Below are 230,686 nucleotides of genomic sequence, written 5' to 3'. Positions count from 1 at the left end.
CCTGGCCGCCCTGGCCCTACGCTGACCCGGCCCCTGCTCAGCGGGTCGGGGTCGGGGTGGGCGTGGCGGACGGCCCGGCGGCCGGGGCTTCGACAATGTGGCGTTCCAGGTTGACCTGGGCCTGCCCGGTGCCGCCGACGGTGATGTCGTCGTACGCCTGGAGCATCTTCTGCTGGTCGAAGTAGAGCACGCTCATCGACAGCGGGGTCGGCTTCTCGCCCTCCAGGCCGCGTAGCCCGGCCCCGCCGGTGGAGCCTTCCACCATCAGCGTGGTGGGCTGCTGGCCGGGCGCCTCGGGCAGCTTGGAGACCTGCCGGGCGTGGGTGTGCCCGGCAAGCACCAGCGGGCAGGTGCCGGCGAGTGGCCCGGCCGACGCCGGGTCGTGCACGAGCGCGATGTTGACCGGGCGGGGCGAGCTGCGCACTGTGGCGGCGAGCTGCTCGCCGGCGCCGATCACCTGGTCGGCCACCTGCTGGGTCAGTCCGCTGCCGGCCGGGGAGGTGTTCTTGTCGGGTGTGAAACGCGGGTCACCGATGCCGGCGATGGTCAGCCCGCCGACAGTCGTGGTCGAGTTGTTGAGCACTATCGCGTTCGGTTGGCGGGCCACCGCAGCCGCCGTACGGCCCGAGTCGTGGTTGCCCCGGATGAACACGTACGGCTTCTTGAGCAGGCCGATCGAGCCGACGAAGGACTCCTCGGGCTCGCTGCCCCAGTCGGTGATGTCTCCGGTGTCGACGACCACGTCGATGCCGAACTGCTCCACCACCGTCCGGATCAGCTGCCAGCCGGTCGGGTTGAGGTGCATGTCGGAGACGTGCAGGACCCGCGTGGTGCCGGGCGCCGGCTCGTACACCGGCAGCGCCGACACTGTGGTGTAGAGCTGGCTGACGTTGCCGACGATGCGCTGCAACTGCTCGGCGTACTTCGTGTAGTCGTTGGCGATGCGGCGGGCGTCGCCGACGATCGCCGGCGCGTTGACGAGCAGGCCCTCGTAGCGCGGCTCCTCGATGGCCTGCGGGCGCAGGGTCGCCGCGGCCGTTCCGAGGCTGCCGGCGGTGATCACCAGAGCCAACCCGCCCGCCCACGCGGTACGCCGCACGTTCCGGAAGATCAACGCGGCGAGGATCAGGGTGACGAGCACCGACGCGGCGAGGGTACGCAGGCCGAGCCGCATCACACCGGTGCGGACGTCCTCCACAGCGCTCTGGCTGGCGCGGCTGATGCTCGCCGGGTCGTCCAGTAGCGCCTCGGTACGCCCCTGGTCCAGTGCGCCGAGCCGCACTGTGAGGTGCGTCGGCCCGTCATGGCTGTCCAGCAGCAGCGCGCCGAGCGGCGGTACGTCGATCGTCGTCCCGCCGTCGCTGGCGGGGGAGAGGGTGAGGGTGGCCCGGAACGGCCCGATGTCGGTGTCCACCTGCCCACCGGCCAGTACGCCGAGCACCGCCCCCGCAAGTGCCACGGCGAGCACGGCGAGGATCACGCCAGCGCGGCGTACCGGCCCGCCGGGTCGACCGATCCGCCGGGTACGTGGCGGCTCGCTGCCGGCCACCGGCTCGTCCCGGTCGCCGGTGTCGTCGTGCTGCTCGTCGCGCTGCCCGTCCATGCTGAGATTCTGACCTGCCCGTCGGAGGATCTTGGCAAACCCGCGCGGATGGTGACGCAGGTCAGCTGCGACCGCCGTCGCCGCCGGCGAAGACCACCCGCAGCAGCCGGTCGTCGTCGCCCGCCGGGGTGCCCCGCCCGTCGTGGTTGGAGGTGCTCACCCAGAGCGACCCGTCCGGCGCGGCGGCCACCGCGCGCAGTCGACCGTACCGGTTGGTGAGCAGCTCACTGGGCTGACCGAGCATGGTGCCCGTGTCGGTCAGCTCCATCACCCAGAGTCGCTTACCGCGCAGGCAGCCGGTGACAAGCAGTCGATCCGTGGCGGCCAGGCCGGAGCAGGACGCATCGGAGGTAGCCCACTGCGTGAGCGGATCGGTGTACCGCTTGTCGCCGGCCCGCCCCTCGACCTGCGGCCAGCCGTAGTTGCCGCCCTTGGTGATCTGGTTGATCTCGTCCCAGGTGTTCTGGCCGAACTCGACGGCGTACATCCGCTTGGCCTCGTCCCACGCGAAACCCTGCACGTTGCGGTGCCCCAGCGACCAGACCGGGGAGCCGGGGTACGGGTTACCTGCCGACGGCTTGCCGTCGGCGGTGATCCGCAGGATCTTGCCGCCGAGGCTCTTGACGTCCTGCGCGGCGGGGCGTTCCCCGGCGTCACCCGTGCTGACGTAGAGCTGGCCGTCCGGGCCGAACCCCAACCCGCCGCCGTTGTGCACGTTGGCCTTGGGGATGCCGGTGAGGACGGGGGTCGGCTGGCCGCCGATCTGGAGCTTGGCGACCCGGTTGTCCTGCTCGGCGGTGTAGTAGACGAAGACCGTCCGGTCCCGGTCGTAGCTGGGTGACGCGGCGATGCCCAGCAGGCCGCCCTCGCCCGCCGCCGCCACGTCGGAGATGGTCTGCACCACCCGGACCTGTAGACCCTCGGGCCCGGACTCCGGGCCGACCTGGAGGATCCTGCCGCTGTCCCGTTCGGTGACGAGTGCGCCGCCGTTGGGCAGGAAGGCGATGCCCCACGGCACCCGCAGGCCCTTGGCCAGCACTGTCGCCACCGCCTGCTGGCCGGCCCCGCCAGGGCTCGCCGCTGCCGACGGCGTCGGCAGGTTGGGGGGCTCGCCGGCCGGGTCGGGCTCCGGCTCACCGAAGCTGCAACCGGTGGCGAACAGCAGCGCCGCGCACGACGCCGCGAGGACCGGGCGGAGACGGCGGGTGCGAGGGTACGGGGGACGATCTCTCACCCGGCCCAGGGTAGCCCGCCGGACGACCCAACCGGGCCCGCCGGGGCGGACGGTACCTCGTCGGCTCCTTGAAGGGCCTGTCAGTGGGCCCGTACGGCAAGCAGTGCCGTGTCGTCCTCGCGATGCAGGATCGAGGCGAGCAGCAGGTCGCACAGGTCGTCGAGCGGGACGGTGTCGGTGCCTGTCAACCGGCCCACCAGCTCGGCGAGCCCGTCGTCGATGGACCGGTCCCGGCGCTCGACCAGCCCGTCGGTGTAGAGCAGCAGCGTGTCGCCGGTGGTCAGGCTTGTGGACTGGCTGGTCCGCGGCGACGGTCGGGCCAGCCCGAGCAGCGGCTCCGGCGTCGCTTCGAGGACCTCGACCGCACCACCGACACGGACCACAAGGGCCGGCGGGTGCCCGGCGTTGCACCAGGTCACCTCGCGTACACCGGAGTGCTGGCGGCAGATCCGGACGAGTGTCGCGGTGGCCGCGATCGGCAGCCGCAGGCCACGGATCGCGCCGTCCAGGTGGCTCATCAACGCCCCGACCGCGTCCGGCCGGCCGAAGGCGTTGCCCCGCACCAGGTTGCGCAGCTGGCCCATCGTGGCCGCCGCCTCGATGTCGTGCCCGGCCACGTCCCCGATCGCCACGATCAGGTCACCGTCGGGCTGGACGAATGCGTCGTACCAGTCGCCGCCGACCTCCACCCGGTCGGCCGCCGGCTGGTAGCGGGCCGCCAGCTCCAGCTCCGGTACGACGGGCAGGTGCGGCAGCATGCTGTGCTGGAGGACTTCGGCGACGTGCCGCTGCTCGCCGTACATCGAGCTGTTGCCGATCGCCTGCCCGGCCCGGCGGCCGATGTCCAACGCGGTGAGCAGGTCCCGGTCGTCGAACTGCTGACGCCCGGGCGCGTTGACAAGTGTGATCGCGCCCAGCACGGTGCCACCGGCGGCCCGTACCGGCACGCTGAGGTAGGAGGCGATGCCGAGACGTTCGGCGATCGCCACCATCTCCGGATCGGTGGTGCCCCGTGCGACGTCGGCAAGCGACGCCACCGCACCGAGCCGGGGCTGGCCGGTCCGCAGGACCGCGCGGATCGTCGACTCCTGGCTCAGCCCGGTGCGCAGCAGGGCCGCGAAACCGTCGACGTCCGCCGCCCGGGCCGGGTCGCGGTGCACCGCCACCACCTCGCGGGGCAGGCCCGCTGGCCCGACCAGGGTGAGCAGGCACCAGTCGGCGAGCAGCGGCACCATCGTGGCGGCGAGCCGCCGCAGCGACGTGCCCACGTCCAGCGTGCCGGCGAGCGTCTCACTGACCCCGGCCAGCAGTTCCAGCCGCTCGTGCGCCCTCACGACACGGCGGCGTGCCTCCTGCGCCCCGTCCAGCGCGATCCGCAGCCGCAGCTCGGACGAACAGGCAGCGGCCAGGTCCGCAAGTGTCCGCAGCTGCCCGGCGGTCCAGGCCCGCGGCTTGCTGTCGATGGCGCAGAGCGCGCCGAGCACCCGGCCGGAGAGATCGGTCAACGGCATCCCGGCGTACGCGACCACGCCGAGGTCCTCGATGGCCTGGTTGTCCCGTACGCGGGGGTAGAGCCGGGCGTCCGGCAGCACCATCGGCACCTCGATGTCCACCACGTGCTGGCAGAACGAGTGGCTCAGGGGAGTCTGCCGCCGCTCGGACCAGGGCTCGGGCAGCCCCACCGCACCGGGAAAGAACTGCCTGTCGGCGGAGACCAGGGAGACCAGCGCGACCGGAACGTCCAGCAGGTCGCTTACCAGCCGGGCGAACCTGTCGAACGCTTCGTCCGGTGCGGCGTCCAGACCGGTGTCGGCGAGGGCGCGCAGTCGCGTTGCGTCGGCGAGCCCCGGGGGCGGGGTGCTCGCGCGTCGCGGGCTGGCGGAGGAGCCGTCGGTCATCGAGCACCTGTCTGCGGGGGCGGAGGCCGACCGGCCATCCGGCCTTGGTTATACCTCGTTCGGGCCCGGACCGAACATCGGTGTGCCGAGTCTCGCGCGCCCCGTCTCCTCGCGCCATCCCCCGGGACGCCGGTTCGTCGCCGTGCCCGCTCCGGTCGCCGCGCCGGGGACTATCGTCGGCGGACGTGAAGGTATGGATTCCACACCAGGCCGGCCTGCACCTCGTCGGCGGGCTGCCCGAGGGCGTGACGGTGGAGGTCGCCGAGCGTCCCGACCGGCTGCCCTCCGACGTGGCCGACGTCCGCTTCTGGGTACCGCCGTTTCTGAGCGGGTCGGACGCGACAGCGCTGCTGCGCGAGCTGCCTGACCTGGCCGTTGTGCAGTTGCTCTCGGCGGGGGCGGACGCCTGGGTCGACCGGATGCCGGAGGGCGTCACCCTCTGCGATGCCCGGGGCGTGCACGACCCGTCCACCGCCGAGTGGGTGGTCACGGCGATCCTCACCCAGCTGCGGGCGTTCCCCGCCTTCGTCCGGGCGCAGGCGCAGCGGCGGTGGGCGTTCGAGGGGAACGTCCCGACCGACGAGCTGTCCGGCAAGCGGGTGCTCATCGTCGGTGCCGGCTCCATCGGTACGGCGGTCCGCGACCGGCTCGCCCCGTTCGAGGTGAGCTTCACCCTTGTCGCCCGGACCGCCCGACCCGAGCAGGGGGTGCATGCCGTGGCCGAACTGCCGCGTCTGCTGCCCGAGGCCGATGTGGTGGTCGTGCTGGTGCCGTTGACCGACCAGACCCGTGGTCTGATCGACAAGGAGTTCCTGGCCGCCATGCCGGACGGGGCGCTGCTTGTCAACGCCGCCCGGGGGCCGGTGGCCCGCACCGAGGCGCTGGTGGCCGAGTTGGCCTCCGGTCGGATCTCGGCCGCTCTGGACGTCACCGACCCCGAGCCGCTGCCCGCCGACTCCCCGCTCTGGACGATGCCGAACGTGCTCCTCACGCCCCACGTCGCCGGGTCGGTGCGCGGGTTGCTGCCGCGGGCGTACCGGCTGGTCGGCGAGCAGGTGCGGCGCTTCGCGGCCGGCGAGCCGCTGATCAACACGGTGGTCGACGGCTACTGACGGTCGCCGCAGGCCCGGCGTCCCGGTCGCCGCTGGTCCCGGCCGGCGTCGCGGGCCGTTGCTGCTGGTCGGGCCTCGACGGCCCTGGAGGTTGCTACTGGTCGGGGGTCTCGGTCGTTTCACTCGGCAGCGTCTGGCCGGTTGCCGAGACCAGCCGGGGCAGGTCCGTGCCGCGCACCGCGGGCAGGACGACCTGCTGACCGTCGTCGAGCCGGGCGACTGCCCGCCCGCGCGGATCGGTGGCCAGCTCGACGATGTGGTCCCAGTCGATCCTGCGCTGCCCCAGTAGCGCGCGCAGGCGCAGTTCCCGGGGGTTGGCGTCGGTGCCGGCCCGCCAGGCCCACACCCCGACGGCGAGCGGAACGAGCAACACCGGCAGCAGGTACGTCCGGGCGTTGGCCAACGGAAGGGCGCCGACGAAGGCGACGAGCGCGGCGGCCAGGATGGCTTGGTTGTACCGGAAGCGGACCGTATCGGGCGTACTCACCCTGCGATGATCCCACCTTGGCCTGGTCGGGCTCGCGGCGGGCGGTGTCGTGCCGACCCGACGCGCCGCACAGTGACACAGGTCACTGCCTGCGCCGGTAGCTGATGCGTAACCGATCTGGCCGTCGATCGTTCTGGACTGATGGGCAGTGGATCCGCAACGTCCACCGTCCCGCATCGCCGCACCGCCCCGTGCCCCCTCACGAAGGCGACCGCCGTGCCTCTCGCGTACCCGTTCCGTGTCCTCGTCCCCCGCCGGGCGGCACCGGAGGCCGCCGTGCTCGCGGCCGTCGCGCTGCTGATCCTCGCCGGCGCCGCCGGCCTGGTCCCGGCCTCGGTGGTGATCGCGCTCGCCGGCGGCGCGGGTGCCACGCTCGCCGGGGTACGCCTCACCCGCCTGGCCAGCCGCCGCCACACCGCCGTGACCCACAGTGACCTGTCGTCAGCCGAGCCGTCCCCGCTGGCGCTGGGCGTGCTGCTCGACGCGGCGGTGGTGGCGGCCGGTCTCACCGCCGCCACGTTGCCGCTGGTCGACACCGGGCAGCGTGCCGCTGCCCTGGCGGGTGCGCTGATCGTCGCGGCAGTGTCCGCGGCCGGGCTGCTCCGGCTGCCGGACCGGCCGTCGCCGTGGGCAGTGGTCCGGCTGCGGGGACCGTTGTCGGCGACCGCTCCGGCGGTGGGGCTGGCGCTCGCCGGCTGGCTGTTGCTTCCCGGCGACGTCGTCTCGGCGCCGGTCCGGCTTGTCGGTGCTCTGGCGCTCGGCGGGCTGGGCATGGCCGCGCTGAACGCGTTCACCGGACGGGGCCGACGCTCGGGTGCCGGCGTCTGTCGTGGCGGGGTCCTGCTCATCCTCCTCGCGCTGGCGTTGCTGACCGTCCTGCCGCCAGTGGACGCGGGTCGGGGGGCGCTTGTGGCAGTGCCGCCGCTGGTGCTCGGGATGCTGCTGACCGCGTTCGGGGCGGATGCCGCGGTGGCCGCGGGCGACGTGCAGTCGACTCTCGGTCCCGCCACACTGACCTGGCCCCGGGTGGTGCTTCCGGCGGCGGTGTTGCTGCTGGTGGTGGGCCTGCACGCGGCTGCCGGCCGCACACCGGACCGGACGAGCGTGCTGCTCGCCCTGGCCGCGGTGCCACCGCTGGTGCTGCGTGAGCTGCTGGGCGGTGCCGACGCGACCACCGGCGAACGGCGTGCCGCGCACCGCCGCCGTACCGGCCGCGCCCTCCGGCAACTCCGCTGGCCGGGAGCGCCGGACGACCGGGCCGAGCCGCCTGCGGACGCCAGCGAGTCCGGCCCCGACGCGCCCTGGCCGTCCGGTGGCGGCACCTCGACGGGCGGCGGCGCGACCTGGGCGTCCGGCGGTGACGTGGGCACATCGACCAGCACTCCTGCCTGGCCGTCCGGTGACGCCGGCACCTCGGCCGGCTGCTTCGCCTGGCCCGACGATGGTGACGCCGGCACCTCGACCGGCGGCGTGGCCTGGCCCGACTGTGGTGTCGCCTGGCCGCCGTCCGGCCGTGGGTCGGTGTCGGGCGGCGACGGTCCCGCCGACCGCGCGGCTCTCCTGGACGCGCTTGCCTCGATCGGCGACGTGCCGGCGCCGGCCGGCGCGCTGCTGCTTGTGGACCTGCACGGCGCCGACGGGCTCGGTCCGGTGGCTCGGGAGGACATCCTGGCCGAGGCGGTCCTGCGGGTCCGTGCGGTCGTCGCGCCCGGCGACCTTGTCACCGGCTGCACGGGCACCGGCTTCGCCGTGGTCACCGCTGCCGGCCCGGTGCTGGCGTACGCGCTGGGCACCCGGCTGCTGGCCGCGCTCACCCCGCCGTACCGGTGGGGCGGCTCGGTGCTGCGGGTGCAGACGAGCATCGGGCTGGCCGAGGCGGGCGGTGCCGGGCCGGCGGACGTGCTCCGGCAGGCTGAGTTGGCGCGGCGACGCGCGGTCCAGCTGGGTCGGGACCGGGTCGAGTGGTACGACGCGTTCCTGGAGGAGCAGTTGGTGCGTCGGCTCGACCTGGAGCGCGAGTTGCCGGGTGCGGTCGCGCGGGGCGAGCTGGATCTGGTCTACCAGCCGGTGGTGGACCTGGCCGACCGGCAGCCGGTGGGCGCTGAGGCGTTGCTGCGCTGGCGGAGTCCGGTGCTCGGCACTGTGCTTCCGGCCGAGCTGCTGCCTGTCGCCGAGGATCTGGACCTGGTCGGGGAGTTGGAGTGGTGGGTGGTGGACCGGGCCTGCCGGCAGTTGGCCGACTGGTCGGCGGGCAACCGGGAGCTGTGGATGGCAGTCAACGTCACCACCCGGGAGCTGACCACACCCGACTTCGTGCAGCGCGTCGCCGCTGTGCTGGCCGCGTACGGGGTGTCGCCGGAGCGGCTGGTGGTGGAGGTGGCGGAGCCGAGGATCGGTGGCGACCTGTCGACTGTGGTGGCCCGGCTTGCCGGGTTGCGCTCGCTGGGTGTCCGCACGGCGTTGGACGACTTCCGGGCCGAGCACGCCTCGCTGGCCCACCTGCGCCGGCTGCCCATCGACCTGTTGAAGGTCGGCCCCGGCCTCGTGGGCGCACAGTCGGCGGGACAGCCACCGCTGATCGACGTGGTGGTCAACGTGGGTGAGCGGCTGGGTGTGGAGATCGTCGCCGAGGAGTTGGAGTCACCGATCCAGGTGGAGGGGGCGCACCGGGCCGGCTGCAACTACGGGCAGGGTTTCGCGCTGGCCCGTCCGGCCACCGCCGAGCGGGTCGAGGCGTACTTCGAGGAGTTCCCGTCGGCGTCCCGCTGACCCCGGCTACTGAACCCGGTTCACCGCTGGCGGGGCGGTGCGGTGCTGCCGCGTGGCGTGAGGTGCGGTGTCTCATCCTGGAGGCGGGTCGCGGGCTGCCCGGCGATGACGGCGAGCAGTTGGCGGGCGGCGTGCGCGCCGTACGCCGGAATGTCGCGGCCGAGGGCCGTGAGGGGCGGGTGCACGAGCCGGCAGAGTGGTGAGTCGTCCCAGGCCACTATGGACAGGTTGTCCGGCACGGTGAGCCCCATCTCCTGGGCGACGGAGAGCCCGGCGATCGCCATCACGTCGTTGTCGTAGATGACTGCGGTGGGTCGCTGGGCGGAGCTGAGCAGGCGGCGGGTGGCCCGGCCGCCCTCCTCTCCGGTGTAGTCGGACCAGACGGTGACCGCGTCGACCAGGCCGAGCCGTTGGCACACCGCAGTGAAGGCTTCGGTGCGGATCTCGGTGTGCCGCAGGTCGGGCAGGCCGCCGACCCGGGCGATCCGTCGGTGCCCGAGCGCGACCAGGTATTCCACGGTCTCGGTGAGCGCCGCGGCGTCGTCGGACCAGAGGCTGGACAGCTCGCCGGTGCCGCCCGGCCCGCCGATGACCACTGCCGGCAGTTGGAGCTGTTCCAGGGCGGGGATGCGTCTGTCGTCGGTGCGCAGGTCGCAGACCAGCACCCCGTCCACCCGACGCTCGGCCCACCAGCGCCGGTAGACCGCTATCTCGGCGTCGTGGTCGGCCACGACCTGCAGGGTCAGCGCGTACGAGCGGGCGGAGAGTTCCGCCTCGACGCCGCTGATCAGCTCCATGAAGAACGGCTCGATGCCCAGTATCCGGGCCGGTCGGCAGAGTGCCAGGCCGACGGCCTCGGCGGTGGCGGCGGAGAGCGCACGGGCTGCGCTGCTCCGGCTGAACCCGATCTCGGTGGCGATGGCGAGGATGCGTTGCCGGGTGGCCTCGGAGACGCCGGGTTGCCCGTTCAGCGCGTACGACACGGCGCCCTTGGAGACGCCGGCACGCCGGGCGACGTCGGCGATGGTCGGCCGCTTCACCGGCGTGCTCCTCCGCTCCTGCCCCGGGGGGTCGGGGTTCTGACCTTGCCATGGCCGTGGGCCTCGTGTCGGCGGCCCCAACGTAGCGCAACCGGGAGCGACCGGCCGTCCGCGACGTGTGCCCGCCCGGGCGCCACAGGACACGCCGGCCGGGCTCTGGACCTACCTGCTGCTCGCGGTCAGCATGCTGTTCGCCGCGTTTCCGCTGTACTGGATGTTCGTCATCGCCACGAGCGACGACGAGGCGTCGGCGAAGCTGCCGCCCGCAGTGGTGCCCGGCGGGGAGTTCATCGCTACCGTTCCCCTGCTGGTCATGCTGTTCATCGGTGGACGTCAGGTCGTCCGCGGAATCATGGAAGGCGCGGTGAGATCGTGACTCCGTTGCACGAGGGCTGGACCCTGCGGGCGGTACCCGGACCGCAGGTCCCGGCCGGAATCGCCGACCGGACGGTGCCGGCCACAGTGCCCGGCTGCGTGCACACCGACCTGCTCGCCGCCGGCCTGATCCCCGACCCATACCTCGACGACAACGAACTGGCGCTTGCCTGGATCGGCCGCACCGACTGGGTCTACCAGACCACGTTCGTTCACGAGCCGGGCGACGACGAGCGTGTCGACCTGGTCTGCGCTGGCCTGGACACGGTCGCCACCGTCACCCTCAACGGCGTCGAGGTCGGCCGTACCGCGAACATGCACCGTGGCTACCGGTTCGACGTCCGCTCGCTGCTGCGCGACGGCGACAACGACCTCGTCGTCGCGTTCGACTCCGCGTACCGGTACGCCGAGGCGCAGCGGGACCGGCTCGGCGACCGGCCCAACGCCTACCCGGAGCCCTTCAACTTCATCCGCAAGATGGCCTGCAACTTCGGCTGGGACTGGGGGCCGACGCTTGTCACAGCGGGCATCTGGCAGGACATCGGCCTGCACGCCTGGTCCACGGCCCGGCTGGCCACCGTCCGCCCGCTTGTCACACTGGACGGCCGGGACGGGCGGGTGGAACTGCACGTCGAGGTCGAGCGGGTCGCGGCCGTCCCGCTGACAGTCCGCGCCACAGTCGCCGGCGTCCACGCCGAGGTCGTCGTCCCGGCCGGGGAGCGCACTGCCGTGCTCACAGTCACCGTCCGCGAGCCCGCACTGTGGTGGCCCCGGGGGTACGGCGAGCAGACGCGCCACCCGCTTGAGGTGACCCTGTACGCGCCGGACGGCGACGCCCTGGACACCTGGTCCCGTCGGATCGGCTTCCGTTCGGTGCGACTGGACACCACCGAGGACCAGCACGGCACCCCGTTCGCGTTGTCGGTGAACGACGTCCCGGTCTTCGTACGCGGGGTCAACTGGATCCCCGATGACGTGTTTCCCACCCGGATCACGCGGGACCGGCTGGCGCAGCGGTTCGAACAGGCAGCCGGCGCCAACATCAACCTGCTACGCGTCTGGGGCGGTGGCCGGTACGAGTCGGACGACTTCTACGACCTCGCCGACGAGCGTGGGCTGCTGGTGCAGCAGGACTTCCTCTTCGCCTGCGCGGCGTACCCGGAGGAGGAGCCGTTGCGCACCGAGGTCGAGGCGGAGGCGCGGGAGCAGGTGACACGCCTCGCCGGTCACCCCTCGCTGGTGCTCTGGACCGGCAACAACGAGAACATCTGGGGCTGGCACGACTGGGACTGGCAGGAGCCCCTTGCCGGGCGTACCTGGGGTCGTGGCTACTACCTCGACGTGTTGCCCCGGATCGTCGGCGCGCTCGACCCGACCCGCCCGTACTGGCCGGGCAGCCCCTGGTCGGGCAGCGAGGCGATCCACCCCAACGACCCGGCGCACGGCACCACGCACATCTGGGACGTGTGGAACACCGACGACTACACCAGATACCGGGAGTACGTGCCGCGCTTCGTCGCCGAGTTCGGCTACCAGGCCCCACCCGCGTACGCGACGGTGCGCCGGTCCATCTCCGACGACCCTCTCGCGCACGACTCGCCGGGCATGGCTCACCACCAGAAGGCAGCCGACGGTGACGTGAAGCTGCAACGCGGTCTGGACGCGCACCTGCCGCCGCCCGCCGACTTCGACGACTGGCACTACCTCACCCAGCTCAACCAGGCCCGCGCCATCCAGCTCGGCGTGGAGCACTTCCGCTCACACCGGGACGTCTGCGCCGGCACCATCGTGTGGCAGCTCAACGACTGCTGGCCGGTCACCTCCTGGTCGGCCGTCGACGGCGACGGTCGGCGCAAACCCCTGTGGTACGCGCTGCGCAACGCGTACGCCGACCGACTGCTCACCGTGCAGCCGCGCGACGGCGGGCTGGCCCTGGTGGCGGTGAACGAGACCGCGCAGGCGTGGACAGGGCCGGCCACCATCACCCGACTCGCCCTCACCGGGGAGCCGAGGGCGAAGACCTCGGTCGACCTCGACGTTCCGGCGTACTCCTCGGTGGTGCTGGCGCTGCCGACGGAGCTGGCGGGGCCGGACGAGGTCCGCGCCGAACTGCTGGTCGCGGAGGCCGGGGACACCGCGGAGCGCGCGCTGTGGTTCTTCGCCGAGGACCGCGACGTCGACTGGCCGGCGGCGGCGTGGGACGCGACGGTCGAGCCGGTCGACGGTGGCCAGCGGGTGCGGGTGACCGCCCGGACGGTGCTGCGCGACCTGACGCTGTTTCCGGACCGGCTCGATCCGGCCGCGCAGGTCGACAGGGCGCTGGTGACGCTGCTGCCGGGGGAGAGCGCCGTGTTCACGGTGCGCGCGCCCGGCCCGCTCGACCCCGGGGCGCTCACCAGCCGTCCGGTGCTGCGCTGCGTCAACGACCTCACCTGAGAGCGGCCGTCATCTTCGTCGATTTGAAGACTTTTGCAAGTGGTAAAGTCTTCAGAGTCGGCGGAGGGGATGTGTCATGTCGGTGCCGCTGTACCAGGCGAAGGCGGAGCTGTTCCGGACCCTCGGGCATCCGGTCCGCATTCGGGTGCTCGAACTGCTCCAGGACGGGCCGAAGCCGGTCCGGGACCTGCTGGCAGCCATCGACGTGGAGGCATCGAACCTCTCCCAGCAGCTCGCCGTGCTGCGGCGGGCCGGCATGGTCACCTCGTACCGGGACGGCCCCCTGGTCATGTACGCGCTCAGCACCCCCGACGTGGCCGACCTGCTCGCCGCCGGGCGGCGCATCCTCGGCGCGGTCCTCACCGACCGGGACGCCCTGCTTGACGAACTACGGGCCTCGGGGACGGACCGGTGAGTGCAGCGGCACCTGCGGCGGCCGGTCGTCGTCGCGCCGGCCAGGTCGTACGGCAGGCGGGCCGGCTGTTCGGCGGGCTGCTGCCCCGCCGGGCCGACTGGGAGAACGCGCGTCGCTCACCTCGACGCGACCTGGTCGCCGGGCTCACAGTGGCAGTGGTGGCGCTTCCCCTCGCGCTCGCCTTCGGCGTCACCTCCGGGCTCGGCGCGCAGGCTGGCCTCGTCACCGCAGTGGTCGCCGGAGCCGTCGCGGCGATCTTCGGCGGCTCCAACCTCCAGGTCTCCGGTCCCACCGGTGCCATGACAGTGGTGCTGGTGCCCGTGGTGCAGCAGTTCGGCGCCCGCGGCGTGCTGATGGTCGGCGCGCTGGCCGGGCTGATCCTGATCGCGCTCGCACTGGCCCGCCTCGGCCGCTACGTCCGCTATCTGCCCACCCCGGTGATCGAGGGCTTCACCGCCGGTATCGCCGTGGTCATCGCGCTGCAACAGGTGCCGGCCGCGCTCGGCGTCACCGGCGCGCACGGCGAGAAGGTGTGGGCGGTGGCCGCCGACGCGGTCGCCCGGTTCGCCGCGCAGCCCCGGCCCGCCGCGATCGCCGTGACGCTCGGCGTGGCGGCGTTGATGCTGCTCGGCGCCCGGTGGCGGCCCGCCGTGCCGTTCTCCCTGGTCGGAGTGGCCGCCGCCACGCTCCTCGCCGAGTTGGCGCCGATCGACCTGGCCCGGATCGGCGAGCTGCCGCAGGGACTGCCCGTACCGTCGCTGGACTTCATCGACGTCGGCGCGCTCGGCACGCTGCTGCCGAGCGCCGTGGCCGTGGCCGCGCTCGCCGCCCTGGAGAGCCTGCTCTCCGCGACAGTTGCGGACGGAATGACGGTCGGCGAACGGCACGACCCCGACCGGGAACTGTTCGGTCAGGGCCTGGCCAACCTCGCCTCCCCGGTCTTCGGCGGCATCCCGGCGACCGCTGCCATCGCCCGTACCGCGGTGAACGTGCGCGCCGGAGCGTCCTCGAAGCTCGCCGCGCTCACGCACGCCGTCGCCCTCGCCGCGATCGTGCTCGCCGCCGCCCCGCTCGTCGGCCGTATCCCGCTCGCCGCACTGGCCGGGGTGCTGCTCGCCACCACCGTCCGGATGGTGGAGGCGGCCTCCCTGCTGGCGCTGATGCGGGCCACCCGCGCCGACGCCGTGGTGCTGGTGCTGACGTTCGCCGTCACGGTGATCTGGGACCTGGTGACCGCTGTGGTCGTCGGGCTCGCCGTCGCTGTCGTCCTGGCGCTGCGCGCGGTCGCCCGCAGCGCCCGGCTGGAACAGGTCCCCCTGGACACCGGCGAGCACAGCGCCGAGGAACACGCGCTGCTCACCGAGCACATCGTCGCGTACCGGCTCGACGGGCCGCTCTTCTTCGCCGCCGCGCACACCTTCCTGCTGGAGCTGGCGGAGGTGGCCGACGTACGGGTGGTGATCCTGCGGATGTCCCGCGTCTCCACGGTCGACGCCACAGGCGCCCAGGTGCTCGGCGACGCCATCGCCCGGCTGCGCGCCCGGGGGATCACTGTATTGCTCTCCGGCATCACCCCGGGCCACGACCAGGTGCTCAGCACCCTCGGTGTCGCCGACGAACTGCGCCGCGAGGGTCTGGTCTTCCCGGACACCCCGTCCGCCATCCGCTACGCCCGAGGCGTGGCCCTCGCCCCGAGCCCGTCCTAGACGCCCGTCTCCGCGCACCTGACCCCCGGTCGGTGTGGGCGGGCTCCGCTCGCACCGAAATGGACGCTGGACGGGCGGCTGGTCGTTCGAGGTGGCGCCGGGCGGGTACCAGGGCGGCATGACTGATCCGGTTGAGCTTTCCGAACTGCACGCCGGGGGCGCCGACCCCGACGACGTCACCCCGGAGGAGCCGCACGAGAACCTGGACGGAACCGACGAGGACGTGCCCGCGGAGGCCGGCCTGCCCGTCGACGGCACCACGCCGGCCGGGGAGGACCCGACCCAACCCTGACGCGACGGCAGCCGTACGAGCGGAACGGTTCGCCGCACGGACCTGAGGTGTTAGGAAGGGCCCCCTCCTATACCTGAGGCGTTAAGAGGGGGCCCTTCCTTACTCACTCGGGGACGCGGCGGTACGCGCCGTCGCTGGCCGAGGTGGCCATCGAGGCGTACGCGCGCAGTGCCGCCGACACCGGACGCTGCCTGTCGACAGGGGTGTACGGCTTGTCGCGCTTCTCCTCGGCCACCCGGCGCGCCTCCAGCTCGTCGGCGGGCACGTTCAGCTCGATGGAGCGCCCCGGGATGTCGATGACGATCTCGTCACCGTTGCGGACCAGGGCGATCAGCCCGCCGGAGGCGGCCTCGGGGGAGGCGTGCCCGATGGAGAGTCCGGAGGTGCCACCGGAGAAACGACCGTCGGTGAGCAGCGCGCAGGAACGCCCCAACCCTCGGCCCTTGAGGAACGAGGTCGGGTAGAGCATCTCCTGCATGCCGGGGCCGCCCTTCGGGCCCTCGTACCGGATCACCACGACGTCTCCGGCGACGATCTCCTTGGCGAGGATCGCGGTCACGGCGTCGTCCTGCGACTCGTAGACCTTCGCCGGCCCACGGAAGGTCAGGCACTCCTCCGGCACGCCGGCGGTCTTGACCACGCAGCCCTCTGGGGCGAGGTTGCCGAACAGGATCGCCAGGCCACCGTCGGCGGAGTAGGCGTGCTCGCGGTCGCGGATGCAGCCCTCTGCGGCGTCGGTGTCAAGGGTCGACCAGCGGTTGGTGGTGGAGAACGGTTGGGTGGTGCGCACCCCGCCGGGTGCGGCGTGGAACAGCTCGAACGCCGTCGGCGTGGGTGAGCCGCTGCGGACATCCCAGTCGGTCAGCCACTGTGCCAGCGAGGGGGAGTGCACGGCGTGCACGTCGCGGTTGAGCTGCCCGGCGCGGTCCAGCTCACCGAGGATGGCGGGGATGCCGCCAGCCCGGTGGACGTCCTCCATGTGGTACTTCGGGGAGTTCGGCGCGACCTTGGCCAGGCAGGGCACCCGCCGGGAGATGGCGTCGATGTCGGCGACGCCGAAGTCCATTTCCGCCTCGCGGGCGGCGGCGAGCAGGTGCAGCACCGTGTTCGTGGAGCCGCCCATCGCGACGTCCAGGGCCACCGCGTTCTCGAAGGCGGCCTTGGAGGCGACGTTGCGGGGCAGCACGGAGTCGTCGTCACCGTCGTACCACCGCTTGGCGATATCCACGACGGTGCGGCCGGCCTCGACGAAGAGCGACCGGCGCGCGGCGTGGGTGGCGAGCGTCGAACCGTTGCCGGGCAGCGCCAGCCCGATCGCCTCGGTGAGGCAGTTCATCGAGTTGGCGGTGAACATGCCGGAGCAGGAGCCGCAGGTGGGGCATGCGGAGCGCTCGATCTCACCGAGCTGCTCGTCGGTGACAGCCTCGTTGGAGGAGGCGATCATCGCGTCGATCAGGTCGATCTTGGAGTGCACGATGCCCTCGATCGCCGTCGTCTTGCCGGCCTCCATCGGGCCGCCGGAGACGAAGACGGTAGGGATGTTGAGTCGCAGCGCGGCCAGCAACATGCCGGGGGTGATCTTGTCGCAGTTGGAGATGCAGACAAGGGCGTCGGCGCAGTGCGCGTTGACCATGTATTCGACCGCGTCGGCGATCAGCTCGCGGCTGGGCAGCGAGTAGAGCATGCCGCCGTGGCCCATGGCGATGCCGTCGTCGACAGCGATGGTGTTGAACTCCCGTCCCACCCCGCCGGCCTCGGCCACCGCGTCGGCGACCAGGCCACCCATGTCCTTGAGGTGTACGTGGCCCGGGACGAACTGGGTGAAACTGTTGGCGATGGCAACGATCGGCTTGCCGAAATCGTCGTCGGTCATCCCGGTGGCCCGCCAGAGGGCCCGGGCGCCGGCCATCGTCCGACCGTGTGTGGAAGTCCTCGACCGCAGCTCAGGCATGTGTACCAGCATGCCACCGTCCGCGCACGGGCCGTCCGGTGTGTGTGCCGTGTCCCAACAGATGCACATCAGGTCCCCACGGCGCGTGCCCATCCGGCACTCTTGAGACGTGCATCTCCCCCCGGGCATGGTCGCCGTCGCGGCGCTGAGCGGGCTGGTCGCCGTCGCCGCCGCCGTGCTGCTGACCATGGTCGCCCGGCGGCGCACCGGCCTGCACCGGCCGGCGCACGTGCTGCTCGCGGTTGCCGCCGGGGTGTCCCTTCTCAGCCTGCTGGCCGGCATGGTGGCGGTGCTCTCCGCGAGCGACCACTGGGCACACGAGCAGGGTCTGCGCACCGGCTGGGCCACCGCAGCGGCGGTCGGCACCGCGCTGAGCGGCTTGGCCTTCGCGGCCGGTCTGCTCCGGCTGCCGGGGGTTGCCGCCACCACGGCGGGAACGGCCCGGCTCGCCCTGGACAGCGTGACGATGGCGGCGGCGCTGTGGTTCGTCGGTTGGGTGCTCTTCTCCGAACCGACCCGGCTGCTGGGTGACGCCACTCCGATGGCCTGCCCGGCGATCGTGGTGGCCACGGTGAGCGCCGCGCTCGGCGCGGGGCTCGCCGTGATCGTGGTCTTCCGGGCCGCGGCCCCGCGTCGTGGCCTGACGGTGCTGGCCGCCGGGATCAGCGCGGTGAGCTGTGGTGGTCTGGGTCTCAGCGCCGGGCTCTGTCAGGCCGGGCCGACGATGGCGTTGGCCGGCGCTGCGGTGCTGGCCGCCGGCCTGCTGGCCGTCGCGTTCGCGGTGTACCGGGACGACCGGCCGGGGCAGATCGAGCTGGACCTGATCGGGCGCGACGGCGAATACGCAGTGGTTCCGATGGTGGCGATGGCCGCGTCGGCGACCTACCACCTCCTGCAGGGCGGCCAGTTCACCGCGCCGGGCATCGTGGCCGGCATCGTGGAGGGCTTCGCGCTCGTCGCCCGGCAGTACGTCACCCTCAAGGACGTCCGGGACTACGCCGGCCGGCTGGCCGAGCGGGAGGCACACTTTCGCGAGCTGGCCCACACCGACCCGTTGACATCGCTCGCCAACAGGCGGGGTCTGCTGCGCACGTTGCACGACAGCGCGGCGGCCGGCACCCCGTGCGTCCTGCTCAGTCTCGACCTGGACGGCTTCAAGCACGTCAACGACATGCGCGGTCACGGCGTGGGCGACGCCGTCCTGGCCGAGGTGGGCAGCCGGCTGCGCGGCAACCTGCGCCCCGGCGACATGGCGGCACGCCTCGGCGGCGACGAGTTCGCCGTCCTCATGTCGGCTCGGCCGGCCGAGGCGGACCGGGTCGCCGAGCGGCTGCTGGGGGTGCTCAACCGTCCGTACGACCAGGAGGAGGGGCCGGTCTTCCTGTCGGTGAGCATCGGTGTGGCCGGGTGGGCGGGCGCACCGGACGTGGACCTGCTGCTGCGGCACGCGGACCTGGCCCTGCGCTACGCCAAGCAGCGCGGCAAGAACCGGATCGAGCGTTACGACGCCGCGTACGACCAGTTGCTGCGCCGGCGCACGACGCTGGAGCACGAGATGCGCGGTGCCATCGAGCGCGACGAGCTGCGGCTGGCCTTCCAGCCGGTGGCGTCGCTGCCGTCGGTCCGGCCGGTCGGTGCCGAGGCGCTGCTCCGGTGGCACCATCCCGAGCTGGGCAACGTACGCCCGGACGAGTTCATCCCCCTCGCCGAGGAGTGCGGGATGATCGCCACGCTCGGCGCCTGGGTGCTGCACCAGGCCTGCTACCAGCTCTCGCGGTGGCTCGCCGACGGGCACGACGTCTGGGTCTCGGTGAACGTCTCACCCCGCGAGCTGCACGCCCCCGAGTACGTGGTGCAGGTCGCCGAGGCGCTGCGCGCCCACCACGTGCCGCCGCAGCGGCTCGTGCTGGAGGTCACCGAGCACGCGGTCGCCACCGACCTGGACGAGCTGATCCGACGGTTGACAGCGCTGCGGCTGACCGGTGTGCGGATCGCCCTGGACGACTTCGGCGCCGGCTACTCCTCGTTGGGGCAGCTGCGTCGTCTGCCGATCGACATTCTCAAGATCGACCACAGTCTGGTGGCCGAGCACGAGCCGGTCCGCCCGGTGGGCAAGGACGGCCCGGCGTTCGCCCCAATGGTCGACATCGTGATGCGGCTGGGTCACCAGTTGGGATTGGAGGTCATCGCCGAGGGTGTGACCACGCCCACCGAGTTGGCAGCGGTGGTCGCTGCCGGCTGCCGGTTCGGTCAGGGCGCCCTCTTCGGCTGGGGAGTGCCTGCCGAGCACCTGGAGGCGATGCTGGAGGCGGCCACCTCGCCGGGTGCGCGGCAAAGCCGGGTGCCCGCTCCGCGCCGGGTTCCGGGGGTTTCCGAGCAGGTCATCCCCTCTGCAGAGGGCGTGTCGGCGGCCGACGCGCCGCAGTCCGTTGACCAACATGTGAGATCAGTTGACTCATCGCGTGAGATGCGTCAGGCTTAGCCACATGTCGTCGTACCGGTCGCTGCGAGTACTTACCTGAGCGCACTCTCCCTCATCGAGAGTGCGCTGGCCCCGTGCATCTGCACGAGGGCCGTTTTTATTGCCGTCGGAACCTGTCGCGACGGGCCCTGCCCGCCTCGCATCGCTGAACGAGCCCCAGCCATTCCAGCCGAAGGCCAGAACCACAATGACGAGACCCACGCCCGAGACCCTCGCCCACACCGCCCGGCGGGCCCGCGCGGCCGAGCCGGCCGGTACCGCCGACCCCGCCGCCTCGCGCGCCGCAGCAGTCCCGGCCGCCCCGGCGGTACGGCCACCCGCCCCGACCGAGGTTTCCGGCGCCGGTTCGCTGGTGCGGTCCCTTGAGGCGCTCGGCGTCGACGTCGTCTTCGGCATCCCCGGCGGCGCGATCCTTCCGGCGTACGACCCGCTCTACGACTCCACCGTCCGGCACATCCTGGTCCGCCACGAGCAGGGCGCCGGTCACGCGGCGACGGGGTACGCGCAGGCCACCGGCAAGGTCGGCGTCTGCATGGCGACCTCCGGCCCGGGTGCGACCAACCTGGTCACCCCGATCGCCGACGCCTACATGGACTCGGTGCCGATGGTGGCGATCACCGGCCAGGTGGCCCGCCCGTCGATCGGCACCGACGCCTTCCAGGAGGCGGACATCCAGGGCATCACCCTGCCGATCACCAAGCACAACTTCCTGGTGCAGAACGCCGACGAGATCCCGCAGGTGCTGGCCCAGGCGTTCCACCTGGCCAGCACGGGCCGGCCCGGCCCGGTGCTCGTCGACATCCCCAAGGACGTCCTCCAGGCGTCGACGACCTTCGCCTGGCCGCCCACGCTGGAACTGCCCGGCTACCGGCCCACCCTGAACCCGCACGGCAAGCAGATCCGCGAGGCGGCCCGGCTGATGGCCGCGGCCCGCCGTCCGGTGCTCTACGTGGGCGGCGGTGTGCTCAAGGCCGGCGCCACCGACGGGCTGCGCCGGCTCGCCGAGCTGACCGGCATCCCGGTCGTCACCACCCTCATGGCGCTCGGTGCCTTCCCCGACTCGCATCCGCAGCACCTGGGGATGCCCGGCATGCACGGCACCGTCTCCGCCGTGTACGGCCTGCAGAAGGCCGACCTGATCGTGGCGCTGGGCGCCCGCTTCGACGACCGCGTCACCGGCAAGCTGGACTCGTTCGCACCGGACGCGGCCATCGTGCACGCCGACATCGACCCGGCCGAGATCGGCAAGAACCGGCACGCGGACGTCCCGATCGTCGGCGACGCCCGGCACGTCATCGACGAGCTGATCGCCGCTGTGACTGTCGAGCGGTCGGCGGGGAAAACCACCGACCTGGCCGACTGGTGGACCCAGCTGGACGACCTGCGCAACCGCTACCCGCTGGGCTACGACGAACCGGCGGACGGCACGCTCTCCCCGCAGTACGTCATCAAGCGGCTGGGTGAGATCGTCGGCCCGGACGCGATCTTCGTGGCCGGTGTGGGGCAGCACCAGATGTGGGCGTCCCAGTTCATCTCGTACGAGAAGCCGTACACCTGGTTGAACTCCGGTGGGCTCGGCACGATGGGCTACGCGGTGCCGGCCGCGATGGGTGCGAAGGTCGGCAAGCCCGACACCGTGGTGTGGGCGGTCGACGGCGACGGCTGTTTCCAGATGACCAACCAGGAGTTGGCCACCTGCGCGCTGGAGGGCATCCCGGTCAAGATCGCCGTCATCAACAACGGCAATCTCGGCATGGTCCGGCAGTGGCAGACGCTGTTCTACAACGAGCGGTACTCCAACACCGAACTCGGCACCCACAAGCACCGCATTCCCGACTTCGTCAAGCTCGCCGAGGCGCTGGGCTGCGTCGGGCTGCGCTGCGAGAGCCCCGACGACGTGGACAAGACCATCGCCGCCGCCATGGAGATCAACGACGCTCCCGTCGTGATCGACTTCGTGGTCGGCAAGGACGCCATGGTCTGGCCGATGGTCGCCGCCGGCACCAGCAACGACGAGATCATGTTCGCCCGTGGCGTTCGCCCGGCCTTCGACGAGGATGACATCTGATCATGACGATGCACACTCTGTCCGTGCTCGTGGAGAACAAGCCGGGCGTTCTCGCCCGCGTCTCCGGCCTGTTCTCCCGGCGCGGGTTCAACATCGACAGCCTCGCCGTCGGCGAGACCGAGAACCCGGACGTTTCCCGGATCACGATCGTGGTCAACGCCGACTCGTCCCCGCTGGAGCAGGTCACCAAGCAGCTCAACAAGCTCGTCAACGTGCTCAAGATCGTCGAGCTGGACGCGCAGGTCTCGGTCGCCCGGGAGTTGCTGCTGGTGAAGGTCCGCGCCGACCGGTCCGCACGCACCCAGGTGTTGGAGACGGTCAACCTGTTCCGCGCCCGGGTTGTCGACGTGGCACCGGACACGCTGACCATCGAGGCCACCGGTACGCCCGACAAGCTCGACGCTCTGCTGCGCGACCTGGAGCCCTTCGGCATCAAGGAAATGGTGCAGTCCGGCCTTGTGGCGATCGGGCGCGGCTCGCGTTCGATCACCGCCGGTCCCGCCTTGCGGGCCGCCTGACCCGCTGCCGGTCGGCCCCTGCGGGCCGTCCTCCGAATCCATCCGCACCGACCACGACGGGCCGCCCGGGCCGTCGTACGAAAGGGAAGTTCTCATGAGCGTTGAGGTTTACTACGACGACGATGCCGACCTCGGCCTGATCCAGGGCAAGAAGGTCGCGGTGATCGGCTACGGCAGCCAGGGCCACGCCCACGCGCTGTCGCTGCGTGACTCCGGCGTCGACGTGGTGATCGGTCTGCCGGAGGGCTCCAAGAGCCGTCCCAAGGCCGAGGAGCAGGGCCTGCGGGTGCTCACGCCGGCACAGGCCGCCGCCGAGGCTGACGTGATCATGGTGCTCGCGCCGGACACCGCCCAGCGCTCCCTCTACACCGAGTCGATCGCCCCGCACCTCGCCCCGGGCAAGGCCCTCTTCTTCGGCCACGGCTTCAACATCCGGTACGGGCTCATCAAGCCCCCGGCCGAGGTGGACGTCGCCATGGTCGCTCCGAAGGGCCCCGGCCACCTGGTCCGCCGCCAGTACACCGACGGCAAGGGCGTGCCCTGCCTGGTCGCCGTCGAGCAGGACGCAAGCGGCAACGCGCTCGCGCTCGCCCTCGCGTACGCCAAGGGGATCGGTGGCACCCGCGCCGGTGCGATCAAGACCACGTTCACCGAGGAGACCGAGACCGACCTCTTCGGTGAGCAGGCGGTGCTCTGCGGCGGTGCCGCGGCGCTGGTGCAGACCGGTTTCGAGGTGCTCACCGAGGCCGGCTACGCCCCCGAGGTGGCCTACTTCGAGTGCCTGCACGAGCTGAAGCTGATCGTCGACCTCATGTACGAGGGTGGCATCGCGAAGATGCGGTACAGCATCTCCGACACCGCCGAGTACGGCGACCTCTCCCGGGGCCCGCGCGTCATCGACTCCCGTGTCAAGGACGAGATGCGCAAGATCCTGGGCGAGATCCAGTCCGGCGAGTTCGCCCGCGAGTGGGTCGCCGAGGACGAGGCGGGCCGGCCCAACTTCACCAAGTGGCAGAACGAGGGCGCGGCGCACCCGATCGAGGAGACCGGCGCGAAGCTGCGCGGCATGATGAGCTGGGTCGACCGCCCGATCACCGAGACCGCCTGACGGTTTCGTAGCACCGGTCCAGCCGTCACCAACGGCGGATGATCCACCGATGGCCGGTGACCCGCGCTCTCCCCAGCGCGGGTCACCGGCCATCGGCCGTACGCGGGACCACCACCTGACCCTGGGCGCTCACCTTCTGGGATCAGGTGACGAACGCCTCGGCGGTGCCGTGACGAGCCGCAACAACGATGTCGGCCAGGTGAACGGGCCATGTCCAACGCCGGACCGCGCGTGTGAGGGCACTCACCTCGCAGACCGGAACATGCCGGCCAACGGGGCCCTACGATCGCGGTAGGTGCGCGCAGCCGGCACCTGACGGCCACGGCACGGGATCAGCGCAGGACGCAGTGCGGCGCCCTGTCGGCCCGGGCCGATCGCATACACGACCTCTACGAGGACCGATGAATCCTGTCGTACTGATCGCCGAAGAACTCGCCCCCGCCGCCATCGAGGTGCTCGCCCACGACTTCGACGTCCGGCACGTCGACGGCACCGACCGTCCGGCCCTGCTCTCGGCGCTCTCCGAGGCCGACGCCGTCATCGTGCGCAGCGCGACCCAGATCGACGCCGAGGCGATCGCCGCCGCGCCGCGACTCAAGGTGGTCGCGCGGGCGGGTATCGGCCTGGACAACGTCGAGGTGCCGGCGGCCACCGCCCGGGGCGTGATGGTCGTCAACGCTCCCACCTCGAACATCGTCTCCGCCGCCGAGCAGGCCGTCGCGCTGCTGCTGGCAGTGGCCCGCAACACCGCGAGCGCCAGCGCGGCGCTCAAGGCGGGGGAGTGGAAGCGGTCCAAGTACACGGGCGTCGAGGTGCAGGGCAAGACCGTCGGCGTGGTCGGGCTCGGCCGGATCGGGGTTCTCTTCGCCTCCCGCATCGCCGCCTTCGGCACCCGGCTGATCGCGTACGACCCCTACATCCAGCCGGCCCGCGCGGCCCAGCTCGGCGTACGCCTGGTCGGGCTCGAGGAGCTGCTGCGCGAGAGCGACTTCATCTCCATCCACCTGCCGAAGACCCCGGAGACGATGGGGCTCATCGGTGAGAAGGAACTGGCGATCGTCAAGCCGGGCGTGCGCATCGTGAACGCCGCCCGTGGTGGTCTTGTCGACGAGCAGGCGCTCGCGGACGCCATCGCCGAGGGCCGGGTCGCCGGCGCCGGTGTGGACGTGTACGCCAAGGAGCCGTGCACCTCGTCGCCGCTGTTCGCGTTCGACAACGTGGTGGCCACCCCGCACCTGGGTGCCTCCACCCACGAGGCTCAGGACAAGGCCGGCCTGGCCGTGGCCAAGAGCGTCAAGCTGGCGTTGCAGGGCGAGTTCGTGCCGGACGCCGTGAACGTGCAGGCCGGTGGCGTGGTCGCCCAGGACGTACGGCCGCTGCTGCCGCTGGCCGAGAAGCTGGGCCGGGCGTTCACCGCTGTCGCCGGTGGGGTCGCCGCGAGCGTCACCGTCGAGGTCCGTGGCGAGATCGTCGGCCACGACGTGTCGGTGCTCAAGCTGGCCGCGACGAAGGGCCTGTTCAGCTCCGTGGTCGAGGAGCAGGTCACCTACGTCAACGCACCGCACCTGGCCGCCGAGCGCGGCGTCGAGGTCACCCTCGCGAGCCTCGCCGAGACCGCCGAGCAGCCCACCCTGGTCACCGTACGCGGCGCGCTGCCGGACGGCCGGACGGTGAGCGTCTCCGGGACGGTGACCCACTCGGGCGCCCGGGACATCATCAAGCTGACCGAGGTGGACGGCTTCGACGTGGAGATCGGCGCCGAGGGCATCCTGCTCTTCCTGCGCTACGCCGACCGGCCGGGTGTCGTCGGCACCGTCGGCACCCTGCTCGGCGAGTCGGGCATCAACATCGCCGCGATGCAGGTCGCCCGGCGCGAGGCGGGCGGCGAGACGCTGATGACGCTTACCGTCGACCAGGCGCTCGGCGCCGACCTGCTCACCTCCGCGGCGGACTCGATCGGCGCGACATCTGCCAGCGCGGCGGACCTGCGCGACGAGTAGTCGACGGCAACACCACGGGGGGCCCGGCGGCATGCCGGGCCCCTTCGTCGTACGCGCGGGGGAGGGTTGAGGGCCGTCCCCGGTCGGTCAGTTGGTGACCCGCGTCGGCGGCGGGTAGACCGAGCCGTCCTGCGGGTCGAAGAGCATCAGCCCGTGCGCGCCGGCCAGCCGCTCGATGTCCAGCAGCACCTGGTCCGCGCAGGTCGGGTGCAGGTTCAGCTCGACATGGTCGTGGGCGGCGTGCAGGGGCGCGACGGCCCACGGACTGTCCGGGCCGGGGTGACGGTCCGGATAGGAGGCGGTGATCGCCCGGTAGAAGGCGACAACCCGCGGGTCCGGGTAACGGTCCACGTGCCGCCCCTGCCGGCAACCGTCGACCGCTGCCCGCACGTCCTCGGGCGTCGCCCCGTCCTCCAGGGCCCACACACTCAGATCGAAACTCACGGCGGACAGCGTGCCATCCGTCGTTCACCATGTCGAAACTGCCTCGCCGCAGCCGGATCGTCCGACCCGGGACTCATTGCCCACGACGGTCCGCTGTGGAGACTCTTGCCTCGAGTTGCGTCGATTCGCTAGCGTACGACTGCGGTCACTGGCCGAGTTCGCGGCGCCGGCCCGTCTTCGGGTGGCGCGGTCGACGTCCGGCCCGTCCGGTCCGCACCCCTCGATTGCGCGAGCCACGCGCACTCGTCGCTGACCGGCCCCCACAGCCGTTGCCGAGGCGGTGGGGGCCGATCGCAGCCCGACCGGCCGCCGCGCTCAGGCGGCCGAGGAGCGAATCGGGCGGGGAGCACCGCGGGGAGGCGGGGCTCGTGCGGCGTGTTTCAAAGCCGGTGAGCGAGCCTTCAGTGCCGGTGGGCGAAGAGCGCGCGATAGTCGGAGTTACCGCGGAACCACGCCAGGCCGGTGGGGCCTGCGGCGTAGAGCGCTGTGGCGTAGGCGTCGGCGACCGCCAGGTCCGGGCCGACGACAGTGGCGGCAGCGAGCTGGGTGGCCGGTTCGCCGGTGTGCGGGTCCACCACGTGCCCCTGCCGGCCGGTCACCCCGGAGGTGCCGACGGCGCCGTCTGTCATCTCCAGCACCAGCGGCGCGTGGTCGGGTGCCGTCGGGTGGTGCACCGCCACCCGCCACGGGCCGCCGTGCGGCGCGCGGCCCCGCACCACGAGGTCGGCGCCGGTGAGCACCGCGTAGTCGTGCACGCCGGCAGCCCGCAGCCGGGCGGCTGCGCGTTCCACGGCCCAGCCCCCGAGCAGTCCGCCCGGGTCGAAGCCGCCGGGCACCGCCCAGGCGTCGAACCATCCGTCGGTGGCGGCGCGCATCGCCGCGCAGCGGTCCACCAGGTCGGCCAGAGGGGGGTACGACTCGGGGCTGATCTCTCCGCGGCGAAGCTTGGAGACCAGGCTCTCCGGACGGTTCGGGCCGTAGGTCAGGTCGATGGCGCGTAGCTCCGCGACGCTGTCCCGCAGCGCTTCCCCGACGCCTCGACGGCCGAGCCACTCGGGCGCGTTGAGCAGCAGCGTGTACTCAGCGGTCGCGGTGCGCACCGTGTGTTGCAGGGCGATCCGGCCCTGCGTGGCGCTGGCCGGGTCGACCTGGTGCCGGCGGTTGCCCAGGCGCAGGTCGGGCCGGCGGTTGCGGAACGCGGACGTGTCCGGCCAGCGGGTCCGCGGCTGCTCGTCGATGAGCATGGCATCAGCCCCCTCGCAGTTGGCGTCGCGTCGTGGCGAATCGCCGTTCCCGGGCCCTTTGACCCGTCGACATCGACCCTAGACAGCGGAGATGACCACCACATGGATCCCGGCTGAGAGGATGCTGTGGATCGGAAATCCCATATCGTGGAAGCTTCGTACCGGGAATCGGGACGAGGTCGTACCGTTGCCCGGACAGGGCAGTCGACGTAGGGAGTGCGGTCGTGGCGCGGATCGCGGTGGTGGCTGGGGACGGCATCGGGCCCGAGGTGGTCACGCAGGCCCGCAAGGTCCTCGACGCGGTGCTGCCCGGCGGTGTCGAGGCCACCGAGTACGACCTCGGTGCCGCCCGCTGGCACCGTACCGGAGAGGTGCTGCCCGACTCGGTGCTGGCCGAGCTGGCCGGGCACGACGCGATCCTGCTCGGCGCGGTGGGCGACCCCACGGTCCCGCCCGGTGTCCTGGAGCGGGGGCTGCTGCTCAAGCTCCGGTTCGCCTTCGACCAGTACGTCAACCTGCGTCCGTCCCGGCTCTGGCCCGGTGTCGCAGGCCCCCTCGGCAACGTGAAGCCCGGCGAGGTCGACCTGGTGGTCGTGCGCGAGGGCACCGAGGGTCTCTACGCCGGCGCCGGCGGGTCGCTGCACCGCGACACCCCCGCCGAGGTCGCCACGGAGGAGAGCCTCAACACCCGGCACGGCGTGGAGCGGGTCATCCGTGACGCGTTCGTGCGGGCCGGCCGTCGGGAACGCCGCAAGGTCACGCTCGTGCACAAGACCAACGTGCTGACCCACGCCGGGTCGCTGTGGGCGCGCACCTTCGAGGCCGTCGCCGCCGAGCACCCGGACATCGAGACCGAATACCAGCACGTCGACGCGGCCGCGATGTTCCTGGTCACCCAGCCGCAGCGCTACGACGTGGTGGTCACCGACAACCTGTTCGGCGACATCCTCACCGACATCGCCGCAGCGGTCACCGGTGGCATCGGTCTGGCCGCCAGCGGCTGCATCAACCCCGAGGGCACGTACCCCTCGATGTTCGAGCCGGTGCACGGCTCCGCCCCGGACATCGCCGGGCAGGGCGTCGCGGACCCGGTCGCCGCGGTGCTCTCCGCCGCGTTGCTGCTGGAGCAGCTCGGGCACGCCGACGCGGCGGCCCGGGTCAACGCGGCGGTCGCCGCCGAGCTCTCCGGCCGCACCCCAGGCGTCACGCTGCGTACCGCCGAGGTCGGCGACCGTCTCGCCGCCCACGCCGTAGCCTGACCGCCCCGGCCTCTCAAAGCGCCGGGGCGGTATCCGCCTGTCCGGGCACTCAGCCCGCCCCGAGCGGCGCTTTCCGCTGAACGACCGTTCGGGGTAAGTTTTCGGCACAGCCATGTCGGCGTGCGATCCCGCATGCCGTTGTCCCGCAGGGAGGTCAGCGCGATGAGCGGTGGTGACATGCTCGACTTCGAGATCCGTCCGAATCCCGCGCCGGTATCCGCCGCCGACCGGGCCGCCCTGCTGGCCAACCCCGGCTTCGGCCGGGTGTTCACCGACCACATGGTCACCATCCGCTACGCCGAGGGCAAGGGTTGGTACGACGCCCGGGTGGAGGCGCGCGCACCGATCCCGATGGACCCGGCCAGCGCCGTGCTGCACTACGCGCAGGAGATCTTCGAAGGTCTCAAGGCGTACCGGACGGCCGACGGTGGCGTGACCATGTTCCGGCCGGACGCCAACGCCGCCCGCTTCGCCAGCTCGGCGCAGCGGATGGCGATGCCGGTGCTGCCACCCGAGGTCTTCGTCGACTCGCTGCACAAGCTCATCGAGATCGACAGGGAGTGGATCCCGACCGGCGAGGACGGCAGCCTCTACCTGCGGCCGTTCATGTTCGCCAGCGAGGTCTTCCTCGGCGTCCGCCCGTCGAACGAATACCTCTACATGGTGATCGCCTCACCGGTCGGGGCGTACTTCAGCGGCGGGGTCAAGCCGGTCACCGTCTGGGTCTCGCCGGACTACACCCGCGCCGCGCCCGGCGGCACCGGCGCGGCCAAGTGCGGCGGCAACTACGCCGCATCACTGGCCGCCCAGGCCGAGGCCATCGAGGCCGGCTGCGACCAGGTGGTCTTCCTCGACGCTGTGGAGCAACGCTTCGTCGACGAGCTGGGCGGCATGAACGTCTTCTTCGTCTACGACGACGACACGGTGGTCACCCCGCCGCTGACCGGCACGATCCTGCCGGGCATCACCCGCGACGCGGTCCTCACGCTGGCCGAGGGCGCTGGTCACCGGGTCGAGGAGCGGCCTGTCACGTTCGCCGACTGGCAGGCCGACGCGGCGAGCGGCCGGCTCCGCGAGGTCTTCGCCTGCGGCACCGCTGCGGTCATCACCCCGATCGGCGGGGTGCGCTTCCCCGACGGCGAGTTCCTGATCGGTGGCGGCGAGCCCGGCCGGGTGACGATGGCGCTGCGTCAGCAGCTCGTCGACATCCAGCGGGGCAGCGCACCCGACCCGCACGGCTGGGTGCGCCAGGTCCTCTGACACACCTCGCGTACCCGCAGCTCAGCGAAAACGGTCGGCGGCGCGACACCGCAAGGTGCCGCGCCGCCGACCGTCCGTCTCTCAGTCGAGCAGATGCTCGCGCAGGGCGTCGAGCTGCGCGTCGGTCACTCCGGCGTGGCGCAGGTACGCCTCGACCGAGCCGTACCCCGCACGCAGTTCGTCGAGGAAGGTCTGCATCGCCTCGGCGGGTGAGGCCAGGAACGGCGCCGGCACGTCCGTGACGTGCGGCATGGTGGCCGTCAGCCAGGCGCTGAACCGGGCCGACGCCTCGGTGCTGAGCGCGTAGTCGGCGACGATGTCGGCGTCGTCGACGCCCAGCACGGCGAGGGTCAACGCGCAGACGATGCCGGTGCGGTCCTTGCCGGCGACGCAGTGCACCACCACCGGAGCGTTCGCGGAGTCGGCGATGAGCCCGATGGCCTCGGCCAGGCCGGCGGTGCCGGTCTGGGCCAGATCGGCGTACCGGTCCGCGAGGTAGCGGGCCAGGTCGGTGCCCTCCTGGTGGGGCGTGGCGGCCCAGTCGTCGTGCTCCGGGTGGATGTGACGGTAGGTCAGGCCCGGATAGCTCGGCACCCGCCCGTCGCGCTCCACCTCTGTGGGGCGGCGCAGGTCGATGACGGTGCGGATGCCGATGGCGGCGAACGCGTCCCGGTCCTGCTCGTCGAGGCGGTGCAGGGAGTCGGAGCGGTAGAGGCGGCCCCGGCTCACGGTCCGAGCGTCGTGGCCGTGATAGCCGCCGACGTCGCGGAAGTTGAAGGTGGCGGGCAGCTGAATGTTTCGGTTGTCGTCGATGGCGTCCACGCTCACACGGTAACGGTCGGTGGGGTCGGACCCCACCGACCGTTGTGCTCGATCGGTCAGCGTGCGGTGCCGGGCGGCAGCGCGCCGTACGTCTCGTCGTAGTAGCCACCCAGCTGATCCCGGTACGCCGGGTCGCTGTGGCTGGTCTCGTCGTACTCGGGGGCTGCCTTGATCTGGTCGCGGGTCCGGTCGATCGAGATGGTGCGCTGGTCGTGGTCGACCTGGTTGACCGTTCCGGCCGGCAGCATCACCTTCTTGCCGAAAATCCACGGGCCGGTGTCCACCACCAGGTAGCTGCCGTCCACCTCGTGGCTGGCACTGTCGATCTTGCCGATTCCGCCGTCGGTGGCTTCGACCTTGTAGCCGACCAGGTCGGCGTCGGCCACCCCGGCCTGGTCCCGGTAGCGCCAGGGGTCGAAGACGCCGGCCGGTGCGCCGCCGGCAACGGTGCCCTGGTCGCCGCCGCGCAGCGGGTCCGGCCCGGCGTGGGTGGCGTGCGGATCGATCCTGTCCATGCCGTTCACTCCTGACTGTCGCCGATCGTCTCGGCGTCGGTGGTGTGTCCCCCTCCGAGCTACCCGCCGGCCGGGGGCCGGAAACGGCGACGGCGACGGCGTGGGGCGCACATCACGTCCCGGGATGTGGATTGTTGCTCCCAGAAACGGGGAAGCGGTGGCAGAGTAGCGGACGTGACCAGCACCGCCCTGATTATTGCGACCTAGCGCGCCGGCATCCCCCTCCGCCGAGCGCGCAGACCTCCCGCATCCGCGGGAGGTCTTTTTGTTGCTCTGAGAAAGGACCCTGATGACGTTCCAGGTCTACGACACGACGTTGCGCGACGGCGCCCAGCGCGAAGGGCTCACCTACTCGGTGGTCGACAAGCTGGCGGTGGCCCGGCTGCTCGACGAGTTCGGCGTCGGGTTCATCGAGGGCGGCTGGCCGGGCGCGGTACCCAAGGACACCGAATTCTTCCGCCGCGCACGCACCGAGCTGCAGCTGCGGCACGCCGTGCTTGTCGCGTTCGGCGCCACCCGCAAGGCCGGGGTCGCAGTCGCCGACGATCCCCAGGTACGCGGCCTCCTGGACGCGCAGACGCCAGCGATCGCGCTCGTCGCCAAGGCCGACATCCGGCACGTCGAACGGGCGCTGCGCACCACAGGCGCGGAGAACCTGGCGATGATCCGTGACACCGTCACCCACCTCGTCCGCGAGGGCCGCCGGGTCTTCGTCGACGGCGAACACTTCTTCGACGGCTTCCGGCACGACCCGGCGTACGGCACGGCAGTGGTGCAGACCGCGCTCGACGCCGGCGCCGAGCGCATGGTGCTCTGCGACACCAACGGCGGCATGCTGCCCTCCCAGGTGACAGCCGCGATCCTCGACCTGACCGACCGCCTCGGCGTCGACGCCGGGCTGTTCGGCATGCACGCCCAGAACGACACCGCCTGCGCTGTCGCCAACACGATCGCCGCCGTCGAGGCCGGTGTCCGGCACGTCCAGGGCACCGCCAACGGGTACGGCGAGCGCCCCGGCAACGCCGACATCTTCGCGGTCGTCGCCAACCTCCAGCTCAAGCTGGGCATGCCCGTCCTACCGGACGGCTGCCTGGAACAGATGGTGCGGGTCTCGCACGCCATCGCCGAAATCGCAAACATCGCCCCCGACACCCACCAGGCGTACGCCGGGGCCGCCGCCTTCGCCCACAAGGCAGGGCTGCACGCGAGCGCGATCAAGGTCGACCCGTTGCTCTACAACCACGTGGACCCGTCGGTGGTAGGCAACGACATGCGGATCCTGGTAACCGAGATGGCCGGCCGGGCCAGCGTCGAGCTCAAGAGTCGTGAGCTCGGACTGGACCTGGCCGGCCGTCCGGAAGCGCTGACCCGGGTCACGAAGCGGGTCAAGGAACTGGAGGCCGAGGGCTGGTCCTTCGAGGCCGCGGACGCCTCCTTCGAGCTGCTCGTCCGCTCCGAGCTGCCCGAGGGCGGCCCGGCCCGCCCGTTCACCCTGGAGTCGTACCGGGTGCTTGTCGAGCACCGCGAGGACGGCGCTGTCGTGTCCGAGGCGACAGTGAAGATCCGGGTACGCGGCGAGCGGGTGATCGCCACCGCCGAGGGCAACGGCCCGGTCAACGCGCTCGACGAGGCGCTGCGGGTGGGGCTTACCCGGCACTATCCGCAGCTGCGCAACTTCGAACTGGCCGACTACAAGGTGCGCATCCTGGAGGGCAGCCACGGCACCGGTGCGGTCACCCGGGTGCTGCTGGAGACCTCCGAGGAAGGTGGCCGGGACTGGACCACAGTGGGCGTACACAACAACGTGGTCGAGGCGAGCTGGCACGCCCTGGTAGACGCCCTGACCTACGGCCTGGCCCCCGCAACGGTCTAACCACCCCCGCCCTCACCCCTCACCCCCGCGATCTTGCACTTTGTGTCGCCGTTATGCGGCTTTCGCTCCCTATGCCGCGGCATCAAGTGCAAGATCGCGGGCGCGGTTGGTGGCACGGTGGGAGGGCGCGGGGTGGTTACGGGGTGGGGAGGCGGAGGGTTGCCAGGACGGGGCGGTGGTCGCTGTCGGGTAGGTGCAGCACTTTCACTGCGCGGACCGCGATGCGCCTGTCGACGAGCACATGGTCGATGGTGACCGGGGGGATCAGGTCGCCGTCGTAGGGGCCCCACGTGCCGGTGAGCCCTGAGCCGGTGGCGTCGGCCGCGTCGACGTAGCCGGTGCGCAGCAGCGCCCGCAGCGGACCATGGTCGAGGGTGGCGTTGAAGTCCCCGGCGAGGATCCGCAGCTCACCATCTGGCGTGGCCGGTGGTTGGGTGGTCAGGTCGGCACGCCACGCGCCGACCTGGTCCAGCGCGGACGGCGCCGAGGGGTGGGCCGACTCGACACGGACCGGTGGCGCCCCGGGGACGGTCACGGTGCCGTACGCCTGGCTGAACCCCCAGCCGCCCTGGCCCCGGTTGTGCCTGATGCCAACGTCGCTGAGCGGCCAGCGTGAGTAGAGCCCGGAGCCGGGCGTGCCGATGTGCGGGTTGAGTTGCCGGTGGGGGAGCAGCCGGTCGAGGCCGAGCCGGTCCAGGGCTGCCTGCGCGTCGGGGGTGAACTCCTGCACGGCGAGCACGTCGACCCGGTGCCGCCGGACCAGCTCCACGAGCGTGGCCGCGTCGGCGGAGCCGGCGAGCAGGTTGGCGGTGAGCACCCGGATGGTGGGGCCTGTCGTCGCGGGCTGCGAACTGGCAAGCGCGCGGGGTGCGACAGCGCCGAGCAGTGCCACCACGGCCAGGGCCGCGACCGCCGCCGGGCCCCAGCGCCGCAGGGCGGCGGCGAGGGCGAGGGCGATGATGCTCCATCCCGCGACGTACGGGGTGAAGGCGAACGCCTGCACGAGCGGCCCACGGTCCAGGCCGGCGAGCCGTAGAGCAGCCCAGGTGGCCGTCGGCCCAACCGCCACCCAGCAGAGCACCGCAACGAAGGTCGTTCGGCGGCGACGCGGGGACGTGGCCGCAGGCGCAGCGTCGACGATCATGGCGAACAGCATAACGGCACCGGATGTGCATTTCGTGAATGGTTGCACGTTCACCTTTCACAATTATTCGACGGTCCGTCGGCAACCCGATAATGCGAGATCAACTATTGACGCTCAGCTTTTTCCGGTGCTACGTTCCAACTGGTCAAAACGACGCAACTCAGAGTAGTAACAGCAGCTCAAGGAGGCTGGAAGCGAAGACTTTCAGCCCAAGCTGATGCGTCGGCGCCGCATATTTCCGGCAGTTATCCGTCCCGCCCCGCGGGTCGGCCGAATACGCACGGTCACACAAAGGGGACCTGTCATGAGCACATCTTTCCGACGTAAGGCAGCGGCGATCACATTTGCCGTCCTGGGGCTCACCCTCGCCGGAGGTGGGATCGCCGTCGCCCAACCGACGGCGAAGGCTCCGGTCGAGGCCGCCCAGCCGGCCGCCCGCGGCACGAGCGCCCAGCCGCCGGTGACGGCGGAGTCCGCCCGCAAGGCCAAGGCCGCGCTGAGCGCCAAGGCGACCACGCTCGCCGCCTCCGCCACCACCGTCGTCGTCAACGCCAACGGCACCAAGGCGCGCGGCACCGGCACCGTCATCAAGTACGGCACCGGGCAGTACGAGGTGCAGTTCGGCACGGTCGTCACAGCCGGCACCTTCGTGGCCAGCATCGGTCGGGCCGACGCCTGCTGCGTCCCGCCGTCCGGCGAGGTCGCGGTCGCACCCCGCCTCGGCACGCCGAACGCTGTCTTCGTGCAGACCCGCAACTCGGCGGGCACCCCGACCGACCTGGGCTTCCACCTGGTCGTCCACCTCTCCTGACCCACCGACGTCCGGCCCCCGCACCTGGCGTGCGGGGGCCGCGCCGTGCCCGGGCGGGCCGGCTCGTCACGGTCGGGCCAGCTCCTGCCCGCCCGGGGCCGACGTACTCGTGCGGTCGTCTTCTTCCGGTTGTCACCCGTCCGGGCGGCTCGTCCTCATCCGGTGCACAACGGACCGGTCCGGTGCGCACAATCCGACGTTTGCCGGCCCCTCCGCCCGGGAAGCAAGCACCGTGACGGACATCTCGGACACCCTGGCCAGCATGCCCAGCCCGGTCGAACCCGAGCCGACCGGCGTCGAGCTGGAACAGACCCTCTTCGAGGTCAAACGCGTGATCGTCGGGCAGGATCGGCTCGTCGAACGACTGCTCACCGCTTTGATCGCCAACGGGCACTGCCTCCTGGAGGGGGTCCCCGGCGTGGCAAAGACACTTGCCGCGCAGACCCTCGCCACAGTGGTCGGCGGCACCTTCTCCCGGATCCAGTTCACGCCGGACCTGGTCCCCTCCGACATCGTCGGCACCCGGATCTATCGGGCCTCCAAGGAGACGTTCGACATCGAACTGGGCCCGATCATGGCCAACCTGGTGCTGGCCGACGAGATCAACCGCGCCCCCGCCAAGGTCCAGTCGGCGCTGTTGGAGGCCATGGCGGAGCGGCAGGTCTCCATCGGCGGACGCAGTTGGCCGGTGCCGTCGCCGTTCCTGGTGCTGGCCACCCAGAACCCCATCGAGTCGGAGGGGGTCTACCAACTCCCCGAGGCGCAGCGCGACCGGTTCCTGATGAAGGTGGTCGTCGACTATCCCAGCGACGCCGACGAGCTGGCAATCCTCTACCGGATGAGCACTGAGCGGCCCAGCCCACGGCAGGTGCTCGACGCGCAACGGTTGCAGGATCTCCAGGCCCGCGCCGAACGGGTCTTCGTGCACCACGCGCTGGCCGAGTACGTGGTCCGACTCATCCTCGCCACCCGCGACCCGGGCCGGTTCGGGCTGCCGGAGATCGCGCCCCTGCTGGCGTACGGCGCCAGCCCGCGCGCCACCCTCGGCCTGGTCGCGGCAGCCCGGGCGCAGGCGTTCCTGCGCGGACGGGAGTACGTGCTGCCCGAGGACGTCCGGGAGTTGGCGGTGGACGTCCTCGCCCACCGGCTCGTGCTCTCCTTCGACGCGGTCGCCGACGGGGTGTCGGCCGAGAGCCTGGTGCGACGGCTGGTGGAGGCGGTGCCGCCACCCCGGGTGGCGAACTCCCGTCCACACCAGACGCCGGACCTGGCGGCGGCATGAGACGCGCCAGCCGTACGACGGTCGCGGTGCCGCCGGAACCCGGGCTGGCCGAGCTGAGCCCAGATCAACGACTGCGTCGTCTGGAGTTGACAGTCACCCGGCGGCTCAACGGCCTGCTGCACGGCCAGTACCGTGGCCTGCTCCCCGGGCCGGGCAGCGAACCCGCCGGCAGCCGTGAGTACCGGCCGGGGGAGGACGAGGTCCGCCGGATGGACTGGGCGGTGACAGCCCGTACCGCCGTTCCGCACGTCCGGCAGGTCGACGCCGACCGGGAGCTGACCACCTGGATGCTCGTCGACGGCACTGCGAGCATGGAGTTCGGCACGGCCGAACTGGACAAGCGGGAGCTGGCCGTCGCCGCGGTCGCCGCCGTCGGTTTCCTGACCGCGGGCGTCGGCAACCGACTCGGTGCCCAGGTGCTGCGCGCCGACGGGGTACGCCGCTTTCCCGCCCGCAGCGGCCGTACCCACCTGCTCGGTCTGCTCCGCGCCCTGCTGGCCGCCCCGCGTACGCCGGGCCACGGCGACCCGCCCCGGCCGTCGGTCGGATCGCCGGGTACGACTCTCGGATCGCCGGAGCTGGCGGACGGGCTCGACGCGCTGCACCGGGTCGCCAACCAGCGCGGTCTGGTGGTGGTGGTCTCGGACTTCCTCGACGGACTGCCCGACGACCCCGGCCACCCGCCGCCCTGGGAGGCGACACTGCGCCGGCTGTCCGTACGCCATCAGGTGCTGGCGATCGAGGTGACCGACCCGCGTGAGTTGGAGTTGCCCGACGTCGGCCTCATCACGCTCGTCGACCCGGAGACCGGCCGCCGCCGTGAGGTGTGCACATCGGACCGCCGGCTGCGTGAGCGCTATGCCGAAGCCGCCGCCGCCCAGCGTGAGCAGGTCCGTCAGGCCCTGCGCCGGGGCGCGGCAACGCATCTGGCGTTGCGTACCGACCGGGACTGGGGTGCGGACATCGTCCGGCACGTGCACGCCCAGCGGCGGATGGCCGCCGCGCCGGCCGGGGTGGCCCGGGGAGGTGCCGCGTGAACTGGGAGTCGCCGCTGCGCCTCTGGCTGCTGCTCGGCGTGCTCGCCCTTGTCGTCGCGTACCTGGTGATGCAGCGTGGTCGCAGCCGGTACGCGGTCCGCTTCACCAACCTGCGGTTGCTCGACAGGGTCGCGCCGGAGCGTCCGGCCTGGCGCCGGCACGTTCCGGCCGGACTGTTCCTGGCCATGCTGGCGCTGCTCGTGGTCGGGTTCGCCCGGCCCAGCGCCGAGGTCCGGGTGCCTCGGGAGCGCGCCACAGTGATGGTGGCGGTGGACGTGTCCACCTCGATGCTCGCCACCGACGTGGAGCCGGACCGGCTGGCGGCGGCAAAGCAGGCGGCCCGGCGGTTCGTCGACGGCTTGCCCGACGAGTTCAACGTGGGGCTGGTCGCCTTCGCCGGCAGCGCCGCCGTGCTGGTGCCGCCGGGCACCGACCGGGAGGCCCTGGAGGAGGGGATCGGCCGGCTCGCCGAGGGGGTGACCGGGGTGCAGGGCACCGCTATCGGCGAGGCCATAAACACCTCGCTGGGTGCGGTCAAGGGCCTGGACAGCGAGGCCGCGAAGGAGCCACCGCCGGCCCGGATCATCCTGCTCTCCGACGGGGCGAACACCTCGGGCATGGACCCGATGGAGGCGGCGGCGGAGGCGGTGACGGCGAAGGTGCCGGTGCACGCGATCTCCTTCGGCACCCCGTCCGGGTTCGTGGACCGGGGCGGGCGGCCCGTCCAGGTGCCGGTCGACGGGCAGACGCTGCGAGCGGTCGCCGACGAGACCGGCGGGATGTTCCACGAGGCCAGCACCAGCGACGAGTTGCGGGCCGTCTACGACGACATCGGCAGCTCGGTCGGCTACCGCACCGAACGTCAGGACGTCTCGGCCCGGTTCATCGGCCTCGGACTCATCTTCGCGATGGGCGCGGCTGCCGGCTCGATGCGCTGGTTCTCCCGACTGCCCTGATCCGCCGGGCCGACGCCCGACCGTGAGGAGTACGCATGGCTGTGCAGACCGGACTGGGCGAACCGCGCGGTCCCTGGTTCATCTCGCCCGAACTCGACCCGGACGGGCGTGGGTGGTGGGACGCGCCCGGCTCGGGCCGGGATCCAGGCGGGTGGCGTCCCGGCCGGCTGGTCGCCGCGTTGGCTGTCGTGGCGGTCTCCGCAGTCTCGGGCGCTCTGGCCGGCGGTGTGGTGGCCAGCCAGAGCGGTACGCCCGGTCCCGCCGCCGCGTCCGCCGCCCCGGTGCCTGCGGAACTGGTCACCGCCGCCGAGCGGACGGTGCCCGGGGTGGTGTCGGTGCTCGCCGGTGGTGCAAACGGCGCGTCCGCGACCGGTTCCGGGTTCGCCATCGACGACCAGCAGCACCTCGTCACCAACGACCACATCCTGGCCAAGGGCGGCGGCGGCCCGGTGACAGTCGAGTTGCCCGACGGCCGCCGCTACGAAGCCGAGGTGGTCGGCCGGGAGCCGCGCAGCGACCTGGCGGTGCTGAAGGTGCCGCCGTCGGCCGGGCTCTCCCCGTTGCCGCTTGCCAAGCCGGGCGCCACCCGGGTCGGTGAGCCCGTGCTGGCGGTGGGCTCACCGTTGGGCCTGTCCGGGACGGTCACCGCAGGCATCGTCAGTGCGCTTGACCGCCAGGTACGGCTGGGCAACAACCGGCACAGCGCGGTGCAGACCGACGCGTCGATCAATCCCGGCAACTCGGGCGGGCCGCTCGTCAACGCCCGTGGCGAGGTGGTCGGGGTGAACACCGCGATCGCCACCATCGACGGCAACGGGTCGATCGGCATCGGCTTCGCCATCCCGATCGAGCAGGTGCAGCAGAGCGCCGACACGATCATCGGGAAGGGCGGCTGAGCTGCCCGGACGGCTCCCCGGCGGTCGATCCGGCCGCCGGTGGTGTCGGATATCCGGCCGGACGACATCAAACCGTGGAAATATGACGCTCGATATGGATACTGGCGGAGGTGGAGCGTCCTCTTCTCACGGTCCTCCTGCTGGTGGGCCTGATCATCGGATGTGCGGTGGGGTCGGCGTACGCCCGGGCGCGGCGCGGGTGGACCGACTACCAGACCGCGAAGAAGTCGGTACCGACGGCACGTCGTGGCGCTTGGCTGCTGATCCGTGGGGTCGCAGTGAAGGCCGCGGTGATCGGGTTGCTGCTGTTCGGCGCGGTGGCGTACGCCGCAGTCGGCTCGGACGACGAGACCGCGGGCCCGACGCCCAGTCCATCCTCGACGCAGAGTGAGCCTCCGCACCGGTGACCCCCGGTACGCCGGTGCGGGTTAGCCTCGGAGCGTGGACGACGGACTGCGGGTGACCGACCGGTGGGTCGTCCCCGCCGGAGAGCTGCGGGAGCGCTTCTCCCGTTCGTCCGGGCCGGGTGGGCAGGGTGTGAACACCGCCGACTCCCGGGTCGAGCTGAGCTACGACCTGGCCAACTCTCCATCGGTGCCCGACTGGATCCGGTCGCGGGCGCTGGCACGCCTGGCCAACCGCCTGGTGGACGGGGTGCTGACGATCGCGGCAAGCGAACACCGGGCGCAGCTCGCCAACCGGGAGGCGGCCCGCGCGCGGATGGTGGCGCTGCTGCGTGAGGCCGCGGCACCCCCGCCGCCACCTCGACGCGCGACACGGCCGTCGCGGGGCGCGAAGGAGCGCCGGCTGGCTGAGAAGAAGCGCCAGTCGCAGCGCAAGCGCGACCGTCGCGTCGACGGCGAGTAGTCCGACCAATCACGAATGTCAGCTCGACACTGACCCTCTCCGACTATCGGATGACAGAATCTGGAATCTGTCAGTCAAAGTATGTATGCTGACGGAGTCAACGAGGAGAGGAACACCCCATGGACACCCGCACGCTCGGCACCACCGGCCCGACCGTCTCCGCTCTCGGCCTCGGCCTGATGGGCATGTCCGACCTCTACGGCGACGCCGACGAGGTCGAGAGCATCGCCACCATCCACGCCGCCCTGGACGCCGGCGTCACCCTGCTGGACACCGGCGACTTCTACGGGATGGGCCACAACGAGATGCTGCTGCGCGAGGCGTTGCGCGGCCGAAACCGCGACGACGCGGTGATCAGCGTCAAGTTCGGCGCCCTGCGCGACGTCGACGGCGGCTGGAACGGCGCCGACGTTCGACCCGTCGCGATCAAGAACTTCCTGGCGTACTCGCTGCGGCGCCTCGGCACCGACCACATCGACATCTACCGTCCGGCCCGGCTGCCGGGAGACGTGCCGGTGGAGGACGTGGTCGGCACCCTCGCCGAGCTCGTCAAGGCCGGTCACATCCGGCACATCGGCCTGTCCGAGGTGAGCGCGGAGACGCTGCGACGGGCGCACGCCATCCACCCGATCGCCGACCTCCAGATCGAATACTCGCTGATCTCCCGTAACCCGGAGGCCGACATCCTGCCGACGGCCCGCGAGCTGGGCGTGGGGATCACCGCGTACGGGGTGCTGTCCCGTGGCCTCATCAGCGGCCACTGGACGGCTCGCAGGGACACCGTCTCCACCGACTTCCGCAGCCACCTGCCCCGGTTCTCCGGCGCGAACCTGGACCGCAACCTGGCACTGGTCGACGCCCTGCGGGCCATCGCCGAGGCCCGGGGCGTCACCGTGGCGCAGATCGCCATCGCCTGGGTGCTCGCCCGGGGCGAGGACATCGTGCCCCTGGTCGGCGCCCGCCGCCGGGACCGGCTCACCGAGGCACTGGGCGCGACGGCGGTCACCCTCACCGGCGAGGACCTGGCCGCCATCGAGGCCGCCGTCCCGGCCGACGCCGCAGCCGGCAGCCGCTACGGCGAGGCGCAGATGGCGTTGCTGGACAGCGAGCGGGCATGACGATCCGGCCGTGGCGTGCCCGCCACCCGGGGGTCGCGCCACGGCCGCGCACGCGGTCAGGGAGGCTGGAGCGATGAGCGACGCCACCGCCCTGACGGCCGACCGCATCCTCGACACCGCCGAGGAGGCGTTGCGCCGGTACGGGCCCGCCAAGGCCACAGTGCTTGACGTCGCCCGCGCGCTGGGCGTCAGCCACGGCAGCGTCTACCGGCACTTCGCCAGCAAGGCCGCGCTCCGCGAGGCGGTCGCCGAACGCTGGCTGGCCCGGGTCTCGACCCCGCTCGTCGAGGTCGCCACCGGCACCGACCCCGCCCCGCAGCGGCTGCGTCGGTGGCTTGCCGAGCTGAGCGGCACCAAGCGTCGGATGGCCCGGGAGGATCCGGAGCTGTTCGACAACTTCCACCAGCTCGCCACCCTCTCCGAGGGCGCCGTCGCCAATCACCTGGAGATCCTCGCCGGTCAGCTCAGCCTCATCGTGGCCGACGGGATCGCTGCCGGCGACTTCGATGTGCCGGACCCGGCGGTGGCCGGCCGGGCGCTGTTGCAGGCCACGGCCCGGTTCCACCACCCGTCCCACCGGACCGAGTGGACCGAGCCCGGCCTCGACGCGGACATGGCAGCGGTGATCGGGCTGCTTCTCGACGGACTGCGAACCCGTCCGGCGAACTGACCCCGCCGTCCCCGGACCGCGCCGCAGGAAGGCAGTCAGCCAGGCTGCGAACTGCCGGTCAGGCGGCGAGCCGTCGCCTCACGCGGGAACGGCCGCGAGCAGCCGGTGGCGCAGCACGCCGGCCCGGTCGGCGAACCCGCGCTGCGCGGCGGCGTACTCCGCCCGACCCTCCGGCGTCTCCACCCGCACCGGCGGGTAGCCGAGCGCCGCCAGGTCGTACGGGCTGGCCCGCATGTCGAGCGTACGGATCTCTCGGGCCAGCTCGAAACAGTCCGCCACCAGCTCCGAGGGCACCAGCGGCGACAGTTTGTACGCCCACTTGTAGACGTCCATGTTGGCGTGCAGGCAGCCCGGCTGCTCGTGCTCGTGCTGGGTTTCCCGGGTCGGGGTGAGCAGGTTCAACGGGCGGGCCGGCGGGGTGAAGAACCGGAACGCGTCGAAGTGGCTGCACCGCACCCCGCGCTCCTCGACGATCGCGGCGGTCTGATCCGGGTCCAGTCGCAACGGCCACGCGTTGTGCCGCAACTCCTCCTGGGTCTGCCGGTAGACCATCGCCCACTCGTGCATCCCGAAGCAGCCGAAGTGTGGCGCCCGCCCCGCGGTGGCCGTGAGTAGGGAGCGGATCCACTCGATCGACTCGCCACGCCGCTGGCGTACACCATCGGTGTCGAGGGTGACCCCGGCGGCGGTCGCGCGGTAGTCCCTGCCGAACTCGGCAGGGTCCGCGCCGCGCAGCTCGACCCCCGCGCCCGGATGCCAGCGGCGCAGCTGCGCCGGCCGGTGCGAGTAGTACGTGAACAGGAAGTCGGCCACCGGGTGCCGTTCGCCCCGGCGCCGCCGGGCAAGGTGCGGGGTCAACCAGACGTCCACCCGCTCCTCGTGGGCCCGACGCCGTGCCTGCCAGGTCGCCACGTCGAGCACGGCGGGGGCGAGGGCGGCGGTCACGGACCCCAGGGTACGACCGCCGCCCGTTCGCCGGTCAGGGCATCTGCACCCGCACGCCGGCGGAGAAGACGCCGCTGCGCAGCTCCAACTGCCGGGGCGGGTCCCGCCCGTCGACGGTGAAGACCAGCGGAAGCACCACCCGGCTGCCCGCCGCGACCGGGTTGGCGAAGACGTCGCGGCCCAGGTTGGCCGCGCGGGTGGCCGGCTCGTCGGTGCTCACCCAGCGACCGCCGGGCAGGTACGCCCGCTGCAACTGCCCGTGCCAGGGCTGCTGGGTGCCGGTGATGTTGCGCATGCCAACCGTGGCCTGGCAGCGCCGGGCAGAGGCCGGAGCCCCACCGCTCGCACTGCCGGGCTCCGCACAGGTCATCCGGTAGACGGTGAACTCGAACGCGGACTCGCGCAGCGGCACACCCACCGGCCCGGACACCCCCGTGCCCACCCACGCGCCGCTGGTCGGCTGTTTCTGCGTGTCGATCTGGGAGACCTGCCGGGTCGCCGTCCAGCCGGCGGTGCCGACCACGGCGGCCAACACCACCACCGCACCGACGACAAGCAGAGCGACAGGCGGGGTACGCCGACGACGTACCGGTTTCGGTGTGGCTGGACGCGGATAGACGGTTCCGCGCTCGTTGCCGGGTCCGTCGCTGCTGGACAGGGCGGCGGCGGTCACCCGCCGGCCCCGCCGACGACGCCACAACCAGAACAGGGCGGCGCCGAGCAGCAACAGGACCGCCACGCCGGCAAGCAGCAACGGGACCTGCCGCCAGAGCGGCTGCGCATCGGTGGCCTGGGCCGCCGGTGTCCCCGCCGCCTGCCAGGTGGCCGACGCGCAGTCGTACGGCCGGTTGCCGTCGCTCGTGAAGGCGCAGGCCGGCGCGGTAAGTGCCTGGCCCGGCGCGGTGGTGGTCAGCGCGGTGCCCAGCGTGGTGGTGCTGTGCGCGGGCAGCCGTAGCCGCCACGTCACCTCACCTGTCGACCCGCCGGAACGGGTGGACCGGCCGCCGTCACTGATCGCGGTGACCGACGCCCCGGAGGGCAACTCCTGGCGCACGGTGGTGTCGACCGGCGAGTCCCCCACGTTGCGCACGTGGATCCGGTACCGCGGTGCCGGGCTGCTCTCCGGCGCGACCGCCACGGTGACCGGAGGCGGCGGCGCCGACGCCGGTGTCCGCGTCGGTGGTGCCATCGCCGGTGGCGCCGACGGTGGGGTGGGCTCGGCACTGGCCGCGCGCGGTGCTGCCATCGCGGGTGGGGCCGGCGCGGTGCTTGCCGCCTCCGGTAGCGGTGCGGCCATCGCCACCGCCGACGGCGCCGCTGGTTGCGGCGTGCGCGTCGGTGGTCGTGACGCGGCCGTCGGTGGTCGTGACGCGGCTGACGCCTCCGGGTCCACCGCGGGCAGGGCCGGCACGGCGGCGAGGGTGATGCCGAGGCAGTGGACGAACACTGCGAGGGCCTTGTGGTGTCGTGTCGATGCAGGCATACGAACGAACCTCCGGAGCCGACGCTAAGGGCGCGGTCTCTCCGTGCGGGTACGAAGTCAGGAATCTCGCCCCGGTCACCCCGGCGGCCGCTAGAGTGTCGCCGCGCTGACGGGTTGCGCACACCCGGCAGCCGGTCGTGGCCGGTGAACCCGTCGGCAGGGCTAGATTGGCCAGGTGCGTATCGCTCGTTTCGCTCATGCCAAGGGAATGTCGTTCGGGGCCGTCGAGGGCGAACCGGAGGCCGGGCCGCAGGGCCTGACCATCGCCGAGATCGAAGGTCACCCGTTCGGCCAACTCTCCTTCAGCGGGGCCCGGTGGGCCCTCTCCGATGTCCGGCTGCTCTCGCCGATCCTGCCCAGCAAGGTGGTCTGCGTGGGCCGCAACTACGCCGACCACGCCGCCGAGCTGGGCAACGACGTACCCAAGGAGCCGTTGCTCTTCCTCAAGCCGTCCACCTCGGTGATCGGTCCCCGGGACGCCATCCGGCTGCCGATCTTCTCCAAGCAGGTCGAGCACGAGGCGGAGCTGGCGGTCGTGATCGGCGCGCCGGGTGCCCGTCGCGCCGACCGGGCCGCCGCCGAACGCGCCATCTTCGGCTACACCTGCGCCAACGACGTCACGGCCCGGGACCTCCAGCGCTCCGACGGGCAGTGGACGCGGGCCAAGGGCTTCGACTCCTTCTGCCCCATCGGGCCGTGGATCACCACCGGCCTGGACGTCTCCGACCTGGAGATCCGGTGTGAGGTGGGCCGCAATCCCGACGAGATGGAGGTACGCCAGCTCGGCCGGACGAAGGACATGGTCTTCGATGTGGCCGGCCTGGTGTCGTACATCTCGCACGTGATGACGCTGCTGCCCGGCGACGTGGTGCTCACCGGCACACCGGCGGGGGTTAGCCCTCTCGTCGAGGGGGATACGGTCACCGTGCGGATCGAGGGCATCGGTGAGCTCAGCAACCCGGTGGTCCCCGTCGCCTGATCGGTCCGATGCCCCTGTTTCCGCAGCTCAAGGGCGTTTCGGGGGGATCGGATTTGGCCTGCCGGCGCTGGGAGGGTAATGTTCACTCCCGGCGCCGCAAGGGGCCAATGGGGTATGGGGTAATTGGCAGCCCGACTGATTCTGGTTCAGTTAGTCTAGGTTCGAGTCCTGGTACCCCAGCGCAGCTGGGATTCGCGAGAATCCCGGACGCTGGATTCTGACGGAGTTCTCCTCCGCCTCGCGAGGGGCGGAGGATGATCTCTGGTAGAGTGCAGCTCCTCTGCCCGCGAGGGTGGGGGAGCGAAAGTTTGTTCTGGCCCCGTCGTCTAGTGGCCCAGGACGCCGCCCTCTCAAGGCGGTAGCGCCGGTTCGAATCCGGTCGGGGCTACATCTGTGCACAGCCCGTCTCACCTCGTGAGGCGGGCTGTTTCGTCGTCCAGGGCCCGTCGTTCCGGGCCGGGTCCGGGTCACCTGGGGGTCGTTTTCTGGTCGCCACCTGCCGGTCGGCGGCCCCGCACCCCGCGCTCGCCCCGGCCGATGGTGCCGCTAGACTACAAGCCGCACCGCCCGCGAGGGTGGTGAACAGCAAAGTTCTGGCCCCGTCGTCTAGTGGCCCAGGACGCCGCCCTCTCAAGGCGGTAGCGCCGGTTCGAATCCGGTCGGGGCTACAACAAAAGGGCTCGTCTCGCTTCGCGAGACGAGCCCTTTTCCGTTCCACCGACCCACCTCGCGGTGATCATGAGGTTGGCGGTCTGACTACGCCGGTGCCGGTCCACGCCAACCCCATGATCACCAGCGCCGGTCGGAGGCCGGACCGACGCCGGTCGGAGGCCGCTGAGCCGTCGGTCAGAGGCCGGAGAGGCGCTGGCCGGCCCGTACGACCGCCATGGCGTGGCGTTCGCCGGGGCGGCGACCGAGGCGTTCGATGGGGCCCGAGATGCTGATTGAGGCGATCACACGGCCGGTGCGGTCCCGGATCGGGGCGGAGACACTCGCCACACCCGCCTCGCGTTCGGCGACGCTCTGCGCCCAGCCGCGGCGGCGTACCTCGGCAAGGGTGCGGCCCGTGAACTTGCTGCGCGGCAGCAGCGGCATGACCGCCTCCGGCGGCTCCCAGGCGAGCAGGATCTGGGCGGACGAACCGGCGGTCATGGGCAGCACCGAGCCGACCGGAACCGTGTCCCGCAGGCCGCTGGCACGCTCTGCGGCCGCTACGCAGATCCGCTCGTCCGCGCGGCGCAGGTAGAGCTGAGCGCTCTCCCCTGTGGCGTCGCGCAGCGCGGCCAGCAGCGGCTCGGCGGCGGTCAGCAGGACGTCCGGTGCCGCATTGGCAAGCTCGCCCAACCGGGGGCCGGGCCGCCAGCGGCCCTGGGTGTCCCGGACGAGCATCCGATGGATCTCCAGTGCCTGTGCCAGCCGGTGCGCGGTGGCACGGGGCAGCTTCGTGCGTTCAACGAGTTCGGCCAGGCTGGCGCCGTCGACACAGGCGGCCAGGATGACCACCGCCTTGTCGAGAACGCCAACACCGCTCATACTGTGTCCCACAAGCCGAAACATACCTCCCAGAATTTAGGATGTCCAGATGGTGGGAGTCACTCCTGAGCCGAGGACCCTGGCCGAGAAGGTTTGGGACGCGCACGTCGTTCGGTCCGCCGTTGGTGAGCCGGACCTGCTCTTCATCGACCTGCACCTGCTGCATGAGGTGACAAGCCCGCAGGCGTTCGACGGGCTGCGGCTCGCCGGCCGCCGGGTGCGCCGAACCGACCTGACGCTCGCGACAGAGGACCACAACACCCCGACCGGGTACGCCGATCCGGCGTTCCGGTCCCGCCGCGGTGACCTGCTCACCATCGCGGATCCGACGTCACGGACGCAGATCGAGACGCTGCGCCGCAACTGCGCCGAGTTCGGCGTGAAGCTGCACCCGCTCGGTGACGAGAACCAGGGCATCGTGCACGTCATCGGCCCGCAGCTCGGGCTCACCCAGCCGGGCATGACGATCGTCTGTGGCGACTCCCACACCGCCACCCACGGCGCGTTCGGCGCGCTCGCCTTCGGCATCGGCACCAGTGAGGTGGAGCACGTCCTCGCCACCCAGACGCTGCCGCAGAGCCGCCCGAAGACCATGGCCGTGAACGTCACCGGCCAGCTCGCCCCCGGCGTCACCGCCAAGGACCTGGTGCTGGCACTGATCACCCAGGTCGGCACCGGCGGTGGGCGTGGTCACATCGTGGAGTACCGCGGTGAGGCGATCCGGTCCCTCTCCATGGAGGGGCGGATGACCATCGCCAACATGTCCATCGAGTGGGGCGCCAAGGCCGGCATGATCGCGCCGGACGAGACGACCTTCGCGTACCTCAAGGGTCGCCCGAACGCGCCGCAGGGCGCGGACTGGGACGCGGCGCTCGCCTGGTGGCGGACACTGCCCACCGACGAGGGCGCGCGCTTCGACGCCGAGGTGACCCTCGACGCCAGCCAGATCACGCCGTTCGTCACCTGGGGCACCAACCCCGGGCAGGGTGCGCCGCTGAGCGCGCCCGTGCCGGACCCGGAGGAGTTCACCACCGATTCGGAGCGGGTCGCCGCCCGTCGCGCGCTTGAGTACATGGACCTGCGCCCCGGCACCCCGCTGCGGGAACTCCCCATCGACGTGGTCTTCGTGGGCTCCTGCACCAACGGCCGCCTGGAGGACCTGCGGGCCGCCGCCGACGTGCTGCGGGGCCACAAGGTCGCCGACGGTGTCCGGATGCTCGTGGTGCCCGGCTCCGCCGCCGTGCGGGAGGCCGCCGAGGCCGAAGGCCTGGACAAGGTCTTCTCCGACGCCGGTGCCGAATGGCGGTTCGCCGGCTGCTCCATGTGCCTGGGCATGAACCCCGACACGCTGAAGCCGGGTGAGCGCTCCGCGTCCACCTCCAACCGCAACTTCGAGGGTCGTCAGGGCCGGGGCGGACGCACCCACCTGGTCTCCCCGCCGGTCGCCGCCGCCACCGCCGTGGTCGGCAGGCTCGCCGCCCCCGCCGATCTGTAGAAGGGACCGAGGAGATGGACAAGTTCACCACCCACACCGGCACGGCCGTGCCCCTGCGGCGATCCAACGTGGACACCGACCAGATCATCCCGGCCGTGTACCTCAAGAGGGTGACCCGTACCGGCTTCGCCGACGGGCTCTTCAACGCCTGGCGGGAAGATCCCGCATTCGTTCTCAACGATGAATCCTATTCTGGTGCGTCGATCCTCATCGCCGGCCCGGAGTTCGGCACCGGCTCCTCCCGGGAGCACGCCGTCTGGGCGCTGCGGGACTGGGGCTTCCGCGCTGTGGTGTCGCCGCGCTTCGGCGACATCTTCCGCGGCAACGCACTCAAGGAGGGTCTGCTGCCGGTCGAGTTGGAATTGAAAGCCGTCGAGGAGTTGTGGGATCTCGTCGAGGCCGATCCAACCACTCCGGTGACTGTCGACCTGACCGCCCGAGAGCTCCGGGCGGGCGACGCCACATGGTCGTTCCCGCTTGACGACTTCAGCCGGTGGCGGCTGCTGGAGGGTCTGGACGACATTGGACTCACCCTCCGACACGTCGCCGACATCGACTCGTACGAGGCGGGTCGACTGCCGTTCCTGCCCTCGGTGGCATAGCCGTACGCCCACCCGCACATCGGATTTCGCCCTCACCGGTCCAACCGGTGGGGGCGAATCCGTTACGACACAAGGGCTTTTTTCTACCGAATGTTTGTGTCCAGGCAGCACAGGGCATACCGTGCGCGCAGAATGGCTCGCGTCGAGTCAGTTGCATAATCGGGAGGAAGTCGTGAACAAAGCCGAGCTCATCGAGGCGCTCGCCGTTCGCCTGGGGGACCGGAAGACGGCGACGGCCGCGCTCGACGCGGTCCTCACTGAGGTCCAGGCGGCGGTCACCAAGGGCGAGAAGGTGGCGATCACCGGATTCGGAGCGTTCGAAAAGCGTGTGCGTGGCGCACGAACAGCGCGTAACCCGCGCACCGGCGAGGCGGTGAAGGTCAAGAAGACGTCCGTCCCGACCTTCCGCCCCGGGGCCGGGTTCAAGGAGATGGTGGCCAGCGGCAAGGTGCCGAAGGCCACGGTGGCGGCGAAGAAGACCGCCAGCACGACGGCCAAGACCACCGGGACCAAGGCCACCGGCACGAAGGCGACGAGCGCCAAGGCCACCAGCGCCAAGGCCACCAGCGCCAAGGCGACGGGCACCAAGGCCACCGCCGCCAAGGCGGCCAGCAAGAAGACCGCCCCGGCCAAGGCGGCCAAGACCACCACGGCGACCAAGACGGTCGCCAGCAAGAAGACCGCCCCGGCCAAGGCGAGCAAGACCACCACGGCGACCAAGACGGCCGCCAGCAAGAAGGCCGCACCGACGAAGAAGAGCGCCGCGGCGGCCAAGTCCACCACGGCGAAGAAGACCACGGCGGCGGCGAGCAAGAGCACGGCGGCCAAGAAGGCGCCCGCGAAGAAAGCTCCCGCCAAGAAGGCGGCCAGCAAGCGCTGACCGACCCGTACAGCCCACAGGGCGTCCACCCGCGCGGTGGGCGCCCTGCGGTGTACCCGGGGAGCATTGACCCGCCCGGCGTGGACGCGCAGAATCGCCGTGCCGGCCCCCCTTCTGCCGGCCCGCCGACGGAAATGGGGCGCCGGTGCGCTACCGCCAGCTCACCACCGGATCGCTCGCGCTGGGCGTCATTCTGCTCATCGACGTCCTGCGCGTATGGCTGCCCGGCATCATCACCATCTTCGGTCAGGCCGCGTCCACCCCGGCCGAGCTGATGGGCGCGTTCGCCCTCGGCTGGTTCGTCCTCGCTGCGGCGGCCCCGGCGCTTGTCCGCCGGGTGGGCGCCCGTCCCGTCACCGTCACGGCGGCCGTCCTGCTGGCCGCCGCGCGGCTCGCGCTCACCGCTACCCCTGGTGGACGCGCACAGCTCTGGCTGGCCACCGCGGGACTGCTCGCCGGACTGGTCTGGTTGGTGGGCGTCGCCGGTGGCATCGACCGGCCGGTGCCAGGGCTGGCGCTGGGGTTGGCGGTGAACGCGGCGCTCCACGCGCTGCTCGACACCTACGACCTGGCCTGGCGCAGCGACTGGACGGCGTGGCTGCTCAGTGCCGTGGCGGTGGGGGCGTTCCTGCTCGCCACGGCGGTGCGGGGCACGCCACCCGGCCCTGGCGGCGCCCGGTCGTGGCTGCTGGCCGGGCCGGTGCTGCTGCTGGCCGGCATGGTCGCCCTCGCCCCGGCGCTCGCCCAGACCGCGATGTCGTACCTGGTGGCCGACGACGGCGTGGCCAGCTCACCGTTGTTCGGCCTCGCGCCGGTACCGGTGGCCGTCGCCGGGTTCCTGCTGGCCGCGCTGGCCGGCCCGCCCAGACGGCCGTGGGGCCGGGCACTGGGACCGGTGGCCGTGCTTGCCGGCGCGGTGCTCTTCGCCCTCGACAACGGCGACCTGCTCCTCGCGGCCATCCCGCTCACCGCCATCGGTCTCGGCGCCTGCCTCGCCCTCACCGACGCGGCGAGCGCTGTCGGGCTGGCCCGCGCCGACGCGGCGAGCGCCGTCGACCCCTCCCGCGCCGACGCGGTGGGCGGGTCCGCGACGGCCGCCGGGGTCGGTGTGGGCGAGGCGGGCAGGGTGGATGCCCTGCGAGCGGCAGCCCGCCGGGGGTACGCGCTCGCAGCCGGCATGCTCGTCTTCGTCCTGGCGGCCGTGGCCTACTACTCCGCCTACGACCTCGGCTACCCCAACGGTGCGGTTCCCGTGGTGGTCGCCGGGCTGGTCGCGGCCGTGGCGTTCACCTCCCGCCCCGTCGTGGGGCCGCCTGCCGGCCGGCGCTCTGCCGGGTCGTTGGCGCCACTGCCGACCACTGCGGTGGTCACCGCGCTTGCCATGCTGGCACCCGTGTTCGCCGACAAGGTGGGGGTGTCGACGAACCGAAACGGGCCGCCGAAGGAGATCACTGTGGTGGCCTACAACATCCGGATGGGCTTCGGGTTGGACGGCCGGTTCGACCTGCCCGCGCTGACCAACACGATCGAGCGCCAGCGGCCCGACGTGGTGCTGCTCAGCGAGGTGGACCGCGGCTGGCTGCTCAACGGCGGCCACGACACCCTGGACCTGCTGGCCGATCGTCTCGACATGCCGTACGTGTTCGGGGCGGCCGCCGACGCCGTCTGGGGCGATGCGGTGCTCAGCCGTTGGCCGATCGAGGACGAGCGGACGCTGCGGCTGCCGGCCGTCGGGGCGCCCACCGGCGCGCAGGCCCTCGCCGTCACAGTGAACTTCAGCGGTGGCGTCCGGTGCGCGGTGGTGAGCACGCATCTGCAACCGCCGCCCGGCGGCGGCCCGGTGGTCCAGGCGCGCGCGGTCGTCGACTTCGCCATCGAGTACGCGGCCGGCCGGCCGCTGGTGGTGGGCGGTGACCTGAACACCGAGCCGGGCGACGAGGCGTTCGGCAAATTCACCGAGGCCGGTCTCGTCGACGCGCTGGCGGCGGGGCGACCGCTGGCGACAAGCCCGGCCGACGACCCGCGCCAGGAGATCGACCACGTCTTCGTCTCGCCCGGTCTGACACCGCGCGGCCCGGTCGCGCCGCCCGGCACGGCCAGTGATCACCTGCCGGTCGCGGTGACCCTCACCCTGCCGCCCCGCTGACCCCCGTTGATCCGTTGATCCGTTGATCCGTTGACCCGCGAGTTCGACCGTTGATCCACTCCGGATCGCCGGCCTCCGGTGGCTCGACGTCGACGGAGCCGGGTGGGCTCAGAGGCGGTCGGTGGCGAGCAGCCGGTCGCCGCTGAAGGCGAGCAGCCAGCCGCCGCCCTTCGGCGTGGTGAAATCGTCGTCGGCGTGCCCGGTGAGCCGTTCCAACGCACCCGGCAGCACCTTGCCCTGGCTGCACACCGCCACCTGGCCGCCAGCGCAGGCCAACTCCAGCAGGCGGGCGGCGGTGGCGAGCACCTGCTCGTCCTGCTGCTGGCCCGGCTGAGGCTCGTCCAGATCGCCGCAGATCTCGATCGGTAGGTCGAGTAGTGCGGCCGCCGGATCCAGGGTCTGTACGCAGCGACGAGGCGACGCCGACACCAGCCGGGCCGGCCGGACCAGTGCGATCAGCGCGGCGAGGGCGTCCGCCTGCGCCCACCCCTGCGCGTCGAGCGGGCGGGCGGTGTCCGGGCCGGTCCAGGTGGCCCGCTTGCCGGCGTGCGCGTGCCGTACCAGCGCGACGGTGGCCGTCACCGGCGGCAGCGCGGCGAACGCGGCAAGCACCTCGGCGTCGTGCGGGTAGCTGACCAGCCGGATAGCGTCGTCGACGGCGAGCCACCGCATGTCGTCCACCTCGGTGTCGGGCTGGAATCCGCCGTTGGCTACCGTCCGCATCGACCAGTAGTCGACAAGCTTGTCCTGACCTTCGCTGCGGTAACGCACCGACGGCAGCCGTACCTGCGGTACGCCGCGTACGTCGGCCTCCTCGGCGACCTCGCGGACGGCCGCGACCATCGGATGCTCGCCCGGCTCCAGCTTGCCCTTGGGCAGCGTCCAGTCCCCGTGGCGGGGACGGTGCACGACGCACACGTGTACGCCGTCGGCGCTGGGACGCCAGCAGACCCCGCCGGCCGCCCGGATGCCGATCACGGGAGCCATCTGGTGCGCCGTCGCCGGGTGGCCCGGTGCCACGCGGCGGGAAACTGGGCACGCATCTGGCGGACCGTCTCGCGTTCCCGCTCGGCGAGCCGCCCGGCGACGACCGCCAGCTTGTGGTCGCCCGGTCGGTCGGCTGCGAGGGCGAGCCAGGTGTCAGCGGCGACCGCGGCGTCCTGGTGTTCGCCGAGCACGTCCTGCACCTGGGCCAGCGCGCGGGACAGCCGGCGCGCGTCCTTGCCGACGGCGGGGAGGACCGCGTTGACCGCGTAACGGGCCTGTTTGGCCTCCTTGCGGACGGTGTGCCAGCGATCGTCGGGGCCCAGCGGGTCGAGCCCTTCGACGCCGTCGGGGCCGGTGAGCCGTTTCCACGGGCGGGCCACAAGGGCGGGCAGCGTCCGAGCGGCCGGCGCGGCGGCCCGGCGGGTGAACCGGGGAGCGCGGGCGGCAAGCACCAGCGCGTCCACAAGCGCCAGGTAACGCGCGGAGCGCAGCGCCTTGTCGATGGCGGCGAGCGCCTGCCGCTGCCGCTTGGCCAGCGCCTTGTCCAGCCGGTCCACAGCGTCCTGGTCGGGAGGGCTGAGCGGATCCGCGTTCGCGGTACGTCGCAGCCGGGCACGCAGCACCTCGGCGTCGCGAGCGGCGCCGAGGTGCTCGGCCAGCCAGCGCAGTTCCGCGCGCAGCGGACTCGACCACGACCTGCGGAGCAGCGGTTTGAACGTCCGCAGGTCGCTGCGCAGCCGCCGGATGGCCACCCGCATCTGGTGCACGGCGCTGTCACCGCCGCCACCCGGGACGCGCAGCCGCACCAGCGGGTCGTGCGCCAGCAGGCGGCGTACCTCCTTGCGGACCGCCTCGGTGACCACGTCGCCGGCGGTCGCGTCGGCGGGCAGTTCGCCCGGCGCGACCAGGTCGGGCTCGGCCTGCGCAGCCGCGCCCAGCGCGCGTACGTGCTTCGGGGTGAACGAGCCGTCCCGAGCGCCTGCCTCGCGCAGCACACCGCCGATCTGGTCCAGCAGCGTGCGGTCGCCGGCCTTGAGCTCCACCTCCAGCTCGCGGAACGTGCCGGTGGTGGCGTCGTTGTCGTCGAGCACGCTCACCTGGTCGTCCACCACCTCGGCCAGCACCGCGCCTGCCTCGTCGCACACCTCGTGGGCGTGCCGGACGGTCCGCACGACAGTCACCGGCGCCAGGGGAGCGCCCCGGTGCAGGGCGGTGACCAGCTCCACGAGCTCCGGTGGCGGCTGCCCGGCAGCCCCCGGGCGGGAGATCTCATGCCGGACGCCAGGTGTGCCGGTGGGCAGCTTCACCGTCCACGGCAGCTCGTCGCCCCGGCGGTGGCGCAGCGAGGCGCCGGCCCGGGCCAGCCGCAGGTCGACGGTGTCGAGGTAGCGGGCGACAAGCGTCACCGGTGGCAACGCCCGGACCTGGCCGCCGGCCGGGGCCGTGGCGGACAGGTCCGGTAGCACGTAGGTGTCGTCCACCTCGTACTTCTGCTCCTCCTCGACCATCCACTCAGCCTATGCCGCGAACGGTCAGCCGGCCGTGCCACCGACACGGCGCAGCAGCAGTTCCTGTAGATGCACCCGGGCACCCTGGCTGTCGCTGGTACGCCGGGTCCACGAGCCGTCGCCGGCCAACTCGAACGCGTCGACGTCCGGGCCCATCGCCGCGGTCAGCACGTGGTCCAGTTCGGCCCGGGCCACCGGATCGGTCACCCGCACCAGCGCCTCCACCCGCCGGTCCAGGTTGCGGTGCATCAGGTCCGCCGAGCCCATCCAGAACTCGGCCTCGCCGTTGTTTCCGAACCGGAAGACCCGGGAGTGCTCAAGGAACCGGCCCAGGATCGAGCGGACCCGGATGTTCTCCGAGAGCCCCGGAACGCCCGGACGCAGCGTGCACATCCCGCGGATGAGCAGGTCGACGTGGACGCCGGCCTGCGAGGCCCGGTACAGCGCGTCGGTCACGCCCTCGTCGACCAGCGAGTTGACTTTGAACTGGACCAGGCCGGGCATGCCGAGCCGGACGTGCGCGATCTCCCGCTCGATCCGCTCGATGAGGCCGCTGCGGATGCCCTGCGGGGCGACGAGCAACCGCCGGTACGCGGTCTGCCGGCTGTAGCCGGTCAGCACGTTGAACAGGTCGGTGAGGTCCGCGCCGATCTCCGGGTCGGCCGTGAGCATGCCGAAGTCCTCGTACAGCCGGGCGGTCTTCGGGTGGTAGTTGCCGGTGCCGATGTGGCAGTACCTGCGGATCTGGTTGCCCTCCTGCCGGACCACCAGGGCTGTCTTGCAGTGCGTCTTGAGGCCCACGAGGCCGTACACGACGTGGCAGCCGGCGCGTTCCAGCGTGCGTGCCCAACCGATGTTCGCCACCTCGTCGAAGCGGGCCTTGACCTCGACCAGCACCACCACCTGCTTGCCGGCGGCCGCCGCGTCGACGAGCGCGTCGACGATCGGCGAGTCACCGCTGGTCCGGTAGAGGGTCTGCTTGATGGCCAGTACGTTCGGGTCGGCGGCGGCCTGCTCGACGAAGCGCTGAACGCTGGTGGCGAACGAGTGGTACGGGTGGTGCACGAGGATGTCCCCGTCCCGCAGGGTCGCGAAGACGCTGCGCGGCACCTCGCCCTCGGCCAGCCGGGGGTGGGTGGCCGGCACGAACGGTGGGTCCTTCAGGTCAGGGCGGTCGGCCTCGCCGTACACCTGCCAGAGGGCCGACAGGTCCAGCAGACCGGGCACCCGCAGCACGTCCTGGTCGTCCATGTCCAGCTCACGGACGAGCAGCTCCAGCATGTGGTCGGAGATCGACGCGTCGGCCTCCAACCGCACCGGCGGGCCGAACCGGCGGCGGGCGAGCTCCCGTTCGAGGGCTTGGAGCAGGTCCTCGTCGCGGTCCTCGTCGACCTCCACCTCGGCGTTGCGGGTGACCCGGAACAGGTGGCACTCGACCACGTGCATGCCGCTGAACAGCTGACCCAGGTGCACCGAGATCAGGTCCTCGACCGGCAGCATCCGCACACCGGGCTGATCCCGGTCCACCCGCACGAAGCGGGGCACGTTGTTGGGCACCTTCACCCGGGCGAACAGCTCCGAGCCGCCGTCCGGGTCGCGGACCGCGACGGCGAGGTTGAGCGACCGCCCGGAGATGTACGGGAACGGGTGCGCCGGGTCGACAGCGAGCGGGGTCAGCACCGGGAAGATGTGCTCCCGGAAGTAGGTGCGCAGCCGCTCCCGCTCCGGCTCGCCCAACTCGGCCCAGCGCAGGATGCGGATGCCCTCCCCGGCGAGCTTGGGCAGCACGTCGTCGACGAAGCAGGCGGCGTGCCGGGCGACAAGTGCGGCGGTCCGCTCGGCGATCAGGTCCAGCTGCGTACGCAGGGGCAGCCGGTCCCCGCCACGGACCGGCAGGCCGGCGGAGAGCCGCCGCTTCAGCCCGGCGATCCGCACCATGTAGAACTCGTCGAGGTTGCTGGCGAAGATGGCGAGGAACTTGGCCCGCTCCAGCAGCGGGGTGCGCTGGTCCTCGGCGAGCGTGAGCACCCGTGCGTTGAAGTCGAGCCAGGACAGCTCCCGGTTGAGGAAGCGGTCCTCCGGCAGCGGGGGAGCGGCCGGTCCGTCGTCCTCGTCGCCGGCAGCGGGGGAGCCGGCGGTCAGGGCGCCTGCGGCCGGCCCGTCCGTCTCGGTGGGCGGGGTGGCGGATTCGAGGACCTCGTCGAGCCCCGAGGAGGCAGCCCCCGGGTCGTCGGCGAGGGTGTCGGCGCGGGCGGCGCCTGCCCGTTCGGCTCGGGACGGCCGAAACCGGCCATCGGTGCCACGGGCGCGGACGCCGTTGAGGGGATCGGTGGTGGACGGGCTGACCGGGTGCTCGCGAGGGGTGCTCACCCGCTCATAATCACCCGATTACGGTTAACGCAAAATGAACTTCGCCCCGACGGTTCAGATCATCGTCGGCAATGTCACCCGGACGACCTCGCCGTCGGGATCGGTGTCGATGCGCACCCGCTGGCCGAGCCGGAGCAGCCGCAGCCCGGAGGCGTCGAACGCCCGAGCGGGAAAATTCATCTCGGTGCCGTCGTCGAGCAGCAGCGTCCCGCTGCGTGTCGCCGCGTCGTAACTGGCCACCGTGCCCTGCATGCTGGCACCGTACACCGGCGGGGTCAGCTCGTGGAGCGTGCCGGGCAGGCGGCGGCGGCCACCAGCGCGGCGGTACGCGGCCCGAGGCCGAGCCGGGCGGCGGCGGCCAGGTCGTCGGCGGTGTCCACGTCGCGGCGCAGGCTGGGCCAGTCGCCGGGCAGCGGCAGGGCGCCGCTCGCCGTGTGCGCCGCCGCCGAACCCACCCCGAACCGGGGTTCGAGGTCGACTCCGGGCGGCGCGGCGAGCAGCACCGTGCCGAGGCCTGGCGCATCCGCCACGAACCGGCGTACCCCATCGTCTCCGGCTTGGGCCGCGAGCAGCGCGCCGGCCAGCTCGGTGGGGCGCAGCGCGGGCAGGTCGGCGGTGAGCCCGGCCACCCACCCGGCGGGGGCGTGTGCCGCGCCGTGCCGGAAGGCGGCGTTCAGGCCGGCGTCCGGCTGGTCGGGAAGCACCTGCGCTCCGGCTGCGCGGGCCGCCGCCGCCACGCGGGCGTCGTCGGTGACCACCAGGGCCTCGGCGACCGCCGGGCAGGCCAGCACCGCGCGGAGCGTGTCGGCGGCCAGGGCCAGCGCCAGCTCCTCATGGGGTACGCCGGGCAGCGCGCCCCGCAGCCGGCTCTTGGCTGCCGACAGACGCTTCACCGGCACCACCACTGCCCACCTCGGCTGACTCACGCCCGCAATCCTGCCAGCAGAGCGGCGGGACCCTCCCTGGCCGTACCGGGGGCGAGCAGGCATGATTTCCGCTGCGGGTGTCGTGGGCCGGACCCGTGGCGGTGCGGGGGCGACGAGGAGGCACAGGTGGCACGGCGGAGGCTGGGGTTCTGGCGACGGTTCGCCGTGGTGCTTGTCAAACCGGTGATGCTCGTGTGGACCCGACGGACGTGGCGGGGCGGCGAGCACCTCGGCCGGGACGGCGGCGTGATCATCGTGGCGAACCACATCTCGCACGCCGACCCGCTGGTCTCCGCGCACTTCATCTACGACTCGGGCCGCTGGCCGCAGTACCTGGGCAAGGCCAGCGTGTTCCGGGTGCCCCTGGTCGGCTGGATCCTGCGCCAGTGCCGGCAGATCCCGGTGGAGCGGGGCAGCGTGGACGCGGTCCGCTCACTGGACGCCCTGGTGGAAGCGCTGGATCAGGGCGGCGCCGTCGTGATCTACCCGGAGGGCACCACCACCAAGCAGCCGGACCTGTGGCCCATGAAGGCCAAGACCGGCGCGGCCCGACTGGCGCTGGCCACCGGCGCGCCCGTGGTGCCGCTGGTGATGTGGGGGCCGGAGCGGATCTTCGACCCGCGTACCAACCGGTTGAACGTGCGCCCCCGGATCCCGGTTACCGTGGTCGCCGGCGACCCGGTCGACCTGACCCGGTGGGCGGACGCCCCGCCGACCCGGGCCACCCTCGAGGAAATGACGGACGCCATCATGCTGCGCCTGCGGGACATGCTCGCCGAGATCCGGGGCGGAACGCCGCCACCGCTGTGGGCGCGGCCGGTCCGACCCTCCGCCGAACCCCAGCAACACGGAGGTGTCGCGTGACCGGTCACGTCGCGGTTCTCGGCGCAGGCTCCTGGGGCACCGCGTTCGCCAAGATCCTCGCCGACGCCGGGCGGGACGTCACTGTGTGGGCGCGACGCCCCGCGGTGGCCGAGAGCATCCGCACCGAGCGGCGCAACACCGAGTACCTGCCTGATCTGCTGCTGCCGGAGCGGGTCACCGCCACCGCCGACGCCATCGAGGCGATCACCGACGCCGAGTTGGTGGTGCTTGCCGTACCGTCGCAGACCCTGCGGGGCAACCTCGCCGAGTGGGCCGGGCACCTGCACCCGGACGCCACGCTGGTGTCGCTGATGAAGGGCATCGAGCTCGGCACCACCAAGCGGATGAGCGAGGTCATCGTGGAGACCGCCCGGGTCGCCGCGGACCGGGTTGTTGTCGTCTCCGGGCCGAACCTCGCCCCGGAGATCGCCGCCGAGCAGCCGGCCGCAACTGTGGTCGCCGGGACGAACCCGCATCGCACCGCCCTCGTCCAGTCGTCGATCCGGACGCCCTACCTGCGCCCGTACACGAACGACGACGTGATCGGCTGCGAGCTGGGCGGGGCGGTCAAGAACGTCATCGCGCTGTCGTACGGCATCGCCACAGCGATGGGCTTCGGCGACAACACCCGGGCCATGCTGATGACCCGCGGGCTGGCCGAGACGGCCCGCCTGGGCGTGGCGCTCGGCGCGGACCCGATCACCTTCGCCGGCCTGGCGGGCATGGGCGACCTGGTGGCGTCCTGCTCGTCCCCGCTGGCCCGCAACCGCACCTTCGGCGAGCACCTGGGTCGGGGCGAGACCCTGGAGCAGGCGCAGGCCGCGACCCGGCAGACCGCCGAGGGCGTGAAGAGCTGCCTGGCGATCCGCGACCTGGCCCGCGCGCACGGTGTGGAGATGCCGATCACCGAGCACGTCGAGCGGATCTGCCACGAGGGCATGGACCCACGCCTGGCCGTGGAGGCTCTGATGAGCCGCACCGCCAAGCCCGAGTCGTACGAGTGAGGATCCGATGAGCGATCTGGGAGACGGCACCCGCTGCGTACACGCCGGGTTGCCCGAGCCGGCACCGGGGGACCCGTTCCTGCCGGGGCCGGTGTTCGCCGCGCCGTACCACCTTGACCCGTGGCAGGGCCAGGGTTCGTCGCCGAACGGCTACGGCCGCCCCGACAATCCGACCCGGCGGCTGCTGGAGGCCGCCATCGGCGAGCTGGAGGGCGGTGACTGCCGCGTCTTCGCCACCGGTCAGGCGGCCATCACCGGCCTGCTGCTCGCGGTGCTCCGGCCGGGGGACACCGTGCTGCTGCCCGCCGACGGCTACTTTCCCGTCCGGGCGTTCGCCACCGACGTGCTGGAAACCATCGGTGTACGGGTGGTCTTCGTGCCGACCGCAGGGCCGTACCCGTCGCTTGAGGGCGTACGCCTGGTGCTTGTGGAGACCCCCGCCAACCCCGGCCTTGACGTGGTCGACGTGGCGGCCCTGGCCGAGCGCGCGCACGCCGCAGGCGCCCTGCTCGCCGTGGACAACACCACCGCGACCCCGCTCGGGCAGCGCCCGCTGGACCTCGGCGCCGACCTTGTGGTCGCGTCCGGCACCAAGGCGCTCACCGGCCACTCCGACCTGCTGCTGGGCTACCTGGCGAGCCGGTCCGCCGATCTGGTCGGGGCGGTGACGTCCTGGCGCACGGCCACCGGCTCGGTACCGGGCGCGTTCGATTCCTGGCTGGCCCACAGGTCGATGGCCACGCTCGACCTGCGGCTGGCCCGGCAGAGCGCGAACGCCGCAGCGATCGCCGACCTGTTGGCCGGCCGGACGGACGTGACAGGTCTGCGCTGGCCGGGGCTGCCGGACGACCCCGCGTACCCGGTGGCGTCGACGCAGATGCGCCGGATGCCCGGCGTGCTCTCGTTCGACCTGGGCGACGCCGACCGGGTTGCCCGCTTCATCACCGCCGCCCGGCTGGTGGCCGCCGCCACCTCCTTCGGTGGTACGCACACCACTGCCGACCGGCGGGCACAGTGGGGCGACGACACCTCGCCCGGCTTCGTCCGGCTCTCCTGCGGCGTGGAGGACACTGCCGACCTGGTGGCCGACATCGCCGCCGCGCTTGACGCCGCCGGGCCGGCCTGAGGTCGTGACAGCCGCGCCTCTCGCCGACCGGTCCGTTCTCGTGGGCAGGTTGCGCGCCGCCGGTTGCGTCTACGCCGAGGACGAGGCCGATCTGCTGCTCGCCGCCGCCGAGTCTCCCGCCGCGTTGGCGGAGCTGACCGACCGCCGGGTGGCCGGCGAACCGCTGGAATACCTGCTCGGCTGGGCGGAGTTCTGCGGCCTGCGGATCGCGGTCGACGCTGGCGTCTTCGTGCCCCGTGGCCGGACCGCCCTGCTGGTCGAGGCGGCGGCCTCCGTGACCGGCGCGGCGGCGGCGGTTGTCGACCTGTGCTGCGGCTCCGGGGCCACCACTGTGGCACTCGCGCACCGGCTCGCGCCGCGCTGGCTGGCAGCCGCCGACATCGACCCGGCGGCGGTGGCGTGCGCCAGGCGCAACCTCGCGGGGCTGGCCGCCGAGGTGTACGAAGGTGACCTGTTCGCCCCACTGCCGCCGCGCTGGCGGGGCCAACTGGACCTGGTGGTCGCCAACGCTCCGTACGTGCCGACCGACGCGGTGGCGCTGATGCCCCCCGAGGCGCGGCTGCACGAGGCGCCGGTGGCGCTCGACGGTGGGCCGGACGGGCTCGCGGTGCTGCGCCGGGTGGCCGCAGGCGCTGCCCACTGGCTGGCACCCGGCGGCCACCTGGTCGTCGAGGTCAGTGTCGTCCAGGCGGATGCGCTCTGCGCTGCCCTTGACGCGGTCGGGCTGGAGCCGGACGTGCGGCACGACGAGGACCTGGACGCCACAGCGGTGACGGCCCGCCGCCTCCGCTGAGCCCTCTCGCCCGCCCGCCACCGCCGCTGCCACCACCGACGTCGCTGTCGCTGCCGCCACTCCCGCCGCCCCCACCGGGGTCGGCTCAACACGCGGGCCAACATCGTCAGCTCCAAGGTCCGCCGTCGGCAGTCCGCCGTGCCGGTCGGCCGTCGGCAGTCCGCCGTGCCGGTCGGCCGGCGTGGACAGGAATCCGCGTCGCCCAGGCCCGGCAAGGCCACCGCCCGCCCGTACCCCTTGTCCGTCCTTTGCTCTGCTTCAACCGGCGCAACACTTCGGGGTCGTTTGCGTTGCGTGGGTTGAAGCAGAGCAAAGGACACGCGACGACCCTCCTCGGGACCGGGGACCGGGGACCGGGGACCGAGGGCTGAGGGCTGAGGGTCGGGCAGCCGAGGGCCATGAACGAACGCCCTCTCGCCGGGATGTCGGGCTTTCGCAGGTCCTGAGGCGGTCGGCATGGCGGGGGAGAGGGCTTGGCACTAGCCTCGGCTCACATCCATGTCGTCGGGAGGCGGTTTCGGTGGGCAGCGCAGGGGTGCCGGTGGTCGTCGGCCTCGACAACGGCGGCACCAGCAACAACGCCACGGTGCTGACTGTGGACGGCCGGTTCCTGGTCGACGGGCTCCTGGAGATCCCCAGCGAGGTACGCGCCGGGCCGGAGGCCGCGATCGAGGCGTTGGCCCGCGCGCTGGACGGTGCGCTGGCCCGGACGGGCGTGCCGCGCGAGATGGTCCGCGCGGTCGGCCTGGACACCCCCGGCCCGGCGAGCGCCACAGGTGTCATCTCGTCGCGGGGCTCGACAAACTTCTCCCAGCCCGCGTGGCGCGGCTTCGACGTACGGGGCGCGCTGGAGCGGCGCCTCGGCCTGCCCGTGATCTACCACAACGACGGCAACGCCGCCGCGCTCTACGCCCACCACGTGTACTTCGGCGACGAGGCGATGAGCAGGTCGTCGGTCGCCGCGATCGTCGGCACCGGGCTCGGCGGTGGCGTTGTCGAAGGTGGTCGGGTGATCGCCGGCGCCGCCGGGATGGCCGGGGAACTGGGCCACGTGCACATCCCGCTGAACGGGCTGCTCGGCCCGGGACAGCCGGAGCCGACCTGCGCCTGTGGTTTCACAGGGGACGTCGAGAGCGTCGCGTCGCTTACCGGCATCGAGCGCAACCTGCTGCCGTACTGGCTGGCCCGCTACCCCGACCACCCGCTCACCGCCGAGCCGTTGGCCCGGGCGGCGAAACTCGTCCGGGGTTACGGGGAGCGGGGCGACGCGCTGGCCCGGGACCTGTTCACCCAGCAGGCGATGGCGCTGGGCCGGCTGTTCACTGTGGCGTCCAACTTCACCGACCCGCACGCGTACTTCGTGGGTGGTGGCGTGGTGGAGGCGGCGCCGGAGTTCCGGGACTGGTTCCTGGCGACGGTCCGCGAGCACACGGTGCTCCGACAGGAGCAGGCGGCGCTTGCCACGTTCGCACTGGTGCCGGACCGGGACATGGCAGGTGCCCGTGGCGTGGCGATCGCCGCGCTTGAGGCGCTGCGCGCCGCGCCGGAACCCGGCCCGCTGGTCGCCTGAGCCCGCTGGTCATCGTCCGCCGGCAGGTCGTTGCTCCGGCCGCGCAGATCGTCGCTTCGGCCGGGCACACCATGGATTTGGCCGGGCAGGTCGTTGCTCTGGCCGCTCGAAGCGGGCACCAGGGCGACCCTGAGGCCGCTTGACGGCCAGCCGCGGCCCGCGGTTGGGTGGACCGCCCACGGGCCCGGCGCGCTCGGTGGCACGCCAGGCCCGCTGTCGACGGTGCGGTCAGTGGCGGGGCGGGGCCTGGGCGAAGGTGGCCCAGGCCGCCGGGGGGAACAGGAGGGCCGGGCCGGCCGGGTCCTTGGAGTCGCGGACGGCCACCAGGCGTGGGATCGAGGCGACCTCCACGCAGGCGCCCTGGTCACCACTTCGGCTGCTCTTGCGCCATCTCGCCGCGGCCAGTGCCGCGGTGATCGTCGGTGTCATCGTTCCTACCGTCCCTTCAGGAGTGTAAGGAGCTGCTTGCGGGTGTCGGCGGGGCTGAGCGCCACGCTCCGCAGATGCTCCATGATCTTGGTACAGGTGCGTGTTTCACCTGCCCGGTCGAGGATCATCTGACCGGCGACGGTCTCCACCGAGGCGATGATCGGGTCCTCCGGGTCGGCGAACTCCAGGATGTGCAGCGAGCCCCGTGTGCCGCGGTGGTAACCGGCGGAGAGCGGGATCACCTGGACGGTGATGTTGGGCAGCTCGGCCATCTTGACCAGGTGTCGTAGCTGCCCGTCCATCACCGACTGGTCGCCGACGGGGCGCAGCAGTGCGCCCTCGTCGATGATCGCGTCGAAGATGGCTGGATTGTCGCCGGTGATTCGCTGCTGGCGGTCGAGCCGGGCCTTGACCCGCTGCTCCACCAGGTCGTCGACAAGGGTGTGCGGCCCCCCGCGCATCACCCCGCGTACGTAGTCGGCCGTCTGCAAGAGGCCGGGCACCACCGAGGGTTCGAAGTTGGCGATGGCTGTGGCCTCCGCCTCCAGGGCGATGAAGTCGATGGTGCGGGGGTCCAGCACGTACGAGTACGACACCCACCAGCCCGGTTTGCGGGCGTCCTTGGCGAGCTGCACCGCTGCGGCCACCTCCTCGGCGCCCACTCCGTACGAGGTGAGCAGAGCGCGCACGGTGGCCGGGTTGATCAGCGTCTGGGCGTTCTCGTAGCGGGAGAGGGTGCTCCGCGTGCTGTTGATCTCGTCCGCGGCGGTTTCCAGTGTCAGCCCGGCGGCCTCCCGATGATGGCGGAGGGCGATGCCGAGCCGGCGGGCGCGAGCGGTCTTGGGGGGCATGCATCGATGGTCGCACACATTTGCGGGAATGTGTGTATGGGACCGCGCCGATGAGAGTTGCATTCACAGCCATGTACGTGTCACGCTGTCACCACGTCCTCACCGCCGGTTGTCGTGGCGACGGTGGTGGTGAGTGACCGGAGGGGATAGGGCGCGCGGCGATCGGGTTTCTCCCCCGTACCCGATCGTCGCGTGCCGCCGTCATTTCGGCCTCCCGGAAGGAGACGACGTGCGTACCGGCTCGGAGTGCCTCGCCGTTCCCCCGGGCGGCAGGAGATGACCCGATTCCTGGTCGTGCTCACCGACGTACGTCCAGTCGAGGGCATCGACCGCAACGAGCGCACCGCCCCCGAGCGGCGACGACAGGTGGTCGGCGCCAGCAGCAGGGAGGCCGCCGACCGGATCGCCGGAGCGTTCATGGCCCTGGGCATGGTGCGGGCCGGCCGCCAGCGGGTCAAGGTGATCGCGGTCGGCCGTCGACGCGCCCGGAACTGACCGTCCGTAACGCACCGTATAACCTCTGTTGACCGATTGCCGCGTCGCTTCGTGGCTCGCCGGGTATCGCCTCGCCCTACCGCCACGCACAGTAAGGTCAACCGGGTGAGCGCCACCGGCGAGCACGACCAGCCGCAGTCGCGTACGAAGAGGTGACCGGAGTGACCACCCCAGGCAAGACCCGCGTGGCGATCGTCTTCGGCGGCCGTAGCCCGGAGCACGGCATCTCCTGCGTCAGCGCCGGCAGCGTTTTCGGCGCGCTCGACCCGGACGAGTACGAGGTGGTACCGGTGGGCATCACCCGAGCCGGACAGTGGGTGCTGACAAGCGGCGACCCCGCCCAGCTCGCCATCAATGCCCGCCAGCTACCGGAGATCACCGCCGAGTCCGGCGACGACATCGTGCTGCGTGCCGACCCGACAGGCAACGGCCTCATGGTGCTCGACCCCACCGAGGGTCCCCGAGTGCTCGCCGACGTCGATGTGGTCTTCCCCGTCCTGCACGGCGCGTACGGCGAGGACGGCACCATCCAGGGAATGCTGGAGATGGCAGGCATCCCGTACGTCGGGGCGAACGTGTTCGCCTCTGCCGCCGCCATGGACAAGGAGTTCACGAAGAAGCTCTGCGCGGCCGAGGGCATCCCAGTCGGCCCGTACACGGTGCTGCGCAACGGGATGACGCTCAGCGAGCAGGACAAGGAGCGCCTCGGCCTGCCGGTCTTCGTCAAGCCATCCCGGGCCGGGTCGTCGTTCGGCATCACCCGGGTCACCGACTGGGCGCGACTGGACGAGGCGGTCGCCACCGCCCGGCAGTTCGACCCGAAGGTCATCATCGAGGCCGGGATCGTCGGCCGCGAGATCGAGTGCGGCGTGCTGGAGGGCGAAGCCGGCGGCGTGCCCGAGGCGTCAGTACTGGCCGAGGTACGGGTCGTCGCCGACCACGACTTCTACGACTTCGAGGCGAAGTACCTCGACGACGCCTGCGAGTACGACATTCCGGCAGGTCTGCCGGAGAAGGTGACCCGCCAGGTGCAGGAGTACGCCGTCCGCGCGTTCACCGCCCTGGACTGCGCCGGTCTGGCCCGGGCCGACTTCTTCGTCACCCCCGAGCTGGACGTCTACCTCAACGAGATCAACACGATGCCCGGGTTCACGCCGACGTCGATGTTCCCGCGGATGTGGGCGGCCTCCGGGCTGGAGTATCCGAAGCTGGTCAACCGCCTGATCCGCACCGCCCAGCGGCGCGGCGTCGGCCTGCACTGAGGCCCACCGGACTGTCGGCCGATCAGCAGTGTCGGCTCCGGCCGTCGGGCCGCGCCGATCGGCGCGCCCGGCCCGATCAGCGCTGGCAGCCGGAGGGGATGGCCCCGCCGGAGGGCACCGAGGCCACGATCACGTCGGAGATCGGCGCCGCCCACTGCAACGGCTGCTCGTAGGAGCGCGGGACGCGTACCGTCACCGGCGTCTCCCGGTCGACGGTGGTGAGCACCGTCGCGTCGGCCTGCTCGGCGGCATGCCAGCAGACCCGGTTGACGGTCCAGACCTCGTCGGTGGCGGGGAAGTCCGGCTCGGCACCCCCGCAGGCAACGGTGAGTGCGGGATCGCCGTACGCGGCGTTCTGCTCCGGGCCGGCGGTGACCGGGCGCTGGTTCAGGTCGCGGATGGTCTGCGGCAGCTGGGAGAGCAGCGCACGGCAGACCGTGGCCGGGCGGGCGGCCAGCGCCGGGGCGGCCATCTCGACGGGGGCGGTGGACTGCGCCCGGGGGGTCGTGGCGGACGGGCTCGGCGCGGCGGCCGGCGTGTCCGGGGCGAGCTTCGTGAAGGCCAGTACGGCCACCAGCAGCGTGACCGGAATCGCGATCAAGGTGGCAAGCAGTGCGGCGCTCCGGGTGGTCCGGTCCCGGCCGGTCGGCGCGTCGGCAGCCGGGTCGCCGGTCGCGCGGTTACCGTCAGCCCGCTCGGGTGTCCCGTCGGCCGCGTCGCGCGTGCCGTCGTCGTCGAGAGCAGCCGAGGAGGTCGTCATCTCGTCCACTTACAGCCGCACCACCGAACACGTGAGGGTGCGGGTGATGCCGGGCACCATCTGCACCTTGCTGACGATGAGTTTGCCGAGTTCGTCGACGGTGTTCGCCTCGGTGAGGACGACCACGTCGTACGGCCCGGTGACGGCGTCGACGCGTACGACGCCGGCGATGTCCGCGATGAGACCCGCCACGTCACGTGCGCGGCCGACCTCGGTCTGGATGAGGATGTACGCCTGTACCACGACTCGACCTCCGTCCGTCGCCGCCCAGGGGCGGCCCGAAGGGTGAAACTACCTTACGGACCAGGTCTGATCCCTATCGGTGGTCAAGGAGCAGCGGTGAGCGAGCACGGCGGAGCCGGGCAGGACGGGCGGAACGCCGGCGGTGGTGCCAGCGTGGCCGGGATCGGCGAGTTCGGGTTGATCGGGCGGGTCACCGCGCGGTTGGCGATGGGGCCGACGACACTGCTCGGCCCGGGGGACGACGCGGCGGTGGTGGCCGCGCCGGACGGCCGGGTGGCCGCCTCCACCGACGTGCTCGTCGACGGCCGGCACTTCCGGCGGGACTGGTGCTCGGCGGCCGACGTCGGTCACCGGGCTGCGGCTGCCAACCTGGCCGACATCGCGGCGATGGGCGCCACACCGACGGCGCTGCTGGTGGCCCTCTGCATGCCGGCGGAGCTGGAGACGAGCTGGGCGGAAGGGCTCGCCGACGGGTTGGCCGCCGAGGCGGCGACGGTCGGCGCGAGCGTGGTCGGTGGGGACATGTCGGCAAGCCCCACCTTGACCATCGCGGTGACGGCGCTGGGTGACCTCGGTGGCCGGGCGCCGGTGGTGCGCTCCGGCGCGCGTCCCGGGGACGTACTGGCCCTGGCCGGGCGCATCGGGTACGCGGCGGCCGGGCTGACAGTGCTCACCCGTGGTTTCCGCACGCCCCGACTGCTTGCCGAGGCGTACCGGCGACCGCAGGTGCCGTACGCGGCCGGGCCGCAGGCAGCAGTGCTCGGCGCCACCGCCATGATCGACGTGTCGGACGGGCTGCTCGCCGACCTCGGGCACGTGGCGAAGGCCAGTGGGGTGGCCATCGACGTACGCCGGGATGTGTTCGAGGTGCCCCGGCAGATGGCCGACGCGGCGCGGGCGCTCGGCGTCGACCCGTACACCTGGATCCTTGCCGGTGGCGAGGACCACGCGCTTGCCGCGACCTTCCCCCCGGAGGTGGCGTTGCCGCCGGAATGGCGGCCGATCGGCCTGGTCACGGCCGGTGCCGGGGTGACAGTCGACGGGGGCGCCTACGATGGGCCGAGGGGCTGGGACCACTTCCGGTGAGGCCCCGCGCCGGCCGTACCCTGGACGCCGTGAGTGAGATCGAGATCCGGCTGGCGCGGTTCGGCGCGCCGGTGGCGCAGCAGTTGATCAAGGAGGCGCTTGCCGACCTCGGGGCCCGCTACGGCGGCACCGGCGACGACACCCCGGTGGACGCCTCCGAGTTCGAGCCGCCGGACGGCGCGTTCGTCATCGCCTACCTGGGCGGCGAGCCGGTCGGCTGCGGCGGCTGGCGCGCCCACGGCCCGGACACCGCGGAGTTGAAGCGGATGTACACAGCGCCGGCGGCCCGTGGGCGCGGCGTGGCGCGGATGGTGCTCGCGGCGGTCGAGCGGTCGGCCCGTGACCAGGGCCGCAAGCGGATGATCCTGGAGTGCGGGGATCGCCAGCCCGAGGCGATCGCCATGTACACGTCCGCCGGCTACGACCGGATCCCGAACTTCGGCTTCTACAAGGACTCGGAGGGCTGCGTGTCCTTCGGCCGGGCGCTCTGACCGGCCGGGCCGCCCGGCGACAGCGCAGGCCCCGACCTGCCGGGCAGCCCGGGGCGCGGACACGATTCAGCCGGCGGACCGCTGGGTCCGCCGGCTGAGCCGAACGAGAAGAGGTGGTGCCGCCGCGTCAGGCGCGGGTGACCTTGCCGGCCTTGATGCACGAGGTGCAGACCTTCAACTTCTTGGTGTTGCCACCACCGGCCGGGGTACGCACCGACTGGATGTTCGGGTTCCAGCGGCGGTTGGTCCGCCGGTGCGAGTGGGACACGTTGTGGCCGAAGCCCGGCCCCTTGCCACAGACGTCGCACACGCTAGCCACGGGATACTCCTGGGATTGAAACGTTCATGAGGTCGCCGGCAGGCGCTGCGCGGGCAACCTGGTCAGGTTACCCGATGACCCACCGGCCCGGCGAACCGGCCCGGTCGAGCGGGCGCTCGCGGCCGGCCTGCCGGTGGGGCCGCCCGCCTGGTGGCAGCCGGTCCGGCGGCAACGGTACCGGAGTGATCCGCCCCGGCCGGAAGGCGGTGGGCGGCGGACACACGCGGCGAGTCCGACGCGTGTCGGTGCGCGCCAGTAGGCTTCTGGCCGTGCTGGACTCCCTCGACGCCGCAGCGGTCCGCCGCTGGTGCGCGAGCGGGCTGGCCGCGCTGAAGCGCCACCAGGGCGAGATCGACCAGCTCAACGTCTATCCGGTGCCCGACGGCGACACCGGCACCAACCTGGTGCTCACCCTCACGTCGGCCCAGCAGGCACTCTCGATGGACCTGGACACCCTCCCCGACAGCGGTCCGACCGCGCACGGGCACGCGCTGCGGCTGATGGCCCAGGGCGCACTGCTCGGCGCGCGGGGCAACTCCGGCGTGATCCTCTCGCAGATCCTGCGCGGTTTCGCCGACGCCGTGGCCGTCATGCCGGTGGTGCGCGGTCGGGGCCTGACCGTCGCGCTGCGGTCCGCGACCACCGCCGCTTACGCCGCGGTCGGCCAACCCGTGGAGGGGACCCTGCTCACAGTTGTCGCCGCGGCCGCCGCCGCGGCCGAGGGGGCCGACAGCGACGACCTTCCGGCGGTGGCCCGGCTCGCCGCGCGGTCGGCGGCCGAGGCGCTGTCGCGTACCCCGGAGCAGTTGCCGGCCCTGGCCCGCGCCGGCGTGGTCGACGCCGGTGGCAAGGGCCTCTGCGTCCTGCTCGACGCCCTGGTCGAGGTCCTCACCGGGGAGACCGCCTCAGGGCTCGCACCGGCGCCGCGGACCGCCCGGCCGGCCGCCGCCGTCGCGCGGGAGACCGGCTCCGATGAGTACGCCTACGAGGTGCAGTTCCTGCTCGACGCCCCGGCCGACGCGGTGGCCGTGCTGCGTCGGACGCTTGCAACGCTCGGGGATTCGCTCGTCGTGGTCGGCGACGGGCGCGAGCCGGACGCCACCTGGAACGTGCACGTGCACGTCAACGACGTGGGCGCGGCGATCGAGGCGGGTGTCGCTGCCGGCCGCCCGTACCGGATCTCGGTGACCCGCTTCGCCGACCAGCCGGAGCCGCCCCCCGTTCCGGTCGAGGCGGGCCGCGCCGCCGTGGTGGTCGCCACCGGCGAGGGGATCGCCGAGTTGTTCGCCTCCGAGGGTGCCACTGTCGTGCCGGGCAACCCGTCCATCGGTGAGCTGCTGGAGGCGGTACGCGGCACCGGCGCGGCGCGTGTGGTGGTGCTGCCCAACAACCCGAACACCGGGGCGGTGGCGAGCGCGGCGGCCCGTGAGGCACACCGCCACGGCATCAAGGTCAGCGTGGTGCCGACCCGCTCGCCGGTGCAGGCCCTCGCCGCCCTCGCGGTCCGTGACGGCACCCGCCGCTTCGAGGACGACGTGATCGCGATGGCCGAGGCGGCCGGCGCCTGCCGCTACGCCGAGGTCTGCCACGCGAGCCGCGACGCGTTGACAGTCGCCGGCCCGTGCCACCCCGGGGACGTGCTGGCACTTGTGGAGGGGGAGGTGCACCTCATCGGCGCCGACCTCATCGACACGTGCGCCGCAGTGGTCGACCAGATGCTCGGCGGTGGCGGCGAGATGGTCACCCTGCTGGCCGGTGTGGACGCGCCCCCCGGGCTGACCGACGCCGTCCGGGCGCACGTCGAGCGGCGCTGGCCGTTCGTCGAGGTGCACGCGTACCCGGGCGGCCAGCCGTTCTATCCGCTCCTGGTGGGGGTCGAATGAGTGAGCCGGCCACGGTGGACACTCCGCTGAAGAAGCTCGTGGGCGACAAGACGGCCAAGGCCCTGGCCTCCCAGCTCGACCTGCACACCGCGGGTGACCTGATCTACCACTTTCCGCGCCGCTACGACGAGCGTGGCGAGCACACCGACATCCGCTCGCTGGACGTCGGCGAGCAGGTAACCGTGCTGGCCCAGGTGCAGCGCACCGCCGTTCGCCCGATGCGCCAACGTCGGGGCAACCTGCTGGAGGTGACCGTCGGCGACGGTTCCGGCGGGTTGCTGACGCTCACGTTCTTCGGCAACCAGGCGTGGCGCGAGCGGGAGCTGCGTCCGGGCCGGTGGGGTCTGTTCGCCGGCAAGGTCACCGAGTTCCGGGGCAAACGACAGCTCAACGGCCCGGAGTACGTCCTGCTCGGCGAGGGCGGTGAGGGCGAGGCGGCGGTCAGCGACGAGATCGAGGAGTTCGCCGGCGCGCTGATCCCCGTGTACCCGGCTGCCGCTGCCGTCCCGACCTGGGTGATCGCCCGCTGCGTGCGTGTCGTACTGGACACGTTCACCCCACCGGAGGACCCGCTGCCGGCCACAGTGCGGGCCAGCCGCAACCTGGTCGGCCTGGGCACCGCCCTGCGGGAGATCCACCGTCCGTCCAGCAAGGAGGAGCTCTATCGGGCGCGGCGGCGGCTCAAGTGGGACGAGGCGTTCGCCGTCCAGTTGACACTGGTGCAGCGCAAACACCGGGCCGCCGACTGGCCGGCCCGCCCCCGTCCGGCGCGCGCCGGCGGCCTGCTGGACGCGTTCGACGCCCGACTGCCGTACGAGCTGACGGCCGGGCAGCGTGACGTCGGTGTGGAGATCGCTGAGGACCTGGCGGCCCCGCATCCGATGCACCGCCTCTTGCAGGGCGAGGTGGGCTCGGGCAAGACGGTGGTGGCGCTGCGGGCGATGCTCCAGGTGGTCGACGCGGGTGGGCAGGCCGCGCTGCTGGCGCCCACCGAGGTGCTGGCCGCGCAGCACCACCGCGGCATGCTGGACCTGCTCGGGCCGTTGGGCCGGGCCGGCGAGCTGGATTCCGCCGAGCACGCCACCCGTGTCGAGTTGGTGACCGGCTCGCTTGGTGCGGCGGCCCGCCGTCGGGCGCTCGGCGAGGTGGCCAGCGGCAACGCCGGCATCGTGCTGGGCACCCACGCCCTGCTGTACGAGGGGGTGGACTTCGCCGACCTGGGTCTGGTGGTGGTCGACGAGCAGCACCGCTTCGGCGTGGAGCAGCGCGACGCGTTGCGGGCCAAGGCCGCCCAGCCGCCGCACGTGCTGGTGATGACGGCCACCCCGATCCCGCGCACGGTGGCGATGACCGTCTACGGCGACCTTGAGGTGTCCACCCTCTCCCAGTTGCCCCGAGGGCGGTCGCCGATCGCCTCGCACGTGGTGCCGGCCGCCGAGAAGCCAGCCTTCCTGGACCGGGCGTGGCGCCGGCTGCGTGAGGAGGTGGCCGCCGGCCATCAGGCGTACGTGGTGTGCCCGCGGATCGGGGAGGGCCCGACGTCGGAGGATGAGGAACCGCCGCTCGACGACAACGGCCGTCGCCCGCCCCTCGCCGTGACCGAGGTGGCCCCGCTGCTTGCCGACGGGCCGTTGCACGGGCTGCGGATCGGGGTGCTGCATGGCCGCCTGCCGGCCGACGAGAAGGACGCGGTGATGCGCTCCTTCGCCGCCGGTGACCTGGACGTGCTTGTGGCGACCACTGTCATCGAGGTCGGTGTGGACGTGCCGAACGCGACAGTGATGATCGTGCTGGACGCCGACCGGTTCGGTGTCTCACAACTGCACCAGTTGCGGGGCCGGGTCGGCCGGGGCTCCGCCGCCGGGCTCTGCCTGCTGGTGAGCGAGGCGGCCGAGGGGTCGTCGGCACGGGAACGGCTGGACGCCGTCGCGTCCACAAGCGACGGGTTCAAGCTCGCCGAGCTTGACCTGGAGCAACGACGCGAAGGTGACGTGCTGGGCGCCACCCAGTCGGGGCACCGCTCGCACCTGCGGCTGCTGTCCCTGCGACGCGACGCCGACCTGATCCGCGACGCCCGCGCCGAGGCGATCACCCTGATCGAGGACGACCCGGAGTTGACCCGCAACCCGGCGCTTGCCGCGTCGGTCGCGGCCCTTGTCGACGAGGACCGCGCGGAGTATCTGGAAAAGGGCTGACCGCGTTCTGAGGCTCTGCCGCTGACCGCCCCGCCCTCGTCGCGGTCGAAATGGGCTGGGTTGGATCGTCACGTCTGCCCGGGCGTCGTGCCTGCCTGACGTCGTGCCTGCCTCACGTCGTGCCTGCCGTGCGGTGGTACCTCCGCGCGTCCTTTGCTCTGCTTCAACGGACGCAACAGGCCGCGTCCGGTATGCGGACGGCGGCCGTTGCCTGGAGGTAAGCAGAGCAAAGGACGCGCATGAGACCTGTCCTCGGCGCCGCCGCCGGTCACTGCGCTGACCGCGAGATGGAGGCGCCGAACCGCGGCTTAAGCCCGCACTGCGGGCCAAGGCCGACTGCGGGCCGAGGCGGACCGTGACCGAGCCGGAAACGCCCGAGGGCGCGTCGACCGGGTGGTCGACGCGCCCTCGGGTTTCAGCGCGGTTCGGGTCAGACGGTGAAGCGGAGCCGGCGACGGCGAGCCATCACGAACAGGCCCGCACCGGCGGCCAGCAGCACGACGGCACCGCCGGCGATCATGGTGGTGTTCGCGCCGGTGAGCGGCAGGCCGCCGCCCTGACCGTCGCACTCGGCCGGCTTCTCCCACGCGATCGGCTCGGTGTCGTCGAGACCATCGGCGGCCGGAGTGACGGTGAGGCCCTCGGTCGCGGGGAACGAGACGGAGCCGGTCTCGCCCGGCTTGACGGTAAGCGTCTTCACCTCGCCCTTGTTCGGGGTCAGGGTGAGGGTGACGGTCTCACCGTCGGCGGGGTTCTCCACCGTGAAGGTGAGCTTGTCGCAGGTCGACTCGACGGTGCCCACCGGCTCGACCGGTACCGAGGGAGCCGTCGGGGTCTCCGACGGGCTCTGGGTCGGCGTCGGGGAGGCAGTGGTCGCGCTGGGGCTGGGCGACGCCGGCACGCTCGGGGTGGGCGACGCGCTCACGGTCGGCGTGGCGGTCGGCGTCGGGCTGGCCGGCGGCGTGGTGGGCTGGGCCGCGCAGGTGCCGGCCGGCTTTGCCGCCACCGTCCGGTGCTCGGTCACGATCCGGTTCGGACGCACCCACCGGGCCTCGACGGTCAGCTCGATCTTCGGCTTCCGCTCGGTGAAGCGGTGGGTCTGGGTGGCGGTGAGGAAACCGTCGCCCTTCTTCGGGAGCGTCGCGCCTACGGCCAGGTTGCCGTCACGGAACTCGTTGGGCACGGTGGACGTGAGAGCCGTGACCTCGGCAGTGATGTTCTCGCTGTTGCCGACCTTCCACGTCACAGTGGTCAGGCCGTCTGCGGCCAGGCAGTAGGTGCCGGAAGGCTCGGGGTGGTGCGCACTGGCGGGCGCGGCGAGGGCGCCGACACCGACGAGACCGATCAGCGCGCCGGCGGCGATGGCCGCGATGCGCCGCAACGGAGACTTGGGAGGGTTCACGCAGGCTCCTGGTGAGGGGGAGTACGGATCGCGTGCGGGGAGCCGGGAGGCGGGACGCCTGTGCGGGTCGTCTGCTCACCGGGGCGTCGCGACGCGGGATGCTCCCGCGCGAGGCGGGAACAGAGGGTGACTGTACTGATCAATGGTGAATCTGGGGAGTTCAGATCATTGCCGGAAGGCAACTTTACTAATTCGTGATCATTGATCGCCGGTACGTGTTCGCCCGGTCACTGCCGATCCCTGCGGCGTTGCTCCGGAGTGGAGCCGAACACGCCACGGGCGCGTCGACCGGTTGGTCGACGCGCCCGTGGGCCGAACAGGTCAGGCGGTGAAGGTCACCCGACGCCGTCGGGCGATGACGAACAACACGGCGCCCGCGATCAGCAGGGCGATCGCCCCGGCGGCGATGCCGCCCGCCGCCGCACCGGTGACCGGGAGACCCGGCTCCTCGCCTCCGCCGCCACCGCCGCCGCAGTCACCCTCCGGCGTGTAGATGGCTTCCAGTTCCAGGTCCAGATCCGGCAGGGTGACGAGCGCCGACTCGGCCTTGCTGGCCTTGAAGGTCACCTTCTCCGAGCCGCCGGCGGCCACCGTACGGGTCTCGGTCTTGTCGCCGTACGCGAAGGTGGCCTTCACCGGGAGACCACCCTCGGGGTTGGTCACGGTGAGCGCGAAGGTCTTGCAGTCGGCCTCGGTGGTGACGGCCGGCAGGGGGCAGTCCTCGGGGCGCTGCCACGAGTACGTGCCGTTCTCGACCACCTTGCCGTCGACAAGCACCTCGATCTTGCCGGCGTTGGCGGCCGGAACCACGATGCTGTTGTCGGCCTTGCCTGCCGCGACGGAGACCTTCTTGGACCAGCCGTCCGCACCCTTGATCTCGAACTCGACCGGGTACTTGCTGATCTTGCCGTCGTTGCTCAGCGAGACGGCCACCGAACCGTCGCAGTTGGACGCGAAGGTCGAGGCCGGGGTGGTGCAGCTCTTGTCGCCGCCGTTGTACCAGCCCTGCACGCCCTTGGACCGGTTGCCCGGCGCGCCCGGGGATCCGAGCTTCTTGTTGTCGTACCGCTTGCCGCCCTCGACCAGCGGGTCGATGACCTGCTCGCCGTCACCCCAGATCAGGTCGACCTGGGTGTGGCAGTCCGGGATCTCGACGTTCAGCTCGATCTCGGTCTGGGTGCCGCCGATCCAGTCGCTGTCCGGCGTGCCGTAGACGTACTGCGGGGTGGCGAACTGCGGGCGCGGCGCGAAGTACGACACCAGCGTGAACCACTGCTTGCCCTCGCCGCACAGCGGCAGGTCACCGTCGAGCTTGACGGTGGCGGTGCCCTTCGGGCCGTCGAAGGTGTGGCTGTACTTGGCCTTGCTGGCGTCGATGCACTTCGGCGCCGGCGTGCAGGACCTGTCGGCGGCAAGGTTGATGCTGCCGTTGTTGGTGGCTTCCTTGCCGTTCTTCTGCCACTTGCCGAACACCGTCAGCTTGGCGGTGGCGGTGTCGCCGGGCACCCGCTGGACGGCCTGCACGGAGCCGCGCTTCTCGATGACGTACCCCTGAAGGGGCACGGAGGTTGCGCCCCGGACGGGCACTGTCACGTCGGTCGCGGGCTCGGAGGTCACCCTCTTGAGCGTCACGGCCTTGTCGCGCTCGCTGTTCTCCACCTTCCACGTGATCACGCGCTCGCCGGTGCGCTTGTCGCAGTCGGCGGTGGCGGTGATGGTCGTGTGGTGCGCGCTGGCTGGGGCGGCCACCGCGACGACCCCGGCGAGGCCGATGAGGGCGGCTCCCAGGACGGCCAGCGGTCGCCGTAGCGACAGCTTGGGACGGATCACGGGTACTCCTGGAGTGCTGAAGCGTCAGGGGTGTGGCACGGGAGAGACAGTGGACGGTCGCTGCACGTCCAGACGGTGCGGCGCCCTCCCGATACCGTGGGCCGGTGGGTTGCCGCCGGCACCCGGCAGACCCTAGCGAGATCGCCACGAGTGATACAGGCCTCAGGATTCACTAAGGCGAATGATATGAACTTGAGATCATTGATATACGAGAAGTGATCACGTGATCGTCGCGGCGATACCTACCGTGTTGCCGACTTCGGCGGGTCGCGTAGCGTCGAGGTCATGAGCAGGAGGAGGCGATGACCCGGATCGTGGCCGGGACACTCGGCGGCCGTCGGATCGCCGCACCCCCCGGTGCGGGCACCCGACCCACCTCGGATCGGGTCCGCGAGGCGCTCTTCAGTGCCGTGCAGGCCGAGGTCGACCTCGACGGCGTGCGCTTCGCCGACCTGTACGCCGGTTCCGGCGCGGTGGGGCTGGAGGCGCTGTCCCGGGGTGCCCGGCACGTCCTGCTCGTGGAGTCCGACCCCCGGGCTGCCCGGGTGATTCGCGAGAACGTGGCGACCCTGCGGGCCGGCTCGGCCGTCCGGCTGGTCGCCGGCAAGGTGGCGACCGCACTGGCCGCCGGCCCGGACGGCGGACCGTACGACGTGGTCTTCGCCGACCCGCCGTACGCCGTGCCGGACGAGGAGATCACCGCGCTGCTGACCGCGCTTGTCGACGGCGACTGGCTGGCGCCCGACGCGCTCGTGGTGGTGGAACGGTCCAGCAGGACCAGGCAGTTCGACTGGGTGGAGGGCATCACCCCCGGGCGTAGCCGCCGTTACGGCGAGACCACGCTTTGGTACGGTCGCCGATCATGAGACGCGCGGTGTGTCCCGGCTCGTTCGACCCGGTGACCAACGGTCACCTCGACATCATCGGTCGGGCCAGTCGGCTCTTCGACGAGGTGATCGTCGGCGTGCTGGTGAACCAGTCGAAGAGTGGCCTGTTCACCGTCGAGGAGCGGATCGACATGCTCCGCGAGGTGACCTCCTCGTACGGCAACGTGCGGGTCGAGTCGTTCCGGGGGTTGCTTGTCGACTTCTGCCGGGCCCAGCAGGCGAGTGTCCTGATCAAGGGTCTGCGGGCGGTCAGCGACTTCGACTACGAGTTGCAGATGGCCCAGATGAACATCGGGCTGGCCGGGGTCGAGACGTTGTTCATGCCGACCAACCCCCTCTACTCGTTCCTCTCCTCCAGCCTCGTCAAGGACGTGGCCAAGTGGGGCGGCGACATCTCCGCCCACGTCCCCGACGCAGTGCGAGAAGCGCTACAAACTCGCCTGACCCCCCGCCCCTGACCCCGCCCCCCTAACCCCACCCTCACCCTCACCCTCACCCCCCACCCCCATCTCCCGCGATCTTGCAGTTGTGGTCGCGGGAATGTGTGTAGGTGCGGCAATTGTCGAGGCGGAAAGTGCAAGATCGACGGGGTTTGGGCGGTGCCAGGGTCGCGGAGCGCGATGGGGGCGCGACGCGCCGGGTTGGGGTGGATGGGGCGTGGGTGGGGCGGGCACGACATGATTGGTGGAGCGGGGAACCGGCCGTAGCCCGCATCATGGAGGTCGGCCGACGAACGACAGGAGTGAGGTACCGGTGGACCCGCTCGATCGCATCGACGAACTGATCGCCATGGTGGAGCAGGCCCGCTCCGTCCCGATGTCGCGCAACAACTGCATGGTCGACCGGGGCGAGATGATCGCCGCTCTCGATGAGATGCGTGCCGAACTGCCCGCCGACCTGCGCCGCGCCGCCGCGCTCCTCGACGAGCGCGACAAGATCATGGAAGCGGGCAAGCGCGAGGCGGACCGGATCATCAGCGAGGGTGAGGCAGAACACGCCCGCCTGGTCTCGGTGAACGAGATCACCGTGTCGGCCGAGCACGAGGGGGCGCGGATCATCTCCGAAGCCCGGGCCGAGGCGCAGCGCCTGCGCGAGGAGGTCGACGACTACGTCGACACGGCGCTTGCCAACTTCGAGCAGTTCCTCACCCGGGCGCTCGCCTCGATAGAGCGTGGTCGCGACAAGATGCACGCGCTGCGGGAGATCGGCACCTTCGGTGGGGATGAGGCGGAACGCCCGCTACCCTTCTGAGCGGCACCTCACCAGCCGACACTCAAGGCGGGCGTCGCCCCCGGTTCGACGGTCCGGCGGTCGCCCAGGTAACCTTTTTTGTCGGCCTCTCACCGGCCGGAGTCTGACTATGCCCAAGCGCTCGCCATCGACACTCGACCCCAGGTCGCCGCTGGTCCTCGACACGAGGGACCTGCCGCGCCGCCCTGGCGCGTTGCGTGAGGTCCAGCGGGACGTGCCGGCACCGGCGGACCTCGGTGTGGAGTTGATCGGCGTGCCGGAGGGCGCAGACCTCACCCTCGATCTGAGGTTGCAGTCGGTGTCCGAAGGTGTGCTCGTCTCCGGGACCATCACCGGTCCCGTCCGGGGCGAGTGCGGGCGTTGCCTGCGCGAAATCAACAACTCGATGGCCGTGACGATCCAGGAGCTGTACGCGTACGAGAACAGCACCACGGACGCCACGACCGACGAGGACGAGGTGGGCCGGATGCAGGGCGATCTGATCGACCTGGAGCCGGCGCTGCGGGACGCGTTGGTGCTCACGCTGCCGACCAACCCGCGCTGCCGGGAGGACTGCCCAGGACTGTGCCCCGAATGTGGGGCGCACTGGGACGATCTGCCGGCCGACCACAGTCACCAGCAGATCGACCCGCGTTGGGCGGGCCTGTCGCAACTGACCCGTACAGAGGAGTAAGAACCGTGGCCGTCCCCAAGCGCAAGATGTCGCGCAGCAACACCCGGTCCCGCCGGGCGAACTGGAAGGCGACCGTGGTCGCGACCGTCGCGTGCCCGCAGTGCAAGTCCCCGAAGCTGCCGCACGCCGCCTGCTCCGTCTGCGGCACCTACAACGGCCGCCAGGTTCTCGAGGTCTGACCTGGACGCCGAGTGACGCCCCCGACCCCAGGTCGGGCGGCGCGCGCACCCTGGCATTCGCCCGGTGCCCCGGCTCCCTCCGACACCGGCCGGCCCAACCCGGCCGGTGTTCCGGCGGAGCGGGGCACCGCGCGGATCGCCGTTGACCTCCTCGGCGGGGACGACGCTCCCGCCGTCGTGGTTGACGGCGCTCTGCGTGCCATGCGCGCCGACCCGGACCTGCACCTGCTGCTCGTCGGCCCGACCGAGGTCGCCGACGAGCTGATCGCTGCCCTCGGCCCGGCCCAGCGGGCCCGGATCACCGTGCGGCCGGTCCGCGATTCCGTCGGCATGGCCGACCATCCCAGCGCCGCCCGCGCGGAGAGCACCGTCCGGGCCGTCGTCACCGCCGTCCGCGACGGCACCGCCGACGCGCTGGTCTCCGCCGGAGCCACCGGCGCCACTGTCACCGCCGCCGTGCTCGGCCTGGGTCGCTGGCCCGAGATCCGCCAACCCGCCCTGGTCGCCACCCTGCCCGCGGTAGCCGGGCCGGTAGTGCTGCTCGACGTCGGCGGCACGCTGGAGCCCCGCCCGGCCACCCTCGCCCGGCACGCCGTTCTCGGCGCCGCGTACGCCGCGGTCGCCCACTCGGTCGCCGCGCCCCGGGTCGGCCTGCTCTCGGTCGGCACCGAGGCCGGCAAGGGCGACCGGGTACGCCGCGCCACCGACCCCCTGCTCTCCGTCGAGCCGCTGCCCGGCGGCGCGCACTACGTCGGCCTGGTCGAGGGGTACGACGTGACGCTCGGCGCGCGCGCCGATGTGGTGGTCACCGACGGCTTCACCGGTAACGTGCTGCTCAAGGCGATCGAGGGCGCGTACGCGATGGCCGGCGGCCCGCCCGTCGGCGGCGGCGCACCCCGTGCCGCCGCTCTGCTGGGCGTCGCCGGAACGGTGGTCGTCTGCCACGGCTCCGCCGGCGCCGACGACGTCGCCTCCGGCATCGCCCTCGCCGCTCACCTGTGGCGGAGACACGCCATCGACCTGGTTTCCGCGTTGCTCGACGGCGACGCCGTGGCCGACCGCTCAGACCGCTCCACCGACACCGAGGTACGTACATCATGAGCAACGACAAGCGGCGGCGGGCGTCCGTCGGTCACCTGGAAGCCGCGTTCGGCGTCAGCATCGAGCCGGACCTGCTGGAACGGGCGCTGACCCACCGCTCGTACGCGTACGAGAACGGTGGCCTGCCGACAAACGAACGGCTGGAGTTCCTCGGCGACTCGGTGCTCGGCGTCGTGATCACCACGGCGCTGTTCCACAACCATCCCGATCTGCCCGAGGGCCAGTTGGCCAAGCTGCGGGCCAGCGTGGTCAACATGCGGGCGCTCGCCGACGTGGCGCGTGGTCTGGGGCCGGACGGCCTCGGCGCGTACCTGCTGCTCGGCAAGGGTGAGGAGACCACCGGTGGGCGGGACAAGGCGAGCATCCTCGCCGACACGCTTGAGGCGCTGCTCGGCGCGATCTACCTCCAGTACGGGCTGGACACCGCCGGGATCGTGATCCACAGGCTCTTCGACCCGCTGATGGCCGAGTCGGCTGGCCGGGGTGCCGCCCTGGACTGGAAGACCAGCCTCCAGGAGTTGACCGCGGCGTTGGGGCTCGGCGTTCCGGAGTACCGGATCGAGGGCACCGGCCCGGACCACCTGAAGACGTTCACCGCCTGGGTCGTGGTGGCCGGCAACCGCTACGGCGGCGCCGAGGGACGCAGCAAGAAGGAGGCCGAGCAGCGGGCCGCCGAGGCGGCCTGGCGGACGCTCGCCGAGCAGAACGGCCCCGACGACGAAGGCCAGACCAGCCAGAGCGGCCAGAACGGGCGGGCCAGCACCGACCACCGGGACCAGCCGGGCGACGGCAGTGACCTGACCGACGGGGACGAGTCGTTCGGGCCGTTGGAGCGCGCCGAGCGGGCAGCCCAGAGCGAGCAGGCCGACCACCTGGCGCAGTCCATGCCGGCCGGGGGTGCCGACGGCCACGAGACTGGTGTACGCCGTGCCTGAGCTGCCCGAGGTCGAGACCGTACGGCAGGGGCTCGCCCAGTGGGTGATCGGTCGGCGGATCGCCTCGGTCGAGGTCCGACACCCGCGCGCCGTCCGGCGGCACGTCCCGGGTGGGGCGCACTTCGCCGACGTGCTCGCCGACCGGACCGTGCTGGACGTCCGCCGCCGCGGCAAGTACCTGTGGCTTCCGCTGGACAGCGGCGACGCGGTGATCGGGCACCTCGGCATGTCCGGGCAGTTGCTGCTCCAGCAGCCCGGCACTCCGGACGAGACCCACCTGCGGGTCCGGTTCCGGTTCGCCGACGACGGGCCGGAGCTGCGCTTCGTCGACCAGCGCACGTTCGGTGGGCTCTCGGTGAGTGAAGGTGGCGCCGAGCTGCCCGCGGAGATCGCGCACATCGCCCGCGACCCGATGGACCCGGAGTTCTCCGACACGGAGTTCGTCGCCTCGCTGCGCCGCCGACGGACCGAGGTGAAGCGCGCCCTGCTCGACCAGACGCTGATCTCCGGGGTGGGCAACATCTACGCCGACGAGGCGCTCTGGCGTGCCCGACTGCACGGCGTCCGCCCCACCGACGCGCTGACCGGGCCGGCCGCGCAGCGCCTGCTCGGGCACGTCCGTGACGTGCTGGGTGAGGCGATCAAGGAGGGCGGCACCAGCTTCGACGCCCTCTACGTCAACGTCAACGGCGAGAGCGGTTACTTCGACAGGGAGCTGAACGTGTACGGCCGTGAGGGCGAGCCGTGCCGGCGGTGTGGCACGCCCATCCGCCGTGAGGCGTTCATGAACCGCTCCTCGTACAGCTGCCCGCGTTGTCAGCCCCGGCCCAGGGGCTCCCTTCGGGGATGACCCGGAGCGGCATCCGGGTCGGCGTCGGCGGGTCGCGCCCGGCACCCCGGATCGTCCCCGGAATCGGTGACCGGGTCGGGGGTTGACACCGGCCCGGTGGCCCGCCACCCATGGTGGACGGACTCCGGGGCAGGCCCGGCCGATCCCCGATGTGATGGTCTCGTCCCGTCTCTAGCGTCAGCACCGTTGACAGGGGGCTGACGTGACAGGGGGACCTGAGATGGGCGCAAGACCGGTGACGGTGCGGATGGCGCGGTGGAGCGCCGAGCATCCGTGGCGGGCGATCGCGCTGTGGGCCGTGTTCGTGGCGGTGTGTTTCGTGGGTGGCAACGCCGTCGGCCTCAACGAGGCGACAAACAACGACCAGGCGATCGGCGAGGCGGGGCGGGCCGGCGTGATCGTCGACTCCGGAGCCTTCGACGACCCGGCCGTGGAGAACGTACTGATCACCGCCCGGGACGGGTCCCTGGACCTGGTGGCGGCGAAGACGGCGGCCGACGACGCGGCGGCCCGGCTGCGTACCGTCCCCGGGGTCGCAGGCGTCGGCCAACCGGTCACCGCGCGGGACGCGTCGGCGGTGTTGCTGCCGATCACCATGTCCGGTGATCCGGGTACCGCGTCGGACCGGGTGCAGCCGCTGCGCGACGCGACAGCGACAGTGCAGGGCGCGCATCCGGGGCTCCGCGTCGAGCAGGTCGGCGGCCCGTCGATCAACCAGGCCCTCGACGACACCCTGGGCAAGGACTTCAAGCGCGCCGAGCTGCTCAGCCTGCCGGTCACACTGGCCATCCTGATCATCGCGTTCGGCGCGTTGATCGCCGCCAGCGTGCCGGTGCTGTTGGCGCTCTCCTCGGTCGCCGCCGCGATGGGTCTCTCCACCCTCGCCTCGCACCTGGTGCCCGCCACCGACACCACCGCGCCGGTGATCCTGCTGATCGGCATGGCTGTCGGTGTCGACTACTCGCTGTTCTACATCCGCCGGGAACGCGAGGAACGGGCCAAGGGCCGCTCCGGCCTGGACGCTGTCGAGATCGCCGCGGAGACCTCCGGGCACGCCGTTGTGGTCTCCGGCTTCGCGGTGATCATCTCGATGGCCGGGCTGCTGCTCGCCGGCGACGTGGTCTTCTCGTCCCTGGCCGTCGGCTCGATCCTTGTGGTCGCCGTCGCGGTGACCGGCTCGCTGACCGTACTGCCGGCCCTGCTGGCCAGGCTCGGCCGCTGGGTCGACCGGCCCCGGGTGCCGCTGCTCTGGCGCCTGACCGCGCCGCGCGCCGACCGCAACGGCGCACCCCGCGCACCTCGACTCTGGCCGGCGGTGCTCCGGCCCGCCCTGCGTGCTCCGGTCGCGACCCTTGTCATCTCGGTCGGTCTGCTGCTCGCGCTTGCCGCACCCGCGCTCGGCATGAAGCTGAAGTTCCCCGGCATGGAGGACCTGCCGCGCACCACGCCGGCGATGCAGGCGTACGACAGACTCACCGCGGCCTTCCCGAGCACAGGCACCAACCATGTGGTGGCGGTGCGCGCGCCTGCCGAGCAGGCCGACCGGGTCCACGCCGCGCTCGCCGGCCTCGCCGGCCGTGCCGCCGGTGACCCGCTGTTCGCTCCCGCCGAGGCGGACGGCCCGAAGATCGAGGTGTCGGCCGACCGGCGGGTGTCGGTGCTGGACGTCGCCACCCCGTACGCCAGCAGGGACGACCGGTCGGTGCAGTCGTTGGAGAAGCTGCGCGACGACCTTGTCCCGGCCGAGCTGCGGGGCATCCCCGGGATTGAGTACGCGGTGGGCGGGAGCGTTGCCGACAGCGAGGACTACGCGCAGCACATCAAGAGCAAGCTGCCGCTGGTGATCGGGTTCGTGCTGGTGCTCACCTTCCTCGTCATGGTGTTCACCTTCCGGTCGGTGGTGGTGGCGGCAAGCTCGATCCTGCTGAACCTGCTCTCCGCCGGCGCCGCGTACGGGCTCGTCGTGCTGGTGTTCCAGGGTGAGTGGGCCGAAGGGCTGCTCGGTTTCACCTCGATGGGCGCGATCGTGTCCTGGCTGCCGCTGTTCCTCTTCGTGGTGCTCTTCGGACTCTCGATGGACTACCACGTGTTCGTGGTCAGCCGGATCCGTGAAGGAGTCCTGGCGGGGATGTCCACCAGGGACGCCGTCTCGTACGGCATCACCTCGTCGGCGGGGGTGGTGACAAGCGCGGCGATCGTGATGGTCGGCGTGTTCTCGATCTTCGCCACGTTGAGCACCATCGACATGAAGCAGCTCGGTATCGGCCTGGCGGCGGCGATCCTTCTGGACGCCACGATCATCCGGGCCGTGGTGCTGCCGGCGCTGATGACCATGCTCGGCGACGCCAACTGGTGGGCGCCGCGCTTCCTGCGCCCGCGTCCGAAGCCGGCCCCCGCCGACGCCAATCCGCCGGCAGCCGCGCCGGAGCTGGTGGCGGTGCCCTGACCCAGGCGCGAGTTCGGCCGGGCCACGACTGTGGCCCGGCCGACCGTGTCAGGGCAGCGCGCACGCCTCCCGCCAGGCGTCCAACGCCCGTTCCTTGCGTATCGACGCGAAGCCGTAGCCGACAGTGGTGACGCAGAAGTCGTCGGTCGAGCCCGTGTATTCGACGTGGAAGACAGGCTTGCCCGCATCGGCGAACGGCAGCAGCTTGGCGCACTGGTCCAGCCGTACGCACTCCTCGTTCACCGCAAAATCGAAGTCGGGGGCCAGCGCCGCGAGCTGCGGCACGGCGTTGACCAGCCCGGGTGAGAGGTCAAGCGACCGGGCCAGCTGCGCCAGCCGACGGTTGAACAGCAGCTGGTCGTCGAAGCCGAGGGGAAAGCCGGCGCGGTGCTCGTACCCGTCGGCGTCGGCGAACGCCACGGCGCCGAAGCCCTTGCCCCGGCAGAGCCGGAACCGGTCGGCCAGCACCGGCTCCAGAGCGTCCCATCCCCGTACGTCCAGCCACCGGCTGCCGGGTCGGCGTGCGGCCGAGCCCTGCACGGTGGCGGGAAACCGGCTGGCGTCCGGGTCGGTCGAGCGCACCGAGCCGACGTACACCTGGCAGATCAGCCGGCGGTCGCGCGAGCGCAGCTCGGCGGTCTGCGCGGCGGTGGTGGCCACCGGGTCGAGCAGGAAGACGTCCGCGTCCACTGTCGGGTCGAGCGGGCCGCTGAGCTGCCACTGCCACTGCCAGTGGCGGGCCTGCCCGGCCGGCCACGGGGTGGGCGCGCCGGGCGGGGTCAGCTCGGCCCGGCACCCGTACACCGGTAGCACCAGGACGAGCGCGACGCCCGCCGACACGATCCGACGCAGCGGGCGTACGGCGGTTCGTCGCCGCGGCCGGATCCGCATCGGCAGCTCCCGGGTCCTGGGCGGCCCGTCGCCGCCGGCCGGTACGCCGCCCCGCGCTCCGGCCCGACGTACCTCACCGGGTCAAACGAGCGCGGGGGCGCGGACGACGCGCGGTCAGCGCGGCGCCGCGAAGACCTGCGTCCAGTACGGGCCGTTGCTACTGGCGATGCCGACGCCGATCTCGGTGAACGCGCAGTTCAGGATGTTCTTCCGGTGGCCGGTGCTGTTCATCCAGGCGCTCATCACGCTGGCCGGCGTCTGCTGGTTCCAGGCCACGTTCTCGCCGTAGGTGCGCCAGGCGTAGCCGACCCGGTCGAGCCGGACGCCGGGGTTGCTGCCGTCGCTGCCGGTGTGCGACATGTTCTTGTGGTCGGCCTGGTCCTGGCTGTGCCGCTGCGCGGCGGTCATCAGCTTGTCGTCGATGCTCAGCGCCTTGCAGCCGGCCTTGGCCCGCTCGGCGTTCACCAGGTCCACCACCTCGCGAGCCTGGGCGCTCACCGTGCCAGCGGTGCCGCCGGAGCCGCCGGAGCTGCTCGGCGCGGTGCTGCGGGGTGCGGTACGCCGTGACGCGGCGGTGGAGCGCGACGGCGCCGGGGTGGGCTTGACGACCTTGCTCGGCGTCGGGGTCGGCTGTGCCGTGCTGGGCGTGGCGGTGGGGGAGGGTGCGATCAAGGTGTCGCCGGCCGGTTGCTCGGCTTGCTCGGCGGGCGCGGCGGCGACGGTGTCGTCGACAGCGGTCGGCTCAACTGTCGACCGGTCCCCGCCGGGCAGGGCGAGTGCGCCCACACCGAAGCTCACCACGAGCGTGGCGGCCGCGGCGGCGCCGCCGATCAGCAGGGGGCGACGCCAGCGCCGCGGCGAGCGGTGTCGGCCCTCGCCGGGCCGGCCCTCGTCGCCGGTGCCGGCCCGCCAAGCGCCGCTGGTCTCCGCGTCAATCGGCATGGCGCTGGTCGGTGCCGCCCAGCCGCCAATGGCCTCCGCGTCGGTGGGCTCATCCATGGGTGCCGGCTGCCACCGGGAGGTGGGCTCCGTGTGGTGCCACCCGTCGCCGGGTTGGTCGGGGTCGTCGCCGAACAGGTAGGCCGAACGGGGCTCCGGTCGATCTCTCAGCCAGTCCGGCTCGTCGGTCGGCCGCTCGGCGCGCCGGGGTGCGCCGTTCGGGTCCATCGGGTCGGTCCAGCCGTGCACGCCATGCCTCCACGGGGTCGGTTGTTGGCCGGGGTGACGCTACGACTCGCCCACGAGCTGCGGCAACGTGGCTAAGGAAGAGTTAAGGGGAAGTGGGACGCCGAGGGGCGGACTTCCGGGAATCCGGGCGTACAGTAAAGGTGTCCGGACAGAGCGTGTCCGTGCCTTGTGGCAGCCCCCCGACAAGTGGACAGGTCGACGTGGAGATGATCTACGGCCTGCGAGAACTTGACGAACGAGGGGTTAGCGGCTCAATATATAGGTGTCGCCAGTCGCGCCCGGTCATGCCCAGATACACCTGGAATGGCAGCCGCGTACAAATGGGCGCGCGTTGGCCGGCCTTTCCGGCAGCGCATATCAAGGAGTCAGCATGGCGAAGGCCCTCTACGGCCACGTAGGTGCAGCGCCCGACCGGCGTCTGCTCGACGAGGTCACCCGACTGCGTGCCAGGGTTCAGGCACTGGAGTTCGAGATCACGCGTCTGCGTGCCGACAATGATCGGCTCGCGGCGGCAGCGGCGGAAGCGGATGATCTGCTTCGTCTCGCCGAGCCGGCGCTGACCTGATCTCCGGGTCGGAAAACTGAATCGCACCACCGCAAAAATGCGCGCCGACACCTCCGTGCCGGCGCGCAACGCTGTCCGGCTCCTTTTCCTCGGCCGATGATTCGTGATCTTGTATTCGGTGCCGCGCCACCCACCCGGACGGTTTCCGGAAATACGCGTACCAGCAGGCTGATCATGAATGCGCTTTGTCTTTCCGGTCACAGCCGCAGAGGCGGTCCGGCCGACTGCCGGCACGACCCGGGGCGGGTCGCGTGCCCGACGGCTCCCGCCACCGGGTTAGTCTGCGGGTTCACCCAGGTCCCCGCAGCCGGCGACGGTACGGCGGCCACCGGACGAGGATCGAGAAGGTGTATCTCAAGAGTCTGACGGTGCGGGGCTTCAAGTCCTTCGCCTCCGCCACGACGTTGAAGCTGGAGCCCGGGATCACCTGCGTGGTGGGCCCGAACGGCTCCGGCAAGTCCAACGTCGTCGACGCCATCGCCTGGGTGCTCGGCGAGCAGGGCGCCAAGGCGCTGCGCGGCGGCAAGATGGAGGACGTGATCTTCGCCGGCACCGCCGGTCGCGCGCCGCTGGGCCGCGCCGAGGTCACCCTCACCATCGACAACACCGACGGCGCGTTGCCCATCGAGTACACCGAGGTCTCGATCACCCGCCGGATGTTCCGCTCCGGCGAGAGCGAGTACGAGATCAACGGCAACTCCTGCCGGCTGCTCGACATCCAGGAGCTGCTGTCGGACTCCGGCATCGGCCGGGAGATGCACATCATCGTCGGTCAGGGCCGGCTCGACGGCATGCTGCACGCCAAGCCGGAGGACCGCCGCGCGTTCATCGAGGAGGCGGCAGGCGTCCTCAAGCACCGCAAGCGCAAGGAAAAGGCGCTGCGCAAGCTCGACGCCATGCAGGTGAACCTCAACCGCCTGACCGACCTCACCGCCGAGCTGCGCCGCCAGCTCAAGCCGCTGGGCCGCCAGGCGGAGGTGGCCCGCCGAGCCGCCGCCATCCAGGCCAACCTGCGCGACGCCCGGCTCCGGCTGCTCGCCGACGACCTCGCCACCCTGCGGACCACCCTCGACCGGGAGATCGCCGACGAGACCGCGCTACGGGAGCGGCGCGAGCAGATCGAGGGCGAGCACACCGAGGTGCAGGGCCGGCTCGGCGAGTTGGAGGCCGCGCTGGCCGAGGACGCTCCGCTGCTCGCCGCCGCCCAGGACACCTGGTACAAGCTGTCCGCCCTCCAGGAACGCTTCCGCTCGATCGAACAGCTGGCCCGGGAGCGGCTGCGGCACCTCAGCGCCACCGGCGACGACGAGCGCCCGGGCCGCGACCCGGACCAGCTGGAGGCCGAGTCGGAGCGGGTCCGCGAGCAGGAGGAGGAGCTGCGCGCGGCACTGACCGACGACCAGGTCCGGCTGGCCGAGGCCGTCGAGCACCGTCAGGAGCTGGAACGGCAGCTCGCCGCCGCCGAGCGGGAGCTTGTCGTCGCCGCCAAGGCCATCGCCGACCGGCGCGAGGGCATGGCCCGGCTCACCGGCCAGGTCAACTCGGCCCGCGCCCGCACCACGAGCGCCGGTGAGGAGATCGAACGGCTCGCCGTGGCGCACGCCGACGCGCTGGGCCGCGCCGAGCAGGCACAGGCCGACCTGGACGCGGTGGCCGCGCAGTCCACCGAGGCGGACCGGGACAACGCCGACCTGGACGCCCGGCACGCCGAGGCCGTCGCCGTGCAGGAGCGGGCGCAGGCCACCGTACGGTCGCTCGCCGACGCCGAGCGGGCCGCCGAGAAGGACGCCGCCACCTGGAAGGCCCGGGAGGAGGCGCTGGCACTCGGTCTGCGGCGCAAGGACGGCGCCGGCGCGCTGCTGGCCCGTGCCGGGGACGTGCCGGGCCTACTCGGCAGCCTCGCCGGGCTGCTCACCGTCGCGCCGGGGCACGAGGCCGCGCTTGCCGCCGCGCTCGGCGGGCTCGCCGACGCGGTGGCCATCAGCGGCGTGGACGAGGCCGTCGAGGCGATGCGCCTGCTGAAGATCTCCGACGCCGGCCGGGCGGGCCTGCTCGTCGGCAGTCCGGCGGGGCCCGGCATGACCGGCTCCGCCGACGCGCTGCGCCCGAAGCTGCCCGACGGTGCCCGCTGGGCACCCGACCTCGTCGAGTGCGGCGCCGAGCTGCGCCCCGCCGTGCACCGGGCGCTGCGCGACGTGGCGCTCGTCGACGACCTCGCCGCCGCTGCCGAGCTGGTCGCCGGCAACCCCGAGCTGCGTGCGGTCACCCCCGACGGCGATGTGGTCGGGGCGTACGCGGCGGCCGGTGGGTCGGCCAAGGCGCCCAGCTACATCGAGGTGCAGGCGGCCGTCGAGGAGGCGCGTACCAACCGGCTCGCCGCCGAACGCTCCGGCGCCGAGCTGCGCGAGCAGCTCGTCGAGGCGCGCGCCGAGGTGACCGCCGCCAAGGAGGCAGTGCAGCACGCCGCCGCCGAGAAGCGCGAGGCGGAGAGCCACCGCAACGCCGCCGCCCGCCGGCTGGCCGAGCTGGGTGCGGCGGCGCGCTCGGCGAAGGCGGAGACCGACCGGCTCGGTGAATCCCGGGCGCGCGCCGAGGCGGCCCGACAGCGGGACCTTGCCGCGCTCGCCGAGCTGGAGGAGCGGCTGCGCCTGGCCGAGGAGACCCCTGTCGACGCCGAACCCTCCACCGAGGAACGGGACCAACTCGCCGCCATGGTGCCGCAGGCCCGGCAGAACGAGATGGAGGTCCGGCTCGCGGTGCGTACCGCCGAGGAGCGGGTCTCCTCGATCGCCGGCCGGGCCGACTCGCTGGCCCGGCAGGCCACCGCGGAGCGCGCCGCCCGGGAGCGCGCCGCAGCCCGGCGGGCCGCGCGCACCCGGGGCGCGGGCATCGCCCGGGCCGTCGCGGCTGGCGCCCGGGAGGCGCTCACCCGGCTCACCACCTCGATCGCGACGGCCGAGGAGCACCGCGACGAGGTGGCCCGGGAACGGGCCGCCCGCGAAGCGGAACTCCAGGAGGTACGCGGGGCAGCCAAGCGACTGGCCGCGGAACTGGAGCGGCTGACCAGCCAGGTGCACCGCGACGAGGTGGCCCGTGCCGAGCAGCGACTGCGCATCGAGCAGTTGGAGGCGAAGGCGGCCGAGGACTTCGGGCTGGACGTGGAGACCCTCGTCGCCGAGTACGGGCCGAACCAGCCCGTCCCACCGACCCCTGTCGACGTCGCGACAGCCGAACGCGACGGCCTGCCGGTGCCCGAGCCGGTCCGCTACGAGCGGCCCGTGCAGGAGAAGCGGGCCGCCAAGGCGGAACGGGAGCTGGCCCTGCTGGGCAAGGTCAACCCGCTGGCCCTGGAGGAGTTCGCCGCGCTGGAGGAGCGCTTCAAGTTCCTCTCCGAGCAGTTGGAGGACCTCAAGGCCACCCGGCGGGACCTGCTCACGGTGGTCAAGGACGTGGACGAGCGGATCCTTGAGGTCTTCGCCAGCGCGTTCGCCGACACGGCGCGGGAGTTCGAGCAGGTGTTCACGGTGCTTTTCCCCGGCGGCGAGGGCCGGTTGATCCTCACCGACCCGGACGATCTGCTCACTACGGGTGTCGAGGTGGAGGCCCGCCCGCCGGGCAAGAAGATCAAGCGGTTGTCGCTGCTCTCCGGTGGCGAGCGGTCGCTGACCGCGGTGGCCATGCTGGTGGCGATCTTCCGCGCCCGGCCCAGCCCGTTCTACATCATGGACGAGGTCGAGGCGGCCCTGGACGACGTCAACCTGGGCCGGTTGATCACCTTGCTGGCACAGTTGCGGGAGAAGAGCCAGCTCATCGTCATCACCCACCAGAAGCGGACGATGGAGATCGCCGACGCGCTCTATGGCGTGACGATGCGCAGCGGGGTCACCCAGGTGATCAGTCAACGGCTCAACAGGGCCGATGAGGACGACCAGCGGCACAGCCGCGGCGAGGAGAACGGGTAGTGGCTCGGGAACGCGCGACGGCGCTCCTGCTGGATCTGGATGGCGTCCTGCGGCGGTGGGATCCGGCGGTCGCCGCCGAGGTGGAGCGAGAGTACGGCCTGGCCGACGGTGTGCTCAGCGAGATCGCGATGCAGTGGGGTCGGCTCCGGCCGGTGCTCACCGGGCAGGTCAGCCACGCCGACTGGATGAGCAGCGTGGCCGACGCGCTCGTCGAGCCGGCCGGTGGCCCGGACCGGGCTCGGGCGGCGGTGGAGCAGTGGCAGCGCTACCGGGGCGAGGTGGACACCGAGGTGCTCGACTTCGTCCGGGAGGTGCGCGCCGCGGGGATCCGGGTCGGTCTGGCCACCAACGCCACAGACCTGCTCGACGCCGACCTCGCCGCGCTCGACCTCGCCGACGAGGTGGACGTGGTGGTCAACTCCTCGACCCTCGGTGTGCACAAACCCGCGCCGGAGTATTTCCAGGCGGCGTGCGTGGCGGTCCGGACCCCGCCGGCCCGGGTCCTGTTCGTCGACGACGAGGACTGGGCGATCCGGGGCGCCCGCGCGGCCGGGCTGTCGGCGCACCGCTGGGGCGGGCACGCGGATCTGCGCTACCTGCGGGCGGCCCTGGACTACTGAGCCTGCCGTCAGTCGCCGGTGACGCCGTCGATCCGCTCGCGGATCAGGTCGGCGTGCCCGTTGTGCCGGGCGTACTCCTCGATCATGTGCACGTAGACCCAGCGCAGGCTGAAGGTGCGGTCTCCGTCGCTGCGGGTCAGCGTGAACGTCTCGTCCAGGGATCGTCCTGCGGTCGCGGCCCGGGCGGCCTCGACCTCGGCCCGGAAGGTGGCGAAGGCCGCCTCCGGGTCGGCGTCGGCGGCGGCGTGGAAGTCGGCGTCGTTGTCGGTGTCGTAGTCGAACAGGTCGGGTAGGACCTCGCCCGCGAAGCGCTGGCGGAACCAGGACCGCTCCACGTCGGTCATGTGCAGGACCAGCCCTAGCAGGCTCAGGCCGGACGGCTCGACGCTCGCCGTGCGCAACTGCTCGGCGGTCAGGCCGGCGCACTTCTGCAGCAGGGTCTCGCGGTGATAGTCGAGCCAACCTTCGAGCATGGTGCGTTCGTCAGCGACGAGCGGCTCATGTGTGCGGTCGATCTCGGGTGCTCTCCATGTCATCCGGACATCCTGTGGTCCGGGTACGACAAAAGCGACGGCTTTTCAGGGCACCACGACGACCGGCCAGCGCCCGGTGCGGACGAGGCGGGTCGCGACCGAGCCGACAAGCCGGTGACCGGCCTGCTCGGACGCGCCCACCACGACCATGTCGGCCTGGCACTCGTCGGCTGCCGCGCACAGCTCGGCGTAGGCGTCGCCGCGCCGGCACAGGAAGGTCACCGGCAGCTTCCACTCCTCGGCTCCGCGCCGGCACTCGCGACGCAGCTCGTCGGCCAACTCGTCGTGGGTGCGCTGGACCGCTGCGGCGTCCATCCCGGGCACGAGGGCGCTCAGCCCGCTCGACGAGCTGACGAAGACCACCACGAGGGCGGCGCCCTGCCGGCGGGCGAGACCGGCGGCGTAGGCGCCGGCCCGCTCGGAGGTGCGGGTGCCGTCCACGCCGACCAGGACGACCCGGGGGCCGTCGGTGCCCCGCTCGAACGGCAGCGGACGTGTCCGGGGGCCGAATTCCTCGCGGTCCGGTGCTCCGACGCTCATGCTGCTGCCTCCACGGCCGGCTCCCGCTCGACGTCGCCTGTCGTCGGTGCGCTGTTGTGCTGCCGCAGCGGCACCTCCTTGATGAAGATCACCGCGATAAGCGCGATAAGCGCGAAGGGGGCGGCGGCCAGGAAGATGTCGCCGGCTCCGTGGCCGTACGCGCTCTCCACCACGAGCCGGATCGGGCCGGGCAGGGTGTGCACGTCGGGCAGGCTCCCGCCGCTGCCGGAACTGGACGCGGGGATGCCGAGCTGCGACAGGCCGGCTGCCGTGTAGTCCTTGACCTTGTGGGCGAGCACCGCGCCGAGCGCGGAGACGCCGATCGCGCCGCCGAGGCTGCGGAAGAACGCCACCACCGAGCTGGCCGCGCCGAGTTCGCGCGGGTCGACTGTGTTCTGCACGGCGAGGACCAGGTTCTGCATGGTCATGCCCAGGCCGATGCCGATCAACGCCATGTAGACGGAGAGCAGGGTGAAGCTGGTGTCGGCCCGCAGCGTGCCCATCAGCGCGAACCCGGCGGTGAGCAGTGCCGTGCCGAGCACCAGGAACCGCTTCCAGCGTCCGGTGCGGGTGATGATCCGGCCGCTCAGCGTCGAGGAGACAAGCAGGCCGAGGATCATGGGCAGCGTCATGAGGCCGGACATGGTCGGGCTCTGGCCGCGGCTGATCTGGAAGTACTGGCCGAGGAAGACCGAGGCGCCGAACATGCCCACGCCGACGGCGATGCTGGCGACGACGGCCAGGACGATGGTGCGGTTGCGGAACAGCCGTGGCGGGATCATCGGCTCGGCGGCCCGGGTCTCCACCCGGATCGCCAGCGCGGCGAGCACCAGGGCGCCGAGCACCATGACGACGCTCTGCCCGGAGGCCCAGGCGAACTGGTTGCCGGCGAGCGAGACCCAGACCAGCAGCACCGAGACGGCCGCCGTGATGAGCGTGGCGCCCCACCAGTCGATCTGGGCCTTGCGCTTGACCACAGGCAGGCGCAGCGTCTTCTGGAGGACGACGAGCGCGGCGATGGCGAAGGGCACACCGACGTAGAAGCACCAGCGCCAGCCGAGCCACGAGGTGTCGACGATCACGCCACCGATGAGCGGGCCGCCGATGGTGCCGACCGCCATCACCGCACCGAGGTAGCCGCTGTAGCGGCCACGCTCACGCGGCGCGATCATGGTGGCCATGATCACCTGGGCCAGGGCCGTGAGGCCGCCGGCGCCGATGCCCTGCAACACCCGGCACGCGATCAGTTCGCCGGTGCCCTGCGCCGCTCCGGCGAGCACCGAGCCGAGGACGTAGATCACCAGCGACAACTGGACGAGTGTCTTCTTGCTGACCAGATCGGCCAGTTTGCCCCAGATGGGGGTTGTTGCGGTGGTTGCTAGCAGGGCGGAGGTGACCACCCAGGTGTACGCGGACTGGCCGCCGCGCAGTTCGGTGATGATCCGCGGCAGCGCGTTCGACACCACCGTCGAGGAGAGAATCGCGACGAACATGCCCAGCAGCAGGCCGGAGAGAGCCTCCAGGATCTGCCGGTGGGTCATGTCGACGACGCCGGGCGCCCGGGTTGGCGCTGTCGCCTGGCTCATCGTTGTTGCCTCCATGCGGTGTGGGGGTCACCGGGGCTCGCCCGCCTCGGAGGGTTGCCTGAAGCAACCGGGTGCTTTGGTTGCCTCAAGCAACAACTTGGCGGACGTGAGCGTCATTCCCCGCCGCGCGGGTCATTTCCAGGAGTCGTTGAACCTGCCGAGCAGGCGGGCGAACTCCTCGACGTCCCGGGCCGGCCAGTCGTCAAGGGTGCGCAGGAACTCGCCCACGCGGGCCGCCCGGGCGGCGTCGAACCGGCGCCGACCCTCCTCGGTGAACCTGATCTGCGCGGCCCGTCGATCACTCGGGTCGGGGTCGCGGTGGACCAGACCCAGCGCCTCCAGCCCGTTGATCTGCCGACTCAGCGTGCCCTTTCCCACACCGAGTCGCGCCGCCAGCTCGGTCAACCGGATCGACCCACTGCGCCGCAGCCAGAGCAGCAGCCCGTACGTGTTCGGTTCGAGGTTCGGGTGCACCTCCCGGGCGATCTCCCAGGAGACTGCCCGACCTCGACGCAGCAGGGCTGTCAACTCGTGCTCGACTGCCCGGATCGGCTCCGGAAGGTGCTCGTCCACGGGCTAGAGACTACGGCGGGGCCGGATCAGCGGTCGCCGGAGAGCCGCCGGTTCATCACCCGACGTAGGTGCCCCTCGCCCGTGGTGCCCTCGATGACGACGTCGGCCCGGCGACCCTGATGGGTCAGGGTGCCGACGGCGTTACCGAAGTACGGACCGGCCAGCTTGCGCCAGCGCACCCCCGGGCGACGGACGCCAGCCGAGCGGGCCAGCGCCCGTGTCGCCCCCGCCGGGCCGGACGACCAGCCCAGACGCATCAACGGGCGGATCCCGGCGGGCACCTGGTTGTGGATGGGCGAGCAGGTGAGCTGGTGCACCGGAGTGATCACCGATGGGTCGGCGAACCGCGCCCGAGCCACGTACGAGTGGTGCACGTCCCCGGAGAGCACGCTTATCGACGCCGGTGGGGCGTACGCCGGGCCGGCCCCGACCCGTGCCCCGGACTGCCTCGGCGTGCCGGTGCCGATCCGGGCGAACGTCTCCGCGAGCGCCTCGAAGGAGCGGCGGAAAGCAGCCCAGTGCTCCAGGTCGAGCGCCCGGCGCAGCTTCTCCGCCCCGCGTGCCACCCAGGGGCGGCGCGAGTCGGCGAGCTTCTCGTTCCACGACTCGATGTGGTGGATGCCCTGCGGCAGCAGCCACGGCAGCGAACTGCCGACCACCAGGTGGTCGTAGACGCCGTGCGCCTGGTCGAGGAACCACGCCCATTCACCGGGCGGCAGCATCGCCCGCTTTTCCGGCTCGAGCACCCGGCTGCACCTGTTGTCCAGCATGACCAGCCGGGTCCGGCCCAGGTCGAGCGCGTAGCTCCACTGGTACTGCACCGCGCGCCAGCGCTCGGTGTCGTGCGCCACGTCGGATTCCTTGTCGACCCGGGCACCGAACTCACGGAGCACACCAGTGGCGTCCTCGGCGGCCGATACCTTGGCGAAGACCGGGTCGGCGGTGATCTCGTCGGGGGAGAGGTTGCCCAGGTGCTGGTAGACCCAGTAGGAGGCGAGCCCACTGCCGATCCGCTCGGCCCACCACGGTTGCTCGCGCACCTCCGCCCGCCACGACGCGGACGTGTTCCAGTCGTCGATGATCTCGTGATCGTCGAAGATCATCACGCTCGGCACGGTGGACAGCAGCCAGCGGATCTCCGGATCGCGCCAGGACTCCAGATAGAGCTTCGTGTACTCGTCGAAGCTCACCACCTGGTCCGCCGGAGCGCCCTTCGGACGACGCCGGCGGCGACGCAGCAGCCGGCGCACAGTCGGCGAGGTCACATCGGCGTAGACCTGGTCGCCGAGCAGCACCAGCAGGTCCGGCAGCGCGTTCGACTCCGGGTCGGCCATCAAACGCCGGGCGTACGCGTCGAGCGCGTCCGGCGGCAGCTTGCGGGTGGTGGAGTGCTGGGTGGTCTCCCGACACGAGCCGAAGATCAGATTGACCGGCTGATCCCTGTCGTCGGCGGCCCGGGTGCGGATCACGCTCGGCGGGAAGCCGCTGCTCGGCACCGGCCAGACCACCTCGCCGTCGACAAGCACCTCGTACGTCGTCGTGCTGTCCGGGGTGAGGCCCTCCACCACCACGAGCGCGTAGTGGTGGTCGTACGCCGAGAAGGTGGCAGCGGTGCCGGTGGCGCCGTCGGCGGTGCGGACGGTGACCACGGCGGGCGCCGCCGTCTCCACCCAGACCGTCGCCCGGGTGTCCACCACGCGCCGCAGCAGAGGGCCGATCAGGAGGTGTGCGGCGGGCATGCGGCCGAGCCTACCGCCGGTTCGTGGAAGCGGCCGGGTGCGGTGGCTGGGACGCCGCCGCCGGCATCTGACAGGATTCCGGCATGGCCGAATATCTCGTCCTCGCTCTGGTCCTGCTCGGTGTGCTGATCGCCGGCACAGTCGGGCTGGTCGTGCCCCGGTTGCGCCGGAGGCCCGAGCCACCGCTGCCGCGCACCGAGGTCGACACACGCGCCGAGGAGGATCTCGCCGGCCCGCCGGTCGAGGCACCGGAGTCCGATCTGTCCACCGGCGTCCTGGTCGAGCCACCGCCGGTGATCGAGGCGCCCGCGCCCACCGTCGAGGTGCCCGAGCCGACCGCCGGTCGGCTGGTCCGGCTCCGCTCCCGGCTGTCCCGCTCGCAGAACGTCTTCGGCAAGGGCCTGCTCGGGCTGCTCGCCCGCGACCACCTAGACGAGGACGTCTGGGAGGAGATCGAGGACAGCCTGATCACCGCCGACGTCGGCGTCGACGCGACCCGTGACATCGTCGACAGTCTGCGCGAGCGCACCCGCGTGCTGGGCACCCGCTCGGCCGGTGAGCTGCGCGCGCTGCTCGCCGCCGAGCTGGTGAACGCCCTCGACCCGAGCATGGACCGGTCGCTGCGCACCGCCCCGAAGGACGGCGTGCCGGCGGTCGTGCTGGTGGTCGGCGTCAACGGCGCCGGCAAGACCACCACCTGCGGCAAGATCGCCCGGGTGCTGGTCGCCGACGGTCGTACCGTGCTGCTCGGCGCCGCCGACACCTTCCGGGCCGCCGCTGCCGACCAGTTGCAGACCTGGGGCGAGCGGGTCGGCGCGGAGACCGTCCGTGGCCCGGAGGCCGCCGACCCGGCCAGCGTCGCCTTCGACGCCGTCCGTCGTGGCATCGACACCGGCGTGGACACCGTGCTCATCGACACCGCCGGCCGCCTCCAGAACAAGATCGGCCTGATGGACGAGCTGGGCAAGGTCAAGCGGGTGGTCGAGAAGCAGGGCCCGATCGACGAGACACTGCTCATCCTGGACGCCACGACCGGCCAGAACGGCCTCGAACAGGCGCGCGTCTTCACCGAGGTGGTAAACGTGACAGGCGTCGTGCTGACAAAGCTCGACGGCACCGCGAAGGGCGGCATCGTGATCGCCGTGCAGCGCAAGCTCGGCATCCCGGTGAAGCTCGTCGGGCTCGGCGAAGGCAAGGACGATCTCGCCCCGTTCGACCCGGCGCAGTTCGTCGACGCCTTGCTGGGGACCGAGCCGGCCGGACGGGACGCGTAGTCTCGGGTGACCACTGACGATCGCGCGTACGCGGGCTGGCGTGATCCCGGCCACCCCTCGCAGCGCCTCGGGAGACCGTACGTGACTTCGCAGGAGATCCCGCTGCACGGCGGCAACGTGAGCACAGTTGTCCGCGTCGGGGACACGGTCCGCCGCAACGCCGGGCCGTGGACCCCGTCCGTGCACGCCCTGCTGCGGCACCTGGAGTACGTCGGGTTCACCGGCGCACCCCGGGCGCTCGGCATGGACGAACGCAACCGTGAGGTGCTGTCGTACCTGGAGGGGGAGTGCGGAGAGTATCCGCTGGCCCCGCACTGGGTCACCGACGAGGCGCTTGTCACTGTCGCCACGATGCTGCGGATGTTCCACGACGCGCAGTACGGCTTCACGCCGCCGCCGGGCGCGGTCTGGCGCTCGTTCGGCCCTCCGCCACCGGACACCGAGGTCATCTGCCACCACGACGCCGCGCCGCACAACGTGATCTGGCGACCGGACGGCACGCTCGGGCTGATCGACTTCGACCTCGCCTCGCCCGGCGCCCGGATCTACGACGTGGCGTACGCGGCATGGACCTGGGTTCCGATCTTCGCGGACCGGGACTCGATCACGCTGGGCTGGAAGCGTCCGGACCGTCCGCGTCGGCTGCGGCTGTTCGCCGACGCGTACGGGCTGATCCCCCGTGACCGGCATCGCCTGATCCGGACCATCCGCAAGCGGATCGTGGACCACGTCGAGGGCATCCGCCGCATGGCCGCCGCCGGTGAGCCGGCATTCGTCCGGATCGTGCACAAGGGGCACCTGCGCCGGCCGATGCGCGATCTGCGGCTGCTCGACTACGAGCGGCACGCCCTGGAGAACGCCCTCCGCTGAGCGTCACCCGCTGAGCGCCGGCCGGTCGATGCCCGGCCGGTCTCGGCGGGCGCGTCGGTCGATGGGTACCGCCGGTCGGCCATCGACATCCGCCGTCCGGACGATCCACCACCGTCCATGCCGACGACTGTGCAGACTCCGTGACACGTACGAAACAACCCGTCACCAAACGGAAACCCGCACGGGACCCTGCGTGAAACAGCCGGCCGCGAAGCTTCCGCGCAACCGGCCAACGGGCGACGCTGCCCCGGAAAGCCGCGAAGGAGGACTTCACCTTTAGGAGGCCAGCGTGCCTGAAGCACCGACGATCGACGGCGCCAATACCGTTTGGCTGCTGGTTTCGACAGCGCTCGTGCTGCTCATGACCCCCGGACTGGCGCTGTTCTACGGCGGCCTCAACCGGTCCAAGGGCGTACTCAACATGATGATGATGAGCTTCTCCGCCATCGGGCTCATCTCTATTCTGTGGTGGTTCTACGGTTTCAGCGTCGCCTTCGGGACCGACGTGAACGGCTTCTGGGGCGACCCGGGCGCGTACCTCGGCACCAAGACCTTCCTCGCCGAGACCGACCTGTGGGGTGCCACGGCCGAGAACCCCAGCGGCATCGGGGTTCCGCTCTACGTGTTCATGGCCTTCCAGATGGTCTTCGCGGTCATCACCGTCGCGCTGATCAGCGGTGCCATCGCCGACCGGGCCAAGTTCGCCGGCTGGCTGCTGTTCGCCTTCGGCTGGGCCACCCTTGTCTACTTCCCCGTCGCCCACTGGGTGTGGGGCGGCGGCATCATCGGCGGTGACATCCACGCGCTGGACTTCGCCGGCGGCACCGCCGTGCACATCAACGCCGGTGCGGCAGCCCTGGCCGTGGCTCTGGTGCTCGGCAAGCGGCTCGGCTGGCCGCGGGAGGGCATGAAGCCGCACAACATCCCGCTGGTCGCGCTCGGCGCGGGTCTGCTGTGGTTCGGCTGGTTCGGGTTCAACGCCGGCTCGGAGCTGACCGTCGACTCGGTCGCCGCGCTCGCCTTCATCAACACCCAGCTCGCCACGGCGGCGGCAGTGCTCGGCTGGATCGTTGTCGAGTGGATCAAGGACCGCAAGCCGACGATGGTCGGTGCCTCCTCCGGCGCTGTGGCCGGCCTGGTCGCCATCACCCCGGCCTGTGGCTTCATCGCACCGTGGGCGGCAGTGCTGCTCGGCCTCGTCGCCGGAGCCGTGTGCGCCGTGGCCGTCAGCCTCAAGTACAAGCTCGGCTACGACGACTCCCTCGACGTGGTCGGCGTGCACTTCGTCGGCGGCTGGATCGGCTCGCTCTGGCTGGGCCTGTTCGCCACCAACTCCGTCAACGCCGCGATCAGCGACGTGGTGGGTGCCTCCGACGGCCTGTTCTACGGCGGCGGCGTGACCCAGCTCGGGCGGCAGGCCCTCGCCGGTCTGATCGTCACCGTCTGGTCGTTCGCCATCGCCTGGGTGCTGGCCTTCGCCATCGAGAAGACGATCGGCTTCCGCGTCAAGGGTGAGGCCGAGGTCGACGGCATCGACATCGCCGAGCACGCCGAGAGCGGCTACGACCTGTCCCCGTCAGGTGGCGGCACGGGCAGCGCGTTCGCGATGGCCGGCATCGGCACCCCTGGTGGCGGCGCGACGAGCGGTGCCACGCCGGAAGCGGACTCCTCCGCGCCGGTCAGCGAGAAGGTCGCCGGTTAACGTTCCTGGGATGGAGGGGTTGGACATGAAGCTGGTGACCGCGGTCATCAAGCCGTACCAACTGGACGCGGTGAAGGAAGCTCTGCACGCCCTCGGGGTGGCCGGGTTGACCGTCAGCGAGGTGCAGGGGTACGGACGGCAGAAGGGGCACACCGAGGTCTACCGGGGTGCCGAGTACACGGTCGAGTTCCTGCCCAAGATCCGGGTAGAGGTGCTCACCGACGAGATCGACGTGGAAAAGATCGTGGACGCGATCGTCGGGGCGGCCCGTACGGGCAAGATCGGCGATGGCAAGGTCTGGGTCACCGGTGTCGAGGAGGTCGTCCGGGTGCGTACCGGCGAGCGCGGCCTCGACGCTCTCTGATCAGGAAGCGACCGACATGACCTCGTTGATCAAGGGGAACGCGTCAGCGGCCGACCGTGGCGCGAACCTCTTGATCAACGAGGTCGTCGGCGTACCGGGGGGCATCGGCGAGCCCGCCCGACAGGCGCGAGCGGCGGCGTACGACAACTTCCTGCGCGGTCTACTTCCTCCGCGGGACGGCGTCGCGCTGATCGCTGTGGGCGGGCTGGGACGGCGGCAGTGCGCCCCGTACGGCGATCTCGACCTGGTCCTGCTGCACGCCGGCGTGCCCGGCACCGACGAACTGGCAGCCTCGGTCTGGTACCCCATCTGGGACGCCGGCCTGCGCCTGGACCACTCGGTGCGGACCGTCTCCGAAGCGCTCTCGGTGGCCCAGGACGACGTCAAGGTCGCCCTCGGGCTGCTCGACGCGCGGCTGGTGGCCGGCGACCCGGCGCTGGCCGAGGCGCTGGTGAGCACCGCCGCCGACCACTGGCGGCGCACCGCGGTCCGCCAACTGGTGGGCCTGCGGGAGGTCACCACCGCCCGCTGGCAGGCCCACGGCGAACTCGCCTTCCTGCTCGAAGGTGACCTCAAGGAGGCCGCTGGCGGGCTGCGCGACGTGGGGCTGCTGCGGGCGATCTCCGCCGCCGGCATCACCGACGCGCTGCGACCCGCCGTCCGCGCCGCCCACCTGCGCCTGCTGGACACCCGGGACGCCCTGCACCAGCAGGTCGGCCGCCGGGTGGACCGGCTGGTCGCCCAGGAACGCGACGGCGTCGCCGCGCTCCTCGCACTTGACGACCGCGACGTCCTCCTGCGGCGCGTCGCCGGGGACGCCCGCACTGTCAGCCACGCCCTGGACGACGCCTTCCGCGCCGCCGACCGGCTGCGCTCCGGCCGCTCCCGGGGCGGCAACGGTCGACCCGTCCGCCGCCCGGTGGCCCGTGATGTCGTCGAGCACGACGGCGAGCTGGTGCTTGCCCGCACGGCCATCGGCGCACGCCCCGACCCGAGCCTGTCCCTGCGGGTGGCCGCCGCGGCCGCCGCGACCCGGCTGCCGATCGCACGGGCCACCTGCGAGTGGCTGGCCGCGTACTGCCCGCCGCTGCCCGCGCCGTGGCCGGCCGAGGCCCGGGCCGCGCTCACCACCCTCCTCGGCGCCGGTCCCGGCCTCGTGCCCGCCTGGGAAACCTGCGACAGGTACGGCCTTGTCGACGGCTGGCTGCCCGAGTGGACCCGGCTGCGCAGCCTGCCCCAGCACAACCCGGTGCACCGCTACACCCTCGACCGGCACCTCGTGCAGACCGCCCACGAGGCCAGCCACCATGCCCGCGATGTGGAACGCCCCGACCTGCTGCTGCTCGGCGCTCTCCTGCACGACATCGGCAAGGGCCTTCCCGGCGACCACAGCACCGTCGGCGTTCCGGTCGCCGAGGCGGTGGCGACAAGGATCGGCCTGCCCGCCGCCGAGGTCGAGCTGATCGGCCGGCTGGTCCGGCTGCACCTGCTGCTGCCCGACGTGGCCACCCGCCGGGACCTCTCCGACCCGGTCACCATCGCGTCGGTGGCCGAGGCGGTGGGCGACACCGGCACCCTCGACCTGCTGCACGCGCTGGTCCGCGCGGACGCGGCGGCCACCGGCCCCGCCGCCTGGTCGGACTGGAAGGGCAGGCTCGTCGCCGAGCTTGTCGCCCGCGTCCGCACCGCACTGGACACCGGCGTACTCCCCGAACCTCCGGCCCCGGACCCGGCGCTGCTGGACGGGCCGCTGCCGGTCGTCCACCTGACCGGCGACCGGGTGGCGGTGGCCGCGGCCGACCGGCGTGGCCTGCTCGCCACGGTGGCCGGTTGCCTGGCCCTGCACCGGCTGGAAGTGATCTCCGCGGACGCCTCCGTGGTCGACGGCCGGGCCCTGGTCGAGTGCCGGGTGCAACCCCGCTACGGCCTGCCGGCCGATCCGGTCCCGCTGCGCGCCGACCTGCGCCGAGCGGTCGGCGGCGACGTGTCGGTCACCCAGCGGCTACGCGGTCGTGCGCTCGCCGCCCGGGGCGGTGGCGCGGCTCCCCGGGTCGTCTGGCACCGCGAGGCGGCCACCGACGCCGTGCTGCTCGAACTCCGCGCCGCCGACGCCGCCGGGCTGCTCTACCGGGTCACCTGCGCGCTCGACGAGGCGGGCGCGTTGGTCCGCGCCGCCCGCATCTCCACCCTCGGCGGTGACGTGGTCGATGCCTTCTACCTGGTCGGCGGCTGGCCTGACGACGCCACCCGGGCCCGCCTGGAAGCCGCGGTCCTCGCCGCCGTGTAGTTCCCGTCGCGTCCCGGCTGCTGTGCGGCTCGCGCCCGGTCCTGGCTGCCGTGCTCGCGCCCGGTCCTGCCGTGCGGCTCGGGTCCGGTCCTGGCTGCCGTGCTCGGGTCGCGCCCGGTCCTGCCGTGTGGTGAGCGTGATACCTCACAGTCATATTGATACCTCTGTGTCATCACGCTCGCGGGGAGTCCGGCACCGAGGCGGGCCAGGCCCTCGCCGCTCAACCCACCACCGTCGGGAGCGCGGGCGGGTAGGCGAGGGCCCGCCCGAGTTGGGGCCGGCGACGCAGGCCGGGCCGGGCGACAGCGCCCGGCTGGCGGGCCGGTTACCCTAGCGGTGGCCGGACTCCGCAGTGCCGGCCGGGTTGTGCCCGCCGGAACACTGACAAACGGGATGTTCGCGTGTTTGACACCTTGAGTGACCGCCTGTCCGGGATCTTCACCAAGCTCCGCGGCAAGGGCCGGCTCACCGACGCCGACATCGACGCCACCGCGCGCGAGATCCGCCTTGCGCTGCTGGAGGCGGACGTCGCGCTGCCGGTGGTCAAGGGCTTCATCGCGGCCGTCAAGGAGCGTGCTCGCAGCGCCGAGGTCTCGCAGGCGCTGAACCCGGCCCAGCAGATCATCAAGATCGTCAACGAAGAGCTGATCAACGTGCTCGGCGGCGAGGGGCGGCGGCTCCAGTTCGCCAAGCAGCCGCCGACCGTGATCATGCTGGCCGGCCTCCAGGGTTCCGGTAAGACCACCTTGGCGGGCAAGCTGGCCCGCTGGCTCAAGAGCCAGGGGCACCAGCCGCTGCTGGTCGCCGCCGACCTCCAGCGCCCCAACGCCGTCGGGCAGCTCCAGGTGCTCGGTGGCCGGGCAGGCGTCGAGGTGTACGCCCCGGAGCCCGGCAACGGCACTGGTGACCCGGTGCAGGTGGCCCGCGCGTCGATCGAGCACGCGAAGCGGGCGGCGCGCGACATCGTCATCGTCGACACCGCCGGTCGACTCGGCATCGACGCCGAGATGATGCAGCAGGCCGCCAACATCCGTGACGCCGTCCAGCCCGACGAGGTCATCTTCGTCATCGACGCGATGGTCGGTCAGGACGCCGTCCGCACTGCTGAGGCGTTCCGCGACGGTGTCGGCATCACCGGCGTGGTGCTGTCCAAGCTCGACGGTGACGCGCGTGGTGGTGCCGCGCTGTCCGTGCGCGAGGTGACCGGGCAGCCGATCCTGTTCGCCTCCACAGGTGAAAAGCTGGAGGACTTCGACGTCTTCCACCCCGACCGGATGGCCAGCCGCATCCTCGGCATGGGCGACGTCCTCACTCTGATCGAGCAGGCCGAGCAGGCCTTCGACTCCGATCAGAAGGAGAAGATGACCGCCAAGCTGGTAGGCGGTGAGCAGTTCACCCTCGATGACTTCCTCGACCAGCTCATCGCCGTACGGCGGATGGGGCCGATCGCCAACGTGCTGGCCATGATGCCCGGCATGGGGCAGATGAAGGACCAGTTGGCCGAGCTGGACGACAGTCACTTCGACCGGGTCACCGCGATCATCCGGTCGATGACCCCTGGCGAGCGCTCCAACCCGAAGATCATCAACGGGTCGCGCCGGGCACGCATCGCCAACGGCTCCGGCGTCACAGTGATGGACGTCAACCAGCTGCTCAACCGCTTCGCCGACGCGCAGAAGATGATGAAGCAGATGGGCGGCATGATGGGCCTGCCCGGCGCCGGCCGGCGCAAGGCGACCAAGTCGCCGAAGAACAAGCGCAAGGGCACCAAGGGCGGCGGTCGTCCGCGTACCGGTGCAGGGATGCCGGGTGGCTTCCCGGGCGGCATGCCGCAGCTCCCGCCGGGGATGGACCCGAACGACCTCGCGGGTGGTCAGGGCCTCCCGCCCGGCTTCAAGCTTCCGAAGATCGACTTCAACAAGCTCGGCAAGGGCGGCGACAAGGGCCCCCGCTGACGCGTGTCGGTGACGGCGGGCGAGGGTGTCGACCGCCCGGAAGAACGACCTGCTCGCCCTCGATGTGCGCTGATCGGGTAGGACTGTGCCCATGGCTCTTCATGTGCGCGGTGTGCTGCTCCCCGACGACGAGGTCCGGGATCTCTGGCTGGTCGACGACCGGGTGACCTTCACCCCGGTGTCCGGCGCGGAGACCGTGGTGGACGGCGGGTTCGTCCTTCCCGGCCTCGTCGACGCGCACTGCCACATCGGCATCGCGCGCGGCGGCACCCCGATCACCTCCCTCGACCAGGCCCGCACGCTGGCCCGCACCGACCGCGACGCTGGCGTGCTGGCCATCCGCGACGCGGGCTCGCCGTACCCGTACGCCGAGTTGGGCGACGAACCGGATCTGCCGCGACTGGCCCGCGCCGGCCGGCACGTCGCGCCGCCGAAGCGCTACCTGCGCGACATCGGAGTGGAGGTCGGCGCGCCCGACGTGGCCGCGACGGTCGCCGCGCAGGCGCGGGCCGGCAACGGCTGGGTCAAGCTGGTCGGCGACTGGATCGACAGGGGCGTGGGCGACCTGGCGCCGGCCTGGGACGCCGAGACCCTCACCACCGCCGTGCGGGCGGCGCACGACGCCGGGGTACGCGCCGCGGTGCACACCTTCTCCGAATCCGCTGTCGAGATCATGGTGCGGGCCGGAGTGGACTCGGTGGAGCACGGCACCGGGCTGAGCCTCGACCTGATCGACGAGATGGCCCGCAGAGGCACCGCGCTCGTCCCCACGATGATCAACATCGCCACCTTCGGGGGCATCGCCGACCAGGCACGGGAGAAATTCCCCCGGTACGCCGACCACATGCTCTCCTTGCGCGACCGCTTCCCCGAGGTGGTGCGGGCCGCCCACGAGGCGGGCGTGCCGATCTACGTCGGTACCGACGCCGGCGGCGGCATCAACCACGGGCTCGCCGCCGACGAGATGCTGCTGCTGCACGAGCAGGCCGGAATGCCGGCGCTTGACGTGCTCGCCGCCGCCTCGTGGGGCGCCCGCGAGTGGCTCGGCTTCCCCGGCTTGGTCGAAGGCGGCCTCGCCGACCTGACCGTCTACCCCGAGGACCCTCGTCGCGACCTGCGCGTCGTCCGCGCCCCGTCCCGCACGATCCTCCGAGGTCGCGTCATCCGCTGACACCAAGGGCCCAGGCGTCCGCCCGCCCGCCCGCCCGCCGCCCGGCCGTCGTCTGTCGTGGCGCAAGATCATGCTTGATCCTGGATGTAGTCGCCAGTCGGATCGGGCGGATCGGATCGGGGCGGGGGTGGCTGCGGTCGTCGGCCCGTCACGGGTCACTGGCGGCGGGGTCTTGCCAGGGCTGCCGGTTACGGGGTGGGGCGGGCGGCGGCGGCGAAGAGGCGTACGGCCAGGTTGGTCAGGGCCGTGGCGGTCTGGTCGATCGGGTTGGCGGGGAGCACGATGTGGCTGACCACGAGCCGGACGATCGTGTCGGCGGCGAAGGTCAGCGCGGCCCGGTCCGCTCCGGGCAGTTGCCCGTCGGCCCACTCGATCAGCGCGCCGGACGCCTCGCTGAGCACCACTTCGGCCCGGGTGGTCAGGTACGGCAGAAGTTCGTCCGAGCCGCCCCGGGCGCTGGTCAGGATCGCCTTGACCAGTGGGTTGTCCGCAGCCGTGGCGAGGGTGTGCGAGATCGCCGTGTACGCGCCGGCCTGAACGTCGTCACCGTGCGCGACGAGTGCGGCCCGGACGTCGCCGACGAACCGGTCGACCTCACGTCGGGCGAGCGCCTCGGCCAGCCCGGCCTTGCTGCCGAACTCGTTGTAGACGGTCTGCCGGCTCACCCCGGCCGCGGTGGCCACCCCGCCCATCCGTACCGCATCCCAGCCGGAGGCGATGGTCCGCGCCCGCGCCGCGTCCACGATCGTGTCCCGCAGCCGCTGGCGCGGCGAGTGCGTCGATTCAGTCATGATGATCGAAGTCTACGATCGCGCCGGCCATCAGCCCAGCGTCGCCGTAGCCGGACATAGCTGTAGTGAAGCGCAGATGGAAGCGGCGCTGCCGTCCAAAGGTGCTGGCGGGGCGCCGTCGGCGTGGCGTGACGCCTCCCGGGCGCGGTGGCTCACCGTGCGGCGCATAGGATGTGCGGTCATGGCACGCGTGCTCACTCCCCGTGCGGAGGACTTCCCCCGCTGGTACCAGGACCTGATCGCCAAGGCGAAGCTGGCCGACAACGGCCCGGTCCGCGGGACCATGGTCATCCGACCGGCCGGCTACGCCATCTGGGAGCGGATGCAGGCCGAGATGGACGCCCGGATCAAGGCGGCCGGGGCGGAGAACGCGTACTTCCCGCTCTTCATCCCCGAGAGCTACCTCAAGCGTGAGGCACAGCACGTCGAGGGCTTCTCCCCGGAGCTGGCGGTGGTCACCCACGGTGGCGGCAAGCAGCTCGCCGAGCCGGTGGTGGTGCGCCCCACCAGCGAGACGGTCATCGGCGAGTTCATGGCCAAGTGGATCGACTCGTACCGGGACCTGCCGCTGCTGCTCAACCAGTGGGCGAACGTGGTCCGGTGGGAGCTGCGCCCGCGGATCTTCCTGCGGACCAGCGAGTTCCTGTGGCAGGAGGGGCACACCGCGCACGCCACCCGCGAGGACGCGCGGGCGTACGCGCGGCGGATCCTGCACGAGGCGTACGAGGACCTGATGGTCAACGTGCTCGCCATCCCGGTGGTGGTGGGTCTGAAGACCACCCGTGAGCGGTTCGCTGGCGCGACGGCGACGTACACCTGCGAAGGCATGATGGGCGACGGCAAGGCGCTTCAGTTGGGCACCAGCCACGAGCTGGGCCAGAACTTCGCCAAGGCGTTCGACATCAGCTACTCCGCCAAGGAGGGTGGCCGGGAGCACGCCTGGACGACCTCCTGGGGCACGTCGACCCGGATGCTCGGTGGTCTGATCATGGCCCACGGCGACGACAACGGGCTGCGGGTGCCGCCGAGGCTGGCCCCGATCCAGGCGTACGTCATGATCGTCAAGGACGGCGAGGGTGTCGGCGAGGCGGCGGCCAAGCTGCGCGACGCCCTGCGCGACGCCGGTGTCCGGGTCGCGCTCGACGACCGGACCGACACCGCGTTCGGCCGCCGGGCCGTCGACGCCGAGCTGCGTGGCTATCCGGTACGCGTCGAGGTCGGCCCCCGTGACCTGGCCGCGGGCAACGCCGTGGTGGTGCGCCGTACCGACGGCTCGAAGTCCCCGACGCCGGTTGCCGACGTGGTCGCCGCGGTGCTGGCGGCGTTGGAGGCCGACCAGCAGGTGCTGCACGACCAGGCGCTTGCCAACCGGGAGTCGCGCACGGTGGAGGTGGCCACCCTCGCCGAGGCGATCGAGGCTGCCGCGACCGGCTGGGCCCGGGTGCCGTGGTCGGCGGTCGGCGTGGCGGGTGAGGCGGAGGCCAACGGCCAGGGCGTGACGGTGCGCTGCCTGGTACGCGCCGACGGCTCGGTGCCGGACTCGGAGGACGAGCCCGACCTGGTCGCCATCCTCGCCCGCGCCTACTGAGATGTAAGGAAGGGCACCTTCTTACCGCCTGCGGTAGAGGAAGGGCCCCCTGCTAACAGCTCCGGAGGTCTTGCCGTGCGCTTCGCGCCGGGTCGGCTGATCATGCACCGGAACGTGCGCCACGGCCGGATCGGATGGGTCCGGCCGGGCCGGGTGGTCAGCGACGACGAGCGCGGCCTGCTGGTCTGGATCGCCCGGGACTCCCCGGTGGCCCACGAGGTGACCGAGGCCGGGCTGGGGATGCGGGCCGTGTCGTTCGCCGAGTGGATCTCGTCGACGTACCGGTTGGCGCATGGCCGCTGGAACGGCCCGCCGCTGTTGAAGTTCCTGCCCACCGGGGCGGCGCACTCGGTCTGGTGGTTCCGGGACGCCCACGGCCGGTTCGTCAACTGGTACGTCAATCTGGAGGAGCCCGGCGTGCGCTGGGACGACGGCCCGGTGGCCGGCGTCGACGTGGTGGACCAGGACCTCGACGTGGTGGTGCGGGCGGACCGCAGCTGGCAGTGGAAGGACGAGGACGAGTTCGTCGAACGGCTCGCCTTCGGTGACGACTACTGGGTGACCGACGAGAAGGCGGTCCGCGCCGAGGGCGAACGGGTGATCGCGCTCGCCGAGGCCGGCAGGTTCCCGTTCGACGGCACCTGGTGCGACTACCAACCGCCGCCGGAATGGGACGTACCGGATGAACTTCCCCCGGGGTGGGACCGCCCGCCGGTGCGCTGAGGCGGTGTTCCTGGTCACCGGTGACCCGCTGTACGGGTCCGGTGTGAGCGATCGGCGACGGATCTGGCAGAATAGGTCGCTGGTATCCGGCGCGCGTTCGGCGCCCTCTAACCCGGGCGCGTTGCCAGTCCACCGAGTTGTCTCCGGCCCAACCCCACTGTGCCGGTCGGCGCTCACCCATGCACACCGCCCGAACGGGCCGGTGAGATCGCAACAGGAGCGAAACAACTGTGGCCGTAAAGATCCGGCTCCTGCGGATGGGCAAGATCCGCAACCCGCAGTACCGCATCGTCATCGCCGACTCGCGTACCAAGCGTGACGGTCGTGCGATCGAGTTCGTCGGTGTGTACCAGCCGAAGGAAGACCCTTCGATCATCGAGGTCAAGTCGGAGCGGGTCCAGTACTGGCTGTCCGTCGGCGCCCAGCCGAGCGAGGCGGTGCAGCGGCTGCTGGAGCTGACCGGTGACTGGCAGAAGTTCAAGGGTCTGCCGGCCCCGCCGCCGCTGCTGGTCGCCCCCGAGAAGGCCGACCGCAAGGCGGCGTACGAGGCTGAGTCGAAGGCCGCCGCCGGACTGGCCCCGGAGACCCCGGCCAAGCCGGCCAAGAAGGCGGCCAAGGCTGCCGAGGCTCCGAAGGCCGAAGCCCCGGCGACCGAGGCGCCCGCCGCCGAGGCTCCGGCTGCCGAGGCTCCGGCCGAGGCCCCCGCCGCCGACGCTGGTGAGCAGGCCTGACATGCCTCTGCGTCCGGCGTTGGAGCACCTGGTCAAGGGCATCGTCGAGCACCCGGACGACGTCCGGGTGCGGATGGTCGATTCCCGTCGGGGCAAGCGGCTCGAAGTCCGCGTCCACCCCGAGGACCTCGGCACGGTGATCGGGCGGTCCGGTCGGACCGCCAAGGCGCTGCGTCAGGTGATCGGCTCCATCGGCGGGCGCGGGGTACGCGTCGACATCGTCGACTCGTACTGATGCAGCTCGTCGTCGGAAGGATCGGCAAACCGCACGGCATCCGCGGTGAGGTCACCGTGGAAGTGCGGACCGACGAGCCCGAAGCACGGTTCGCCCCCGGCACAGTGCTGCGCACTGAGCCGGGGGCAACACCCCCGAACCCAGCCCCGCCGCCGCCCGGGTCGGCCGACGTTCCCGGGGTGCTGTTCCGGGTCCCGGCCAAGCTGACCATCGAGGCTGCGCGCTGGCACCAGGGTCGGATGCTCGTCGCGTTCGACGGTGTCCTGGACCGCGAGGGCGCCGAGGCGCTGCGCGGCACTTTGCTCGTGGTGGACAGCTCCGAGGTGGCCCCGCCGGAGGATCCGGAGGAATTCCACGACCACCAGCTCGTCGGGCTGGCCGCTGTCACTCCGTCCGGCGAGCGGCTGGGCGAGGTGGTCCGCATCGACCACGCGCCGTCCTCGGACCTGCTGGTGCTGCGGCGCCCCGAGGGGCAAACCGCGCTGATCCCGTTCGTCCGGGCGATAGTGCCGGAGGTCGACCTGGCCGGTGGACGCGTCATCGTCGACCCGCCAGCCGGACTGCTCGATCTCTAAAGGGCCACCCCGCATGCGCGTCGACGTCGTGTCGATCTTTCCCGAATACTTCGCCCCGCTGGACCTGTCCCTGATCGGGCGTGCCCGGGCCAACGGCGTACTCCAGATCGCCGTGCACGACCTGCGGACCTGGACCCACGACGTGCACCGCACCGTCGACGACACCCCCTACGGTGGCGGGCCGGGAATGGTGATGCGTCCCGAGCCGTGGGGTGCGGCGCTGGACGCGCTCGCGCCCGCCGGTGCCCCGCCGCCCCGGCTGCTGGTGCCTTCGCCGGCAGGGGTGCCGTTCAATCAGGCGATGGCGTACGAGTTGGCGGCCGAGTCGCATCTGCTCTTCGCCTGCGGGCGGTACGAGGGGATCGACCAGCGGGTGTTGACGCACGCCGCGACCCGGATGCCGGTCACCGAGGTCTCCCTCGGCGACTACGTGCTCTTCGGCGGCGAGGTGGCGGTGCTTGTCGTCCTGGAGGCGGTCACCCGGCTGCTGCCCGGGGTGCTGGGCAACGCTGGCTCGCTTGACGAGGAGTCGCACGCGCACGGGCTGCTGGAGGCGCCGATCTACACGAAGCCGGCGAGTTGGCGCGGCCACGACGTCCCGGAGGTGCTCCGCTCCGGCGACCACGGCCGGATCGCCCGCTGGCGGCGCGAGGAGGCGTTGCTGCGTACCGCCGCCCAGCGTCCGGACCTGCTCGCGGCGTTGCCCGCCGACCAGCTCGACAAACGGGACATCGCGGCGTTGGATCGGGCCGGATTTCAGCTGCCACCGGGAGATGTGGCAAAGTAGGGGGGTTGCCGCATCCGTCCGCGCCCGTGGACGGCTGTGAGGAGCCCCGACCGGGATCGGCCCGCCGACCACCACCCGGGGTTCAGAATCACCCACCCGCGCACCGAGTGACGGTGCGCCGTGAGCCTTACGAGGACGCAGCGATGAACATCCTGGACGCCCTTGACGCCCAGTCGAAGCGGACCGACCTTCCCGACTTCCGTGCCGGTGACACCGTCAAGGTGCACGCGCGGGTCGTCGAGGGCAACCGGTCCCGTGTCCAGATCTTCCAGGGCGTCGTGATCCGCCGCCAGGGTGACGGTCTGCGCGAGACCTTCTCGGTCCGCAAGATCAGCTTCGGTGTCGGCGTCGAGCGGACCTACCCGATCAACGGCCCGGGCATCGACCGGATCGAGGTCGTGACCCGCGGTGCCGTGCGTCGCGCCAAGCTCTACTACCTGCGCGAGCTGCGCGGCAAGAAGGCCAAGATCAAGGAGAAGCGCGAGAAGCAGCCCAGCTGATCTCCGCTCGCCACGCCGCCTGACCTGCGCGTATGCCGTACCGACCGGACCGCACTACCCTGGTCGTACGGGCGCAGTCAGGCGGCGGCCCCGCCCTCGTGGCGGGCAGCCGTCCACAACCGCCCGGGAGCCTCGTCGAGGCTCCACGGGCGGTTGTGTTTCTGCGGACCGGGGAGTGGCGTGGTGCAGACGCTTGACGAGGACGGCGCCGTCGATCCGTGGCGCAGGCGGGCACGCCGCAGCCGCCGCCAGATGCCGCTGTGGCAGGAGCTCCCGCTGCTGCTCGTGGTCGCGTTCTGCCTCGCGGTGCTGATCCGCACCTTCCTGCTCCAGGCGTTCTTCATCCCGTCCGGGTCGATGGAGGACACCCTCCTCATCGGCGACCGGGTGCTTGTCAACAAGGTCGTCTACGACACGCGTGACCCGGTGCGCGGCGAGGTCGTCGTGTTCCGGGGCACCGACCGCTGGGCGCCGCAGGTCGACGAGCAGCCCGACCCGGGCTTCACCGGAAGAATCGCCCGTACGGTCGGCGACCTGGTCGGGGTGAGCCGCCCCGGCGAGAAGGATTTCATCAAGCGGGTCATCGGCCTGCCCGGCGACCGGGTCAAGTGCTGCGACAGCCAGGGCCGGGTGACCGTCAACGGCACCCCGCTGAACGAGCCGTACGTGCTGCGGGACTCCCCGCTGGATCTCCCACCCAACCCGGGGGAGTGCCGATCGCGGCGCTTCGACGAGGTGGTCGTACCGCCGGGTCAGATCTTCGTGATGGGTGACCACCGGCTGGTCTCCCAGGATGCGCGCTGCCAGGGCCCGGTGCCTATCGACAACGTCGTGGGCCGTGCCTTCATGGTGGTGTGGCCGTCGTCCCGGTGGCACGCGCTGCCGGTGCCGTCGACGTTCGACGACGTGTCCGGGCCGGTCGTCGCCTCCACGGAGGCCCCTCCGGTCCGCCCCACGCCACAGGGCGGTGTGGTGCTGATTCTCCCGCTGGCGGCCGCGCTGGGGCGTTCCCGCGCGTTCCGGACGGTGCCGTCCAGTCCGGCAACGTAGGCTCCTTGGCGTGATTGACGAGCAGACCGACAAGCCGCGCAGCTCCTTCTGGAAGGAGCTGCCGATCCTGCTGGGTGTGGCGATCCTGGTCGCGGTGCTGGTCCGCGCCTTCGTGCTGCAGACCTTCTTCATCCCCTCCCCGTCCATGGAGAACACTCTCAAGATCGATGACCGGGTGCTGGTCAACAAGCTGGTCTACGACTTCCGCTCACCGCACCGCGGCGAGGTCGTCGTGTTCAAGGCCCCCACGGCGTGGAGCGGCAACCCCGACGGTGAGGACTTCATCAAGCGGGTCGTCGGCGTCGGCGGCGACCACGTTGTCTGCTGCGACCCCCAGGAACGACTGGTGATCAACGGCAAGCCGCTCGACGAGCCGTACATCTTCTCGATGGACGGGGTCCGCGACAAGCCGGCCGACCAGGAGTTCGACATCACGGTGCCGGAGGGGCGGCTGTGGGTGATGGGCGACCACCGGTCGGCCTCGGGTGACTCGCTGGAGCACTGGCAGCAGTCCGGGCAGGACATCATGGAGGCCACCATCCCCGAGGACGACGTGGTCGGGCGGGCGTTCACGGTGTTCTGGCCGGTCAACAGGGCCACCTGGTTGACGGTGCCGGATCAGTACGACGGCATCCCCAAGCCGTAACCGACACCGGGCGTGGGCGATCGGTCGCCCGTCTGGCAGGCTGGTGCGGTGACCGCCTACACCCTTCGACGCGCGGCCCGCGTGCTGCTCGTCGACGCGGCCGGCCGGGTGCTGCTCTTCCACGGCTTCGACCCGGCCCGCCAGGGGCACGACTACTGGTTCACCCCCGGTGGCGGGCTGGCTCCGGAGGAGTCGCCGGCGGCCGGCGCGGCCCGGGAGTTGGCCGAGGAGACCGGCCTGCGGCTCACCCCGGCTGACCTGGGTGAGCCGGTCTGGTCCGACGACATCGAGTTCCCGTTCGACGGCACCTGGTACCGCCAACATCAGGACTTCTTCCTGCACCGGGTGCCGTCGTGGCAGGTGGACACCGCGGGCTTCGACGACGTCGAGCGGCGCAGCATCGCCGATCACCGCTGGTGGCCGCCGGCCGAGTTGGCGGCCAGCGGCGAGCGGTACTACCCGGCCGGGTTGCCGGCTCTGCTGAGCCGTCTGCTGCAACCGACTGCCGGAGCCGGCCGGGGCGAGGCGTCGTGCTGACCCCGCCGCGTACCGTCGTGCGCCGTGAGGCAGGCCTGTACGCCCTGGAGCGGGCCCTGCAACGGCGCGGCTTCCGGCAGGTGGCCGGCGCCGACGAGGCCGGGCGGGGAGCGTGCGCCGGCCCGCTTGTCGCCGCCGCGGCGGTGCTGCCCGAGGGGCGGCGCGGCGAGATCGAAGGCCTTGCCGATTCGAAGCTGCTCACCCCCGCCAGCCGGGAGCGGGTGTACGCCGAGGTCGTCGACCGGGCGCTGGCGTACGCCGTGGTGATCATCCCCGCCGAGGAGGTCGACGCCAGGGGGCTGCACGTGTGCAACCTGGCGGCGATGCGACGGGCGCTGGCCTCGCTCACCACCCGACCCGAGTACGTCCTGACCGACGGCTTCGGCGTGGACGGCCTGGGCGTGCCGGGGCTGGCAGTGTGGAAGGGCGACCGGGTGGCGGCGTGCGTGGCGGCGGCAAGCGTGCTCGCGAAAGTCACCCGAGACCGGATCATGGTGGAGTTGGACGAGGTGTTCCCGGCGTACGGGTTCGCCGAGCACAAGGGCTACATCACCCCGGAGCACAGCGCGGCGCTGCGGGAGCATGGGCCGTGCCGTGAGCACAGGTTCTCGTACGTCAATGTCGCCGCTGTCTCCGGGCGCGACGGCCGGCCGCCGCGCGCTCGGCGGCCCGTCGGCCCGGCCGCGGACGAGCCGATGGGGCGCTCCTGGGCGTCAGGGGGTACCGTCGGCGTGGCGTTGGGCGAGCAGCCTCGGCCTCCGGCGCCGGTGGGGGAAGATGTGGCCATGGAAGGCGGAGTGCGATGAGCGCGGAAGATCTCGAAAAGTACGAGACCGAGATGGAGCTGCAGCTCTACCGGGAGTACCGCGACATTGTCCGTCAGTTCTCCTACGTGGTGGAGACGGAGCGCCGGTTCTACCTGGCGAATCAGGTCGACCTGCACGTGCGCAACTCCGACGGCGAGGTCTACTTCGAGGTCGAGATGCACGACGCCTGGGTGTGGGACATGTACCGTCCTGCCCGCTTCGTCAAGAACGTCCGGGTGATGACGTTCAAGGACGTCAACGTCGAAGAGCTGGAGAAGCCCGACATCTCACTGCCTGCCGACTCCGGCTTCGGGGGCTGACCCCCACTCGGCCGCACCACGGGCCCCCACCCGTGGCGCAGCCGTAGCCGGTCACTCGGCAGGCACCACGACCTCGACGCGCTGCACCAGGTTGTTGGCGAAACCGCCACGGTTCCACGGCTGCTCGACCGGCTGGGTACGCCCCGACGCGTCGGTCGCCCGCGCGCTGAGCACGTACCGGCCCGGCGTCGCCGTCCACTCGTGCCGCCACCGCCGCCAGGCGAAGTCCCCGCCCGCTGCCGGATCCAGCTCGGCCGGCACCCAACTCGCCCCGCCGTCGACCGTCACCTCCACCGAGACCACAGGCGCGTGCCCCGACCAGGCCCGACCGTCCAGCGTGGACGGTCCCGGCCGCACCACCCTCCGGCGCGACATGAAGTCGGGGAAACCGGGCGGCCGTACCAGCGCACGAGGCTCGATCCGGGTGACAGGCACGCCCGGGTCGTCGGTGTCGCGGCGCACCCGGTAGGCCACCGCGTTCTGGTAGCCCTCGAACGGCTCCGTCCGGACCTCGATCGAACGCAGCCACTTCACGTGCGCCATGCCGTACCAGCCCGGCACGATGAGCCGCAGCGGCGCGCCGTGCTGTGGCAGCAGGGGAGCGCCGTTCATCTCGTACGCCAGCAGCACCTCCTCGCGCAGCGCGTCGGTGACCGGCAGCCCTCGCTGATAGTCCTGCTCCACCCCGCGCTCGACACCGTGATCCGCGCCGGTGAAGACCACGTCCACAGCGTCCGGCCCGAGACCCGCCTCGCGCAGCAGCGGCGCCAGCGGGGTCCCGGTCCACTCGGCGTTGCCGACCGCCTCGACCAGCCAGGGCTGGCTCACCGGCCGGGGATGCAGCAGCGCCCGACCGTTTCCGGCGCACTCCAAGGTGACCTGGTGCGTGACCCGGGGCCGCTCGCGCAGCTCCGCCAGGGTGACGGCCAACGGCCGGTCCACCGCGCCACCGACGGTCAGCACGTGATCGGTCGTGTCCACGTCCGGGATGTCGTAGTGGATCAGCAGGTAGTGCAGCCCGGCCGGCGTGACGTCGTAGCGCAGCGCCTCCAGCGGGATGCCGTGGTTGCGCGTGGCGAGCTGCAACTCCTCGGCACTGATCGCCTCGTCCGGCTCGGCGAGTCGGGACGGGTCACTCACGTCGGCCACCGCCGGCGTCCGGTCATCGACAGTGGTCATGCGGCCTCCCCGGTCCCGTACGGCGGCGCCCCGCCGCACCGGTCCAGCCTAGGCCTCCTCGACGTTGCGAACTTGGCCGGGCAGCGCGACCGGGCGGAGTCAGCGCCGTGTCGCCCACCACCGGTACGCCGGTTGGGCATAGCAGATCATCTGCTGCTTCGGGTGGTCGTCCACAACGCGGCTGGTTGTCCACAGCTTCGTCTTACGGGGTGGCGGACCACTCGGCCTCGGCCGCAGGCTGCCGTCATGCGACCGCCATCCGCCGCGCGCCTCGGCTCGATCCGCCGTACCGTGCTGCTCTGCGCCGCACTTCCGCTCGCACTGGCCGTCCAGCTCAGCGGCCTGGCGTTGGTCTTCGCGGCGGTACCGGACAGCCCGTCGGCCCCTGCCGTCCCGGTGGCGGGGCTGGCGTCCGCCGACGCCGGGCCGTCGCCGTTCCGCTGGCCGGTCGACGGGCCGCCCCGCCTGGTGCGCCGGTTCGACCCGCCGCCCCGGCCGTGGCTGGCCGGGCACCGGGGCGTGGACCTTGCCGCCCAGGCCGGCGCGGTGATCCGCAGCGCCGGGCCGGGCACCGTGCTCTTCGCCGGCGTGGTGGCCGGCCGACCGGTGGTCACCGTGGGCCACGCCGGCGGTTTGCGGACCACCCACGAGCCGGTCCAACCGGCGGTACGCCCCGGCCAGCCGGTCACCGCCGGTACGCCGCTGGGCGAGCTCCTGCCCGGCCATCCGGGCTGCCCGGCCGAAGCCTGCTTGCACTGGGGGCTGCGGCGCGGCGAGGAGTACCTCGACCCCTTGGCACTGCTCGGCCTGGGCCCGGTGCGCCTGCTCCCGGTCGGCGGCTCCAGTGCCGGCGAGGTCAGCGGGCCGGTGCGGGCGGGGTCAGCTTTGGTGGGGTCGGCGCCGGCCGTGTCAGCGTTGGGCGAGCAGGGCCGGCAGGCGCACGGCCAGCCGCTCGTACTCGTCGGCCATGTTGTAGACCTGACCGGTCAGCCGCAGCCACCCCCGGCCGCTCCAGCTCATCACCGCAACCTCGGTGGCGAGGCGTTCGCTGATCCGCGTCTGCAACGCCCGCGCCGCGTCGATGGTGGTTGCCGTGCCGGCAGGCAGCGGAATGAGGCGCAGGGACACCCCCGGCCCGCCGGGCGCGGGCAGGTCGGCGGGGCGCACTCCCAGCGCGTCCCCGACCACCCGCTGGCCGTACGCGGCGAGCGCGGCATTGTGCGCCCGCACCCGGTCCACACCGAGACTGCGCATCGTGAACAGGCCAGCCGGGGCAGCCAACCAGGAGGTGTAGTCGAGAGTCGCCTGCCACTCGACCCGGGCCGGAAAGCCGGAGTCCTGCTCCCAGGAGACCACGAGCGGCTCGATCCGGTCCCGCCACTGCGGTGCCACAGTCAGTACGGCGGTCCCGCGTGGGGCGTACGCCCACTTGTGCATGTTGCCGGCCCAGAAGTCGGCGCCGATGCTTGCCACAGTGGCCGCCAGCATGCCCGGGGCGTGCGCGGCGTCCACCAGAACCGGCACGCCGTGTTCGCGGGCCACTCCGACGATGGCGGCGGTCGGGAAGAGCTTGGCCGTGGCCGAGGTGAGCTGGTCGATGACGAGCAGCCGGGTACGCCCGGGGCGCAGGCCGGCGCGGATGGTCTGCACGATCTGCTCGTCGGTGGCGTCCAGCGGGATCGGCAGGACCCGGCTGACCGCCCCGGTGCGCCGGCACTCGCGCTCGATGGCCAGGCTCACCGCCCCGTACCCGTGATCGGTGCTGACCACCTCGTCACCGGGTTGCAGGCCCACCGACTGGAGCACCACGGCGACGCCTGTGGTCGTGTTGCCCACCAGGGCGCTGCCGTCCGGGTCGGCACCCAGGAACCCGGCGAGGTGACGGCGGGTGTGCGCGATCCGGTCGACGAGCCCCTGGGTGAAGAACCGCAGAGGGTTGGACTCCATCTCGTCGCGCAGCCGCTGCTGGGCTCGCTGCACGGCGATCGGTACGGCGCCGAACGAGCCGTGGTTGAGGTGGCTGACCGCCGGGTCCAGGGAGAAGAGCAGGCGGGCGCCCGGGATCGGCTCGGGGGGCTGCGGGACGCTCACTTGATGATCGTAACCGCCGAGGCTTCTCGTCCTCCGCCCGTTGATCAGGCGCGGGGGTGCGCCTGCCGGTACGCCGCACGCAGCCGCTCGACCGAGACGTGCGTGTAGATCTGGGTGCTGGCAAGCGACGAGTGGCCGAGCAGCTCCTGGACGGCACGCAGGTCCGCACCGCCTTCCAGCAGGTGGGTGGCTGCGGAGTGACGCAGGCCGTGCGGGCTGGTCCTGGGGAGGCCTGCGGCTTCGGCGTACGCGCCGACGACCTGCCGCGCGGTGGTCGGGTTGAGCCGTCCACCTCGCGCGCCGAGCAGTAGCGCGTCACCCGAGTGGCCGCCGACCAGTGCCGGCCGGCCTCGGCGCAGCCAGTCGTCCAGGGCACGCTGTGCCGGCACCCCGTACGGCACCGAGCGCTCCCGCCCGCCCTTGCCGAACACCCGGATCACCCGACGACCGTGGTCGACGTCCCCGACATCCAGGCCGCAGGCCTCGCTGATCCGCACGCCTGTGGCGTAGAGCAGTTCCAGCAGCACCCGGTCGCGCAGCGGCACCGCCTCGACCGCTGCGGTTTCTGCCGAGTCCGATGACGGCTCGGCTGCCGGCGGTGCCGGTCGGGCAGGTGCCTCGACCAGGGCGGCGGCCTGGTCGGCGCGCAGGACGGTGGGCAGCTCCCGGTGCGCGCGAGGGCTGGCCAGCGCGGCACCCACGTCGGAGGGGAGCAGCCCAGCCCGGTGAGCCCACGCGCTGAACGCCCGCGCCGAAGCGGCCCGCCGCGCCAACGAGGTGCGGGCCGCACCGGTGGTTCGCTGCCGCGCCAACCAGCTGCGCAGCACGGACAGGTCCAGCTCGGCCAGCTCCACGCAGCCCATCCGTACGGCGTGGTCGAGCAGCGAGACGACATCCGTGACGTACGCGCGGACGGTGTGCGCCGAACGGTTACGCACCCGGGACAGGTGCTCGGCGAAGTCGTCAACGGCGTCGCGCAGCGGCGGTGGTAGCGCCTGGTGCATGGCCCGGCTGCCCCGGTCGGTACGGCTCATCGCTGTCGCACCGACCGAGCCGGCCGAGCCGCCGGCGCTGACCGAGTCGACTGCCACGGCCGTGCCGATCGCGCGGTCACGCGGGCCTGTCGATCGGGCCGGGCGTCCTCACTGACTGCGCGCACGGGACCAGCCTACGGTCGAGCCGGGCCGTGGTGGCAGTCGTGCGTGGCTGACGAGGGTTGCGGTCAGGCTGGGGAGAGGAGGCAGAACTCGTTGCCTTCCGGATCGGCGAGGACCGTCCACGGGACGTCCGGGCCCAGGCCGATGGCTGTGGCGCCCAGAGTGCGCAGTCTGGCCGCCTCGGTCTCCACGTCGTCACCCGGGTACGGCCGGACGTCGAGGTGGACGCGGTTCCACCCGGTCTTCACCTCAGGTGTGCGGAGGAACTGCAGATAGGGGCCGACGCCCTTTGCCGACCGCAGTACGGCGTTGTGGTCGGTCACCTTGTGCACGGTCCAGTCCGTGGCCTCGCCCCAGAAGCGTGCCATCGCCCGCGGATCCGCGCAGTCGACAACGACAGTGGCGATCGGTCCGGTGTCCCGGATCGCGTCGCGCCAGTCCAGCACGCAGAACTCGTTGCCCTCCGGATCGGCCAGGACCGTCCAGGGGACGTCACCCTGGCCGACGTCGGCGGGTGTCGCGCCGAGGTCCATCAGGCGTGTGACCAACTCCGCGTGATGGGCTGCCGAACCGGTGGCGAGGTCGACGTGCACGCGGTTCTTCACCGTCTTCACGTCCGGGTAGGCGACGAGGTCGATGCAGACGGCCACTGGGTCGGGATAGACGAAGCCCTCCGGTTCGAGGTTTGTCACGCCGGGTCCCTCGCTGGACATTTCCCAGCCGAGCGCCGCCGCCCAGAATGCGCCGAGCGCGGAGTGGTCCCGAGCCTTCATGTTGATCTGTACGAGCCGCGTTGCCATGCCGGCGATGGTAGGTGTTCTGGCCGTGGACAGGGGACCTATAACGACCCGGGGGTCTCCGTCTCCGTTGTTGCCGGCGTCCCTCGCTTCGGGCTGGCGGGTGGGGCGAGGGCGTAGCCGTCCTCGCGGCGCGCCACGAGGGCCAACTCCTCCAACAGCGACAGTTTGCGCAACGCGGTGCGCAGGTCCACACCGGCGCGGGCCGCGAGCGCGTCCACACCCCGTACGCCTCGGCGGGGCAGCGCCTCCAGCAACGACCGCGCGTCGTCATCGAGGGTGTCGGCGGGCCGCTGCGGGCCTCTGGCGAGCGGGGCGAGGTCCGCGCCGATCCGGCCCACCTCCTCCAGGACGTGTGCCACGCCGGTGACCAGCCGCACCTTCGGCTGCTCGCGGAGCAGTTCGTGCACGCCGACGGACATCGCCGAGGTCACCGGCCCGGGGACCACCATCGTCACGCGGCCGGTGTAGATGGCCCGGCGGGCGGTCTGCGTCGCGCCGCTGCGCGCCGACGCCTCCACCACAACGGTGCCGACCGTGCCTGCGGCGATGACCCTGTTGCGGATCAGGAACCGGGGCCGCAGCGGCTCGGCGCCGGGCGGCCACTCGCTGACCAGCAGCCCGGTGTCGGCGATCCGGTCGAAGAGAGCGGTGTTGCCGACCGGGTACGGCCGGTCCACCCCGCAGGCCAGCACCGCCACTGTCACCCCGCCGGCGTTGAGGGCGCCACGGTGGGCGGCCGCGTCGATGCCGAACGCCCCACCGGAGACGACAGTCCAGTCCCGCTCGGCCAGCCCGTACCCCAACTCGGTGGCGACGTGCTGCCCGTAACCGGTGGCGGCCCGTGCCCCGACCACTGCCACCGAGCGGTCCAGCGCTTCGCCGAGCGGCCAGCCACCGCGTACCCAGAAGCAGAGTGGTGGGGCGGTCTCGACGTCCACCCGGCGGCTGGCGTCCGGTAGGCGCAGCTTGGCCAGGCCCGCCACCCGGGTAGGCCACTCGTCGTCGTCAGGGGTGACCAGCCGGGCGCCGAGCCGGTCCGCCCGGTCGAGGGCTTCGGCTGCCACCGCCCGCGCGTCACCGGCCGCCGACCGGGCCGCCACAGTGCCGTTCAGTTGGCCGTCGGGACTGCCGCCGTCGAGCAGCAGGTCCAGGGTCGCCACCGGGCCCAGACGGTCGACCAGTTGGTACACGGCTCGGGTGCCTGGTTCGGCGAGCCAGGTCAGTGCCACCCGGGCCAGCCTGCGCTCCTCGTCGGTGCCGCTCACGCTTGCTCCCCCGTCCGTAGTTGGATCGCCTCCCGTACGTCATCGCGGTCCGGCCGGTCCCGGCCGTCCAGATCCGCGATGGTCCAGGCCAAACGGATCACCCGGTCGAAGCCACGCGCCGACAGCGACCCGGAGTCGAGTCGTTTGCGCAGCTCGGCGGTGGCCTGCGCCGGCAGCCGCCACGGCGGCCGGCGCAGATGCGGGCCTTCCACCTCGGCGTTGAGCCGCCGGCCGAGGCCGGCCCAGCGTTTGGCCGCCGCCTGCCGGGCCGCCGCCACCCGCGCGGCGACCGTCATCGAGGACTCGGCGTCGCCCTCGGCCGCCATCAGCTCCGCGGCCCGCAACGGCATGAGCCGCACCTGGACGTCGATGCGGTCGAGCAGCGGCCCGGAGAGCCGACCCAGGTAGCGGCGGCGGGCCAGCGGCGAGCACTCGCAGTACGCGTCGCCTGCCGGTTTCGCGCACGGGCACGGATTGGCCGCGAGCACCAGCTGTGTCCGGGCCGGGTAGACGGTGCCGCCTCCGCTGCGGCTCAACTGCACGCGGCCGTTCTCCAGCGGCTGCCGCAACGCTTCCAGGGCGCCCTTGCTGAATTCGGGAGCTTCATCCAGAAACAGCACCCCCCGGTGGGCGAGCGACACCGCGCCGGGACGGGCCAAACCGGAACCACCGCCGACAAGCGACGGGACCGTGGCGGTGTGGTGCGGGGCCTGGAACGGTGGGCGGCGCAGCAACCGGCCACCCGGTGGCAGCAGCCCGGCGACCGAGTGCAGCGCCGTCACCTCCAACGCCTCGTCGTCCTCCAACTCGGGCAGGATCGACGGCAGCCGTTCGGCGAGCATCGTCTTGCCGGCTCCCGGTGGACCGAGCAGCGCCACGTGGTGCCCGCCTGCGGCGGCGACCTCAAGCGCGCGCCGACCCATCTGCTGCCCGGCGACGTCGGCGAGATCCGGGCCGCCGGTGGTCGGCGTCGAGGTGGCCGCCGGAGGGTCGATCAGCGGGCTGCCGTCGCGGACGAAGGCGACCAGCCGATGCAGGGTGTCCACGGCCCGTACCCGTACGCCGGGGATGACCGCCGCCTCGGCGGCGTTGCCGACGGGAACGATCACCCGGCCGACGCCGGCCTTGGCCGCGGCGGCGACCATCGGCAGGACCCCACGTACCGGTCGGACGGTCCCGTCCAGCCCCAGCTCCCCGAGGACCACCACCCCCTCCAGGGGCAGCAGCGGCAGCTCACCCGAACCGCCCAGCAGCGCGGCGGCGATGGCCAGGTCGAACGCCGAGCCGAACTTCGGCAGCGTGGCCGGCAGCAGGTTCAGAGTGATCCGCCGGTTGGGCCAGCGCTGGCCGGAGTTGACCACAGCGGCGCGGACCCGGTCCCGGGCCTCGTGCAGTGCGGTGTCCGGTAGCCCGGAGATCACCACCGCCGGCAGTCCGGCAGCCAGGTCGGCCTCGACCTCGACGAGGTGGCCGGTGACTCCGACCAGCCCTACGCACAGCACCTTCGCGTAGCTCACGGCACGTCACCGCCGGCCCGCCCTCGGACGGCGCGCATCAGAACGCACCTTTGAGGTGGTCGACCTGGGCCGCACCGGCGTCGGGCAACCGCACCGAGAGAACGTCGAACCGCACCTCGTCGGCGGTCGTACCGGTCTCGGCCAGCCAGCGCGCGGCGAGCCCGCGCAGCCTGCGGGCCTTGGCCGGCACGACCGCCTCCGCCGGGGTGCCGAAGGCGTCGCCCCGGCGGGTCTTCACCTCGCAGAAGGCGAGGACCGGCCCGTCCCAGGCGATGATGTCGATCTCCCCGTCGGGGCAGCGCCAGTTCCGGGCGATGGGCCGCAACCCCGCCTCGGTCAGGTGCCGGGCGGCGCACCGCTCGCCGTACGCGCCGACCGCCTGGTTCCGCTTCGTCATGGGCGGCACGGTGCCCGCCCGGACACGACCGTCGCGACCCCGAATGCCCGCGTCTGTGGACAACTGGTGTCCTGTGGACAGCCGAACGATCATGCCCGCGGTGTGCTAGGTAAACCTCGACGCGGCACAGGTGCCCAGGTGAGGTGGGCGACCACTCAACGCGCGGGCCTGGAATGGCGCCGGCGCAGCCGGTCGAATACGGTGCCGGACGTGGACGGACGACGGAGTTTTCCCGAAGACCAGGAGCCGCGCTGGTATTCCGACGAGCGAGGTCGCGCCTACGGCGAGTCGGAGTGGCGTGGCACGGGCGATCCGCGGTACCGGGACGACAACGTTCCCGAGCAGCGGGGCACCGAGAAGGACAGCCTCGGCGAGAGCGAGTCCGGTCGATTCGCGGCCGTGCCGGACCGGACCGGCGAGCCGGACTCCGGCCGTTTCGGCGCGGTGGATGCGGCGCGGTTCGGCACGACCGAGCCGGACTCCGGCCGTTTCGGCGCGGTGAATGTCGCGCGGTTCGCCTCGACCGAGCCGGACTCGGGCCGTTTTGGGGCCGTGGAAAACGCCCGGTTTGCCTCGCCCGAGCCGGACTCCGGACGCTTCGGTGCCGTCGACGCCCAACCCGGGCGGTTCGGCGCGATCGAGGCCGATTCCGGGCGTACCGCAGCGGTCGATCCGCTTGGTGGGGCCCTGCCGGATCCGGACGATTACCGGGCCAGCCGGTCATGGCGAGCGGACCGGGACCCGTCGGAGGTCTCCGGGGAGCTGCCCGGGCGTCGGGCCGCCCGGGATCCTTCGGAGATCTCCGGGGAACTGCCCGGACGCCGGGCCGCTCGGGATCCTTCGGAGATCTCCGGCGAGTTGCCCGGACGCCGGGCCGCCCGGGAGTCGCCCGGGATGGGCTCCCCGCTGGCGGCAGGCCCCGATGAGGGCGCGCAGGTGACGTCCGCAGGTGATCCGCCGGTCGCCGCGCTCGCCGATCATGCCCGTCCCGCCCCGTTCGGCGGGTACCCGATCGTCGAACCGAACCGGGGCGGTGAGCAGCCGAACCCGCTGGAGATGCCGACCGGGCCGATGCCGGGGATCGGCCCTCGCCCGGACCTGCCCGCAGCCGAGCCGTCCGCGTATCCGCCGGCCACCGATGGCGTGTATCGGACCCGCCGCCCGGCGCTGGCCGTACTCTTCGCCCTGTTGGTGTTGATCTTCGAGGTTCCCGCGGTGCGGGTGCTGCTGGCGGGCGTCACCGGCGATCCGGTGGACGCCGGAAACGTGGTGGTCGGTATCGCCCTGGTCGCCGGGCTGCCGATCTTCGCAAACGGGCTGTACGGGCTGCGAACCGGAGGTCTGGCGCTGTCCGACAGCGGCAGGGGCTGGTTGCGTCCGCCGACTGCCTACCTGACCGTCGGCCTGGTGCTCTTCGTGGCCGCCGCCCTCGCCGCGGGCTGATCCGCCCGGCCCGCCGCGCGGTCGACGACCTCGGGCGACCGGCCGATCCCCCGACAACGAGGAGCCGGGCGACCGGTGATCCCCAACAACCAGGAAACAGTGGCCTCCGGCGACGAGGAGGCCACTGTTTCCATGAAGTAGCGCGGTCAAGGGGGCGTAAGGGGCCGCGCGTACACCCCGGGGTTGTGGGGCGGGGGAGGGGCGTACACTGGTCGACTGGCGACCGCCTTGCGCGGTCGACCTCGCGCGCCCTCTCCACGAATCGACGCGGAGCGACGGCCTCCCTGGTCCCGATCTTGGTCGGGTCCACCATGGGTCGGCGACCAGGCGCCAGGACGCCCGGCCACCGGCCGGGCGTGACAACCAGGGACCTTGAGGAGTACCCCAACCATGGCCGTCGTGACCATGCGTCAGCTGCTGGAGAGCGGTGTCCACTTCGGGCACCAGACCCGGCGCTGGAACCCGAAGATGAAGCGCTTCATCATGACCGAGCGCAACGGCATCTACATCATCGACCTGCGCCAGACCCTCGAGTACATCGAGAAGGCGTACGAGTTCGTGCGTGGGACCGTCGCCGAGGGTGGCAGCATCCTCTTCGTCGGCACCAAGAAGCAGGCCCAGGAGGCCATCGCCGAGCAGGCGACGCGGGTCGGTCAGCCGTACGTCAACCACCGCTGGCTCGGTGGCATGCTGACCAACTTCCAGACCGTGTACAAGCGGCTTCAGCGGATGAAGGAGCTGGAGGGCCTGGGTGACCTCAGCGGCACCGCCGCCGGTTACACCAAGAAGGAGACCCTGCAGCTCTCCCGCGAGAAGATCAAGCTGACCCGCACCCTCGGTGGTCTGCGGGACATGCAGAAGCTGCCGGCCGCGGTCTGGATCGTCGACACCAAGAAGGAGCACATCGCCGTCGACGAGGCCCGCAAGCTGGGCATCCCGGTGATCGCGGTGCTGGACACCAACTGCGACCCGGACGAGGTCGACTTCCCGATCCCGGGTAACGACGACGCGATCCGCTCGGCCGAGCTGCTGACCAAGGTCGTCGCCGCCGCCGTCGCGGACGGTCTGATCGCGCGTTCCGGCCGTCGTCGGGGCACCGACGAGAAGCCCGAGGGTGTCGCGAGCGACGAGCCGCTGACCGAGTGGGAGCGCGAGCTTCTCGAGCCGAAGAAGGCCGACGAGTCGGCCGCCCCGGCCGAGCAGCCGGCCGTTGCCGCCGCCGAGCAGCCCGCCGCCCCGGCTGAGCAGCCGGCGCAGGCCGCCACCGAGCAGCCGGCGGCCGCGACCGCGGAGTGATCGCACCGTCGCTGCCCCGCCGTCCGTTTTTCCAGGCGCGGGGCAGCGACGGTACGCCGGGCACGAACCGCCCGGATCCGGGTAACCGGCACCTCTGACCATCCACACGCCGTCTCAACATCGAAGAGAGAGCCATGTCCCAAATCACCGCCGCGGACGTCAAGAAGCTCCGCGACCTCACCGGCGCCGGCATGATGGACAGCAAGAAGGCGCTGACCGAGGCCGAGGGCGACTTCGACAAGGCCATCGAGATCCTGCGCGTCAAGGGCGCCAAGGACGTCGGCAAGCGGGCCGGCCGTACGGCCGCCAACGGCCTGGTCGCCCACTCCGGCAAGGCGCTTCTGGAGCTCAACTGCGAGACCGACTTCGTCGCCAAGACCGAGTCGTTCATCGCGCTGGCCCAGCAGCTCGTCGAGCACGGCGAGCGCGCCGGCGTGAACACCGCCGAGGAGCTGCTCGCCACCGAGCTCGACGGCAAGGTCGTCGCGGACCTGATCCAGGAGCAGTCCGCCAAGATCGGCGAGAAGCTGGTTCTCAACCGGTTCGCCCGGGTCGAGGGCACCACGGCTGTCTACCTGCACCGCAAGGCCCAGGACCTGCCGCCGGCCGTCGGCGTGCTGGTGGCGTACACCGGCAAGACCGACGAGGCTGGCGACGCCGACGCCCGTGGCGTCGCGATGCAGATCGCCGCGATGCGGCCGAAGTACCTCACCCGGGACGAGGTTCCGGCCGACCTCGTCGAGGCCGAGCGGCGCATCGCCGAGCAGACCGCCCGCGAGGAGAACAAGCCCGAGGCTGCCCTGCCGAAGATCGTCGAGGGTCGGGTCAACTCGTTCTTCAAGGACTACGTCCTGATCGAGCAGGCGTCGGTTGCCGACAACAAGAAGTCGGTGAAGCAGATGCTGGCCGAGGCCGGCATCGAGGTCACCCAGTTCGTGCGGTTCGAGGTCGGCCAGGCCTGAGCCGCCACCGGGTGCCGTGGGCGCCCGTGGGCAGGAGACGTCGACGAGGAGGCCGCCGGTGTACGTGACAGCCACCGCGGCCTCCTCGTCACATAGGGTCGGCAGCGGCAGGTTCGCGGTAACGCGACGCACGGGGCGTGCGCGTGGGGGAAGGCGGGGCGGATGACGCAGGTTGTGAGTGACCGGACGCTGGCGGTGGACGATCCGACGGCGCCGCCGCCCGGCCGGGCGCGCCGGGTGGTGCTGAAGCTGTCCGGTGAGGTGTTCGGTGGTGGCGCGATCGGCGTCGACCCGGACGTCGTCCAGGCGATCGCCCGGCAGATCGCCACAGTGGTCCGCCGCGGCGTGCAGGTCTCCGTGGTGGTCGGTGGCGGCAACTTCTTCCGTGGCGCGGAGTTGCAGAAGCGTGGGATGGACAGGGCACGCGCCGACTACATGGGCATGCTCGGCACCGTGATGAACTGCCTCGCCCTTCAGGACTTCCTGGAGAAGGAGGGCATCGAGACCCGGGTGCAGACCGCGATCACGATGGCCCAGGTCGCCGAGCCGTACATCCCGCTGCGGGCGATCCGGCACCTGGAGAAGGGCCGTGTGGTCATCTTCGGCGCGGGCGCGGGCATGCCGTACTTCTCGACCGACACGGTGGCCGCCCAGCGGGCGCTGGAGATCCGGGCCGACGTGGTGCTGATGAGCAAGAACGGCGTGGACGGCGTCTACTCCGCCGACCCGCGGGTCGACCCCACCGCCAGTAAGTTCGACTCGATCACCTTCTCCGAGGTGCTGCAACGCAACCTGCGGGTGGCCGACGCGGCGGCGTTCAGCCTCTGCATGGAGAACGGCCTGCCGATGCTGGTCTTCGGTGCGCAGGGTGACGACACAATCATCCGCGCGGTGGGTGGCGAGAAGATCGGCACCCTGATCACCGCCTGACCCCGCCCAGCCCGGGCACCGGCAACGGTGGCCTGACGACTTTCCGCAGAGCCCACGACGAGCACAGAAGGAGGCGAGGAGACCGGTGATCGACGACACCCTCCTCGAGGCCGAGGAGAAGATGGAGCGTGCGGTTGAGCACGCCAAGGAGGAGTTCGGCGCGATCCGTACCGGCCGCGCCAACCCCGCCATGTTCTCCAAGATCATCATTGACTACTACGGCACGCCGACGCCGCTGACCCAGATGGCGTCCGTCGCGATCCCCGAGCCGCGTATGGCGATCATCAAGCCGTACGACAACTCGCAGATCAACGCGATGGAGAAGGCGATCCGCGACTCGGACCTCGGGGTCAACCCGAACAACGAGGGCAACCAGCTGCGCATCCTGCTCCCGCAGATGACCGAGGAGCGCCGCCGCGACATGATCAAGGTGGCCCGGCACAAGGGCGAGGAGGCCAAGGTGGCCATCCGCAACGTCCGCCGCCGTGGCAAGGAGGAGCTGGACCGGATCGTCAAGGACGGCGAGGCCGGCGAGGACGACGGTCGCCGCGCCGAGAAGGAGCTGGACGACCTGACCCAGCGCTACGTGGCCAGCGTCGACGACCTGGTCAAGCACAAGGAGACCGAGCTGCTGGAGGTCTGAGGACCACCCCCGGCCGCCGCCGGGTGCGCAGCCGACGTGAGGCCCGACCCGATCCGGGGCCGGGCCTCGTGCCGTACCGGCGGCTGGTGGGGGTCATCCTCACCTGCCGGCCGGATAGGCATCGGTGGATCGAGGGCCGACGTCGACGCGGTCACCGACAGCGAGGCACCCGAGCCGACGTCGGCGTCACGGCGCTCGTCGGGAGCGGGCAACGGGCTGGGGCCCTCGTCCGCCTCGCCCCGGCCACGTGTGCAGTAGGCTCGTCAGGATTCCCGGCCACCAGGCGGTGAACACCGGGAATCGACCGACCGTCGGGGCGGTCAAGTCGGAGGAACATCGCGCTTGTAGGGGATGCTTGTGGTCTTGCGTCATGTGGTGGTTCTCGTGCCGCATCGCGGTGCGTGATGTCCCGCCCCGACCCCTACACAGGTGAGCCTCCCGGCTGGGACCGGCCGGAGCGCCGGGTTGCCCTGCCCTGGCCCGAGCCTGAACTTGAGGCAGGCCAGTGGAACAGCCGTCCGGCAGCAGGCCCCGAGGTGTACGCCGAGCCGCGTACCCGTCCGGACGTCCAGCCGCACCCGGCAGATCCGTACGCCGAGCGTGATCGGCCCGCCCGCCCCGACGACTGGGACCGGCGCGAGGACGAGCAGAACGAGACCGACCGGTACGACGGCCTTCCGTTGGCGGCCGACGGCCCGCTCCGTCACGAGAACGGCGACCGGCCGGCCCGTTACGAGAACGGCGACGGGCCGGTCCGTCACGAGAACGGCGACGGGCCGGTTCGCCACGACGATGACGCCGGCTTTCCCACAGTCCAGCTCGCGCCGATCGGGGCCGACCTCGGGCCGGACCCGGTGACCGAGCCGACGCCGACCGCCGGTCGGCGGCAGAAGGGCCGGCGGCGGGCCAGCGTCGACCGACCGGCCACCCATCAGGTGGGTACGGGGCGGGCCGGCCGGAACCTGCCGGCGGCCATCGGTGTCGGGCTCAGCCTCGGCGCGCTGATCGTGGTGCCGCTGGTCTTCTACCCCCTGGCCTTCCTCGTTGTGGTCGCCGCCGCTGTCGCTGTCGGCATCTGGGAGATGGCCCGGGCGGTCCGGCGCAGTGGGGCACATCCGCCGCTGGTGCCGCTGATCGCCGGTGGCGTGCTGACCATCGGCCTGGCGTGGTTCGCCGGCCCGGACGCGCTGAGCCTGGGTCTGCTGGTGACCGTGCTGGGCACGATGATCTGGCGGTTGGGTGACGGTCCGGCGGGCTTCCAGCGGGATCTCACAGCGTCCACCCTGATCGCGGTCTACGTGCCGTTCCTCGGCGGGTTCGCGGCGCTGCTCGCGGCGGCCCCCGACGACGGGCCGCTGCGCATCCTTGTCACGTTGGTCGCGGTGGTCCTGTCCGACACCGGTGGGTACGCGGCCGGCGTCTCGTTCGGCCGCCGTCCGATGGCGCCGTCGATCAGCCCGAAGAAGTCCTGGGAGGGGTTCGCCGGCTCGGTCGCCGCGGCAGCGCTGGGCAGCGCCGTGCTGCTGTGGGTGCTGCTCGATGTGGCGCCCTGGTGGGGCGCCCTGTTCGGGGTGGCTGTCTCCGTCGCGGCGGTCCTCGGTGACCTCGCCGAGTCGATGATCAAGCGGGATCTCGGCGTCAAGGACATGAGCAACCTGCTGCCCGGTCACGGCGGCCTGATGGACAGGCTGGACTCGATCCTGTTCGCGCTGCCGACGGCGTACCTGTTGCTGGTGATCTTCGTGCCGGTGGTGGGGTGAGGCATGTATCTCGGCGGTCCGACCTTCTCGACGCGTCCGCGGGGGCGGGTTCGGGACCTCCGGCCGGGTGCGCACGGCCGAAGGCGTGACACACTGGACCAGCCATGACAAGCCTGCCGCTGATCCCCGCCCTCTCGGATGCCTCCGCCGCACGCCGGGCCTCCATGCCGCCCCAGCACCTCGCTGACCTGGACCTGGCCGGCCGCCAGGCGCTGGTCACGGAGCTGGGTGAACCCGCGTTCCGCGCCCGGCAGGTCTCCAATCACTACTTCGGGCGACTGGTCCGCGACCCGCAGGAGATGACCGACCTGCCGGCCGCCACCCGGGAACGGCTCGCCGGCCAACTGCTCCCCACGCTGCTCAACCCGGTCCGCGAGCTGGCCTGTGACGACGGCGCGACCCGCAAGGCGCTCTGGCGACTGCACGACGGCGCGTTGGTGGAGAGCGTGCTGATGGGCTACCCGGACCGGGTGACGGTCTGCATCTCCAGCCAGGCGGGTTGCGGCATGGCCTGCCCGTTCTGCGCCACCGGGCAGGCGGGGCTCACCCGCAACCTGTCCACTGCCGAGATCGTCGACCAGGCCGTCTACCTGGCGGGCGTGGCGGCCTCCGGCGCTGTCGTCGGCTCACCGTCGCGGCTCTCGCATGTCGTCTTCATGGGCATGGGCGAGCCCCTGGCCAACTACAACCGGGTGATCGCGGCCATCCGTCGCCTGGTCAGCCCCGCTCCCGAAGGGCTGGGCCTGTCCCAGCGGCACATCACCGTTTCCACGGTCGGCCTGGTTCCGGCCATCCGCCGACTGGCCAGCGAAGACCTCTCCGTGACCCTTGCGTTGTCGTTGCACGCGCCCGATGATGATCTGCGCGACGAACTCGTGCCGGTAAACCAGCGCTGGAAGGTAGCCGAGGTGCTGGACGCAGCGTGGGACTACGCCGCCCGGACGGGCCGCCGCGTGTCGATCGAGTACGCAATGATCAAGGACGTGAACGACCAGCCGTGGCGAGCTGACCTGCTCGGGCGGCTGCTGGCCGGCAAGTTGGCGCACGTGAACCTGATTCCGCTCAATCCGACGCCGGGCAGCCGCTGGGACGCGAGCTCGAAGCCGGTCGAGCGGGAGTTCGTCCGCCGGTTGCGCGACGCCGGGGTGTCCACCACCGTGCGGGACACCCGGGGTCGTGAGATCGACGGCGCGTGTGGCCAACTCGCCGCCGCCGAGGACACCGACACCTTCACCGACCGCGCCGGAGAGGCACCGGCGTGACCGGGCGTGGCGAACGAGACCAGGAGACATAGTGGCGAGTCAGGGTCAGCGTTTCCGGCGCAAGGCGCTCCGCCGGGGATACAAGGTCGACGAGGTTGACGCCTTCCTCGACCGGGTCGAGGCGACGCTCGACGGCCGTCAGGTCGGCGCGCCGGTGGCCTCCCAGGAGGTCCACGACGTCGTCTTCCGGGTCCGGTTCAACGGCTACGACGAGTGGCAGGTCGACCTGCACCTGGACCGGGTCGAGCGGCAGTTGGCCGAGCTGGAGGAGCGCAGCAGCGCCGGGCGCGGTGCCGACCCCCGGATGCCCGACCGGATGGGCCCACCGGACCGGATGGGTCCGCCGATGCGCGACGACCGCGGCATGCAGCCCCTGCCTCCCCGACCGATGCCGCCGGTGCAGGCCGGGCCGCCCGCCGATCGCTACGGCCGCTACGACGAGCCCACAGGCGCGTTCGCCGGCGGTTACGACAACCCCCGAGGCGGGTACGACGCACCGCGCGGCCCGGGTGGCCCCGGTCAGATGGGCCCGGGTGGCCCGATGGGTGGGCACGGCGTCCCGCCTCGTGGCCTGCCCGCCGGCCCTGGTGGCTACGGCCCCGACGATCAGCGGATGCCGGGCGGTTACGGCCCTCCCGATGACCAGCGGACGCCCGGTGGCTACGGCCCTCCGGACGACCAGCGGATGCCAGGCGGCTACGGCCCTCCGGACGACCCGCGTGGCCCGGGCGGCTACCCGCCGGAGGAGCCCCGCTTCGACGGCTTCGAGGCAGGTCGGCGCGGCCGCGCCGACATGACCGCTGAGATCCGGATGCCCGAGCGGGACCTGCGCGACATGCGTCGTGGCCCGGCTGGCCCGCCCCCGATGCCGCAGCAGGGCATCGGCGGCCCGCCGATGGCCGGCCCGCCCGCCGTCGCCGGTCCGCCGATGGGTGGCCCGCCGATGGCCGGCCCGCCCGGCAGCGACCTGTACCGGGTCGACCAGATCCGCCGCAGCTTCCAGGTGCGCCGGTTCGGCAGCGGGTACGACCCGGATCAGGTGGACCGGTTCTTCGAGACCCTGCTCGGCGGAATGCAGGGCCGCAACCCGATGCCGGTGAACCCGAAGGATCTGGACACGCTCCGGTTCGGCCTGGTGCCCGGCGGCTACTTCGAGGCCGAGGTCGACGCCGCGCTCAAGGACGTCCAGGACATCCTCTTCGGCCGCTGACGCCGACGACACGTACGGACGAGGGCCCGTCCCCCGGGTGGGGGCGGGCCCTCGGCGTCGTCAGCCGGTCGTCCGGCGGCGGGTCGGGTCAGGAGCGCAGGCCGTTGCGCCGCAGCACGGCGTCGCCGATCACGATGATCAGCAGCAGCGCGGCCAGGCCGACCAGCCAGATGTCTTCGACCCTGCCCTCGTGGTTGCCGCAGATCATCGCCAGCAGCGCCAGCGCGGTCACCACCGCGCCGATTCGCCCGGACTTCCGGTGCCCGGGCTTGTGCTGGTCTGGCGACGTTACCGGCTCGCTTCCTGCCACTGTCGGTCCTTCCCTCGCGATCGGATCTTTGGTTAGTCTGGCACGCCTCCTGCCCGGGGCGACGCGGTGGGGGTTTCCTGGTCGTCAGGCCCGGCCCAGTCGGGCCTCATGGCACTACGGGCGTCGCGGGGCGGAGGCCAGACTCGCTCCGGTAGCGTTTGTCGTACACCTGATTGTCTGTTTGAGGGGGACTGTGCGGTGCGAGTGACCGGAACTGGGCATGCCAGCATGCGGATCGACACGGCCGCGGGCAGCATCCTGTGCGACCCATGGGTCAATCCGGCCTACTTCGCCTCCTGGTTTCCCTTCCCGGACAACTCCCTGCTCGACTGGGAGACGCTGGGGCAGGTCGACTACCTGTACGTCTCCCACCTGCACCGGGATCACTTCGACGCGAAGCACCTGCGTGACTTCATCTCCAAGGACGCCACTGTCCTGCTCCCCGAGTTCCCCACCTCGGAGATGGAGGACGAGTTCCGGGCGCTGGGCTTCACCAAGTTCCTGAAGGCGCCGAACGAGCAGGTGGTGGAGCTGCCCGGCGGCCTGAAGATCATGATTCAGGCGTTGACGAGCCCCACCGACGGCCCGATCGGCGACTCGTCGCTCTGGGTCGAGTACGACGGGGTGCGGCTGCTCAACCAGAACGACGCCCGGCCCACCGACCTGAGCGTGTTCGCCGAGCTGGGGCACGTGCACGCGCACATGCTCCAGTTCTCCGGTGCGATCTGGTACCCGATGGTCTACGAGTTGCCGCAGGCGGCGAAGACCGCGTTCGGCAAGCAGAAGCGGGACCGGCAGTTCGACCGGACCTGGCGCTACATCGACGACCTGAAGGCCGACCACGTCTTCCCGATCGCCGGGCCGCCGTGCTTCCTCGACGACGCGCTGTGGCAGTTCAACGACATCCACGGCGACGAGGGCAACATCTTCCCCGACCAGTCGGTCTTCCTCTCGGAGTACGCGAAGGTCGGCGGCACCAACGGGATCGTGCTGCTGCCGGGCAGCGTCGCGGAGGTCACCACCGACGGCGCGACCACCACCCACCCGGTGCCGATCGAGGAGTTCTTCGCGAACAAGGTCGCCCACCTGGAGGAGATGCGGGAGCGCAAGCGGCCGATCATCGAGGCGGAGAAGGCGTCCTGGCGGCACCCCGAGGTGGATGTGCTCGGCCAGATGAAGAGCCGGATCGAGCCGCTGCTCGAAGAGTCGATCTACCTGGCCAAGGGTGTGGGTGGTCCGGTGCGCTTCGACCTGGTCGGCTACGACGGGGAGAGCGTCGAGTCGATCGTGGTGGACTTCCCGGGCCAGGAGGTCCGGCCGTACGCCGACGAGAAGGTCCGCTACCGCTTCCGTACCGACCGGGCGCTCATCGAGCACCTGCTCTTCATCGACGAGGTCGACTGGGTCAACTCGCTGTTCCTGTCCTGCCGGTTCTCGGCGGCCCGGATCGGCCAGTACAACGAGTTCGTGTACGCGTTCTTCAAGTGCCTCTCCGAGGAGCGGCTGCAGTACGCGGAGGGCTGGTACGACGAGCACGAGCGCAGCACCGACGCCGAGGACATCACATTGGGCGACTGGGTGGTGCAACGCCGCTGCCCGCACCTGAAGGCCGACCTGACCCGGTTCGGCATCGTCGAGGGCGACCAGCTCACCTGCCAGTTGCACGGCTGGCGCTTCGACCTGCCCTCCGGCCGCTGCCTGACAAGCGTCGGCCACAAGGTGAGAGCCCACCGAGTAGACGCAGAAACCCCAGCCCCAGCAGGCGAAGCCCTGACCTGATCCCCGCTGATCCCCGTCGATCCCCGCTGATCCCCGTCGATCATGGGGTTGTGGTGGATGACAAAAGCCGCTCCCGTTCCCATAACGGGCACCACAACTCCATGATCGACCGAGGTGGCGCGCGGGGTTAGCGGTTTAGGTCTTTCAGGATTCGGCGGGCTGCGTTGTGGCCTGCTGCTCCGATCACGCTGCCCGCCGGGTGGCAGCCGGCGCTGCCGGCGTACAGACCGTCGATGCCTGTGGCGTAGGGCATCCGGTCGGTGAACGAGACGGTGTTGTCGACGTGGTGGATGTGTCCGCCGGTGATGCCGAAGTGCGCCTCGATGCCGGGTGGGGCCAGCGGCACCGCGTCGGCGATCAGGTCCCCGGTGCCGGGGGCGTACCGCTCGACGATCTCGATGAGCCGGTCGGTGTATCCGGGCAGTTCCGCGTCCCACGTCGTGCCGGCCAGCTCGTAGGGCACCGACTGCACGAACAGCGCCGACGAGTGGTGCCCGGCGGCGTCGGAGAGCGACGGGTCGACTGTCGTGTGCAGGTACCACTCGATCGTGGGCTCCGCCGGCAGCCGTCCGGCCTGCACGTCCGCCCACATGGCGCGCAGCGCGGCCATCGGTGAGGTGGTGTCCCCACCGACCAGTGACGCCGAGCCGGGCAGCAGGTGGATGGTCGAGCCGAACGGGCTCGGCGCGTCCGCAGGCAGGCAGGCGAACCGCGGCAGTCCGGTCAGCGCCAGGTTGAGCTTCAACGTGGTGCCGGGGCGGCGGACCGCCGCCATCCGTTCGCCGAGCGCCGCCGGCAGCGCGCCGTCGGGCACCAGGTCCATCAGCCGGTACGGGTCACACGCGCCGAGCACCACTTTGGCGGTGACCTGCCGGCCGTTGGCCAGTACGACGCCGCTCACCGCGCCGCCGTCCACTGTCACGGCGCTCACCGGCGTACCCGTCAGGATCGTCGCCCCGGCGGCGCGCGCGGCCCCGGCGAACGTCGCGGAGACGGTGCCCATTCCACCTTCGACGATCATCCAGGTGCCGCCGGAGCTGGGGAGCCTGCACATGTTGTGCACGAGGAAGTTGTGGCCGGTGCCGGGGTCGTCCGGGCCGGCGTTGAGGCCGGAGAGGCCGTCGGTGACGGCGTACATGCTGACCAGCAGTTCGGAGCGGAACTCGAACCGGGCCAGGTAGTCCGCGACCGAGCCCCGGACCATGTCGACGAAGACCTGCCGCAGTGCCGGGCGGACGTGCCGCTCGGCGGTCTCCTCGGCGCTCAGCGGCTCGGCCAACCATGCCGGGGCGAGGTCCGCGCGCAGCGCGGCCAACTCGTCCTGCATGGCATCGTCGGCGGCAACGTCGGCACGGGAGAAGAACTGGACGAGCTGCGCCCGGTTGGCGGAGGTGTCACTGCCGGCCAGCAGGTACGGCGAGCCGAGGCCGCCCGGTGTGGGCAGGAAGTAGTGCGGGTCGCGGCGCATGACAGGGATGCGCACGTCGAGGGTGGCGAGCAGTTCCGGTGGCATCAGGCCGAGCAGGTACGAGCCTGTGGAGTGGCGTAGGCCCGGCACCTTCGGGAACGGGTTCTCGGTGCGGGCCGCACCGCCGATCACGTCGGCCGCCTCCAGCACGAGGACGTCCAGGCCGGCGCGGGCCAACAGGATGGCGGAGGCCAGGCCGTTGTGCCCGGCGCCGACGATCACGACGTCGGCGCGTGCGGGAAGTTCGCTGCTCATGCCGCGCCAGCCTAGTCGCCAGCCATCCGTTCGGTGAGCCCTTCCGCGCAGGCCGCGACGGCCACCCGCCCAGCCCGTGGCGTGATCACCCCGCGCGCTCGGCCCGCCAGTGCGAGAGAGCCAGGGTGGCGGAGTAGCCAGCCAGCACGATCACGTGGAACAGGTAGAGCCAGAGGAGAACGGCGACGCCGGCACCGATCTCGTCGAAGCCGCCGAATGGCACGCCCAGGTCCAGGGGGAGCGAGGCGAAGAGCACGAAGCCGTGCATGAAGCCCGACAGGTTGGCCGCCGTGAACGAGCCGACACCGAGCGTGGAGAGCCAGTCCGGCGAGGCCGGCCCGACCACCCGGAACACCCACATCAGCACCGGTGTCAGCACCAGCCAGACCGCAAGGAACGACAGCACCACGCCCAGCGCGCCGGCCCAGCCGCCCTGCCGGACCAGGCGGGTGGTGAGTGGCAGCGCCAGCAGGATCGACAGCAGCAGCGCGGGGCCGGCGCGAGCAGCGGAAGCAGCAGCAGTCGGCCCCGCCAGCCGACCAGGTGCTCGTCGGTGCGGGGTGCCGCCACCGACACGAACGCCCGCCGCAGGCCCTCGCCGTACAGCGACGCGGGCAGCAGCGACGCCAACGCCAGCAGCGGGGTCAACTCCACCCCGGCGTCGACGAGCGCCTCCACCGCCCGGGGCGCACCGATCGCTGTGGGCAGGGCCTCCACGGCGTACGAGGTGAGCCGGCGTACCCGATCGGCCCCGGCGACCAGCGAGGTGAGCCAGATGGCAAGCAACGCCACAGGCACCACGGCGATCGCCCCGTAGAAGGTGATGGCGGCGGCGTGCAGCGACAGGTCCCGTCCACGTACGGGACGGAACGCGGCACTGGTGATCCGCTTTGTCCGCTGCCATGCGCTGCCCATCGCAATCTCTTTCCCTGGCGGGGAGTGCGTCACTCATTAAGATCGCCGGCCATGACGGTTGCCACCACCGAACGCCTGATCCTGCGCGACTGGACCGCCGCTCCGGCCGACCTTGCCCGCATCTACGACATCTACTCCCGTCCCGAGATCACCCGCTGGTTGGAGGTGTCGCCGGGGCTGCCGATGACCGAACCGGCGCAGGCCGCCGAACGGCTGAAGTTCTGGCAGGACCGGCACGCGCACGACGGCGGCCGGTACGGCACCTGGGCGATCGAGGTACGCGACACCGGCGTGGTGGCGGGCACGATACTGCTCAAGCCACTGCCGGGGCGGGACGAGGCGGTGCGTACCGACGACATCGAGATGGGCTGGCACCTGCACCCGGATTCGTGGGGCCACGGGTACGCCACCGAGGCGGCCCGCGCGGTCCTGGCGCGGGAGTTCGCCACCGGCACGCGGGAGATCTACGCGGTCGTGTCGCCGGGCAACGAGCCCTCGATGGCGGTCTGCCGACGGCTCGGCATGGCGCATGTGGGCCGGCGCACCGACTGGTACGGCGGCGAGGAGTTGGAGACGTTCGTGCTGAGCGCCCCGACCGGCTGATCAGCCACCCGCTTGGCGAAGGGCCCCCTGTCGACGCTTGTCGACAGGGGGCCTTCCTGTCGTCCGGGCAGCGAGCGATGGGCGGCTGTCGATAGTCACGGCAGTCGAAGCATTGACGCTCCCGTAGCACGTCAGTAACATCTGCTCAACCTCATGCAAAATCACGACAAAGGCGTGCTTGATTCTTTGCATGAGGCCGCAAGTTCCGGTTCCCTCACCCGGGCCCCGCCCTGCCCTTCCCCGCCCTTCCCCCACCCCGCCCCGGCCGATCATGGAGTTGTGGTGGGTGGCAAAAGCCGCGCCCGTTTCCATAACGGGCACCACAACTCCATGATCGACCGGGGCGAGGGCGGGGTTACTCCCCTCTTGCCAGCCACCACCTCCTGCGGCTGGCGCGCGCCTGCGTCTGGTCGACCACGCGCCGAATCACGCCCACGCCGTGTCAAGCCGCGCGGCACCGTCCCCCAACGACAGGACAGTGATGAGACGAACGAATCTGTTCAGGATGGTGGCGGCGACAGTCGCGGCCACGATGATCGCGACGGCCGGGTCGACGGTGGCCGCGAATCCGGCAGGCGCCGCCCGGCCGGCCGACACGACAGCCGCGCCGAGCGCCGGCTTCGCCCCGGCGGCCACGAACCTCGCCCAGGGCCGCCCCACCCAGGAGAGCGGCCACGCCGACGTCTACGACTCGTCGAGGGTCGTCGACGGCAACCCGGGCAGTTACTGGGAGAGCGTCAACAACTCCTTCCCCCAGTGGGTGCAGGTCGATCTCGGCTCGTCGCAGACCGTCAACCAGGTCGTCCTGAAGCTGCCGACCTCCGGTTGGGCGACCCGGACGCAGACGTTGAGCGTGCAGGGCAGCGCCAACGGATCGTCGTTCAGTGACCTCGTCGGGTCGCAGACGTACACATTCAATCCGGCGAGCGGCAACACGGTCACGATCAACGTCAACCCGGCCGCCGCCCGCTTCGTACGGATCACCATCACCGCCAACAGCGGCTGGCCGGCCGGGCAGATCTCCGAGCTTGAGGTGTACGGCGGCGGCACCAGCGGTGACACCACAGCGCCGAGTGTCCCGGGCACGCTGTCGCAGAGCACGTCAGGCAGCACCGTCACCCTCACCTGGGGTGCCTCGACCGACTCCGGTGGCAGTGGGCTCGCCGGCTACAACGTCTACCGCGACGGCAGCCTGATCGCGACGCTGGGCACCGTCCTCACCTACCAGGACACCCAACCGTCGACGGCGACGGTGTCCTACCACGTCCGCGCCCGCGACGGCGCCGGCAACCTGTCCGGCAACAGCAACACCGTCACCCGGACCGGCACCCAGCCCCCCGCCTGCACAAACGTGGCCCAGGGCAAGAGCATGACGGCGAGCGGCTCCACATTCACCTTCACCCCCGAGAAGGCGAACGACGGACAACTCACCACCTACTGGGAGGGCGCGGCCAGCTATCCGCAGAACCTGACAGTGGCGCTGGGCGCGAACCACTCCATCTCCCGTGTCACAGTCAAGCTCAATCCGGACCCGGCGTGGGGCACCCGTACCCAGACCATCCAGGTCCTCGGCCGGGACCAGGCCTCGTCGGCGTACACCAATCTGGTGTCGGCGGCGAGTTACCAGTTCGTCCAGGGGTCCAACACGGTGGCCATCCCGGTCAGCGCGACCACCGCGGACGTGCAGTTGCGGTTCACCGGCAACACCGGCGCTCCGTCCGGCCAGGTGGCCGAACTGGAGGTGTGCGGCACCCCGGCGCCGAACCCGGACCTGGTCGTCAGCTCGGTGACCTGGTCACCCACGTCGCCGAGCGAGGTCAGCCCGGTCACGCTCTCGGCGGTAGTGCGGAACATCGGATCCGCCGCCGCCGGGGCGACCAGTGTGAACTTCAGCCTGGCCGGCGGGGTCGTCGGCAGCGCCACGGTGGGCGCACTGGGCGCGGGCGCCTCGACCACAGTGACGTTCAACGCCGGAACCCGGTCGGTGGGCAGCTACGCCGTCGCCGCGGTGGTCGACCCCGCGAACACGATCGTCGAGCAGAACAACGGCAACAACAGCTCCACGGCGGCGTCGCCGCTCGTTGTCGCGCAGGCTCCCGGCCCGGACCTCCAGGTGCTCACCATCGCCTCCAATCCGCCGAACCCGGCCGTCGGGGCGTCCGTCACCTTCACCGTGGGGGTCCGCAACCGCGGCACCACCGCGACCGGCGCGACAACCGTCACCCGGCTGGTGGTGGGCGGCACCACGCTCAACACCACCACCGCCTCGATCGCGGCCGGCGCGACCGTCGCCGTGGCCGTCACCGGCAGTTGGACGGCCACCAGCGGCGGCGCCACCATCACCGCCACCGCCGACGCCACGAACGTGGTCGCCGAGACCAACGAGACGAACAACGCCCTCAGCCAGTCGATAGTGGTCGGGCGCGGGGCCGCCGTCCCGTACGTCTCCTACGAGGCGGAGGCCGCCCGCTACCAGGGCACGCTGCTGGAGACCGACCCGCTGCGCACCTTCGGCCACACCAACTTCGCCACCGAGTCCTCGGGCCGCAAGTCGGTACGCCTCACCAGCACCGGCCAGTTCGTCGAGTTCACCTCCACCAACCAGGCCAACTCCATAGCGGTGCGCAACTCGATCCCGGACGCGCCCGGTGGCGGCGGCATCGAGGCGACGATCAGCCTCTACGTCAACGACGTCTTCTCCCGCAAGCTCACCCTGTCGTCGCGGCACAGCTGGCTCTACGGCAACACCGATCAGCCGGAGTCGTTGACGAACACCCCGCAGGCCGACGCCCGACGGTTGTTCGACGAGTCCAACGCGCTGCTGGCGCAGTCGTACCCGGCCGGCACGCGGTTCAAGTTGCAGCGCGACTCGGGGGACACCGCCTCGTTCTACGTCATCGACATGATCGACCTGGAGCAGGTGGCACCGGCGGCGAGCCAGCCCGCCGAGTGCACCTCGATCACCTCGTACGGCGCCGTACCGAACGACGGGCTCGACGACACCGCAGCCATCCAGCGTGCGGTGACCGACGACCAGAACGGGGTCATCAACTGCGTCTGGATCCCCGCCGGGCAGTGGCGGCAGGAGCAGAAGATCCTTACCGACGACCCGCTGAACCGGGGTACGCACAACCAGGTCGGCATCAGCAACGTCACCATCCGGGGCGCCGGCATGTGGCACTCGCAGCTCTACACGCTCACCGAGCCACAGAACGCGGGCGGCATCAACCACCCGCACGAGGGCAACTTCGGCTTCGACATCGACAAGAACACCCAGATCTCCGACATCGCCATCTTCGGCTCCGGCCGTATCCGGGGCGGTGAGGGCAACGCCGAGGGTGGTGTCGGACTGAACGGTCGCTTCGGCACCGGCACCCGGATCAGCAACGTCTGGATCGAGCACGCCAACGTGGGTGTCTGGGTGGGCCGCGACTACGACAACATCCCCGAACTCTGGGGGCCGGCAGACGGGTTGCAGTTCACCGGAATGCGGATCCGCAACACCTACGCCGACGGCATCAACTTCAGCAACGGCACGCGCAACTCCCGCGTCTTCAACTCGTCATTCCGTACCACCGGAGACGACGCCCTCGCCGTCTGGGCCAACCCGTACGTCAAGGACCGTGCCGTCGACATCGCCCACGACAACCACTTCGTCAACAACACCGTCCAGTTGCCCTGGCGGGCCAACGGCATCGCCATCTACGGCGGCTACGACAACTCGATCGAGAACAACCTGATCTACGACACCGCGAACTACCCGGGCATCATGCTGGCGACCGACCACGACCCGCTGCCCTTCTCCGGCACGACGCTCATCGCCAACAACGGGCTCTACCGCACCGGCGGCGCCTTCTGGAACGAGGACCAGGAGTTCGGCGCCATCACCCTCTTCCCCTCCACCAGGGACATCGTCGGGGTCACGATCCGTGACACCGACATCGTCGACTCGACGTACGACGGCATCCAGTTCAAGAACGGCGGTGGCAACATGCCGAACGTCGCCATCACCAACGTACGGATCGACAGGTCCAACAACGGTGCCGGCATCCTCGCGATGAGCGGCGCGCGCGGCAACGCCAACCTGACGAACGTGACAATCACGAACTCGGCCGACGGCAACATCGTCGTCCAGCCGGGCTCGCAGTTCGTCATCAATCCCTGATCCACACGCCTTCATGGAAATCGGGGTGTCCGCACGCTGCGGATACCCCGATTTCCGTGAACCCGCGTCGATCGTCGCGGGGTCGGTGGCGCAGCGCCGGCCGTGGGCGTCGGACTCGTCTCGCGGGCGCCGGCCGTTCTCGCGGAGATCCACCGCGCCGCCTCGACTGCTTCGGACGGACAAGGTGTGCGATGGCCTGTTTCGCGGGCTGCGGTCGCTAGGCTGAGCCGAGGAGGATGGTCCGCTGAGGGGGGTGAGCTCGGATGGCCCAGGCAGCGTTCGCGCCGGAGCCGGAGCCGGCGCCGGCGCCAGCACCGGAGCACGCTGAGCCGTCGTTCGACGCGTTGCGGTGGCACGACGAGCCGTGGACCGCGCAGCTCGCCCTCGACCTGTTGCCGGAGACCAACGGCCCCAAGGTTGAGGTCCTGAGCGGAAGCGTGATCGTGACACCACATGCCGGATACGACCATCAGGACGCGGAACTGGATCTGGCGTATCACCTCAAGCAGGCAGCCCGCCGCGCCAAGCTGTGGCTCTATCTGGAGACGAACGTCGTCTCGGGTGAGGATCTCTTCATCCCCGACATCGTCATCCTGGATGTGCCAGGCGGCGGCCGAACGACGATGGATATCAGGCATGCCGTGCTGTTGGGCGAGATCGCCTCTCCCGGAAACCGGCGTAAGGACATCATCGACCGGCCGCGCGAGTACGCCGCCGCCGGTGTGCCTTTCTTCCTCCGTGTCGACCTGCGCAATCGGGTTCCGACCCTGGCGCTGTACGAGTTGACCGAGGGGGAGTACCGGCCGGTCGCCGCCGCCGCTGCCGGGACGCGATTCGTCATGCGGGAACCGTTCGAGTTCTCCATCGACCCGGCCGACCTGCTCGGCGAGGAGGCACCGCCGGACGCGACGACCACCGACTCGGCCGACGGCACGGCTTGATCGACACGGGTTCATGGAAATCGGGGTGTCCGACGGGCGGGGATACCGCGATTTTCCGTGCAGGCGAGCCGATTATGACGACGTGGGGACGTCGGGTGGGGAGAGGTTGAGGCTCCCAGCGGGCGTGCAGCGGGGGTGGGGAAGAATGGTCCCGTGACTTCCCCCCGCGACCTTGTCCTGCTCGGGTCAACCGGTTCGATCGGCACGCAGGCCATCGACATCGTTCGGCGCAATCCGGACCGGTTCCGGGTGGTCGCTCTGGGTGCGGGCGGCGGCAACGTCGAACTTCTCGCCGCACAGGCTCTGGAGTTGGGTGTCGATGCGGTAGGGGTGGCGAAGGCGTCCGCCGCGCAGGACCTCCAGCTCGCGTTCTACGCCGAGGCGAGCCGGCGCGGTTGGGCCACCGGCGACTTCAAGCTTCCCAAGATCGTGGCCGGCCCGGATGCGATGACCGAGTTGGCGCAGTGGCCGTGCGACGTCGTGCTCAACGGCGTTGTCGGCTCGCTGGGCCTCGCTCCTACGCTGGCCGCGCTGCGCTGTGGCCGTACTCTCGCGCTTGCCAACAAGGAGTCGCTCGTGGCCGGCGGCCCGCTGGTCAAGGCCGCGGTGACGCGGCCGGGGCAGATCGTCCCTGTCGACTCGGAGCATTCGGCGCTGGCCCAGTGCCTGCGGTCCGGGTCGCGCGGTGAGGTACGCCGGTTGATCGTCACGGCCAGCGGCGGCCCGTTCCGGGGTCGGGGCCGCGACGAGTTGACGCAGGTCACACCCGAGCAGGCCCTCGCGCACCCGACCTGGAACATGGGCCCGGTCGTCACGATCAACTCCGCCACGATGGTCAACAAGGCGCTTGAGGTGATCGAGGCGCACGAGCTGTTCGACGTGCCGTACGCCGACATCACAGTGATGGTGCACCCCCAGTCGGTGATCCACTCGATGGTCGAGTTCGTCGACGGCTCGACGATCGCCCAGGCCAGCCCACCGGACATGCGGCTGCCCATCGCACTGGGCATCGGCTGGCCGGACCGGGTGCCCGAGGCCGCCGCCGCTGTCGACTGGACGGCCGCGCACACCTGGGAGTTCGCGCCGCTGGACGACGCGGCGTTCCCGGCCGTCGCGCTGGCCAAGGCCGCGGGGGAGGCCGGGCGCTGCCGTCCGGCGATCTACAACGCGGCGAACGAGGAGTGCGTGGCGGCTTTCGTGGCCGGCCGACTGCCCTTCCTCGGCATCGTCGACACCCTCGAACGCGTGTTGGAGGACGCTCCTGACTTCGCCGAACCAGGTACCGTCGAGGACGTGCTCGCCGCCGAGTCGTGGGCACGCGCGCACGCGCAGGAGATCATCGCGGGTTCGGTGGAAGGAGCTTGATGTCGTACCTGCTCGGGGTGGTTCTCTTCGCCCTGGCCATCCTCATCTCGGTGAGTCTGCACGAGGCGGGGCACCTGCTCACCGCCAAGGCGTTCGGGATGAAGGTCACCAAGTACTTCGTCGGCTTCGGCCCCACCATCTGGTCGTTCAAGCGGGGTGAGACCGAGTACGGCCTCAAGGGCATCCCACTCGGCGGCTTCTGCAAGATCGTCGGAATGACCCCGCAGGACGACGACGTCGAGCCGGGCGACGAGTCGCGGGTGATGTGGCGCTATCCGGTCTGGAAGCGGACCATCGTCATGGCCGCCGGTTCGATCACGCACTTCGCGTTGGCCCTGATCACCATCTGGATCCTCGCCGTCTCCGCCGGCCTGCCCAACCCGGACTTCCCGACCACCGACGCGCAGGCCCGCCAGGAGCCGGCCGTCATCCAGCTCAGCGACTGTGTGGTGCCGGAGAACGCGGTGCGGGCGTGCACCCCCGCCGACGCCGCGAGCCCGGCAGCCACGGCGCAACTGCGCGACGGCGACCGGATCACCTCGATCAACGGCACCCCGATCAACAACTACGGGGACATGCTCACCACCCTGCGCAGCCTCAAGCCGGGTGACACGGCGCAGATCCAGTACGTGCGCGACGGGCAGCAGGGCAACACCAGCACTGTGCTCGCCAAGACCGAGCGCCCGCCGCTGGACAACCCGACCGGTGCCGTCGCGCCGGTGGCCGCGCTCGGCGTCGGCCTCGTCCCCAGCACCCCCACCCGCGTGACGTACGGGCCGGTCGGCGCGTTCGGGGCCACCGCCAACTTCACCGGCGACCTGGCCGTCGGCACCGCCCAGGCGCTGCAACGCCTTCCGCAGAAGGTCCCCGCCCTCTGGACCGCCCTCACCGGCGGCGAGCGGGACATCGACACCCCGATCAGCGTGGTCGGCGCCAGCCGGCTCGGTGGCGAGGCCGTGGAGAACAACGCCTGGCTGGTCTTCTTCATGCTCTTCGTGTCGCTGAACTTCTTCATCGGTGTGTTCAACCTGCTGCCGCTGCTACCTGTGGACGGCGGCCACATCGCCATCGCCTGGTTCGAACGGGCCCGATCCTGGGTCTACGCTCGGATCGGCCGGGCCGACCCCGGTCGGGTCGACTACCTGAAACTGATGCCCTTCACGTACGTGGTGATCCTCATCGGTGGCGCGTTCACGCTGCTGACCATCGCCGCGGATGTCGTCAACCCGATCACGCTCTTCTCAAGGTGAGTGCCTGAAGTGACAGCAATCAGTCTCGGTATGCCCGCCGTACCGCCCCCGCCGCTCGCTCCCCGCCGGGCCAGCCGTCAGATCATGGTCGGTTCGGTCCCCGTCGGCGGCGGCGCGCCGGTGTCCGTGCAGTCGATGACCACCACCCTCACCTCCGACGTCAACGCGACCCTCCAGCAGATCGCCGAGCTGACGGCGTCCGGCTGCCAGATCGTCCGGGTGGCGGTGCCGTCGCAGGACGACGTCGAGGCGCTGCCCGCGATCGCCAAGAAGTCGCAGATCCCGGTGATCGCCGACATCCACTTCCAGCCCAAGTACGTCTTCGCCGCCATCGACGCCGGCTGCGCGGCCGTCCGGGTCAACCCGGGCAACATCCGCCAGTTCGACGACAAGGTCAAGGAGATCGCCCGTGCCGCGGGCGCGGCGGGGGTGCCGATCCGGATCGGCGTCAACGCCGGCTCACTGGATAAGCGACTGCTGGCCAAGTACGGCAAGGCCACCGCCGAGGCGCTCGTCGAGTCGGCGCTGTGGGAGTGCTCGCTGTTCGAGGAGCACGGCTTCCGCGACATCAAGATCTCGGTCAAGCACAACGACCCGGTCGTGATGATCCGCGCGTACCGCCAGCTGGCCGAGCAGTGCGACTACCCGCTGCACCTGGGTGTCACCGAGGCCGGCCCGGCGTTCCAGGGCACCATCAAGTCGGCTGTCGCCTTCGGCGCGCTGCTGGCCGAGGGCATCGGCGACACCATCCGGGTCTCGCTGTCCGCCCCGCCGGTCGAGGAGATCAAGGTCGGTAACCAGATCCTGGAGTCGCTGGGGCTGCGCGAGCGGGGCCTGGAGATCGTGTCCTGCCCGTCCTGCGGGCGCGCCCAGGTGGACGTCTACAAGCTCGCCGAGGAGGTCACCGCCGGCCTGGAAGGGCTGCCCGTGCCGCTGCGGGTCGCCGTCATGGGCTGCGTCGTCAACGGCCCCGGCGAGGCCCGCGAGGCCGACCTCGGTGTCGCCTCCGGCAACGGCAAGGGCCAGATCTTCGTCAAGGGGCAGGTCGTCAAGACGGTGCCCGAGGCGCAGATCGTGGAGACGCTGATCGAGGAGGCGCTGCGCATCGCCGACGAGATGGGCGCCGAGCTTCCCGAGGAGTTGCGCGGGCTGGTCACCGGCCCGACCGTCACCGTGCACTGAGTTTCCGTTTGGAAACAGCGGCCGTTCCCCCACGGGAGCGGCCGCTGTTTCTGCATTCCGGCCCCGCCGGTGCGGGGCGGTTGGTGTGCCCTGGTGCGCTTGCGCGTCATGGTGCGCTTGCGCGTCACTCGGATTCGGCGAGGATGGCGTACAGCTTGCGCCGCGTCTCGTCGAGCACCTGGGCGGCCCGCTCACGCTGGTCGTCGGTGCCGTTCATCATCACCTGACGCAGCGCGTTCATCGCCTGCGCGCCGGAGTCGCGGATGTCGTGCCAACTGCTCACCGTGCCCTCGGCGACGTCCGCCCACGGCGGGGTCTGCGCGGCGGCGGTCGCCTCGGCATGGCCGGCCTCGGTGACAGTGAAACGCTTCCGCCCGCCGCCGGACTCCTCGGTGCTGGCGACGATCACGCCCTCGTCCTCAAGGAGTTGGAGCGTCGGGTAGATCGAGCCGGGGCTCGGTCGCCACGCGCCGCCGGTGCGCGAGTCGATCTCCTGGATCATCTCGTAGCCGTGCATCGGCCGCTCGGTGAGCAGCGCCAGCACCGCGCCCCGGACGTTGGGCCGGCGGCCCCTGCCCCGCCCGCGACCGCGTCCACCCCAGGGCCCGCCGTGTCCGTGGCCGTGCGGCCCGGGCGGCACCGGCGGGAAACCGAAGCCGCGCATCCGGGACTCGTGCATCGGGTGGTGGTCTCGATGGAATCTCATCGGATTACCTCTCGTCGTAACTATCGCTGATGCATCTACGATATATCGGCAACGTATCGACGACAAGAGGGCAGTGGCCGGCAGGCCCCAGCCTCGCCACTCGGCCGGCGAGGTGAGGGGTTGATCTGGCAGGCTGGTAGTCGTGCTGACGGTGCCGGTACGGCAACTGGGAGAATCGGAACGCCGCGCGGTCGAACGCCTGCTCGACCGCGACCCGTTCGCGGGCGCGCAGGTCGCCGAGCGGATATCCGCGCGCGGGCTGTCCTGGTGGCGGGCCGAGGGCAGAATCCTGGGGTACGGCGCGCGACGCAACCTCGAATCACTCTGCTGGCTCGGCGGCAACCTCACACCCGTGCTCGCCAACGACGCCGCCGTGGCGGCCTTCGCCGACCTGCTCGCCGGTGAGGAACGGCTCTGCTCCTCCATCGTCGGTCGCGCCGACGCCGTCCTCGGTCTCTGGGACCGCCTGTCCGGCACGTGGGGCCCCGCCCGCGACGTCCGCCCCAACCAGCCGCTGCTGGCCACCGAGACGCTGCCGACCATCCCCGCCGACCCCGAGGTACGCCAGGTCCGCTCCGGCGAGGTCGACAAACTCTTCCCAGCGGCTGTGGCCATGTACACCGAAGAGGTCGGAGTCTCCCCGCTCGCCGACGATGCCGGCCGCAGCTACCGCCGCAGGGTCAACGACCTGGTGCGCTCCGGCCGCGCGTACGCCAAATTCGTCGACGGGACTGTCGTGTTCAAGGCCGAACTGGCGGTCGTGACCAAGCGGACCGCCCAGGTCCAGGGCGTCTGGGTGGCACCGGAGTGGCGGGGCCGCGGTATCGCCGCCGCCGCCATGGCCGCCGTCGTCCGCGACGCGCTGCTGCGGGTCGCCCCGACCGTCAGCCTGTACGTCAACGACTTCAACCTACCGGCCCGCCGGGTCTACGAGCGCTGCGGCTTCCAACCCATCGGTACGCTCGCCACGGTCCTCTTCTGACCGCCGCGGGATCGGTCGTTCTGGGTGCGGTACGGCTTCGGTGCGTCGTGGGTTTCATGTCGCCGGCCGATCGGGGCAACGGCACCGGTGGATGGGAGTGTCTACTCTCGCCGGCATGTCGCACTTCCGCCTCAGAGCGCGTTACGTGGTCCTCCTCGCGATCGCCGGTATGGCGGCCTTCCTCTGGAACCAGGCAACGCGCACCGACAAGCCGGACCTGCCAGCAGAGCTGTTCGTGGTAACGGGCACTGTCGAGTCGTACCGGACCGTCTTAACGGGGTCGGGAACAGGCAAGAGAAGCAGCCCCGCCGTGCTCAACCTGGTGAAGCTCCGCGAATACCCGGACCAGGTCGAGTTCTCGATTGAGCCTCCGTCGACCAATGGGGTGGCGCCGGGCACGTCGGTCCGATTCGAGATGCGCGAAGACCCCTGGCCGATACTGAAGGACGCGGGCTCCTACGACAACGCGTCCTACCGGATCTTCGTCGACGGTGCCACCTTCGACGGCACGGTGCACTACACGGCGGCCGAGGCCCAGGCACGCAACGACGCGGCAGTCTTGCAGCTCCGCAGCATCTCTGCGTTGCTGTGGGCTGTGGTGGTCATCTTGCTCGCGTCACTGGCCTGGCGGCAGCGGGTATTCCTGCGTTCCTTGCGGCAGCCCGACGGCGTGTCAGCCGCGGTCGACAGGTTGCGGAGGATTGTGTACCGGGAGTGAGGCGACGGCGCCGCCATCCGAATGCGTAACGCATCGAACACGAGTCGATCATGCTGGCGAAGCTTCCCCTAGGTGGGTAAATCGGTTGATTCGACGGCGTTGGGGCCGGCACGCTGAGTGCTCAGCCACCCACAGCCGGAGGAACTCCGATGCGTCTGCTCCGTGATCTGTGGGGCACCTCTTCACGCCGTATGACGATGGTGGCGGTCCTGATCGTGCTCGGCGCCGCCGGCCAGGCCGGTGCGTCGGCGCTCGCGGGCGCGGTGCTTGTGCATCGCTCGGCCGGCTTCTTCACGGTGCTGGCCGCGGCGCTCGTTGCCGTGGTGCTCAGCGACCTCGCGGTGAGCCTGCTGATGGCCGGTCTGACCGCCGACTGGTCAGCTGACGTACGCCGCCGGCTCTGCCGGGTCGCCCTCGGGCAGGACCTGCCCACCCTGGAGACCACACCCGTGGGCGAGTTGCTCGACCGCATCGACGGGGACGTCTACCAGGTGGCGTCGGCGGTCCGTAACCAGGGGACGCGACTCGCCCAGGGGCTCTGCGTCGGTCTGTTGTCCATGGTGGTCGCGGTGTTCGTGTGGTGGCCGGCCGGGCTCGCGATGCTGCTGCTCACTGTGGTGCTCGCGGTCGGGCTGCGCCGGCCCACGGCGCGGATCGGCCCGGCCCGGATGGCCGAGGAGGAGGCCTGGTCGGATCTGGCAGCGGTGATGGAGGAGGCGGTGCACGGCCAGGACGACGTACGGACGAGTCTGGCCCGGCCGTACGTGCTCCGGCTGTACGCCCGGCGGGCCGCTGCCGTGCTGTCCCGTGGCCGGGTGGTGTGGGTGCTGTCCGCCCGGGTGGCCACGGCCGCCACCGCGACGATCCGTGCCGGCATCGGTGTGGTGGTGCTCGGTGGGGCGTGGGCGTTGGCCACCGGCCGGGTCGACGCCGCCCGGCTCACCGCCATCTGGCTGCTCGCCCTGGCCTTCGGCGCCACTGCGGAGCACGTCAGTCGGATGGTGCCGGAGATCCAGGAGGCCCTCGGCGCGTGGGCGCGGGTGCAGCTGCTCCAGAAGGCCAGGCAGGAGCCCGTCGGCGGAGCCAGCCCAACCGAGGGTGACCTGCGCATCCGTGACCTGACGTTCCGGTACGAGGTGAGCGGCGAGAAGAAGGGCCGGGGCGCCGCGCTGCGCGGGCTCAGCCTCACCTTCGCGCGTGGCCGCTCGTACGCGCTGATCGGCCGTACCGGCTCGGGTAAGTCGACGCTGGCGAAGGTGCTCACCAGGGCCGTCGACGTGCCGCCGGGAACAGTCTTCCTCGGCGGCACCGACCTGTGCGACATCGACGTGGAGCAGTTGCGTCGCTGGGTGGCGCTCGTACCGCAGCGCACCGAGATCCTGGCCGGCACGCTCGTCGAGAACGTCGCGCTCTTCGACAGGGAGCTGCTCGATGCCGCCGCTCGGGCGCTGCATGAGCTGGGTCTTGCCGGCTGGATCGCCGAGTTGCCGGACGGGCTGGCGACCCGGCTTGGGGAGGGTGGCCACGTGCTCTCCGCCGGTCAGGAGCAGTTGGTGGCGTTCGCCCGGATCCTGGTCCGGGAGCCGCACGTGGTGGTCCTCGACGAGGCCACCGCACGGCTGGACCCGGTAACCGAGGCACGGGTGCAGCGGGCCACCGAACGGCTGCTGCGCGACCGGATCGGCATCGTCATCGCGCACCGCCTCTCGTCGGTGCGCCGCTGCGACGAGGTGGTGGTGCTTGCCGACGGCGCCGTGGTCGAGGCCGGCCCGCTGGAGACGTCGACGCACTTCGCCGAGCTGTTGGCGACCAGTCACGCCGCCGCGTACGCGGCGGTGGCGCCGGCCGGCCGCAGCGGCGCAGGCACCGACCTGCTGGTCGGCCCCAACCCTGCCGATGCCTGGCCGGCCGAGCCGGCGCTCGCACCGGCCCGGCCCGTCGAGCGGATCGAGACGCCCGCGCCGATCGGGTCGGGCCAGCCGATCGGGTCGGGCCAGCCGATCGCGTCGGGCCAGCCGCGTGACTCGGGCCAGCCGCGTGACTCGGGCCAGCCGTGCGACTCGGCTGGGCAGGACGGGCGGCCTCGCGCCGATCCGCCGCCCTTGCCGCCCATGCCTCCGGCGCGGACGCTGCGGGAGATCGCCCGACTCTGCACGAACGATCCCCGGTACGGGCTGGCCGCTGTCGGGCTGTTCCTCGTGGTCACCCTGCTGGGTTTGGACGGCCCCTTGCTGCCCTGGCTCTGGGCCGACGTGGTCGACGGCACCGGCAGCCCGTACCTGCCGGCGTTGGGGATCATGGCCGGGCTGCTGGTGACCCTGCCGGTGCCGTACTACACCCACGTCTGGTTCCCCGGGTGGTGGGTGCGGCAGATGCTGCGGATCGGCCTGCGTCTGGTCCACGGCCAGACCGGGGCGCGTCGGGTCAGCTCACACACCCCGGCCGAGGTGGTGGCACAGGGTGGCGACACCGAGCGGGTGGTGCAGCTCGCCGACAACGTGCTGGACCAGGCCGTCGCGCTGGTGCTGGTGGTCGCCATGACGGCTGTCACCGGCAGCGTCGTACCCGCGTTGTTCTTCCTCGGCACGATGGTGGTCTCCGGGCTTGCCGCGACGCTGTTCGGCCCGAAGCTGGAACGCGCGGCCCGGGCGACCGTGGCGGCGCGGGCCTCCTTCGCCACAGCGCTGGTCTCCGCGCTCTCCGCGGCGCGGACGGTGAAGCTCGCCGGTGCTACCGCCGCTGTGCTGCGTCACCTGGCGGACCTGGACGTGCTGCGCAGCGACAGGCAGCGGCGGGAGATCTCGGTGCAGGTGTGGTCGCGTTCCACGCCGTCGGTGGCGAGTGGGCTGTTGCCGATCGGCGCGTGGGCGCTCTATCTGAGCGGCGGGCTCTCCGCCGGGGCGGTGCTGGTGGTCGTCTCCACACTGGGTGCGGCCCGCTGGTTCGCCTGGACGACGGCGTCGCTGATCTCCCAGATGCCCTCGGCGCGGGTCTGGACCCGGCGGACGGTGGCGATGACCGGGACGAACGTGTACTCCGCGGGAGTCCCGGCTGTCGACCTGGCCGCCGGGACCGCGCCCGCGCCGACCATGCCGCCCCGGCATCCGCTGCGCCGGCTGGAGCTGCGCGGCTTCGGGGTGGTGCACTCCGACGGTACGGTCGCAGTCCGGAACGTGGACCTGACCGTGCAGCGTGGGCAGTTGGTGCTGGTCGTGGGGCCTGTCGGCTCGGGCAAGTCGTCGCTGTTGCGGGCGTTGGCCGGGATCGTGCACCACACCGGTGAGCTGACCTGGAACGGCGACCCGGTCACCGAGCCGGAGCTGTTCCTGCGCCCCAACCAGGTCGGCTACGTCGGTCAGCTGCCCCGGGTGCTGTCCGGCACGGTTGCCGACAACATCGCGCTCGGGCACCAGGTGGACGCCGCCGGGGCTGTCACCACCGCACAGCTCGACCACGACCTGGCCGCAGCTGGTGGAGGGCTGGGGCTGCTCATCGGGCACAAGGGCACCCGGCTCTCCGGCGGGCAGTTGCAGCGGTTGGCGTTGGCTCGGGCGCTGGCACCGCGTACCGAATTGTTGGTGGCCGACGACGTGTCGTCGGCGCTTGACGTCACGACGGAGCTGGCGCTGTGGCAGGCGCTGCGGGCACACGGGGTGACAGTGGTGGGGTCGACAGCGAAGCGGGCCGCGCTGGTCCGCGCCGACCACGTGGTGGTCCTGCACGCCGGCACTGTGGCGGCCCAGGGCACCTGGCGGGACCTGGAGGGCGACTGGTCGCACCTGGCCGGCTGACGGTCGGGTGGCTGCCGAACACGGCAACCACCCGACCGGCGGAGATCAGGAGGCGCGGGCGTACTGCGCCGGTCCGGCGTACGCGACGCCGAGCTTCGCGGCGGCCCGGCGGGACCAGTACGGGTCGCGCAGCAGTTCCCGGCCGAGCAGCACCAGGTCCGCCTCGCCGCTGGCGATGATCTGCTCGGCGTGCTCCGGTTCCACGATGAGTCCCACAGCGCCTGTCGGTACGCCGGCCTCGCGGCGGATCTGGGCGGCCAGCGGCACCTGGTAGCCGGGGCCGACCGGGATGCGCTGGTCCACGCTCACGCCGCCGGAGGACGCGTCGACGAGGTCCACGCCGACACCGGCCAACTCGCCGGCGAGCACGACGCTGTCCTCGATCGTCCAGCCGCCGTCGACCCAGTCGGTGGCGGAGATGCGGGTGAGCACCGGCACGCTCTCGCCGACCGCTGCGCGTACCGCGCGGGCCACCTCAAGGGTGAGCCGCATCCGGGCGGCCCGGTCACCGCCGTAGGCGTCGGTGCGGTGGTTGCTCAGCGGCGACAGGAACTCGTGCAGCAGGTAGCCGTGCGCGGCGTGGATCTCCACGGCGGCGAATCCGGCCGCGAGGGCCCGCTCGGCGGCTGTGGCGAACGCCTCGACGACCCCGGCGATGCCTGCCTCGTCGAGTGCTGTCGGCGTCCGGTAGTCGGCGGCGAACGGCTCCGGCCCGGGGCCGACGGGTGTCCAGCCTCCCTCGGCGTCCGGTACGCCGCCGCGCTCCGGCGCCCACGGCCGGTACGTGGAGGCCTTGAACCCGGCGTGCGCGAGCTGGACGGCCGGCACCGCGCCGTGGGCGGCTACGAACGCTGTCACCGGACGCCACGCGTCGACGTGTGCGCCGGACCACAGCCCGGTGTCCTGCGGGCTGATCCGGCCCTCGGGCAGCACTGCTGTCGCCTCGCTCAGCACCAGCCCGACCCCGCCGACCGCGCGGGTGCCGAGGTGGATGAGGTGCCAGTCGGTGGGCAGCCCGTCGGGGCCGGCGGAGTACTGGCACATCGGGGCCATGGCGATCCGGTTGGGCAGAGTGACCGCGCGCAGGGCCAGTGGAGTGAACAGGGAACTCATGAAGTCATCCTCTCCGACACGGCGACAAGCCCTCGGGGTGAGGGCCTGTCGCCGTGTCGGTGTCGGTCAGGCGGGGGCGGGGGCGGGGCTCAGATCGGGGCGGGTCTCCGCGACCGGCTCCGGGTCGGTCAGGTCCCGCCTGCCGGCGGCGTCGTACGCGGCCCTGTCGAGGGTGCCTTCGCGGGCGGCCACGACTGTCGGCACGAGTGCCTGCCCGGCAACGTTGGTGGCGGTCCGGATCATGTCCAGGATCGGGTCGATGGCCAGCAGCAGGCCGGCGCCGGCCAGCGGCAGACCCAGCGTGCTCAGGGTGAGGGTGAGCATCACGATCGCCCCGGTCAGGCCTGCGGTGGCTGCCGAGCCGACGACCGAGACGAAGGCGATGAGCAGGTAGTCGGTGACGCCGAGGTGCACGCCGAACACCTGGGCCACGAAGATCGCGGCGAGTGCCGGGTAGATGGCGGCGCAGCCGTCCATCTTCGTGGTGGCGCCGAACGGCACCGCGAACGAGGCGTACTCGCGGGGGACGCCGAGGCGCTCGACGGAGCGTTGGGTCACCGGCATGGTGCCGACCGAGGAGCGGGACACGAACGCCAGCTCGATCGCCGGCCAGGCGCCGGCGAAGAAGCGCAGCGGGTTGAGACGGCCGGCGAGGATCAGCACCAGCGGGTAGACCACGAACAGTACGAGGGCGCAGCCGACGTAGACGGCTGTGGTGAACTTCGCGAGGGGGGCCAGCAGGTCCCAGCCGTACGAGGCGACGGCGTTTCCGATCAGGCCGAGGGTGCCGATCGGGGCGAGCCGGATGACCCACCAGAGCGCCTTCTGGACGATCTCCAGCAGGGAGCGGTTCAGTGCCACGAACGGCTCGGCGGCGTCACCGACAAGCAGCGCCGCGGCGCCGACCACGAGGGCGAGGAAGACGATCTGGAGGACGTTGCCCTCGACGAACGCGCCGACCGGGTTGGTGGGCACGATGCCGGTGAGGAAGTCGGTCCAGGAGCCGGTGTTCTTCGGCGGGGCCGCCGCACCGACGTCGAGGGTGACGCCCCTGCCCGGGTTGACGAGCAGGCCGAGGCCGATGCCGATGCTCACCGCGATCAGCGCGGTGATGCCGAACCACATGAGGGTCTTCACGGCGAGCCGGGCGGCGTTCGCCACGCCGCGCAGGCTGACGACGCTGACCACGATCGCGGTGAAGACAAGCGGCGGTACGGCCAGCTTGAGCAGCTGGATGAAGAGGCTGCCGACGGTGTGCAGGGTGCTCGTGAGCCAGCTCAGGTCGTTGCTGCGGGCAACGAAACCGAATGCGACGCCGAGTGCCAGGCCAAGAAGTATCTGCACGGAGAAGGGAATCTTGCGCAGGCCAAAAGACATGAGAATGATCCAATTGTCGGGTCTGGTCGAGGTAGGCGCGGGAAGCGGCTACGCCGGACAGATGCCGCTGGCCTGTAGTCGGAGATCGACGTACAGGCGGACGGTGAGGCCCCAGACATTGGTCATCGATGGCCGACACTACGCCGGTGGCGAGCCGCCGCAAGTAGCGCTGACCGTGACGCTCCCTACAGGCGTGAGGACCCGGACGGCGGAATAAATCTGCCCACTGCCAGCACGGTGGCTGTGACCATCGCCCACAGCACCGCGAGTGCGAGGACCAGCCGCTCCAACACGCCCACCAGTGTTCCCCGGCCGACGACCAGCATGGCCAGCGCGACCGCCGCGCACAGCGGGAAGGCGAGCGCCGCCGTGCGAGCCGCCAACCTGCGCACCGCCGGCCCCGCCTGCTGGGACACGGCAAGCACCGCCATCGTGAGGACCACCGCCCCGGTCGCCACGATGCTCGCGCCACCGTGCACAAGGTCGGCCACCGTGGCCCGCTCGAACGGTGGCAACGGGCAGCCCTCCGAGCAGGTCACCGCTCCGGACACGGCGGTGAACACCGCGCTGGTGGCGAGCAGCGCCGGGGCCGCCACCCGCACCCCGGGCGGCAGCGCCACGGCGAGCAGCAGCAACGCGCCGGCCAATGCCAGGATCCCGATCCGGTACGTCGAGGCGTACGCGCTGCCGGCGATGCCCGCCTCGCTCACGTACCCGGCGAGGCCCGGACCTGGACCCGCAACCACCGCGACCGTCACCGCTACCGCACCGGCCAGCGCGCCTCCGGCGGCGGCCGACGCGGCGAGCCGTCGGGCGACGTCCGAGCGGGCGGGCGCGGCTTCGACGCCGGTGGGCGCCCGGTCAGCCACGGCCGTGCGGGGTGGTCCAACCGGACTCGTCAGGCCCCAACGGCACGATGCCGCTCGGGTTGATCTCCCCGTGGGTGCCGTAGTAGTGCCGCTTGATGTGGTCGAAGTCCACAGTCTCGCCGAAGCCAGGGGTCTGGAACAGGTCCCTGGCGTACGCCCAGAGCACCGGCATCTCGGTCAGCTTGTTGCGGTTGCACTTGAAATGCCCGTGGTACGCGGTGTCGAAGCGGACCAGCGTGGTGAACAGCCGTACGTCGGCCTCGGTGATCGCGTCGCCCATCAGGTAACGCCTGTCGGTGAGCCGCTGCGACAGCGCGTCCAACCTGGCGAAGAGCGCCCGGAACGCCTCGTCGTACGCCTCCTGGGAGGTGGCGAACCCGCACCGGTAGACGCCGTTGTTGACGTCGGTGTGGATCTCGGCCATCAGCGCGTCCATCTCGGGGCGCAGTGCCTCCCGGTAGAGGTCCGGCGCCCCCGCACGGTGCAGCGACCGCCACTGTGTGGAGAAGTCGAGGGTGAGCTGCGGATAGTCGTTCGTCACCACCCGGCCCGTGAGCGTGTCGACAAGCGCCGGCACTGTCACCCGGCCGGTGTACTCGGGGTCGGTCGCCAGGTACGCCTCGGAGAGGAACCCCACGCCGAGGACCGGGTCGAAGCCGTCCGGGTCGAGGGCGAACGCCCAACCCCGCTCGTCACGGATCGGGTCGACGGTGCCCAGCGAGATCGCGTCGTCCAGCCCGAGCAGCCCGCGCACGATCCTCGCCCGGTGCGCCCACGGACAGGCGCGGCACCAGATGAGTCGATAACGGCCGGCCTCCAGCGGCCAGCGGTCCTGGTCGTCGGGACCGCCGCCGGGCGGGGAAGTCGACTCCGGCGTGACCCGACCGGTGAACCGGTTGGGCTGGCGGACGAACGCGCCGCCGCCGCTGGTCTCTGCGCTGAACTGGGGCCGGGCCATGCCGCAAACCTATCCGCTGCGAGCGCGGATATCCTGGCGGCCGGCAGCCCTCGCGACCCGGTGGGTGTGCCCCACCCCCGCCGTCTGCACCCCCGAAGGACTCGCGATGACAGTGGCATACCTGGTGGCCGGTGTCCGTACCCCGATCGGCCGATACGCCGGCGCGCTGGCCGGCGTCCGCCCCGACGACCTGGCCGCGCACGTGATCCGTGAGCTTGTCGCCCGCCACCCGTCGGTGGACTGGGCCCGCGTCGACGATGTCGTGCTGGGCTGCGCCAACCAGGCCGGCGAGGACAACCGCAACGTGGCCCGGATGGCGGCGCTGCTTGCCGGTCTGCCCGAGGAGGTGCCGGGCAGCACCGTCAACAGGCTCTGCGGCTCGGGGCTTGACGCTCTCGCCACCGCCGCCCGGTCCATCGTCGCCGGCGACGCGGAGCTGGTGGTCGCCGGTGGGGTCGAGAGCATGAGCCGGGCACCGTTCGTGATGCCCAAGGCTACGTCGGCGTATTCCCGCTCGGCCGAGGTGCACGACACCACACTGGGCTGGCGGTTTGTTAACCCGCTGATGCGCGACGGCTGGGGGGTCGACTCGATGCCGGAGACGGCGGAGAACGTGGCCGCCGAGTACGGCGTCGGCCGGGCCGAGCAGGACGCCTTCGCGTACCGCTCGCAGCAGCGCGCGGCCAGGGCGCAGGCCGACGGCCGGTTCGCCGAGGAGATCGTGCCGGTCACCGTGCCGGCGGGTCGCCGGGAGACCCGGCTGGTCGAGGTCGACGAGCACCCGCGGGAGACGTCGCTGGAGAAGCTCGCGGCGCTGCCCACCCCGTTCCGCGACGGCGGCACTGTGACCGCCGGCAACTCTTCGGGCGTCAACGACGGCGCTGTCGCGCTGCTTGTGGCAAGCGAGGCGGCGGTGGCCCGCTACGGCCTGACCCCGTTGGCCCGCATCGGCGGAGCGGCGGCGGCGGGCGTGCCGCCCCGGATCATGGGGATCGGCCCGGTGCCGGCCACCCGCAAACTGCTCGACCGGGTCGGCGTCGAGTTGAGCGCCGTGGATGTGGTCGAGCTGAACGAGGCGTTCGCCGCGCAGTCCGTGGCGGTGCTGCGGGAGTTGGGCCTGCCGGTGGACGCCGAGCACGTCAACCCGAACGGCGGGGCCATCGCGCTCGGGCACCCGCTGGGCGCCAGCGGTGCCCGGCTGGCGTTGACCGCCGCCCTGGAGTTGCGCCGTCGCGGCGGCCGGCGGGCGCTGGCCACCATGTGCATCGGCGTCGGTCAAGGTATCTCGCTGTTGCTGGAGTCGGCAGCCTGAGCGCGGAAAGAGCGTGAAGGGATCTCCCGAACGCGGGAGTCGGCAGCCTAGAGTGGTCCACACCACACAAAACGCGGGGTCGGCCGGTGGTCGCAGGGGCAGCCGACGCCGGAGCCGCCTCGCCCGCGGCGCTGAACTGGGGAGCACGCTGATGCCGGACGGACTGCCGACCGAGATTGACCTGACCAGGCCGAGCGCGGCCCGGGTGTACGACTATTTCCTGGGCGGGGCACACAACTTCGAGATCGACAGGCAGTTGGCCGAGCAGATCGCCAGCATGACCCCGAATCTCGCCGCCACCATGCGCTCCGGCCGGGAGTTCCTGCGCCGGGCCGTCCGGGCGCTGCTCGACGCCGGTATCGACCAGTTCCTCGACATCGGCTCCGGAATTCCCACCGTGGGCAACGTGCACGAGGTGGCCCAGGCCGCGAACCCGAAGGCCCGGGTGGTGTACGTCGACATCGACCCGGTGGCCGTCGCGCACAGCCGGGAACTGCTCGCCGGCAACGACCTGACCGGGGTGATCCACGCCGACCTGCGGGAGCCGGAGCGCATCCTCGAGGAGACCCGGCGGCTCGGGCTCATCGACTTCAGTCGACCGATGGGCATCCTGCTGGCCGGGGTGGTGCACTTCATCCCGGACGCCGACAGCCCCGACGACATCCTGGCCACGCTGCGGGCCGCCGCCGCGCCCGGCAGCTTCCTTGTCATCTCGCACTCGACGTTCGAGGACCAGCCGCAGGAGATGCTTGACGCCCAGCGTCTCTCCTCCCGGACCGACACCGAGATCACCCTGCGCTCCCGCGCCCAGGTCACCGGGTTCTTCGGCGACTGGACCGTGCTCGAACCGGGCGTGGTGCACATGCCGCTCTGGCGCCCCGACTCGCCGTCCGACGTGGACGAGCACCCGGAGCGGTTCGGTGCCTTCGGGGGCGTGGCCCGGTACGACCAGTCCGTCGGCTGATCCCGTGGCCGCCGTCCCGGACCCCACCGGGGTCGACGTCGGCCGGGCCGACGCCCAGAGGTACGCCGCCGACTGGGCCCGCGCGGTACGCCGCCTCGGTTTCGTGCCGCTCAGCGCGTCCGAGACCGAGCGGCTGCTGCTCGTACACACAGTGCGGCTGGCCCAGGCCGTGCAGGCCGAGCCGTTCTCGGTCCGTCCCGCCGAGGAGGTCGGGCGGGCGCTGGTGGAGGCCCACCTGACCGAGCCCCGGGCGCTGGAGTGGTCGCTCACCGCACTCGGTGACGACTTTCCCCGTCGGGTGTTGGCAGCCGACGACCGACCGGCCGACCTGACCCGGCGGATCGCCGCGGTGCAGGGCGGTCTGGCCGCCGGGTTCGCCCGCGCGTTGCGTGACCGTACGTTCACCCAGCAGGAGCGGATCGCCCGGTCGGCCTGGCAGGCACGCGACGAGGTCGAGCAGGCGCTGCGCGACAGCGAGGCGCGGTTCCGTGCGGTCTTCACCGGCGCGGTCATCGGCATCGGCATCGCCGGGGTCGACGGTCAGATCCTCGACGTCAACCAGGCGTTCGCCGACATGCTCGGCTACTCCACCGAGGAGTTGTGCCAGACCAACGTGGCGTCGCTGGCCTACGCCGACGACGCCGCCGGCATGTGGGAGATCTACAAGGAGCTGATCGAGGGCAAGCGCGACTCGGCGCGGGTCGAGAAGCGCTACTACCGCAAGGACGGCAGCGTCGTCTGGACGGACCTGGCCGTCTCGTTGATCCGCTACGACGACGGTCGACCCCGCTTCACCGTCGCCATGGTCGAGGACATCACCGAGCGGTACGAGCTCCAGCAGCGGCTGCGTTTCCAGGCGTTGCACGACCCGCTGACCGGCCTGCCCAACCGGACGTTGTTCTTCGAGACGCTGGGTCGGGTCCTCGACACCGCGCCGCCCCGGCAGCGGGTCGGTGTGTGTTTCCTCGACCTGGACGGCTTCAAGGCGATCAACGACAGCCTCGGCCACGACCTCGGTGACCGGCTGTTGGTGGTGATCGGCCGGCGGCTGGCCGAGTGCGTGGCCGACCGCGGTCACCTGGTGGCCCGGATGGGCGGCGACGAGTTCGTCATCCTTGTCGACGGCGGGGACGGCGACGGCGACGCCGACGCGGTGGCCGTGGCGGAGGCGGCGCTTGTCGCCGTCGCCGCCCCGGTGCACGTCGGCGACCAGCAGTTGGCGGTCTCCGCCAGTGTGGGCATCGTCGAGTGCCCGGCCGCGGAGACCACCGCCTCGGAGCTGATGAAGGCCGCCGACACCACGCTCTACTGGGCCAAGGCCGCCGGCCGGGGCCGCTGGGCGGTGTACGACCCCGAGCGCAGCGCCCGCGACATCGCCCGGTCGGCACTTGTCGCCGGGCTGCCGGCGGCACTCGACAGGGGCGAGTTCGTGGTGCACTACCAGCCGATCGTGGCGCTGCTGGAGGGCACCATGCTCGCGGTGGAGGCGCTTGTCCGTTGGGAGCACCCGGAGCTGGGCCTGATCGGCCCGGACCGGTTCATCGGCCTCGCCGAGGAGACCGGCCTGATCGTCTCGCTCGGCGAGTGGGTGCTGCGGCAGGCCTGCCACGACGCCGAACGGTGGCGGCGGGAATTCCCCGAGGCTCAGCTTGTGGTGAGCGTCAACCTGGCCGCACGGCAGGCCGACGACCCGGCGATCGTCTCGACGGTGGCGGACGCGCTTGCCACCAGCGGGCTGCCGGCCGGGCTGCTCCAGTTGGAGCTGACCGAGAGCGCGGTGATGGGCAGCGCCGGAGAGCCGCTGCGCAGCCTGCACCAGCTCGCGGCGCTCGGCGTCCGGCTGGCCGTCGACGATTTCGGCACCGGCTACTCCAACCTTGCGTACCTGCGGCGGCTGCCGATCCACTGTCTGAAACTGGCCGGCCCGTTCGTCGAGGGCATCCGCGCCGACGGGACGGACGTCGCCGCCGACCACCGGGACGAACGGATCGTCGACGCGCTCGTCCGGCTCGCGCACGCCCTCGAGTTGTGGGTGACCGCCGAGGCGGTGGAGACCGCGGTGCAGGCCGAGCGGCTGCGGGCGCTGCGCTGCGACACCGGTCAGGGGCGATACTTCGGCGCACCAGCACCGGCCGACTCGATCACCGCGCGGCTGCGCGCCCGGGAGGTGAGGCGGTGAGCGTGACGGACGCCTCCGCGGCGGTCACGGTGCTCGCCGGGTTGGCCATCCTGGCCGGGTTGGCGGGTGTTGTGGTGCCCGGCCTGCCGGCGCTCCCGCTGTGCTGGGGCGGCGTGCTGGTCTGGGCGATCTTCGGGGGCGCCGGCCCGGGTGGCTGGGCGGTGTTCGCCGCCGCGACGCTCGTCGCCGTCACCGGCACCGTCGTCAAGTACGCCTGGCCGGGGCGGAACCTCAAACGCACCGGTGTGCCCACTATGACGCTGCTCGCCGGCGGGGTGCTCGGGATCATCGGGTTCTTCGTGGTGCCGATCGTGGGCCTGGTGCTCGGGTTCGTCGGCGGGGTGTGGGCCGCCGAGCGGCTGCGTCTCGGTGACTCGCGGCTGGCCTGGCCGTCCACGAAACAGGCGGTAAAGGCCGCCGGCCTGTCGATGCTCGTCGAGTTCGCCGCCTGCACTGTCGTCGCCGCGCTCTGGCTGGCCGGCCTCCTGCTGACCTGACCCTGGGGGGAAACGCCGGCATCGTATTGACCACAGTTGATCGGCGGGATGACACTTTGCCCACTCGCACGCGGAACCACCTCAGGGAGGTGTGCAGTGGCCACGACGCCCGTGCCGACCGCCGAGCAACCGATGGACGAGGATGCCCGCCGGCTCGCCGAACTCGGCTACAAACAGGAGTTGCGCCGCAAGTGGAGCGGCTTCTCCAACTTCGCCATCTCGTTCTCCATCATCTCGATCCTGGCCGGCTGCTTCACCACGTTCGGCCAGGCGTGGAACAACGGCGGGCCGGTCGCCATCTCCTGGGGCTGGCCGCTGATCTCCCTGTTCATCCTGATCATCGGCTTCTGCATGGCCGAGTTGGTGTCGGCGTACCCGACGGCCGGCGGTATCTACTGGTGGGCGGCCACGATGGGTCGGCCGGTGCACGGCTGGTTCACCGGCTGGCTGAACCTCATCGGGCTGGTCGCGGTCACCGCCTCGGTCGACTACGGCTGCGCGACGTTTCTCAACCTCACCCTGTCGGCGCTCTTCGACGGCTGGGCCGGCACGCTGCGCCAGGCGTTCATCCTCTTCGTGATCATCTTGGCGCTGCACGGGCTGATCAACGTCTTCGGGCACCGGATCATCGACGTACTCCAGAATGTCTCGGTCTGGTGGCACGTGGCCGGCGCGGCCGTCGTGGTGGCCATCCTGGTCTTCGTCCCGGACAACCACCAGAGCTTCCAGTTCGTGTTCACCGAGCGGTTCAACAACTCCGGCTTCGGTGACGGGGACACCGGCGGGTTGACGTTCTGGTTCTACGTGCTGCCGCTGGGTTTCCTGCTCACGCAGTACACGATCACCGGCTTCGACGCCTGCGCGCACGTCTCGGAGGAGACCCGCGGCGCCTCGCAGGCCGCCGCGCGAGGACTCTGGCAGTCGATCTTCTATTCGGCCATCGGTGGCTGGATCCTGCTGCTGGCGTTCCTCTTCGCGGCCACCGACGTCGAGGCGGTGAACGCGGCCGGCGGCTTCTCCGGCGCCATCTTCGAATCCGCACTGACCCCGGTGTTCTTCAAGGTCGTCATCATCATCTCCACGATCGGGCAGTTCTTCTGCGGCATGAGTTGCGTGACATCGATGAGCCGTATGACGTACGCGTTCAGCCGCGACCGGGCCGTGCCCGGTTGGCGACTGTGGTCCAAGGTGGACCGAAACGGCACCCCGGCCAACGCGATCATCGGCGCCACACTGGCCGGCCTGGTGCTCACCCTCCCCGCGCTCTACGAGAGCCCCGCCGGCATCCCGATCGCCTTCTACGCTGTGGTGTCCGTGGCGGTGCTCGGGCTCTACCTGTCCTTCCTCATCCCGATCGCGCTGCGCCTGCGGATGGGGGACAGGTTCACCCCCGGGCCGTGGACGCTGGGGCGGAAGTACAAGGTGCTCGGCTGGATCGCTGTCATCGAGATCGCTGTCATCGCTGTCTACTTCGTGCTGCCGATCGTGCCCGCCGGTGTTCCCGGCAACGACGACTTCGCCTGGTCGGCTGTGAACTACGCGCCGCTGGCCGTGGGCGGGGTGCTGCTGTTGGTCGCCGTCTGGTGGTACGCCTCGGCCCGGAAATGGTTCACCGGTCCGGTGCGTACCGTCGACCAGGACTCCGATAGCGGGCCCGTCGGCTTGTGACAGGTTCAGGCAGCCGGTGCGGCGGGCGCCGAACGCTGGCCCCCGTGCGATGCGACAAGGGCGTCCGCCACGAGCGCGGCGTCCGCCGCGGCGACGTCGGCGGGGTACTCCGGCAGCAGGTCGTCCCAGACGGGCAGCCAGGACCCGAAGAGCTGACCCTGCCCCTCGGGTCGGGCGAAGAACCAGACGTGCAGGTGGGCCGCGCCGTCGCCGAAGCGGTAGACGTGCGCGCGGGAAATGTACGGCAGGGCCTGCACGTGGCGGGCGATGCGGGTGGTCAGCAGGCCCAGCTCGGCGGCGAGTTCGTCGGGGAGATCGGTGAGGTCGAGATGATCGCGCGGCCACAGCATCAGCACCAGCGGCACGCCGACGCCCGCGACCTGGGCCAGCCGCCAGTGGTCGTTGAACCAGATGCCCTCGTCGCGCTCCCGGCACGGCTGGCAGTCCGCCGGATCCTCACCGTGCCGGGCGGGCTCGGGCAGGACCGGCGGGCGCAGCGGCGCAACCCGCAGAGTTTCCTCTTCGAACGGGCTGATGTCCCACCCCGTCATGCGCGCCAGGGGAAGCCGCCGCTCGTCGTCGGCAACGGCCAGCGCATGGTCGTGAAACTGATCCGGACTCAAGGCCATGGCGTGCAGGCTAGTACGACCAAGATCCTTTCGTTGCCCGCGAATCGGGCCCTCCCGAGCGAAGCGACTATCGCGTTTGCCGGGGTGCCGGCCGGGGGCATTGACGGTGGTCCGGTTTGCCAGTAGACCTTGGTGATGGAGGCCCGCGAATGAGGAAAGCTCCGCTCACGCTGGAACAACTGCGGGTCGCCGTCGCCGAGGGCGAGATCGACACGGTGGTGCTGGCACTTGTCGACATGCAGGGCCGGTTGCAGGGCAAGCGGTTCCACGCGCCCTACTTCCTCGACCAGGTGGTGGAGGGCGGCAGCGAGGGCTGCAACTATCTGCTCGCCGTCGACGTCGACATGAACACCGTCGACGGGTACGCGATGTCGAGCTGGGAGCGCGGCTACGGCGACTTCGCGATGGTGCCGGACTTCGACACCCTGCGCCGGACGCCCTGGCAGCCCGGCTCCGCACTGCTACTCGCCGACCTGGCCTGGCTGGACGGCTCCGGCGACGTGGTCGCCTCACCCCGGCAGATCCTGCGCCGGCAACTGGCCCGGCTGGCCGAGCACGGCCTGACCGCGTACGCCGGCACCGAGCTGGAGTTCGTGCTGTTCCGCGACTCCTACGAGGAGGCGTGGCGGCGCGGCTACCGCGACCTCACCCCGGCGAACCAGTACAACGTGGACTACTCGCTGCTCGGCACCGCCCGGGTCGAGCCGCTGCTGCGCCGCATCCGCACCGAGATGGCCGGCGCCGGGCTGACCCCGGAGAGCGCCAAGGGCGAGTGCAACCTCGGCCAGCACGAGATCGCCTTCCGGTACGACGAGGCCGTGGCGTGCGCCGACCACCACGTGATCTACAAGAACGGGGCCAAGGAGATCGCCGCCCAGGAGGGCATGTCGATCACCTTCATGGCCAAGCCGAACGAGCGGGAGGGCAACTCCTGCCACATCCACTTCTCCCTGCGGGACTCCGGCGGCTCGTCGGCGATGCTCGGCGACGGGCCTGCCCACCTGTCGCAGACCGGTCAGCGGGTGCTCGCCGGGCTGCTCGCCACGATGCGGGAGTTCAGCCTGCTCTTCGCCCCGAACATCAACTCCTACAAGCGGTACCAGCCGGATTCTTTCGCCCCCACGGCCCTGCGCTGGGGAGTGGACAACCGCACCTGCGCGTTGCGGGTGGTGGGGCACGGGCAGGGGATGCGTGTGGAGAACCGGGTGCCCGGCGCCGACGTCAACCCGTACCTGGCGATCGCCGGCCTGGTCGCCGGTGCCCTGCACGGCATCGAGCGTGAGCTGGAGCTGGGCGAGGAGTGCACTGGCAACGCCTACGACGACCCGGAGGCCGAGCGGGTCCCCGGCACCCTCCGCGACGCGCTGACCCTCTGGGAGAACTCCGAGGTGGCCCGCGAGGCGTTCGGCGAAGAGGTGGTGGCCCACTACGCCAACCAGGCAAGAGTGGAGATCGCGGCGTACGACGCAGCGGTAACGGACTGGGAGCTAACCCGTGGCTTCGAACGCCTGTAGCCCCCCGCCGCCACGCCCGCGTCGATCATGGAGTTGTGGTGGCCGGAGTGGGGTGGAATGCGGCTTTCGCGGGGCACCACAACTCCATGATCGACGGCGAGGGGTGGTGCGGGCGTGACTACGGTTGTTGATCCGGCTTCCGGGGTGGGGTTTCGGGAGGTGCCGGGGGCCTCGCTTGGGGAGGTTGATTCCGCGATTTCTCGGGCCGCTGCCGCGTTCGAGACTTGGCGGACGGTGGGGGCGGGGGATCGGGCTCGGTTGCTGCGGCGGTTCGCCTCCGTCGTCGACGCGCACCTTGACGAGTTGGCAGCGCTGGAGGTCCGCAACTCCGGGCACACCATCGGCAACGCCCGCTGGGAGGCCGGAAACGTCCGCGACGTACTGGACTACTACGCCGGCGCGCCGGAGCGGTTGACCGGGCGGCAGATCCCGGCGCCGGGCGGGTGGGACGTCACCTTCCACGAACCCCTCGGCGTCGTCGGTGTGATCGTGCCGTGGAACTTCCCGATGCCGATCGCCGCCTGGGGGTTCGTTCCGGCGCTCGCCGCCGGCAACACTGTGGTGCTCAAGCCCGCCGAGCTGACCCCGCTCACCGCGCTGCGGCTTGCCGAACTGGCCCGCGAGGCCGGCCTGCCCGACGACGTGTTCACCGTCGTCCCCGGCGAGGGCTCGGTGGTGGGGGAGCGGTTCGTCACCCACCCGGCCGTCCGCAAGATCTGCTTCACCGGCTCCACCGAGGTCGGCACCCGGATCATGGCCGGCTGCGCCGCCCAGGTGAAGCGACTCACGCTGGAGCTGGGCGGCAAGAGCGCCAACATCGTCTTCGCCGACGCCGACCTGGAACGCGCCGCCGCGACCGCACCGGGCGCGGTCTTCGACAACGCCGGCCAGGACTGCTGCGCACGGTCGCGGATCCTGGTCCAACGTCCGGTGTACGACCGCTTCCTGGAACTGCTCGAACCGGCGGTACGCGCCGTACGGGTCGAGGACCCCGCTCTGGAGACCGCCGAGATGGGTCCCCTGATCTCCGCCGCGCAGCGGGACCGGGTGGCCGGCTACGTGACCGGGGCGACAGTCGCGTTCACCGGGTCCTGCCCGGACGGCCCCGGCTTCTGGCACGCGCCGACAGTGCTGCTGGCAGACTCACCCGCCGACCGGCACTGGCGGGAGGAGATCTTCGGGCCGGTGGTCTCGGTCCTCCCGTTCGACGACGAGGCCGACGCCGTCCGGCTCGCCAACGACACCGAGTACGGGCTCTCCGGCTCGATCTGGACCCGGGACGTCGGTCGGGCGCTGCGCATGGCCCGCGCCGTCGACTCGGGCAATCTCAGCGTCAACTCGCACTCCTCGGTGCGGTACTGGACCCCGTTCGGTGGGATGAAGCGCTCCGGGCTGGGCCGCGAGTTGGGTCCGGACGCGCTGCACGCCTTCACCGACGTCAAGAACGTGTTCATCGCGACAGAGGAGTGACGCCAGTGCAGGGTCGGTTGCAGGACCGGGTGGCAGTGGTCACCGGAGCGGGCAGCGGCATCGGGTTGGCCACCGTGCGGCGGTTCGCCGCCGAGGGTGCCCGGGTCGTCTGCGTGGACATCGACGAGGCGGCCGGCGAGCGGGCCGCGCAGGAGTGCGGCGGCGAGTTCGTGGCCACCGACGTCGCCGACGAGACGGCGGTACGCGACCTCTTCGACGGTGTCGCCGAGCGGCACGGGAGCGTCGACATCGCGTTCAACAACGCCGGCATCTCCCCGCCGGAGGACGACTCGATCCTGGACACCGGGCTCGACGCCTGGGAGCGGGTGCTGCGGGTCAACACCACGAGCGTCTACCTGTGCTGCAAGTACGCGATCCCGCACATGCGTCGGCAGGGCAAGGGCTCGATCATCAACACCGCCTCGTTCGTGGCGCTCCTGGGCGCGGCGACGTCGCAGATCGCGTACACCGCGAGCAAGGGTGGCGTGCTGGCGATGACCCGGGAGTTGGGCGTGCAGTTCGCCCGCGAGGGCATCCGGGTCAACGCGCTCTGTCCCGGCCCGGTGGCGACCCCGCTGCTGCTGGAACTCTTCGCTGCCGACCCGGCGCGGGCAGCACGCCGGCTGGTGCACGTGCCCATGGGCCGGTTCGGGGCGCCGGAGGAGATCGCCGCCGCCGTGGCGTTCCTGGCCAGCGACGACGCCTCGTTCATGACCGCCGCGCAGTTCGTGGTGGACGGCGGCATCACCGGGGCGTACGTCACACCGTTGTGAGGCGGCACCCTGCCGCTGTGACATACGTCGCCCCCGTGCGGTGCCTCGGCCGGTGGGAGGATCAGCCAATGGGCAAGGTGTATTCGGAGATCGACGGTCGTCTGCGTGACTTCATTGCTGCCCAGCCGGTCTTCTTCGTGGCCACCGCGCCGTCCGGTACGGAGGGGCACGTCAATGTCTCGCCGAAGGGCATGCGGGGCACCTTCGTGATCCTCGGCCCGCACCGGGTGGCCTACCTCGACTACCACGGCAGCGGTGCCGAGACCATCGCCCACCTGCGCGACAACGGCCGCATCACGCTGATGTTCTGCGCGTTCGACGGGCCGCCGAAGATCGTCCGGCTGCACGGCCGGGGCAGCAGCGTCGCGGTCACCGACGCCGACTTCGCCGACCGTCTCGCCGAGTTTCCCGCCCCGCCGGACGTGCACGCTGTCCGGGCCGTGATCACCGTCGAGGTGCAGCGCGTCAGCGACTCCTGCGGCTATGCCGTGCCGCTGATGGACTTCCGCGCCGAACGCGACCTGTTGCTTACCTCACACTCGCGGCGTACTGCCGATGACCTGGTGACGTACCGGGCCACGAAGAACGCCGCAAGCATCGACGGATTGCCCGTTTTCTGAGTCGTCGGACCATTCTTGTGGCGCAGGTCAGGCTCGTGCCCGACCCACGCTGTCGTGTGTCCGACGGGCACAGCGCAGTAATCAGCGTCCGCGGTTCGCCATGCGTTACGTTGCTGATCCCGCTGGGTACAAGTCGAGGCACGGTGCGGAAGATCAACGGCTGCGGGCACGGCCGGAGCAGGGGGCTGCATGAGCTCGGCGCAGGGGGGCGCGGACACGGGGCATTCCGTCACGGACGGCAATGAGATCCCCCTGCTGCTGGCTGCCGCGTTTTCCAATGGCGGCGAGCTGGGTGAGCGGCTGCGCGCCTTCGACTGGTCCACCGCGCCGCTGGGCCCGCCATCGCACTGGCCGTCGGCGCTCTCCAGCGCCATCAGCATGATGCTGGCCTCCAGCGCGCAGATCGTCATGTTCTGGGGTGACGACCAGCTCGCCTTCTACAACGACGCCTACCGGCCGACGATCGGCAGCAAGCACCCGGACGTGCTCGGCCAGCCCGCCCGACAGCACTGGGCGGAGACCTGGGAGGTGCTCGGCCCGCTGCTGGACGGTGTCCGACGCACCGGCCGCTCGTACCGCGGCGAGGATCATCCGTTCCTGCTGGACCGGCACGGGTACGTCGAGCAGACCTACTTCGACGTCGCCTACGACCCGATTCGGGGGGCCGACGGCTCGGTCAGCGGCGTCTACTGCATCGTCAACGAGACCACCGGGCGGGTGCTCGGCGAACGTCGACTGCGGGCGCTTGCGGAGCTGGGCGCCGAGCTGGCCGACGTCGACAGCGCGGCCGAGCTGGGCCGGACCGCCGCCGACGTGCTCGGTCGGCACCGGGCCGATGTGCCGTTCGCGCTGATCTACCAGGCCGACTCCGCTGGCCGGTTCGCCCTGACCGGCGCCACGGGCGTCGACCCGGCTGAGGTGGGCCTCACCGCGGACGCGTTCGCCCAGCTGGTCACCGACGGGCCGACAACTGTCCGGGTGACCGGCCTGCTCGGCCACCCGCCCGCAGACGTGGCCGACGTCGCCCACGTCCTGCCGGTCACGGCGACAAACGAGACTGTCGGCGCGCTTGTCGTCGGCGTGAACCGTCGGCTGCCGCTCAGCGACGAGTACCGCGACTTCCTCGGCCTGGTGGCCGCGCAGATCTCGCGCGCTGTGGGCATCCAGCGGGCGTACGAGCAGGAGCGGGCCCGTGCCGCCGAACTGGCCGCACTGGACCGGGCGAAGACCAACTTCTTCGCCAACGTCAGCCACGAGTTCCGGACCCCGCTGACACTTGTGCTCGGCCCGCTGGAGGACATGCTCGCCGACCCGAGCATGCCCGCCACCTACACCGACCGACTCACAGTGATGCACCGCAACGCGCTGCGCCTGCTCAAGCTCGTCAACACGGTGCTGGATTTCTCCCGGCTGGAATCCGGTCGGCTCGCCGCCCGCTACCAGCCCACTGACCTGGCCGGCTACACCGCGCGGCTCGCCAGCACCTTCCGCTCGGCCACCGACCGCGCCGGGCTGCGCCTGGTGGTGGACTGTCCACCGCTGTCGGCGCCGGTCTTCGTCGACCGGGACATGTGGGAGAAGATCGTCCTCAACCTGGTGTCGAACGCGTTGAAGTTCACCTTCGACGGCGAGATCCGGGTACGGGTCCGCGCCGACGACGGCGCGGCCCGGCTCGACGTCACCGACACCGGTGTGGGCATCGTGCCGACCGAGATGCCGCACGTCTTCGAGCGTTTCCACAGGGTGCCCGGAGTGCGCGCCCGCACCCACGAGGGCACCGGGATCGGCCTCGCGTTGGTCCGCGAGTTGGTCGAGATGCACGGCGGCACGGTCGGTGTGACCAGCGAGGTCGACGAGGGCAGCACCTTCACGGTGACCATTCCGTTCGGGTCGGCGCACCTTCAGGCGGACCGGGTGGCCGGGTTCGCACCGCTGCCAGCCGGCCAACCCGAGCAGGCCCGCCTCTACGTGGCGGAGACCGCGCTGTGGACCGGCGCCGAGGCGGGCCCGGATTTCGACAGTCAACCGGCCACCGACCTGCCCGCCGGTCGAATCCTTGTCGTCGACGACAACGTCGACCTGCGTGAGCACGTCACCCGGTTGCTCTCCCCGACCTGGGAGGTGGTCACCGCGAGCGACGGCCTGGTGGCCCTGGAGCTGGCCCGCGAGGGCGGTTTCGACCTTGTGCTCACCGACGTGATGATGCCCCGGCTGGACGGATTCGGGCTGGTCGGCGCGCTGCGCGCGGACGCGCGTACCCGTCACGTGCCGATCGTGCTGCTGTCCGCCCGGGCCGGTTCGGCGGAGGCGGTGGCGGGACTCTCGGTCGGCGCCGACGACTACCTGACCAAGCCGTTCTCCGGTCAGGAGCTGATCGCCCGCGTACGGGCGAACGTCGAGCTGGGTCAGCTGCGTGGGCAGATCATCCGTCGCCTCCGGACGTTGGCCGACGCGGCGGTGGCGGTGAACACCGCCCGATCCACCGCCGACGTTCTCCAGGTCGCCGCCCGGCACGCGCTCAGTCTCGCCGAGGCCGCCCGGGTGGTGGTCACCTCGGCCGACGCCCGGTCCGAGTCGGACGCGGGTGGCGTCACGGCCACCGACCCGTCGTTCGTGGCCGAGCTGACCGGCACCGGCGGCGAGCAGCTCGGCGAGTTGCGCGTCTGGCGGGCGGCCGGTGACGACTCGCAGGCCGACGAGGCCGCGCTGAGCCAACTGGCCCGGCTGGTCGGGGTGCGGCTGGAGAACGCCCAGCTCTACGAGGCCGAACACCACATCGCCACCACGTTGCAGCACAGCCTGCTGCCCAGGACGCTGCCCCAGATGCCGGGGGCGGTGCTGGCGAGCCGGTACCTGCCGGGCACCGCCGACGTCGAGGTCGGCGGCGACTGGTACGACGCGATCGCGCTTGAGGGCGACGAGTTGGTGCTGGTCATCGGTGACGTGGTCGGCAAGGGTGTGCAGGCCGCCGCGGCGATGGGGCAGTTGCGCAACGCGCTGCGCGCGTACCTGCTGGAGGGTTACGACCCGGGTGAGTCGCTGTCCCGGCTCAACCGGCTGGTCGGTTCCACCGAGGGTCGCTCCTTCGCGACAGTGCTCTGTCTGCTGTTCAACCCGCACACCGGCCGGCTGCGGTACGCCAGCGCCGGGCACCCGTCCCCCCTGCTGATCCGAGGAGACGACGTGGCGTTCCTGCATGACCGTGCGCTCGGCCCACCTGTCGGTGCGCTTCCGAACGCGACGTACCGGACGGTCGAGGGGGAGTTGGCCGCCGGCGGTCGGCTGCTGCTGTACACCGACGGGCTGATCGAGGACCGGCAGGTCGGCATCGACGCGGCGCTCACCCAACTGCGTGCCGACGCGGCCACGCCGGGCGAGCACGTGGCGGATCTGATCGACACTGTGGTCGGCCGGGTCGCTGGGCGGGCGCGGCGCGACGACGTGGCGGTGCTCGCACTTGAGGCGGCCGAGCTGAACCGGTTCGCGCTGCGGTTGCCGGCGGACCCGACCCGGTTGAGTGTGCTGCGCAAGCGCCTGGAGGACTTCCTGGTCGCACACTCAGTCGGCGAGACCGATCTGTTCGACCTGACCGTGGCGGTCTCGGAGGCCGCCGCCAACGCCATCGAGCACCCGGTCGACCCCGCCGAGCCGGTGATCAGCGTCGAGGTGGCCATCGCCGACCGGACGGTGACCGCCACCGTGCGGGACAGCGGACAGTGGCGCGAGTCGACCGGCTCCGGGTTCCGGGGGCGGGGGTTGTCGCTGATCGGCGCCCTGGGCGACCTGACCGTGCGGCGTACCGACGAGGGCACCGAGGTGACGCTGCGCCGGCAGTTGCAGCCCTGACCCGGGGGTCAGGCTGGTTCGAGCCAGCCCTGGTCGCCCAGGCCGGAGATCTCCAGCACTCGACGGACCTGCCGGGACGGCAGCACCGACAACGTGCCGGTGAACTGCTGGGCGAGCCGGACCAGGGCGTGGATGGCGGCGGAGTCGAAGAAGGTGACAGCGCGCAGGTCGAGCGTGATCCGCTCGGCGGGCTCGCGCAGCGCGGCCTGGAGCATGGTGTCGGCGGTCGCCATGTCGACCTCGCCGGTCACCACCACATGGAAGTGACCACCATCGATCTCTCCGCTGGCGGAGAAGACGGGCGGTGCTCCCCCTTGATCCACGCAGACACCATGGCACAGGCGACACGACGGAGCAACAACCGGTACCGGACCGCCGTGGCGCGGGTCACCGGCGGCCCCGGCGATAGGCTTGGGACATGACCGAACGTCCGCCGCTGACGCCAGGCACGCTCTCTCCGTGGCGACCGGTGCCCGCCCATATTCCCCGCCCGGAATACGTGGGCAAGAAGCAGCCGCAGGAGTGGCGCGGCTCGCATGTGCAGACACCCGAGACCATCGAGAAGATGCGGGTGGCCAGCCGACTCGCCGCCCAGGCGACACAGCTCGCCGGCGAGCACTGCAAACCCGGCGTGACCACCGACGAGATCGACCGGTTGGTGCACGAGTTCCTCTGCGACCACGACGCGTACCCGTCGACGCTCGGCTACCGGGGCTTCCCCAAGTCCTGCTGCACAAGCATCAACGAGGTCATCTGCCACGGCATCCCGGACTCCACGGTCCTTCAGGACGGCGACATCATCAACGTCGACGTGACCGCGTACATCGGTGGGGTGCACGGTGACACCGACGCCACCTTCTGCGTGGGCGAGGTCAGCGACGAGGCCCGGCTGCTCGTCGAGCGGACCCACGAGGCGATGATGCGCGGCATCCGGGCGGTCAAGCCGGGCCGGCAGATCAACGTGATCGGTCGGGTCATCGAGTCGTACGCCAAGCGGTTCGGCTACGGCGTGGTCCGCGACTTCACCGGCCACGGCATCGGGGAGTCCTTCCACAGCGGGCTCTACGTGCCGCACTACGACAGTCCCCGCCCCACGGACATCATGGAGCCGGGAATGACCTTCACCATCGAGCCGATGATCACGCTCGGCACCTACCAGTACGACATGTGGGACGACGGGTGGACCGTCGTGACCAAGGACCGCAGGTGGACGGCCCAGTTCGAGCACACGATCGTGGTGACCGACGACGGCCACGAGATCCTGACCCTGCCGTGACCGACACCCCTGCGGCGCTCCGCGAAGCCCACCACGCGGACGTGTCCGGCGGCTGGCTGCGGCCGGCCGTCTTCGGCGCGATGGACGGGCTGGTCACCAACATCGCCCTCATCGCCGGCGTCGGCGGCGGTGGGGTGTCGCCGCGCAGCATCGTGCTTACCGGCTCCGCCGGCCTGGTGGCGGGCGCGATCTCGATGGGGCTCGGCGAGTACACGAGTGTGCGGTCGGCAAACGAGCAGGTCGCCGCCGAGGTCGCCAAGGAGCGACGCGAACTGGAACGGCACCCCGAGGCGGAGGCCCGTGAGCTGGCCGACGCGTGGGTGGCCCGCGGCCTGCCCCGGGACCTTGCCACCCAGGTCGCCGAGGCGGTGCGGCGTGACCCGGAAGAGGCGCTGCGGGTGCACGTCCGCGAGGAGCTGGGCGTCGACCCCGACGACCAGCCGAGCCCGTGGGCGGCGGCGTTCTCCTCGTTCCTGTTCTTCTCGGTGGGCGCGCTGGTGCCGCTGCTGCCGTACCTGCTGGGCTCCAGCGACCTCTGGCTGGCGCTCGCCGTCGGCGGGCTAGGGCTGTTCGCCGCCGGCGCGGTCGTGGCGCGCTTCACCCGCCGGCCCTGGTGGACGAGCGGGCTGCGGCAACTGCTGCTGGGTGCCGCGGCGGCCGGGGCTACCTATCTGATCGGTTCGCTGATCGGCGTGCAGGGCGGGCTGTGATGCCGGTCAGCCGGTGAGCAGGTCATCGACGGTGCCGTCCACCGGTCGGCCACGGGCCGCCAGTTCGTCGGCCTGCCGGGTCAGCACCACACCCACCTCGGTCATGTCCGCGCCGGCCAGACCGGTGCGTCGCACCGCGTCACCCGGGTCACGGAAGTAGGTGCGGCTCAGCAGGCCGGTCACTGTCGCCGCGGCCAGCCGCGCCTCACCGAGCATGAGCAGCGCCTGGTCGGTCTCGTACCACTCGGCGAGCCGGGCGGCCCGGGAGTGCGCCGCACTGCCCCTGTACCACGACTGCCGGGCCGCGGTACTGAACTCGCCCGGCCGGGCGCGGGCCAGCCGGCCCAGATGCTCGTCGCGCAACGTCCGCAGCCAGCCCGTCGGGTCGTGCAGCGCCTGCGTGGTGACGTACCGGTCGGCGGTCAGCGGCCACAGTGGGGAGAGCTGCCGCGCCTGCCCGAGGTAGTCGTCGGCGGCGGCCACTGTCAGGTCGACGAGCACCCCGTCGACCCGGCGGGTCGCCGGCCGTGGACCGGTGCCCGGCCGGTAGGTGACCACCAGCAGCCCCACCTCGCCGTCCCCACCGCCGTCGTCGTCGCCGTGGGCCAGGGGGCCATGCACCGCGATCGCCAGCACGTCGGCAGGGAAACGCCGCCGGATCGCCTCGGCCACCCGCTCAGCGACGGTCCACCGTCGATCGTCGTGGGTGCCCCGGCCGACACCGGACCGGTCGCCGCTGACGCCCACTAGGCGGCCCTCGTTCGTGGCGGCGCGGCTCGTGGCGGCGCGGCCCGCAAGGTCGGTTCGCTCCTCGCCCGCACCGCCGCCACCTCCGACTCGAACCCGAGGTCAGCCTAGCCAGCAGACCGCGGCTCGGCCGGCGCGCCGCGCCCGGTCGGCTCCAGCCGGAAGACCCGGATCTCCCGGTCGCCGGCCCGCTCGACGTACGCGCGGTACGCCGGCCACTCGGTGACCAGCAGCTGCCACAGCCGGTCCCGTTCGGCACCGGTGGCCAGCACGGCACGCACCGGGATCCGTCGCCCCCGTACGTCGACCTCGGCGGTCGGCTCGGCGAGGAGGTTCAGCGACCAGGCGGGCTGCTGCGTCTGCCCCCAGTTGGAGCCGATCACCACGTAGGCGTCGCCGTCGGGCACGTAGAGCAGGGGATTGCTGCGCGGCTTTCCGGAGCGGCGGCCGATGGTGGTGATGACGAGGGACGGGATCAGGCCGAGCGCGACCACCCGCCCCCGGGTGAGCCGGCCGACGATCCGGTCGGCGGGCACCAGCAGGCGGGCGGCGGCACCGAACCAGCGGTGATGGCCGACCCGACGGGTGAGTGTTCCGAGCGCAGACACGCGGACCAGTCTGCCGGCTGCCGCACCCCGGCGGCACCTCCGGACGGCCCAGGTTTCCACAGCGGTGAATCCACCGACCCCGGGTCAGTCCAGCCGTCGCTCGATCGGCAGCCGCGCACGGGTGAACAGGCCCGCGCCGAGCATCGCCACAAGGGGCACCAGCACGAGGACGCCGAGCACCGGCCACGGCACCACGTACGGGTACGGGGCGGGTGCCGGCCAGTCCGTCGCGTACTGGCGGTTGACCGAGAACAGCACGATCGCCGCGGTGCCCAGCCCGGCCACGATCCCGAGCACCGAACCGAGACCCGCGATGACCCCGGCCTGGCAGATCGCCAGCAGCCGGCGTACCGCCGGGGCCGCGCCGACCGCCGCGAGGGTGGACAACTCGGCACGCCCCTCGGCGGCGGCGAGCGCTGTCGCGATCCCGGCGGCGCCCACCGTGATCAGGCCGGCCGCCGCGGCGAGCAGGAGAAGCAGGGGTGAGATGTCGGTGGGGGCGGCGCCGGACTCGACGCTCAACGACACCGGCCCGAAGGGCCGCAGGGCAGCGGTGAACCGCTCCTGCTGTTGACTGGCCGGCGGCGTCGCGGTGCCGACCACCCAACCGGCAGAGGACACGCGAAGACCGAGGCTGCGGGCCGAGGGCTCGGACAGCAGCAGGCGGGACTCGCCCACGAACGCGGGCAGCGCGTACCCGGGGAAGTCGGCGGTGATCGGCGTTCCGCCGTCCGACGGCACCATCTGCACTGTCACCCGGCCGTCGTGCACGTAGCGCCTGTTGGTCACCACCACGCCACCGGCGCGCAGCACCTCGGCTGCGGTGGCGGTCGCCGCAGGGTCGGCGCCGGTCAGCAACGGCACGGCCGTGCCGTCGTCCACCCAGGACTGCACCCAGGGGCCGAAGCGCGTCGTTTCGGAGAACTGGCAACGCGGGTCGGCCCGTGCCTGCCGGCGCTGCGACGCGGACAGGACATCACCGGGCTGCCAGGGGCAGACCTGCGCAGGCGGCAGTAGTGGGGTGACGTCGCAGTAGCCGTGACCCGCCTCGGCGCAGGCCACCGTCTGAACCGGGGCGACCGCGGCGGTGCCCAGCGTCTCCTGGGCCGCGGCGGTAACCTGGGCCAGCGTGGGCCGCCGGGTCGAGTGCTCCGGGTTGACCAGCAGGTGGCCCGTCGGCAGCATCGGCTGGTAGGTGTCCGCTTGCCGGACGCGGTCGCTGGCCAGGTACCCGCCGAGGGCCACACTGCTGGCCACGGCGGCCATCACCGCGCAGATCGCCGGTGCGGCGGCGGCCCGGTTACGGCTGGCGTCGCGCAGCGCGATCCGGGGGGCCAGCGGCAGTACCCGGCCGAGCCTCGCCAGCACGCCGATAAGCGTGGGCGTGCAACACACCAGACCGAGTTCGCCGAGGATCAGGCCGGTGAGGATCACCGCCGCCGACGTCCGGGTGGCCCCGTACGCCGCGAGCGCCGCCCCGCCGAAGGCCAACACCAGCCCCAGGGCCAGCCACCGGGTCCGGGACGTCGGCGGGGTACGCCGACCGGCGAGCCCGGCCGCGACATCCTGGCGGGCGGCCGTCCAGGCCGGCGCCACCGCGGCGAGGACCCCGGCCAGCACCGCTACCCCAGCGAGCACCAGGAGCGCCGCCGGCCAGCAGCGGTACCCGCCGAACCGGGCGCTGAAGACGTACTGCTCCATCAGCGGACGACCGGCGAACGCCGCGGCGACTCCGAGGAGCAGCCCGACGGCGGCGCCCAGCACGCCCAGCACCACACCGTCGGCGAGCACGACCCGACGCAGTTGGGCGGAGTCTCCACCGGCCACCGCGACCAGCGCCAGGTCCCGGCGTCGTCGGCGGACACCCACCGCGAACGCCGGCCCGACCAGCAGCACCACCTCCAGCAACCCGAGGCCGGCGATCAGGACCCCGGTGCTCAGGTCGTTGGAATCGGCTGGTCCGACGGACCCGAGCCACGTGCGGGTCCACCCGCCCGTGCCGTGGTGGTCGCGTGTCGCCACCACCACGCCGTTGTCGTTGAGTCGGGCCACCATCGCCGCGTCGACACCGCCGGGCACATCCACAAGCCAACTGCTGTCGAGAAAGGGCTCGTTCCGAGGTACGGCCGACGGGTGCAGCGCCACGATCGGGCCGAGGTCGTCTGGGAACTCGACCACCCCCACCACCGTGTACGCCCTCATCCCGTCGGCGGTGGCCAGCACCGCGCCCAGGCGTACGTCGAGGCGGCGCAGCGCGGCCGGGCTCACCGCCACCTCGGCGGGCTCCCGGGGCGCCCTTCCCGACCGGAACCGCACCAGCCCCCGGGCCAGCGGGTCGGTGAGGTCGAGCACCCGGGCCTGGAAGGTCTCGTCCCCCTCGGGGCTCTGCACTGTCAGCGGCATCCGGCCGCGTAGCTCGGTGAACCGGCTGCCCGGGCCGAGCAACGCGCTCACCTCGGCGGCGGTGGCCGGATGGCTGGACGCCTCCGTGTCGCCGTTGCGGGGATACCAGCTCTCACCCCACTCGTCCTGATCGATCGGGGTGTCGGCGAACCACCGCAGTTCCGCGTCGGCGACTCCGAGGCGCCTGTCGATCTTTTCCTGCGCGGTCAGCTCGGCCATGTCGTAGCTCGCCGCGAGAAAGGCCAGAACCAGCACCGGCAGGGCGATCATGGCGAGCACCAGGGCGGTACGTCGGCGCGCCCGCCGCGACTCCCGCCGGGCGATCCGCAGTGCCGCCCGCCAGGAGCCGGCCAGCTCGGCGAAGCGCCGCCGCCCCTGTGGTACGCGCGGTGGCACCGGCTGGGCGGCCGGAGCGTCGGTGACCGGGCCGGCTGTCCGCGTCGTCCGGCGGAGGGTCAACGGTCGCTGCCGGACAGCAGTTGCTCGACGCTGCCCAGCGGGGCAGTCGTGTCGACGAGCACCCCGTCGCGCAGGAACACCACCCGGTCGGCCCAGCCGGCGTGCCGCGCCTCGTGGGTGACGAGGATGCCGGCGGCGCCCGCGTCGACCCGGCGGCGCAGCAGGTGCAGCACCGCCTCACCGGTCTGCGAGTCCAGCGCCCCCGTCGGTTCGTCGGCGAGCACCAGCCGCCGTTCGCCCACCAGCGCGCGGGCGATGGCCACCCGCTGCTGCTGGCCGCCGGAGAGCTGGTCGGGGAAACGGTCGGCCAGGGCCGGCAGCCCCACCTCGGCGAGCGCGGCCAGCGCGGCGGTACGGGCCTTGCGCCCGCCCACACCGTCGAGTTCCAGCGGAAGCGCGACGTTCTCCAGCGCGCTCAGGCTGCCCAGCAGGTTGAGCTGCTGGAAGATGTAGCCGATGCGGCGGCGGCGCAGCTGGGCCAGCCCGCGTGGGTCCAACGCCCCGAGCCGCTGCCCCTCGACCCGTACGTCGCCTTGGGTCGGGCGGTCCAGGCCGCCGGCGAGGGCCAGCAGCGTCGACTTGCCGGAGCCGGACGGACCCATCACGGCGACCAGCTCACCCGGCCGGACGACCAGGCTGACCCCGCGCAGGGCGTGCACCGCCGCCGGGCCGGTCCCGTGGGTGCGGTGGACGGCGCGCAGCTCCAGCACCGCGTCGTCCGGGTCGCTCACCGGCGCGCCCCCTCGTCGGCCCATCGTGCCGCGTCCGGTGCCCCGTCGGCGCCCGGGCCGGGCAGCGGGGGAGGCGGGCCGCTGGGCCGGTGCCGGACGAGGCTGCTCTCGCAGTGGTCCAACCAGCGCACCTCCGCCTCGGCCTGGAACACCATCGAGTCCAGCACCAGCCGCCAGGGCAGGTCCTCGGGACGGTCGCTGGCGTACTTCAACCTGGTCAACTCCTGAAGGGCCCGCATCGTGGCGCTGCGCTGGGCCTGCACCACCGAGCGGACGTCCACCCCTGGAGTGGTGAGCGCCAACGCCAGCTTGATCGCCAACTCGTCGCGAGGGCGGTCGTTACGGCTGATCGGGGTGGCGAACCACAGCGCCAGGTCCGTCCGGCCGGCATCGGTGATCTCGTACGGGCGCTGCCCCGCCTCGCTCTCCGGCAGAGGACGCACCAGTCCGTCGCGTTCCAGCCGGGACAGCGTGGTGTAGACCTGCCCGATGTTCAGCGGCCACGTCGACCCGGTCGACTCCTCGAATGCGGCGCGCAGCTGGTAGCCGTACATCTGGCCGCGTTCGAGGAGGGCGAGCAGCCCGTGACGGATGGACATGGCAACGGAGTATGCATACCTGGTATGCGCACCGCAACCGGAGCGGGATCAGTTCAGCTCGGGCGACCGGGAAATGCGACAGTCAGCGGGGCGACGCCGGCGGTCTTGCGCCACCTGGTGGCGCGTACGGCGTACTCGACGAGGGCGGCCAGCGCCTGGTCGCGGTCGGCGCCGGTGGTGGACGCCAACGCGGCCCGCCAGTGCGCCGCGGTCCGCTCCTCCACCTCGACGGCCAGCCGCAACGCGCTGGCCCGGTCGGTGACGGCGAACGGCAGCGCGTACCCGGCCCGATCCGGTGGCACGGTGCCGCCGGTGGTGCTGAGCTGCACCACCAGCGCGTCGCGTCGGCGCCGGTGCGATGCCTCGGCCTGCCGTGCGGCGTCGCGCGCCGCCCCGGTGAGCCGGACGCCGATGCGTCCGTAGGCGTAGATGGCCGCGTACTCGGCGGAGAGGGCGGCGGCCAGCGCCTCCCCGGCGGTCGGCTGCCTCACTTCAGTGCCTCCTGGTGGGTGGCCCGCGCGGCGGCGATGGAGCCGAGCAGAGCCGCACGGTCCGCGGGTGCGGACGCGCAGGCGGCTGTCGCGGACTGCTGGGCGGTCTTCTCCAGCGCGCGCAGGGCGGCCAGCGCGCCGGCCGGCTCGGCGGCCGGGGAACTGCTCGGCGCGGTGACGGGCGCCGAGGGGAGGGGCACGCCGATGACCCGGGCGAGTTCGGTGGCGTGCGCGGTGTGCGTCGCGGCGATGGGGTCGAGGCGTCCGGCCAGGCTCGGGTGGGCCACAGCGCTCTCTCGGTACGCCGCGGCCAGCCCCAACGACTCGTCGACCATCGGCCGCAGCGGGTCCGGCGGCGGTGCCGGCTTGTCGTCCCGATCGAAAAGATCACAGCCGGTCAGCGGGGCCACGCCGCCGCCGAGCGCCAACAGCGCTCCAACGCGCAAGACCTTTCGCCGGGAATGTCCGGATGAATGGTTGCGCTGTGTCGTTCTGCCGATCCCCACCGGGCAAGTCAACACCATCCGTGCCGCTCCGAGGGCCACCGGCGTCGGTGCGCCGCCCGGTCCGGCGGCCGGCGGGCGCGTTACGCTCTGCGCAGCCGCCGGCGCGTCCGCTCCGGTGGCGTGCCGGCATGGCGGGACGAGCGTCCCGATCGACCAGTGAAAGGGTGCGGAGATGACACAGCGTGGCCGTGCCACAAGGTCGACGGGTCGACCCCGCGACAGCGGTTCCCGCGACAGCGGGCCTCGTGACGATGCTCCCCGTGCGCCGCGCGGCGGGGCCGGCCCCCGCGGCGGCGGTGATCTCGCGGCGCGACGCACCCAGTTGCGGACCGTGATCGAGCCGGTGGTCAACGACGCGGGCTACGACCTGGAGGACCTGTCGGTCTCCCGGGCCGGACGCCGGCACGTCGTGCGGGTGATCGTGGACGCCGACGGCGGGATCGACCTGGACGCCGTCGCCGACGTCTCCCGCGCGGTCTCGGCCGCACTGGACGCGGCCGAGGAGTCCGGCGGCGACATCCTCGCCGGGGAATACCAGCTCGAGGTCAGCTCTCCGGGCGTGGACCGGCCGCTCACCCTGCCCCGGCACTGGCGGCGCAACGTGGGCCGGCTCGTCAAGGTCACCGTCCGGGGCGCGGTCGCGTTGCCCGGCCAGCGCGCCGAGCCCTCCGCGGGTCGCCAGCTGACCGGCCGGGTGGTCGGGGCCGACGACGAGACCGTGCAGCTGGAGACCGACTCCGGTCGCGACTCCTTGACGTACGCCGAGCTGGGGCCGGGCCGGGTGCAGGTCGAGTTCACCCGCCTGGCCGAGTTGGGTGAGCCCGACGACACCGACGTCGACGACGAGTTCGACGACGCAGACGACATCGACGATTCAGACGACATCGACGACGAAGATGATGTGGAGGACGAGGAGAGGTGAACATCGACCTCGCGGCGCTACGCGCACTCGAGCGCGAGCGGGAGATCCCGTTCGACACGATTCTCGCGGCGATCGAGACCGCGTTGCTGACCGCCTACCGGCACACCGACGGCGCCGAGCCGCACGCCCGGGTGGAGATCGACCGCAAGTCCGGCGCTGCCCTGGTGTACGCGCAGGAGATGGACTCCGACGGCAGTCTGGTGCGGGAGTGGGACGACACCCCGCACGACTTCGGCCGGATCGCCGCCATGACGGCGAAGCAGGTGATCCTCCAGCGGCTGCGGGAGGCCACCGACGAGGTGCACTTCGGCGAGTACGTGGGCCGCGAGGGTGACCTCGTCACCGGCGTGGTGCAGGCCCACGAGACGCGGATCGAGAAGGGCATCGTCAGCGTCGACCTGGGCAAGCTGGAGGGCGTGCTGCCGCAGTCCGAGCAGGTGCCCGGCGAGCGGTACACCCACGGCGAGCGGATCCGCTGCGTGGTGGTGCACGTGGCCAAGGGCATGCGCGGGCCGCAGATCACCCTGTCCCGGTCGCATCCGGCGCTTGTCAAGAAGTTGTTCGCGCTGGAGGTTCCCGAGATCGCCGACGGGATTGTGGAGATCGGCGCGATCGCGCGTGAGGCAGGTCACCGTACGAAGATCGCCGTACGCTCGACCACCGCCGGGGTGAACCCCAAGGGCGCCTGCATCGGCCCGATGGGTCAGCGCGTCCGGGCCGTGATGAGTGAGCTGCACGGCGAGAAGATCGACATTATTGACTGGTCGGACGACCCGGCCACTTTCGTCGGCAACGCGTTGTCGCCGGCCAAGGCGCTGCGGGTCGAGGTGGTGGACCTGGCCGGCCGGGCCGCCCGGGTGACCGTCCCGGATTTCCAGCTCTCCCTCGCCATCGGCCGGGAGGGGCAGAACGCCCGCCTCGCTGCCCGTTTGACCGGTTGGCGCATCGACATCCGCTCCGACGCGGAGCAGGTCGCGCCTGCCGCGCGGGGCGGAGCTGATCAGGTACCGGAGCCGGGCGGCGCGATCTCGGGCAGCTAGGGGTAGACTTCCTCCAGTGGTACGACGCGCGCAGCCGGAGCGCACCTGTGTGGGTTGCCGGAAGCGTGCGCCGGCCAGCGAATTGCTGCGGGTCGTCGCGATCGGGGACGAGGCTGGTCACAGCCTCCGGCCTGATCCGTTCCGCAGGCTGCCGGGTCGGGGAGCGAACATGCACCCGGATCCGGCCTGCTTCGCGCTGGCGGTGCGGCGCCGCGCCTTCGGGCGAGCGCTGCGCGTCACCGAGGTCCTCGACCACGGTGTGCTGGCAGAGCACGTCGATGCGCCAACCACTACGTCCGGTCAGCCCGACCGGGCGAGGGTCGCTAGCAGGGTAGGACGACCGACATGAGCACACGATGAAGTCCCTGAAATGACCAGGCTTCAAGTGCACGAGTGAGGTCGCTGCGGGTGCTGCCCGCACGACCTCGGAGTGAGGAGTGCAGTGGCAGGCAAGGCCCGCGTACACGAGCTTGCAAAAGAGCTCGGGGTCGAGAGTAAGACCGTTCTCGCCAAGCTGAAGGAAATGGGCGAGTTCGTGAAGTCCGCGTCGAGCACCGTCGAGGCGCCCGTCGCCCGACGACTGCGTAACGCATTCGTCGCGTCGACCGGTGCTCCGGCGCCGGCCGCCCCGTCGGCGCCCGCGTCGGCGCCGGCTTCGACCCCGAGTCCCACGCCGTCCCCGACCCCGGGCGCGCCCCGGGTCTCGGCCAAGCCGATGCCGCCTCGGCGGCCGGCCGCGCCGGCACCCGGTCCGAAGCCCAAGGGGCCGGTTCCCGGTGCACCGCAGACGGTGACCCCGGTCGCCAAGCCGGCGAGTGCCCACGACATCGAGGTGGCGGCCGCGGAGGCGCGTGCCGCCGCGCTGAAGGCTGAGCAGGAGGCCGCGGTCAAGGCCGCGCAGGCCGCCCGCCAGCAGCAGCGGGACAACCCCGTTCGCCGGGAGCCTCCGGCAGACGGCGGTAACCGGCCCGGTCCTCGGCCGGGTCCCGCGGCTATGCCGCCCCGTCCCGGTTCGCCGGCAGCTCGTCCGAGCACGCCGGCTCCCGGTCCGGGTGCCCGGCCGGGCGGTCGTCCGCCGGCGCGCGGTGCCGGTAACAACCCGTTCGGCATCCAGGGTGGCCAGCAGCAGCGGCCCCCGGCCGCCGGTGCGGGTGGCCCTCGGCCCAACACCCCGGCGGGCATGCCGCCGCGGCCGAGCCCGAACTCCATGCCGCCGCGGCCCAGCCCGGCGTCCATGCCGAGCCAGCGTCCGGCTGCCGGTCGCCCCGGTCCCGGTGGCGCCGGTCGTCCCGGTGGCGGCGCAGGTCGTCCCGGTGGCGGTGGCGGCGGTTTCCGTGGCGGTCCCGGCGGTGGCGCCGGTGGCGGTGGCGGCGGTTACCGCGGCGGCCCTGGTGGCGGCGCGGGTGCCGGCGGTGGCGGTGGCTACCGTGGCGGTCCCGGCGGCGGTGCGGGTGCTCCCGGCGGCGGTTTCCGTCCGGGTGGTCCGGCCGGTGGCGGCGGTCGTCCGGGTGCGGGCGGTCGCGGCCGTGGCGGCGGCGCCGCGGGTGCTTTCGGGCGTCCGGGTGGTCGGCCGACGCGCGGTCGCAAGTCCAAGAAGCAGCGCAGACAGGAGTTCGACAACCTGTCGGCTCCGACCATGAGCTCGGGTGCTCCCCGGGGTCAGGGTCAGGTCGTCCGGCTCTCCCGTGGCGCCTCGCTGTCCGACTTCGCGGACAAGATCAACGCCAACCCGGGTTCGCTGGTCCAGGAGATGTTCAACCTGGGCGAGATGGTGACCGCGACCCAGTCCTGTTCTGACGACACCCTGCACCTGCTGGGTGAGCACCTGGGCTTCGACATCCAGATCGTCAGCCCGGAGGACGAGGACCGCGAGCTGCTCGCGCAGTTCAACATCGACCTCGACGCGGAGGTGGCCGAGGAGCGCCTGGTCAGCCGTGCGCCGGTGGTGACCGTCATGGGTCACGTCGACCACGGTAAGACCAAGCTGCTCGACGCCATCCGTAAGGCGAACGTCGTGGCCGGTGAGGCGGGTGGCATCACCCAGCACATCGGTGCCTACCAGGTCCACGTCCCGCACGAGGGCGAGGACCGGGCGGTCACCTTCATCGACACCCCGGGTCACGAGGCTTTCACCGCCATGCGTGCTCGTGGCGCCCAGGTCACGGACATCGTGATCCTGGTCGTCGCGGCCGACGACGGTGTGATGCCGCAGACCATCGAGGCGTTGAACCACGCCAAGGCGGCCGACGTGCCGATCGTGGTCGCGGTCAACAAGGTCGACAAGCCGGAGGCCAACCCGGACAAGGTTCGCCAGCAGCTGACCGAGTACGGCCTGGTCGCCGAGGAGTACGGCGGCGAGACCATGTTCGTCAACGTGGCAGCCAAGCCGGGCATCGGCATCGAGGAGCTGCTCGAGGCCGTCCTGCTGACCGCCGACGCGTCGCTGGAGCTGACCGCTCCGATCGACGGGCCGGCGCAGGGTGTGGCCATCGAGGCGCACCTGGACAAGGGCCGCGGTGCGGTGGCGACGGTGCTGGTGCAGAAGGGCACCCTGCGGGCAGGCGACTCGATCGTCGCCGGTGGGGCGCACGGCCGGGTCCGGGCCATGCTCGACGAGAACGGCAACCAGCTCACCGAGGCTGGGCCGGCGCGTCCGGTCATGGTGCTGGGTCTGACCGCGCCGCCCGGCGCGGGTGACACGTTCCTCGCCGCGGCGGACGACCGCACGGTGCGTCAGATCGCCGAGCAGCGGCAGGCACGGCGGCGGGCGGCGTCCTTCGCCAACTCCCGTGGTCGGGCCACCCTCGAGACGCTCATGGAGCAGCTCAAGGAGGGCGAGAAGACCTCGCTCAACCTCATCCTCAAGGGCGATGTCTCCGGTTCGGTGGAGGCCCTGGAGGACGCGCTGTTCAACCTGGACATCCCCGAGGAGGTCCAGCTCAAGGTCCTCGACCGGGGCGTGGGCGCGATCACCGAGAGCAACGTCATGCTCGCGAGTGCCTCGTCCGAGCCGGTCACGATCATCGGCTTCAACGTGCGGGCCTCCAACAAGGTCCGTGAGATGGCCGACCGCGAGGGTGTGGAGATCCGGTACTACACCGTCATCTACCAGGCCATCGAGGAGATCGAGGCAGCGCTCAAGGGCCTGCTCAAGCCGGAGTACGAGGAGGTCGAGCTGGGCAGCGCGGAGATCCGCGACGTCTTCCGCTCGTCCAAGATCGGCAACATCTCCGGTTGTATCGTCCGGTCGGGCATCATCCGACGCAACGCGAAGGCTCGGCTGCTTCGGGACGGGGCGGTCGTGGCGGACAACCTCACGATCACCTCGCTCAAGCGGTTCAAGGACGACGCCACCGAGGTCCGCGAGGGCTTCGAGTGTGGTCTGACCCTGGGTGGTTACAACAACGTCCAGGTCGGCGACGTCATCGAGACCTTCGAGATGCGGGAGAAGGCTCGCGCCTGATCCGGCAGTGACACGCTGATCAAGGGGTTTACGCCGACCGGCGTAAACCCCTTGATCATGCGGGGTGGGTTGCCGGTATCGTCCGGGGCGATGTTTACCGGAACCGCGGTCTTCGACCTGCTGCTGCCGGGCGACTCCCGGTCGCTCAAAGCCAAGAGATCATATGTACGGCCGATCGTGGCGGCCCTGCGCCGCTTCGAGGTTTCGGCCGCCGAGGTTGGTGCGCTCGACCTGCACGGTCGAGCGGAGATAGCGGTGGCCGTGGTGGCCGCCGAGGCGGTACACGTCCGCGAGGTGCTCGACTCCTGCGAGCATCTGGTTGCCGCTCGCCCCGAGGTCGAGTTGCTGTCGGTGCGACGCGGGCTGTACGGCCTCGACGACGACTGAGGGCGTACCGGCACCGGGCGTGAACGAGCGTCGGCCGCGTCCTGCGTGACCAGAATTGCCGGCGGCGCCGGGCGTGAACAGGAGTGCCGGCGGTGCCGGGCGACCGGTGCGGGCCGCGAAGGTAGTGTTCGAGATGTTGGCCGGTCGGCCGGCGACCACGGTCGCCGGTCGATCGGGAGCAGGACGCCGTGGAGGTGGCGAGATGTCTGATCCGGCCAAGGTACGCCGGCACGCCGAGCGGGTGCGTGAGCTGGTCGCGTCGGTGGTGCGGAGCCAGATCAAGGACCCGCGGCTCGGCATGATCACCATCACCGACGCCCGGATCACAGCGGATCTGCGGGATGCGACGGTGTTCTACACGGTGCTCGGTGACGCGGTGGCACAGGCGGACACCGCGGCGGCGCTGGAGAGCGCCAAGGGGATGTTGCGCAGCACCGTCGGCAAGGCACTCGGGCTGCGGCACTCGCCGACGCTGACGTTCGTCCTCGACGACGTACAGGACCAGGTCAAGCACATCGACGACCTGCTCGCTGCCGCCCGCAACGCCGACGCCGAGGTGCAGCGGCTGGCCGCCCAGGCCAAGTACGCGGGTGAGCCGCAGCCGTACCGGGTCGACGAGGACGAGGACGACGCGGACGAGGCCGACGAGGCCACGGACACCCCCCGGGGTGGGGAAGCGCGGTGACCGGCGCCGCCGGCACCCAGCTCGCCGCAGTGACCGGCACCGGCCCCGCCGAGGCGGACTGGGCCGCCGCCGAGGCGCTGATCCGCGACCTCCCGGCGACCGGTCGGGTGCTGCTGATCTGTCACGTCAACCCGGACGGCGACGCGCTGGGCAGCATGCTCGGCTTCGGTCTGGGTCTGCGCCAGCTCGGCGTACACCGGTTGCAGGCGACCTTTCCCGGGCCGCCGGAGGTCCCTGAGCCATTCCGGGGTCTGCCCGGCCTGGACCTGCTGGTCCCGGCGAGCGCGGCGGACCCGGACCCCGATCTGGTGATCTGCTTCGACGCGGCGAGCGAGTCGCGCCTCGGCGAGCTGGCCGGGCGATTGTCGGCGGCGGGCGCGTCGCTGGTGCTCGACCACCACGCCTCCAACCCCGGCTTCGGGACGGTCAATCTGATCGACGCGAGCGCCGCGGCGACGTCTGTGGTGGCCGAGCAGTTGCTGACCCGGCTGGGCGTACCGCTGGAACGGGCCGTCGCGGAGTGCCTGTACGTGGCGCTCACCACGGACACCGGCTCGTTCCGGTTCGAGGCGACCACCCCGGCGGTGCACCAGTTGGCCGCCCGGTTGCTGGCCACCGGCATCTCGCCCGGTGACATCTCCCGCCAGGTCTTCGACACCCGGCCCTTCGGCGCTGTGCGGCTCTTCGGTGAGGTGCTCGGCAGGGCCCGGCTGGAGCCGGCCGCCGCCGACGGGCGAGGTCTGGTGTGGACCTTCGCCACCCTCGACGACCTGGCCCGTCACGACCAGCGGCCGTACGTGCTGGAGGCGCTCATCGACTCGGTGCGCTGCACCGCCGAGGCCGATGTGAGCTGCGTGTTGAAGCAGACCACCCCCGACACCTGGGCCGTGTCGATGCGCAGCAAGGGCGCTGTCGACGTCAGTCGGGTGGCTGTGGTGCTGGGCGGGGGTGGGCACCGGCTCGCGGCGGGGTTCACCGGTCGGGGCACCGTCGAGCAGGTGGTCGCGGCGATCCGGGCCGAGCTTGGCGCGGCGCTCATCGATACGGCCGGCTGACCTCGAAGATCAGGGTCAGCTCCGGGGGGTGTCGGTCTTCCGGCACTCAGGTTGACCGGGAAGAATTGCGGGATGGAGCAGCCGCACGACCTCACGATGGAGGCCACCCGAGTCTGGGACCGGCCCGCCGTCTCCGTCCCGGTTCTTGTCTGCCTGTCACTCGTCGGTGGCCGGTTCCCGTCGTTCTCGACCGAGGCCAATCTTTACACGCTCGGCACCGGCGGGGTGCTGATCTGGCTCGGTCTGAGCAACCGCGTGCCACGGCGGCCGGCGCCGCGTCGGCTGGGTGCGGGGGCGGCGTGGTGGGCGGTGCCGGCGGTGATCTTCGGCGTCTTCGAGGGTGCCACCTTCGTGCTGGCCGTCGGCGATGACTTTCCCACCTTCTCGCGGCTGGCCGATCCGCTGCTGGAAGACCACTTGACCCGCTCGGCTGCCTGGTTTGCCTGGCTGGCCGCGTTCTGGGGGCTGGTGCGGCGATGATGCGGGCGTTGGCTATCGGCGGTTTCCTCGTGGCGCTCGTGCTCTTCGGCGTGGTCGAGTGGCTGGCACGCCGGGAGGGCTCCCGGATCCCCACGATGGGTGAGGTCTGCGCGTACGTGATGCGCTACGAGGTGGGTCCGGTGCCGGTGGGCCGGATCGGTCTGTTCGGTTTCTGGTGGTGGCTGGGGTGGCATTTCCTGGCCCGCTGAGTCGGGTCGTGCGCCGTCCAGATGGCGGGAACCCTAAGCAGTTGGTCGACCTGAACGATAACTTGGGAGACGGCCTGCGGCGCGCTGCGGCGCAGGTCGTGGGTGGTGGCGCCACACCTCGCGCTGCTCTCCTCCAGGGTCAGACCGACCCGGGCTCACGCGGCCCAGCCGGCTGTTCCGGTAACCCCGGACTGCCGTGGGGCGTTCAGTACGACCGCCCGTGAGGGTCGCCGCGTGCCGGCGGCTCGCACCCTGGAAGGAGCGCCACCATGCCGAACAAGCCCAAGCCGGAGACCACCGACGACGCCCGCGAGCAGGCTCGCCGCGCACTGCAGACCTCGATGGACACCCGTCAGTGACCCGAAGCGACAGGCGGTGACGACGTCGATGCCGGCATCGACAGCGTCACCGCCCGTTCGTTTTGATGTCCCACTCGTTACCGCCGGCCGACATGACGGCCGGGGCGGCCGGTTTCCCCGTATTTCCCGGCCGCCCGCAGGAGCCGCTCAGGACAGGAACTTGTCCAGGGCGGCTTCGATCGTTCCGGAGTCCGGGGCCGCGTACGCCCTCATCGTGGACTTGTCGTAGGAGATGACGCTCGGGCACCGGCTCGCCGGGGCGGTCACGGTGCCGCCGTCGCCGATCTTCTCAGCGGTCTTGGCCGCGTAGAAGGTCAGGGTGTAGCGCGACGAGACATAGTCGACGGTGACCTGCTTCTGCGAGCTGTCCTTGTACTGGCACTTCTTCGGCGTGCCCTGGCTGCCTTCCTCGAACTTCAGGCAGCCGACCACCGACACGCTCTCGTACTCACTGCTCTTGGCGTAGTACGGCTTCGTCGAGCCGACGAACTTCGACGACCAGAACGTCGGCCGGTCCGGGTTGTTCGAGAACGTGTACGCCTTGGCGCCGGACGGGCCGTTGTAGGGGGCCGCGTTGAGGATCTGGCTGCCCTCGCAGACGTTCGACAGGTCGCTGGAGAACCGGGCCGTCATCGAGTTGTTGTCGTTCGGCGGAGCCGACTGGCCGGGCGTGGGGGTGGCCGCCGGGTCCGGCGAGCTGCCGCCATCGGTGCCCGAGGTGGGGCTGGCAGATGCGACGGTCGTGGGCTCGTCGTCGCCGCCGTAGGCGACCAGGAGCCCGATCCCGGCGCCGCAGACCGCGAGGATCAGGACCACCGCGCCGGCGACCAGGCCGATGACCAGGCCCTTGTTCGACTTCTTCGGCGGCGGAACAGGAACGCCGTACTGCGGCGGGGGCATCGGGGCACCGTACTGCGGCGCCGGGGCACCGTACTGCGGAGCCGGGGGCTGCTCGTAGGAGGGGTACCCGCCCTGCTGCGGAGCTGGCGGCCCGCTCCAGGGTGTGACGTTGGGGTCGGGCTGTTGCCCTTCGTGCGGGGGATAGTTGCTGCTCAATGTAGGCCCTATCGCTGTCAAAATGTGAACCACGGGAGTGGGAGTCCCGACCAGGGTAATGACCTCCGCAAGTGGAACGCTCTCGGTCCCGCCTCCGAGGGCATCGATCCCTTCGCTGTTCACGCCGAGCGAGGGATGCGTAAGCAATCACTCCTCTTGTGCTCCTTACAAGGGCCGTGCCAGGATCGGCGGCGATGAACCAGCCAGCCCTCACCGGCACCGCGGCGGCCACCAACGAGCCAGCCTCGCCGCGCCGGATCGCCGCACTCGCCCTACCGGCCCTCGTCGTGCTCGCCGCCGAGCCGCTCTATGTGCTCGTCGACACGGCAGTGGTCGGGCACCTCGGCCGGGTGCCGCTCGCCGCGCTCGCCATCGGCGGCACTGTGATGACACTCACCGCCTGGGTCGGCACCGTGGTCGCGTACGGCACCACAGGCCGCTCGGCCCGCCGATTCGGCGCCGGCGACCGGGCGGCAGCCGTGGCCGAGGGAGTCCAGTCGTCCTGGCTGGCGCTCGGCGTCGGACTGCTGATCGCGGTCGGGATGCAGTTCGGCGGGGGCGCGCTCGCGCGTACCCTCGCAGGCGGTGGTGGCGAGGTGGCCGACGCCGCCGCACACTGGCTGCGGATCGCGGCCCTCGGCGCCCCCGGCCTGCTGCTCGCCGCAGCCGGCAACGGCTGGTTGCGGGGCGTGCAGGACACCCGTCGCCCACTGCTCTTCGTGCTCGGGCCCAACCTGCTCTCCGCGCTGCTGTGCCCGCTGCTTGTCTATCCCGTCGGGCTGGGCCTCATCGGGTCGGCGATCGCCAACGTCGTCGCGCAGACGCTCTGCGGGGTGCTCTTCGCGGCGGCGCTGATCTCCGAGCGGGTGTCGCTGCGGCCCCGACCGCGGGTGATCCGCCAGCAGTTGGTGCTCAGCCGGGACCTGCTGATCCGCGGCGTGGCGTTCCAGGCCAGCTTCCTCTCCGCGACAGCCGTCGCCGCCCGCTTCGGCGCCGCCGCCGTCGGCGCGCACCAGATCGCCCTGCAACTCTGGTTCTTCACAGCGCTGGTGCTCGACGCGCTGGCCATCGCCGCGCAGTCCCTGGTGGGCGCTGCCCTCGGCGGTGGGGACGACGCGGGCGCGCGGGCGCTGGCCCGCCGGATCGGGCTGCTCGGCGGCGTCTGCGGCGTCGCCTTCGCGCTGCTCATCGCCGCCGGCGCGGGCGTCGTACCGTCGTGGTTCACCTCCGACCCGCAGGTACGCGAACAGGCAATGGTGGCGTGGCCGTGGTTCGTCGTCATGCTGCCGCTGGCCGGGGTGGTGTTCGCCCTCGACGGCGTGCTGATCGGCGCCGGCGACGTCGTCTACCTGCGCAACCTCACAATCGTGGCGGCGGTCGGCGGTTTCCTGCCGGCCATCTGGCTGGCCTATGCGCTCGACCTGGGGCTGGGCGGGATCTGGGCCGGGCTCACCCTGTTCGTGGTGATCCGCCTGGTCGCCCTGCTGTTGCGGTTGCGCGACGGCAGGTGGGCGGTGGTCGGGGCCGTCCGTTGACCGGGGGCCGCGTCTGGCAGGCTTGGGCGACGTGAGCACCGATGGTCTGATCGTTGTCGACAAGCCCGGCGGCATGACGTCGCACGACGTGGTGGCGCGGATCCGCCGGCTGGCGAAGACCCGACGGGTCGGGCACGGCGGCACCCTCGATCCGATGGCCACCGGCGTGCTGGTCATCGGCGTCGGTCGCGCCACCCGGCTGCTGACCTACGTGATCGGCGCAGGCAAGAGCTACACCGGCACCATCCGGCTCGGCCAGGCGACAGTCACCGACGACGCCGAGGGCGATGTGATCGCCACCACCCCCGCCGGCCAGGTCACCGACGATGCCATCCGGGCCGCACTGGACGCGCTCAGCGGCGAGGTCGACCAGCGACCCAGCGCCGTGAGCGCCATCAAGATCGACGGGCAGCGGGCGTACAAGCGGGTCCGGGACGGGGAGAGCGTCGAACTTCCCGCCCGGCGGGTCACCATCTCCCGACTGGACGTACTGGAGATCCACCGCGACACACCTGACGTGGTCGACGTGGACGTGGCCGTGACGTGCTCCTCGGGGACGTACATCCGGGCGATCGCACGGGACGCGGGCCTGGCGCTCGGTGTCGGTGGGCACCTGACCGCGCTGCGCCGTACGGCCGTGGGTGGCTTCACCCTCGCTGAGGCGGCCACCCTCGACGAACTGGAGCAGCGCGCCCCGGACGTGGTGAACCTGCCACTGGACGCGGCGGCCGACAGGTTCTTCGCGCGGCGGGAGGCGACGCCCGACGAGGCGCGGGTGCTCGCCCACGGCGGGCCGCTGGATCCGGCCGGCCTCACCGGCCCGTACGCCGTCTTCGGCCCGGCCGGAGGTCTGATCGCTATCGTCAGCGAGCGGGACGGTCGGGCCCGAGCGGAGATCGTGCTCGCCCCGGCCTGACGGCGAGTGCAGGCAGCTACGGCGCAGTCTGGCGCGGAGCCGCCTGGCCAGTGGTTAATAAGGGGCCCTTCCTCTACACCAGGCGTTAGAAGGGGGCCCTTCCTTGCAGGGGAGGAACGGCATGCAGCGGTGGCGGGGGTACGACGCGGCGCCCGGTGGCTGGGGGCGCTCGGTCGTCACCATCGGCGTGTTCGACGGCGTGCACAAGGGGCACCAGGCGACCATCGGGCACGCCGTGGCCCGGGCACGGGAGTTGGGCGTGCAGTCGGTGGTGGTCACGTTCGACCCGCACCCGGCCGAGGTGGTCCGGCCCGGCTCCCACCCGGCGGTGCTCACCGAACCGGCCCGCAAGGCCGAGTTGATCGAGGCGCTCGGCGTGGACGTGCTCTGCGTGGTGCCGTTCACCCCGGAGTTCTCCCGGCTGCCGCCCGAGCAGTTCGTGCACGACATCCTCGTCGAGCACCTGCACGCGGCACTGGTGGTGGTGGGCAGCAACTTCCGCTTCGGGCACCGGGCTGCCGGCGACGTGGCGCTGCTGGAGCGGCTGGGCCAGACCTTCGGCTTCGGCGTCGAGGACGCCCCACTCGTCACGCAGGACGGCACTGTCTTCTCCTCCACGTACATCCGATCCTGCGTCGACGCGGGTGACGTGGGGGCGGCCGCCGCCGCGCTGGGCCGTCAGCACCGGGTGGAGGGGGTGGTGGTCCGTGGCGACCAGCGCGGCCGGGTGCTGGGCTTCCCCACCGCCAACCTGCTCTGCCACAGGTACGCGGCGGTTCCCGCCGACGGGGTGTACGCGGCCCGACTGATCCGCAGGGGGCAGCGCGAGCCGCTGATGTCGGCGGTGTCGGTGGGCACCAACCCGACGTTCTCCGGCCGGGAGCGACGTGTGGAGGCGTACGCGCTGGACTTCGACGGTGACCTCTACGGTGAGCGGCTGGCGTTGGACTTCGTGACGCACCTGCGTGGTCAGGTCCGGTACGACTCGGTCGAGCCGTTGATCGCCCAGATCGAAGAGGACGTCGCACGCACCCGGCGCGCCTTGAGCTGATCACCGCGGGAGGATCGCGCCGCTCCCGACGAGCCCTTCACCGGGCGGTTCCGCCGGGGGCTGGTAGTCTTGCCGGGACGTCGGGTGACCGGCGTGGGGCCTCGCGTGCCTGCTCGACGCCGCGGGTGCGAGGTACCGGTCCGTTACCGGTCCAGCTGGACGACGGACACCCACTTGATCAACCCATCGAAACAGGGAGAACATGGCGCTCGACCAGGAAGCCAAGGCCAGCATCCGCGCGGAGTACGCGACCGCCGAGGGCGACACCGGTTCGCCGGAGGTCCAGGTAGCGGTCCTCACCAAGCGGATCGCCGAGCTGACCGAGCACCTGAAGGTGCACAAGCACGACCACCACAGCCGCCGTGGGCTGCTGCTGCTGGTCGGCCGTCGCCGTCGGCTGCTCAACTACGTCCAGAAGAAGGACATTGCCCGCTACCGGTCGCTCATCGAGCGGCTCGGCCTGCGCCGGTGACGTGACGGGGGAGTGGCCGACCGGCCGCTCCCCCGTACCGCGTCCCACCTGAAGAACACGGGCCGCGCGACCACCCGACAGGGAGCCGGTCAGCGTACCGGTCTCCGGTAGTGGCCCCCGGGAATCCCGGCATCATGCCGGCCACCCGGGCGCTTCGATCGAAGACCGGCCGGCTGAGCAGCTCCCCGATGTCGTGGGCCCACGACGCGAAGGAGCACTACAGCACATGACCGAGACCAAACTCGGCACCGAATCCCGCACCGCCGTGATCGACAACGGGTCCTTCGGCACCCGCGAGATCACCTTCTCCACCGGTCGGCTGGCCCGCCAGGCCGCCGGTTCCGTCATCGCCCAGCTGGGCGAGACGGTGGTCCTCTCCGCCACCACCGCCGGCAAGCAGCCGAAGGAGCAGTTCGACTTCTTCCCGCTGACCGTCGACGTCGAGGAGCGGATGTACGCCGCGGGCCGCATCCCCGGCTCGTTCTTCCGCCGTGAGGGTCGGCCCAGCGAGGACGCGATCCTCACCTGCCGGCTGATCGACCGTCCGCTGCGCCCGTCGTTCGTCAAGGGCCTGCGCAACGAGGTCCAGGTCGTCGAGACCATCCTCGCGCTCGACCCGCAGCACCCGTACGACGTCGTGGCGATCAACGCCGCCTCGATGTCGACGAAGCTCTCCGGCCTGCCGTTCTCCGGCCCGATCGGTGCGACCCGGGTCGCCCACATCGATGGCCAGTGGGTCGCCTTCCCGACCCTGGAGGAGCTGGCTCGCGCCACCTTCGACATGGTCGTGGCCGGCCGCACGCTCGAAGACGGCGACGTCGCGATCATGATGGTCGAGGCGGAGGCCACGCCGAACGCCGTCGCCCTGATCTCGGCCGGCGCGACCGCCCCGACCGAGGAGGTCGTGGCCAGCGGCCTGGAGGCCGCGAAGCCCGCGATCCGTGAGCTGTGCCGCGCGCAGAGCGAGCTGGCCGAGGTCGCCGCCAAGCCGGTCTCCGAGTTCCCGGTCTTCCTGGACTACCAGGACGACGTGTACGCCGCCGTCTCCGACGTGGCCCGCGCCGACGTGGCCGAGGCGATCACCATCGCCGGCAAGGCCGACCGCGAGGAGGCCCTGGACCGGGTCAAGACGCGGGTCGCCGAGGAGCTTGGCGCCCGGTTCGAGGGTCGGGAGAAGGAGCTCAGCGCCGCCTTCCGGTCGCTGACCAAGTCCGAGGTGCGCAACCGCGTGCTGCGCGAGCAGGTCCGCATGGACGGCCGTGGCCCGCGTGACATCCGTACGCTGACCGCCGAGGTCGGCGTGCTGCCCCGGGTGCACGGTTCGGCGCTGTTCGAGCGGGGCGAGACCCAGATCCTGGGCGTCACCACGCTGAACATGCTCCGCATGGAGCAGATGGTGGACACGCTGTCCCCGGAGAACCGCAAGCGCTACATGCACAACTACAACTTCCCGCCGTACTCGACCGGTGAGACCGGCCGGGTCGGCTCGCCGAAGCGTCGCGAGATCGGCCACGGTGCTCTCGCCGAGCGCGCGCTGATCCCGGTGCTGCCGTCGCGCGAGGAGTTCCCGTACGCCATCCGGCAGGTCTCCGAGGCGCTCGGCTCCAACGGCTCCACCTCGATGGGTTCGGTCTGCGCGTCGACGCTGGGCCTGCTCTCCGCGGGTGTGCCGCTCAAGGCGCCGGTCGCCGGCATCGCGATGGGGCTCATCTCCGACGAGGTGGACGGCAAGACCCAGTACGTGACGCTCACCGACATCCTCGGTGCCGAGGACGCGTTCGGTGACATGGACTTCAAGGTCGCCGGCACGCCGGAGTTCGTGACCGCGCTCCAGCTCGACACCAAGCTCAACGGCATCCCGTCGGACGTGCTGGCCGCCGCGCTTCAGCAGGCCAACGAGGCCCGGCAGGTCATCCTCGGCGTGATGAAGGCGGCGATCGAGGCTCCGGCCGAGATGTCCGACTACGCGCCGCGGGTCACCACCGTCAAGATCCCGGTCGACAAGATCGGCATGGTGATCGGCCCGAAGGGGCAGACCATCAACGCGATCCAGGACGAGACCGGCGCCGAGATCTCCATCGAGGACGACGGCACGATCTACGTCGGCGCCACCAACGGCCCGTCGGCCCAGGCGGCCGTCGACCGGATCAACGGGATCGCCAACCCGACGCTGCCGAAGCAGGGCGAGCGGTTCCTCGGCACGGTGGTCAAGACCGCCGCGTTCGGGGCGTTCATCTCGCTGCTGCCCGGCCGCGACGGTCTGCTGCACATCTCCAAGGTCGGCGACGGCAAGCGGGTCGAGCGCGTCGAGGACTTCCTCAACGTCGGCGACCGGGTCGAGGTCGAGATCGCGGACATCGACGCCCGCGGCAAGATCTACCTGGACAAGGTCCGCCCGGAGGGCGCCGAGGCGCCCGCCGCCGGTGAGGCCGCCGGTGGCGACCGGCCGGCCAGCCGCGACCGGGGCGACCGTGGTCCGCGTGACCGGGGCGACCGCGAGCGTGGCGGCGACCGGGGCGGCCGTGGCCCGGAGCGTGGCGAGGGCGGCGGCAACGGTGGCGGCGAGGGTGGCGAGGGCGGCGAGCGTCCGCGCCGCCGGACCCGGCACAGCTGACCTCCAGTACCCGCAACACCCACCCCTCGTCGAGCCGGGAGCAACACGTGAGTCGGGCCTTCAGTGCGCCGTTTCCACCGGATCGACGGGGGGTGGCCTCGACTGGCTGGCAAGCCAGTGAGTCGAGCCGAGCCCGGGACGCCGGGACGGGCCGCTCCGGCGGCTCCGCCCGCGCGGTGACCCGGACCCTCAGCGACGACCCGCTGGGCGGCACGGTACGTCGTACCGTGCTGCCCAGCGGTCTGCGCGTGCTCACCGAGGCGATTCCGGCGATGCGCAGCGTGTCCTTCGGGATCTGGGTGGCGGTGGGCTCGCGGGACGAGACCCGTCCCCAGGCCGGCGCCGCGCACTTCCTGGAGCACCTGCTCTTCAAGGGCACCCACAAGCGCACCGCCCTGGAGATCTCGTCGCAGATCGAGGCGGTGGGCGGCGAGACCAACGCCTTCACCACGAAGGAATACACCTGCTACTACGCCCGCGTGCTGGACGAGGACCTGCCGCTGGCGATCGACGTGATGTGCGACCTGGTCGCCGACTCCCTGCTGGAACCGGCCGACGTGGAGACCGAGCGTGGCGTGATCCTGGAGGAGATCGCCATGCACGACGACGAGCCCGGTGACGAGGTGCACGACCTCTTCGCCCGAGCCGTCTACGGCGACCACCCCCTCGGTCGGCTGATCTCCGGCACCGAGGAGACCGTCACGCCGATGACCCGCCGGCAGATCCAGAACTTCTACCGGGGTCGCTACACAGCGCCGCAGATCGTCATCGCCGCAGCCGGCAACCTCGACCACGCCACGGTGGTCAAGCTGGTCCGCCAGGCCGTGCGCGGCACACCACTGGACAGCGACCCGGCCGCACCGGCACCACACCGCGCGGCCACCCCTGCGGTACGCACCAAGCCGGCCACCACAGTGGTCGAGCCGAAGGAGACCGAGCAGGCGCACGTCATCCTCGGCTGCCCCGGCATCGACCGCATCGACGAGCGGCGCTTCGCCCTCGGGGTGCTCAACAACGTGCTCGGCGGCGGCATGTCCAGCCGCCTGTTCCAGGAGATCCGTGAGCAGCGCGGCCTCGCGTACTCGGTCTACTCCTACGCCAGCCAGTACGCCGACAGCGGCCTGTTCGCCGTCTACGCCGGCTGCGCGCCCGGCAAGGTGGACGAGGTGCTGGCCCTGACCCGCGCCGAGCTGGCCCGGGTCGCCGCCGACGGGTTGACCGAGACGGAGGTGGCCCGGGGCAAGGGGATGAGCAAGGGCTCGTTCGTGCTCGGCCTGGAGGACACCGGCTCCCGGATGAGTCGCCTCGCCAAGGGTGAGCTGCTCTACGGCGACCTGATGCCTGTGGACGAGCTGCTGCGCCGCGTCGACGAGGTCACAGTGGCCGACGTCAACACGCTCGCCGCGGAGCTGCTGGCCCGACCGATGTCGCTGGCAGTGGTCGGCCCGTTCGGCGCCGGCGACTTCTCCGCCTGAAAACCGCCGCCGGTGCTCGCACCGCCGTCGGTCACCCGTCGCTCGCGTAACCGGGGCGTCGGTCAGGGCGTGCTCCCGGATGGTGGGTGCGGACCCCGTCCGGCAGGAGCCGCCCGCCCCGATTGGTAGGTTGTGGCCCGTGACGGACACGCAGGAGAGGAACCCGGGCGAGCCGCTGCGGGTCGGTGTGCTCGGTGCCCGGGGGCGGATGGGCATCGAGGTCTGCAAGGCGGTCGACGCCGCCGACGATCTCGAGCTGGTGGCAGCGGTCGACCAGGGCGACGACCTCTCCGCCGTCTCCGGTGCCGGTGCTCAGGTCGTCGTCGACTTCACCACGCCGGACGCCGTCATGGACAACCTCCGCTGGTGCGTCGAGCACGGCATCAGCGCTGTCGTCGGCACCACCGGCTTCACCGAGCAGCGGCTGGAGCAGGTACGCGGCTGGCTGGCCGACAAACCCGACGTCAGCATGGTGATCGCGCCCAACTTCGGCATCGGCGCGGTGCTGATGATGCAGTTCGCCGCGCGAGCCGCCCGCTACTTCGAGTCCGTCGAGATCATCGAGCAGCACCACCCGCGCAAGCTGGACGCGCCGAGCGGCACCGCCACGCACACCGCACGGCAGATCGCCCAGGCCCGCGCCGAGGCCGGCCTCGGCCCCGTGCCCGACGCCACCAGGGACGAGGTGCCGGGCGCGCGGGGCGCCGACATCGACGGGGTACGCGTACACGCCGTCCGCGCCACAGGCCTCGTCGCCCACCAGGAGGTGCTCTTCGGCACCACAGGCGAGACGCTCACCATCCGGCACGACTCGTACGACCGGGTGTCGTTCATGCCCGGTGTGCTGCTGGCCGTCCGCGCGGTGCGCAACCACCCAGGCCTCACCGTCGGCCTGGACTCCCTGCTCGACTGACCGGAGATCTTGGACAGTTTCCGTTCTCGCGTAACGGAAATTGTCCAAGATCTCTCTGTCCGGGCTGGGTAGCATCCGCCGATGATCGATGATGGACACTTGGATCGGCTTGGGCGACGGGTCACACTCAGGCCGGTCGACGACGACAACTGGCGGGCGGTGGCCGATGTCGCCCCCCGCGACGACCAACGCCGGTTTGTGGCCGCGCTGGGCGCGCGCTACCTGCTGCTGAGCACCCGTTCCGAGGTGTGGAACTCCCTGGCCGTATACGCCGACGAGATAGTCGTCGGGCACGTCATGTGGGGCGTGGACGACGACGGCTCGCACTGGATCGGCGGAATGCTGATCGACGCCGCCGAGCAGCGCCGCGGCGTGGGCCGCGCGACGGTGCGTACCCTGGCCGCCTGGCTGTCCGCTCGGGAGGGAAACCGGCTAATCCGCCTCTCCTACCACCCGGACAACACCGGGGCCGCCGCCCTCTACAGCTCCCTGGGCTTCCAGCCCACCGGCGACACCGATGACGAAGAGTTGATCACCCAACTCCGCCCCTAACCCCTCGGCCGCCCCCACCCCCGTTGGTCATGAAGTTAACGCCACGACACGCCGTGCCGGATGACAACAACTTCATGATCAAGCGGGGTGGGGCGAGGGCGGGAGGGTTGGCGCTCACCATCCGGCACGACTCGTACGACCGGGTGTCGTTCATGCCCGGTGTGCTGCTGGCCGTCCGCGAGGTGCGCAACCGCCCCGGCCTCACCGTCGGCCTGGACGCTTTGCTCGACTGACAGCGCGCCTCGTGGCTTCGCCTACTGCTCCAGGACGGAGAGGACGTTGCCGGCCGGGTCGGTGAACCACGCGATCGTCGGTCCGTGCCCGCGCATGATCCCCTTCTCGTCCTGCGGCATCCCGTCGTAGCGGGCGAAGCGCACCCCGCGCGCGGTCAACTCGTCGACCGTCCGGTCCACGTCGTCGACAGGGAAGTTGAGCACCGTGTAGGTCGCCGGCGTGTGGTCACGCTTCGGGTAGACCAGGATGGGCCGGTCCCCGGCGATGTGCAGGGTCAGCAGCCCGCCCATCGCATCGTCACGGGTGACGCGCAGGCCGAGGGTGTCGCCGTAGAACCGCTGGGCCTCGTCGACGTCATCCACCGAGAACCCGCTGAACGCTCTGGTGTCTGTGAACACTGTGCCCCCTCGCTGTGGGGCGCGGTCGCTGCCCCCTGACCCCGACCGTAGGCGAACGGTCCGACATCAGGGGCTAGTCCGGCGGGCGTGCCGCGTCAGTCGTCGGCCGGCACCTTCTCGGCCGGGACGCCCACGTGCAGGCGTACCTGCGGCACCAGCATGTCGTCGACGTCCAGCGCGCGGGCCGCGCCGTCGGCCTCCCAGCCGGTGCTGGTCAGGAACTTCCGCGTCGCCTCGTCACCCTCGAACGCCCAGGCCACCGCCCGGCTGAGCCCGTCCTCCCGCCACAGGTCGACCGCCGCGGCGAGCAGCCGGCTGCCGTGCCCACGCCGACCCCAGCGCGGCTCGACCAGCAGGTCGGTCACCGCCGCCACGTCCGGGCCGAGCGCCTCGGCCGGCTCGCCCGGAGCCAGCGCCTCGGCGTCGGCCGGGCCGGAGGCGGCGAACCCCACCAGATACGATTGCTCGGCCTGTTCGACGGCGACAAGCACCCGGTGCGCCGCCGAGGGCGGCTCCAGCACCGCGGCGCTCCACCGCCGGGCGAGGAACGCCTCGTCCAGGTTGTCGAGCACGTGCCGCGGAAGGATCCGGCGGTACGCGACCCGCCAGGTCGCGAGCTGGATGCGTGCGATTTCGCCGGCGTCCTCGGGACGCGCCGGGCGGACGTACCCGAGAGCCATGGGACGGAAGCCTACGCAGGGCCAGGGAGGCGACGGTGGCGCAGGGTGCCAACAAGACGACCGCGCAGGTCGCGGGCGTGGTGGTGCTCGCCGCGGCGGTCACCGCGTTCCTCGCCGTGGCGGCCGTCCGGCACGGCTTCTTCGACCTCAAGGTCTACTACGGCGCGCTGACCTGGTGGGTGCACGACGGCGGGGAGATCTACGACTACCTCAAACCCGGCACCCAGTACGGCTTCACCTACCCCCCGTTCGCCGCGCTGGTCATGGTCCCGATGGCGTACCTGCCGTGGACCGCCGCGATCATCGTGAGCGTGACGGCAAGCGTGGTCACCACCACGCTGCTGATCTGGTGGCTGGTAGACCCGATCGCCCGCCGCGCCGGCTGGACGCGCTGGTTCGCCCTGGCCGTGGCGCTCTGCCTGGCCGCAGCCTTCGAGCCGATGCGGGAAACCGTCAACTTCGGCCAGGTCAACACACTGCTGCTCTTCCTGGTGGCGGTGGACCTGCTGCGGCTGCTGCCGACCGGCAACCGGTGGGCGGGCGCGGGCATCGGCCTGGCCACGGCGATCAAACTGACCCCGGGCATCTTCATCGTCTACCTGCTGGTCACCGGGCGGTGGCGCGCGGCGCTGACCGCCAGCGGCACCGCAGCCGGTGTCACTCTGCTGGCCGGGGCGCTCTTTCCGAACGCGTCGAGGGAGTTCTGGACCGAAGCGCTGTGGAACACCGGCCGGGTGGGCGAACTCGCCTTCGTCTCCAACCAGTCGCTGCGCGGGGTGGTGGCCCGACTCGACCCGCAGCACCCGAGCACCCTGCTGTGGCTGCTGCTGGTGCTCGCCACCCTGGCGCTCTGGGCCTGGCGCTCCCGGGCCGCCGTCGCGGCCGGCGACGAGGCGACCGGCCTGGCGCTCACCGGCGCGGTGATGTGCCTGGTCAGCCCCGTCACCTGGGTGCACCACCTGGTCTGGTTGCTGCCCGCGCTGATCCTGCTCGTCGACAACGCGATGGCCGCGCCCGCAGGCCGCCGCAGGCGGGTCCTGCTTGCCGCCGCGACCATCGGGTACGCGCTGCTGATCAGCCGTACGGTGTGGTTCTGGGAGAAGGACTTCACAGGCGTCGACGGTTTCCTGGGCAGCAACGCGTACGTATGGATCAGCCTCGCGCTGCTGGCCTTCCTGCCGATCCGCCGGTGGCTGACCCCACCCGGGTCAGCCGTCGAGGCGTCCGGCGTACCGCAGCTCGACCAGCCCGAGCGGCCCACGCCCGCCGGCGAGCGGCACCTGATAGGTCGCCTGCTCACCGTCCGGTGACAACCCGGCCCGCTCGCAGAACCGGCGTGCCCGCACGTTGTCCGCCAACACCCACAGTCGATAGTCGGTCCAGCCCCGCTCACCGAGCCCGGCCCGCGCGGCGGCGAACAGCGCAGCGGCCGTCCCGTCACCCCAGAACGCCGGCTCGACGTAGAGCGCCAGCACCTCGCCGACGGCCGGGTCCAGGTCGTCGCGGTCCTGGTTTCGACGGTACGGCCCGAACGTGGTGAAGCCGACGACCAGTCCGTCCGCCTCGCCGAGCAGCGTGGTGAACGGGTGCTCCGGGTCGGCGGTGCCGACGGCACGGCGGCGCTGCGCCCAGGCCGCCACGTTCAGCCGTGCGAGCACCTCGTCCGGCATGAAACCGGCGTAACCCGCCTGCCAGCCGTGCACGTGCACCCGGGCAACCGCGTCGGCGTCGTCCGGCTCCTCACGGCGGATCGTCAGCATTGCACCGTTCTATGCCCAGTGACGGTCCGAGTCCACTTCCCGCACCGGCGTCGTACCCATGATTTAGGGTCGCCGACGATGGCCGCACTGGAATCACTCTCGCTCGCACAGGCCCGGCGTGTGGCGCTCGCAGCCCAGGGCTTCGCCGACCCGGCGCCTGCCGGCGTGCCCACACGCCGGCACCTGCGCCGGGTCCTCGACCGGGTCGGTCTGATCCAGATGGACTCGGTGAACGTGCTGCAACGCGCGCACTACATGCCGCTCTACAGCCGCCTCGGTCCGTACCCGACGACGATGCTCGACCAGGCCGCCTACCGCCGGCCGCGTGAGCTGTTCGAGTACTGGGGCCACGAGGCGTCGCTCGTCCCGGTCGGGCTGCACCCGCTGTTGCGCTGGCGGATGGCCCGCGCGCACAGCGAGTCCTGGGGAGGCATGCGACGCATCGCCGAGGAGCAGCCGGAGCTTGTCGCCTGGGTACGCGACGAGGTGGCCGCCCGTGGCCCGCTGACCGCTGCCGAGATCGAGCACGACGCGCCCCGCGAGACCGGCAACTGGGGGTGGAACTGGTCGGCAGTGAAGCGGGCGCTGGAGTTCCTGTTCTGGGCCGGCGAGGTGACCGCAGCGGAGCGCACCACGTCCTTCGCGCGCCGCTACGACCTGCCCGAGCGGGTCCTCCCGTCGGCCGTGCTGGCCGCGCCAACCCCGACCGACGCCGAGGCGTACCGGAGTCTGGTGGCCCTCGCCGCGCGCTCGCTGGGGGTGGCGGCCGAGCCGGAGTTGCGCGACTATTTCCGGCTGCCACTGGCCGGCGCCCGCCAGGCCATCGCGGAGCTGGCCGAGGCCGGTGAGCTGGTGCCGGTCACCGTCGCGGGTTGGCGACAGCCGGCCTGGCTGCACGCGTCGGCCCGACTGCCTCGCTGGGTTCGGGGCAACACGCTTGTCAGCCCCTTCGATCCCCTGGTCTGGGAGCGGGCCCGCACCGAGCGGCTCTTCGACTTCACCTACCGCATCGAGATCTACGTGCCGGCGCCGCAGCGGGTCCACGGCTACTACGTGCTGCCGTTCCTGCAGGGCGACCGGTTCACCGCCCGGGTCGACCTGAAGGCCGACCGTAAGGCGGGGGTGCTGCTGGTGCCGGCCGCGTGGGTCGAGCCGGGCGCCGACCCGGGGGAGACCTCGGTAGCCCTGGCGGCCGAGCTGTACCGGCTCGCCGACTGGCTGGGGCTGAGCGCGGTGGCACCGCCCGCAGCCGGCGATCTGGCGGGCCCGCTCACCGCCGCGTTGGCCGGCGTGTCCGGTGTACCGTGAGCGCGTGACGAGCGTTCCCGGACCGGTCGACCAGCCGAACCCCGCCCCCGGGGCGGTCCACACGGTGTCACCCGAAGCCGCTGGCCCGGACGCGGCCGGCCCTGGTGCTGCCGGCCCGGTTGGCCCTGGCGCTGCTGGCCCGGTTGCTGCTGGCCCGGTTGCCGCTGGCCCTGGCGCTGCTGGCCCTGGCGCTGCTGGCCCGCCTGCTGGCGGCCCGGTTCCGGCCGGTCCGGTCGCTGCTGGCTCTGCCGGGTGGCCGGCGGGTCCTCCGCCGGGCTATGGCTACCCGACACCGGAGCCGGACCGATTCACCCGGTTCGTGTTGCGGCTCTACGAGCGTTCGCCGCGCTGGGCCGTGCCGCTGGCAGCCGTCGGCTGCGTTGCCGCCGGCATGGGCTACGCGCTGCTGAGCAACCCGACCCACGCCAACCCGGACGCCGCGCCGACCTGCCTGCTCAAGCTGACGACCGGGTTGGACTGTCCGGGCTGCGGTGGCACCCGAGCCCTCTGGTACGTGCTGCACGGCGACCTGCCGGCCGCTGCCCGGCACCACTTCCTGTTCGTCTTCGCGCTGCCGTTCCTGGCGTACCTCTTCGTCGCCTGGGCGGGCAACCAGGCGTTCGGCTGGCGGCTGCCCGAGCTGCGGATCAGCTCCAAGGTCATCGGCGGTTTCCTGGCCGCGTGGCTCGCCTTCTCGGTACTGCGCAACCTGCCCTGGGCCCCGTTCACCTCGTTCTACGTCTGACCGCCTCCGGGCGAGCCTGACCCCCGGCCGGGGGCGAGGTAGGACCTTTCCGTGCCCCTGTCGAGCTGCCCCAGATGTGGGGCATGAGGGCGCCGCCCTGGTGGTGCGGGGCGCAGGCCGCAGCCAGATCTTTGCACCGGGCCGGCGCACACCGCCCACCGATCAGCGCCTGCCCCATATCCGGGGCAGCTCTACAGGCAGGCGGAGGCCAGCACCGCGGTGGTACGCCGATGGTGGTTGGGGTGGGCCGACGCGCTCACCCAGCGCCTCATCGCGTCCGGACCGAGTGTTTCGCGCCAACCCATCAGGCCAAGGGAGGCGGCAGGGGCCGGCGGGAATCGGCGGGAATCGGCGGGGCCGGCCGGGTCGGCGGAGGGCCGGCGGGGGTCGGCGGGGGCCGGCGGAGGTCGGCGGGACGCAGGTGGGCTTGCGGACCGCGCAGCGTGCGCCCCAGATGTGGGGCAGGTCTACAGGGAGTCGGGGAGGTGCTGGGGTCGGCGGGGGTCGGCGGCCTTGTCGAGATCTTGGACACGTATGACCCCGCTGGTTCGGGAAGCGTCGGTGATTGGGCTGCGGCTGGGCGGTTTCTGCACCGCGAGCCCGAGTTGGGCGCGGGGCCGCCGACGATTACAGTCCCAGGCATGCCGGAGATGGTGCAGCCCCAGGTCAAGTTGATCGCGTGGACCCAGTTCGCGGCCCCGGACGACGTCCCGTGGTCGACCGACGCCGAGGGTGGCCAGGCGCTCGCCGAGTTCGCCGGCCGTGCCTGCTACCAGTCGTGGAAGAAGCCGAACCCGGCGACCGCCACCAACGCCGGCTACCTGGCGCACATCCTCGAGGTCGGGCACCTGAGTGTGCTGGAGCACGGCTCGGTCACGTTCTACTTCACCGGGGTCTCCCGCTCCTTCACCCACGAGCTGATCCGGCACCGGCACTTCTCGTACTCCCAGCTCTCCCAGCGGTACGTCCCCGAGCGGGACGCGGCAATGGTCGAGCCGGCCGTGATCGCCGAGGACCCGGAGCTGCACAAGCGCTTCACCGAGGCCGCCGAGGCGAGCGTACGGGCGTACACCGAGCTGCTGGAGGGCCTGGAGCAGCGCTTTTCCGACGAGCCGAACCCGACGCTGCGCCGCAAGCAGGCCCGGCAGGCGGCCCGCGCGGTGCTGCCGAACGCCACGGAGACCCGGATCGTGGTCACCGGCAACTACCGGGCGTGGCGACACTTCATCGCGATGCGGGCCACCGAGCACGCCGACGTGGAGATCCGCGAGCTGGCCGTGGAGTGCCTGCGCCAGTTGCAGGGGGTCGCCCCGAACGTCTTCGCCGACTTCGTGATCTCCACGTTGCCGGACGGCACCGAGGTCGCGGCCAGCCCGCACGAGGCGTCCTGAGGCCTTCCCCGGCTGGCCCCGGTCGGTCGTCCGCTAGGTTGGAAGGTATGACGCACGACCACCCCGACACCGTCGCCCGTGCGGTGTCCCGCCCCTTCGGGCGGTTGCTCACGGCCATGGTGAGCCCGTTCACCCCCGACGGCTCGCTCGACCTCGACGGCGCCGCCCGGCTGGCGACGCACCTTGTCGACGAGCAGGGCAACGACGCGCTTGTCATCAACGGCACCACCGGCGAGTCGCCGACCACCACCGACGCGGAGAAGGAACGCCTGATCCGGGCCGTCGTGGAGGCCGTCGGCGACCGCGCCAAAGTGGTCGCCGGGGTCGGCACCAACGACACCCGGCACACCATCGAGCTGGCCGCCGCCGCCGAGAAAGCCGGCGCGCACGGCCTGCTGGTGGTCACGCCGTACTACAACAAGCCGCCGCAGAGCGGGCTGCTGCGGCACTTCACCGCAGTGGCCGACGCCACCGGCCTGCCGGTGATGCTGTACGACATCCCGCACCGCTCCGGCGTACCCATCGACACCGAGACGCTGGTCCGGCTCGCCGAGCACGGCCGGATCGTCGCCGTCAAGGACGCCAAGGGCGACCTGACCGCCACCAGCTGGGTGACCAGCCGGACCGCCCTCGCGTTCTACAGCGGCGAGGACGCACTCACCCTGCCGGCGCTGGCCGTCGGCAGCGTGGGCGTGGTCGGCACCTCGACGCATTTCACCGGGGCGCTGACCGCACAGATGATCGAGGCGTACGACGCGGGGGACATGCCGACCGCGCTTGCCCTGCACCGGCGGCTGCTGCCGCTGTTCACCGGCATCTTCCGTACCCAGGGCACCATTCTGGTGAAGGCGGGCCTGGCGTCGCTGGGTCTGCCGGCCGGCCCGGTGCGGCCCCCACTGGTGGACGCCACCGACGACGAGATCGCCCAGCTGCGCGCGGACTTCGCGGCAGCGGGCCTGGAGCTGCCCGAATGATCGAACGACACGATGGGCGCCGCGTGCTGGCGTCGCAGATTGAGGTGGACGCGTGACCGAGGCGCACATCGAGGCGGAACTGCCCCCGCCGCTGCCGGAAGGGGGCCTGCGGATCATCCCGCTCGGCGGGCTCGGCGCCATCGGTCGGAACATGACCGTCTTCGAGTTCGACGGCAAACTGCTGATCGTCGACTGCGGGGTGCTCTTCCCCGACGTCGAACAGCCCGGCGTGGACCTGATCCTGCCGGACTTCGGGCCGATCCTGGACCGGCTGGCCGACGTCCAGGCGATCGTGCTGACCCACGGTCACGAGGACCACATCGGCGCGGTTCCGTACCTACTCGCCCACAAGCCCGACATCCCGCTGGTCGGCTCGCAGTTCACCCTCGCACTTGTCGAGGCGAAGCTGGCCGAGCGGCGCATCCAGCCGTACACGCTGACCGTGCGGGAGGGCGGCCGGGAGCGGCTCGGCCCGTTCGAGTGTGAGTTCTTTGCGGTCAACCACTCGATCCCGGACGCGCTCGCCGTGGCCATCCGCACCCCCGCCGGCCTGGTGCTGCACACCGGCGACTTCAAGATGGACCAGCTGCCGTTGGACGGCCGGATCACCGACCTGGCGGGCTTCGCGCGGCTCGGCGCCGAGGGCGTCGACCTGCTGCTGTCCGACTCGACGAACGCGGAGATCCCCGGCTTCGTCACCCCGGAGCGGGAGATCGGGCCGGTACTCGACTCGATCTTCGCGAAGGCCAAGGGCCGGATCATCGTGGCGTCGTTCGCCTCGCACGTGCACCGCGTGCAGCAGGTCTTCGACTCCGCCGCGGAGCACGGCCGCAAGGTCGCGCTGATCGGCCGGTCCATGGTTCGCAACATGGGCATCGCCCGGGACCTCGGCCTGCTCAACATCCCGGCCGGGCTGGTCATCAGCATCGACGAGGCGACCACGCTGCCGCCGGACCAGATCGTGCTGATGTCCACAGGTTCGCAGGGCGAGCCGATGAGCGCCCTGGGCCGGATGGCAAGCGGCGACCACAGGCACATCACCATCGCGCCAGGCGACACAGTCGTGTTGGCGTCGTCGCTGGTGCCGGGCAACGAAACCTCGGTCTACCGGGTCATCAACAGGCTGGCCCGGGCCGGCGCCGTGGTGGTGCACAAGGACGTGGCCAAGGTGCACGTCTCCGGGCACGCCCCGGCCGGTGAGCTGCTCTACCTGCTCAACGTCGTCCGTCCGAGCAACCTGATGCCTGTGCACGGCGAGTGGCGGCACCTGCGCGCACACGCCCGCCTCGGCATCGAGTCGGGCGTCGCCCCGGACCGGGTGGTGATCTGCGAGGACGGCGACGTCGTCGACCTGGTCGAGGGCCGCGCCAGCCTGGTGGGCCACGTGAAGAGCCGGTACGTCTACGTCGACGGTCTCGCCGTGGGCGACGTCAGCGAGTCGCTGCTCACCGAACGCCGGATCCTCGGTGACGGCGGCTTCATCGCCACGACAGTGGTCGTCGACTCGGTCACCGGCAAGGTGGTCGCCGGCCCGACGCTGTCCGCGAAGGGCTTCTCGGAGGACCCGGAGGCGTTCAACCCGGTGGTTCCGCTTGTCACCGAGGCGCTCAACAGGGCCGCGGCGGACGGCATCACCGACCCGCACCAGCTCCAGCAGATCGTTCGGCGGACCGTGGGGCGGTGGGTCAACGACAAGTACCGTCGTCGCCCGATGATCGTGCCCACCGTCGTCGAGGTCTGACAGAACGTCCCGACCGGGCCGGTCACCGGCGCCCCCGTGGCGTCGGTGACCGGCCCGGATCTGTGCGGGCGCGCGTTGCGGCTCAGCCTCGGAACAGCCGACGTTGGAGCACCACAAGTCCACACCCGAGGGCCAGCAGTGCCACGCCGACCAGGCCGTACGTGCTGCCGGACGCCCCGGTGCGGGCCAGTTCCGGCGCGCTCGGGGCGGACGTGGTCGGCGTGGCGGTCGGGCTTGCCGGCGGCGGTGTGGTGGCGCCGGCACCGGATCCACTGGCGGCGCTCAGGCGGAGCGTCACGGCGGTGTCCCTGTTTGTGTAGCGGTTCGCGGGTGCGAGCGACAGCTTGACGGTCTTGGTGCCCTCGGTGACCGCCATCCGCACGTCGAAGGTGTCCGTCGCGCCGTCGGCGATCGTCCGCAGCCGCAGGATCTCGCAGCCCACGCCGTTCATCCGGCCACTGTCGGAGCACGCTGGCGCGGTCACCCGTACCCCGGCCGGCGTGGTGATGTTCAACGAGTAACCGCCGATGTCGAAGGTGCCGGTGTTCGTGACCCGGACCCGTACCGTCGTCGTTCCGTCGACGACAGGCGAGGCGGTCGCCCGCAGCCGCACTGCGGTGCGGTCCGGCCAGTTGATTCGGAAGTCGGTGAACCGATCGGTGACCCCGGCGGCGTCCCGGCCGGCGACCGAACCCCACGCCTTCACCCCGAAGGCCGGCTTCGAGGCTGACGACGTCACGGTCAGCCGGTACGTCCGGGCACCTCCGGGTGCCAGCTCGGCGCCGCCGCAGAGCCAGGTCTTGTCGGCACCGTCGACGGGTCGGCAGTCCCCGACCCTCGTCAGGCCGACATTCGGTGGGAGGCGGAGCACGAAGAAGCCCTTCGCCGCCGTCTGGCCCACGTTCCTGACGTCGACCTCAAGCGCGGAGGACGGGTGCCAAGGGTCGCCGCTGAGGAAGACGAGGTCCCCTCGGGCCGTGATCGTCGGCTCTGCGGCGGCGGTCGTGTCTGGCGCGGCGGTCGACGTCGGCACGGGTGTCGGCCCGGCGACGGCCGGGGCGGCGAGGACGGGTAGGTAGAGCGCGGCGGCGAGAACGCCGAGTACGAGTGGACGCCTCATGACGGCTCCCAATGGTTGCGGTCGGTGACGGCTGTACCACGTCCGTCCCCCAGGCCCGGTTGCGCACTGTCGGATGCTGCGCTTTCCGCCTGCCGCGCGACCGTTGGGCCGCCCGCCGGTCAGGGCAGCGCGGCGACGGCCCCGGCGTACGCCACGCCTGTGGCGATCGCGGCGTCCACGAGGACCCTGAGCTGAGCCGGGGCCACCCCGTGGGTCAGGTCGGTGGCCACGTCCCCGGCCAGCACGATTTCCGAGCCGAGGTCGTGCGCGTACGCCTTGGGCAGCAGCCGGTCGTGGTTCCAGGCGTTGCAGAAGGCGTACGCCTCGGCGCGGCGCTCCGCCGGCAGCCGGCGCGTGGCCATCGCCCGGGCGTGCAGCACCTCGCGGCGCTCGCCGGCCCGGCGGAACTGGATCTCGGCGTCACCCCACCGGCCGACCACCGTGCCGCCGTCGTCCACCAGGTACTGATCGCCGCGCTGGTCCAGGATCGAGGTGATCAGGTCGACGGTGAGCGGCACCAGCTCCTGGTCGACCAGCCCGACACCGGCCTGATCGACGCCGGTGTCGGGCTCGTCGAAGCGCTCGTCGTCGAGGGGGAGCGGGACCGGTGCCGCGAGAGGCCGCTCGGCGAGCCAGGCGGCCATCCGTCCGGAGTGGTGACCGGTGCCGTTGCGGGCGTCGAAGCTTCCCGCCAGTTCGCTTGCCATGCCGAGCAGCAGCGCGCCGAGGGCGGCGACGTCGAGGTCGGCGGCCGGACGCTCGCCGTACGCCGGGCGGTGGACCGTTCGGCCACCGAGGCCGGCGTCGGTGGCCGCAGCACAGACCAGCGCCCCCGCGGCGGCGAACTCCATCGCCGCGTGGTCGTCGGTGGGTTGGTCCAGCCGAGGCAGTTGCTCGGCCAGGATGGCCAGACCGCGTTCGAGGTGGCCGCCGAGCGCGCAGAACCTCAGGTGCGTGGCGAGGTGCGGGAACGCGGCGGGTTCCCGCCGGTGCCTCCGGTACGCCCGCACGTGTGCCGCCGCGGCCCTGCTCGGGTCACCGGTGCGCAGTTCGGGCAGCAGCCTGGCGACAAGCGACCGTTCGGGCTGGTCGGTGCAGCCGTCGGGGTCGGTGGGAGGCTGGCGCAGCTCGTCCAGCGCGGCGTGCCACTCGCCCCAGCCGGCGAGCAGCTCAGCGCGGCGTGCCGGAGCGCAGCCCGCGCAACCGCCGGACGGGCCGGGGCGCGTGTCGGCCCACCCCGTGTAGAAGTGGCGGGCGGCGGGCTCGTCGCCGAGGTGGTCGGCGATCCGGCAGCGCAGCTCGGCGACCGTCGGCACGTCGGGGCCGTCCGCTCCCACCCGCCGCGCCAGATCATCGAGCAGGGCGCGGGTCTGGTCCAGCCCGACCCGGGGGGTGCCGAGCACCGCCTCCACCGCGTACCGCTGGTAGCGCAGCAGCAGCGCCACCTCTGCGGAGGTGAGCAGCCCCGGGTGGTGGTCGGTGGTGGCCAGGCAGCGCCGTACCGGCTCGACAAGCCGCCACCGCTCGCCGTGCAGCAGGTACGCCTCGATCAGCGCGATCCGGGCGTCCACGGCGGACCGGACGTCGCCCGCGGCGTCGGCCTGCTCGGCGACCCGTTCCAGGGCGGCCAGCCGGACCGGCCCGTCAGGCAGGTCCCGGGCGTCGACGAGTGCTGCCACCAGCGCCGCGACCCGGCGGGGTGCGAGCCGGTCACCGGCGTACGGCACGCCGGGCGGGTCGGTACGGCTGCCGGTGGCCTCGTCCCGGCCGGTCATGCCGACACCGCGCCGGGCAGTCGGCCGACCGCCACGGCGAGCTGGCACCCGGCCGTGATGCCGCAGTTCAGCAGTTGGTCGAGTTGGTGCGGCGTCACCCCACGCTCCAGGTCGGTGACGACCTCGCCGTAGACCTGGGCCCGTCCGTCGTCGTCGACGTGCACGAACGCCTTGGGCCAGAGCCGGTCGTGGTTCCACGAGTTGCAGAAGGCATGCAGGGAAGGCACCCGCTCGATGTCGAAGGTGGGCGTGACCATGGTGCGGACCTGTAACAGCTCGCCGTCGGCGCCGAGGCGCAGGAACCAGATGAGATTGTCGTCGAAGCGGCCCACCAGATCGCCGTTGACGGTTGCGCCGACCGACAGACCCCGCGCGGCGAGCACAGCGGCGACCAGTTCGCCGGTCAGCGGGCGCAGCGCGCCGGGGTGCCCGGCCAACGGATCGTCCTCGATTCCCGGCGACGCCATCGGGCATCCCTTCTGAGGCGGATATCACGACCGGCGGCGGGGTTCGTGTTGCGACGCGCGGACACGACCCGTAAAAGCGGCGTTCTGCCCGGCCCCACCGTTACCGTGACTCTATGGCGGGCCGTACCCCTCAGGCGAGTCGCCGACGCGGCGCGTCGCCGCGCGGTGGCACCAACAGTCGTGCCCGTCAACCGGCGAAGAAGACCCGGGCGCCCGTCCGGCGGCGCACTGTGGCCGCCCGGCCGGGCCCGGCTGTCTACGTGGGTCGTGCTGTCGGTGCACTGTGGATGGGGCTTGCCCACGGGATGGGGTGGGCGGTGCGGGCCGCTGGCCGGCAGGCCGCCTCCGCCCGCGACCTCGATCCGGAGCACCGCCGCGACGGCGCGGGGCTGCTGCTGTTCGGGCTGGCTCTGCTCACTGCCGTGGCGCTCTGGCTGTCGGGGGCCGGCCCGGTGGGGACGCGCCTGGCCGACACGATCCGGCTGTTCCTGGGTGCGATCTCCGTGGTGGTGCCGGTGCTGCTGATGATCGGCGCGTGGCGGCTCATGCGTCAGCCGGCCGACCCGGAGCACCGGGGTCGTGGCCTCATCGGCTGGGGTTCGCTGCTGGTGTCGACCGCCGCGCTGCTCCAGATCGGCCAAGACCCGAGCGACCCGCAGCAGCGCGACTTCGCCGGTGGCCTGGTCGGGGCGGGCGTCGGTGGTCTGCTGGAGCGCGCTGTCACCGCCTGGGTGGCGGTGCCGCTGCTGGTCCTGCTGCTGCTCTTCGGCCTGCTCGTGGTGACCGCGACACCGATCAACAAGATTCCCGAGCGGTTGGGTCTGCTCGCCGGTGGCCTGGTCACCCCGTCGGACGTGGTCGTCGGTGAGGAGACCGACGAGCCAGCCGTCCGGCCGGCTCGCAAGCGGCCCGCGAAGCGGATGCCGCCGCCGCTGGACCCAGACGACTTCGACGACATGGAGGGTGTCGACCTCCAGGAGACGGTGGTGCTGCCGCGCAAGGCACCGGCGAAGGTGCCTGCCAGCCGCAAGCCGGCCGAGCCGCCGGAGCACTCGCCCCCGCCGACCCGGGCCGAGCAGCTCGCGCTGACCGGCATGGCCGGCGACTACACACTGCCGCCGGCGAACATGCTCAGCGCCGGCGCCGCCGCGAAGACCCGCAGCAAGGCCAACGACGAGGTGATCGCCGCGCTGACCGGCGTGTTCGACCAGTTCGACGTGGACGCCGCTGTCACCGGCTTCACCCGGGGGCCGACTGTCACCCGCTACGAGGTGGAGTTGGGGCACGGGGTCAAGGTCGAGCGGATCACCCAACTGTCCCGCAACATCGCGTACGCGGTGAAGTCGCCGGACGTACGGATCCTCAGCCCGATCCCGGGCAAGAGCGCGGTCGGTGTGGAGATCCCGAACACCGACCCGGAGAACGTCGCGCTCGGCGATGTGCTGCGCTCACGGGCGGCGACCAGTGACCACCATCCGATGGTGGTGGCGCTCGGCAAGGACATCGAGGGCGGCTACGTGGTGGCCAACCTCGCCAAGATGCCGCACATCCTCATCGCCGGTGCCACCGGCGCCGGCAAGTCGTCATGCCTCAACTCGCTGCTGGTGTCCATCCTCACCCGGGCCACGCCGGACGAGGTGCGGCTGCTGCTGATCGACCCGAAGCGTGTCGAGATGACCGGCTACGAGGGCATCCCGCACCTGGTCACCCCGATCGTGACGAACGCCAAGAAGGCTGCGGACTCGCTGGACTGGGTCGTCCGCGAGATGGACATGCGCTACGACGACCTCGCGGCCAACGGGGTTCGGCACATCGACGACTTCAACCGCAAGGTCCGCAACGGCGAGATCAAGGCCCCGCCGGGCAGCGAACGGGAGATGCGCCCGTACCCGTACCTGCTGGTGATCGTGGACGAGTTGGCGGACCTCATGATGGTCGCGCCGCGCGACGTGGAGGACTCGGTCGTCCGGATCACCCAGTTGGCCCGGGCCGCAGGCATCCACCTGGTGCTCGCCACGCAGCGGCCCTCGGTCGACGTGGTGACCGGTCTGATCAAGGCGAACGTGCCGTCCCGGCTGGCGTTCGCGACCTCGTCGCTCGCGGACTCGCGGGTCATCCTGGACCAGCCGGGCGCGGAGAAGCTGCTCGGCCGGGGCGATGGGCTCTTCCTGCCGATGGGCGCGTCGAAGCCGGTACGGATCCAGGGGGCCTGGGTCACCGAGGGCGAGATCGCCGACGTGGTGAAGTTCTGCAAGGACCAGCGCGAGCCCGAGTTCCGCCCGGACGTGCTGGCCCCCGCCCAGGAGAACAAGAAGAAGATCGACGAGGACATCGGCGACGACCTCGACCTGCTGGTGCAGGCGGTGGAGCTGGTGGTCACCTCACAGTTCGGCTCGACGTCGATGCTTCAGCGCAAGCTGCGGGTGGGCTTCGCGAAGGCGGGTCGCCTGATGGACCTGATGGAGACCCGGGGCGTTGTCGGGCCGTCCGAGGGCTCGAAGGCGCGCGACGTGCTCGTCAAGCCGGACGAGCTGGAGGAGGTCCTGTCCGGCCTGCGTGGCGACGTGGACTGATCCGGGCACGCCGGCCGGACGACGTGCACGCCCGGCCGGGAAAAACAAGACGGGCCCGCCGCTGGTCGGCGGGCCCGCGAAAGACCTGAGCTCAGTTGTTGATCAGCGCGCCGATGATCACCAGGCTGATCACCGCGGCGACGACGCTCGCCACAGCGGCGTACCAGCCCAGCGGCTTGTCGCCGAGCACAGCGCCGACGACGCCCGCGATCACACCGAGCACGCCGAAGATGATCGGATTGAGCAGCAGTGCGAGAACCGCGAAGACGAAGCCCACGATGGTGAGGATCCGGGCGGCGTTGCTGCGCGGGCGGGCGGTGCTGGGCATGTCGGCCATGTCTGCCTCCGGTTGAGAGCTTGCTGTGCTCCAGTTGAGAGCCTGTTGGGACAGATCGAGCACTACCCGCTTCGGGTGTCGATCACGCATGTTTCGGACGGCAGTTCAGTGGAAGAACTTCAGGCCGACCACGCCCGACACCACAAGCAGGAGGCAGAGAAGCCGGGGCAGGCTCGCCGACTCGCCGAGCGCCAGCATCCCGACCAGAGCGGTGCCCACCGCGCCGATGCCGACCCAGACCGCGTATCCGGTGCCGACCGGGATCTCCCGCAGCGCGTACGACAGCCCGCCCATGCTCAGCACGAGGGTCACCACGAACACCACTGACGGGACGAGCCGGCTGAACCCGGCGCTTCGGTCCAGGGCGATCGCCCAGGCGGTTTCCAGCAGTCCCGAGATCACCAGCACCAGCCAGGCCATCGTTCACCTCACGGAGGGGGCCGGGCTGTCGCGCCCGGACGAGTCGGATGTGCACGTCACGCGGGGCGTCTTGGCCTGACCGGGTACGCCCACCACTCGTCCGGAGCGACCCACGGGCGTCCCGGGGTCACCGACACCGACGCTAGCACCGGCCCCGACGGCCGGTCGGTGACTCCCGCCACGGCCGGTTGACCTGTACCTCACTTCAACTTGCACGATGGCGACCATGACCCTGCTGTACGCCGACTCCGAGGTCGCCGCCGCGCTGGACGCCAGCACCACCGTCGACGCCATGCGCGCCGCCCTGGTGGCCGCGTACGAGGGACGGCTGGTCGCCCCACCACGGGCCGCCGCCCCGCTCGGTGGAGGGCGGCTGATGTTCACCGCGGGGCACCTGGTCGACGAGTGGTACGGCTTCCGCTCGTACGACACCTTCGGACACCCGGAGGGCGAGCAGTTGGTGGTGCTGCACGACGCCCACACCGGCGCCGTCCGGGCCGTGGCGGTCGGCGAGGAGCTGGGATCCCGACGTACCGGTGGGTTGGGTGGTGTCGCCGTCGACGCCCTGGCCCGACCGGACGCGGCGACAGTTGGCGTGATCGGCTCCGGCCGGCAGGCGTGGACCCAGGTGTGGGCGACCGCCGCCGTACGCCCGCTGCGCGAGGTGGTGGTGCACAGCCGCTCGGCAGCCCGGCGGGACGCCTTCGCCGCCCGGGTCCGCGCCGAACTGGGCGTGCCGGCCCGCCCGGTCGCCGACCCTGGCGCGGCGGTGCGTGGGCGCGACGTTGTGGTGCTCGCCACCACGAGCGTGACCCCGGTGCTGCGCGCCGCCGACCTGAGCCCCGGCACACACGTCAACGCTGTCGGCTTCAAGCAGCGCGACCGCAGCGAGTTCGGCACCGACCTGCTGGACGTCGCCGAGCTGCTGGTCACCGACTCGCCGGCCCAGGCGGCCGACTACCGGCCGCCGATGCTCGCCGCCGAACCCCCGTACACCCGGCGGTTGCGCGACCTGGGCGGGATCGTTGCCGGCGCGGTAGCCGGCCGGACCTCGGCGGACCAGGTCTCCGTCTTCTGCTCCACAGGGTTGGCCGGCACCGAGGTCTTCCTGCTCGACGCGCTGACCCGGGTCCCGGTTGCCACCCGCTGACGGGGTCGTGGGCGCCGGCAGCGACCGCACCGCGCCGGACGGGCGGTCGGCCCGCGTGCGTGGGCTTCCCCGGTCGGCCCGGTACCCTCGGATGGTGTCTGCCACCTCCCCTTCCGCTGCCGAGGGCCGCCGTGTAGCCCTGCTCACCCTGGGCTGTGCCCGCAACGAGGTCGACTCGGAGGAGCTGGCCGCCCGGCTGCACGCCGACGGCTGGCAGGTCACCACCGACGGCGAGGGCGCTGACGTGGTGGTCGTCAACACCTGCGGCTTCGTGGAGAAGGCCAAGCAGGACTCGATCCAGACCCTGCTGGCCGCCGCCGGCACGGGCGCCAAGGTGGTGGCCGCCGGCTGCATGGCCGAGCGGTACGGCAAGGAGTTGGCCGACAGCCTCCCCGAGGCGCAGGCGGTGCTGAGCTTCGACGACTACCCGGAGATCGGCGCGCGGCTGAACGCCGTCGTCGCCGGCGAGCAGGTCACCTCGCACACTCCCCGGGACCGCCGCGAGCTGCTGCCGCTGACCCCGGTCAAGCGACGCGACTCCGCCGTGTCGCTGCCCGGGCACGGCACCGTGGCCCGTACGGCCGTCGACACCGACGAGCACACCCCGGCGCACCTGCGTCAGGTGCTGCGCCGTCGACTGGACACCGGCCCGGTGGCCTCGCTGAAGCTCGCCAGCGGCTGCGACCGCCGCTGCGCGTTCTGCGCCATCCCCGCGTTCCGTGGGGCGTTCGTCTCACGGACGCCCGACGAGCTGCTCGCCGAGGCGGAGTGGCTTGCCAAGACCGGTGTACGGGAGTTGGTGCTGGTAAGCGAGAACTCGACGTCGTATGGCAAGGACCTGGGCGACCCCCGGGCACTGGAGAAGCTGCTGCCGCAGCTCGCCGCGGTGTCCGGCATCGTGCGGGTGCGGGTGAGCTACCTCCAGCCGGCCGAGACCCGGCCCGGCCTGGTCGAGGCGATCGCGGGTACGCCGGGCGTGGCCCCGTACTTCGACCTGTCGTTCCAGCACTCCAGCGAGCCGGTGCTGCGCCGGATGCGCCGCTTCGGCTCCACTGACCGTTTCCTGGAGCTGCTGGCCGGCGCCCGCGCGTTGGCCCCGGAGGCGGGTGCGCGGAGCAACTTCATCGTCGGCTTCCCCGGCGAGACGCGCGCCGACGTCGACGAGCTGGTCCGCTTCCTGACCGAGGCCCGGCTGGACGCGATCGGCATGTTCGACTACAGCGACGAGGACGGCACCGAGGCCGCCGGGCTGCCCGGCAAGGTGTCCGCGGCGACCATCAAGCGGCGGTACGACAGGCTCAGCGCGCTTGCCGACGAGCTCTGCTCGCAGCGGGCCGAGGATCGCCTCGGCTCGACCGTCGAGGTGCTCGTCGACTCGATCGTCGACGGTGTGGTGGAGGGTCGGGCGGCGCACCAGGCCCCGGAGGTGGACGGCTCCACCACGCTCGTCGCCCCGGCCGACGGAGGGGTCGACCTGGCCGCGTTGCGCCCGGGTGACCTGGTCCGTGCCACGGTGACCGGCACCGAAGGGGTGGATCTGCTCGCGGTGCCGGATGAGATGATCTCGGCGGCGCCCGGCGCGGCACGGTGACGGCGGGGCCGAGCGGAGCGGGGGAGCCAGGTGGCGCGATACCGGGAACGCCACGGCGACCCGAGCGGGGCGAGGCGGTGACCGGGGTGACGGAGTCGACGCCGCCCCGGGTGGTGCCGCAGGTGCCCGTGCTCAACGCCGCGAACGCCCTGACCGCGCTGCGGCTGGTGCTGGTGCCGGTCTTCGCCGCGTCGGTGATCATGTCCGGGATGACGCACGCCGGCTGGCAGATGGCGGCGTGCCTGATCTTCGCGGTGGCCTCGGCGACCGACCTGGTGGACGGCTGGATCGCCCGCCGGTTCGGGCTGGTGACCTCGGTCGGCAAGGTGGCCGACCCGATCGCCGACAAGGCGCTCACCGGCGCGGCCCTGGTGCTGCTCTCCTGGTACGACAGGCTGCCCTGGTGGGTGACCGCGCTGATCCTCGCCCGTGAGGTGGGCATCACAGGGCTGCGGTTCTGGGTGATCCGGCACGGCGTGATCGCGGCCAGCCGGGGCGGCAAGCTCAAGACCGCGCTGCAGACCCTGGCCATCGCCTGGTACCTCTGGCCGATGCCCGCAGGCCTGGCCGACGTCGGTCCCTGGATCATGGCCGGAGCGGTAGTGGTGACGGTGGCGACAGGCTTCGACTACATAGCCCAGGCCCTCCGCCTCCGCCGCTGACACCGACCTGCGTCGTCGATCATGGAACCTCGGCGTGGCCGGGCGACACCTTCATGGTCGACGCGGCCGTCGCAGAGGGTTGGGCTGGGGCTGGTAGGGAAGGACGGAGTTCATGGCGCGGGATTCTGAAGAGTCGGCGGGTAGTCCCGCGGCGGGTGTCGTCCACAGTCTGGCGCAGCGGCACGAGACCCTCGCCACCGTCGAGTCGCTCACCGGTGGCCTGCTCGCCGCCTCGATCGTGGAGATCGCCGGGGTCAGCGGGGTCTACCAGGGCGGGCTCGTGGTCTACGCCACCGAGCTGAAGGCCACGCTGGCCGGCGTACCCGACGATCTGCTGGCCGAGCGCGGCCCGGTCGACCCGGACGTGGCTGCCGCGCTCGCGGAGGGCGGCCGGCGGCGCTGCGGCGCGGACTGGGGTATCGCCACGACCGGGGTGGCCGGCCCGGAGCCGCAGGACGGCAAGCCCGTCGGCCTGGTCTACGTGGCTGTCGCCGGGCCGAACGGCGGCGAGGTCCGCGAACTCGACCTGGACGGCGGGCGCGACCACGTCCGCTCGGCCGCCGTGGTGGCGGCGCTGCGGCTGCTCGCCGAGCGGATCCACGCCGCCGACGAAGCCGCTCGGGACGGGCTGGAAGCCGCTGACGCGGCGCGCCGATGAGTCGATCCGTCCGAACCGACAGGCGGGGTGGGATGTCGCCGGGCCCCGCACCGGGTACGGTTGCGGGAAGGCTCCGACGCTCGGGGTCGGTGCGGTCCGCCGCGACCGGCTGCCCAGCGCCGGGCGAGAGGTATCCCTCAGGGGGAGGTGCGATGGTCCTACTGCGCCGAGTCATCGGTGACGCACTGCGGGCGCGCCGGCAGGGGCAGCAGCGCACATTGCGCGAGGTGTCCACCGCCGCCAACGTCAGCCTTGGTTACCTCTCCGAGATCGAACGCGGGCACAAGGAGCCGTCCAGCGAGCTGCTCGCCGCCATCTGTGACGCCCTCGGTGCCCGCCTGTCCGAGCTGCTGCGTGAGGTGAGCGACACCGTGGCGCTCGCCGAACAGATGCCCGAGGTGCTCGTCGGAATGGCCAACGAGCCGGCCGATGCCACGCCCGTGGGCGCGGGGGCCGCCGTCGGCAAGAGGTCCAACCGGGCCGTGCGCCAGGTCAGCTCCGATGGCAAGGTCGCCGTTTCGGTACGGCAGGACTCGCCGCTGCGGGCCACACTGCGCAGCACGCGGGTGCGTCCCACCGAGCGCGACCGCGATGTGGTCTGCGCCGCCTGAGTCATCAGTCCGGTTGACCATGGGCGAGGTGGCGCGGGCCGCGTAGGGTGGCCGGCAGGAGCCGCCGGTGCCCGTCGACCGTCCGGTACGGATGCCACGTCGGCGTCCGACTGGGACGATGGAGATCGGCCGGGTCGCGGTCGGTCGGTCCATCCGACCTGACCGTGGCGGAACGACGCTACTGAGGGGATACCGCGGAGATGGCGAACCCGTTCGTCAAGGGTTGGAACTACCTGATGGCGCTCTTCGGCGCCAAGATCGACGAGCACGCCGATCCCAAGGTGCAGATCCAGCAGGCCATCGAGGATGCCCAGCGGCAGCACCAGGCACTGGTCCAGCAGGCTGCCGCCGTGATCGGCAACCAGCGCCAGCTGGAGATGAAGCTGTCCCGGCAGATGTCCGAGGTCGAGCGGCTGCAGGGCAACGCCCGGCAGGCCCTCGTGCTTGCCGACCAGGCCCGCGCCAAGGGCGACGAGGCCGAGGCGTCGCGGTTCGAGCAGTCCGCACAGACGCTCGCCAGCCAGCTGGTCTCCGCCGAGCAGGCCACCGAAGACCTGAAGACCCTGCACGACCAGGCCCTCGGCGCGGCAGCGCAGGCCCGCCGTGCGGTCGAGAACAACTCGATGATCCTTCAGCAGAAGCTCGCCGAGCGCACCAAGCTGCTCAGCCAGCTGGAGCAGGCCAAGATGCAGGAGACGGTCGCCCACTCGCTGGAGTCGATGTCGTCGCTGACCGCTCCGGGCAACACCCCGTCCCTGGACGAGGTGCGCGACCGCATCGAGCGGCGGTACGCCAACGCCATGGGCCGCGCGGAGCTGGCCGGCAATTCGGTCGAAGGCCGGATGTTGGAGATCCAGAAGGCGACAATCGACTCGGCGGGCTCGGCCCGGCTGGAGCAGATCCGCTCCAGCATGGCGGGGGAGCAGCTCGGTGGCTCCGCGCAGCGCCCGGCCGTGTCGCAGGGCGAAGCGGCAGGTTCGGCGACCCCGGCCGGTGACCCGGCCGCCGCCGCCCGGCTGGACGAGCTGCGCGCCAGCATGGCCCGCGAGCGGGGCACCGGCGACCCGACCGCCGCCGGTTGAACGACCGGCCCGAGGAGGTCACGGTGGCAGACGAGCGGACGCGGTACTTCCGTCGGCTGAATCGGCTGCGCCGATCGGCCCGACGGTGGAGCGTATTCGCCGGTGGGCTCGGCGGCGCGGCAGCGGTGCTGACGCCGTACGCCGGCCTCGGTCTGCCGGACGCGGCCTGGGCCGGCGCCGCGGGCAGTGCGGTGGCGCTGGCCGCCTGGCGTTGGCTCGACCTGCGTGCGCTCGCCGCCCAGCCCGCGCCCCCTGCCCTGAACCCGGCCGAGGCCGCGGCCCGGTCCCGTGCCCGGCTGGTGGCCGCCGTCGAGCGACTGCCGGTCGGCTCGGGCCTGCTGGCCGAGGCCCGGCGGGTCCGCAACCGGGTCGCCCTGCGCGGCACCACCGCCGGGCAGCACTGGTCACGACTCGACAGGGCCTCGCTGACCCTCGCCGGGATGGCGCCGCGGCTCACCGGGCTGGCCGAACCCGCCGTGCTGGAGGCCGCCGACGCGGACCGGTCGCTACGCGAACTCGCCGAGCGGGCGGCGAGCGTCGAACGCGCGCTGCGCCTCGCCCCGACCGACGCCCGCGCGTCGCTCACCGAGGCGCACCGCACGCTTACCGCCCAGCTGGAGAGCGGCGTGGCGGCCTACGAGCGGCTCGTGGTCGCCGCCGCCGGCTACCTCGCCGAGGACGCCCGACCGGAGCCCACCCATCCGGCCGCCGACAGGCTCACCGAGGCCACCGACCTGCTGCACGGCGTGGCCTCGGCCCTGGCCGAGTTGCGCGCCGTCGACCGTCCGCTGCGCGCGCCCACCCGCTGAGCCGAGCCCACCCGGCCGTCACGGTGGGGTGGTGACCGGGATCGGCCCGGTGTACGGCGAGCTGCCGACGACGTTGAACGACCGGATCCGGTAGTGGTACGTCGTGCCCCGGGCCAGCCCGGTGTTTGTGAAGCCGCGACCTGTCACCGTGAAGGTGGCCACCTCCCTGCCGAACGCCGGGTCCAGCGCCCGTTGGACGATGAACCCCGCACCCGGGCCGGCGGGCGTGTTCGCCGCCCAGCCCAGGGTCACAGTGGCGGTGTCCGGCCCCGGCGCGCTGGCGGTGACCGTCAACCCGACCGGGGTGGCCGGCGCGGGCGGGGTGCTCACCGTCGCCATCGTCGACCAGGCCGAGGCTGCGCCCAGGTACGTGGTCCGGACCCGGTAGTAGTACGTGGTGTCCGGGGCGATGGTGGCGTCCAGGTGGTTGTCGCCGACCCCGATCGCCGTGGTGCCCGGCCCGCTGGTGAAGGTCGGGTTGGTGGCGCGCTGCACGTCGATGCCCGTGGCGAACGACCGGTTCGTCCAGCGCAGCGCCACCCGCAGCGGGGCGGCCGGCGGGATCGCCGCCAGCAGACCGTTCGGCGCTGTCAACTGCACCGAGGCGGGCACGCTGTTCGACCAGGACGAGTAGCTGACCTCGTTCTCCGCCCGGATCCGGTAGTGGTAGGTGACCCCGGGAGTGACAGTCGCGTCGGTGTACCGGGTGGCGGCCGCCGCGACGGTGATCGTGGTGACCTCGCCGGTGAACGTCACGTCGGTGGCCCGTTGCAGCAGATGGCTTGTCGCGGGCGGGCGTCCACCGTTGCCCGTCCAGGCCAGCGCGATCGCCGGCAACGCGGTGGCCGAGCCGGGCACCGGTGTGGCAGTCAGGCCGGTGGGCGCCCTCGGCGTCACCCGCAGCACCAACGGCCGGGTCATGCCGAGGTCACGGTGGCCGGCGAGCTGACTGTGCCAGCGGTACTCCCAACCCATGTTGACAAGTTGGTTGACCACCACTGCGGGTCGCCCGTCGGCGGGGCTGACCGGAGTCGACCCGGTACGCGCGCCGGCGGGCCGACCCGGGTCCAGCAGCCGCACGCTGTCGCCAAGCTTGAACGGCAGGGCCGGCGCGACAGGGCGCAACGCCACCACCACGTCCTCCCGGGGATGCACCCGGACGATCTCCTTCCAGCCCAGCTCCGCGCCGTGTGGTGGACGCAGGGTGCCGTCCCAGCCGACCCGGTTGACCACCTGCACGTCGCAGCCGCCGAACCGCAGCGCCTCGCTCTGCCGGACGTTTCCGCTGATCCGCCAGACCTGCGTCCCGTCGGTGGGCGCTCCGACCGGTACGGCCGGGTCGGCGGCGAACAGCACCTCGGTGACCGGGTCGGTGGCGCCGAGCGGCAGCGTCGCCGACGTGAGCGGCCCGGCCTGCGGGTGGCCGACGCCGAGCCGACCGGTCAGCCTGCCGTGCCCCGGCTCGAAGACCTGCTGTGCGGCCTTGACCTCGATCGGCAGGGTCACCGGGCCGGAACCGCCGGTGGGAGTGAACGTCACAGTTGTGGCGTGCACCGGCACCGTCGTCTCCGCCGCCGTCCGGGTGCCGAACGCCGGATCGTACGCCGGCTGCGGCACGATCGGCGGGCGCTGGCTGGCCGCGTACGCCACGGGCAGGCGCTCGCGCAGCCGGTCCAGGTCGTACGGCTCCGCCGGTGCTCCGGTCACCCGGAACTGGAGCAGGGTCCGGGTGTTCGGGCCGTACCCGGGCTCGGTGGGTGGCGGGCCGCCCTCGGCGGTCCGGTCCGGCGCGTCGGTGTGCTGGTCGTAGCGCCTGTCGAAGCCGGGCAGTGGCGCCGGGGCGTCGTTGTAGAGGATCAGCGTGCTGTCCGACGGTACGGCCGAGAAGTCGACGAGCACGTCGGCGCGCTCACCGGGGGCGAGCAGCAGCGTGTGCCCGTCGACGTTGAGCACCGTCGGGTCGAGCCGGTCGTAGCGGTAGCTGATCGGCCGGTTCGGCAGCACCACAGGGGCGGGCAGCAGCCCGGCCTCGTTGCCGATCTGGATGAACGACGGCCCGGCCGCACGCGGGTCCGGAACACCGCCGTCGCGCGCGTCGGTAGGCCATCCGGCCGGCTGGCCCGCCGCCCGCACGGCGGGCACCATCGGCACCTCCCCGGCGTCCCCGTCGGCGAGGCTCCCGTCCTCGGTCCACATCGGCGCGTCCGAGCAGGCCCGGTAGAGCTGGAGGTTGAGGCTGCGGTCCAGGCACGCGTTGAGGATCCGGAACCGGTACGTGCGGGGACGCACCTCCAGGTACGGGTAGGCGACGCCGTTGACAAGGGGCGTGTCGCCGTACGCCTCGGGCACCGCTGACGGGTGCGGCACCCCGGGGCGCAGCGGAGGTTCGGTTGGTGCTCCCACCGGGTCGTGGTGCGGGTTCGGCACCGGGCCCGGCCCGGCCAGCGGTGGACCGCCGGCGGACCCGCCTTTGACGGGCCAGCCGTCCGCTGTGGGCCAGCCGTCGGAGCGGCTGCCGTCCGGTGCCGGGTTGCGCGACCAGGGGCCGTAGTCCCACCGGCCCGTGGGGTTGCGTCCGCCGGAGCGGTACGGGTTCTGCCGGGGCTGGTAGACGTGGGGGTGCCAGAGGCTGCCCCGGGCGCCCCAGCGTTCCCGGTCCCAGGTCGGGTCCTCGGCGGCCAACTGGGTGTCGTCGGGCACGAACGTCTTGTCCTCGATCACCAGTGGCAGTTGGTCGGCAGGCAGCATCCGGTCCGCGACGAGCTGGTCCTCGGCCGGGTCGGTGAGCAGGTAGAGGGCGAGTTGTCCGCCGTAGACGGTGAGCCGGGCCAGGCCGAGTGTGTTGTCGTGGAACCACAGCAGCCGGCCGCTCTGCTCGTTCGGGTAGTAGAGCGTGGTGGCACCCACGCCGGGCGGCGGCATGTCCGGCACGTGCGTCAGGTTGGTCCCTGTCGGGTACGGGGTGATCTCCCCGGCCGGGGTGATCCACTGCTCGGGGTTGCCGGCGCTGGTCCAGCCGGTCTGCGCCCCGGCCAGGTGCAGCACCGCCCGGTTCTGCGGGTAGGGGGCTGGGCCGTCAAGCGGGCCGATGCCGGCGCCCTCGACTGTCTCGTCGACAGGCAGGAACAACTCGCCGGCCCGGCCGGTGGGCAACTGGTTGATGAACTTCACCCGCACCGGCCGCCCACGCCGGGCACGGATCATCGGGCCGAGGTGCCAGGGCCGCTCCGGAGGCACAACGGTGTTGTGGCCGGACACGTCGGTGCCCAGGTTGAGCTGCCGGTAGCCGCGCAGCCGGGTGGCCGGCAGGTCCCGGTGCAGCCGCTGGGCGTACTCCTGAAGGCCGATCTCGTAGTAGTCGCAGCCCGGGTAGCTGATCGTGTCGGGCACCGCGACCGGCAGGTACGAGCCGAGGTCGGTGCGACCCAGCTCGCCCGGGGTGGGCAGCGCGTCGACGAACTTCCGCAGGCCGGTACCCGGCGTCAGTTGACCGTCCGGGTCGCGCGTCGGGCGGGGACTGTACGCGAAGTTGGGCACCGGGCCGAAGCATCGGGGCGCGGCGGCCGGGTCCAGGCTCGCGGCCGGAGCCGCCTCCTCGGGGGCGCGGGCCGCCGGCACAGGTGCCACCCGGCCGTTGGCGGCGCCGTCGCCCACGTGTGTGGGCCGGTCGAAGAACGTGGAGCGGAGTCTGCGAAACATCGCCATGGCTCTCCCCGGGGTCGGGGCACGAGACACGCCACTCCGACGTGGCGGACCTCGGCACTCTGCTGACGATCGGTGAGCATTCAATCGCAGCATGCGACGCCAACGGCCAGATAGGAATTACCCAATCGTCCGTATCTGTGATGACCTCGATCAACGAGGCTCGTCAACCGGGCGGCGTGTGCCCCGGTTGGCAGACCGGACACCAGTAGGTCACCCGCTCGCCCAACTCCTCCTTGCGAATGGCGGTGCCGCAGCGGCGGCAGGGCTGCGCACGGCGGCCGTACACGTAGCTGGTCTGCCCCCTGTGCAGCGAGCCGGTGGTGCTCTGCGTCCAGCGGCCCCGGTTCGCGGCCAGCAGGCGTTGCGCGAGAGCCACGGTGGCGGGCAGGTCCGGCACCGCGCCGACCGGCGTCCACGGTGACACGCCCCGCAGGAACAGCACCTCGCACTTGTAGAGGTTGCCCACCCCGGCAAGGTTGCGCTGGTCGAGCAGCGCCTCGCCGATCGTCTCGGTGGGTCGGGCGGCGAGCCGGCGGACCGCCTCTGCCGCGTCCCAGTCCGGGCCGAGCAGGTCGGGGCCGAGGTGACCGACCAGCTCGTCCTCCTCCGCCGTCGGCACCAGCGCCAGGTCGTGCAGGTGGTAGCCGACCGCGACCGCGCCGGGGCTGCGCAGCACCACCCGGATCAGGTGCGCGGGGCGGCCGCTCCAGCGTTCCCCCGGCGCGTACGCCCGCCACGCGCCGTCCATCCGCAGGTGTGAGTGGAGTGTCCAGTGCGTTCCGTCGAGGGCGGCGAGCCGGAGCAGCAGGTGCTTGCCCCGGCTTGCCGATTCGCGGACGGTCCAGCCGGTGAGGTCGGTGGTGGCCAGTCGCGGCACCCGGAAGTCACTGCCGGTGAGCCGCGCGCCGGCCAGGGCACGGTGCAGCACGCGCGCGGTGTTCCAGACGGTGTCACCCTCGGGCACCCTGCCATCCTCCCTCGGTCGAGCAAGACTCGCATGTATCGCTATTTGTAGCCACCTTCCTCATGATCTCCTGACATGACAGGGTCAGGGGATATCTGAGGAGATCGCCCATGAAACGACCTCATTGTCGTATCCGCCCCACCGCCCTCGCCGCTGTCCTCGCCCTCGCGCTCACGGTCGCCCTCGTGCCCCTCACCAGTGGGTTCTCCGCCGCCACCTCCGCCGCCAGCGGTCCCGTGACGCTCACCGCCGTCGCGCCCGGCGGCGAGCGCTGGAGCACCGACCTCTCCGTCGTGGACCGCGACGACGTCAACGTCCGGCGTACCCCCGCGGGGTTGCGGCTACGCGAGTCCCGGACCACCGGACGCAGCCCTCGCAGCCCGCACAACGCGGTCGCCGAGGGCATGCTGCTGACCGCCCCGCGCACCCTGGCCCGCCCGGCCACCCGGGTCCGCGCCGAGATCACCGCGGACGTCCCCTCCGGCGCGTCAGTCGAGGTGCTGGTCCGCGGCTGGCGGGTCAGCGGCTGGACCGAATGGCGGGCCGCGACCGGCGGCGCCGTCTTCGACAGACCGGTCAGCCAGGTGCAGACCCGTGTGGTGCTGACCGCGCGCAACGGCGGCACCACCGCGACGGTACGCGCCGTCCAGCTCACCGCCGACGCGACAGCAGCCGTCTCCGCCGCCACACCCGGGCTCACCTACCGGGTGTACGCGACCCGCATCGGGCTGGTCGGCGAGGTGACCGCAAACGGCCGCACAGTGCAGCCGCGCGACCACTTCGTGGCCCTGCCGTCACGTCGCGGCCTGTCCCCGCTCAACACCGGCGACTACACGGTGCGGGTCTGCACCACCACGGGCTCCCGCTGCGAGTACGCCCCGGTCTGGGACGTCGGGCCGTGGAACACCCGCGACGACTACTGGAACCCGTCGGCAGTACGGGAGAACTGGAAGAACCTGCCGCAGGGTCGCCCCGAGGCGCAGGCCGCCTACCAGTCGGGCTACAACGGCGGGCGGGACCAGTTCGGGCGTACCGTGCTCAACCCTGCCGGCATCGACCTGGCCGACGGCACCTTCTGGGACGGCCTGAAACTGACAACGAACGCCTGGGTGGACGTCGCCTACCTGTGGACCGGGGGAGGGCCGCGCGGTGTCGTCGGCGACGGGCCGCTGAACATCCGCAGCGGGGCCAGCACGTCGTACGCCGTCCGTGGGCTCGCCGCACGGTTCGCCAACGTGCCGATCCATTGCTACGTGACCGGACAGTCGGTGGCCGGCCCCTACCGGACCACCACCAGATGGAACCGGCTGGCCAGCGGGCAGTACGTCAGCCACGCGTACATCTCCGCCGTGTACGGCGGCACCGTGCCGGTCTGCTGACCCAGTCCCGCCCCGCCGGGCGCCGTCAGGGGCGCTCGTCGGGGCGGGCCGGGCGCACCATGTCCTGATAGCGTGGGTGGCTGGCCCCGTAGACGGCGTAGTTGAGCCGGGCGTAGGTCAGGCTCAGGTCGCCGTTGGCGCCACCGCGCACCGCATCGGCATCGGCGTCGGTCTGGCCGTCGTCTGTCCAGAAGCAGACCGGGCAGGTCCCGCCGCCCGTTCGAGAGGCGCAACAGGGACAGCCCACGGGAACTACGTGTTCACCCACCGAGGCAGCATTCCACAGTTGAATGTCACCCGGCCACCCGCAAAAGATCACCCGGGACCACCCCGAGGAGGTCCACCGCGCGGCCACCATTGACCGCTATCGCCACCCGGTCGGCCGAGTCGACGTACACCACGAGGCCACCGTCTGGTGCGTCGCCGAACGTCCGTCCGTGCACCGCCGTGCGGGCCGGCGTCGGCCCCGGCGGGCCCACCCGGAGCGTGGCCGGAAACGGGCCGAGCAGTTCGCCCGGTGCGGCCAACTGGACGTTGCCGAAGTGGTCGACGGTCAGCACCTCGGCGGTGAAGCCCTCGGGGTCGGGGGTCACGACCGGCGACGGCAGGCGGACCAGCCCGGCAGGGTCGACGGCCGGGCCCGCCTCGGCCAGCGGGGCGCCGAGCGCCAAGCGAGCCGCCACCGGTGCGAAGACGTCCCGACCGTGGAACGTGCCGGACACCGTGG

Annotated in this window: 204 protein-coding genes, 3 tRNA genes, 3 pseudogenes and 1 riboswitch (2 of these 211 running past the window's edge); of the genes and pseudogenes, 139 read left to right on the top strand and 71 right to left on the bottom strand. The window is 71.8% G+C overall.

Features of this window, described 5'->3' with window-relative positions; translation table 11 throughout:
* Positions 1–25, top strand: the final stretch of a protein-coding gene (locus F4558_RS20460; RefSeq protein WP_053652373.1) for a thiamine pyrophosphate-binding protein. The gene continues 2,333 nt to the left of window position 1, outside the view; only the last 25 of its 2,358 coding nucleotides appear in the window; the start codon falls outside the window, past its left edge; its stop codon occupies positions 23–25.
* Positions 26–37: 12 nt separating this feature from the next.
* Here F4558_RS20460 and F4558_RS20455 read toward each other — a convergent pair whose 3' ends face one another.
* The 3 genes from F4558_RS20455 to F4558_RS20445 all read right to left on the bottom strand — a co-directional run bounded on the left by F4558_RS20455 (position 38) and on the right by F4558_RS20445 (position 4,735).
* A complete protein-coding gene (locus F4558_RS20455) occupies positions 38–1,603 on the bottom strand; it encodes a metallophosphoesterase (protein ID WP_053652374.1) in 1,566 nt (521 codons plus the stop codon).
* Between the two features lie 61 nt (positions 1,604–1,664).
* Complete coding sequence (locus F4558_RS20450) at positions 1,665–2,837, bottom strand: PQQ-dependent sugar dehydrogenase (RefSeq protein WP_167945554.1); 1,173 nt, start codon at positions 2,835–2,837, stop codon at positions 1,665–1,667.
* Between the two features lie 80 nt (positions 2,838–2,917).
* Positions 2,918–4,735, bottom strand: coding sequence for a SpoIIE family protein phosphatase (locus F4558_RS20445; protein WP_167945552.1), 1,818 nt, complete (start codon positions 4,733–4,735; stop codon positions 2,918–2,920).
* Between the two features lie 185 nt (positions 4,736–4,920).
* Here F4558_RS20445 and F4558_RS20440 point away from each other — a divergent pair, with 185 nt between their 5' ends.
* Positions 4,921–5,847 (top strand): 2-hydroxyacid dehydrogenase, encoded by a 927-nt coding sequence (locus tag F4558_RS20440; RefSeq protein WP_167945550.1) that lies wholly within the window; start codon positions 4,921–4,923, stop codon positions 5,845–5,847.
* A gap of 94 nt (positions 5,848–5,941) precedes the next feature.
* On the opposite strand, the gene F4558_RS31725 is transcribed toward F4558_RS20440, so the two are convergent.
* A complete protein-coding gene (locus F4558_RS31725) occupies positions 5,942–6,334 on the bottom strand; it encodes a PH domain-containing protein (protein ID WP_053652378.1) in 393 nt (130 codons plus the stop codon).
* Positions 6,335–6,550: 216 nt separating this feature from the next.
* Here F4558_RS31725 and F4558_RS20430 point away from each other — a divergent pair, with 216 nt between their 5' ends.
* Positions 6,551–9,103: an EAL domain-containing protein gene (locus tag F4558_RS20430; RefSeq protein WP_312877373.1), complete on the top strand. Its 2,553-nt coding sequence runs from the start codon at positions 6,551–6,553 to the stop codon at positions 9,101–9,103.
* A gap of 20 nt (positions 9,104–9,123) precedes the next feature.
* Here F4558_RS20430 and F4558_RS20425 read toward each other — a convergent pair whose 3' ends face one another.
* Positions 9,124–10,143 (bottom strand): LacI family DNA-binding transcriptional regulator, encoded by a 1,020-nt coding sequence (locus F4558_RS20425; protein ID WP_167945546.1) that lies wholly within the window; start codon positions 10,141–10,143, stop codon positions 9,124–9,126.
* Positions 10,144–10,261: 118 nt separating this feature from the next.
* On the opposite strand from F4558_RS20425, the gene F4558_RS31720 reads away from it, so the two are divergent.
* From F4558_RS31720 to F4558_RS20400, 5 genes are all read left to right on the top strand, one after another.
* Positions 10,262–10,519, top strand: coding sequence for a hypothetical protein (locus F4558_RS31720; protein WP_053652380.1), 258 nt, complete (start codon positions 10,262–10,264; stop codon positions 10,517–10,519).
* Complete coding sequence (locus F4558_RS20415) at positions 10,516–12,954, top strand: glycoside hydrolase family 2 protein (RefSeq protein WP_376767557.1); 2,439 nt, start codon at positions 10,516–10,518, stop codon at positions 12,952–12,954. The genes F4558_RS31720 and F4558_RS20415 overlap by 4 nt, the downstream gene beginning before the upstream one ends.
* A gap of 76 nt (positions 12,955–13,030) precedes the next feature.
* Positions 13,031–13,369 (top strand): ArsR/SmtB family transcription factor, encoded by a 339-nt coding sequence (locus F4558_RS20410; RefSeq protein WP_013284484.1) that lies wholly within the window; start codon positions 13,031–13,033, stop codon positions 13,367–13,369.
* Complete coding sequence (locus tag F4558_RS20405; protein WP_167945544.1) at positions 13,366–15,075, top strand: SulP family inorganic anion transporter; 1,710 nt, start codon at positions 13,366–13,368, stop codon at positions 15,073–15,075. The genes F4558_RS20410 and F4558_RS20405 overlap by 4 nt, the downstream gene beginning before the upstream one ends.
* A 118-nt stretch (positions 15,076–15,193) precedes the next feature.
* On the top strand, positions 15,194–15,367 hold the full coding sequence (locus F4558_RS20400) for a hypothetical protein (RefSeq protein WP_167945542.1): 174 nt from the start codon (positions 15,194–15,196) through the stop codon (positions 15,365–15,367).
* A gap of 103 nt (positions 15,368–15,470) precedes the next feature.
* Here F4558_RS20400 and ilvD read toward each other — a convergent pair whose 3' ends face one another.
* On the bottom strand, positions 15,471–17,318 hold the full coding sequence (gene ilvD / locus F4558_RS20395) for a dihydroxy-acid dehydratase (RefSeq protein WP_167945540.1): 1,848 nt from the start codon (positions 17,316–17,318) through the stop codon (positions 15,471–15,473).
* A gap of 127 nt (positions 17,319–17,445) precedes the next feature.
* Between ilvD and F4558_RS20390 the strand changes: the two genes are divergently transcribed.
* From F4558_RS20390 to serA, 5 genes are all read left to right on the top strand, one after another.
* Positions 17,446–19,800: a putative bifunctional diguanylate cyclase/phosphodiesterase gene (locus tag F4558_RS20390; RefSeq protein ID WP_209274479.1), complete on the top strand. Its 2,355-nt coding sequence runs from the start codon at positions 17,446–17,448 to the stop codon at positions 19,798–19,800.
* Between the two features lie 187 nt (positions 19,801–19,987).
* Positions 19,988–21,868, top strand: coding sequence for an acetolactate synthase large subunit (locus tag F4558_RS20385; protein WP_053652386.1), 1,881 nt, complete (start codon positions 19,988–19,990; stop codon positions 21,866–21,868).
* Between the two features lie 2 nt (positions 21,869–21,870).
* Entirely contained in the window at positions 21,871–22,386 is a 516-nt protein-coding gene (ilvN, locus tag F4558_RS20380; protein ID WP_053652387.1) for an acetolactate synthase small subunit, read from the top strand.
* Between the two features lie 94 nt (positions 22,387–22,480).
* On the top strand, positions 22,481–23,494 hold the full coding sequence (ilvC, locus tag F4558_RS20375) for a ketol-acid reductoisomerase (protein ID WP_053652388.1): 1,014 nt from the start codon (positions 22,481–22,483) through the stop codon (positions 23,492–23,494).
* A 401-nt stretch (positions 23,495–23,895) separates the two neighbouring features.
* Entirely contained in the window at positions 23,896–25,494 is a 1,599-nt protein-coding gene (gene serA, locus F4558_RS20370) for a phosphoglycerate dehydrogenase (RefSeq protein WP_053652389.1), read from the top strand.
* A gap of 87 nt (positions 25,495–25,581) precedes the next feature.
* Here the strand turns inward: serA and F4558_RS20365 are convergent, their stop codons facing one another.
* Both F4558_RS20365 and F4558_RS20360 read right to left on the bottom strand, forming a co-directional pair.
* Positions 25,582–25,938 carry a hypothetical protein gene (locus F4558_RS20365; RefSeq protein ID WP_053652390.1) on the bottom strand — a complete coding sequence of 119 codons (357 nt, stop codon included), beginning with the start codon at positions 25,936–25,938 and terminating at the stop codon, positions 25,582–25,584.
* Positions 25,939–26,339: 401 nt separating this feature from the next.
* Positions 26,340–27,182: an FAD:protein FMN transferase gene (locus tag F4558_RS20360; protein WP_053652391.1), complete on the bottom strand. Its 843-nt coding sequence runs from the start codon at positions 27,180–27,182 to the stop codon at positions 26,340–26,342.
* A 224-nt stretch (positions 27,183–27,406) separates the two neighbouring features.
* On the opposite strand from F4558_RS20360, the gene F4558_RS20355 reads away from it, so the two are divergent.
* Complete coding sequence (locus F4558_RS20355) at positions 27,407–28,441, top strand: 3-isopropylmalate dehydrogenase (protein WP_053652392.1); 1,035 nt, start codon at positions 27,407–27,409, stop codon at positions 28,439–28,441.
* A 162-nt stretch (positions 28,442–28,603) separates the two neighbouring features.
* Positions 28,604–29,701: a branched-chain amino acid aminotransferase gene (locus F4558_RS20350; protein ID WP_053652393.1), complete on the top strand. Its 1,098-nt coding sequence runs from the start codon at positions 28,604–28,606 to the stop codon at positions 29,699–29,701.
* 81 nt (positions 29,702–29,782) lie between these two features.
* Here F4558_RS20350 and F4558_RS20345 read toward each other — a convergent pair whose 3' ends face one another.
* Together F4558_RS20345 and F4558_RS20340 are read right to left on the bottom strand one after the other, a co-directional pair.
* Complete coding sequence (locus F4558_RS20345) at positions 29,783–30,523, bottom strand: tyrosine-protein phosphatase (protein WP_053652523.1); 741 nt, start codon at positions 30,521–30,523, stop codon at positions 29,783–29,785.
* 56 nt (positions 30,524–30,579) lie between these two features.
* A complete protein-coding gene (locus F4558_RS20340) occupies positions 30,580–31,038 on the bottom strand; it encodes a PRC-barrel domain containing protein (RefSeq protein ID WP_167945536.1) in 459 nt (152 codons plus the stop codon).
* Between the two features lie 289 nt (positions 31,039–31,327).
* Between F4558_RS20340 and cimA the strand changes: the two genes are divergently transcribed.
* Positions 31,328–32,911, top strand: a complete 1,584-nt coding sequence (gene cimA / locus F4558_RS20335; protein WP_167945534.1) for a citramalate synthase — start codon at positions 31,328–31,330, stop codon at positions 32,909–32,911.
* Between the two features lie 136 nt (positions 32,912–33,047).
* Here cimA and F4558_RS20330 read toward each other — a convergent pair whose 3' ends face one another.
* Positions 33,048–33,992 (bottom strand): endonuclease/exonuclease/phosphatase family protein, encoded by a 945-nt coding sequence (locus F4558_RS20330; RefSeq protein ID WP_312877444.1) that lies wholly within the window; start codon positions 33,990–33,992, stop codon positions 33,048–33,050.
* Positions 33,993–34,359: 367 nt separating this feature from the next.
* On the opposite strand from F4558_RS20330, the gene F4558_RS20325 reads away from it, so the two are divergent.
* From F4558_RS20325 to F4558_RS20285, 9 genes are all read left to right on the top strand, one after another.
* Complete coding sequence (locus F4558_RS20325) at positions 34,360–34,866, top strand: hypothetical protein (RefSeq protein ID WP_053652395.1); 507 nt, start codon at positions 34,360–34,362, stop codon at positions 34,864–34,866.
* A gap of 232 nt (positions 34,867–35,098) precedes the next feature.
* On the top strand, positions 35,099–36,148 hold the full coding sequence (locus F4558_RS20320) for an AAA family ATPase (protein WP_053652396.1): 1,050 nt from the start codon (positions 35,099–35,101) through the stop codon (positions 36,146–36,148).
* A 26-nt stretch (positions 36,149–36,174) separates the two neighbouring features.
* Positions 36,175–37,185: a DUF58 domain-containing protein gene (locus F4558_RS20315; protein ID WP_306274011.1), complete on the top strand. Its 1,011-nt coding sequence runs from the start codon at positions 36,175–36,177 to the stop codon at positions 37,183–37,185.
* Positions 37,182–38,141: a VWA domain-containing protein gene (locus F4558_RS20310; protein ID WP_053652398.1), complete on the top strand. Its 960-nt coding sequence runs from the start codon at positions 37,182–37,184 to the stop codon at positions 38,139–38,141. The genes F4558_RS20315 and F4558_RS20310 overlap by 4 nt, the downstream gene beginning before the upstream one ends.
* Before the next feature lie 35 nt (positions 38,142–38,176).
* Positions 38,177–39,037: a S1C family serine protease gene (locus F4558_RS20305; RefSeq protein WP_053652399.1), complete on the top strand. Its 861-nt coding sequence runs from the start codon at positions 38,177–38,179 to the stop codon at positions 39,035–39,037.
* Between the two features lie 110 nt (positions 39,038–39,147).
* Positions 39,148–39,444: a hypothetical protein gene (locus tag F4558_RS20300; protein ID WP_053652400.1), complete on the top strand. Its 297-nt coding sequence runs from the start codon at positions 39,148–39,150 to the stop codon at positions 39,442–39,444.
* 34 nt (positions 39,445–39,478) lie between these two features.
* The gene (gene arfB / locus F4558_RS20295; protein WP_053652401.1) at positions 39,479–39,904 is read left to right on the top strand and encodes an alternative ribosome rescue aminoacyl-tRNA hydrolase ArfB; all 426 of its coding nucleotides are present in this window, start codon (positions 39,479–39,481) and stop codon (positions 39,902–39,904) included.
* 119 nt (positions 39,905–40,023) lie between these two features.
* Entirely contained in the window at positions 40,024–41,022 is a 999-nt protein-coding gene (locus tag F4558_RS20290; RefSeq protein WP_167945528.1) for an aldo/keto reductase, read from the top strand.
* A gap of 73 nt (positions 41,023–41,095) precedes the next feature.
* The gene (locus F4558_RS20285; RefSeq protein WP_167945526.1) at positions 41,096–41,692 is read left to right on the top strand and encodes a TetR/AcrR family transcriptional regulator; all 597 of its coding nucleotides are present in this window, start codon (positions 41,096–41,098) and stop codon (positions 41,690–41,692) included.
* Positions 41,693–41,770: 78 nt separating this feature from the next.
* On the opposite strand, the gene F4558_RS20280 is transcribed toward F4558_RS20285, so the two are convergent.
* Together F4558_RS20280 and F4558_RS20275 are read right to left on the bottom strand one after the other, a co-directional pair.
* Positions 41,771–42,637 carry a hypothetical protein gene (locus F4558_RS20280; RefSeq protein WP_053652404.1) on the bottom strand — a complete coding sequence of 289 codons (867 nt, stop codon included), beginning with the start codon at positions 42,635–42,637 and terminating at the stop codon, positions 41,771–41,773.
* A gap of 34 nt (positions 42,638–42,671) precedes the next feature.
* Positions 42,672–44,120, bottom strand: coding sequence for a hypothetical protein (locus tag F4558_RS20275; RefSeq protein ID WP_053652405.1), 1,449 nt, complete (start codon positions 44,118–44,120; stop codon positions 42,672–42,674).
* A 175-nt stretch (positions 44,121–44,295) separates the two neighbouring features.
* Here F4558_RS20275 and F4558_RS20270 point away from each other — a divergent pair, with 175 nt between their 5' ends.
* The 4 genes from F4558_RS20270 to F4558_RS20255 all read left to right on the top strand — a co-directional run bounded on the left by F4558_RS20270 (position 44,296) and on the right by F4558_RS20255 (position 45,767).
* On the top strand, positions 44,296–45,099 hold the full coding sequence (locus F4558_RS20270; RefSeq protein WP_082377171.1) for a fumarylacetoacetate hydrolase family protein: 804 nt from the start codon (positions 44,296–44,298) through the stop codon (positions 45,097–45,099).
* A 108-nt stretch (positions 45,100–45,207) separates the two neighbouring features.
* Positions 45,208–45,279 (top strand) — tRNA-Gln (locus F4558_RS20265).
* Positions 45,280–45,414: 135 nt separating this feature from the next.
* A tRNA-Glu gene (locus F4558_RS20260) sits at positions 45,415–45,487 on the top strand.
* A gap of 207 nt (positions 45,488–45,694) precedes the next feature.
* Positions 45,695–45,767, top strand: a tRNA-Glu gene (locus tag F4558_RS20255).
* Between the two features lie 178 nt (positions 45,768–45,945).
* Here the strand turns inward: F4558_RS20255 and F4558_RS20250 are convergent.
* Complete coding sequence (locus F4558_RS20250) at positions 45,946–46,632, bottom strand: IclR family transcriptional regulator (RefSeq protein ID WP_053652407.1); 687 nt, start codon at positions 46,630–46,632, stop codon at positions 45,946–45,948.
* Positions 46,633–46,681: 49 nt separating this feature from the next.
* Between F4558_RS20250 and leuC the strand changes: the two genes are divergently transcribed.
* From leuC to F4558_RS20230, 4 genes are all read left to right on the top strand, one after another.
* On the top strand, positions 46,682–48,127 hold the full coding sequence (gene leuC, locus F4558_RS20245) for a 3-isopropylmalate dehydratase large subunit (protein ID WP_053652408.1): 1,446 nt from the start codon (positions 46,682–46,684) through the stop codon (positions 48,125–48,127).
* 14 nt (positions 48,128–48,141) lie between these two features.
* Positions 48,142–48,729: a 3-isopropylmalate dehydratase small subunit gene (gene leuD / locus F4558_RS20240; RefSeq protein WP_053652409.1), complete on the top strand. Its 588-nt coding sequence runs from the start codon at positions 48,142–48,144 to the stop codon at positions 48,727–48,729.
* Between the two features lie 172 nt (positions 48,730–48,901).
* Positions 48,902–49,609, top strand: a complete 708-nt coding sequence (locus F4558_RS20235) for an HU family DNA-binding protein (RefSeq protein WP_312877369.1) — start codon at positions 48,902–48,904, stop codon at positions 49,607–49,609.
* 145 nt (positions 49,610–49,754) lie between these two features.
* Entirely contained in the window at positions 49,755–51,755 is a 2,001-nt protein-coding gene (locus tag F4558_RS20230; protein WP_167945524.1) for an endonuclease/exonuclease/phosphatase family protein, read from the top strand.
* Between the two features lie 108 nt (positions 51,756–51,863).
* Here the strand turns inward: F4558_RS20230 and F4558_RS20225 are convergent, their stop codons facing one another.
* From F4558_RS20225 to cofC, 5 genes are read right to left on the bottom strand one after another with little or no spacing between them, the layout of a single operon-like run.
* On the bottom strand, positions 51,864–52,742 hold the full coding sequence (locus F4558_RS20225) for an NUDIX hydrolase (protein ID WP_053652526.1): 879 nt from the start codon (positions 52,740–52,742) through the stop codon (positions 51,864–51,866).
* Positions 52,730–54,250, bottom strand: a complete 1,521-nt coding sequence (locus tag F4558_RS20220; RefSeq protein ID WP_167945522.1) for a CYTH and CHAD domain-containing protein — start codon at positions 54,248–54,250, stop codon at positions 52,730–52,732. Before F4558_RS20220 ends, F4558_RS20225 begins: the two co-directional genes overlap by 13 nt.
* Before the next feature lie 24 nt (positions 54,251–54,274).
* The gene (locus F4558_RS20215) at positions 54,275–56,620 is read right to left on the bottom strand and encodes an RNA degradosome polyphosphate kinase (protein ID WP_167945520.1); all 2,346 of its coding nucleotides are present in this window, start codon (positions 56,618–56,620) and stop codon (positions 54,275–54,277) included.
* A 54-nt stretch (positions 56,621–56,674) separates the two neighbouring features.
* Complete coding sequence (locus F4558_RS20210; protein ID WP_053652527.1) at positions 56,675–56,872, bottom strand: cold-shock protein; 198 nt, start codon at positions 56,870–56,872, stop codon at positions 56,675–56,677.
* Positions 56,873–56,895: 23 nt separating this feature from the next.
* Positions 56,896–57,546, bottom strand: a complete 651-nt coding sequence (gene cofC / locus F4558_RS20205; RefSeq protein WP_053652414.1) for a 2-phospho-L-lactate guanylyltransferase — start codon at positions 57,544–57,546, stop codon at positions 56,896–56,898.
* A 126-nt stretch (positions 57,547–57,672) separates the two neighbouring features.
* Between cofC and F4558_RS20200 the strand changes: the two genes are divergently transcribed.
* The 5 genes from F4558_RS20200 (at position 57,673) to F4558_RS20180 (ending at position 62,903) form a co-directional block, all read left to right on the top strand.
* Positions 57,673–58,410, top strand: a complete 738-nt coding sequence (locus F4558_RS20200; RefSeq protein WP_053652528.1) for a lysophospholipid acyltransferase family protein — start codon at positions 57,673–57,675, stop codon at positions 58,408–58,410.
* Complete coding sequence (locus F4558_RS20195; RefSeq protein ID WP_053652415.1) at positions 58,407–59,414, top strand: NAD(P)H-dependent glycerol-3-phosphate dehydrogenase; 1,008 nt, start codon at positions 58,407–58,409, stop codon at positions 59,412–59,414. Before F4558_RS20200 ends, F4558_RS20195 begins: the two co-directional genes overlap by 4 nt.
* 7 nt (positions 59,415–59,421) lie before the next feature.
* Entirely contained in the window at positions 59,422–60,540 is a 1,119-nt protein-coding gene (locus tag F4558_RS20190; RefSeq protein WP_167945518.1) for a cystathionine gamma-lyase, read from the top strand.
* 4 nt (positions 60,541–60,544) lie between these two features.
* Complete coding sequence (locus F4558_RS20185) at positions 60,545–61,333, top strand: putative protein N(5)-glutamine methyltransferase (protein ID WP_053652529.1); 789 nt, start codon at positions 60,545–60,547, stop codon at positions 61,331–61,333.
* Positions 61,334–61,853: 520 nt separating this feature from the next.
* Entirely contained in the window at positions 61,854–62,903 is a 1,050-nt protein-coding gene (locus F4558_RS20180; RefSeq protein WP_053652417.1) for an ROK family protein, read from the top strand.
* Positions 62,904–63,131: 228 nt separating this feature from the next.
* Here F4558_RS20180 and F4558_RS20175 read toward each other — a convergent pair whose 3' ends face one another.
* Together F4558_RS20175 and F4558_RS20170 are read right to left on the bottom strand one after the other, a co-directional pair.
* Positions 63,132–63,332, bottom strand: a complete 201-nt coding sequence (locus tag F4558_RS20175) for a DUF397 domain-containing protein (protein ID WP_053652418.1) — start codon at positions 63,330–63,332, stop codon at positions 63,132–63,134.
* A gap of 5 nt (positions 63,333–63,337) precedes the next feature.
* Positions 63,338–64,183: a helix-turn-helix domain-containing protein gene (locus tag F4558_RS20170; protein ID WP_053652419.1), complete on the bottom strand. Its 846-nt coding sequence runs from the start codon at positions 64,181–64,183 to the stop codon at positions 63,338–63,340.
* Between the two features lie 276 nt (positions 64,184–64,459).
* On the opposite strand from F4558_RS20170, the gene F4558_RS20165 reads away from it, so the two are divergent.
* Positions 64,460–64,678: a hypothetical protein gene (locus F4558_RS20165; protein WP_167945516.1), complete on the top strand. Its 219-nt coding sequence runs from the start codon at positions 64,460–64,462 to the stop codon at positions 64,676–64,678.
* A 161-nt stretch (positions 64,679–64,839) separates the two neighbouring features.
* The gene (locus F4558_RS20160; protein ID WP_167945514.1) at positions 64,840–65,940 is read left to right on the top strand and encodes a D-alanine--D-alanine ligase family protein; all 1,101 of its coding nucleotides are present in this window, start codon (positions 64,840–64,842) and stop codon (positions 65,938–65,940) included.
* A gap of 76 nt (positions 65,941–66,016) precedes the next feature.
* On the opposite strand, the gene F4558_RS20155 is transcribed toward F4558_RS20160, so the two are convergent.
* Both F4558_RS20155 and F4558_RS20150 read right to left on the bottom strand, forming a co-directional pair.
* A complete protein-coding gene (locus F4558_RS20155) occupies positions 66,017–66,700 on the bottom strand; it encodes a DUF3515 family protein (RefSeq protein WP_167945512.1) in 684 nt (227 codons plus the stop codon).
* Between the two features lie 9 nt (positions 66,701–66,709).
* Entirely contained in the window at positions 66,710–66,943 is a 234-nt protein-coding gene (locus F4558_RS20150; RefSeq protein ID WP_007456453.1) for an Lrp/AsnC ligand binding domain-containing protein, read from the bottom strand.
* 153 nt (positions 66,944–67,096) lie between these two features.
* On the opposite strand from F4558_RS20150, the gene F4558_RS20145 reads away from it, so the two are divergent.
* Positions 67,097–68,029, top strand: coding sequence for a thiamine-phosphate kinase (locus F4558_RS20145; protein ID WP_376767597.1), 933 nt, complete (start codon positions 67,097–67,099; stop codon positions 68,027–68,029).
* Positions 68,030–68,058: 29 nt separating this feature from the next.
* Positions 68,059–68,520, top strand: coding sequence for a GNAT family N-acetyltransferase (locus tag F4558_RS20140; protein ID WP_167945506.1), 462 nt, complete (start codon positions 68,059–68,061; stop codon positions 68,518–68,520).
* 127 nt (positions 68,521–68,647) lie between these two features.
* Here the strand turns inward: F4558_RS20140 and rpmB are convergent, their stop codons facing one another.
* Entirely contained in the window at positions 68,648–68,839 is a 192-nt protein-coding gene (gene rpmB, locus F4558_RS20135; RefSeq protein WP_011905179.1) for a 50S ribosomal protein L28, read from the bottom strand.
* Positions 68,840–69,108: 269 nt separating this feature from the next.
* Between rpmB and F4558_RS20130 the strand changes: the two genes are divergently transcribed.
* Positions 69,109–70,722: a fatty acid kinase ATP-binding subunit FakA gene (locus F4558_RS20130; RefSeq protein WP_053652423.1), complete on the top strand. Its 1,614-nt coding sequence runs from the start codon at positions 69,109–69,111 to the stop codon at positions 70,720–70,722.
* Positions 70,719–72,917, top strand: a complete 2,199-nt coding sequence (recG, locus tag F4558_RS20125) for an ATP-dependent DNA helicase RecG (RefSeq protein ID WP_167945504.1) — start codon at positions 70,719–70,721, stop codon at positions 72,915–72,917. The genes F4558_RS20130 and recG overlap by 4 nt, the downstream gene beginning before the upstream one ends.
* A gap of 430 nt (positions 72,918–73,347) precedes the next feature.
* On the opposite strand, the gene F4558_RS20120 is transcribed toward recG, so the two are convergent.
* Positions 73,348–74,319, bottom strand: a complete 972-nt coding sequence (locus F4558_RS20120) for an LPXTG cell wall anchor domain-containing protein (protein WP_167945502.1) — start codon at positions 74,317–74,319, stop codon at positions 73,348–73,350.
* Between the two features lie 321 nt (positions 74,320–74,640).
* The gene (locus F4558_RS20115) at positions 74,641–76,149 is read right to left on the bottom strand and encodes a cell wall anchor protein (protein ID WP_167945500.1); all 1,509 of its coding nucleotides are present in this window, start codon (positions 76,147–76,149) and stop codon (positions 74,641–74,643) included.
* 302 nt (positions 76,150–76,451) lie between these two features.
* Here F4558_RS20115 and rsmD point away from each other — a divergent pair, with 302 nt between their 5' ends.
* The 9 genes from rsmD (at position 76,452) to F4558_RS20070 (ending at position 84,471) form a co-directional block, all read left to right on the top strand.
* Positions 76,452–77,015, top strand: coding sequence for a 16S rRNA (guanine(966)-N(2))-methyltransferase RsmD (rsmD, locus tag F4558_RS20110; RefSeq protein WP_167945499.1), 564 nt, complete (start codon positions 76,452–76,454; stop codon positions 77,013–77,015).
* Entirely contained in the window at positions 77,012–77,494 is a 483-nt protein-coding gene (coaD, locus tag F4558_RS20105; RefSeq protein ID WP_053652428.1) for a pantetheine-phosphate adenylyltransferase, read from the top strand. Before rsmD ends, coaD begins: the two co-directional genes overlap by 4 nt.
* 295 nt (positions 77,495–77,789) lie before the next feature.
* Positions 77,790–78,287 (top strand): SPFH domain-containing protein, encoded by a 498-nt coding sequence (locus tag F4558_RS20100; protein ID WP_053652429.1) that lies wholly within the window; start codon positions 77,790–77,792, stop codon positions 78,285–78,287.
* 109 nt (positions 78,288–78,396) lie between these two features.
* A complete protein-coding gene (locus F4558_RS20095) occupies positions 78,397–78,960 on the top strand; it encodes a YceD family protein (protein WP_053652430.1) in 564 nt (187 codons plus the stop codon).
* Between the two features lie 5 nt (positions 78,961–78,965).
* Positions 78,966–79,139 (top strand): 50S ribosomal protein L32, encoded by a 174-nt coding sequence (rpmF, locus tag F4558_RS20090; protein ID WP_030335284.1) that lies wholly within the window; start codon positions 78,966–78,968, stop codon positions 79,137–79,139.
* A gap of 135 nt (positions 79,140–79,274) precedes the next feature.
* Positions 79,275–80,240, top strand: a complete 966-nt coding sequence (locus F4558_RS20085) for a phosphate acyltransferase PlsX (RefSeq protein WP_167947571.1) — start codon at positions 79,275–79,277, stop codon at positions 80,238–80,240.
* Positions 80,237–81,175, top strand: a complete 939-nt coding sequence (gene rnc / locus F4558_RS20080) for a ribonuclease III (protein ID WP_231639885.1) — start codon at positions 80,237–80,239, stop codon at positions 81,173–81,175. The genes F4558_RS20085 and rnc overlap by 4 nt, the downstream gene beginning before the upstream one ends.
* Positions 81,168–82,025 carry a bifunctional DNA-formamidopyrimidine glycosylase/DNA-(apurinic or apyrimidinic site) lyase gene (mutM, locus tag F4558_RS20075; protein WP_053652533.1) on the top strand — a complete coding sequence of 286 codons (858 nt, stop codon included), beginning with the start codon at positions 81,168–81,170 and terminating at the stop codon, positions 82,023–82,025. The genes rnc and mutM overlap by 8 nt, the downstream gene beginning before the upstream one ends.
* A gap of 220 nt (positions 82,026–82,245) precedes the next feature.
* The gene (locus F4558_RS20070) at positions 82,246–84,471 is read left to right on the top strand and encodes an MMPL family transporter (protein WP_167945497.1); all 2,226 of its coding nucleotides are present in this window, start codon (positions 82,246–82,248) and stop codon (positions 84,469–84,471) included.
* 48 nt (positions 84,472–84,519) lie between these two features.
* Here F4558_RS20070 and F4558_RS20065 read toward each other — a convergent pair whose 3' ends face one another.
* Complete coding sequence (locus F4558_RS20065) at positions 84,520–85,362, bottom strand: endo alpha-1,4 polygalactosaminidase (RefSeq protein WP_167945495.1); 843 nt, start codon at positions 85,360–85,362, stop codon at positions 84,520–84,522.
* Between the two features lie 114 nt (positions 85,363–85,476).
* Positions 85,477–86,550, bottom strand: a complete 1,074-nt coding sequence (locus F4558_RS20060; protein ID WP_167945493.1) for a CAP domain-containing protein — start codon at positions 86,548–86,550, stop codon at positions 85,477–85,479.
* Positions 86,551–86,920: 370 nt separating this feature from the next.
* Between F4558_RS20060 and F4558_RS20055 the strand changes: the two genes are divergently transcribed.
* The 3 genes from F4558_RS20055 (at position 86,921) to F4558_RS20045 (ending at position 91,697) form a co-directional block, all read left to right on the top strand.
* A complete protein-coding gene (locus F4558_RS20055; protein WP_007456482.1) occupies positions 86,921–87,115 on the top strand; it encodes a hypothetical protein in 195 nt (64 codons plus the stop codon).
* 347 nt (positions 87,116–87,462) lie between these two features.
* The gene (gene smc, locus F4558_RS20050) at positions 87,463–91,077 is read left to right on the top strand and encodes a chromosome segregation protein SMC (RefSeq protein WP_053652433.1); all 3,615 of its coding nucleotides are present in this window, start codon (positions 87,463–87,465) and stop codon (positions 91,075–91,077) included.
* Entirely contained in the window at positions 91,077–91,697 is a 621-nt protein-coding gene (locus F4558_RS20045; RefSeq protein ID WP_053652434.1) for an HAD-IA family hydrolase, read from the top strand. The genes smc and F4558_RS20045 overlap by 1 nt, the downstream gene beginning before the upstream one ends.
* A gap of 8 nt (positions 91,698–91,705) precedes the next feature.
* Here F4558_RS20045 and F4558_RS20040 read toward each other — a convergent pair whose 3' ends face one another.
* The 5 genes from F4558_RS20040 to F4558_RS20020 all read right to left on the bottom strand — a co-directional run bounded on the left by F4558_RS20040 (position 91,706) and on the right by F4558_RS20020 (position 96,668).
* On the bottom strand, positions 91,706–92,233 hold the full coding sequence (locus F4558_RS20040; protein ID WP_053652435.1) for a DinB family protein: 528 nt from the start codon (positions 92,231–92,233) through the stop codon (positions 91,706–91,708).
* A gap of 42 nt (positions 92,234–92,275) precedes the next feature.
* The gene (locus F4558_RS20035; protein WP_167945491.1) at positions 92,276–92,770 is read right to left on the bottom strand and encodes a universal stress protein; all 495 of its coding nucleotides are present in this window, start codon (positions 92,768–92,770) and stop codon (positions 92,276–92,278) included.
* Positions 92,767–94,356: an MDR family MFS transporter gene (locus F4558_RS20030; protein ID WP_053652437.1), complete on the bottom strand. Its 1,590-nt coding sequence runs from the start codon at positions 94,354–94,356 to the stop codon at positions 92,767–92,769. Before F4558_RS20030 ends, F4558_RS20035 begins: the two co-directional genes overlap by 4 nt.
* A 132-nt stretch (positions 94,357–94,488) precedes the next feature.
* Positions 94,489–94,929: a MarR family winged helix-turn-helix transcriptional regulator gene (locus tag F4558_RS20025; protein ID WP_053652438.1), complete on the bottom strand. Its 441-nt coding sequence runs from the start codon at positions 94,927–94,929 to the stop codon at positions 94,489–94,491.
* Between the two features lie 26 nt (positions 94,930–94,955).
* Positions 94,956–96,668, bottom strand: coding sequence for an alkaline phosphatase D family protein (locus F4558_RS20020; RefSeq protein ID WP_167945489.1), 1,713 nt, complete (start codon positions 96,666–96,668; stop codon positions 94,956–94,958).
* An 83-nt stretch (positions 96,669–96,751) separates the two neighbouring features.
* On the opposite strand from F4558_RS20020, the gene ftsY reads away from it, so the two are divergent.
* The 7 genes from ftsY to F4558_RS19985 all read left to right on the top strand — a co-directional run bounded on the left by ftsY (position 96,752) and on the right by F4558_RS19985 (position 106,291).
* Positions 96,752–97,942: a signal recognition particle-docking protein FtsY gene (gene ftsY, locus F4558_RS20015; protein WP_167945487.1), complete on the top strand. Its 1,191-nt coding sequence runs from the start codon at positions 96,752–96,754 to the stop codon at positions 97,940–97,942.
* Positions 97,943–97,948: 6 nt separating this feature from the next.
* Positions 97,949–98,812 (top strand): aminoglycoside phosphotransferase family protein, encoded by an 864-nt coding sequence (locus F4558_RS20010; RefSeq protein ID WP_192580334.1) that lies wholly within the window; start codon positions 97,949–97,951, stop codon positions 98,810–98,812.
* A gap of 289 nt (positions 98,813–99,101) precedes the next feature.
* Positions 99,102–100,514, top strand: coding sequence for an ammonium transporter (locus F4558_RS20005; RefSeq protein WP_053652441.1), 1,413 nt, complete (start codon positions 99,102–99,104; stop codon positions 100,512–100,514).
* Between the two features lie 25 nt (positions 100,515–100,539).
* Positions 100,540–100,878, top strand: a complete 339-nt coding sequence (locus tag F4558_RS20000; protein ID WP_007456507.1) for a P-II family nitrogen regulator — start codon at positions 100,540–100,542, stop codon at positions 100,876–100,878.
* 16 nt (positions 100,879–100,894) lie between these two features.
* Positions 100,895–103,165, top strand: coding sequence for a [protein-PII] uridylyltransferase (locus F4558_RS19995; RefSeq protein WP_167945485.1), 2,271 nt, complete (start codon positions 100,895–100,897; stop codon positions 103,163–103,165).
* Positions 103,166–103,566: 401 nt separating this feature from the next.
* Positions 103,567–105,120 carry a signal recognition particle protein gene (ffh, locus tag F4558_RS19990; RefSeq protein ID WP_053652443.1) on the top strand — a complete coding sequence of 518 codons (1,554 nt, stop codon included), beginning with the start codon at positions 103,567–103,569 and terminating at the stop codon, positions 105,118–105,120.
* 91 nt (positions 105,121–105,211) lie between these two features.
* A complete protein-coding gene (locus F4558_RS19985; protein WP_167945483.1) occupies positions 105,212–106,291 on the top strand; it encodes an amidohydrolase family protein in 1,080 nt (359 codons plus the stop codon).
* Between the two features lie 188 nt (positions 106,292–106,479).
* Here the strand turns inward: F4558_RS19985 and F4558_RS19980 are convergent, their stop codons facing one another.
* Entirely contained in the window at positions 106,480–107,082 is a 603-nt protein-coding gene (locus tag F4558_RS19980) for a TetR/AcrR family transcriptional regulator (RefSeq protein WP_167945481.1), read from the bottom strand.
* Positions 107,083–107,263: 181 nt separating this feature from the next.
* Here F4558_RS19980 and proS point away from each other — a divergent pair, with 181 nt between their 5' ends.
* The 12 genes from proS (at position 107,264) to F4558_RS19920 (ending at position 115,580) form a co-directional block, all read left to right on the top strand.
* Positions 107,264–108,670: a proline--tRNA ligase gene (gene proS, locus F4558_RS19975; protein ID WP_167945479.1), complete on the top strand. Its 1,407-nt coding sequence runs from the start codon at positions 107,264–107,266 to the stop codon at positions 108,668–108,670.
* Positions 108,671–108,745: 75 nt separating this feature from the next.
* Positions 108,746–109,393: a ribonuclease FAU-1 family protein gene (locus tag F4558_RS19970; protein WP_053652447.1), complete on the top strand. Its 648-nt coding sequence runs from the start codon at positions 108,746–108,748 to the stop codon at positions 109,391–109,393.
* A 230-nt stretch (positions 109,394–109,623) separates the two neighbouring features.
* Positions 109,624–110,124 (top strand): 30S ribosomal protein S16, encoded by a 501-nt coding sequence (gene rpsP, locus F4558_RS19965; protein WP_167945477.1) that lies wholly within the window; start codon positions 109,624–109,626, stop codon positions 110,122–110,124.
* Between the two features lies 1 nt (position 110,125).
* On the top strand, positions 110,126–110,359 hold the full coding sequence (locus F4558_RS19960; RefSeq protein WP_053652449.1) for an RNA-binding protein: 234 nt from the start codon (positions 110,126–110,128) through the stop codon (positions 110,357–110,359).
* Positions 110,359–110,934, top strand: coding sequence for a ribosome maturation factor RimM (gene rimM, locus F4558_RS19955; protein WP_053652450.1), 576 nt, complete (start codon positions 110,359–110,361; stop codon positions 110,932–110,934). Before F4558_RS19960 ends, rimM begins: the two co-directional genes overlap by 1 nt.
* A gap of 13 nt (positions 110,935–110,947) precedes the next feature.
* The gene (gene trmD / locus F4558_RS19950) at positions 110,948–111,721 is read left to right on the top strand and encodes a tRNA (guanosine(37)-N1)-methyltransferase TrmD (protein ID WP_167945475.1); all 774 of its coding nucleotides are present in this window, start codon (positions 110,948–110,950) and stop codon (positions 111,719–111,721) included.
* Positions 111,722–111,864: 143 nt separating this feature from the next.
* The gene (gene rplS / locus F4558_RS19945; RefSeq protein WP_053652452.1) at positions 111,865–112,221 is read left to right on the top strand and encodes a 50S ribosomal protein L19; all 357 of its coding nucleotides are present in this window, start codon (positions 111,865–111,867) and stop codon (positions 112,219–112,221) included.
* Between the two features lie 180 nt (positions 112,222–112,401).
* Positions 112,402–113,271: a signal peptidase I gene (lepB, locus tag F4558_RS19940; protein ID WP_053652453.1), complete on the top strand. Its 870-nt coding sequence runs from the start codon at positions 112,402–112,404 to the stop codon at positions 113,269–113,271.
* A gap of 10 nt (positions 113,272–113,281) precedes the next feature.
* On the top strand, positions 113,282–113,917 hold the full coding sequence (gene lepB, locus F4558_RS19935) for a signal peptidase I (RefSeq protein WP_053652454.1): 636 nt from the start codon (positions 113,282–113,284) through the stop codon (positions 113,915–113,917).
* Positions 113,918–113,965: 48 nt separating this feature from the next.
* Positions 113,966–114,454 (top strand): NUDIX hydrolase, encoded by a 489-nt coding sequence (locus tag F4558_RS19930; RefSeq protein WP_053652536.1) that lies wholly within the window; start codon positions 113,966–113,968, stop codon positions 114,452–114,454.
* Positions 114,448–115,260, top strand: a complete 813-nt coding sequence (locus F4558_RS19925; RefSeq protein ID WP_053652455.1) for a ribonuclease HII — start codon at positions 114,448–114,450, stop codon at positions 115,258–115,260. The genes F4558_RS19930 and F4558_RS19925 overlap by 7 nt, the downstream gene beginning before the upstream one ends.
* Positions 115,257–115,580, top strand: a complete 324-nt coding sequence (locus F4558_RS19920; protein WP_007075222.1) for a DUF2469 domain-containing protein — start codon at positions 115,257–115,259, stop codon at positions 115,578–115,580. Before F4558_RS19925 ends, F4558_RS19920 begins: the two co-directional genes overlap by 4 nt.
* Positions 115,581–115,631: 51 nt before the next feature.
* Here the strand turns inward: F4558_RS19920 and F4558_RS19915 are convergent, their stop codons facing one another.
* Positions 115,632–116,759, bottom strand: coding sequence for a sulfite oxidase (locus tag F4558_RS19915; RefSeq protein ID WP_167945473.1), 1,128 nt, complete (start codon positions 116,757–116,759; stop codon positions 115,632–115,634).
* 246 nt (positions 116,760–117,005) lie between these two features.
* On the opposite strand from F4558_RS19915, the pseudogene F4558_RS19910 reads away from it, so the two are divergent.
* A pseudogene (locus F4558_RS19910) lies at positions 117,006–117,599 on the top strand (M23 family metallopeptidase); the annotation flags it as partial.
* 69 nt (positions 117,600–117,668) lie between these two features.
* Here F4558_RS19910 and F4558_RS19905 read toward each other — a convergent pair.
* The 6 genes from F4558_RS19905 to F4558_RS19880 all read right to left on the bottom strand — a co-directional run bounded on the left by F4558_RS19905 (position 117,669) and on the right by F4558_RS19880 (position 123,986).
* Complete coding sequence (locus F4558_RS19905) at positions 117,669–118,850, bottom strand: aminotransferase class V-fold PLP-dependent enzyme (RefSeq protein WP_167945471.1); 1,182 nt, start codon at positions 118,848–118,850, stop codon at positions 117,669–117,671.
* A 44-nt stretch (positions 118,851–118,894) separates the two neighbouring features.
* Complete coding sequence (locus F4558_RS19900) at positions 118,895–119,884, bottom strand: tyrosine recombinase XerC (RefSeq protein WP_053652537.1); 990 nt, start codon at positions 119,882–119,884, stop codon at positions 118,895–118,897.
* Between the two features lie 188 nt (positions 119,885–120,072).
* Positions 120,073–120,807, bottom strand: coding sequence for a VOC family protein (locus tag F4558_RS19895; RefSeq protein ID WP_053652459.1), 735 nt, complete (start codon positions 120,805–120,807; stop codon positions 120,073–120,075).
* 38 nt (positions 120,808–120,845) lie between these two features.
* A complete protein-coding gene (locus F4558_RS19890) occupies positions 120,846–122,072 on the bottom strand; it encodes a DNA-processing protein DprA (RefSeq protein WP_053652460.1) in 1,227 nt (408 codons plus the stop codon).
* Complete coding sequence (locus F4558_RS19885; protein WP_053652461.1) at positions 122,069–123,589, bottom strand: YifB family Mg chelatase-like AAA ATPase; 1,521 nt, start codon at positions 123,587–123,589, stop codon at positions 122,069–122,071. The genes F4558_RS19890 and F4558_RS19885 overlap by 4 nt, the downstream gene beginning before the upstream one ends.
* 37 nt (positions 123,590–123,626) lie before the next feature.
* Positions 123,627–123,986 carry a YraN family protein gene (locus F4558_RS19880; RefSeq protein ID WP_053652462.1) on the bottom strand — a complete coding sequence of 120 codons (360 nt, stop codon included), beginning with the start codon at positions 123,984–123,986 and terminating at the stop codon, positions 123,627–123,629.
* 210 nt (positions 123,987–124,196) lie between these two features.
* Here F4558_RS19880 and F4558_RS32230 point away from each other — a divergent pair, with 210 nt between their 5' ends.
* The 8 genes from F4558_RS32230 (at position 124,197) to F4558_RS19840 (ending at position 133,492) form a co-directional block, all read left to right on the top strand.
* Positions 124,197–125,429 (top strand): hypothetical protein, encoded by a 1,233-nt coding sequence (locus F4558_RS32230; protein WP_209273337.1) that lies wholly within the window; start codon positions 124,197–124,199, stop codon positions 125,427–125,429.
* 390 nt (positions 125,430–125,819) lie between these two features.
* Positions 125,820–126,725, top strand: a complete 906-nt coding sequence (gene rpsB, locus F4558_RS19870; RefSeq protein WP_053652464.1) for a 30S ribosomal protein S2 — start codon at positions 125,820–125,822, stop codon at positions 126,723–126,725.
* Positions 126,726–126,859: 134 nt separating this feature from the next.
* Positions 126,860–127,687, top strand: a complete 828-nt coding sequence (gene tsf / locus F4558_RS19865; RefSeq protein WP_167945469.1) for a translation elongation factor Ts — start codon at positions 126,860–126,862, stop codon at positions 127,685–127,687.
* A gap of 162 nt (positions 127,688–127,849) precedes the next feature.
* Positions 127,850–128,617 carry a UMP kinase gene (gene pyrH, locus F4558_RS19860; protein WP_053652466.1) on the top strand — a complete coding sequence of 256 codons (768 nt, stop codon included), beginning with the start codon at positions 127,850–127,852 and terminating at the stop codon, positions 128,615–128,617.
* 85 nt (positions 128,618–128,702) lie between these two features.
* On the top strand, positions 128,703–129,260 hold the full coding sequence (gene frr / locus F4558_RS19855; protein ID WP_053652467.1) for a ribosome recycling factor: 558 nt from the start codon (positions 128,703–128,705) through the stop codon (positions 129,258–129,260).
* Between the two features lie 404 nt (positions 129,261–129,664).
* Entirely contained in the window at positions 129,665–131,020 is a 1,356-nt protein-coding gene (locus tag F4558_RS19850; RefSeq protein ID WP_167945467.1) for a phosphatidate cytidylyltransferase, read from the top strand.
* A gap of 104 nt (positions 131,021–131,124) precedes the next feature.
* Entirely contained in the window at positions 131,125–132,282 is a 1,158-nt protein-coding gene (gene rlmN / locus F4558_RS19845; protein ID WP_053652468.1) for a dual-specificity RNA methyltransferase RlmN, read from the top strand.
* A 31-nt stretch (positions 132,283–132,313) separates the two neighbouring features.
* Positions 132,314–133,492, top strand: coding sequence for a DivIVA domain-containing protein (locus tag F4558_RS19840; protein WP_053652469.1), 1,179 nt, complete (start codon positions 132,314–132,316; stop codon positions 133,490–133,492).
* A gap of 88 nt (positions 133,493–133,580) precedes the next feature.
* Here the strand turns inward: F4558_RS19840 and F4558_RS19835 are convergent, their stop codons facing one another.
* Entirely contained in the window at positions 133,581–133,802 is a 222-nt protein-coding gene (locus F4558_RS19835; RefSeq protein WP_082377176.1) for a DUF2631 domain-containing protein, read from the bottom strand.
* Positions 133,803–134,000: 198 nt separating this feature from the next.
* On the opposite strand from F4558_RS19835, the gene F4558_RS19830 reads away from it, so the two are divergent.
* Positions 134,001–135,581, top strand: coding sequence for a Rieske 2Fe-2S domain-containing protein (locus F4558_RS19830; protein ID WP_053652470.1), 1,581 nt, complete (start codon positions 134,001–134,003; stop codon positions 135,579–135,581).
* A gap of 127 nt (positions 135,582–135,708) precedes the next feature.
* Here the strand turns inward: F4558_RS19830 and F4558_RS19825 are convergent, their stop codons facing one another.
* Together F4558_RS19825 and F4558_RS19820 are read right to left on the bottom strand one after the other, a co-directional pair.
* Positions 135,709–137,304, bottom strand: a complete 1,596-nt coding sequence (locus F4558_RS19825) for a phytoene desaturase family protein (RefSeq protein ID WP_167945465.1) — start codon at positions 137,302–137,304, stop codon at positions 135,709–135,711.
* Between the two features lie 85 nt (positions 137,305–137,389).
* Positions 137,390–138,219: pseudogene (locus tag F4558_RS19820) on the bottom strand (YhjD/YihY/BrkB family envelope integrity protein).
* A gap of 51 nt (positions 138,220–138,270) precedes the next feature.
* Here F4558_RS19820 and F4558_RS19815 point away from each other — a divergent pair.
* From F4558_RS19815 to ispG, 6 genes are all read left to right on the top strand, one after another.
* A complete protein-coding gene (locus tag F4558_RS19815; RefSeq protein ID WP_167945463.1) occupies positions 138,271–138,822 on the top strand; it encodes a GNAT family N-acetyltransferase in 552 nt (183 codons plus the stop codon).
* Positions 138,823–139,303: 481 nt separating this feature from the next.
* Positions 139,304–142,987 (top strand): CARDB domain-containing protein, encoded by a 3,684-nt coding sequence (locus tag F4558_RS19810; RefSeq protein ID WP_167945461.1) that lies wholly within the window; start codon positions 139,304–139,306, stop codon positions 142,985–142,987.
* Positions 142,988–143,250: 263 nt separating this feature from the next.
* Positions 143,251–143,928 (top strand): Uma2 family endonuclease, encoded by a 678-nt coding sequence (locus F4558_RS19805; RefSeq protein WP_167945459.1) that lies wholly within the window; start codon positions 143,251–143,253, stop codon positions 143,926–143,928.
* A gap of 153 nt (positions 143,929–144,081) precedes the next feature.
* Complete coding sequence (dxr, locus tag F4558_RS19800) at positions 144,082–145,293, top strand: 1-deoxy-D-xylulose-5-phosphate reductoisomerase (protein WP_167945457.1); 1,212 nt, start codon at positions 144,082–144,084, stop codon at positions 145,291–145,293.
* The gene (locus F4558_RS19795) at positions 145,293–146,543 is read left to right on the top strand and encodes a M50 family metallopeptidase (RefSeq protein ID WP_167945455.1); all 1,251 of its coding nucleotides are present in this window, start codon (positions 145,293–145,295) and stop codon (positions 146,541–146,543) included. Before dxr ends, F4558_RS19795 begins: the two co-directional genes overlap by 1 nt.
* 9 nt (positions 146,544–146,552) lie before the next feature.
* Positions 146,553–147,725: a flavodoxin-dependent (E)-4-hydroxy-3-methylbut-2-enyl-diphosphate synthase gene (gene ispG / locus F4558_RS19790; protein ID WP_053652478.1), complete on the top strand. Its 1,173-nt coding sequence runs from the start codon at positions 146,553–146,555 to the stop codon at positions 147,723–147,725.
* Positions 147,726–147,849: 124 nt separating this feature from the next.
* Here the strand turns inward: ispG and F4558_RS19785 are convergent, their stop codons facing one another.
* The gene (locus F4558_RS19785; RefSeq protein WP_167945453.1) at positions 147,850–148,431 is read right to left on the bottom strand and encodes a PadR family transcriptional regulator; all 582 of its coding nucleotides are present in this window, start codon (positions 148,429–148,431) and stop codon (positions 147,850–147,852) included.
* Between the two features lie 142 nt (positions 148,432–148,573).
* Between F4558_RS19785 and F4558_RS19780 the strand changes: the two genes are divergently transcribed.
* From F4558_RS19780 to F4558_RS19770, 3 genes are all read left to right on the top strand, one after another.
* A complete protein-coding gene (locus tag F4558_RS19780) occupies positions 148,574–149,413 on the top strand; it encodes a GNAT family N-acetyltransferase (RefSeq protein WP_053652480.1) in 840 nt (279 codons plus the stop codon).
* A 115-nt stretch (positions 149,414–149,528) separates the two neighbouring features.
* Entirely contained in the window at positions 149,529–150,131 is a 603-nt protein-coding gene (locus F4558_RS19775) for a hypothetical protein (RefSeq protein WP_167945451.1), read from the top strand.
* A 149-nt stretch (positions 150,132–150,280) separates the two neighbouring features.
* Complete coding sequence (locus F4558_RS19770) at positions 150,281–153,922, top strand: ATP-binding cassette domain-containing protein (protein WP_167945449.1); 3,642 nt, start codon at positions 150,281–150,283, stop codon at positions 153,920–153,922.
* 45 nt (positions 153,923–153,967) lie between these two features.
* On the opposite strand, the gene F4558_RS19765 is transcribed toward F4558_RS19770, so the two are convergent.
* The 4 genes from F4558_RS19765 to F4558_RS19750 form a co-directional block, all read right to left on the bottom strand.
* Positions 153,968–155,035, bottom strand: coding sequence for an NADH:flavin oxidoreductase/NADH oxidase (locus tag F4558_RS19765; RefSeq protein ID WP_053652483.1), 1,068 nt, complete (start codon positions 155,033–155,035; stop codon positions 153,968–153,970).
* Positions 155,036–155,101: 66 nt separating this feature from the next.
* Positions 155,102–156,400 carry a dicarboxylate/amino acid:cation symporter gene (locus tag F4558_RS19760; protein WP_209274440.1) on the bottom strand — a complete coding sequence of 433 codons (1,299 nt, stop codon included), beginning with the start codon at positions 156,398–156,400 and terminating at the stop codon, positions 155,102–155,104.
* Between the two features lie 197 nt (positions 156,401–156,597).
* A complete protein-coding gene (locus F4558_RS19755; RefSeq protein ID WP_167945445.1) occupies positions 156,598–157,281 on the bottom strand; it encodes a DUF998 domain-containing protein in 684 nt (227 codons plus the stop codon).
* On the bottom strand, positions 157,274–158,239 hold the full coding sequence (locus F4558_RS19750) for a glutathione S-transferase family protein (RefSeq protein WP_053652486.1): 966 nt from the start codon (positions 158,237–158,239) through the stop codon (positions 157,274–157,276). The genes F4558_RS19755 and F4558_RS19750 overlap by 8 nt, the downstream gene beginning before the upstream one ends.
* A 106-nt stretch (positions 158,240–158,345) precedes the next feature.
* Between F4558_RS19750 and pcaF the strand changes: the two genes are divergently transcribed.
* The 5 genes from pcaF (at position 158,346) to F4558_RS19725 (ending at position 164,859) form a co-directional block, all read left to right on the top strand.
* A complete protein-coding gene (pcaF, locus tag F4558_RS19745; RefSeq protein ID WP_053652487.1) occupies positions 158,346–159,551 on the top strand; it encodes a 3-oxoadipyl-CoA thiolase in 1,206 nt (401 codons plus the stop codon).
* A 151-nt stretch (positions 159,552–159,702) separates the two neighbouring features.
* Complete coding sequence (locus F4558_RS19740; RefSeq protein ID WP_053652488.1) at positions 159,703–160,515, top strand: SAM-dependent methyltransferase; 813 nt, start codon at positions 159,703–159,705, stop codon at positions 160,513–160,515.
* Between the two features lie 4 nt (positions 160,516–160,519).
* The gene (locus F4558_RS19735) at positions 160,520–162,694 is read left to right on the top strand and encodes a putative bifunctional diguanylate cyclase/phosphodiesterase (protein ID WP_167945443.1); all 2,175 of its coding nucleotides are present in this window, start codon (positions 160,520–160,522) and stop codon (positions 162,692–162,694) included.
* Positions 162,691–163,191 (top strand): DUF456 domain-containing protein, encoded by a 501-nt coding sequence (locus F4558_RS19730; RefSeq protein WP_053652490.1) that lies wholly within the window; start codon positions 162,691–162,693, stop codon positions 163,189–163,191. The genes F4558_RS19735 and F4558_RS19730 overlap by 4 nt, the downstream gene beginning before the upstream one ends.
* A gap of 96 nt (positions 163,192–163,287) precedes the next feature.
* Positions 163,288–164,859, top strand: coding sequence for an amino acid permease (locus F4558_RS19725; protein WP_167945441.1), 1,572 nt, complete (start codon positions 163,288–163,290; stop codon positions 164,857–164,859).
* 5 nt (positions 164,860–164,864) lie between these two features.
* On the opposite strand, the gene F4558_RS19720 is transcribed toward F4558_RS19725, so the two are convergent.
* Positions 164,865–165,488: an HIT family protein gene (locus F4558_RS19720; protein WP_167945439.1), complete on the bottom strand. Its 624-nt coding sequence runs from the start codon at positions 165,486–165,488 to the stop codon at positions 164,865–164,867.
* A 149-nt stretch (positions 165,489–165,637) separates the two neighbouring features.
* Between F4558_RS19720 and F4558_RS19715 the strand changes: the two genes are divergently transcribed.
* From F4558_RS19715 to F4558_RS19695, 5 genes are all read left to right on the top strand, one after another.
* Complete coding sequence (locus tag F4558_RS19715; protein ID WP_053652493.1) at positions 165,638–167,002, top strand: glutamine synthetase family protein; 1,365 nt, start codon at positions 165,638–165,640, stop codon at positions 167,000–167,002.
* A 114-nt stretch (positions 167,003–167,116) separates the two neighbouring features.
* The gene (locus tag F4558_RS19710; RefSeq protein WP_167945437.1) at positions 167,117–168,472 is read left to right on the top strand and encodes an aldehyde dehydrogenase family protein; all 1,356 of its coding nucleotides are present in this window, start codon (positions 167,117–167,119) and stop codon (positions 168,470–168,472) included.
* A 5-nt stretch (positions 168,473–168,477) separates the two neighbouring features.
* Positions 168,478–169,245, top strand: a complete 768-nt coding sequence (locus tag F4558_RS19705) for a 3-oxoacyl-ACP reductase (RefSeq protein ID WP_167945435.1) — start codon at positions 168,478–168,480, stop codon at positions 169,243–169,245.
* Between the two features lie 68 nt (positions 169,246–169,313).
* Positions 169,314–169,865 carry a pyridoxamine 5'-phosphate oxidase family protein gene (locus tag F4558_RS19700; protein WP_053652496.1) on the top strand — a complete coding sequence of 184 codons (552 nt, stop codon included), beginning with the start codon at positions 169,314–169,316 and terminating at the stop codon, positions 169,863–169,865.
* A gap of 189 nt (positions 169,866–170,054) precedes the next feature.
* Positions 170,055–173,711, top strand: a complete 3,657-nt coding sequence (locus F4558_RS19695; protein WP_167945433.1) for a SpoIIE family protein phosphatase — start codon at positions 170,055–170,057, stop codon at positions 173,709–173,711.
* 8 nt (positions 173,712–173,719) lie between these two features.
* Here the strand turns inward: F4558_RS19695 and F4558_RS19690 are convergent, their stop codons facing one another.
* A complete protein-coding gene (locus F4558_RS19690) occupies positions 173,720–174,034 on the bottom strand; it encodes an STAS domain-containing protein (RefSeq protein ID WP_197281401.1) in 315 nt (104 codons plus the stop codon).
* A 95-nt stretch (positions 174,035–174,129) separates the two neighbouring features.
* Here F4558_RS19690 and map point away from each other — a divergent pair, with 95 nt between their 5' ends.
* The gene (map, locus tag F4558_RS19685; RefSeq protein WP_053652498.1) at positions 174,130–174,987 is read left to right on the top strand and encodes a type I methionyl aminopeptidase; all 858 of its coding nucleotides are present in this window, start codon (positions 174,130–174,132) and stop codon (positions 174,985–174,987) included.
* On the top strand, positions 174,984–175,697 hold the full coding sequence (locus F4558_RS19680) for a VIT1/CCC1 transporter family protein (protein ID WP_053652499.1): 714 nt from the start codon (positions 174,984–174,986) through the stop codon (positions 175,695–175,697). The genes map and F4558_RS19680 overlap by 4 nt, the downstream gene beginning before the upstream one ends.
* A gap of 6 nt (positions 175,698–175,703) precedes the next feature.
* On the opposite strand, the gene F4558_RS19675 is transcribed toward F4558_RS19680, so the two are convergent.
* The 7 genes from F4558_RS19675 to F4558_RS19645 all read right to left on the bottom strand — a co-directional run bounded on the left by F4558_RS19675 (position 175,704) and on the right by F4558_RS19645 (position 182,259).
* Entirely contained in the window at positions 175,704–176,444 is a 741-nt protein-coding gene (locus tag F4558_RS19675) for a hypothetical protein (RefSeq protein ID WP_053652500.1), read from the bottom strand.
* 107 nt (positions 176,445–176,551) lie between these two features.
* A complete protein-coding gene (locus tag F4558_RS19670) occupies positions 176,552–177,052 on the bottom strand; it encodes a nitroreductase family deazaflavin-dependent oxidoreductase (protein ID WP_053652501.1) in 501 nt (166 codons plus the stop codon).
* Positions 177,053–177,136: 84 nt separating this feature from the next.
* Entirely contained in the window at positions 177,137–179,914 is a 2,778-nt protein-coding gene (locus tag F4558_RS19665; RefSeq protein WP_245241348.1) for an FtsX-like permease family protein, read from the bottom strand.
* Positions 179,911–180,669 (bottom strand): ABC transporter ATP-binding protein, encoded by a 759-nt coding sequence (locus tag F4558_RS19660; protein ID WP_167945431.1) that lies wholly within the window; start codon positions 180,667–180,669, stop codon positions 179,911–179,913. The genes F4558_RS19665 and F4558_RS19660 overlap by 4 nt, the downstream gene beginning before the upstream one ends.
* Positions 180,642–181,244, bottom strand: coding sequence for a PadR family transcriptional regulator (locus tag F4558_RS19655; RefSeq protein ID WP_167945429.1), 603 nt, complete (start codon positions 181,242–181,244; stop codon positions 180,642–180,644). The genes F4558_RS19660 and F4558_RS19655 overlap by 28 nt, the downstream gene beginning before the upstream one ends.
* Positions 181,245–181,297: 53 nt before the next feature.
* Complete coding sequence (locus tag F4558_RS19650) at positions 181,298–181,735, bottom strand: ferritin-like domain-containing protein (RefSeq protein WP_053652505.1); 438 nt, start codon at positions 181,733–181,735, stop codon at positions 181,298–181,300.
* Positions 181,732–182,259 (bottom strand): hypothetical protein, encoded by a 528-nt coding sequence (locus F4558_RS19645; protein WP_245241347.1) that lies wholly within the window; start codon positions 182,257–182,259, stop codon positions 181,732–181,734. Before F4558_RS19645 ends, F4558_RS19650 begins: the two co-directional genes overlap by 4 nt.
* Before the next feature lie 154 nt (positions 182,260–182,413).
* On the opposite strand from F4558_RS19645, the gene rimP reads away from it, so the two are divergent.
* The 9 genes from rimP to F4558_RS19600 all read left to right on the top strand — a co-directional run bounded on the left by rimP (position 182,414) and on the right by F4558_RS19600 (position 190,482).
* Complete coding sequence (gene rimP / locus F4558_RS19640) at positions 182,414–183,163, top strand: ribosome maturation factor RimP (protein WP_053652507.1); 750 nt, start codon at positions 182,414–182,416, stop codon at positions 183,161–183,163.
* Positions 183,160–184,203, top strand: a complete 1,044-nt coding sequence (gene nusA, locus F4558_RS19635; RefSeq protein WP_167945427.1) for a transcription termination factor NusA — start codon at positions 183,160–183,162, stop codon at positions 184,201–184,203. The genes rimP and nusA overlap by 4 nt, the downstream gene beginning before the upstream one ends.
* Positions 184,204–184,219: 16 nt before the next feature.
* The gene (locus tag F4558_RS19630; RefSeq protein ID WP_082377179.1) at positions 184,220–184,552 is read left to right on the top strand and encodes a YlxR family protein; all 333 of its coding nucleotides are present in this window, start codon (positions 184,220–184,222) and stop codon (positions 184,550–184,552) included.
* Positions 184,553–184,645: 93 nt separating this feature from the next.
* A complete protein-coding gene (gene infB, locus F4558_RS19625) occupies positions 184,646–187,666 on the top strand; it encodes a translation initiation factor IF-2 (protein ID WP_082377180.1) in 3,021 nt (1,006 codons plus the stop codon).
* Positions 187,667–187,756: 90 nt separating this feature from the next.
* Positions 187,757–188,053, top strand: coding sequence for a DUF503 domain-containing protein (locus tag F4558_RS19620; protein WP_167945425.1), 297 nt, complete (start codon positions 187,757–187,759; stop codon positions 188,051–188,053).
* Between the two features lie 202 nt (positions 188,054–188,255).
* Positions 188,256–188,738, top strand: a complete 483-nt coding sequence (gene rbfA / locus F4558_RS19615) for a 30S ribosome-binding factor RbfA (protein WP_167945423.1) — start codon at positions 188,256–188,258, stop codon at positions 188,736–188,738.
* Entirely contained in the window at positions 188,735–189,793 is a 1,059-nt protein-coding gene (locus tag F4558_RS19610; protein ID WP_167945421.1) for a DHH family phosphoesterase, read from the top strand. The genes rbfA and F4558_RS19610 overlap by 4 nt, the downstream gene beginning before the upstream one ends.
* 72 nt (positions 189,794–189,865) lie before the next feature.
* Positions 189,866–190,273, top strand: coding sequence for a hypothetical protein (locus F4558_RS19605; protein ID WP_053652513.1), 408 nt, complete (start codon positions 189,866–189,868; stop codon positions 190,271–190,273).
* Positions 190,273–190,482 (top strand): DUF6186 family protein, encoded by a 210-nt coding sequence (locus F4558_RS19600; RefSeq protein WP_197281407.1) that lies wholly within the window; start codon positions 190,273–190,275, stop codon positions 190,480–190,482. The genes F4558_RS19605 and F4558_RS19600 overlap by 1 nt, the downstream gene beginning before the upstream one ends.
* A gap of 506 nt (positions 190,483–190,988) precedes the next feature.
* Here F4558_RS19600 and F4558_RS19595 read toward each other — a convergent pair.
* Positions 190,989–191,741 (bottom strand): hypothetical protein, encoded by a 753-nt coding sequence (locus F4558_RS19595; RefSeq protein WP_231639888.1) that lies wholly within the window; start codon positions 191,739–191,741, stop codon positions 190,989–190,991.
* 350 nt (positions 191,742–192,091) lie between these two features.
* On the opposite strand from F4558_RS19595, the gene F4558_RS19590 reads away from it, so the two are divergent.
* From F4558_RS19590 to F4558_RS19550, 9 genes and pseudogenes are all read left to right on the top strand, one after another.
* A complete protein-coding gene (locus F4558_RS19590; protein ID WP_053652516.1) occupies positions 192,092–193,432 on the top strand; it encodes an MATE family efflux transporter in 1,341 nt (446 codons plus the stop codon).
* Between the two features lie 31 nt (positions 193,433–193,463).
* Positions 193,464–194,348, top strand: a complete 885-nt coding sequence (gene truB, locus F4558_RS19585) for a tRNA pseudouridine(55) synthase TruB (RefSeq protein ID WP_167945419.1) — start codon at positions 193,464–193,466, stop codon at positions 194,346–194,348.
* A 121-nt stretch (positions 194,349–194,469) separates the two neighbouring features.
* Positions 194,470–195,399, top strand: a complete 930-nt coding sequence (locus F4558_RS19580) for a bifunctional riboflavin kinase/FAD synthetase (protein WP_053652517.1) — start codon at positions 194,470–194,472, stop codon at positions 195,397–195,399.
* Between the two features lie 202 nt (positions 195,400–195,601).
* Positions 195,602–195,871, top strand: coding sequence for a 30S ribosomal protein S15 (gene rpsO, locus F4558_RS19575; protein WP_030337594.1), 270 nt, complete (start codon positions 195,602–195,604; stop codon positions 195,869–195,871).
* Positions 195,872–196,097: 226 nt separating this feature from the next.
* Positions 196,098–198,485 carry a polyribonucleotide nucleotidyltransferase gene (locus F4558_RS19570; protein ID WP_053652518.1) on the top strand — a complete coding sequence of 796 codons (2,388 nt, stop codon included), beginning with the start codon at positions 196,098–196,100 and terminating at the stop codon, positions 198,483–198,485.
* Between the two features lie 47 nt (positions 198,486–198,532).
* On the top strand, positions 198,533–199,960 hold the full coding sequence (locus F4558_RS19565) for a M16 family metallopeptidase (protein WP_167945418.1): 1,428 nt from the start codon (positions 198,533–198,535) through the stop codon (positions 199,958–199,960).
* Positions 199,961–200,090: 130 nt separating this feature from the next.
* Entirely contained in the window at positions 200,091–200,873 is a 783-nt protein-coding gene (gene dapB / locus F4558_RS19560) for a 4-hydroxy-tetrahydrodipicolinate reductase (protein WP_376767552.1), read from the top strand.
* A gap of 81 nt (positions 200,874–200,954) precedes the next feature.
* Positions 200,955–201,425 (top strand): GNAT family N-acetyltransferase, encoded by a 471-nt coding sequence (locus F4558_RS19555; protein WP_167945416.1) that lies wholly within the window; start codon positions 200,955–200,957, stop codon positions 201,423–201,425.
* Positions 201,426–201,529: 104 nt separating this feature from the next.
* Positions 201,530–201,658: pseudogene (locus tag F4558_RS19550) on the top strand (4-hydroxy-tetrahydrodipicolinate reductase); the annotation flags it as partial.
* Positions 201,659–201,679: 21 nt separating this feature from the next.
* Here F4558_RS19550 and F4558_RS19545 read toward each other — a convergent pair.
* Together F4558_RS19545 and F4558_RS19540 are read right to left on the bottom strand one after the other, a co-directional pair.
* Entirely contained in the window at positions 201,680–202,057 is a 378-nt protein-coding gene (locus tag F4558_RS19545) for a VOC family protein (RefSeq protein WP_167945415.1), read from the bottom strand.
* A 95-nt stretch (positions 202,058–202,152) separates the two neighbouring features.
* Positions 202,153–202,737, bottom strand: a complete 585-nt coding sequence (locus F4558_RS19540) for a GNAT family N-acetyltransferase (RefSeq protein ID WP_167945414.1) — start codon at positions 202,735–202,737, stop codon at positions 202,153–202,155.
* 35 nt (positions 202,738–202,772) lie between these two features.
* Between F4558_RS19540 and F4558_RS19535 the strand changes: the two genes are divergently transcribed.
* Positions 202,773–204,047 (top strand): glycosyltransferase family 87 protein, encoded by a 1,275-nt coding sequence (locus F4558_RS19535; RefSeq protein WP_167945413.1) that lies wholly within the window; start codon positions 202,773–202,775, stop codon positions 204,045–204,047.
* Here the strand turns inward: F4558_RS19535 and F4558_RS19530 are convergent.
* Positions 203,946–204,497 carry a GNAT family N-acetyltransferase gene (locus F4558_RS19530; RefSeq protein WP_167945412.1) on the bottom strand — a complete coding sequence of 184 codons (552 nt, stop codon included), beginning with the start codon at positions 204,495–204,497 and terminating at the stop codon, positions 203,946–203,948. The genes F4558_RS19535 and F4558_RS19530 overlap by 102 nt on opposite strands.
* Positions 204,498–204,575: 78 nt before the next feature.
* On the opposite strand from F4558_RS19530, the gene F4558_RS19525 reads away from it, so the two are divergent.
* The 5 genes from F4558_RS19525 to F4558_RS19505 all read left to right on the top strand — a co-directional run bounded on the left by F4558_RS19525 (position 204,576) and on the right by F4558_RS19505 (position 210,656).
* Positions 204,576–205,805, top strand: coding sequence for a winged helix-turn-helix domain-containing protein (locus tag F4558_RS19525; protein WP_167945411.1), 1,230 nt, complete (start codon positions 204,576–204,578; stop codon positions 205,803–205,805).
* A gap of 64 nt (positions 205,806–205,869) precedes the next feature.
* Positions 205,870–206,550 (top strand): DUF2752 domain-containing protein, encoded by a 681-nt coding sequence (locus F4558_RS19520; protein ID WP_376767596.1) that lies wholly within the window; start codon positions 205,870–205,872, stop codon positions 206,548–206,550.
* 650 nt (positions 206,551–207,200) lie between these two features.
* Entirely contained in the window at positions 207,201–207,941 is a 741-nt protein-coding gene (gene thyX, locus F4558_RS19515; protein ID WP_053656418.1) for an FAD-dependent thymidylate synthase, read from the top strand.
* Between the two features lie 47 nt (positions 207,942–207,988).
* Positions 207,989–208,915 carry a 4-hydroxy-tetrahydrodipicolinate synthase gene (dapA, locus tag F4558_RS19510; protein WP_053656390.1) on the top strand — a complete coding sequence of 309 codons (927 nt, stop codon included), beginning with the start codon at positions 207,989–207,991 and terminating at the stop codon, positions 208,913–208,915.
* A gap of 52 nt (positions 208,916–208,967) precedes the next feature.
* On the top strand, positions 208,968–210,656 hold the full coding sequence (locus F4558_RS19505; RefSeq protein WP_053656388.1) for a ribonuclease J: 1,689 nt from the start codon (positions 208,968–208,970) through the stop codon (positions 210,654–210,656).
* A gap of 82 nt (positions 210,657–210,738) precedes the next feature.
* Here F4558_RS19505 and F4558_RS19500 read toward each other — a convergent pair whose 3' ends face one another.
* From F4558_RS19500 to F4558_RS19490, 3 genes are all read right to left on the bottom strand, one after another.
* Positions 210,739–211,776, bottom strand: a complete 1,038-nt coding sequence (locus tag F4558_RS19500) for a hypothetical protein (RefSeq protein ID WP_167945410.1) — start codon at positions 211,774–211,776, stop codon at positions 210,739–210,741.
* 119 nt (positions 211,777–211,895) lie between these two features.
* A complete protein-coding gene (locus F4558_RS19495) occupies positions 211,896–213,551 on the bottom strand; it encodes a type III secretion system chaperone family protein (protein WP_167945409.1) in 1,656 nt (551 codons plus the stop codon).
* The gene (locus F4558_RS19490) at positions 213,548–214,018 is read right to left on the bottom strand and encodes a type III secretion system chaperone family protein (protein WP_053656384.1); all 471 of its coding nucleotides are present in this window, start codon (positions 214,016–214,018) and stop codon (positions 213,548–213,550) included. Before F4558_RS19490 ends, F4558_RS19495 begins: the two co-directional genes overlap by 4 nt.
* A gap of 113 nt (positions 214,019–214,131) precedes the next feature.
* On the opposite strand from F4558_RS19490, the gene F4558_RS19485 reads away from it, so the two are divergent.
* Entirely contained in the window at positions 214,132–216,591 is a 2,460-nt protein-coding gene (locus F4558_RS19485; RefSeq protein WP_053656382.1) for an FtsK/SpoIIIE family DNA translocase, read from the top strand.
* A gap of 91 nt (positions 216,592–216,682) precedes the next feature.
* Here F4558_RS19485 and F4558_RS19480 read toward each other — a convergent pair whose 3' ends face one another.
* On the bottom strand, positions 216,683–216,928 hold the full coding sequence (locus F4558_RS19480; RefSeq protein ID WP_053656380.1) for a hypothetical protein: 246 nt from the start codon (positions 216,926–216,928) through the stop codon (positions 216,683–216,685).
* Between the two features lie 105 nt (positions 216,929–217,033).
* A complete protein-coding gene (locus F4558_RS19475) occupies positions 217,034–217,348 on the bottom strand; it encodes a DMT family transporter (RefSeq protein ID WP_053656379.1) in 315 nt (104 codons plus the stop codon).
* Between the two features lie 59 nt (positions 217,349–217,407).
* A riboswitch (guanidine-III (ykkC-III) riboswitch) is annotated at positions 217,408–217,472 on the bottom strand.
* Positions 217,473–217,574: 102 nt separating this feature from the next.
* Here F4558_RS19475 and F4558_RS19470 point away from each other — a divergent pair.
* The 7 genes from F4558_RS19470 to pspM all read left to right on the top strand — a co-directional run bounded on the left by F4558_RS19470 (position 217,575) and on the right by pspM (position 223,911).
* A complete protein-coding gene (locus F4558_RS19470; RefSeq protein WP_082377499.1) occupies positions 217,575–218,498 on the top strand; it encodes an ornithine cyclodeaminase family protein in 924 nt (307 codons plus the stop codon).
* 91 nt (positions 218,499–218,589) lie between these two features.
* Positions 218,590–220,089 carry a 30S ribosomal protein S12 methylthiotransferase RimO gene (gene rimO / locus F4558_RS19465; RefSeq protein ID WP_053656414.1) on the top strand — a complete coding sequence of 500 codons (1,500 nt, stop codon included), beginning with the start codon at positions 218,590–218,592 and terminating at the stop codon, positions 220,087–220,089.
* A gap of 77 nt (positions 220,090–220,166) precedes the next feature.
* Positions 220,167–220,751 (top strand): CDP-diacylglycerol--glycerol-3-phosphate 3-phosphatidyltransferase, encoded by a 585-nt coding sequence (gene pgsA / locus F4558_RS19460; RefSeq protein ID WP_053656374.1) that lies wholly within the window; start codon positions 220,167–220,169, stop codon positions 220,749–220,751.
* 112 nt (positions 220,752–220,863) lie between these two features.
* Entirely contained in the window at positions 220,864–221,409 is a 546-nt protein-coding gene (locus tag F4558_RS19455) for a CinA family protein (protein ID WP_167945408.1), read from the top strand.
* A gap of 152 nt (positions 221,410–221,561) precedes the next feature.
* Positions 221,562–222,020: a helix-turn-helix domain-containing protein gene (locus F4558_RS19450; RefSeq protein ID WP_053656370.1), complete on the top strand. Its 459-nt coding sequence runs from the start codon at positions 221,562–221,564 to the stop codon at positions 222,018–222,020.
* Between the two features lie 200 nt (positions 222,021–222,220).
* Positions 222,221–223,102, top strand: a complete 882-nt coding sequence (locus tag F4558_RS19445) for a PspA/IM30 family protein (RefSeq protein WP_167945407.1) — start codon at positions 222,221–222,223, stop codon at positions 223,100–223,102.
* Positions 223,103–223,125: 23 nt separating this feature from the next.
* Complete coding sequence (gene pspM / locus F4558_RS19440; RefSeq protein WP_167945406.1) at positions 223,126–223,911, top strand: phage shock envelope stress response protein PspM; 786 nt, start codon at positions 223,126–223,128, stop codon at positions 223,909–223,911.
* An 18-nt stretch (positions 223,912–223,929) separates the two neighbouring features.
* Here pspM and F4558_RS19435 read toward each other — a convergent pair whose 3' ends face one another.
* The gene (locus tag F4558_RS19435; RefSeq protein ID WP_376767548.1) at positions 223,930–227,709 is read right to left on the bottom strand and encodes a hypothetical protein; all 3,780 of its coding nucleotides are present in this window, start codon (positions 227,707–227,709) and stop codon (positions 223,930–223,932) included.
* A gap of 70 nt (positions 227,710–227,779) precedes the next feature.
* A complete protein-coding gene (locus F4558_RS19430) occupies positions 227,780–228,580 on the bottom strand; it encodes a DNA-formamidopyrimidine glycosylase family protein (protein ID WP_167945404.1) in 801 nt (266 codons plus the stop codon).
* 110 nt (positions 228,581–228,690) lie between these two features.
* Here F4558_RS19430 and F4558_RS19425 point away from each other — a divergent pair, with 110 nt between their 5' ends.
* Entirely contained in the window at positions 228,691–229,959 is a 1,269-nt protein-coding gene (locus F4558_RS19425) for a DUF8814 domain-containing protein (protein WP_167945403.1), read from the top strand.
* Between the two features lie 25 nt (positions 229,960–229,984).
* On the opposite strand, the gene F4558_RS19420 is transcribed toward F4558_RS19425, so the two are convergent.
* Positions 229,985–230,317, bottom strand: a complete 333-nt coding sequence (locus tag F4558_RS19420) for a CPCC family cysteine-rich protein (RefSeq protein WP_231640068.1) — start codon at positions 230,315–230,317, stop codon at positions 229,985–229,987.
* A protein-coding gene (locus tag F4558_RS19415) for an SAM hydrolase/SAM-dependent halogenase family protein (RefSeq protein ID WP_053656359.1) crosses the window boundary here: on the bottom strand, positions 230,253–230,686 show its 3' portion. Its footprint extends 367 nt past the window's final position; the window shows 434 of its 801 coding nt (coding positions 368–801); the start codon falls outside the window, past its right edge — the gene reads right to left on this strand; it ends in the stop codon at positions 230,253–230,255. The genes F4558_RS19420 and F4558_RS19415 overlap by 65 nt, the downstream gene beginning before the upstream one ends.

It is taken from the genome of Micromonospora profundi (genome assembly GCF_011927785.1).
Classification (GTDB): Bacteria; Actinomycetota; Actinomycetes; order Mycobacteriales; family Micromonosporaceae; genus Micromonospora; species Micromonospora profundi.
The sequence above is the reverse complement of the archived record's forward strand: the minus strand, read 5'-3'. Positions and strand labels throughout refer to the sequence as shown.

Excerpts from the sequence above, each read along its gene's own strand:
- F4558_RS20455 (WP_053652374.1), bottom strand. The coding sequence starts at position 1,603 with ATGGACGGGCAGCGCGACGAGCAGCACGACGACACCGGCGACCGGGAC.
- F4558_RS19570 (WP_053652518.1), top strand. The coding sequence starts at position 196,098 with ATGACCGAGACCAAACTCGGCACCGAATCCCGCACCGCCGTGATCGAC.
- F4558_RS19770 (WP_167945449.1), top strand. The coding sequence starts at position 150,281 with ATGCGTCTGCTCCGTGATCTGTGGGGCACCTCTTCACGCCGTATGACG.
- F4558_RS20040 (WP_053652435.1), bottom strand. The coding sequence starts at position 92,233 with ATGACATGGAGAGCACCCGAGATCGACCGCACACATGAGCCGCTCGTC.
- F4558_RS19695 (WP_167945433.1), top strand. The coding sequence starts at position 170,055 with ATGAGCTCGGCGCAGGGGGGCGCGGACACGGGGCATTCCGTCACGGAC.
- F4558_RS19605 (WP_053652513.1), top strand. The coding sequence starts at position 189,866 with ATGGAGCAGCCGCACGACCTCACGATGGAGGCCACCCGAGTCTGGGAC.
- F4558_RS20210 (WP_053652527.1), bottom strand. The coding sequence starts at position 56,872 with ATGCAGGGCACGGTGGCCAGTTACGACGCGGCGACACGCAGCGGGACG.
- F4558_RS19715 (WP_053652493.1), top strand. The coding sequence starts at position 165,638 with ATGAGGAAAGCTCCGCTCACGCTGGAACAACTGCGGGTCGCCGTCGCC.
- thyX (WP_053656418.1), top strand. The coding sequence starts at position 207,201 with ATGGTGCAGCCCCAGGTCAAGTTGATCGCGTGGACCCAGTTCGCGGCC.
- rpsB (WP_053652464.1), top strand. The coding sequence starts at position 125,820 with ATGGCCGTCGTGACCATGCGTCAGCTGCTGGAGAGCGGTGTCCACTTC.
- F4558_RS19425 (WP_167945403.1), top strand. The coding sequence starts at position 228,691 with ATGAAACGACCTCATTGTCGTATCCGCCCCACCGCCCTCGCCGCTGTC.
- F4558_RS20350 (WP_053652393.1), top strand. The coding sequence starts at position 28,604 with ATGAGCGGTGGTGACATGCTCGACTTCGAGATCCGTCCGAATCCCGCG.
- F4558_RS19985 (WP_167945483.1), top strand. The coding sequence starts at position 105,212 with ATGGCTCTTCATGTGCGCGGTGTGCTGCTCCCCGACGACGAGGTCCGG.
- F4558_RS20165 (WP_167945516.1), top strand. The coding sequence starts at position 64,460 with ATGACCCGATTCCTGGTCGTGCTCACCGACGTACGTCCAGTCGAGGGC.
- rimO (WP_053656414.1), top strand. The coding sequence starts at position 218,590 with ATGGTGTCTGCCACCTCCCCTTCCGCTGCCGAGGGCCGCCGTGTAGCC.
- F4558_RS20305 (WP_053652399.1), top strand. The coding sequence starts at position 38,177 with ATGGCTGTGCAGACCGGACTGGGCGAACCGCGCGGTCCCTGGTTCATC.
- ilvC (WP_053652388.1), top strand. The coding sequence starts at position 22,481 with ATGAGCGTTGAGGTTTACTACGACGACGATGCCGACCTCGGCCTGATC.
- F4558_RS19920 (WP_007075222.1), top strand. The coding sequence starts at position 115,257 with ATGAGCGCGGAAGATCTCGAAAAGTACGAGACCGAGATGGAGCTGCAG.
- F4558_RS19500 (WP_167945410.1), bottom strand. The coding sequence starts at position 211,776 with ATGAGGCGTCCACTCGTACTCGGCGTTCTCGCCGCCGCGCTCTACCTA.
- F4558_RS20290 (WP_167945528.1), top strand. The coding sequence starts at position 40,024 with ATGGACACCCGCACGCTCGGCACCACCGGCCCGACCGTCTCCGCTCTC.
- F4558_RS19655 (WP_167945429.1), bottom strand. The coding sequence starts at position 181,244 with ATGTCCATCCGTCACGGGCTGCTCGCCCTCCTCGAACGCGGCCAGATG.
- F4558_RS19880 (WP_053652462.1), bottom strand. The coding sequence starts at position 123,986 with ATGACGAAGCGGAACCAGGCGGTCGGCGCGTACGGCGAGCGGTGCGCC.
- ilvD (WP_167945540.1), bottom strand. The coding sequence starts at position 17,318 with ATGCCTGAGCTGCGGTCGAGGACTTCCACACACGGTCGGACGATGGCC.
- dapA (WP_053656390.1), top strand. The coding sequence starts at position 207,989 with ATGACGCACGACCACCCCGACACCGTCGCCCGTGCGGTGTCCCGCCCC.
- F4558_RS19645 (WP_245241347.1), bottom strand. The coding sequence starts at position 182,259 with ATGGTGTTGACTTGCCCGGTGGGGATCGGCAGAACGACACAGCGCAAC.
- ilvN (WP_053652387.1), top strand. The coding sequence starts at position 21,871 with ATGACGATGCACACTCTGTCCGTGCTCGTGGAGAACAAGCCGGGCGTT.
- F4558_RS19590 (WP_053652516.1), top strand. The coding sequence starts at position 192,092 with ATGAACCAGCCAGCCCTCACCGGCACCGCGGCGGCCACCAACGAGCCA.
- F4558_RS20035 (WP_167945491.1), bottom strand. The coding sequence starts at position 92,770 with ATGAGCGTCGGAGCACCGGACCGCGAGGAATTCGGCCCCCGGACACGT.
- coaD (WP_053652428.1), top strand. The coding sequence starts at position 77,012 with ATGAGACGCGCGGTGTGTCCCGGCTCGTTCGACCCGGTGACCAACGGT.
- F4558_RS19700 (WP_053652496.1), top strand. The coding sequence starts at position 169,314 with ATGGGCAAGGTGTATTCGGAGATCGACGGTCGTCTGCGTGACTTCATT.
- F4558_RS20065 (WP_167945495.1), bottom strand. The coding sequence starts at position 85,362 with ATGCGGATCCGGCCGCGGCGACGAACCGCCGTACGCCCGCTGCGTCGG.
- rbfA (WP_167945423.1), top strand. The coding sequence starts at position 188,256 with ATGTCTGATCCGGCCAAGGTACGCCGGCACGCCGAGCGGGTGCGTGAG.
- F4558_RS20385 (WP_053652386.1), top strand. The coding sequence starts at position 19,988 with ATGACGAGACCCACGCCCGAGACCCTCGCCCACACCGCCCGGCGGGCC.
- F4558_RS19530 (WP_167945412.1), bottom strand. The coding sequence starts at position 204,497 with ATGCTGACGATCCGCCGTGAGGAGCCGGACGACGCCGACGCGGTTGCC.
- F4558_RS19775 (WP_167945451.1), top strand. The coding sequence starts at position 149,529 with ATGTCGCACTTCCGCCTCAGAGCGCGTTACGTGGTCCTCCTCGCGATC.
- F4558_RS20400 (WP_167945542.1), top strand. The coding sequence starts at position 15,194 with ATGACTGATCCGGTTGAGCTTTCCGAACTGCACGCCGGGGGCGCCGAC.
- F4558_RS19540 (WP_167945414.1), bottom strand. The coding sequence starts at position 202,737 with ATGGCTCTCGGGTACGTCCGCCCGGCGCGTCCCGAGGACGCCGGCGAA.
- rimP (WP_053652507.1), top strand. The coding sequence starts at position 182,414 with ATGACACAGCGTGGCCGTGCCACAAGGTCGACGGGTCGACCCCGCGAC.
- F4558_RS20360 (WP_053652391.1), bottom strand. The coding sequence starts at position 27,182 with ATGCTCATCGACGAGCAGCCGCGGACCCGCTGGCCGGACACGTCCGCG.
- F4558_RS19810 (WP_167945461.1), top strand. The coding sequence starts at position 139,304 with ATGAGACGAACGAATCTGTTCAGGATGGTGGCGGCGACAGTCGCGGCC.
- F4558_RS19470 (WP_082377499.1), top strand. The coding sequence starts at position 217,575 with ATGACCCTGCTGTACGCCGACTCCGAGGTCGCCGCCGCGCTGGACGCC.
- F4558_RS19815 (WP_167945463.1), top strand. The coding sequence starts at position 138,271 with ATGACGGTTGCCACCACCGAACGCCTGATCCTGCGCGACTGGACCGCC.
- ftsY (WP_167945487.1), top strand. The coding sequence starts at position 96,752 with ATGGCCGAATATCTCGTCCTCGCTCTGGTCCTGCTCGGTGTGCTGATC.
- rpsO (WP_030337594.1), top strand. The coding sequence starts at position 195,602 with ATGGCGCTCGACCAGGAAGCCAAGGCCAGCATCCGCGCGGAGTACGCG.
- F4558_RS19795 (WP_167945455.1), top strand. The coding sequence starts at position 145,293 with ATGTCGTACCTGCTCGGGGTGGTTCTCTTCGCCCTGGCCATCCTCATC.
- F4558_RS20095 (WP_053652430.1), top strand. The coding sequence starts at position 78,397 with ATGCCCAAGCGCTCGCCATCGACACTCGACCCCAGGTCGCCGCTGGTC.
- F4558_RS19900 (WP_053652537.1), bottom strand. The coding sequence starts at position 119,884 with ATGAGCCGTACCGACCGGGGCAGCCGGGCCATGCACCAGGCGCTACCA.
- F4558_RS19490 (WP_053656384.1), bottom strand. The coding sequence starts at position 214,018 with ATGGCGTCGCCGGGAATCGAGGACGATCCGTTGGCCGGGCACCCCGGC.
- F4558_RS19765 (WP_053652483.1), bottom strand. The coding sequence starts at position 155,035 with ATGAGTTCCCTGTTCACTCCACTGGCCCTGCGCGCGGTCACTCTGCCC.
- F4558_RS19825 (WP_167945465.1), bottom strand. The coding sequence starts at position 137,304 with ATGAGCAGCGAACTTCCCGCACGCGCCGACGTCGTGATCGTCGGCGCC.
- F4558_RS19420 (WP_231640068.1), bottom strand. The coding sequence starts at position 230,317 with ATGGTGGCCGCGCGGTGGACCTCCTCGGGGTGGTCCCGGGTGATCTTT.
- trmD (WP_167945475.1), top strand. The coding sequence starts at position 110,948 with ATGCGCGTCGACGTCGTGTCGATCTTTCCCGAATACTTCGCCCCGCTG.
- F4558_RS19895 (WP_053652459.1), bottom strand. The coding sequence starts at position 120,807 with ATGGCAACGCGGCTCGTACAGATCAACATGAAGGCTCGGGACCACTCC.
- F4558_RS20250 (WP_053652407.1), bottom strand. The coding sequence starts at position 46,632 with ATGAGCGGTGTTGGCGTTCTCGACAAGGCGGTGGTCATCCTGGCCGCC.
- F4558_RS20220 (WP_167945522.1), bottom strand. The coding sequence starts at position 54,250 with ATGGTCGAGGAGGAGCAGAAGTACGAGGTGGACGACACCTACGTGCTA.
- F4558_RS19960 (WP_053652449.1), top strand. The coding sequence starts at position 110,126 with ATGCCTCTGCGTCCGGCGTTGGAGCACCTGGTCAAGGGCATCGTCGAG.
- F4558_RS19450 (WP_053656370.1), top strand. The coding sequence starts at position 221,562 with ATGGTCCTACTGCGCCGAGTCATCGGTGACGCACTGCGGGCGCGCCGG.
- F4558_RS19600 (WP_197281407.1), top strand. The coding sequence starts at position 190,273 with ATGCGGGCGTTGGCTATCGGCGGTTTCCTCGTGGCGCTCGTGCTCTTC.
- F4558_RS20285 (WP_167945526.1), top strand. The coding sequence starts at position 41,096 with ATGAGCGACGCCACCGCCCTGACGGCCGACCGCATCCTCGACACCGCC.
- F4558_RS20030 (WP_053652437.1), bottom strand. The coding sequence starts at position 94,356 with ATGAGCCAGGCGACAGCGCCAACCCGGGCGCCCGGCGTCGTCGACATG.
- rnc (WP_231639885.1), top strand. The coding sequence starts at position 80,237 with ATGAGCAACGACAAGCGGCGGCGGGCGTCCGTCGGTCACCTGGAAGCC.
- rplS (WP_053652452.1), top strand. The coding sequence starts at position 111,865 with ATGAACATCCTGGACGCCCTTGACGCCCAGTCGAAGCGGACCGACCTT.
- F4558_RS20445 (WP_167945552.1), bottom strand. The coding sequence starts at position 4,735 with ATGACCGACGGCTCCTCCGCCAGCCCGCGACGCGCGAGCACCCCGCCC.
- F4558_RS19455 (WP_167945408.1), top strand. The coding sequence starts at position 220,864 with ATGGCGCGGGATTCTGAAGAGTCGGCGGGTAGTCCCGCGGCGGGTGTC.
- F4558_RS20190 (WP_167945518.1), top strand. The coding sequence starts at position 59,422 with ATGAGCGATCTGGGAGACGGCACCCGCTGCGTACACGCCGGGTTGCCC.
- pcaF (WP_053652487.1), top strand. The coding sequence starts at position 158,346 with ATGACAGTGGCATACCTGGTGGCCGGTGTCCGTACCCCGATCGGCCGA.
- F4558_RS20020 (WP_167945489.1), bottom strand. The coding sequence starts at position 96,668 with ATGCCCGCCGCACACCTCCTGATCGGCCCTCTGCTGCGGCGCGTGGTG.
- F4558_RS20000 (WP_007456507.1), top strand. The coding sequence starts at position 100,540 with ATGAAGCTGGTGACCGCGGTCATCAAGCCGTACCAACTGGACGCGGTG.
- F4558_RS20340 (WP_167945536.1), bottom strand. The coding sequence starts at position 31,038 with ATGGACAGGATCGATCCGCACGCCACCCACGCCGGGCCGGACCCGCTG.
- F4558_RS19995 (WP_167945485.1), top strand. The coding sequence starts at position 100,895 with ATGACCTCGTTGATCAAGGGGAACGCGTCAGCGGCCGACCGTGGCGCG.
- F4558_RS19785 (WP_167945453.1), bottom strand. The coding sequence starts at position 148,431 with ATGAGATTCCATCGAGACCACCACCCGATGCACGAGTCCCGGATGCGC.
- F4558_RS20325 (WP_053652395.1), top strand. The coding sequence starts at position 34,360 with ATGAGCACATCTTTCCGACGTAAGGCAGCGGCGATCACATTTGCCGTC.
- leuC (WP_053652408.1), top strand. The coding sequence starts at position 46,682 with ATGGTGGGAGTCACTCCTGAGCCGAGGACCCTGGCCGAGAAGGTTTGG.
- rsmD (WP_167945499.1), top strand. The coding sequence starts at position 76,452 with ATGACCCGGATCGTGGCCGGGACACTCGGCGGCCGTCGGATCGCCGCA.
- recG (WP_167945504.1), top strand. The coding sequence starts at position 70,719 with ATGAGTGAGCCGGCCACGGTGGACACTCCGCTGAAGAAGCTCGTGGGC.
- pyrH (WP_053652466.1), top strand. The coding sequence starts at position 127,850 with ATGACGCAGGTTGTGAGTGACCGGACGCTGGCGGTGGACGATCCGACG.
- F4558_RS19435 (WP_376767548.1), bottom strand. The coding sequence starts at position 227,709 with ATGCTGCGATTGAATGCTCACCGATCGTCAGCAGAGTGCCGAGGTCCG.
- F4558_RS20275 (WP_053652405.1), bottom strand. The coding sequence starts at position 44,120 with ATGCCTGCATCGACACGACACCACAAGGCCCTCGCAGTGTTCGTCCAC.
- F4558_RS20390 (WP_209274479.1), top strand. The coding sequence starts at position 17,446 with ATGGTCGCCGTCGCGGCGCTGAGCGGGCTGGTCGCCGTCGCCGCCGCC.
- F4558_RS19475 (WP_053656379.1), bottom strand. The coding sequence starts at position 217,348 with ATGGCCTGGCTGGTGCTGGTGATCTCGGGACTGCTGGAAACCGCCTGG.
- proS (WP_167945479.1), top strand. The coding sequence starts at position 107,264 with ATGGCACGCGTGCTCACTCCCCGTGCGGAGGACTTCCCCCGCTGGTAC.
- F4558_RS19580 (WP_053652517.1), top strand. The coding sequence starts at position 194,470 with ATGCAGCGGTGGCGGGGGTACGACGCGGCGCCCGGTGGCTGGGGGCGC.
- rlmN (WP_053652468.1), top strand. The coding sequence starts at position 131,125 with ATGACAAGCCTGCCGCTGATCCCCGCCCTCTCGGATGCCTCCGCCGCA.
- F4558_RS19495 (WP_167945409.1), bottom strand. The coding sequence starts at position 213,551 with ATGACCGGCCGGGACGAGGCCACCGGCAGCCGTACCGACCCGCCCGGC.
- F4558_RS19740 (WP_053652488.1), top strand. The coding sequence starts at position 159,703 with ATGCCGGACGGACTGCCGACCGAGATTGACCTGACCAGGCCGAGCGCG.
- serA (WP_053652389.1), top strand. The coding sequence starts at position 23,896 with ATGAATCCTGTCGTACTGATCGCCGAAGAACTCGCCCCCGCCGCCATC.
- F4558_RS19595 (WP_231639888.1), bottom strand. The coding sequence starts at position 191,741 with ATGCCCCCGCCGCAGTACGGCGTTCCTGTTCCGCCGCCGAAGAAGTCG.
- F4558_RS19480 (WP_053656380.1), bottom strand. The coding sequence starts at position 216,928 with ATGGCCGACATGCCCAGCACCGCCCGCCCGCGCAGCAACGCCGCCCGG.
- F4558_RS19805 (WP_167945459.1), top strand. The coding sequence starts at position 143,251 with ATGGCCCAGGCAGCGTTCGCGCCGGAGCCGGAGCCGGCGCCGGCGCCA.
- F4558_RS20055 (WP_007456482.1), top strand. The coding sequence starts at position 86,921 with ATGGCGAAGGCCCTCTACGGCCACGTAGGTGCAGCGCCCGACCGGCGT.
- map (WP_053652498.1), top strand. The coding sequence starts at position 174,130 with ATGACCGAACGTCCGCCGCTGACGCCAGGCACGCTCTCTCCGTGGCGA.
- F4558_RS20225 (WP_053652526.1), bottom strand. The coding sequence starts at position 52,742 with ATGGCTCCCGTGATCGGCATCCGGGCGGCCGGCGGGGTCTGCTGGCGT.
- F4558_RS20175 (WP_053652418.1), bottom strand. The coding sequence starts at position 63,332 with ATGACACCGACGATCACCGCGGCACTGGCCGCGGCGAGATGGCGCAAG.
- F4558_RS20170 (WP_053652419.1), bottom strand. The coding sequence starts at position 64,183 with ATGCCCCCCAAGACCGCTCGCGCCCGCCGGCTCGGCATCGCCCTCCGC.
- F4558_RS19720 (WP_167945439.1), bottom strand. The coding sequence starts at position 165,488 with ATGGCCTTGAGTCCGGATCAGTTTCACGACCATGCGCTGGCCGTTGCC.
- F4558_RS19980 (WP_167945481.1), bottom strand. The coding sequence starts at position 107,082 with ATGACTGAATCGACGCACTCGCCGCGCCAGCGGCTGCGGGACACGATC.
- F4558_RS20155 (WP_167945512.1), bottom strand. The coding sequence starts at position 66,700 with ATGACGACCTCCTCGGCTGCTCTCGACGACGACGGCACGCGCGACGCG.
- cimA (WP_167945534.1), top strand. The coding sequence starts at position 31,328 with ATGACGTTCCAGGTCTACGACACGACGTTGCGCGACGGCGCCCAGCGC.
- F4558_RS19915 (WP_167945473.1), bottom strand. The coding sequence starts at position 116,759 with ATGACCACTGTCGATGACCGGACGCCGGCGGTGGCCGACGTGAGTGAC.
- F4558_RS19850 (WP_167945467.1), top strand. The coding sequence starts at position 129,665 with ATGTCCCGCCCCGACCCCTACACAGGTGAGCCTCCCGGCTGGGACCGG.
- tsf (WP_167945469.1), top strand. The coding sequence starts at position 126,860 with ATGTCCCAAATCACCGCCGCGGACGTCAAGAAGCTCCGCGACCTCACC.
- F4558_RS19660 (WP_167945431.1), bottom strand. The coding sequence starts at position 180,669 with ATGGGCCGACGAGGGGGCGCGCCGGTGAGCGACCCGGACGACGCGGTG.
- F4558_RS20410 (WP_013284484.1), top strand. The coding sequence starts at position 13,031 with ATGTCGGTGCCGCTGTACCAGGCGAAGGCGGAGCTGTTCCGGACCCTC.
- rimM (WP_053652450.1), top strand. The coding sequence starts at position 110,359 with ATGCAGCTCGTCGTCGGAAGGATCGGCAAACCGCACGGCATCCGCGGT.
- leuD (WP_053652409.1), top strand. The coding sequence starts at position 48,142 with ATGGACAAGTTCACCACCCACACCGGCACGGCCGTGCCCCTGCGGCGA.
- F4558_RS19555 (WP_167945416.1), top strand. The coding sequence starts at position 200,955 with ATGATCGATGATGGACACTTGGATCGGCTTGGGCGACGGGTCACACTC.
- F4558_RS19525 (WP_167945411.1), top strand. The coding sequence starts at position 204,576 with ATGGCCGCACTGGAATCACTCTCGCTCGCACAGGCCCGGCGTGTGGCG.
- F4558_RS19620 (WP_167945425.1), top strand. The coding sequence starts at position 187,757 with ATGTTTACCGGAACCGCGGTCTTCGACCTGCTGCTGCCGGGCGACTCC.
- F4558_RS19750 (WP_053652486.1), bottom strand. The coding sequence starts at position 158,239 with ATGGCCCGGCCCCAGTTCAGCGCAGAGACCAGCGGCGGCGGCGCGTTC.
- F4558_RS19445 (WP_167945407.1), top strand. The coding sequence starts at position 222,221 with ATGGCGAACCCGTTCGTCAAGGGTTGGAACTACCTGATGGCGCTCTTC.
- F4558_RS20070 (WP_167945497.1), top strand. The coding sequence starts at position 82,246 with ATGGGCGCAAGACCGGTGACGGTGCGGATGGCGCGGTGGAGCGCCGAG.
- F4558_RS19485 (WP_053656382.1), top strand. The coding sequence starts at position 214,132 with ATGGCGGGCCGTACCCCTCAGGCGAGTCGCCGACGCGGCGCGTCGCCG.